We start from the raw sequence: 224985 nt of genomic DNA, 5'->3' as shown, positions 1-224985 counted from the left end.
TACCTCAAGCGCCCCAAGGCGGCCTGATGGGACGCATCGACGAGCGCCTCGCGGAGCTGTCCATCACCCTGACTGACCCGCCCGCGCCGGCCGGCGCCTACGTCCCGGCCATCGTCGACGGTCACCACGTGCTGACCTCGGGGCAGCTGCCCCTCGTCGACGGTGCGCTCCCCGTCACCGGCCACGTCGGTGCCGAGGTCGACCCCGAGCAGGCCAAGGAGATGGCCCGCCTGTGCGCGATCAACGCGCTGGCCGCCATCCGCGGCGCCATCGGTGACCTCGACCGCGTCGAGCAGGTGGTCAAGGTTGTCGGCTTCGTCTCCAGCGCACCGGACTTCACCGGTCAGCCCGGCGTGATCAACGGCGCCAGCGAGCTCCTCGGCGAGGTCTTCGGCGCGGCCGGAGAGCACGCCCGCTCGGCCGTCGGCGTTGCGGCGCTGCCCCTCGGGACGCCCGTCGAGGTCGAGGTGACGGTCCGGATCCGCGACTGATGGTCCAGCGCGACTTCGTGCTGGGCTCGCTGCGCGAGTCTCTGCTGGGGCTCGACGCCGGGGAGCCTCCGGCCGTCACCGAGCCGGCCCAGCCCAAGCTCGCGTCGACCGTCATGCTCGTGCGTGACGACGAGGGGCCGCTCGAGGTCTTCATGCTCCGGCGGGCCTCGTCGATGGCCTTCGCCCCGTCGATGCACGTCTTCCCCGGTGGTGGCGTGGACCGGGGCGACGCCGAGGACGAGCTCCCGTGGGCCGGCCCAGCGGTCGAGGAGTGGGCCGAGGTCTTCGGCACCGACGAGGCGAGCGCCCGGATGCTCGTCGCAGCGGCGATCCGGGAGGTCTTCGAGGAGACCGGCGTGCTCCTCGCCTCCCCGGCCTCGGGCGAAGGGGAGACCCCTCACCTCGACCCCGCGGTCGCCGCCGACCTGCGCGCCCGCCTCGTGCGCCACGAGATCGGCTTCGGACAGGTGCTCCTCGAGCACCACCTCGTGCTGCGCAGCGACCTGCTGCGCTACCGCGGGCACTGGATCACGCCCGAGGTCGAGCCGCGTCGCTACGACACCCGGTTCTTCGTCGCGGCCGTCCCCCCGGGCCAGGAGCCCGACGGCGAGACGAGCGAGGCCGACCTGTCGGAGTGGGTGCACCCCCGCGACGTGCTCGGCGCCTTCGGCGACGGCGACGTCATGCTCATGCCGCCGACCCTCGTCTGCCTCGAGCAGCTGGCCGAGGTCAGCACGGTGAGCGCCGCGCTGGGGCAGGACCTGCCGATCGCTCCGGTCATGCCCCGTCTCGTCGAGACCGAGGCCGGCCCCGCCATGCGGGCGGAACTGCCGTGAGCGTCGCTGCTCCCGAGCCGTCCGCTCCCTTCGGTCACTGGGCCGGAGGCCAGATCACCGAGCACGCGCACTGCCTGCTCCAGGGCAACCCCGGTCCGATGACGCTCGACGGCACCAACACCTGGGTGCTCATGAGCCCCGGCGGCAGCGACGCCATCGTCATCGACCCCGGTGAGGACGAGCCCGCCCACCAGCAGCGCGTCGTCGACCACGTCGCCGGGCTCGGCGCGCGGGTCACCCGCATCGTCCTCACCCACGGGCACGCCGACCACAGCGAGGGTGCGCCCCGGCTCGCTCGGCTCACCGGCGCCCCCGTCCAGGCCGTCGGCCGAGGACACGACGACCTCTCCGACGGCGACGTCCTGCGCGCCGGAGACCTCGAGGTGCGGGTCGTGGCCACCCCCGGGCACACCGCCGACTCGGTCTCCTTCGCGCTCGCGGCCGACCACGCGCTCCTCACGGGTGACACCGTCCTCGGTCGGGGCACGACCGTCGTCGCGCACCCCGACGGCGAGCTCGCGGCCTACCTCGACTCGCTCGAACGCATCAAGGCGCTCACCGGTGACGGGGCAGTCGCCACGATCTTGCCCGGTCACGGTCCGACGGTTCCCGACGCCGCGGCGATGGTCGACTTCTATCGGGTGCACCGCCGTGAGCGGCTCGACCAGGTGCGGGCCGCCATGGCCGAGGGGGCGCGTGATGCCGACGCCGTCGTCGCGACGGTCTACGCAGACGTCGACCGCTCGGTCTGGCCGGCCGCGAAGATGTCGGTGCTCGCGCAGATGCGGTTCCTCGAGGGCGCCTGAGTCTCCTCGTCTCGCCGCCGCCGCGTCTCGATGCCCTCCCGCAGTCTCCCTCTGGGCTCCCGAAGGGGTGGGGGTGGCCCTAAGAAGAAGTCCGGCTGCTTCCCTGAACGCTCACTCCGTGTGTCGGCCGGACTTCTTCATGAGTCGGGCCACCCCCACCCTTCGTCCGCATCCGCTTCTCGATCGCGGTCGAGCCACCCCCACCCTTCGTCCGCTGGCGCCTCTCGACCGCGGTTGGCCGCCCCGCTCTTCGTCCGCCCGTGCGTGGGCCCCCGCCGCTTTGGGTGGAGGTAAACACGCCGATGAACCTGCCGCGCGTATACCTCCACCCGATCTGGTGGGCCCCGCCCTTCGCGGCCGCAGACGCGCGAAGGGCCCGGCGCCTGAGGCGGCCGGGCCCTTCGAGGGGTGCGGGGGTCAGCGTGCGCGGCGCTGGAGGCGCTCGACGTCGGTGAGGAGGACGGCGCGGGCCTCGAGGCGCAGCCAGCCGCGCGAGGCGAAGTCCGCCAAGGCCTTGTTGACCGTCTCCCGGGAGGCGCCGACGAGCTGGGCCAGCTCCTCCTGGGTGAGGTCGTGGGCGACCATCACGCCGTCCTCGACGGGGCGGCCGAAGCGCTGGCTGAGCTCGAGCAGCGCCTTGGCCACGCGACCGGGGACGTCGGTGAAGACGAGGTCGGCGAGGTTTTCGTTGGTGCGGCGCAGACGACGGGCCAGCGCGGCGAGCAACGTGCCGGCGATGCGCGGGTGCGCGCCGAGCAGCTGGGTGAGCTGCTCGTTGCCCAGCCCGATGAGCTGGGTCTCGGCGACGGCGGTCGCGGTCGCCGTGCGCGGGCCCGGGTCGAAGAGGCTCAGCTCGCCGAGCATCTCCGACGGGCCGAGGATCGCGAGCAGATTTTCGCGGCCGTCGGTGGAGGTGCGACCGAGCTTGATCTTGCCCTCGGTGATCACGTAGAGCCGGTCACCCTGATCCCCTTCGTTGAAGAGGACGTCGCCGCGCTCCATCCGCACGGGAGTCATGGACGACATCACCTGTGCGGCGTCGGCATCGTCGAGGGTCGCGAAGAGCGGGGCGCGGCGTACGACATCGAGGTTCACAGTGGGCAGTGTGCCACGTCGCTCCGCGGCAGGGGGCCTAGGCTGCGGGGGTGTCTGCCGAACGCGTCGAGTCCCCGCTCGCCCTGACCCGCCGAGCGCGGCGCATGTACCGGATGCTCCACGAGCGGTACCCCTACGCGCACTGCGAGCTCGACTTTGACACCCCGCTGCAGCTGCTCGTGGCCACCGTCCTGTCGGCGCAGACGACCGACGTGACGGTCAACAAGGTGACGCCGACGCTCTTCGCCCGGTGGCCCACGGCGCCCGACCTCGCCGCCGCGGATCGCACCGAGATGGAGGAGGTGCTGCGACCGACGGGCTTCTACCGGGCCAAGACCAACTCCGTGCTCAGGCTCGCCTCCGCGATCGTCGAGGAGCACGACGGCGAGGTCCCGCCCCGCCTGGCGGACCTCGTCAAGCTGCCCGGAGTGGGCCGCAAGACGGCCAATGTCGTCCTGGGCAATGCCTTCGGGATCCCGGGCATCACCGTCGACACCCACTTCGGTCGTCTGGCTCGCCGCATGGGGTGGACCGACGAGGAGGACCCGGTCAAGGTCGAGCACGCCGTCGGCGCGCTCATCCCGCGCAAGGAGTGGACGATGCTCAGTCACGTGGTGATCTTCCACGGGCGCCGCACCTGTCACGCCCGCCGGCCGGCCTGTGGCGCCTGCCCGGTGGCGCGCATCTGCCCTGCCTACGGCGCCGGCGAGACCGACCCGGACAAGGCCGCCAAGCTGCTCAAGTACGAGCTCGCGCCCGGGTCCGCGCAGTGACCGCCCACCCGATCGCCCCCCACTGGTTGCTCCGGGCCGAGTCCGAGCTGCGCGCCGACCTGCCCGAGTGGTTTACGCAGTTCGCGCCGCCGCAGGACCCGCCGCGGCGATCGGCGGTCCTCATGCTCGTGACGCCGGGGGAGTCGGGTCCCGAGATCGTCCTCACCGAGCGCTCGCGCCATCTGCGCAGCCATGCCAGCCAGGTCTCCTTCCCGGGCGGCAAGCTCGACCCCGGCGAGACCCCGGTCGAGGCCGCGTTGCGCGAGACGTGGGAGGAGGTAGGTGCCGACCCCGAGGGCATCGAGGTCGTCGGGTCCTTCCCCGACCTGTGGCTGGGCCCGAGCAGCAATGCGGTGACCCCGGTCCTCGGCTGGTGGCCGCAGCCGGGCCCCCTTCGCGTCGTCGACCCCGGCGAGGTGGCCCGGGTCGAGAGCATCCCCGTGGACGACCTCGTCGACCCGGCCAACCGGTTCACGGTCAAGGGCCCGAGTGGATACGTCGGCCCCGGCTTCGAGGTGGCGGACCTCTTCGTCTGGGGCTTCACGGCCCAGCTGCTGAGCGTCCTCCTCGATGCGGCGGGTCTGACCCGCCCCTGGGACGAAGGGAGACGACGTCGCCTCCCGTGGCGGGTCGTGCGTCCCTACCTCACGCAGGGTGCGCGGCGGCCAACCACGAGATGAGGGCCGACCCGACCTCGTCGGGCGCCTCCTCGGCAAGGAACTGGCCGACTCCCGGCACGGCCGAGCGGGCCAGCGGGCCCCGGACGAAGCGGTCGCTCTCCTGACCCATGACCGGCAACGACGTCGGGTCGGCCTCGCCGTGCAGGTGGAGCACCGGCGCCTCGATCGGCTCCTGCACGCGGTGCAGGTACCGCAGCCCCGTCGGGGTCAGTCGGCACCGGTAGAACCACCGGTGGTACTCGGCGGCGGCCTGCCCGGCGAAGGGGACGGACATCGCCTCCGTGTAGCGTTCGCCGACCTCGTCGGTGATCCACGACGTGTCCGGCCCGGACCAGGAGCGCAGACGGCGCTCGACGGTCAGTGGCTGACGCTCGGAGGCGAAGGGGGCCTGCATGGCCCGCAGGTACTGGTTGGCCCGCCACTGCAGGGGATGCCGCCACATGGCGCGGTGGAAGACCGCCGGGTGCGGCATGGCGAGCGGAGCGATCGCCGCCGTGACCGAGGGGTGGTGCGTGGGCATGCTCCACGCGATCCACGCGCCGAGCCCCTGACCGACGACGGCGGCGCGGCCGGCGCCGAGACTGCGCGTGATCGCGGCGAGGTCGTCGCAGGCCGTCGGGGCGTCGTAGCCGCTCGGCGGCTTGTCACTGGCCCCGAAGCCGCGCAGGTCGACGGCGGCGACGCGGTAGCCGGCGTGTGCGAGGGCCGGGATCTGGTGACGCCAGGTCCACCAGAACTGCGGGTACCCGTGGACGAGGACCACGAGCGGGCCGCTCCCGGCCAGGGCCACATGGAAGCGCGCGCCGTTCGCCGAGACGAAGCGGTGCTCCCACGGGCCCTCGACGAGGGCGGCCGCCGCGTCGGGCGGGTTCAGCTGCCCGGCTTGATCGCGGCGACGGTCTCCTGTGCGTTGCGGATCGCGCGCTGCGGGACGGTGTTGTTCTTCGCCTTCATCAGGGCCTTGTAGCCCAGCAGACCGAGGGCCGCGGCGAGGAGGAGCAGGACGACCGTGATGATCAGGTAGCCCGCCCACACCGGCAGCCAGATCGCGATGACCCGGGCCAGAGTGTGGAAGAGGAAGATCAGGCCGAGCAGCCCGAGGAATGCGGCGCCGCCGAGCAGGCCGGCGCCCTTGCCGCCGAAGCCCAGGCCCTTGGTGACCTCGGCCTTGGCCAGCTGGATCTCGTTCTGCACCAGTGCGGAGATGTCGTGCGAGGCGTCGGCGACGAGCTGGCCGACGGTGCGCTCGGTCTCCCCGGGGGCGGGCTGACCGACGGGACGTCGCGTCACGGGGTCGGTGCTGCCGGTGCGGGCGTGATCGTTGCTCATGCTGCTCCTGCTCGTGTGGACGTGGACCTGCCACCACGGGTGGCCTGTTCGTTGGTCAGCCTACCCACGAGTTCCCCGCGGGCGACGTCACCGGGCCGCGACGACGGCACGGCAACGGCACGTGGAAGTCCCGGTGAACCCTCGGCCCCACCGGCCCGTTGTGGACACATCCGGTGGCGAAGGGGGTCCACCATCGAGTCATGAGCTACGGCGAGGAGACCGAGCCCCTGGCGATCGCCCACCGCGGTGGGGCGGCTCTGGGACCCGAGAACACCCTGGCGGCCTTCGCCATGTCGACGGCGCTGGGTCTGCGCTACATCGAGTCGGATGTCCGGCTCACGGCCGACGGGCACCTCGTGTGCTTCCACGACGAGACCCTCGACCGGATCACGACCGGAAGGGGGCGGATCGGCGCCCGGACCCTCGGCGAGCTCGACCGACACGTCCGGGTCGGCGGCACCGAGCGGATCCCCACCCTCGAGGAGGCGCTCCTGACCTTCCCCGAGGCGCGCTTCACGGTCGACCTGAAGGACCGTGCGGCCATCGCGCCGATGGCCCGCCTCCTCCAGCGCCGCGACGTCGCCGAGCGGGTGTGCGTGGCCGGCGCGTGGGACGGCTGGCTCCAGTTGCTCGCATCGCAGGCACCGCACCTCCGCACCGCACTGGGATGGCGCTCGCTCGTTGCGCTCATCTCTGCGGCGAAGGCCGGCGTCCAGCCGCCGGCCGCCGCGGTGCGGGGCCGCTTCGCCCACGTCCCGGTCCAGCTGGGCCGGTTGCCGATCCACTCGGCGTCCCTGGTGCGACGCGCTCACCGACTCGGCGTGCGCGTCGTTGTGTGGACCGTCGACGACCCGGAGCAGATGCACGAGCTGCTCGACATGGGGGTCGACGGGATCATCACCGACCGTCCGGACCTGATGCGCGCAGTGATGATCCAGCGGGGCACCTGGGCGCCGATGCGCGGTCGGATGCCCGCCGGCGGAGGCGATTTGGCGTCCGCGGCATCGGTGATCTAATGTTCTCGACGTCAGCCCGAGAGGGAGGAACGGACACCAAGCGGTGACTCGCAAGAGTCACACCAGGCAGGCCGGTCCCGCGAGCTGACAGCCCCCATCCGAGTTACTCGGATCCGGCCGATCAGGTCGGAACCGCGGATTTGGAACCGAGCAGCTCCGCTGCTACGGTGGGGCACCGCTGAAGATCCAAGCGCGATCAACGACGGCCGCTCCGAGAGCGGATCACGAAGTTGGCGCCCAAGCATGGACAGTGGTAAGTTAGAGAAGTTGCCCCTTGAAGTACTGGCCGGTTGGTTGGTGGTGATGGGTGTGCGTGTGAATCTTGAGAACTCAACAGCGTGTCAAAAATCGATGCCAATACCTCGTCTTGGCTGATTGTGCCCTTGCCTTTGTGGGTGTGGGTGTGGTTGGTCGGATGATTTTTTTCCTTTGGTTGACAATGAATGAATACAGCGATTGCGCTGGTTGTTCTTGCTCAGTCATGGTTCAGCCCTTTGTTGGGTTATTGATTGGCCCTGGTGCTTGCTGCTTTTGGTGGTGGGTGTTGGGGTGTTGATCATCAACGGAGAGTTTGATCCTGGCTCAGGACGAACGCTGGCGGCGTGCTTAACACATGCAAGTCGAACGGTGAAGCTCCAGCTTGCTGGAGTGGATCAGTGGCGAACGGGTGAGTAACACGTGAGCAACCTGCCCCTGACTCTGGAATAAGCGCTGGAAACGGCGTCTAATACTGGATATGAGAAGGGTCCGCATGGGCACTTTCTGGAAAGTTTTTCGGTTGGGGATGGGCTCGCGGCCTATCAGCTTGTTGGTGAGGTAATGGCTCACCAAGGCGACGACGGGTAGCCGGCCTGAGAGGGCGACCGGCCACACTGGGACTGAGACACGGCCCAGACTCCTACGGGAGGCAGCAGTGGGGAATATTGCACAATGGGCGAAAGCCTGATGCAGCGACGCCGCGTGAGGGATGACGGCCTTCGGGTTGTAAACCTCTTTCAGCAGGGAAGAAGCGAAAGTGACGGTACCTGCAGAAGAAGCACCGGCTAACTACGTGCCAGCAGCCGCGGTAATACGTAGGGTGCGAGCGTTGTCCGGAATTATTGGGCGTAAAGAGCTTGTAGGCGGTTTGTCGCGTCTGCTGTGAAAATCCGGGGCTCAACCCCGGACTTGCAGTGGGTACGGGCAGACTAGAGTGTGGTAGGGGAGACTGGAATTCCTGGTGTAGCGGTGAAATGCGCAGATATCAGGAGGAACACCGATGGCGAAGGCAGGTCTCTGGGCCACTACTGACGCTGAGAAGCGAAAGCATGGGGAGCGAACAGGATTAGATACCCTGGTAGTCCATGCCGTAAACGTTGGGCGCTAGGTGTGGGACTCATTCCACGAGTTCCGTGCCGCAGCTAACGCATTAAGCGCCCCGCCTGGGGAGTACGGCCGCAAGGCTAAAACTCAAAGGAATTGACGGGGGCCCGCACAAGCGGCGGAGCATGCGGATTAATTCGATGCAACGCGAAGAACCTTACCAAGGCTTGACATATACCGGAAACTTCCAGAGATGGTTGCCCCCTTTGGGTCGGTATACAGGTGGTGCATGGTTGTCGTCAGCTCGTGTCGTGAGATGTTGGGTTAAGTCCCGCAACGAGCGCAACCCTCGTTCTATGTTGCCAGCACGTGATGGTGGGGACTCATGGAAGACTGCCGGGGTCAACTCGGAGGAAGGTGGGGATGACGTCAAATCATCATGCCCCTTATGTCTTGGGCTTCACGCATGCTACAATGGCCGGTACAAAGGGCTGCGATGCCGTAAGGTGGAGCGAATCCCAAAAAACCGGTCTCAGTTCGGATTGGGGTCTGCAACTCGACCCCATGAAGTCGGAGTCGCTAGTAATCGCAGATCAGCAACGCTGCGGTGAATACGTTCCCGGGCCTTGTACACACCGCCCGTCAAGTCACGAAAGTCGGTAACACCCGAAGCCGGTGGCCCAACCCTTGTGGGGGGAGCCGTCGAAGGTGGGACTGGCGATTGGGACTAAGTCGTAACAAGGTAGCCGTACCGGAAGGTGCGGCTGGATCACCTCCTTTCTAAGGAGCTCTGGCCACCGTTGGGTGGTCCAGGACCTATGTCGCCGGCGAGTGTTCGGCGGTAGGTGCTCATGGGTGGAACATCGATTATTTGGCATTGTGCTTCTGGGTTGGTCGAGTACCTGCATCGCATCTGCTGGTTTTGTGCTGGTGGGTGTGTGGTGGTGGAAAGTGGCTGGCTTGGGGGTGGGGTGTCTGACACGTTGTTGGGTCCTGAGGGTTCACGCGAGTGAAGCTTCATGGACCGCGACCCCGACGGTTTCGGTTGTTGGGGTTGGGTTGTGGGCCTTGCCTGGTCTGCATACTGCTTCCCGGTTGTGGGGGTGGGTGTGGCTGGTTGGTGGGGTTGCCGCCCGTATGTTGAGAACTACACAGTGGACGCGAGCATCTTTATCTTTGTGGCTCAAGTTTTTAAGGGCGCACGGTGGATGCCTTGGCACCAGGAACCGAAGAAGGACGTAGGAATCTGCGATAAGCCTCGGGGAGTCGATAACCAGACTTTGATCCGAGGATTTCCGAATGGGGAAACCCGGCTGGAGGCAAGTCCAGTCACTCCTGTCTGAATATATAGGGCAGGTAGAGGGAACGCGGGGAAGTGAAACATCTCAGTACCCGCAGGAAGAGAAAACAATAGTGATTCCGTGAGTAGTGGCGAGCGAAAGCGGATGAGGCCAAACCGGGTCTGTGTGATAGCTGTCAGGCGTTGCAGGTTCGGGGTTGTGGGGCTTTTTGTTCCAGGACTGACATTCTGGGCTGGAGTGAGAAATTCATGTCATAGTCGAAGAGTCTTGAAGGCTCGGCATAGAGGGTGCGACCCCCGTAGACGAAATGGTGTGGACTCCGGATGATTGTTCCCAAGTAGCACGGGGCCCGTGAAATCTCGTGTGAATCTGGCGGGACCACCCGCTAAGCCTAAATATTCCCTGGTGACCGATAGCGGACAAGTACCGTGAGGGAAAGGTGAAAAGTACCCCGGGAGGGGAGTGAAATAGATCCTGAAACCGTGCGCTTACAATCCGTCGGAGCCTCCTTGTGGGGTGACGGCGTGCCTTTTGAAGAATGAGCCTGCGAGTTAGTGCTCAGTGGCGAGGTTAACCCGTGTGGGGAAGCCGTAGCGAAAGCGAGTCCGAATAGGGCGAATGAGTCGCTGGGTCTAGACCCGAAGCGGAGTGATCTACCCATGGCCAGGTTGAAGCGACGGTAAGACGTCGTGGAGGACCGAACCCACTTAGGTTGAAAACTGAGGGGATGAGCTGTGGGTAGGGGTGAAAGGCCAATCAAACTCCGTGATAGCTGGTTCTCCCCGAAATGCATTTAGGTGCAGCGTCACGTGTTTCTTGCCGGAGGTAGAGCTACTGGATAGCCGATGGGCCTCACCAGGTTACTGACGTTAGCCAAACTCCGAATGCCGGTAAGTGAGAGCGTGGCAGTGAGACTGCGGGGGATAAGCTCCGTAGTCGAGAGGGAAACAGCCCAGATCACCAGCTAAGGTCCCTAAGCGTGTGCTAAGTGGAAAAGGATGTGGAGTTGCCGTGACAACCAGGAGGTTGGCTTAGAAGCAGCCACCCTTTAAAGAGTGCGTAATAGCTCACTGGTCAAGTGATTCCGCGCCGACAATGTAGCGGGGCTCAAGCACACCACCGAAGCTGTGGCATTGACACACTGCTCGGCACCTTTGTGGTGTCCAGGCGTGTTGATGGGTAGGGGAGCGTCGTGTGGCGAGTGAAGCGGCGGAGTGATCCAGTCGTGGATGCCACACGAGTGAGAATGCAGGCATGAGTAGCGAATGACGGGTGAGAAACCCGTCCGCCGAATAACCAAGGGTTCCAGGGTCAAGCTAATCTGCCCTGGGTAAGTCGGGACCTAAGGCGAGGCCGACAGGCGTAGTCGATGGACATCCGGTTGATATTCCGGAACCGGCGAAGAACCGCCCATGATGAATCCAGTGATGCTAAGCGCCTGAAGCTCACCGTTAGATGCCCTTCGGGGTGTCGCTGGTGGGTGGAACGCGTGACCCGAGCTGGTAGTAGTCAAGTGATGGGGAGACGCAGGAAGGTAGCCTCCGCGTGGCGATGGTTGTCCACGTCCAAGGGTGTAGGGAGTCAGGTAGGCAAATCCGCCTGGCACGTATCCTGAGACCTGATGGTGACCGCTTTAGCGGGAAGCAGGGTGATCCTATGCTGCCGAGAAAATCCTCTAGCGAGGTTCGAGCCGCCCGTACCCCAAACCGACTCAGGTGGTTAGGTAGAGAATACCAAGGCGATCGAGTGAATCGTGGTTAAGGAATTCGGCAAAATGCCCCCGTAACTTCGGGAGAAGGGGGGCCTGGACCCTGAAGCTCTTTACGGGCTAGGGGAAAGGGCCGCAGAGACCAGGGAGAAGCGACTGTTTACTAAAAACACAGGTCCGTGCGAAGTCGCAAGACGATGTATACGGACTGACGCCTGCCCGGTGCTGGAAGGTTAAGAGGACCGGTTAGCCCTTTGGGCGAAGCTGAGAATTTAAGCCCCAGTAAACGGCGGTGGTAACTATAACCATCCTAAGGTAGCGAAATTCCTTGTCGGGTAAGTTCCGACCTGCACGAATGGCGTAACGACTTCTCCACTGTCTCAACCGCGAACTCGGCGAAATTGCACTACGAGTAAAGATGCTCGTTACGCGCAGCAGGACGGAAAGACCCCGGGACCTTCACTATAGCTTGGTATTGGTGATCGGGACGGCTTGTGTAGGATAGGTGGGAGACTGTGAAGCATGCACGCCAGTGTGTGTGGAGTCATCGTTGAAATACCACTCTGGTCGTTCTGGTTATCTAACCTCGGTCCGTGATCCGGATCAGGGACATTGCCTGGTGGGTAGTTTAACTGGGGCGGTTGCCTCCTAAAATGTAACGGAGGCGCTCAAAGGTTCCCTCAGCCTGGTTGGCAATCAGGTGGCGAGTGCAAGTGTACAAGGGAGCTTGACTGCGAGACAGACATGTCGAGCAGGGACGAAAGTCGGAACTAGTGACCCGACGGTGGCTTGTGGAAGCGCCGTCGCTCAACGGATAAAAGGTACCCCGGGGATAACAGGCTGATCTTCCCCAAGAGTCCATATCGACGGGATGGTTTGGCACCTCGATGTCGGCTCGTCGCATCCTGGGGGTGGAGTAGCTCCCAAGGGTTGGGCTGTTCGCCCATTAAAGCGGCACGCGAGCTGGGTTTAGAACGTCGTGAGACAGTTCGGTCCCTATCCGCTGTGCGCGTAGGAAACTTGAGAGAGGCTGACCTTAGTACGAGAGGACCGGGTTGGACGAACCTCTGGTGTGTGAGTTGTTCTGCCAAGGGCACCGCTCATTAGCTACGTTCGGGAGTGATAACCGCTGAAAGCATCTAAGCGGGAAGCATGTCTCAAGATGAGGTTTCCATGAACTACGGTTCGAGAGGCTCCCAGTAGACTACTGGGTTGATAGGCCAGATGTGGAAGTGCAGCAATGCATGGAGCTGACTGGTACTAATAAGCCGATAACTTGATACACAACACAACCTTGTTGCGTTAAAGAAGAACGAAGATTGTTCGCGTCCACTGTGCAGTTCCCGAGATACGGTCGGGACACGATGATTGTCCACGGTATTTCCATAGAGTTACGGCTGTTATAGCGAAGGGGAAACGCCCGGTCCCATTCCGAACCCGGAAGCTAAGCCCTTCAGCGCCGATGGTACTGCACTGGTGACGGTGTGGGAGAGTAGGACGCAGCCGGACAAACATTCACGAAAGCCCCCCAGCCACCACGCTGGGGGGCTTTCGCCATTCCAGGCACACATGGGGGATGGCTCGGAGCCATTGCCGGCTCTTCACCGATGAGTGTGGGGTGAGCGCGACGCGTCGGGGCGTGGGGTAAGGGTGGAAAGGGTCGAGGCCCTCGAAGATCAGAGGACTCTTACCTCTCCTGATCGCAAGGACCTCGACGATGCCCGAGCCTACGTTGTGCTGCCGTGTGCGCGGCGGCTACTGCGACCGTTGCGACGTGCTCGTCGGACTACCCGGGCTGCATGTGATCGCTGTCGAGCAGCACGGTGACGACCGGTTGGTCGTGACGGTGGAGTCGGCTCCGGAGCCGATGGGATGCCGCTCCTGCGGGGTCATCGCCCGCGGCCACGGACGGGTGGAGGTGCGCCTGGTCGACGCGCCGGCGTTTGGCCGGCCGGTGCGGATCATCTGGCGCAAGCGCCGCTGGCTGTGCCTGGAGCCCGCGTGCGGGGTCGGCTCGTTCGTGGAGCAGGACGACGCTGTCGCGACGCCTCGCGGGTTGTTGACGGCCCGGGCGTGCCGGTGGGCGATCGAGCAGATCCGCCGCGAGCACGCCAGCGTCAACGGGGTACGGCGCCAGCTCGGGACAGGGTGGCGGACCGTGTGGGAGTCGATCCGGCCGCTGCTGCAGGCCGCAGCCGACGACGTGTCGCGCTTCGAGGGGGTCGCGATCCTCGGGGTCGATGAACATGTGTGGCATCACGTCTCGACCAAGCCGATCGAGGACGGCGGACGCGGCCCGAAGGAGCTGACCGGGATGGTCGACCTGACCCGTGATGCGGGCGGGCGCACCAGGGCCCGGCTGCTCGACCTCGTCCCGGGTCGCTCCGGCGCCGTGTACAAGGACTGGCTCGACCAGCGCGGCCAGGCCTTCCGAGCCCGGGTCGAGGTGGCCACGCTGGACCCGTTCCACGGGTACAAGAACGCGATCGACGACCAGCTCGAGGACGCCCGCTCGGTCCTGGACGCCTTCCACGTCGTCAAGCTCGCCACCGCCGTCGTCGACGACGTCCGCCGACGTGTCCAGCAGCAGATCCACGGCCACCGAGGCCGCAAGAACGACCCGCTGTACCGGATCCGCAACATCCTGCGCGCCGGCGCCGAGAACCTCACCGAGCGACAACGCGCCCGGCTCGAGGCGGCGTGGGCTGCCGACGAACGCCACCTCGAGGTCGAGGTCGCCTGGGTGTGCGCCCAGCAGGTCCGCTCCGCCTACCACCAGGCCACTCATGCTGCCGGGCGAGCGGTCGCCGAGAAGATCCTCGACACCTTCGCCTCATGCCCGATCCCCGAGGTCGCCCGCCTGGGCAAGACCCTGAACACCTGGCGCCGCGAGTTCCTCGGCTACTTCGACACCAACGGCGCCAACAACGGCGGCACCGAAGCCATCAACGGCCTCATTGAGCTCCACCGCCGCGTAGCCCGCGGCTTTCGCAACCGCGACAACTACCGCCTCCGCATGCTCCTCATCGGCGGCGGCCTCAACCTACGACCCCACACTCATCGGTGAAGAGCCCCATTGCCCAGCTCGAGGCACACAAAGAGGGCCCCACCAACTCGGTGGGGCCCTCTTCGTCGCTCTGTGCCTCGGTCAGTCACCTGAGGGCTTGGCCATGCCGTCCTTGATGAGGTTCATGACGGACGAGTCCGCCAGGGTCGTCACATCACCGACCTCACGGTTCTCGGCGACGTCCTTGAGCAGCCGGCGCATGATCTTGCCCGAGCGGGTCTTGGGCAGCTCGTCGACGATCATGATCTGCCGTGGCTTGGCGATCGGGCCGATCTGCTGGCCGACGTGGTTGCGCAGCTCCTGGATGAGCTCGTCGCCCTCGGCTCCTCCGGTCTCTCCGTCCTGGCGCAGGATGGCAAAGGCCACGACCGCCTGACCGGTGGTCTCGTCACTGGCACCGACGACGGCCGCCTCGGCGACCCGGGGGTGCGCGACGAGCGCCGACTCGATCTCGGCCGTCGAGAGCCGGTGGCCGGAGACGTTCATGACGTCGTCGACCCGGCCGAGGATCCAGATGTTGCCGTCGGCGTCGTACTTGGCGCCGTCGCCCGCGAAGTAGTACTCCGGGCCGAAGCGGCTCCAGTAGGTGTCCTTGTAGCGCTCCGGGTCGCCCCAGATGCCGCGGAGCATCGAGGGCCAGGGCTTGGTGAGGACGAGGTAGCCGACCTGCTCGGGCTCGGTGAGCGGCTGCCCCTCGTCATCGAGGATCTCGGCGCTGATGCCGGGGATCGGTCGCTGGGAGCTGCCCGGCTCGAGGGTGGTGACCCCGGGGAGGGGGGAGTTCATGATGGCGCCCGTCTCCGTCTGCCACCACGTGTCGACGATCGGGGCGCTGCCGCCGCCGATGTGCTCGCGGTACCAGCGCCAGGCCTCGGGGTTGATCGGCTCCCCGACGGACCCGAGGACGCGGATCGACGACAGGTCGTACTTGGCGGGGATGTCAGCGCCCCACTTCATGAAGGTGCGGATCGCCGTGGGGGCGGTGTAGAGGATGCTCACCTTGTACTTCTCGACGATCTCCCAGAAGACGCCCTGGTGCGGGCTGTCGGGGGTGCCCTCGAAGAGCACTTGGGTCGCGCCGTTGGCGAGGGGGCCGTAGACGATGTAGCTGTGGCCGGTCACCCACCCGATGTCGGCAGTGCACCAGTAGACGTCGGTCTCGGGGTGGACGTCGTGGACGACGGCATTGGTGTAGGCGCACTGGGTGAGGTAGCCGCCCGTCGTGTGCAGGATCCCCTTGGGCTTCCCGGTCGTGCCAGAGGTGTAGAGGATGAAGAGCGGGTGCTCGCTGTCGTGCGCCGCAGCCTCGTGCTGGTCGGAGGCGCTGTCGACGACCTCGTGCCACCACACGTCGCGCTCGTCGTCCCACGCGACGTCGATACCGGTGCGCTTGACGACGAGCACCTTGCCGGCGGTCGTGCCGGGCACGGCCCGGTCGACGGCCTCCTTGAGCGGCATCGCCTTGCCCTTGCGGAACTGGCCGTCGGAGGTGATGACGAGCTTGGCCTCGCCGTCCTCGATGCGCGCCTTGAGGGCGTCGGAGGAGAAGCCTCCGAAGACCACCGAGTGCGGGGCACCGATGCGGGCGCAGGCGAGCATGGCGATGACGGCCTCGGGGATCATCGGCATGTAGATGGCGACGCGGTCCCCCTTCGTCACGCCGAGGGACTCGAGGGCATTGGCTGCCTTGCTCACCTCACGCAGGAGGTCGGCGTAGGTGATGGTGCGGTCGTCGCCGTTGGCGCCGACGACGTGCAGGGCCACCCGGTCGCCGTTGCCGGCCTCGACATGGCGGTCGACGCAGTTGTAGCTGGCGTTGAGCTCACCGCCGACGAACCACTTGGCGAAGGGGGCGTCACTCCAGTCGAGGGTGGTGCCGAAGTCCTGGCTCCACGTGACGTACTCCCTGGCCCTGGCGGCCCAGAAGGCCTCGTGGTCGGCAGCCTCGTCGTAGAGCGAGGCCTGACCCACGGCCTGCTCGGTGAACTCGGGGGTGGGGGCGTAGTCCGTCACATGTCCTCCTCGTCGAGTGGCCGCGCTCCGTCGCGCGGACCTGTGTCCACCACCTAGCCTCTCCCGCGCCCGTCAGGAGCACAACGGCGGGGTCCCACGACGTCGCCGGACGCGGCCCGTCGCACGACGAGCGGTCGTGACGAAGGGGGTGGGCACAGTGCGCAGCGGTGAGCGGACCTCCCTTCGCCGCGGGTGTGCACAATGCCCAGCGTGTCGCGGAACCGTGGTGCACTCAGCGGCCATCTGCGACGGTGGGGTGATCACAAGGAGGTGGTTGACGTGTTCACCGAGGGACAGCTGTACTCGCCCGTCACCGAGCACGAGGACGGGACCGTCGAGGTCCATCTTGTGGACACGCACCCGGGGCGCGACGACGCGCACTACCTGCGCCGACGCGGCGAGATCGCCGGCGCCGCGCTCGACTGGGACCGCGGGCGCGAGCCGGTGCTGACCATCGACTACACCGACGCCGAGCACGACATCTGGCACCGGGTGAGTGCCGAGCTCGCTCCGCTGCACGAGCGCCACGCCCACCGCGAGTACCTCGAGGCCAAGGCTCGGCTCGACCTGCCGACCGACCACGTGCCGCAGCTCGCCGAGGTGAGCGAGCGGCTCGTGCCGATCACCGACTGGTCCTATGTCTGTGCGCCCGGTCTGGTCCCGTTGCGCGACTTCTACGCCGACCTGGGGGCCCGCACCTTCAACTCCACGCAGTACCTCAGGCACGGCAGCGAGCCGCTCTACACGCCCGAGCCCGACATCATCCACGAGGTCATCGGGCACGCCAACCAGCTCGCCAGCCCCCGTCTGGCCGCGATCACCGAGGCGGCGGGCCGGGCCTCGCTGCGTCTGCGGACCGACGAGGCCATGAAGCTCGTGGCCGACGTCTTCTGGTTCTCGATCGAGTTCGGGGTCATGCACGACGGGAGCGACCTCAAGGCCTACGGAGCCGGGATCCTCTCGAGCTATGGCGAGATCCAGGAGTTCGGGCAGATGGAGATCCGCGAGCTCGACCTCGCCGACATGGGCACCCTCAACTACGACATCACCGCCTACCAGCCGGTGCTCTTCGCCGCGAGGTCGATGGACCACCTCGAGGATGTCGTCGGAGACTTCTTCGCGACCGTCGACGACGAGGCGGCCGCAGCGCTGCGCCGCGAGGCCGTGCGCAGGGGACTGCTCCCCATGTCAGCCGCGACGGGCTGATTGCTAGGGTCCTCGTCAGGGAGGTGGCAGTACCCCTCGACGAGAAGGGACATCCGTCATGACGAGCCGACGCATGCGAGCCGCAGGGCTCCTGGCCGCCGCCGCCCTGGGCGTGACCGCCTGTGGCTCCGACGAGGCCACGGACGCGACGCCGAGCAGCTCGGCGACGAGCGAGAGCGCGTCCCCGAGCGAGGAGACCTCGGCCGAGGAGACTCCGGCGCAGGAGACCACGAGCGAGGACACGACGTCGCCCGAGTCCGAGGAGGAGGGCAGCGACGACGCTCCCGCGGCGGAGCTCACCAAGCCCGGGACCGAGCTCAAGCTCGGCGAGACCGCGGTGATCCCGCAGGGCGACGACGGCGCGACCCTCGAGCTGACGGTCACCGAGGTCACCAAGGGGTCGAGCGCCGACCTGTCGCAGCTCAAGGACGCCGACAAGTACAAGGGCTACACGCCGGTCTACGTGCAGTACACGATGACCGGGACCGACTCCTCCGCGGACCTCGGCGGCGACGTCCTCGACGACGTCGACCCGATCACCAGCGACGGCCGCAAGGCGTCCACCCTCGTCATCATCGGCACCTCGCCCTTCGCCAAGTGCGACCGCAACTCGGTGCCGGACGACTTCGGCCCCGGCGACACCGAGACCACCTGCGACGTCGCGATGGTCCAGGGCGGCCAGGAGGTCAGCGGGGCGCAGTACTCGCCCTACGACGGTGACTACGCCGACGACGGCGCGATCGTCTGGACGAAGTGACGCACCGACACGCCTGACGTGCGAAGGGGGAGGCCACGACCTCCCCCTTCGCACGTCATGGCAGGAGCGCCTCGATGCCCGAGACGAGGATGCGCAGGCCGGTGCCGAAGTCGCTCGGCTCGCGCTCGGCGGTGAGGATCCCCGAGCGCGCGGCGACGTCGTGCGACTGCTCGTCGTAGGCGTGCCCGTAGACGAAGTGCAGCAGCGTGCGTGCGGCGGTCGGCGCCACGGCCGGGGAGATGCCGGCCTCGCGCAGCAGGAGGGACAGCTCGTCGAAGGGGGTCTGCCCGCCCATCCCGAAGGCCCACATGCTCATCACGAGGTCCGCGCCGTCGGGGTAGGCGGTGACTGCTGCGTGCAGCTGCGTGCAGCGCTCCTGCACCCGCGCCTGCCAGGGGGCGTCGTCGGGTGTCGACGGGCGCGGGGCGCGCGCGAGGATCTCGTCGGCCACGGCTCCGAGCATCGCCTGCTTGTTGGCGAAGTGGTGGTACAGCGCGCTCTGCTGCACCCCGAGCTCGGTGCCGATGGCGCGCATCGTCAGGTCGGGCAGGCCGACCCGGGAGAGCAGGCCGAGGGCGGTGGCGACGATCCGCTCGTGGGAGAGCGGCTGCTGGCGGGTCCGTCGCGTCGGCGGCACGGGCGCTCCCTTCGAGCGGTTCGGGATCGGGGGTCCAGTTGACCACACGTGATCGAGGGCCCTAACCTGAACGCCGTTCACTCAGGTGAACGGCGTTCATTCACATGAGGGGAATCGGCAGCATGACCACAGCACCGGCCGCCCGGGCCGCCACGGCGAGCACCGACCTGGCCCTCGTCTCCTCCCTCGCCGCACTGATCGCGGTCTGCTCGGTCCTGCCCGCGGTCAACCTCTCGGTCTTCGCGCCGATCACGCTGCAGACCTTCGGAGTCCTGCTCGCCGGCGCGGTCCTCGGGGCTCGACGCGGCGCGCTCGCGGTCCTCCTGTGGATCCTCGTCGGGGCGGTCGGGCTGCCCGTCTTCGCCAACGGCAAGGCCGGGCTGCCGGTCCTCGTCGGCCCGACCGGGGGATACATCCTCGGGTTCGTCGTCGGGGCGGCGATCATCGGGGCCGTCGCCACCGTCGCGGTCCGGCGCGCCGGTCGCGGCACCGTGTGGGTGCTCACCGCAGGAGGGCTGCTCGCGCTCCTGGTCGTCCACGCCGCCGGCATCGTCGGCCTGCACCTGCGGGCGGGGCTCGGGTGGCAGGCGGCCGCCACCGTCGACGGCGCCTTCTGGATCGGTGACCTGGTCAAGCTCGCGGCCACCGTGCTCGTCGCGGGCGCGGTGCACCGCGCCTTCCCCGACCTGCTGCGTCGCCGCGCCTGATGGCCCGCATCGAGCTCGACCGGGTCACCGTCCGCCGGCCCACGGCGACCGGCGACCTGCTCGTGCTCGACGAGACGAGCCTGCTCGTCAGCGAGTCCCGCGTGGCGCTCATCGGCCCCAACGGCGCCGGCAAGTCGACTCTGGCCCGTCTCGTCAACGGGCTCGTCACCGCCTCGACGGGGGCCGTGCACGTCGACGGCGTCGACGTGGCACGTCGCGGCCGCGAGGTGCGGCGCCGGGTGGCCTTCACCTTCACCGACCCGCACGCACAGCTCGTCATGCCGACGGTCGCCGAGGACGTGGCCCTGTCGCTGCGGGCCACGCGACCCGACCGACGTGACCGCGATGCTGCCGTGGCCGAGGTGCTCGAGCAGCACGGCCTGGCCGGTCTGGCCGACCGCAGTGTCCACGCGATCTCCGGCGGGCAGGCCCAGCTGCTCGCCCTGACGAGCGTCCTGGCCACCGGCCCGGACGTCCTCGTCGCCGACGAGCCGACGACGCTGCTCGACCTGGCGGCCTCCCGGCGCGTCGGGGACCTGCTCATGGGGCTGCCGCAGCAGGTCCTGCTCGTCACCCACGACCTCGAGCTCGCCAGCCGGTGCGACCGGGCACTCCTCGTCGACGGCGGCCGGGTCGTGGCCGACGGACCCGCGGCCGACGTCGTCCACCACTATCGCGCCCGGGTGGCCGCATGCTCCTGATGGTGCACCGTCCCGGGACCTCGCTCGTCCACCGGGTCCCGGCGGGTGCCAAGCTCACCCTGCTCGCCGCCGTGGGGGTCGGGCTGGCCATCACTGGCGGCTGGCTGTGGGCAGCACTCGCGCTGGGTGCTGCGCTCACCCTCCTCGTCGTTGCTGGCACCCCCGTGAGGGTGCTTGCGACCACCCTGCGCGGACTCGTCCTCGTGATGCTCGCGCTCGGTGCCTGGCTCACCTGGCAGGCGGGCTGGCCCCGCGCCGCCGAGACCGTCGGTGACCTCGTGGCACTCGTCCTGCTCGCACACCTCGTCACGGCGACGACCCGGGTCGACGACATGCTCGACACCGTCGAGCGGGCCCTGCGCCCGCTCCGCCGATTCGGCGTGCGCCCCGACCGCGTCGCCCTGGCGATCTCGCTCGTGCTGCGGGCCGTGCCGGCCACCGCCGAGGCGGCCGGGCAGACGCGGGACGCGGCGCGGGCACGCGGGCTGGAGCGCGACCCCAGGGCGACCTTGACCCCCTTCGTCGTGCGGGTCGTGCGTGACGCGCGGCTGCGGGGGGAGGCGCTCCACGCCCGAGGTGTGGGCGATGACCAGACCGGAAGACACGGATGAAGGGAAGACCATGACCACCTACGACGAGATCGTCGCGCGGGTCCTCGCCGGCGCCGAGGCGACGCCGCAGGAAGCGCTCACGGTGCTGCGCGCTCCGGACGAGGACGTCCTCGACGCGGTCGCCGCCGTGGCCCGGCTGCGGCGGGCCCACTACGGGATGACCGTCAAGGTCAACTACCTCGTCAACCTCAAGTCCGGGCTGTGCCCCGAGGACTGCGGCTACTGCTCCCAGGCGCTCGGGTCGACCAGCGAGATCCTGCGCTACACCTGGCTCAAGGAGGACCAGGCGCTCGACCAGGCCCGGGCCGGGGTGCGGGGAGGCGCGTCGCGTGTGTGCATGGTCGCCAGCGGTCGCGGCCCCACCGACCGTGACGTGGAGCGGGTCGTGGGGATGGTCGGCGCGATCAAGGAGGAGCACCCCGAGGTCGAGGTCTGTGCCTGCCTCGGGCTGTTGCGCGACGGTCAGGCCGAGCGCCTGCGCGAGGCGGGTGTCGACGCCTACAACCACAACATCAACACCGCGCAGTCGCACCACGACTCCATCGTCACGACGCACACCTACGAGGACCGGGTGCGTACCGTCGCCATGGCCCAGGGAGCCGGGCTGTCGGCGTGCAGCGGCCTCATCGCCGGCCTCGGGGAGAGCGACGAACAGCTCGTCGAGGCACTGGTCGCCCTGCGGGAGATGGGGTCCGACTCCATCCCGGTCAACTTCCTCATCCCCTTCGACGGGACGCCCAAGCAGCAGACGTGGGAGCTGACCCCGCTGCGCTGCCTGCGCATCCTCGCCGCCGCGCGACTGCTCGCGCCGGCCGCCGAGCTGCGGATCGCGGCGGGCCGCGAGATGCACCTGCGCGGCGTGCAGGGGCTGGCGCTGCAGGTGGCCAACTCGATCTTCCTCGGCGACTACCTCACCGCCGAGGGACAGGCGGCGGAGGAGGACCTCGCCCTCATCGCGGACCACGGGTTCACGGTCCTGGGTGCCGACGAGCCGACCGGCGACGGGGCGACCGCGACCGTGCCGGCCATCCGGCGCCGCGGGGCCGGCACGAACGTCCCGGCCAACGCCTGAGGACATGACGAAGGCGGTGCCCTGAGGTGTGAGGAGCTCCAGCGACGAACCTCGAAGGGGGGAGAGCCGCGGCTCTCCCCCCTTCGCCCGTGGGGTGGTGCTGGTGGTCGGTCAGTGGTCGATGACCTCGGCCACGCCGTGACCGGTGAGGCTGCGCACCTCCATCTCGGCGTACTTCGCGCGGTTGAACTCCTGGCTCGTCACCGAGCCCAGCCAGCCGAGAAAGAAGCCCAGCGGGATGGAGATCAGGCCGGGGTTGGCCAGCGGGAAGATGTCGAAGTCGGCGTTCTTGAGCATCGCGGTCTCGGACCCGGAGACGACGGGGGAGAAGGCGATGAGGATGAGCGCCGAGGCGAGCCCGCCGTACATCGACCACAGCGCGCCCCGGGTGTTGAAGCGCTTCCAGAAGAGGCTGTAGAGGATGGTCGGCAGGTTGGCGCTCGCCGCGACGGCGAAGGCCAGGGCCACGAGGAAGGCGATGTTCTGGTCCTTGGCCAGCATGCCGCCGAGGATGGCGACGACACCGGTGCCGACCGCGGCGTAGCGCGAGACCTTGACCTCTTCCTCCTGGGTGGCCTTGCCGTGCTTGAAGACCTGGTTGTACAGGTCGTGCGCGAAGCTCGCGCTCGCCGTGATCGTCAGGCCGGCGACGACCGCGAGGATCGTCGCGAAGGCGATGCCGGAGACGATGCCGAGCAGCCAGGAACCACCGAGCTCGTAGGCGAGCAGCGGCGCCGCGGCGTTGGCCTTGCCCGGCGCGGCGTTGATGACCTCCGGGCCGACGAGGGCGCCGGCGCCGTAGCCGATGACGAGGGTCAGCAGGTAGAAGCCACCGATGAGCCAGATGGCCCACTCGACGGACTTGCGCGCCTGCCTGCTCGTCGGGACCGTGTAGAAGCGTTGGAGCACGTGGGGGAGGCCTGCGGTGCCGAGCACGAGGGCGAGCGACAGCGAGATGAAGTCGATCTTGGTCGTGAGGTTGACGCCGTACTTCAGGCCCGGCTCGAGGAGCTTCTCGCCGGCGGCGGGGTTCTTGTCGACGGCCTCCTGCATGAGCGAGGAGAAGTTCATGCCGAACATCCCGAGCACCCACACGGTCATGATCGCGGTCGCGGCGATGAGCAGCACGGCCTTGATCATCTGGACCCAGGTCGTGCCCTTCATGCCGCCGATCATCACGTAGGCGACCATGACGATGCCGACGATCGCGATGACGGCATTCTGCGCGAAGGCTCCGTCGACGCCGAGGAGCAGCGAGACGAGACCGCCGGCGCCGGCCATCTGGGCGAGCAGGTAGAAGAAGGAAACCGCGAGCACGGACGTGGCCGTCGCGATGCGCATCGGCCGCTGCTGCAGGCGGTAGGACAGGACGTCGGCGAGCGTGAAGCGGCCGGTGTTGCGGAAGAGCTCGGCGACGAGGAGCAGCGCGACGAGCCACGCCACGAGGAAGCCGATCGAGTAGAGGAAGCCGTCGTAGCCCTGCAAGGCGATGGCGCCGGCGATGCCGAGGAAGCTTGCCGCGGAGAGGTAGTCGCCGGCGATGGCCAGGCCGTTCTGGCGGCCGGAGAAGGACGCGCCGCCGGTGTACATCTGGCTCGCGGTCTTGCTGCCGGCCGCGACCTTGACGACGATCGCCAGGGTCACGACGACGAAGACGACGAAGATCGTGATGTTGAGCGTGGCGGACCCGGTCTGGGTCGCCGCGGGGACGAGGGTGCTCATCCGTCCACCTCCGGGGTCTCGTGCGAACCGACCTGCTCGGCCAGGGCTTCCGCGGCGGGGTCGAAGACCCGCCCGGCCCAGCGGATGTACAGGATGGTGATGGCGAAGGTCGTGACGAACTGCCCGAGCCCGAGGATCAGGCCGATGTTGATGTTGCCGAGCACCTTGGTGCCCATGAATCCGGGGGCGAACATCGACAGCAGGACGTAGAGGAAGTACCACGCGAGGAAGAACGCGGTCACGGGGAAGACGAAGTTGCGGAAGGTCCGGCGCAGCTGGCCGAACTCCTGCGACTCCTGCACGGCGATGTATCGCTCGCCGAGCGGCTGAGCGTCGTTGCTCATGGGCTCACCTCCGGGTCGTGGGTGGGTTCGGACATCGGTGGCCGAACGCGCCCACAGTGGCGCAGCCCACACCTCGGGTGGGGGAGGTGCGTCGGGTGCCGCGGTCGGCGGGGCCTGACGTCGCCGTGCGGGCAGCCGTCGTGCGGTGAACGGTGGCGTGGGGACGACGAGCGGTCAGGCGCCGGCGAGGACGTCCTCGGGGGCGTGCAGTCGGGTCATCGTCCGCGCCCAACGCCGCGGCCGTGGTGTCACGAGGGAGACCGCCACGGTCACGGCGAAGGCGAGCGGTGTCGCCCAGGCCGTCGGCGCGGCGACGAGGGCGCCGCCCCACCCGTCGGGCGCGCTGTCGGTGACCGAGACGAGCGCGGCGAGGGTGGTGCTCACGCCGCCGACGGTGATGCCCGCGGCGGCTCCCTTCGCCGTCAGTCGTGGCCACCAGACGCCGAGGATCAGCAGCGGTGCGAAGGTCGCGGCGGCGATGGCGAAGGCGTGGCCGACCGCCGACGAGATGCCGACCGGGGCGGCGGTGACGGCCGCGACGAAGGGGGCCAGGACCCCTGACGCCGCGGCGATGCGGAAGGAGGCGGCCGGGCCGGCGTCGCCGTGGGTGAGGCGGGCGGTGAGCGGGCGGAGCACGTCCTGGTCGATGGCACCGGCGACCGACATCGTCACGCCCGACGCGGTGGCGAGGAAGGCGGCGAAAGCGCCCCCGGCGGCCATGGCGGTGAGGAGCTGACCGTCGAGACCGTCGAGCATCGCTGCCGGCAGGGCGAGGACGACGGTGCGGCTGGGGTCGTCGGAGATCTCCGAGGGGGCCAGGTAGGCGCGACCGAGCACGCCGTAGACCGGCGGGAAGAGGTAGAAGAGCGACAGCAGCGCCAGGACGGAGACCGTCGTGCGGCGTGCGGCCACACCGTCGGGGTTGGTGTAGAAGCGCACGGCGATGTGCGGCAGACCCATCGTGCCCAGGCAGAGCGCTGCGAGGGTGCTGTAGGTCGTGAAGAGGGTCCGCGAGGTCTGGTCTGCCGACGTGAGCGGCTCCCACCAGGAGCTGTCCGCCTGCGGCGTGGGTGCGCCGCCGCGCTGCCAGACCGCCAGCAGGACGAAGGCGGGGACCGCGATCGCGGACAGCTTGACCCAGTACTGGACCGACTGGACGAGGGTCACCGAGCGCATGCCACCTGCGACGACGTTGAGCGTGACGATGACCGTGAGGACCGTGGCGCCGACCCAGGTCGGCGCACCACTCACGTGGCGCAGCGCGAGCCCGGCGCCCTGCATCTGCGGCAGCAGGTAGAGCCAGCCGATGCCGACGACGAGGAGGGCGCAGCCGCGGCGCAGTGCCGCGGACTCCAGTCGGCTCTCGGCGAAGTCGGGCAGGGTGTAGGCACCGGAGCGACGAAGGGGGGCGGCGACGAGGATGAGCAGCACGAGGTAGCCCACCGTGTAGCCCACGGGCATCCACAGCATGTCGACCCCCCGTTCGTAGACCAGCCCGGCGACGCCGAGATAGCTTGCGGCAGAGAGGTACTCGCCGCCGATGGCGCTGGCATTGCGCCAGGGCGTGACGGTGCGGCCCGCGACGTAGAAGTCGCTCGTCCCCTTCGCCAGGCGCAGGCCGAGGGCACCGAGCGTCAGCGTCACCAGGCAGACGAGGGCGATGGCGACGACGCTGAGCGGTTGGTTCATCGGCGACTCACGAGGTCGCTGAACTCCGCCTCGAGCCGCTCGGTCGCCCGCACGTACCAGCGGGCGGCGAGGACGATGCCCGGGTAGACGAGAACCCCGAGGAGGAGCCAGGCGACGGGCAGGCCGAGGACGGAGACCCGGCGGGCGGCCGGGGCGAGGGCGAAGATCACCGGAAGCGCCCCCAGGGTGGCGACCCCGAGAGCGAGGGTGCCGAGCGAGAGCTGCAGCTGGGCGCGGCGCAGGGAGTTGACGTAGGTCGACCCGAGTCGTGACTCGTCGACGATTTCCTCGCGGACGGTGCGGCGTCGGGGCGTGCGCGAAGGGCGTCGGGTCCGGGTGACGCGCACACGCTGGGGTGGGCTGGTCACCCTTCGTCCGTCGTGGCGCGGGGGCGCAGCAGGGTGCCGCGCAGGTGGCGGGTGTGCCGGCGGCTCACCTGCAGCTCGGTGCCGTCGACGAGGACCGTGCAGCGACCGCCGTCGTTGTGGATCTCGCTGATGTGCCGCGTCGAGACCAGGGTCGAGCGGTGGATGCGCACGAAGCCGGCTTCGGCCCACCGCTCCTCGAGGGTCGCGAGGGGGATGCGCACGAGGTGCGAGCCGGTGGGGGTGTGCAGCCGGGCGTAGTCGCCCTGGGCCTGCACCCACCGGATCTCGCTGCGGCGCACGAAGCGGGTGACGCCCCCGAGCTCGACGGGGATCGTCTCGTCGTCCTCGGGGGTGGCCTCGGGCTCGTCGTCGCGATCGGTGGCCGCCAGGCACCGGCGCACCGCCTCGCCGATGCGCTCGGGGCGGACCGGCTTCATCAGGTAGTCGACGGCGTCGAGGTCGAAGGCGTCGACGGCATGGGTGTCGTGGGCGGTGACGAAGACGACCTGGGGCCGCTCGCTGAAGCGGCGGATGACCCGGGCCAGCTGCATGCCGTCGAGCCCGGGCATCGAGATGTCGCTGAAGACGACGTCGACGTGCTCGCGCTCGAGGGCCGCCAGCGCGGAGGTACCGCTCGAGGCGGTGAGCACGCGGCCGACGCGCTCGTCCTGGTCGAGCAGCCACGCCACCTCGTTGCGTGCCGGGGCCTCGTCGTCGACGACGAGGACGGTCAGCGCGGCGGTGCGTGGCGGGCGCGGCATGGCCACCAGACTAGGCCGGATCCTCGAGAGCAGGGGAGTACTTGGGTACCCGGAAGGAGACCCGCATCCCGGCGCCGGGTGCCGTGTCGACGACGAGCCCGAACTCCTCGCCGTAGACCTGACGCAGCCGGGCGTCGACATTGCCCAGACCGACCGAGTCGGCGCGTGACTGGCCGTCGAGCACCTTGCGGATCGCCTCGGGGTGGGCGCCGACACCGTCGTCGTCGATGCTGAACTCGGCCTCGGAGCCGTGGTCGGAGGCGGTCAGCGTCACGTGGCCCGGGCCCTCCTTGGGCGCCAGCCCATGGCGAACCGCATTTTCGACCAAGGGCTGGATCGCGAGGTAGGGGACCCGCACGGGCAGGACCTCAGGGGCGATCTTGAGGGTGATGCCCAGGCGTTCACCGAAGCGTGCCTGCTCGAGGACGAGATAGCGCTCGACATTGCGCAGCTCCTCGCTCACCGTGGTGAAGGCGCCGTCGCGTCGGAGGGCGTAGCGGGTGAAGTCGGCGAACTCCAGGAGCAGCTCGCGCGCCCGGGCCGGATCGGTCCGCACGAACGAGGCGATCGCCGCAAGGGAGTTGTAGATGAAGTGCGGGGAGATCTGCGCGCGCAGGGCCCGCAGCTCGGCCTCCATCGCCCGGGTGCGCTCGAAGGACAGGTCGGCCAGCTCGACCTGCGTCGCCACCCAGGAGGCCACCTCGTCGGCGGCGCGCGCCAGACCCGCCGACACGGTCGGGCCGTACCCGGCGATCGCCCCGATGACCCGGTCGTCGACCGTCACCGGGGCGATGACTGCCGCCCGGATCGGGCACTCGACGGAGGTGCAGGTCACGACGTCGGGCCCGAGGACGACCGACTGGCCCGAGGTGAGGACCGGTGCCGCGTGGTCCATGACGGCCGGCAGGTGGTGTCCCCCTTCGCCCTCCCACACGATGACCGACGAGGTGTCGCAGACGGCCAGCCCCGGGGTGGCGAGCATCGCCCGCAGGTAGGGCGCGGCGCGCTCGCAGCCGTCGTCGGTGAAGCCGTCGGCGAGGTGACGCCCGGCCACGGAGGCGGTATGGAGCGTCTCGTAGGTGGCGTGGTCGGTCACCGAGATGAAGCCCGGGCGGGCCCGACGCCACCGCACCAGAGCGACGGCCAGGCCCAGCGCGAGGAAGGCGCCGGTGACGACTGCCACAGTGGGCAGGTGCAGGCCGGCGTCCATGGCGGCACCCTAGTGCGGCCTAGGCTGGACGGGTGCCCGTCTCCAGCCCTCTCGTCACCGCCCTGACCCAGCTCGCCGACCTGCCCGAGGTGGCCGCCGCCTCGGATCGTGCCCGGGAGGTGTGCACCAACCTGCGGTGGCACGAGGCCCTGCGTCGGCGGATCCCCGAGGCCTCCGCGGAGTCGCGGGTGCGCGGGGCGTGGGCCAGCGCGGAGCTCGACGGCGCCCGCTCGACCGCGACGATCGTGCGCGACCTCATGCGGGGCGCCCGCGAGCGCAACCCCGACCCGGACCCGGCCGAGCGGGTCATCCACGGTGCCATCGCCGCGACGGCCGAGACCGAGCACCTGCGCGACCTCGTGACCCGGTCGCCGGGTCAGGCGCTCGCCAGGTTGCACACCGCTGCGGCGGCCCAGCTCGTCACCGACCGCGACCAGCTCGGTCGACCGCGCGTCGAGGGGGAGGGGTGCGAGGAGTTCGCCGACCTCGGTCCGGCCCCGACGGGCGCGCAGCTGCGGGCCCGCCTCGACGGGATCATCGAGCTCATGCGCCACGCGAGCGAGGCGCCGGCCCTGGTCGTCGCCTCCATCGTCCACGCCGAGATCGCGGCGGCGCGTCCCTTCGTCGTGGGCAACGGACTCGTCGCCCGCGCCGTCGAGCGAGCCCTGATCGCCGCGACCGGGCTGGACCCCACCGGTGTCGCGGTGCCCGAGGCCGGCCACGGGCACGAAGGGGGACCGGCGTACCTGGGTTCGCTCAACGGCTACGTCCACGGCGGCCAGCCGGGGGTGACCCTGTGGCTGACGCACTGCGGCGACTCCCTCGTGGCGGGCGCGGAGGAGGGCTGGCGGGTGGCCGACTCGGTGCGCGCAGGACGCCTCGGTCAGTGAGACTTCACGCGCCCTGATCGCTGAGTAGGCGTGGACCCCGACTCGGGTTACAGTTGTACCAGCTGCTCCCTTCGGGTTGAGCGGCCAACGCACGGCTCCCTCCCCCCCGGAGCTCGCGCGTTGACGGCCCCGGCGCTCCCCCGCCGGGGCCGTCCCCTTTTCCGGGGGAGATCACACAGGCGCTTCGTCCCCAGACCTGCACTCCGCACGGGCGGTCTCCACAGGCGCCACGCTCGCCCCCGCGGGCCGCCGATCCGGCGGCAGGGTCGAGGCATGCACCCGATCGTCATCCTCACCGGAGCATCCGGCGGACTGGGCGTCTCCACGCTGGCCGCCGTCACCGCGACCGTCCTCGCCCGCGACACCTCACCGGTGCTCGTCGACGGCGCCTTCGGTGCCGGCGGGCTCGATGCGACGGTCGCGGTCGAGCACCTCGACGGGCTGAGGTGGTCCGACCTGGCCGAGCACGAGGGCGAGGTCGACGTGGGCCGGCTGCGCGGTGCCCTGCCGCTGGGGCCGGTCCCGGTGCTCGCTGCCCGGGGCCCACGGCCCTCGCCGGCCGTCGTCACCGAGGTCGTGCGCGGGTTGTCCGCCGCCGGGCCGGTCGTCGTCGACCTCCCGTGCTCCGGGCGGGTCCCGCCCGTGTGGCGCGAGCTGGCCGACGTCGTCGTGGTGCTCGTCGGGCTGCGGCCCCGCTGGCTGCGTGACGGCGAGGCCCTCGTCGAGGTGATGGGTGGCGCGTGCGACCACGCACTGCTCGTCACGCGTGGGCCGCGACGCTCCGAGCGGGTCGCCGACCGAGCCGCCGAGCACCTGGGGCTGCCGCTTCTCGACCACCTGGCGGACGACCCGGGGGTGCTGCGGGAGGAGGCCCGCGGGCGAGCTCCGCGCCCCCGCGGTCCTGTCGGCGAGGTGGCCAGGTCGGTGGCCGATGCGCTGCCGAGTCAGACCTCCGGGCTGGCCGAGCGCGTTCTCGGGTTGGCGTCATGAGGTGGTCCAGCGCGATCGACGCGCAGGTCGAGGCGGGCCGCGCACCCGACCCGGGCGTCATCGACGAGGTCGCCCGCAGCGAGGCGGCCCGACTCGGCCGGGGCGGAGCTGCTCGGCGGTCCGGTGAGCTGCGAGCCGATCTCATGGGGCTGGGTGTGCTCGACCCGCTCGTCGAGGACGAGCGCGTCACCGACGTCCTCGTCAACGGCGACGGGTCGGTGTGGGTCGACCGCGGGGAAGGCGTCACCCGGGTCGACCTCGACGTGGGTGATGCCGATGCCGTCCGGCGTCTGGCGACCCGACTCTCGGCGACGGCAGGGCGGCGGCTCGACGACGCCCAGCCCTGGGTCGACGGCCTGCTGCCACGCGGCATCCGCCTGCACGCCGTCCTCCCGCCCCTCGTCGCCGGGGGAGCGCACCTCAGCCTGCGCATCCCGCGGCACCGGGGCGGTGGTCTCGACGCCCTCGTCCGGCTCGGCATGACGACGAGCGCACAGGCCGACGCGCTGCGCGAGATCGTCGCCGAGCGGCGCGCCTACGTCGTCACGGGCGGCACCGGCACCGGCAAGACGACCCTGCTCGCGGCGCTCCTCGCCGAGGTGCCCGACGCCGAGCGTCTCGTCGTCGTGGAGGACGTCGGGGAGATCCAGGTCGGTCACCCCCATGTGGTGCGTCTGCAGGCCAGATCGGCCAACACCGAGGGCGCGGGTGAGGTGACGATGGTCGACCTCGTGCGTCAGGCCCTGCGCATGCGTCCCGACCGACTCGTCGTCGGAGAGGTGCGCGGTGCCGAGGTCCGCGACCTGCTGCTCGCCCTCAACACCGGGCACGAGGGTGGCTGCGGCACCCTGCACGCCAACCGTGCCGAGGACGTCCCCAGCCGGCTCGAGGCGCTGGGGGCGCTCGCCGGCATGGGGCGCGACGCGGTGCGTGCCCAGGTGGCCAGCGCCCTCGAGGTGGTGGTCCACCTGCGGCGGCTGGGCGGACGGCGGGTCGTCGACTCGATCGGTCCCCTGCCGGTGGTGAGGTCTTGAGCCTCGCCGTCGTGGGCCTCGTCCTGGCAGCCGCGCTGGTGTGGCCGGGGCGCGCGAGTCGTGTGGGTCTGCGGGGCGCAGACGCCGTCGGCGACCGGGGTCCAGCGGCTCTCGGCTGGTGGCGGCGGGTCCGGGCCGGCAGGGCGCCGGTCGAGGACCTCGAGTCGCTCGCCACGGTCGCCGACCTGCTGGCCATGGCGCTGCGCTCCGGCGCGACCCCGGTCTCGGCGGTGGACGTCGTCGCCCGCGAGGCACCCCGGCCGTGGCGAGAGGTCCTGGAGGAGGTCGGGGTACAGCTGGCCCGAGGGGGAGCCGCGGGCGCGGTCTGGCAGCTGCATGCCCACGACCACCCGCACCTGGCTCCGGTGGCGGGCGCCTGGTCGCTCAGCGAGGACCTCGGCGTCGCGCTCGCCCCGTCGATGGCCACGAGTGCCAGGGTGCTACGAGCCCGGGTGCAGGCCCGGCGTCGGCTCGACGCCTCGACCGCGGGTGCCCGGGCGACGATGCACCTGCTGACCCTCCTGCCCCTGGCCGGGCTGCTCGCCGGCTTCGCCTTCGGCCTGACCCCGTGGGGGGTCTACGGTCACAGCCCGCTCACGATGCTCAGCGTCGTCGTCGGTCTCGCGCTCACGGCAGCGGGGTGGCTGGTCTGCCGGTGGGTCCTCGGGCGGGCCGTCGCCCCGCGGGAGGAGACATGAGTGCGGCGGTGACGCTCCTCGTCGTGCTCGGCGTCGGCCTGTGGCCAGGCAGGCCGGCGGCCTTCGGCCCGTGGCGCCGTGGCGTCGAGCCGGTGCCCGACGGCGCGCCCTCACCTCCGCTGACCGTCGACGACGTGGCCGACGCGACCGTGCTGCTCGCCCTGGCCCTCCAGTCCGGCCGCGGTCTGGTGCAGGCGCTCGACGAGGTCGCCGAGGTCGCCGCGGCCGGGGCCGCGGCCGACCTGCGCAAGGTGGCGGCTGCGCTGCGTTGGGGGCGCTCGATGGACCGGGCCTGGGGTTACGCGCGGTCGGCGTGGGGGCCGACCGCGACGGCCTTCGTCGTCGCCGACACCGTCGGGGCGCCCTCGGCGGCCGTGCTGCTCGAGGCCGCGGCGACCCTGCGGGACACCGAGTCCCGACGGCTCGAGGAGGCTGGCGGCCGTGCCGCCGTGCTTCTCGTGCTGCCCCTCGGGCTGTGCTTCCTCCCGGCCTTCATCGCCACGGCCGTGGTGCCGATCGTCGTCGTCCTCGTCGGCACGCAGCTCGGGTGACCGCGGCTCAGCACCTCTCGGCCACCCGCAGCGCATGCGCTCGCTCAAGGGTCCCCGGACGGCCACGGGAGGTGTAGTCGATCCCGAGCGCGTCGCTCGTGCCAGGTCTCGTCGGGTCGGGCCGTGAGACGTGCACCATCACCCCGATCCAGCCGGAGAGGGGGCCCTGCTGGCGACCTGCCTCGTCCCACCACCACTGGGCGTCGCGACTGAGCGGCCAGTGCGCGGCGCCGAAGGGGGAGCGGTCCTGCCTCGCCCCCGGGATCACGACCGCCCTCGCCTCGACGAGCTCGAGGTTGTCCGCGCCGATCAGCCTGACCTCGACGAGCTCGACGTCAGCGTCGTCCTCGGTGTTGACGAAGTCGCTGAAGGCCGCGCCCGCGCCCGGCGGCGCAGGTGCTGCTGCTCCCCTCGCTCGACACCACGCCGGGCGTGCTGTCCCGGACGACCGACAGCCCAAAGGTGACGAGGACGGCGAGCAACACCGCGCCCCCGACGACCCACAGGTCCCGTCGCGCCACACGGCGGTTCACCGTGCCGCCACTCGTCGCCGTCGCACCCCCCATGTCGTGCTCGTGGCCCGAGGTTGGCCGTCCGCGGACGACGGCGCCCGCACCTGGCGGCCCGGCCCGTGCTGGGCCCGAGGTCATCCCCACCGCTGTCGGCGGAGAGGCCGCTGTCCACAGTTTCGGACGGGACCTGCCACATGGCTCCCGGCGAGCGAAGGGTGGACCTCACTGCGGCACACCGGGTGCCGCCGACAGGCAGGAGAGTCCCATGAAGAGGTCCATCGTCCGGTGGCGCCACCGGGCCCGGCTGGCGTGCGAGGCCGGCATGACGACGGCGGAGTACGCGGTCGGCACGCTCGCCGCGTGCACCTTCGCGATCGTGCTGCTCGCGGTCGTGAAGTCCGGGGGCATCAAGTCCGGGTTGTCGGATGTCATCCTCGAGGCGCTCGGCATCCGCTAGGGCGACCGACGACGCGGGGATGGTGACGGCGGAGCTCGCCCTCACCCTCCCCGCGGTCGTGCTCGTCCTGGTCATCTGCCTGTCCGCGCTCTCGTGGGGCGTCGACCGGGTCCGCTGCGTCGACGCGGCGAGGGTGGCGGTCCGCGAGCTCGCGCGCGGCGAGGCGCCGGCCCGGGCACTGGAGCTCGCCGCACGGACCGCACCCGAGGGAGCGCGCATCGACGTCGCCCGCTCCGGCGGGGACGTCACCGTGACGGTGACCAGCCCGACGCCGGCCGGGGTCTCCTTCGTCGCGCCCGAGAGCAGCTGCTCGTCGACCGCGCGGGTGGAGTCGGTCGATGTCGGGCCGTGAGCTGCGGGGAGAAGCCGGGTCGTCGAGCGTGCTGGCCGTCGGGCTGATCGCCGTCCTGCTGACGGCGACGGTCGCCACGCTCGCGGTGCTGTCGGCCGTGCGGGCCGCGCACGTGGCGCGCTCGGCCGCCGACGTCGCGGCGCTCGCCGGGGCCATCGAGTACCAGCATGTCTCGGACCCTGCGGGCGCGTGCGCCGAGGCCACCCGTGTCGCCCGTCGGCACGACGTCGAGGTCCTCTCCTGCGTGGTCGCGGGCGGTGGCGACGTGACCGTCACGGTCGCGGCGAAGATCCCCCTTCGTCTGGCGGGGGTGGGGCCCGAGCAGGCCGAGGGTCGGGCGCGCGCCGGGCCGGGCGCGCAGGAGTGAGTCGTCACCGCCGGCTGCCGGTGACCCGGCGCACGTCGGTGCGGGCGGGATCAGACGAGCAGCCCACGATCAGGGCGGCAACCGCGAGCGCCGGCAGGGTCCCCTGCTTGACGGCGGCGGCTGCCTTGTCGGGGCTCGACAGCAGCACGAGGCTGGCGGCGAGCATCGACCCGGCCCCGACGAGCACGAGCGTCGCACCCACGGTGTCGGAGCCCAGCGCGAAGGCGGCGATGCCGACGAAGACCGCGATCGCGAGGAAGAGGTTGTAGAAGCCCTGGTTGAAGGCGAGCTCGCGCGTTGCCTCGGCCTCCTCGGCGCTCGTGCCGAACACCCCGCGGGCGCGGGTCGTCCACGCGAAGGACTCGAGGTAGAAGATGAAGACGTGCAGGGCGGCCGCAAGGGCCGCGAGCACCAGGCCGGCGAGGATCATCGCCGGCTCTCAGGGGCGTGGGTCACGGCGGATGGGGCGCGTCGCGTCGTCGACCGGACCGCCGTCCCGGGAGACCGGCCCGCCCTCGCGGGAGATCGGGCGGGTGGCGTCGTCGACGGGGGCCGCGCCGCGGGTGCTGATCCGCTGGGTCGGCTGGCCGAGCGCCGGGTCGTGGCTCTCGGCGACCTCGGCCCGCTCGCGGGCGATCTCGGTGGAGACGCGCTGGTCCTCGATGGCCCGCTCACGCTCGCGCAGCTCCTGCTGGTGCGCCGCCTCCTGCTCCGCGAGCCGGCGCTTGGACTCGGCCTCCTGCTCCTTGCGCAGGCGGCGCTGCTTGGCCTTGCGGGTCAGTGCCGCCTTGATCATGACCAGGCCCAGCCAGAGCAGGAGCATCGTCAGCATGCCGGCGATGACGAGGGTCAGCGGGTTGAGGTTGATCGTCACGGCGTCGAAGAGACGGATGTCGACCTCTTGGCCCGAGACCTCCGGGGCCTGGGTGCCGAGCAGCAGGGCCGCGCCGATGGCGACGGCGATGAGGACGAGAATGAGGCCGAGGATGACCATGGTGGTCCTTTCGTCTGCGTCAGCCAGGGGGCGCCGACATGCGGTCCTCCACCTTATGACCCAGAGCGTCCAGGAGCAGGTCAAGCAGGGCGAGCGCGCCTCTCGCGTCGAGGGGTTCGTTGCCGTTGCCGCACTTGGGCGAGACGACGCAGGCCGGGCAGCCGCGCTGGCCGCACCCGCACCCGGCGATGGTCTCGCGGGTCATCGCGAGCCACTGCCCGATGCGCTCGTGCGCCGTCGCCGCGAAGCCCGCGCCGCCCGGGTGCCCGTCGTAGACCATGATCGTCGGCAGCCCGGTGTCGGGGTGCAGGTCCGTGGAGACCCCGCCGATGTCCCACCGGTCGCAGGTGGCCAGCAGCGGCAGCATGCCGATCGCCGCGTGCTCGGCAGCGTGGGCGGCACCCGGCACGTCCGCCTCGTCGATGCCCGCAGCCGCCAGGGACTGCGGCGTCATCGTCCACCACACGGCATGGGTCGACAGGGTGCGCTCGGGCAGGTCGAGGTCGTGCCGACCGATGACCTCGCCGCTCGGCAGCCGGCGCAGGAAGCCGGTCACCCGGTGGCGCACGTCGACCCGCCCGAAGCTGATGCGCACCGGACCGTGGTCGACACCCGACTCCTCCGAGACGACGTCGAAGGAGGAGACGGACTGGGCGTGGGTCGACCACCCGGGGTCACCCACGGCGACGGTGGCCGTGGCCTGCTCGAGGTCGAGCTCGGTGACGACATGGGTGCGGCCCTGGTGCACGTGGACCGCGCCGGTGTGCACCTGGCTGTGGGCCGACTCCGCGTCGATGGTCCCGATGACCCGACCGGACCTGCCCTCGACGATGCTCACCACCTCGCCGATGCCGCGAAGGGAGACGTGCTCACCCGGTCGGTCGGGCCGGGTCCAGAACCACCCGCCGGGCCGCTTGCGCAGCAGCCCGCGGGCGACGAGCACCTCGAGGACCCCCGCGAGGCCGTCGCCGAACCACTGCTCGTCGGCGAGCGTCACCGGGATCTCCGCGGCGGCGCACGCCACGTGCGGGACGAGGACGCGCAGGTTGGTCGGGTCGAGGACGCTCGACTCGACCGGCGCGTCGAAGATCGCCTCGGGGTGCTCGACGACCCACGTGTCGAGCGGGTCGTCGGCGGCCAGCAGCACGGCGAGGGCGTCCTGCCCGTCGCGGCCGGCGCGTCCGGCCTGCTGCCATACCGAGGCCAGGCGGCCGGGCCACCCGGCCATGAGCACGACGTCGAGCCCGGCGACGTCGATGCCCAGCTCGAGCGCGTTGGTCGCGGCCAGCCCGAGCAGGTCGCGCTCGCGCAGGCGTCGCTCGATGACCCGTCGCTCCTCGGGCAGGTACCCACCCCGGTAGGCGGCGATCCTCCCTTCGTCGGTGATGCTCACCTGACGCGCCGCGGACGACGCGAGCGCCTCGACCCCCGCTCGTGACCGGGCGAAGGCCAGGGTCTGCACATCGCGTCCCACGAGGTGGGCCATGAGGTCGGCGGCCTCGGTCGTCGGCGAGCGCCGGTTGCCCTCCTCGTCCTCGGGTGGCTGCCACAGGGCGAAGGTCAGGGCGCCGCGGGGCGAGCCGTCCTCGGTCACCTCGAGCACGTCGTCGCCGATGAGGCGGGCGGCGTGGGTGCCAGGGTCGCCCACCGTCGCCGAGGCGAGGACGAAGACCGGGTCGGCGCCGTAGCGCCGCGCGACGCGCCGCAGACGTCGCAGCAGCAGCGCCACGTGGGAGCCGAAGACCCCGCGGTAGACGTGGCACTCGTCGACGACGACGTAGCGCAGCCGCCGCAGCACGTGCGCCCAGTGCTCGTGCCCTGGCAGCAGGGAGTGGTGGACGAGGTCGGGGTTGGTGAGGATCACGTCGGCGTGGTCGCGGATCCAGCGGCGCTCGTCGGTCGGGGTGTCGCCGTCGTAGGTCGCCGCCCGGATCCCCGGCACCGCCCACGACTGGATGCGGGCCAGCTGGTCGGCGGCCAGCGCCTTGGTGGGGGAGAGGTAGAGGGCGGTCGCGCCCCGCCCGTTGGCCGCCGAGCGGCCCTCGAGCACCGCCGTGAGCGAAGGGAGGAGATAGCCCAGTGACTTGCCCGAGGCCGTGCCGGTCGCCAGCACGACGTGCCTCCCGGCTCGCGCCGCCTCGGCCGCGCGGGCCTGGTGGGACCACAGGCGGTCGATGCCCGCCCCGGCGAGGGCGCCGCGCAGCGGCGGGGCCACCCAGTCGGGCAGGTCAACCTGGTCGGCCGCCCGCGCGGGGATCCGCTCGACGTGCCGCAGGCGCTGCTCGCGACCCGCCGCGAGCCCCGCGAGCAGCTCGGAAGCGTCTGGGATCTGCCGTGACATGTCGTCTACGGTAGGCCGGTGCCCACCACCGTCACGACCAGCGAGTCCGGCCCGGTCCACGTCGTCCACGTGGCCGGGGAGATCGACGTGACCTCTGCCGCGATCCTGCGCGACGCGCTCGAGGCCCTCATCGCCGACGGGCGCAGGCGGCTGACGCTCGACCTCACCGAGGTCACCTTCATGGACTCCACCGGCTTGGGCATCGTCGTCGGTCGGCTCAAGCGGCTGGCGCGCCACGGCGGGACGATGACGGTCGCCGCCGCGCACGAGCGGGTCGTGCGGGTCTTCACCATCACCGGTCTCGACCAGCTCCTCGAGATCCACCCCGACCTCGAGAGCGCCGTCGCCGCTGCCGCGGCGGCCAGCCCGAGGTCGTCCGCCGCGGGCGGCCAGCCCTAGGTCGTCCGCCCGCGCGCCACGCCGCGCGGCCTGCGGTCCCGGACGCGCCCGTCTCCGGGTGGGAGGGTGTCCCCACATCACGTCTCGACGGTGAGGAGCCCCCGTGGGTGAGCACGTCGTGGTGCTGAGCCACGCAGGAGCCGAGCCGCTGACCGCGGCGCAGTCGGCGTGCATCACCGAGCACGCGCGTCTCGAGGTGGTCGTGAGGCACGAAACCCCCGATGCCTCCGAGGCCGCGCACCTGCTGCGTCACGCCACCGTCGTGGCGACCACGCCGTCCGTGGCACCCAGACTCGACGACGAGCTGCTCGGGCGACTGCCCCGCCTGCACTCGCTCGTCCTCCACGCCGGCGACGCCGAGCACCTCGCCCTCGGTGCATCAGCCCGACGTCGCCTGACCCTCACCACCCTGCCCGACCCCGCATCAGGTGCCGTCGCCGAGCACGCCCTCGGCCTGCTGCTGTCGCTCGCGACCCGTTCGCACCTGGCCAACGACCGCTCCCGCGGACGGGTCGACGCGTCGACCTCGCTGCAGGGGGTCGAGCTGTGCGGGAGCACGCTCGGGGTCCTCGGCGTCGGCCGGGTCGGGCTGCACCTGGCCCGCATCGCCACCGGCATCGGCATGCGGGTCGTCGGCGCCGACCCCGACCCGACGGCGCGACGCACGGCCGAGCACGTCGGCATCGAGATGACGTCGACCGACGAGGTGCTCCACCGGTCCCGTGCGCTCGCGATCTGCGCATCGGCCGCTTCGCAGTCGTCCCCGATCCTCGACCTGGCCGGACTCGGGGCGCTCCAGCCCGGCGCGCTGCTGGTCAACGTCGGCCGGCCGGACCTCGTCGACACCGACGCCGTCGTCGCGGCCCTGCGACTGCGCCACCTGCGCGGTTACGCGGTGGACGCGACCCCCTTCGACCGCCTCGAGCACGCCGACCTGATGGCCGAGGGACGCATCGTGCAGACGGGGCACAGCGCGGGCTGGCGTGACGAGGTCCTCGCACGGGGCGCCGAGCAGCTCGCCCGGGCGATCGTCGCCGCCGTGCGGCAGGACCCGGCGGCCCGCGCCGAGGCCGACGGCGAGGAGCAGGTGGCGTGAACCCTCCCGGCGACGTCGAGGGGAGCGCACAGGCGACACCCGAGACCGACCCGGCAGTAGTGTGGGCCAACGGCTGAGCCCGCCTACGGCGGACCGACCGTGACCCGCGCTCATCAAGGAGGATGGCATGGCAGTCACGCTCGCGACCCTGTCCACCGCGTCGTCGATCGACCTCGACAGCACCAACCTGGCCCTCGTGGGTGGCGTCGCCGCCATCGGGGTCGTGGCCCTCGCGCTCGGCGTCGTCCTGCGGCAGCAGGTCATCGCTGCCGGCGCCGGGACCGATCGCATGCAGGAGATCGCCGGGGCGGTCGAGGAGGGCGCGCACGCCTACCTCCGACGCCAGTTCCGCACCCTCGTGATCTTCGTGGCGCTCGTCTTCGCGCTGCTGCTCCTCCTCCCGGCCGACTCGGCGGGCGTGCGATGGGGCCGATCGGGCTTCTTCGTCCTCGGCGCCGCCTTCTCGGCGGCCATCGGCTATCTCGGCATGTCGCTCGCGGTCAAGGCCAATGTCCGCGTCGCCGAGGCGGCGCGCTCCGCCGGGCGGGACGACGGCATGCGCATCGCCTTCCGCACCGGCGGCACGGTCGGCATGTTCACCGTCGGGCTCGGCCTCATCGGTGCGGCGATCGTCGTCCTGGCCTACCGCGGTGACGCCCCCAAGGTGCTCGAGGGATTCGGCTTCGGCGCCGCGCTGCTCGCGATGTTCATGCGGGTTGGCGGAGGCATCTTCACCAAGGCCGCCGACGTCGGCGCCGACCTCGTCGGCAAGGTCGAGGCCGGCATCCCCGAGGACGACCCGCGCAATGCCGCGACGATCGCCGACAACGTCGGGGACAACGTCGGTGACTGCGCCGGCATGGCGGCCGACCTCTTCGAGTCCTACGCCGTCATGCTCGTGGCCGCCCTGATCCTCGGGTCCGCGGCCTTCGGCTCCTATGGTCTGGTCTTCCCCCTGCTCATCCCAGCGATCGGCGCCGTCACCGCGATGATCGGCATCTTCATCACCCGGGCGAAGGGGGGAGAGTCCGCCCTCGACGCCATCAACCGCGGCTTCTACATCTCCGCGGTCATCTCGGCGGTGCTGTGCGCCGGGGCGGCCTACCTCTACCTGCCGGGCTCGTACGGCGACCTGTCCTCGCCCAACGAGACCGTCGCCCAGCTCGTCGGCGACCCGCGCCGGGCCGCGCTCCTCGCCGTCGTCCTGGGCATCGTGCTCGCCGCGGTCATCCTGCGGATGACCGGTTACTACACCGGCACCGACTCGCGCCCGACCAAGGACGTCGCGCGCACCACCGAGACCGGTGCGGCGACGGTGATCCTCTCGGGCATCTCGCTCGGCCTGGAGTCTGCGGTCTACAAGGTGGTGACGATCGCCGTCGTCATCTACCTCGCCTTCCTCCTCGGCGGATCATCGGTCGTCCTCGGCCTCTTCTTCATCGCCCTGGCCGGGTGCGGCCTGCTGACGACGGTCGGGGTGATCGTCGCCATGGACACCTTCGGCCCGGTCTCCGACAACGCCCAGGGCATCGCCGAGATGTCCGGTGACGTCGACGGCGAGGCCGCCCAGGTGCTCACCGAGCTCGACGCGGTCGGCAACACGACCAAGGCGATCACCAAGGGCATCGCCATCGCGACGGCGGTGCTCGCCGCGACCGCGCTCTTCGGCAGCTACACCGACGCGTGGACCTCGACCGTGCGGGGCATCGACGAGGGGTCGGTCAGCGCCGACCGGGTCGCCGACTTCGAGCAGATGGTCAACACCCAGATCGTCTCGCCGAGCGTCCTCGTCGGCGTGCTCATCGGCGCCGCGGTCGTCTTCCTCTTCTCCGGGCTCGCGGTCAACGCCGTGACCGTCGCGGCCGGCTCGATCGTCCACGAGGTGCGGCGGCAGTTCCGCGAGCACCCCGGGATCATGGAGGGCACCGAGAAGCCCGAGTACGCCCGGGTCGTCGACATCTGTACCCGCGACTCCCTCGCGAAGCTCGCCACGCCCGGCCTCCTCGCGGCGCTCACGCCGATCATCGTCGGCTTCGGCCTGGGCATCGGTGCCCTCGCCGGGTTCCTCGCCGGCGCCATCGCCTGCGGTGCGCTCATGGCCGTCTTCCTCGCCAACTCCGGTGGTGCGTGGGACAACGCGAAGAAGATCGTCGAGGACGGCCACCACGGCGGCAAGGGCTCGCCCGGGCACGAGGCAGCCGTCATCGGCGACACCGTCGGCGACCCCTTCAAGGACACCGCCGGGCCGGCGATCAACCCCCTCATCAAGGTGATGAACCTCGTCGCCGTCCTCATCGCACCCGCTGTCGTGACGCTCTACCTCGGCAGCGACGGCGATCAGATGATCCGCTGGGGCATCGCCGCCGTGGCGCTGCTCGTCGTCGTCGTCGCGCTCGTCATCACCAAGCGGGACGACGTCGCGATGGCCGACAGCGACAGTGAGCCGGCCGTCCAGCGCGCCTGACGGACCGCCCCGGGCCCCCTCGTCGGCGCCGCCAGGGTGGTGCCGACGAAGGGGGCGGGCTGGCTAGGCTCGGCAGGTGACCTCCAGCACCACGCCCCGCACCGACCCCGAGCTGCTCGACGACCTGCGCGCGGACCTGACGGACGCCGCCTTCGGCGTCGACGAGGTGCACGAACGCCTGGGTGACCTGGCCGCTGCGGCCCTCGGTCGCGAGCAGGTGCTGCCGGCCCGGCGCGCGGTCGCCGGCGCCACCGACCCCCTCGGGGTGCTGATCGGGTGCTTCGGCCTCGGGCTGCCCACCGCCGCCGACGACCTCGCCCGGGCCCTGCCGCGCACGGGGGTCACCGGGGCCGTGCGGCTCGGGGTCGTCGAGCCCCACGGCGCGCACGTCGTCGCCACCTGCGACCTGCGCCCCTACGGCGACGACGCCGGGCACGCCTGGTGGGTCGCCTCCGACCCGACGGAGCACGCGCGCAGCGAGCCGCTGCCCGTCGACCACGTCCTGGGCATCGGCGGCGCCTCGACGACCCTCGCCTCGTGGACCCCGCGCACCCGTGTCGCCCGCGCGCTCGACGTCGGCACCGGGTGCGGCGTCCAGGCCCTGCACCTGTCGGGTCACGCCGACTCCGTCGTCGCCACCGACCTGTCCCGGCGAGCCCTGGGCTACGCCCGCTTCAACGCCGCCCTCAACCAGGTCGACTGGGACCTGCGGGAGGGTTCCTTCCTCGAGCCGGTGGTCGGGGAGGCCTTCGACCTCGTCGTGAGCAATCCCCCCTTCGTCATCACGCCGCGCAGCGGTGACGTGCCGCTCTACGAGTACCGCGACGGCGGGGCCGCCGGCGACCACGTCGTCGCCGCGCTCACCCAGGGCATCGGCGCGCACCTGGCGCCCGGTGGCGTCGCCCAGCTGCTCGGCAACTGGGAGACGGTCGCCGGCCAGGACTGGCGCGAGCGCGTCGGCGCGTGGGTCGAGGCCAGTGGCCTGGACGCCTGGGTCGTCCAGCGCGACGTTCAGGACCCGGCGGAGTACGCCGAGCTGTGGACCCGCGACGGCGGGCACCTGCCGGGCACCAGCGAGCACGACGCGCTCGTCGGCGCGTGGCTCGACGACTTCGCCTCTCGCGATGTCGCGCAGATCGGCTTCGGCATCATCACCCTGCACCGGCCGACGGGGGAGCGGGCGCCCTTCGTCGACCTCGTCGAGGCGACCGGACCGGTGGCGACCCCGATGGGGCCGACGGTCGCCGCGGGACTCGTCGCCCGCGACCGGCTCGCCGGGCTCGACGACGACGCTCTGCTCGACACCGCGTGGCGCTGCGCACCCGACGTGACCACCGAGACGCACGCGACGCCCGGCGCCAGCGACCCCAATGTCATCGTCCTGCGGCAGGGCGGCGGTCTGGCGCGCTCGGTCCGGCTCGACACCCTCGACGCAGCCCTCGTGTCCGTCTGCGACGGCGACCTCACCGCGCGTCAGTCGCTGACCGCGATCAGCGCCCTGCTCGACGTGCCCACCGGCGAGGCGCTCGGTGCCGGCGCGGCCCTCGTGCGGCGGCTGGCCGCCGACGGGCTGCTCCTGCCGGAGTAGGCCGTCCCCGCCTGGTCCGTCGTAGCGCGCCGGTTCGGTTGCGGTGCTCCCGTCGAGAAGACCCGGCGCGCTGCCGAAGTCCTTCGTCCTCGTGTGGTCCCGTCGTCGTTCTCGACTTCGGCTTGACGCCACGCCGGATCCTCTCGACGTCCGCGTCCCTTCGAGACGGTCGCGGGCGACCGCCCACGCGGAACGTGGGACCCACTCAGGGAGCGGTGCCCTCGACCGGGCGTGGGAGCGGGGACGACGAAGGGCGGCCCGGTGACCGGGCCGCCCTCGTGTCGTGCTGGGTGATCAGCTCATGCCGTCGAAGGTGATCTTCCACTCGTCGTCGACCTTCTTGAGCTTGATCTCCTCCTCGTCGCCGTCCTGGTTCTTGACCTTGACGGTCGCGGTCTTCTCGTCCTCGGCGATCTCGGAGCTCTGGATGTCGACGTCCGCGTTGTCGGGGATCTGCAGCTCCTTCTCGTTCTCCTTGAAGATCGTCTCGCAGTCCTTGCCCGGGTCGGCCTCCTCGAGCGTCTTGACGATCTCGGGGTCGAAGGACTCGCACAGCGCGGCGTAGTCCTTGTCCTTGGCCGCGGCGGCGAAGTCCTCGACGGCCTGCTCCGCGTCGTTGCCGCTGCCGCAGGCCGTCAGGCCGAGCGTGAAGGTGCCGGCGATGGCCAGTGTGACGAGCTTCTTCATGGTGGTCTCCCTGTCCGTGGTGCGGGCGGTGTGGTCGCCCCTCACGCAGGACACTAACGACGCCACCTCACACGTGCGATGGGGAGGACTGCCCGTGGACGCTCAGCTGAACTGCCAGGAGCGCTTCGACAGGCCGAACCAGAAGCCGTCGACCGCGACATCGCGCTGCGTCGCGCCGGAGGCCTCGGCCGCGCCCATCGCGATGTAGAGCGGTGCCCAGTGCTCGGTGCGCGGGTGCGCCTCGTGGCCGGCGGGGGCCAGCTCGAGCATCCGCTCGAGCGAGTCGATGTCGCCGGCACCGACGGTCTCGGCCGCCCAGTGGTCGAACTCGCTGGACGCGGTCGGCGGGGTGACGTCCGCGCCGGCGCGGGGGTTGAACCAGCGCAGGTTGTGCGTCGTGAAGCCGGACCCGACGATGAGGGTGCCCTGGTCGCGCAGCGGCGCCAGCGCCCGGCCGAGCTCGACGAGCTGGTGCGGGTCGAGGGTCGGCATCGACATCTGCAGCACCGGCACGTCCGCGTCGGGGTACATCTCCACGAGGGGCACGTAGGCGCCGTGGTCGAGGCCGCGGGTCTCGTCCCGCTGGACGTCGACCCCCTTCGCCTTGAGCAGGCCGGAGACCTCCGAGGCGAGCTCGGGTGCGAGAGGTGCGTCGTACTGCACCTCGTAGTAGTGCTGGGGGAAGCCCCAGAAGTCGTAGGTGAGCGGCACCTTGCGCTGGGTCGGGCTCACCGTGACCGGCGCGTCCTCCCAGTGGGCCGAGACCATGAGGATGTTCTTCGGTGTGTCGAAGTCGGCCGACCAGCGGGCCAGCTCGGCGGTCCACCGGGCGTCGTCAGCCAGCGGCGGGGCGCCGTGCGAGAGGAAGAGGACGGGAGGAGTGGTCATGCCGACCACAATACTTGTATCTTCAACAAAACGCCAGCCCCCATCCCGGGGCGAAGGGGGTCGCCCCGCACGGCGTAGTACGGTCGCCCCGAGATGACCCCACGTCGAGGCAGCGACGAATCCGCTGCACGTGGGGTCGAGAGATGAGGCGCACATGGCCAGCAAGCTCGTCATCGTCGAGTCACCCGCCAAGGCCAAGACCATCGCGGGGTACCTCGGTCCGGACTACGCCGTCGAGGCGTCGGTGGGGCACATCCGGGACATCCCGACCCCGTCCGAGATGCCGGCGGACATGAAGAAGGGGCCCTTCGGCCGCTTCGGGATCAACATCGAGGAGGGCTTCGAGCCCTTCTACGTCGTCGACCCGGACAAGAAGAAGAAGGTCACCGAGCTCAAGCGTCTGCTCAAGGACGCCGACACCCTCTACCTCGCCACCGATGAGGACCGCGAGGGCGAGGCCATCGCGTGGCACCTGCTCGAGACGCTCAAGCCGAAGATCCCGGTGCAGCGCATGGTCTTCCACGAGATCACCAAGGAGGCGATCCAGCGCGCCGTCGAGGACACGCGCGAGCTCGACCTCGACCTCGTCAACGCCCAGGAGTCGCGCCGCATCCTCGACCGGCTCTACGGCTACGAGGTCTCGCCGGTGCTGTGGCGCAAGGTCAAGGCGGGGCTGTCCGCCGGCCGGGTGCAGTCGGTCGCCACCCGCATCGTCGTCGAGCGCGAGCGCGAGCGGATGGCCTTCAAGGTCGCCTCCTACTGGAGTGTCGAGGGCAAGTTCAGCACCGGTGCGGCCCCCTTCGCCGCGCGCCTGGCGAGCCTCGACGGACGCAAGGTCGCCACCGGCTCCGACTTCGACGACACCGGCGCGGTCAAGAAGGACGCCCGCGCGCTCGACGAGCGTGCCGCCACCCAGGTGGCCGAGGCGACCATCGCCGCCGCGGTGACCGTCAGCTCGGTCTCCGAGAAGCCCTACACGCGCCGGCCGTACGCCCCCTTCACCACGTCGACGCTGCAGCAGGAGGCCGGTCGCAAGCTCGGCCTCGGCTCCAAGGCGGCGATGGGCGTGGCGCAGAAGCTGTACGAGAACGGCTACATCACCTACATGCGTACCGACAGCACCAACCTGTCGAGCTCGGCGCTGGCCGCCGCCCGCGGCCAGGCCCGCGACATGTACGGCGCCGACTTCGTGCCCGAGTCGCCGCGCGTCTACGGCAAGAAGTCCAAGAACGCGCAGGAGGCGCACGAGGCGATCCGCCCCGCCGGTGACCGCTTCCGCACCCCGGCGCAGGTGGCCGGTGAGCTGCGGGGCGACGAGTTCCGTCTCTACGAGCTGATCTGGAAGCGCACGGTCGCCTCGCAGATGGCCGACGCCAAGGGCTCGACCGCGACGATCCGCATGCGCGCCGACCTCACCGGCTGCGAGGCCGGCGAGCTCGCCGAGTACACCGCCTCCGGCACCGTCATCACCTTCCGCGGCTTCCTCGCCGCCTACGAGGAGGGCACCGACGAGCCGGCGCAGCCGGCCAAGGACGGCGAGGCCCGCCTGCCCAAGGTCGAGGAGGGCGCGAGCCTCGACGTCGTCGACGCGACCGCGTCGGGTCACGAGACCTCACCGCCGGCGCGCTACACCGAGGCCTCGCTGGTCAAGAAGATGGAGGAGCTCGGCATCGGCCGCCCCTCCACCTATGCCTCGACGATCAGCACGATCCAGGACCGCGGTTACGTCCGCAAGAAGGGCACCGCGCTCGTCCCGACGTGGTTGGCCTTCGCGGTGACCCGCCTGATGGAGGTGCACTTCAGCCGGCTCGTCGACTACGACTTCACCGCGTCGATGGAGGTCGACCTCGACGAGATCGCCGCCGGCGACGCCGACCGCGTCGCCTGGCTGCAGCGCTTCTACTACGGCGACGAGGGCAGCGGCCCCGGCCTGTCCGGGCTGGTCTCCGACCTCGGCGACATCGACGCCCGGGCGATCTCGACGATCGAGATCGGCGACGGCATCGTCGTGCGGGTCGGTCGTTACGGCCCCTACGTCGAGGAGGTCGTGCCGAAGGGGGTCGACCCGGCCACCGGTGAGGTCACCGACGAGACGAAGACGACGCCGGCGCCCAAGCGGGCGACGATCACCGACGACGTCGCGCCCGACGAGCTCACGCCGGCGATGGCGCGCGAGTTCCTCGCCGCGGCCGCCGACGACGGTCGGGTCCTGGGCCAGGACCCCGAGACCGGCCGCGACGTCGTCGTCAAGAACGGTCGTTACGGCCCCTACGTCACCGAGGTGCTCGAGGAGTCGGCCGACGACAAGCCCAAGCGTGGCAAGGCCAAGGTCAAGCCGCGCACGGCCTCGCTCTTCAAGAGCATGGACCCCTCGACGGTCGACCTCGAGCAGGCGCTGAAGCTCCTCTCGCTGCCGCGCACGATCGGCACGGTCACCGAGACCACGACCGGTGAGGACGGCGCGGAGAAGTCCGTCGAGGTGCCGATCACCGCGCAGAACGGTCGCTACGGCCCGTACCTGAAGAAGGGCACCGACTCGCGCTCCATCGAGACCGAGGAGCAGCTCTTCACGATGACCCTCGAGGAAGCGCTCGCGATCTACGCCCAGCCCAAGCAGCGGGGCCGCGCCGCGGCCAAGCCGCCGCTGGCGGAGTTCGGCGAGGACCCGGTGAGCGGCAAGAAGGTCGTCGTCAAGGACGGGCGCTTCGGCCCCTACGTCACCGACGGTGAGACCAATGCCACCCTCCGTCGCGGTGACGAGCCCGAGACGCTCACCGCGGAGCGGGCCTACGAGCTCATCGCGGAGAAGCGCGCCAAGGGGCCGACGACTCGCAAGAAGTCGGCGAAGAAGACGGCCAAGAAGACGGCCAAGAAGCCCACGAAGTCGACGGCGAAGAAGGCCACGAAGAAGGCGGCGGCCAAGAAGGCGTGAGCGGAACCACCCCGGCGCACGCGTTGCCGGGGTGGTTACCCGTGGGTATGGTCGCAGCAACCCGCGCACCGAAGGAGCTGCACCGCATGGAGCTGGACCCGTCGACCTTCGACTCGATGACGCCCGAGGAGTTCGCCCGGACCGTCAAGCAGATGTCCGACAAGGAGATCTCGGAGACGATGCGTGGTGAGCACCGTGGTGCCGTCCTCGACGCCGTCTTCGGTCGTTTCCCCGAGCTCTTCCGGCCCGACAAGGCGAAGGGGGTCGCCGGCACCGTCCAGTTCCGCATCACCGGGGGCCCGGACGAGCAGCCCCACGACACCTACGAGATCGTCATCAACGAGGGCACGTGCGCCGTCTCGCCCGAGGCAGGCGAGACCTACGACGCCTCGCTGATGATGGCGCCGCCGGAGTTCGTCAAGATGGCGACCGGCCGGGGCAACCCGACCATGTTCGTGATGCGCGGCAAGATCAAGGCCAAGGGTGACATCGCCCTGGCCGCGAAGTTCCCCTCCCTCTTCGACATCCCGAAGGCCTGATGCCGACATGAACCCTCTGACCATCGCCAAGACCATGGCCAAGCGAGGGATGCTGGCCCCGGGGCCGCCCGCCGCCCAGGTCAAGCAGCTGACCGCGCTCAAGAAGTGGGGCTTCGGTCTCGCGGGCGAGCTGCGCCAGGCGGCCAACCGCTCGCCCAAGACGGTCGCGGTCATCGACGAGAGCCGGGGTGCGACGACCTACGCCGAGCTGCTCGCCAACTCGGAGAAGATCGCCGTCATCCTCCGTGAGATGGGCTTCGGCCCGGGCGACCGCCTCGGTCTGCTCGCCCGCAACCACGTCCAGGCCATCGAGGTCATGACGGCCACCTCCGCGGTCGGCATCGACCTCGTCCTGGGCAACACCGGTCTCGCCGGGCCGCAGTTCGCGGTCGTCGCCGAGCAGCAGGGGATCAAGGGCCTCATCCACGACGACGAGTTCGCCGAGGTCGTCTCGCACCTGCCGGCGCAGCTGCCCCGGGTCACCGAGACCGAGCTGGCCCAGCGGGTCGAGGCGACGGCCCGACCCGAGTCGCTGCCGGTGCCCGCCAAGGGCGGCCGCACGATCATCCTCACCTCCGGCACCACCGGCACGCCCAAGGGCGCCGCGCGCAAGACACCCGGCGGCTTCGGCCCGCTCATCTCGATCATCGACCGGATCCCGCTCAAGGCCCACGACCGGATCCTCATCTCCGCGCCGATCTTCCACACCTGGGGCTACGCGGCGATGCAGCTGTCGATGGCGCTGCGCGCGACGATCGTGCTGCAGCGTCGCTTCAAGCCCGAGGCAGCCCGGGCGGCGCTCGAGGAGCTGCAGCCGGACGCGATGTTCGCCATCCCCGTGATGCTCCAGCGGATGATGGAGTTGCCGAGCGACCCGGCTGCACGCAGCCGCCGCAAGCTGCGGGTGGTCGCGACCTCCGGGTCGGCCTACCCCTCGGGCTTCACGACGAAGTTCATGGACGAGTACGGCGACGTGCTCTACAACCTCTACGGCTCGACCGAGGCCTCCTGGGTGTGCATCGCCACGCCTGCCGACATGCGCCGGCACCCCAACACCGCCGGTACCCCACCGCTCGGCACGGTCGTCAAGATCCTCGACGAGGACGGCAAGGAGCTGCCGAAGGGGGAGACCGGCCGGATCTTCTGCGGCAACGAGCTCGTCTTCGACGGCTACACCAACGGCAAGACCAAGGACTTCGTCGACGGCCTCGTCTCCACGGGCGACATGGGCCATGTCGAGGGTGACCTCTACTTCGTCGACGGTCGCGACGACGACATGATCGTCAGCGGCGGCGAAAACGTGTACCCCATCGAGGTCGAGGGGCTGCTTGCCGAGCACCCCGCGGTCCGTGAGGTGTCGGTCATCGGCGTGCCCGACCCCGACTTCGGCCAGCGCCTCGCGGCCTTCGTCGCGCTCACCGAGGGCCACGAGCTGAGCGCCGACGAGGTCAAGGAGCACGTGCGCGCCCACCGCGCCCGCCACTGCATCCCGCGCGAGGTCGTCTTCATGGACGAGCTGCCGCGCAATGCCACCGGCAAGATCCTCAACCGGGAGCTGCGCAAGCACTTCGCCTGACCCCCCGCTGGCTGAGGAGGTCGCGCAGCGACCGTCCCCCCTCCCTTCGCCCGCTCGGTGGGCCCAGGACCCTGCATTGCCCTATGGCAATGCAGGATCCAGGGCCCAGAACTCTGCATTGCCGTAGGGCAATGCAGGGTCGGGGGCGGTCAGAGCCACTGGCCGAAGGCCAGGGGCTCGCGGGTGAAGCGGTAGGTGGCCCAGTTGAGGTGGGTGACGGTGCCGGAGGCATCGCGGGTGACCCGCAGCAGCTCGCCGCGCTCGCGGCCCGACACCGTGCGGTAGCGGTCGGTGGCCTCGGCCTCGAAGACCGAGGGCGGCAGCTCCTTCGCCTGTCCGGCGACCTTGGCCTCGAGCCGGCCCTCGCGCACCGACAGCACGAAGTGGGTCCCCTCGGAGTACCAGTGCCCGAGCAGCGGGACGAGCTCGTCGGGCAGCTGCGTCCCGGGCTGCCAGGGCTCGGGCTGCACCGGCTCGCGCTCGATCGCGATCGTCCCGAGCTCGATGGCCGCGGCCGCGGGCGGGACGGGGGCGGAGTTGTTCATCAGGATCAGACCCGTTGTCGCAGAGGAGCGCTCGGTGAAGACGCCGGTGATCGAGCCGGGCCAGCCGCCGGTGTGCCCCACCCAGGTGCGACCCTCGTGCCGGACCAGCTGGAAGCCCAGACCCCAGGCTGAGGTCCACCCCGTCATGTCGGCCATGACCTGCGGCTGGCACATCTCCTCGAGCGTGTCGGGGGAGAGGACCTCGTCGACCGGGGCGGCCACGAAGCCGCCCCAGCGCGCCATGTCGGTGGCCGTCGACCGCAGCCCACCGGCCGGATCGAGGGCCGCCGCGTCGAAGACCGGCTCCTCCACGGGGACGTCGGCGAAGGGAGGCACGTAGTACCCCTTCGCCCGGCGGCCGGAGGGCGCGGTGCCGGTGCGGGTCATCTCGAGCGGGTCGAGGATGCGGCGTCGGATCGACTCCTCCCAGGTGCACTCGTCGAGGCGGGCGATGATCTCGCCGAGGACGGAGTAGGCGAGGTTGGAATAGTGCCAGCGGTCGTGCGGTCGGCCCACACGCTCGGCCTGCGACCAGCCGGCGAGCAGGTCCTCCCGCGAGGGCATGACCATCGTGTCGAAGACGTCGCCGACCGGCTCGCGCTGCATCCCGGAGGTGTGCGAGAGCAGCTGCCGGATCGTCACGCGGGCGTGGGCGGAGTCCGCGAGGTGCTGCTCGACCGTGTCGTCGAGGTCGAGCCGGCCCTCGTCCCGCAGCGCCATGACGGCCACCGCGGTGAAGGTCTTGGAGTTGCTCGCCACCGGGTACTGGGTGTCGGCGTCGGGTGCCTCGCCGGGCGTCGCGAGGTCGATCGCCCCGATGCCGGTGGACCACTCGAGCCGGCCCGCCCGGGCGACGCCGGCGACGAGGCCCGGGACCCTCCCTTCGGTCTGCGCGGTGAGGGCGCGGGAGGTGAGGGCACGGGCGGTCTCGTCGGTGAAGGTCATGGCACGACCTTAAGGAGATGCGACGGGCGAGGGGCGGTCAGGCCTTGATGAAGCCGGCCTCCCGCAGCCACGCGATCGCGACGTCCGCCGGGTCCTCGCCGTCGACGTCGACCCGGGCGTTGAGGTCGATGAGCACGTCGTCGGTGAGCTTTTCGACGACCGGCGCGAAGAGCTCCTTGACCGCCGGGTGCTCCTCGACGACCGCCTGGGTGAGCACGGGCGCGACGTTGTACTTCGGGAAGAAGGCCTTGTCGTCCTCGAGCACGGTCAGGTCGAGCGCCTTGATCCGACCGTCGGTCGTGAAGACCTCGCCGAAGGTGCACGTGCCCTCGTCGGTGGCCTGGTAGATCGCCCCGGTGTCGAGCACCTTGACGTTCTTCGCGGGGAAGTCGCTGCCGCGCTTCAGCCCGTACTTCTCGAGCATCGGGTCGAAGCCGTCGTTGCGGTTGTTGAACTCGGACTCGACGCAGAAGGTCAGCTCGGCCTTGGGCACCTTCGCCAGCTCGGAGAGCTTGGTGATGCCGAGCTTCTTGATCGTCTCGGTCGGCCCGGCGAAGCCGTAGGTGTTGTTCATCGGCGCCGGGTCGAGCCAGACGAGCTGGTGCTCCTCGAGATCGCGGTCGCGGACGGCTTCGTACTGCTTGCGCTCGTCGGGGATCGGGGTGGTCTCGCCGAGGTAGGCGATCCACGCGGTGCCCGTGTACTCCCACTGCATCTGGACCTGGTCCTCGATCATCGCCTGGCGGGCGCTGGACGAGCCGGGGATGTTGGTCAGGTCGGCCGCGTCGGCGCCGGCCGCGCGCAGCAGGATGACGGCCATCTTGCCCAGGATGAGCTGCTCGGTGAAGTTCTTCGACCCCACCCCGATCGAGGCACCCGACAGGTCGACGTCGGCGATCGGCCCGGCAGCCTCCCCGGAGGGCACGAAGCCGCCGCTCGTGCCCAGACCGCATCCGGCGAGGGCGAGGCCGAGCGTGCCGGCTCCGCCCAGGAGCAGGGTGCGTCGGGTCAGCTCGGCCGAAGGGAGGGCACGTCGCGTCGTCATGAGGTCCCCTTGGGAGTGAGGACGAGCTCGAGCACCCGGCCCGCCCAGTCGATGAGCAGCGCGACGACCGCGATGATCACGGCGCCGCTGACGAGGATGGGGTAGCGGAAGAGCGTGATGCCGGTGACGATGAGCGCGCCCAGCCCGCCGGCGTTGACGAACGTCGCGAAGCTCGCCGCACCGACGACGAGCACGAGCGCGGTGCGCACACCGGCCATGATCACCGGCATGGCGAGCGGCAGCTCGACCCGGCGCAGGACGTCGACGGGGGACATGCCCATGCCGCGCGCGGCCTCGACGAGGGTCTGGTCGACCTGCTGGAGGCCGACGATCGTGTTGCGCAGCACCGGCAGGAAGCCGTAGATCGCCAGCGAGATGACGGCGGTGCGCACGCCGAAGCCGAGCCACATCGCCAGGAGCACGATGAGGCCGATGACCGGCGCGGCCTGACCGGCGTTGGCGACCGCCGTGATCGGCCCGGAGAAGCGGCGGGCCGGGCCGCGCGTGAGCAGGATGCCGATGGGGATCGCGGTGACGAGCACGACGGCGGTCGTGATGAGGGTGAGCGTGATGTGCTCGCGGGTCAGCGTGAGGATCGTGCCCCACGCGAGCTGACGGGCCTCGATGTCGTCGAGGTCGGCGGTCTGCCGCCAGATCGCCCAGCCGCCGAGGATCGCCGCGCAGAGCAGCGGCAGGCCGACGAGCAGCCCGATCGTCGTGCGGCGGTCCTCGACACCGGTGTCGGCGGTCGAAGGGGAAGTCCTCACCTCGGTCATGACGTGGCCTCCTGCGCATCCGGGTCGGACGCGGCGCGGATGTGGTCGGTGACCGCCTCGAAGGTCACGACGCCGAGGAACTCGTCGCGGCGGCCGGTGACGAGGACGCCGCCGTGAGTGCTCGCGAGCATCGAGTCGAGGGCGTCGTTGATCGTCGAGCGCCGGTCGATCACCGAGATGTCCTCCTCGGTGTGGTCGGGCAGACGAGGCATCCGGGCGGCCTCCTTGAGGCTGTACCACCCGACCGGGCGACGTCGGGAGTCGAGCACGATGACGTCGTTCTGGCCGCCGGCGCGGGCGGCCTCGGCGGCGGCCTTGCCGTCGTCACCGACCGTGGCGAGGACCGGGCTCTGCAGCTCGAGCTCGTCGACGCGCGAGAGGCTCAGCTGCTTGAGCGAGGACCCAGCCCCGATGAAGTCCTCGACGAACTCGTCGGCGGGGTTGGCCAGGAGGGTGGTCGGGGTGTCGTACTGGGCGATCTGGGCGCCCTCGCGCAGCAGGAGGATCCGGTCGCCGAGCTTGACCGCCTCGTCGATGTCGTGGGTGACGCAGACGATCGTCTTCTGCAGCTCCTCCTGGATGCTCATCAGCTCGTCCTGGAGCCGCTGCCGGGTGATCGGGTCGACCGCGCCGAAGGGCTCGTCCATGAGCAGCACCGGCGGGTCGGCCGCGAGGCCGCGGGCGACGCCGACGCGCTGTTGCTGCCCGCCGGAGAGCTCCTTGGGGTAGCGGTCGCGGTAGCGCTTGGGGTCGAGGCCGACGAGCTCGAGCAGGTCGTCGACACGCTCGCTGATGCGGCGCTTGTCCCACTTGAGCAGGCCCGGGACGAGGGCGATGTTGTCGCCGACCGTCATGTGGGGGAAGAGCGAGCCGCCCTGGATGACGTAGCCGATGGTGCGGCGCAGCTCGGTCGCATTCTTGCTGCGGATGTCCTCGCCGTCGATGGTGATCGTCCCCGAGGTCGGCTCGTGGAGGCGGTTGATCATCTTCAGCGTCGTCGTCTTGCCGCAGCCCGAGGGGCCGATGAACATGACGATCTCGCCGGCCGGCACGGTGAGGGACAGCCCGTCGACGGCCGGCACCTTTTGCCCGGAGTAGGTCTTGGTGACGTTGTCGAAGACGATCTCGGCGCCGCTCACCTCCCGGTCGGCTGCGGGGTGCTCGGGTGCGGGCTGCTGGTCTGCGGTGGTGGACATCAGGCGCGGATCCCCTTCGAGGTGGTGAGTCGGCTGACGAGCAGCAGGGCGGCGTCGAGGAGCAAGGCGAGGACGACCACCCCGAGGGTCCCGACGAGGGCGTAGTTGAGGGCATTGGCCCCGCCGATCTGGGCGAGCCCGGTGAAGATGTAGGGGCCGAGGCCAGGCCCGAGGGCGTAGGCGGCGATCGCGGCGACGCCCATCGACATCTGGGCGGACACCCGCAGGCCGGCCATGATCACCGGCCAGGCCATCGGCAGCTGCACCCGTAGGAAGCGGGCCGTCGAACCCATGCCCATCCCCTTCGCCGACTCGAGCAGGGTCGGGCTGACGCCCGAAAGGCCGACGACGGCATTGCGCAGGATCGGCAGGGTCGCGTAGAAGGTCACCGCTATCACCGAGGGCAGCGCGCCGATGCCGACGAGGGGCAGGAGGAGGCCGAGCAGGGCGAAGGAGGGGATCGTCAGGCCGATGGCACTGAGCATGTTGGCCGCGGGCTTCAGCTGCGGCACCCGGGTGACGAGCACCGCGAGCGCGATGGCGATGATCGTCGCGAGGAGGACTGACTGAGCCACCAGCGAGAGGTGCTGGAAGGACCGGAAGAGGATGTCCTGCCACTTGTCTGCGACGAAATCACCCACGGGCATCCTCTCCTCGACCCCGGCTCTCGGGACCAGTCGTCCACTCAACCCCGCGGGGGAGCCGGACCCGCCGCTCAGCCGTCCATCGCGACCGACTTGTGACCTTTGCGCAGCACCTGCTCGGCACCGGACTCGCGTGTCGGCACGGTGCCTTAGGGTCGACGACGTGACGGATCGCGGATACTTCATCGCCTTCGAGGGGGGCGACGGCGCCGGCAAGTCGACGCAGGTCAGGCACCTCGTCGAGGCCCTCGAGGCGGCGGGCCGCGAGGTCGTCGTCACCCGCCAGCCGGGGGGCACCGCCCTCGGTGCCGCGCTGCGCGACCTCGTCCTCCACGGCGAGGCGATCACGCCCCGGGCGGAGGCTTTGGTCTTCGCCGCCGACAAGGCCCAGCACGTCGAGGAGGTCATCCTCCCTTCGCTCGCCCGCGGAGCGGTCGTCGTCACCGACCGCTACACCGACTCCTCCGTCGCCTACCAGGGCGCCGGCCGCTCCCTCGGGGCGCAGGAGGTCGCCGACCTGCAGTCCTGGGCCGTCGGTGGACTCACCCCCGACCTCACCGTCCTCGTCGACGTCGACCCGGCCACCGGGCGCCGCCGCCGCGGCGGCACCCACGACCGGATGGAGTCCGAGGCCGACGCCTTCCACACGGCGGTGCGTGAGCACTTCCTCGCGATGGCCGAGGCCGCGCCCGAGCGCTACCTCGTCGTCGACGGGGCCGCGCACGCGCTGGCCGTCGCCGACCGCGTCCGCTCCCGCCTGCAGCGCGAGGGCGTCCTGTGACCGCCGTGGCGGGTGAGGGGCCGGCCCCGATCTGGCGCGACGTCGTCGGCCAGGCCGAGACGGTGACGACGCTGACCCGGGCGGTCGCCGACCCGGCCGCCATGACCCACGCCTGGCTCTTCACCGGGCCGCCGGGGTCCGGGCGGTCGACGGCAGCGCGGGCCTTCGCCGGGGCGCTGCTGTGCCCGAGCGGTGGCTGCGGCGAGTGTCGTGAGTGCCGCACCGCGCTCGACGGGACGCACGCCGACGTCGACGTCCTCGCGACCGAGGCCCTGTCCATCGGCGTCGCCGTGACGCGCGACCTCGTCCAGCTCGCCGGCCGCTCGCCGAGCGTCGGGCGCTACCGGATCATCCTCGTCGAGGACGCCGACCGGCTGACCGAGCAGTCGGGCAATGCCCTGCTCAAGGCACTCGAGGAGCCCACGCCGCGCACCGTCTGGCTGCTCTGCGCGCCGAGCCTCGAGGACGTGCTCATCACCGTCCGCTCGCGCTCGCGGCACGTTCGGCTGCGCACCCCGCCCGTGCCCGAGGTCGCCCAGCTGCTCCACCGCCGCGACGGCATCGACATCGGCATGGCGACCTATGCCGCCCGGGCCGCGCAGAGCCACATCGGCCTGGCCAAGCGGCTGGCGACCGACGAGGGCGCGCGCATCCGCCGCCGCGACACCATCGCCATGGCCGGCCGCATCCGGGGTGTGTCCGACGCGGTGGGCGCCGCCGCCGACCTGCTGCAGATCGCCGAGCAGGAGCGCGACCGCACGCTCGAGGCCCGCGCCGCGGCGGAGAAGGAACGTCTCCTCGAGACCCTCGGTGCCGACCCGAGCGCGCGGACCCAGCCACCGCACGTCCGGGCTCAGGTGACCGCCCTCGAGCGTGAGCACAAGACGCGCGCCACCCGCTTCACCCGCGACATGGTCGACCGGGCGCTCGTCGACCTGCTCTCGGTCTACCGCGACGCGCTCGTGCTGCACGCGGGCTCGCCCGTCGCCCTGGTCAACGAGGACGCCCGACCGGTCGTCGAGGAGGTCGCGCGGGCCTTCGGCGGCGAGGGGCTGCTCGGCGCGATGGAGGCCATCGCGACCGCCCGCGAGCGGATCGCCGCCAACGTCGCGCCGCTGCTGGCGCTCGAGGCGATGGCGGTCTCGCTGCAGCTGCCGTCGCGCTGATCGACATCAGGCGACAGGTAGCGTCTGCGCCATGAGTCGTGCCCGTCGCACCGTCCGTGTTCTGGCCGCCGCGGCGGCGCTGCTCCTGCCGGTGGCCGGCTGCTCGCTGCTCGAGCCCGACACCCAGCCCACCGGGCTCGGCCCCGGCAACACCGCGCCGCCGGCGGGGACCACGGGGCTCGAGCGCTTCTACGCGCAGGACCTCGAGTGGGGCGGCTGCCAGGGCAGCGACGGCGAGTGCGCCACGCTCGAGGTTCCGATGGACTACGAGCAGCCCGACGGCCAGACCATCGAGATCGCCGTCCTGCGAGTCCAGGCGAAGGGGGAGGCCGCGGGCTCGCTCGTCGTCAACCCCGGTGGCCCGGGCGGCTCCGGCGTGGACTACGCGGCGGCGGCGGACTTCATCGTCAGCGACCAGATCCGGCGCCACTTCGACGTCGTGGGCTTCGACCCGCGGGGCGTGGGGCGCTCGCACCCGGTCGACTGCCTGAGCGATGCCGACATGGACGATTACCTGGCCAAGGACCCGACGCCCGACACCCCGGAGGAAAAGTCGGCGGGGGAGCGCGCGCAGAAGGAGTTCGCCGACGGGTGCAAGGACAAGACGGGCGAGCTGCTCGGTCACGTCTCCACCGCCGACGCCGCGCGCGACATGGACGTGCTGCGGGCCGCCCTCGGCGACGGCAAGCTGACCTACCTCGGCAAGTCCTACGGCACCTACCTCGGCGCGACCTATGCCGACCTCTTCCCCGACCGTTCCGGGCGCATGGTCCTCGACGGAGTGCTGCCTCCCGACGCGACCTCCGAGGAGGTCGCGATCGGTCAGGCCAAGGGCTTCGACACCGCGACCCGGGCGTGGGCGCAGGACTGTGTCGATGACGACTGCCCGCTCGGCTCGAGCGTCGACGAGGTCGTCGAGCACGTGCAGAGCCAGCTCGAGGAGCTTGACGAGCAGCCGCTGCCCGCCAGCGCGGGCATCGAGCTCACCGAGGGTTGGGCGACGTGGGGCATCGCGCAGGCGATGTACGACCAGGGCATGTGGTCGCAGCTGACCGACGCACTCGTCGCCGCGGACGACGGTGACGGGGGCCCGCTCAGCGAGCTCGGCCGCGCCTATGCCGGCCGCGACTCCGGCGGGACCTACCAGAACAACATGCTCGAGGCCCTGCCGGCCGTCTCCTGCCTCGACACCCCGGACGGCCCCGGCGATCCCGACGACCTCGTCGCCCGCGCCGAGAAGGAGGCCCCGATCTGGGGCCGCGCGCTCGCCTCGGAGTCACCTTGTGCCCAGTGGCCGATCGACCCCACCAACACGCCGCACGAGGTCGACGCCGAGGGGGCCGACCCGATCCTCGTCGTCGGCACGACCCGCGACCCCGCCACGCCCTACGAGTGGGCGCAGCGCCTGCACGAGCAGCTCGCCGACTCCGCCCTGATCACCCACGAGGGCGACGGGCACACCGCCTACATGCGCCAGAACTCCTGCGTCGACGAGGCGGTCGACGAGTTCTGGCTCACCGGCACGACGCCCGACGGTGGCGAGCTGACCTGCGAGGAGTGAGCGTCAGGACGTGACGGTGACCGTGTCGCGCCAGCTGGGGATCCAGGCGCCGGAGCTGGTGTCCTTGCCGCTCAGCAGGACCTCGTACTCACCCGGCGGGGCCCAGCTGCCGTCGGCGAGACGGCCTTTCCACGTCATCGTGAGGTCGGTGTCGCCGGTCCGGGTGCTCGACCGGTCGGAGATGACCCCGTGCTTGTCGCTGGAGATGCGCACGCGCCAGGTGACGTCGCCGGTCGTGCGCACCTGGAGCGCCGACCCGCCCGTGCCGTAGGCGACCCGACGCGGGCTCGTGCTCGGCGTGTAGAAGGCGGTGCCCTGCCGGGCCCGGGCGTCGGTGCGGATCTCGGGCAGACGTGCCGTGAAGTACTGGCCGGGGCAGGTCGTCTGGCCGACGGAGCGGTGGCCGACGACGGTGGGGAGCCACTCGCCGCCGATCGTCGCCTTGGCCGTCGGGTCGACGTGGTGGCGGGCGAGCTTCCACGCCATGAGCCGCTCGATGCTCGTCGTCATGGCGTCGGGCGCCGCGGTCTGGTCGTAGTCGCCCATCGCCGAGATGCCGAAGGTCTGGCTGTTGACGCCCTGGGCGTGGGCGCCGACGACGGCCTTGTCGACGCCGCCGGCGCGGCCCTCCCACAGTCGCCCGAAGCGGTCGACGAGGACGTTGTAGCCGATGTCGTTCCACCCGCGGCCGTTGACGTGGAACTCGTAGATGCCGCGCATGATCGCCGGCACCTCCTCGCGGGAGTAGCCGTTGACCCCCGCGGTGTGGTGCAGGACCGCGCCGCGCACCTCGCCGTAGTCGGGGTCGCCCTTGCGGATCGACTCGTCGGCACCCCACTCGGCCCGGCTGTGGATCGTCGGCCGCTTCTGGGGGTTGGTCTCGTCCGCCGTGGAGAGGGAGGTGGCGTCGCTGCCGGCGGTGGCGTCGGCGGTCGAGGTGCCCGGGTCGATGACGTCGACCTCGAGGCCCTGAGGGCGGGCGCCGGCCGACTCCACGCGCACCTGGATGCCGTCGGAGGGCGCGGTGACGAGCGGCTGGGTGCCGCCCTGGGCGGCGGCCGCCTCGGCGGTGCCGGCGTCGGGTCCCCCTTCGGCCTCGAGCAGGCTCCAGCCAGACCACCGGCCGGTCTGCGCGTCGCGGGTGCGGACGAAGGCCTCGACGTCGATTCGCGAGCCGTCCCACGTCAGGCCGGCGACGCGGAAGTCCTGCGTGGCGATGGTGTCGGTCATGCCGACGACCCGGTCGCCGGAGCGGCCGGCCGAGGGCACCTTCGGGGCCTTCGACAGCGCGGCCCGGTCGACGCCGGGGACGGGGATCGAGTCGCGTTGTGCCGCAACCGGGCTGGGCGCGGCGCTGCCGCCTGACGCCGGGATGACGGTGACCAGGGACGTGGCCAGGGCGGTGATGGTCAGGCGGGAGAGAGCACGACGAAGGGAGCTCACGTGGACACCTCGCAGGGGGTTTGGGTCCGATGGGCCCGGCCCACGCTAGCTGCGGGTGGACGGCCCTGCAGGGTGAGCCGGATCCCTTGCGACACAAGGGGTGTGCCCCCTTCGCCCGTGCCGCAGCATCTCGAGATCAGGCGAAGGGGGAGCCTGGGTACGACTACTCCGTGAGGGCGGGTGGGGCCGGGGCCACAATGCGGAGGTGACCACTCCACGACAGCACCTGAAGAACGCCGCCGGCTTCGTGCTGGTCTGGGCCGTGGCCAAGCTGGCGCACCGGGTGCGTTTCCGCACCGCCGGTGCCGTCCCTCGTCGAGGGCCGGTGATCCTCGTGGCCAACCACCTGACGATGTCCGACCCGCTGGCCGTGGCGCGGGTGACGATCGGCCACCGGCGCTTCCCGCACTTCCTCGCGATGAAGGAGGTCTTCGGCTGGCCCGTGGTGGGCGCGCTCGCCCGGGTCACCGGCCAGATCCCCGTCGCACGCGGCTCGGCCGCGGCGGCCGATGCCCTCGACGCGGCGTCGGAGCGGCTCGAGCAGGGGCAGCTCGTCGCGCTCTACCCGGAGGGGCGCCTCACGACCGAGCCCGACAAGATGCCCGGGCCCGCCCGTACGGGAGCCGCCCGGCTCGCCCTTCGTCATCCCGAGGCGCCGGTCATCCCGGTCGGGACGTGGGGTCCGCAGCAGGGCCACCGCCACCTGTGGCACCGCCACACGGCCTGCCTGTCGGTCGGCGACCCTGTGGACCTGTCGCCGTGGGCCGGGCGGACCGACGATGCCGCCGCCCGCGAAGTCACCGACGCGATCATGGCCGCGATCCGCGAGGAGATCGGGCACGCCCGGCAGATGTGGGAGTCCCGCTGACCCTCGCGGCATGTCGCGCGGCAGTTCGGTGGCCAAGCTGTCTGGAAGGCCCGGAAACTCACGGGTTTCGCTCTGGTCAGGCAGCGAACTGCAGCCCGACACGCCAACGACAGCAGGCCCCCGACCGGGGTCGGGGACCTGCTGGTGTGGCCGCGCGTCATCGCGGTCCCGGGGTCGCCTGACGGCGTTGATGCCGCCCGGCTGCCCGGAGAAGGGGGACCAGGTGACACCAACGACACCAGGTGACACCAACGACGCCGGGCTCCCAGCCCGGCACCCCTGCGCTGTCGAGAGGTGGGGTACCAGAGGGGTACCAGCGCGCGAGCAGTCGTGACCGGACGGGCCCCGGAAATGACGAAAACCCCCGATTTCTCGAGGGTTTCGTGTGGAGCCGCCTGTCGGAATCGAACCGACGACCTTCTCATTACGAGTGAGACGCTCTAGCCGACTGAGCTAAGGCGGCATGCGCCCGTGGACGCGAGGCACGAGTATACGGATGAGTGCCCGTGGCGCGTAATCGGGTCGACGGCCGCTGCGCGCACCTCAGAGGTCGAAGTGCTCCTCGAGGTCCTCGGTGGTCGTGTTGCTCCCCGTCGACGGCGGAACGACGCCGGCTGTGGGCACCCGCTCAGCCGGGTTGCCCGTCGGGTGGGCTTCCAGCCGCACGAACGCCGTGCGGACGTGCGGCTGCTCCCGGTAGGTCCGGGCGACCGCCTCGAGGACGGACCCGAGAGCGGCGGCGACGGCCGTGCGGTCGGCGCCCTGCAGGGTCAGCACCCCGCTGATCGTCGTGCCCGCCGAGGCCGAGTCCTGGTACTGGACCCGGCCGTCGACGTACACCGGCAGGGCGCTGACGGCGGACTGCAGCGCCTCCTGGACCGCTCTTGCGTCGCTGCGTCGGCCGCACGCCCCGACCGACAGGGCGAGCCCGCCCAGCAGGACCGCCCGACGAGGGGTGCGCATCAGCCCGCGAGGGCCTCGTCGCGCCGGGCGCCGATCCGCTCGAGGACCACGTCGGCGACGACCTCCGGGTGGGTCTCCATGAGCCAGTGGCCGGCCTCGAGGGGCCGGATGATCGCCAGCCCGGGCTGGTCGCCGGCGCGACGGCGCAGCTGCTCGACCGTGCGTTGGGTCGCGACCTCGCCGAAGGCGGGGTCCTTCGTCCCCCAGACGTAGGCGGTCGGGATGACCCGACGGTGCACGCTGCGGCGGGGACCCCCCTTCGACCGGCGCTTGCGCCACATGAGGGTGGGGGAGAGGGCGGCCCGGTACCAGGCGAAGGTCCCCTCGGCGGCTCCCGGGGTCTTCAGCCGGCGGGCGTCGTGGGCGGCGCGCTCTCGGGGCATGCCGATCCGCTCGAGGACCTGCTGGGCGAAGAGCCGGAAGAAGAGGACCGGCAGCACCGGCAGGGCGAAGAGGGCCATGTACCAGGAGTGCTTGAGCTGGTCACCGGATCGCATGCCGGCGGCCATCCCGGCGGGGCTCGGCGTGGACAGCACGGTGAGGGTCTCGACGCGGTCGGGCTCGCGGGCGGCGATCGCCCAGGCCAGCGCCCCGCCCCAGTCGTGGCCGACGACGTGCGCCCGTTCCGCGCCGACCTCGTCGAGGAGCGCGGTCACGTCGCCGACGATCTCGGTGATGACGTAGTCGAGGTGGTTGCCCGGGCGGGCGCCGGGGGAGTAGCCGCGCAGGTCGGGCGCGAGGACCCGCAGCCCGGCCTCGGCCAGCCGCGGCGCCACCGAGTGCCACGACGTACGGTCCTGCGGCCAGCCGTGCAGCAGGACGACGACGTCACCCTCCTGCGGGCCGAGGTCGTCGAGGTCGAAGGTCAGTCCGTCGCGGGAGTAGTAGCGCACGGGGCCAACGTAGTTGACGTACCGGCGGGGTGGTCTCGAGGCTCGCTGGCGCTCGCACCTCGACCCACGTGGTTGACCGGGGAAGATGGGCAGGTGCCAGGGCCGCGCTTCGTCTTCCACCACGAGTGGGTGCTCGACGCTCCGCGGGACGCGGTCGTCGCGGCGCTCGCCGACATCGAGGGCTACCCGCGGTGGTGGCCACAGATCCGCTCGCTCGAGCGGATCGACCAGACGTCCGGCCGCGGGCGGATCCGCAGCGCCCTGCCCTTGACCCTGCACCTGGTCCTCACCCGCGAGATCGAGGACCGCGAAGGGGGCCACCTGCGGGTGCGCCTCGACGGTGACCTTGCGGGGTGGGCCGGGTGGACGATCGGCAGCGACCCGCGGGGCGGGACGAGCGCGGTCTTCGACCAAGACGTGAGGGTCGCCGCCCGGTGGTCCCGGGCGGCGACCCTCTCGCCTGCGGTGCTGCGGGCCAACCACGCGTGGATGATGCGGCAGGGCCGCCGCGGGTTGGCGCGCGAGATCACTCGTCGTCGCTGAGCGGCTTGTCCTTCGTCGCGAGCTCCTCGTGGGCGCGCGCGGAAGCGGCCTCGATGTCCTCCGGCGAGTGGGAGGCGTCGGGGTGGGCCTGCGAGTGGGCCGAGGTCGGCATCGTCCAGCGGGCGGTGCTCATGCCGGCGGCCTTGGCGCGCTCGATGGCCTCGGTGACGGTGCGCTCCGCCTCCTCGCGGCCGACCCAGTGGGCACCCTCGACGGACTTGCCGGGCTCGAGGTCCTTGTAGGTCTCGAAGAAGTGCTGGATCTCCAGGCGCCAGAACTCGCTGATGTCCTCGAGCTCCTTGATGCCCTCCTTGCGTGGGTCGCCGGCCGGGACGCACAGGACCTTGTCGTCGCCGCCGGCCTCGTCGCGCATGTGGAACATGCCGATCGGCCGCGCCCGCACGAGGCAGCCGGGCCAGGTCGGCTCGTCGAGCAGCACCAGCGCGTCGAGCGGGTCGCCGTCCTCGCCGAGGCTGTCCTCGACGTAGCCGTAGTCGCTCGGGTAGGCCATGGAGGTGAAGAGCATGCGGTCGAGGCGGATGCGACCGGTCTCGTGGTCGACCTCGTACTTGTTCTTCTGGCCCTTCGGGATCTCGATGGTGACGTCGAACTCCACAGTCGTACCTCTTGTCTGTGACGGGTGAACTATTCTCGGGCCCAGTGTTCCACCACCACCGCCAATTCACCGCAGGGGGCCGCGCGTGCGCCGCACTCTGATCGCCGTGACCTCTGTCGCAGCCCTCGCCGTCGGCTACGGCTTCGCCGACGCCCACGACCGCGTCCCGGGCGTCCTCACCATCGACGAGGCGGTCGCCGAGCAGGCCCCCGAGTACCAGCCGGCCGAGTCGGTCCTGCCCGCCGCGTCGACCACGGCACCGGTCCCGACCGAGCAGGGGCTGGCCCGTGAGCTGCGTGGTGACGTCGGGGCCTCCGCCCTCGGGCCGCGCGTCGGCGTCGTCGTCCGCGACGCGCTCACCGGCGACACCCTGTGGGCCCAGGACGAGGACCGCGCGCAGACGCCCGCCTCGACGGCCAAGCTCCTCACGGCGGCCGCGGTCGCCGAGCGCACCGACCTGACGACGACGATGAAGACCACGGTCGTGCAGGGCGAGGGCGACGAGCTGGTCCTCGTCGCCTCCGGCGACACGATGCTGGCCAAGGGTGCCGGTGACCCGACCGCGGTCGAGGGCCGGGCGGGCCTGGCCGACCTCGCCGAGGAGGTGGCCGCCTCGCTGCAGACGAAGGGAGGGACGCGCTACTCCCTTCGCCTCGACGCGACGTACGCGGCGGGGCAGCGCTACGCGCCGGGCTGGTCCATGGCCGACGTCGCCGCCGGCTACACGCAGGGCGTGTCGATGGTCGGGCTCGCCGGCGACCGGCCCGAGCCCTTCAAGCCCTCACCCAAGGTGCCCGAGCGCAAGGTCCTGTCGGCCCTCGCCGCCCAGCTGAAGAAGGCGGGCGTCTCCGTCAGCGTCGACGACTCCTCCAGCACCTGGCGCACCCCGGCGCCCCAGGGGGCCGAGGAGCTCGGGTCCGTCGAGTCGGCCCCGCTCGGCGACGTCCTCGCGCTCGCCCTCGACCACTCCGACAACGCCCTCACCGAAAACGTCGCGCGCCAGGCCGCGGTCGCCGACGGCGCCGGGGCGAGCTTCGCCGAGGTGACCCGCTGGGTCCGCACGACGCTGGAGGACGCCGGGGTCGACATGACCGGGGCCAAGCTCAGGGACAACAGCGGCCTCAGCTCGGGCCAGGTCGTGCCTGCGCGGGTGATCTCCGATGTCATGCAGCTGGGCATCACCGGCAGCGCCACGAGCATGACCCGGGTGCTGTCCGACCTGCCGATCGCGGGCCTCACCGGCACGCTCCACGACCGCTTCCTCGTCGAGGAGTCCCGTGGGGCCGCCGGCATCGCCCGCGCCAAGACCGGCACCCTCACCGGCACCTCCGCCCTCGCCGGGACGACGACGACCGCCGACGGCCGGCTGCTCACCTATGTGCTGGTCGCCGACCGGGTGCCCTCGACGACGGGCACGCTCGGCGCCCGCGCGGCCCTCGACGAGGTCGTCGCCGACCTCACCGACTGCGGCTGCCGCTGACTCGACGTGGACCGGCTCCGTAGGGTGGCACCGTGACCAACTACGTGGACTGGAAGTTCGCCACCTCCGCGGGCACGCGGCTCGTGCCGCCCGGCCCCGACGTCAGCCCCGAGGAGGCGGTCGAGGCCGTCGAGGAGATCCGGGCGCTGGCGGGGCAGGCCGTCGAGCCGGTCGCCGCGACCTCCCGGCTGCGCGCTCCCGGTGACGCGCCCGCTCCGCTCGTCATCGATCGCCGCACGTGGATCGAGGTCAACGCCGCGTCGATGTCGGGCATGCTCGACCCTGCCTTCGAGGCCGCGTCGCGTCGCAAGACCAAGGAGCCCTCCGCGGCCGCCCAGGCCGTCGGCTCCAAGATCACCGGGGCCGAGGCCGGCGGAATGCTCGCCTTCCTCTCGACCAAGGTGCTGGGCCAGTACGACCTGGCGCCCGAGGGAGACCCGGCGCTGCTCCTCGTCGCGCCCAACATCGTCGCGACAGAGCGCGACATCGACGCCGTGCCCCGCGACTTCCGCCTGTGGGTCTGCCTCCACGAGGAGACCCACCGGGTGCAGTTCACCGCGGTGCCGTGGCTGCGCGACCACCTCGTTACCAGCGCCCGCAGCCTCGCCGGCGACCTCATGCCCGACTCCGAGGCCCTGCGCACCCGCCTCGAGCAGGTGACCACCCAGCTGCCGCGGGTCTTCTCCGGCGACAGCCAGGGCCTGGCCGAGCTCGTCATCACGCCCGAGCAGCGCGAGCGGATGGCCCAGGTCACCGCCGTGATGTCGCTGCTCGAGGGCCACGCCGACGTCGTCATGGACGACGTCGGCCCCGAGCACGTCCCGACCGTGGCGACGATCCGGGCCCGCTTCACCAAGCGCCGCAAGGGCGCCGGTGCCGTCGACCGTCTGCTGCGTCGCCTCCTCGGCCTCGAGGCCAAGATGCGTCAGTACCGCGACGGCGCCACCTTTGTCCGCACGGTCCAGGACGCCGTCGGCGTCGACGGCTTCAACGCCGTGTGGACCTCGCCCGAGACGCTGCCCACCGCACGCGAGATCACCGAACCCGCCGCCTGGGTGCAGCGGGTCCACGGCTGACGTGGGCGCCGGTCACCCCTCCCAGGCCGAGTGCCGAAGGGGGGTCCGCGCGGCTCTCGCGGGGCTGCCCGCGGGCTCGCTGGCGCTCGCCGCGGTGAGCGGGGGAGCCGACTCCCTCGCGCTCGCCGCCGCTCTGGCGGCCGAGGCGCCGGCGCACGACGTCACCGCGGGCGCGATCATCGTCGACCACCAGCTGCAGGAGGAGTCCGCCGACGTCGCGCTCCTCGCGGCCCAGCACTGCGCCGACCTCGGGCTCGGGCCGGTCGCCGTGGTCCCGACACTCGTCACCGCGAGCGGCAAGGGCCTCGAGGCGGCCGCGCGCGAGGCGCGCTACGCGGCTCTCGCCGAGACCGCGGCCGCGATGGGTGAGGACCACCCCGCCCACCTCGTGCTCCTCGGGCACACCCGCGACGACCAGGCCGAGCAGGTGCTGCTCGGGCTCGCCCGCGGCTCCGGTGCGCGGTCCCTGGCCGGCATGGCCGTGCTCGTGGTCCGGGAGGGGACTCCCTTCGCCCGGCCGCTGCTGCACCTGCCGCGCGCCACGACCCGGCAGGCCTGTCAGGAGTGGGGCCTCACGCCGTGGGAGGACCCGATGAACTCCGACCGCGCCTACGCCCGGGTGCGCGCGCGGCAGGCGCTCGCCGACCTCGAGGGCGACCTCGGGCCCGGCATCGCCGAGGCGCTGGTCCGCAGCGCCGACCTGCTGCGCGACGACGCCGACCTGCTCGACGACCTCGCTGAGCGGGCCACGCCCGACGACGACCCGGCCGGGGTGCCGGTGGGGGAGCTCGCGGAGCTGGCCCCCGCCCTTCGCTCCCGGGTCTGGCGGCGCCTGCTGCTGCGCTCCGGGGCGCCGGCAGGAGACCTGACGGCCGGTCACGTCGCCGCCTGCGACCGGCTCGTCACCGACTGGCACGGCCAGGGACCACTCCACCTGCCCGGCGACCAGAGGGTGCGCCGAGACCGCGACCGGGTGCACATCGCACGTGCACCTGGTGGACAATGAGAGCCGCCCGACCCGAGCAAGGAGAGCTGTGGACTCCAAGGACATCAAGGACGACCTCGTCGAGGTGCTCCTCACCGAAGAGCAGATCCAGACCCGACTCGGCAAGCTCGCCGCCGAGGTGTGGGAGTACTACCAGGACAAGGACGTGCTCCTCGTCGGCGTGCTCAAGGGCGCGGTCATGGTCATGGCCGACTTCATGCGCCACCTGCCCGGCTCCGCCCCGATGGACTGGATGGCGGTCAGCTCCTACGGCTCCGGCACCAAGTCCTCGGGCGTCGTGCGCATCCTCAAGGACCTCGACGCCGACATCACCGACAAGCACGTGCTCATCGTCGAGGACATCATCGACTCCGGCCTGACGCTGTCGTGGATCCGCGCCAACCTCGAGTCCCGCTCGCCGGCCTCCGTCGAGATCCTCACCCTGCTGCGCAAGCCCGACGCCGCCAAGGTCGAGATCGACACCCGCTGGGTCGGCTTCGACATCGCCAACGAGTTCGTCGTCGGCTACGGCCTCGACTTCGCCGAGGGCTACCGCAACCTGCGCGACGTCGCGACGCTCGCGCCGCACGTCTACTCGTAGCGGGGCGCGGGGTCTCGAGGCTCGTCGCTGCGCTCCTCGCACCTCGACCACCGATGCGTCGCTGCGCTCCTCGCACCTCGACCACCGATGTGTCGCTGCGCTCCTCGCAGCTCGACCACCGATGTGTCGCTGCGCTCCTCGAAGCTCGACCACCGGGAGGGGCCGGGAACACCGGGGGATGGGTGGTCGTTGGCCAGATAGCCGCTGGTGGGCGGCGGTCAGGTAGTTTCGTCCTGATTGCCCCGGCCCTGCCGGTGGCCGCCACGTCGTCGAGTCAGGAAGTCCGGGAAGCCCCCGTACCCGTATGAACGCCAAGAAGATCTTCCGTGCCCCCGCCTTCTGGGCGCTGCTGCTCATCGCAGTCTTCGTCCTGATGTTCACCACCCGTGGTGGCGGGGACTACGCGCGGGTGGACACCTCCGCCGCCGAAAAGCTCGTCACCGACGGCAAGGTGGACAAGGCCCACTTCACGACCGACAACCTGCTGCAGCTCGACCTCAAGGAGGGCGAGACCTACTCCGACGGCGAGGCGGTCAAGGACGCCGACAAGGTCGAGACCGAGTTCATCGACGCCCGCGCCTCGCACATGCTCGACATCGTCGAGGACAACGTCGACGGCGTGCAGAACGACACCGTCGAGACCCCGAGCGTGTGGTCGAGCCTGCTGCTCTCGCTCCTGCCGCTCCTGCTGCTCGTCGCCCTCTTCTGGTTCATCATCAGCCAGGCCCAGGGCGGCGGCTCCAAGGTCATGCAGTTCGGCAAGTCCAAGGCCAAGCTCGCGACCAAGGACACCCCCAAGGTGACCTTCGCCGACGTCGCCGGTGCCGACGAGGCGGTCGAGGAGCTGCACGAGATCGTCGAGTTCCTGCGCGACTCCGGCAAGTTCCTCGCCGTCGGCGCCAAGATCCCCAAGGGCGTGCTGCTCTACGGCCAGCCCGGTACCGGTAAGACGCTGCTCGCGCGCGCCGTGGCCGGCGAGGCGGGCGTGCCCTTCTACTCGATCTCCGGCTCGGACTTCGTCGAGATGTTCGTCGGTGTCGGTGCCAGCCGGGTGCGCGACCTCTTCGAGCAGGCCAAGGCCAACCAGCCGGCGATCATCTTCGTCGACGAGATCGACGCCGTCGGTCGTCACCGTGGCGCCGGTCTCGGCGGTGGTCACGACGAGCGCGAGCAGACGCTCAACCAGCTGCTCGTCGAGATGGACGGCTTCGACGTCAAGACCAATGTCATCCTCATCGCGGCGACCAACCGCCCCGACATCCTCGACCCGGCGCTGCTGCGCCCGGGCCGCTTCGACCGCCAGATCGCCGTCGAGAATCCCGACATGCTCGGCCGGCACCGCATCCTCGAGGTGCACGCCGCCGGCAAGCCGATGGCTCCCGGTGTCGACCTGCTCGCCGTCGCCCGCCGTACCCCGGGCATGACCGGTGCCGACCTGGCCAACGTGCTCAACGAGGCGGCGCTGCTCACCGCGCGCTCGGACAAGCAGTTCATCGACGACGCGATCCTCGACGAGGCCATCGACCGGGTCATCGCCGGCCCGCAGAAGCGCACCCGGATCATGAGCGCGCAGGAGCGCAAGATCACCGCCTACCACGAGGGCGGGCACGCGCTCGTCGCCGCGGCGATGAACCACACCGACCCGGTCACCAAGATCACGATCCTGCCGCGTGGCCGGGCCCTCGGCTACACGATGGTGCTGCCCGTCGACGACAAGTACTCGACGACCCGCAACGAGATCCTCGACCAGCTCGCCTACGCCCTCGGTGGCCGCGTCGCGGAGGAGATCATCTTCCACGACCCGTCGACCGGTGCGTCCAACGACATCGAGAAGGCGACGTCGATGGCCCGCAAGATGGTCACCGAGTTCGGCATGAGCGAGCGCATCGGCGCGGTCAAGCTCGGCCAGTCCCAGGGCGAGGTCTTCCTCGGCCGCGACATGGGCCACCAGCGCGACTACTCCGAGAACATCGCCGCCATCGTCGACGAGGAGGTGCGCCGCTTCATCGAGGACGCCCACGACGAGGCCTGGCACGCGCTCAACGACAACCGCGACATCCTCGACCGCCTCGTCCTCGAGCTGCTCGAGCACGAGACGCTCAACGCCAAGGAGCTCGCCGAGATCTTCGCCGACGTGCGCAAGCGCCCGGTCCGCCCGACGTGGCTGAGCAGCGAGCACCGCACGATCTCGACGATCCCGCCGGTGCTCACCCCCGCGGAGCAGGAGGCCGTGCGCAAGCGCGAGGCCGAGCAGGGCGCCCCGGTGACGGTGCCCTCGAGCGTCGAGCGCGAGGCAGCGCACGGTGAGGCGAGCCAGGGTGACGCTCGGGTGACCGACGCGATCGACCGGGCGGCCCAGGAGGGCGCGAGCCCCTATGCCGAGGACCCGACGACCGAGATCCGTCAGGCGCCGCCGGCCGACCGCGCGGACGGCGACGGGCCCGCCTGAGCCATGACCGACGTCGACCTGCCGCGCATCGAGGCAGCCGTCCGCGAGATCCTGCTCGCGGTGGGAGAGGACCCCGACCGCGACGGTCTCGTCGACACCCCGGGTCGGGTGGCGCGCGCCTACGCCGAGGTCTTCTCCGGGCTGCACGTGGACCCCGCCGAGCTGCTCGCGACGACCTTCGACATCGACCACGGCGAGCTCGTGATCGTCCGTGACATCCCGCTGTACTCGACCTGCGAGCACCATCTCGTGCCCTTCCACGGCGTCGCCCACGTGGGCTACCTGCCCGGCAGCAGCGGCAAGGTGACCGGCCTGTCGAAGATCGCGCGTCTCGTCGACCTCTTCGCCAAGCGGCCCCAGGTGCAGGAGCGACTCACCACGCAGGTCGCCGACGCACTCGTCGAGCACCTCGACGTCGGTGGCGTCATCGTCGTCGTCGAGGCCGAGCACCTGTGCATGTCGATGCGTGGGGTGCGCAAGCCCGGCGCGACGACCATCACCTCCGCCGTGCGCGGCCAGCTGCGCGACGCGACGACCCGCGCCGAGGCGATGGCTCTGCTCACCGGGGCCGCCCGGTGACCCACCCGGTCCTCGCGCACCTCGCGGCGGCCGCTGACCGGCCGGGCCCGGTCGTCATGGGCGTCGTCAACGTCACGCCCGACTCCTTCAGCGACGGCGGCCGGTGGATCGAGACCGATGCGGCCCTGGCCCACGCCCGGGCACTCGTCGCCGAGGGGGCGCTCGTCGTCGACGTCGGTGGTGAGTCCACCCGCCCCGGCGCGACCCGCCCCTCCCTCGACGAGGAGCTGCGCCGCGTGGTGCCGGTCGTCGAGGCCCTGGCCGCCGAGGGTGTCGTCGTCTCCGTCGACACGATGCGTGCCGAGGTGGCCCGGGAGGCCCTCGCCGTCGGTGGCGCGATCATCAACGACGTGAGCGGCGGACTGGCCGACCCCCAGATGCCGGCCCTCGTCGCCGAGAGCGGGGCTCCCTTCGTCGTCATGCACTGGCGCGGTCACGCCCACGACATGCAGACGCGGGCGCACTACGACGACGTCGTCGCCGAGGTGTGCGCCGAGCTCCTCGAGCGGGTCGACGTGCTGCTCGCCGCGGGGGCGCAGCGCGGGCAGCTCGTCCTCGATCCCGGCATCGGCTTCGCCAAGACGGCCGAGCACAACTGGGCGCTCCTCGCCGGGCTCGAGCCGGTCGTCGACCTCGGGCTGCCGGTGCTGCTCGGCACCTCGCGCAAGGGATTCCTCGGCAAGGTCGGGCGGGCCGAGGGCGACGAACGCCCCCTCGACGCCCGTGCCGTCGTCACCGCCGCCACGAGCGCCCGTGCCGCCCGCGCCGGGGTGTGGTGCGTGCGGGTCCACGACGTCACCGCGACGGTCGACGCGATCGACGTCGCGGCTGCTCTGGGTGAGGTCCCTTCGAGGCTCGGCCGCGGGCGGCCTCGCACCTCAGGGAGCGAAGGGGATGGGCTCGGCCGCGGACGGCCTCGCACCTCGGGGAGCGACCAGTGAGGGACCGGATCAGCCTGCTCGGAGTGCGCGCCCGCGGCTTCCACGGCGTCCTGCCTGACGAGAAGCGCGACGGGCAGGACTTCGTGGTCGACGTCGTGCTCCACCTCGACCTCGCGCCGGCCGGCGCCAGTGATGACCTCGACCGCACGGTCAGCTACGCCGAGGTCGGTGCCGACGTCGTCGCCCGGATCGAGGGTCCCTCGCTCGACCTCATCGAGTCCCTGGCCGAGCAGATCGCCGGTGACGCGCTCGCACGCCCGGTCGTGCGGGCCGTCGACGTCACCGTCCACAAGCCGTCCGCGCCGGTCGGAGTGCCCTTCGGGGACGTCAGCGTGAGCGTCCACCGTCGTCGCGAGGTGCCGGTCGTCATCGCCCTGGGCGCCAACCTCGGCGACGCCGCCCGCACCCTGCAGGCCGCCGTCGACGACCTCGGCGACGCCGTGCACGGGGTGCGGCGGGCTCCCTTCGTCACGACGGAGCCGGTCGGGGGCCCGGACCAGCCGCGCTACACCAACTCCGTGCTCGTCGCCACGACGTCGTTGTCGCCGGGCAAGCTGCTCGCGCGACTCCATGCCGTCGAGGCCCGGCACGGGCGGGTCCGCGAGGTCCGGTGGGGCGCGCGCACGCTCGACCTCGACCTCGTGCAGTACGGCGACCCCCGCGACGGCAGCGACGTCGTGAGCGATGCTCCCGAGCTGACCCTGCCGCACCCGCGCGCGCACGAGCGGGGCTTCGTCCTGCAGCCGTGGTCGCGCGTCGACCCGGAGGCTGTCCTGCGCGTCGGCGGCGCGACCCGTCGGGTCGCCGACCTGCTCGCCGAGGTCGACACCGACGACATCGAGGACCTGTGATGCTCGACCGCGGACTGCGCCTGCCGACCGTCCTGGGGGTCCTCGCGGTCGCCGGCGTCCTCAGCTGGGGCTTCGGCCGCTGGTGGATCTCCGGTGGCCACTCCCCGCTGCGGGTCGGGTGGTTCACCGGTGTGCTGCTGCTCGGCATGGCCGCCGTCGTCGTCGTGACGGGGCGCCGCATGTGGCGGATGCGCCACGGTCGCGCCCACGTCGGCCCGATCGTCGCCGAGCGGATCCTGCGGCTGGCCCAGGCCAGCGCCATCACGGGCGCCGTCGTCGCCGGTCTCTACCTCGGTCAGGCCCTCGCCCTGGCACCGGACATCGGCTATGCGGGGCGCGGTGAGCTCGCGCTGGCCTGGTCGGTGGCGGGCCTCGGGGCGATCGCCCTCCTCGCCGCCGGCATGGTCGTGCAGTGGTGGTGTCGCGTCGACGACGATGACGACGACGAGTCGGAGAGCTCGACCCTCAGCTGACCATCTGGTCGGCCCACACCACCCAGTTGCCCTCGTAGTGGCCCTGGTTGATCGGGGTCTCCGGGTCACAGGTGATCAGGCGCAGCACAGGGTTGGGGTTGTCCCAGTCCCAGATCGAGTCGTCCTGCGGCACGCCCTTCTTCGAGGCGGGCTCCGACTTGGTGATCTTGAACTTCACGGTCCGACCCGACCCGTAGGTGACGGTGACGACGTCGCCGATCTTGACTCGGGGCAGGTTCCAGAAGACGTCGGGGTTGCTGCCGTGGTTGATGTGGCCGACGAGGATGCTCGCGCCCTGATAGCCCGGTTTGGGCCAGCCCGGCTCGGCGTACCAGCCCGCGGTGCCGAAGGGGGGAGCCAGCACCTTTTCGGAGTCGAGCAGCGTCGCCTCGAGGCTGGCGTCGACGATGTCGCGACCGCCGGAGCGAACCTGCACGCGTGTGGGGCTGCCGGCCGGCGCCTCCACAGAGCCCTGCTCGCTCGAGGGTGAGGCGTCGCTGCGCTGTGCTGCGGAGGAGGGGCTCGACGAGGAGGACGAGGAGCTCGAGCGCTGGCTCGTCGAGGACGAGCTCTCCGGCTGGCGTGAGGGCTCGGTGATCTCGCTCGGCGGGACATAGGTGCCGACCGGCAGCGCGGACGGATCGTCGTCGCGTTGCGTCCACCAGGCACCAGCGGCTGCGCCACCCCCGATGAAGAGCGCCACGGCGGCGGCGATGAGCCACGTCGTGCGCCGGAACTGCTTGCGTTCGCGCCACTTCTGTCGTCGCGTCGGCGGAGTCGTCACACGGTCCTCCCATGTCATGTGTCGGCTGTCGAGGTCAACGTCCGGGGGGCACACGGAGTTCCCCCTGGGGACAACGGTACGGGCCGCCGGGTGGGAAGTGGATCCCGACCCGACGGCCCGTGCCGTCTGTCACTGACTCAGGTCAGTGATGGTGCCTCAGTGCTGGGCGCTCTGGCGGCGACGCGCCAGGACGAGCGTGCCGGCGCCGGCGCCGGCGAGGAGGGCCCCACCGAGGAGGAACGCGGCGCTGTTGGTGCCGGCCGGCTCCTGGACTCGCTGGAAGCCGTCGGTCTGGACGACGCCCGGGGTCTCGGGACCCTTTGAGCCGTTGTCGTCACCGGGGCTCGTGGTGGAGCCGCCGTTGTCGTCGGGGTTGACCCACGGGGCGTAGTACTCGACATTGCAGCCGCCGGCGACCGAGCCGTCGTTGCCGTTGGCGTCGATGCAGTCCTCGGAGACGAGGCGGACGTAGTCAGTGCCCTCGGCGAAGGGGAAGTCGCGGGTGTTGGACCCCTCGGAGACATTCCACTCGATGGTGCGCAGGACGTTCTTGTCGCCGTCGAGCAGGAGGACGCTGATCACGCCGTCCTGGTCAGCGGTGCCCTCGACCGTGAAGCTCTTGCCGTCCTCGGTGATCGGGAGGCTGTCGGGCTCGATGAACCAGTCGTTGACCTCGGGGGCCGCCGTCGTGGAGGACGAGGTGGACGAGGGCGCCGACGTCGTGGAGGTGGCGGACGGCTCGGACGTGGTCGTCGAGGTCGGCTCGGACGTGGTCGTCGAGGTCGGCTCGGACGTGGTCGTCGAGGTCGGCTCGGACGTGGTCGTCGAGGTCGGCTCGGACGTCGTGGTGGAGGTCGAGGTCGGCTCGGACGTCGTGGTCGGCTCGGAGGTGGTCGGCTCGGAGGTCGTGGGCTCCGACGTCGTCGGCTCGGAGGTGGTGGGCGTGGGCTCGGCCTCCTCCTCGACGGTCACGGTGTCGATGACCTTGTCGCCGTCGGCGTAGGTGCAGGTGGACTCGATCGGGCTGAGCGTGCCGGCCTCACCCGCGGCGTTGTAGCCGTGGAAGGTCGCGGTGAAGCTCTCGGGGGCCGAGATCGTGTAGGTGCCGGCGACCTCGGGCGTGACGGCGATGGCGTCGCCGCTGATCGGCAGGTCGGGGGTGTCGTCCTGGGTCCAGCCGCCGTTGTCCCCGTCGTAGATCTTGGTGCGGGCGATCGACAGGTCGGTGGTGAAGGTCGCCGACTCGGTGCCGTCGCTCAGGGTGGCCTCGACGCCGGGGATCTCGGCGCGGACGTCTTCCCACTGCAGGGCGCCGGCCATGCCGTTGGCCAGGGCGCTGGTGAGGGTGACGGTGCCGCTGGGCTTGACCGACAGGTCGGTGCCCACCGTGGTCGTCTCCGGGGCATCTGTGTCGAGCGTGACGGCCAGCGTCTGCTCGCCGAGCGGCGTCGTGCACGTGTAGTTGAGCGTCGTCGCCGCCTGGGCCGGGACGCTGACGGCGATGCCCGCCAGCCCCAGTCCCGTGACGAGTGCGGCGCCCGCGGACAGGCGGGCAGTGAGGCGCTTGGCCATGTGAATTTCTCTCCCCTAGTCGTGATGCCCCCGGTGCGAGGCACCTTCCCGCCGAAACTTACCGGCCGCTGGGAGCCCTCACAACCCTTTCCCAGCAACGTATTACCGATCGGTCACTGGGCGTGGACGGGCTGGGAGGCGGGCGCCGGGCCCGGCGCGAGGCCGCCGGACGACGGCGAAGCGCCCCGGGGAGCCTCCCCGGGGCGCTGCGTCAGACGCGTGGAGCGCGGTCAGTGCTGCGCGGCCTTGCGGCGCGCGACGACCACGGTCGAGGCGCCGGCACCGGCGAGCAGGAGCCCGCCGAGAGCGATGGCCGTGGGGCTCGTCAGTGCCGACCCGGCGGTGACGCCGTCGGTCTGCACCACACCGGGCACCTCGGGCTCACCGGCGTCGCCGGACCCGGCGCCCGCGTCGTCGCCGGCGTCGTCACCGGAGCCGGTGTCGTCGGCGGGCGGCTCCTCGGTGTCGTCGGCCGGCGGGTCGCTCGGCTCCTCCGGCTCGGCCGGCGGGTCGCTCGGCTCCTCCGGCTCGGCCGGCTCCTCGGGCTCCTCGGCGGGCGGCTCCGCGTCGCCGACGGCGACGGTGCCGACCGTCGCGTCCTCGGGAGCGGTGCACTCGATCTGGAAGATGAAGCCGTCCTGGTTCTCGAGCTGGGCGGTGAAGTCGCCGGCCGTGATCGGGACGTTGACGTCCTCGGCCGGGGCGGTCTCCTCCGTGCTCTCGCCGGTGGCGTCCACCGAGACGGTGCCGGTGGCGGGCACGTCCGTCTTCGGGACGGTGAGGGCCACGTCGCGGGCGGTCCCCCCTTCGCCGAAGGTGTAGGTCGTCTCGGCCGTGCCCTCGAGGGAGGTCACGCCCAGGCCCTGCATCGTCTCCGTGGCGTCGGCGCCGGGGGTGACGGTCGCGGTGACGGCGCCGGCCGGGATCGTCTCGCCCTGCTCGACGGCCTCCGGCACGTCGAGGGTCAGGTCGACCGTCCACGGGTCGGTGAACTGGATGTTCTGCCCGACCTCTTCGCAGGTGTACTCGAGGCTGCCGGTGACCTCCGCCGAGGCGGGCGCCGCGGTGGCGACCCCCATCAGGCCGAGCCCGGTGACGAGGGCGGCGCCCGCGGAGGCGCGGGTGGTGAAGTTGGTCATGGAGTTCCCCATCTTCGGTGGTCACGCCCCCGAGACCGGGGGCGCGGTCGTCCCGGCAACCTACCCGCGGGTAGCAATGGGTGCCACCGGAGTGGGGAGGGGTGTGGGTGGGGTCACGTTCCGGGCGCGGAAGGCGCCGCATCGCCCGCAGCGGGGCTACTTGTCGACGTCGCCGACGACGAAGAACATCGAGCCGAGCACCGAGACCATGTCGGCGACGAGGCAGCCCGGGAGCAGCTCGGCGAGCACCTGGACGTTGTTGAAGGAGGCCGAGCGCAGCTTGAGCCGCCACGGGGTCTTCTCCCCGCGGGAGACGAGGTGGTAGCCGTTGAGCCCCAGCGGATTTTCGGTGGCGGTGTAGCGCTCGCCCTCGGGCACCTTGAGCACCTTGGGCAGGCGCTGGTTGATGGGTCCGCGGGGCAGCGACCGGAGCCGCTCGACGCAGGCGTCGGCGAGGTCGAGGCTGACGTGGGTCTGCTCGAGCAGGACCTCGAGGCGGGCGAGCGAGTCGCCGGCGGTCCGCGTGACGACCCGACCGGGCCCGCCGTCGCCGAAGAGCTCGCCGTAGGCGAGGTAGGGAGCATCGCGTCGCAGGTCGATGTCGACGCCGCTGGCCCGGGCGATCGGCCCGGAGACGCCGTAGGCCTCGGCGAGCGAAGGGGGGAGCACCCCGATACCGCGGGTGCGGGCCTCGAGGATCTCGTTGCCGACGAGCATCGCCTCGAGCTGCGGCATGCGGGCGCGCACGGCCGCAACGGCCGTCGTCACCCGGTCGAGCCACCCCGCGGGCAGGTCCTCCTTGAGCCCGCCGACCCGGTTGAACATGAAGTGCATCCGGCCGCCGGAGATCTCCTCCATGACCGCCTGGATCTCCTCGCGCTCGCGGAAGGAGTAGAAGATCGGGGTCATCGCCCCGAGCTCGAGCGGGTAGGAGCCGAGGAACATCAGGTGGTTGAGCACGCGGTTGAGCTCGGCGAGCAGGGTACGGGTCCACGTCGCCCGCTCGGGGACCTCCATGCCGAGCATCGCCTCGACGCCGAGGACGACGCCGAGCTCGTTGCCGAAGGCGGAGAGCCAGTCGTGCCGGTTGGCCAGGACGGTGATCTGGCGGTAGTCGCGCACCTCGAAGAGCTTTTCGGCGCCGCGGTGCATGTAGCCGACGACGGGGTCGGCGGAGACGATGCGCTCGCCGTCGAGGGCGACCCGCAGCCGCAGCACGCCGTGGGTTGCCGGGTGCTGGGGGCCGATGTTGAGCACCATGTCGGCGCTGGCGAGCGACCCGTCGCCGACCCCCACGTCGAGGGTCCGGGTGCCGGAGGTGCCCGGGGTGCTCGTCATGCCCGCCAGTATGCGTCAGGTGCAGTGGTGCCGTGCGGCTTTGGCACCATGGTCGGGTGCCGATGTCCCGACGAGCGCGACGCCTGGGCGCGGGGCTGACCGTCCTCGCGCTCACTGTGGCGATCCTCGGCGCCTGCACGGACGAGGCGCCCTACCGCGCCGAGGGGACGGCCGCGGTGGAGGGCACTGCGGTGCTCGACCCGTGGTTCGACGCGGTCAGGGGCGATGGCGACGACGCGGCCGACGTCGTGGTCCTCGGTGACTCCGTGAGCGAGGGTGCCGGCATGAGCACCGATCTCGAGCGGCGCTGGGTCGATCGGCTCCAGGCGAAGCTGCGCCAGCGGTCGGGCACCGCGGACTGCCCGACCGACCCGGGCGGCTGGCACGGGACCACCTCGCTCGTGCCCGCGACCTATCGCGCCGGCACGCTGCCCGACCCCGTGGTGCGCGGCCGCGCGATCCTCACCCCGACGCTGGGCCCCGGCGGCCGGGGCGTCGGGCTCCAGCCGGGCGCGAGCGTCTCGTGGCAGGTCGAGGCGCAGTCGGTGGACATCGGCTACCGCACCCGGTTCAGCGGCGGGCCTTTCCAGGTGCGCATCGACGGCGAGATCCCGCTCGACGGTCTCGCCGTGCCGACCGACGCCGACGGGGGAGCCGAGCGGCGCACCTGGTCCTCGGGGGACCTCGGGCCGGGCACGCACACGGTCACCGTCGTCAACGACCAGCCGCGCAGCACCGGCCGTCGGGCGGTCATCACCGACCTCATGCCCTATCGCGGGGACCGTGACCGGTGCGTGCACGTGCTCGACTCCTCGCGGGCCGGCGTGCGTGCCTCGACGATCGCGCAGACCCCGGCCTACCTGCGCGATGCGCTGTCGCTCGACCCCGACCTGCTCCTCGTGCCGCTCGGGTTCAATGACCAGCGGGCCGGGGACTCCGCGCGGCAGTTCGGCGAGAGCCTCGACGGGATCATCCGGCAGAGCCGCGCGATGGGCTACGAGGGCCCGATCCTCATCGTCGGGTGGTTCCCGCCGAAGCGGGTGGCCGGCCAGGCCGACTGGGACGACTACCTGTCGGTGATGCGGGGGCGCACCCGGCACGAAGGCGTGAGCTTCATCGACCTCTCGCCGGTGCTGCCGGCGGCCGACCCCGACTCGAGCTACTTCCTCGACGGGCTGCACCCCTCGGCGCGGGCCCAGCCGCTCATGGCCGAGGCCCTCGCCGACGTGCTCGCCCCGACGCCGGACAGGACGCCGACCTCATCGTCGCCCGCGACGACGAGCGAGGCGTCACCCGACCCGTCGCAGCGCCCACAGGAACCCTCCGGGACCCCCTGACGTCAGCGCGCTCGCCTGCGACGCTCGGGCGAGGGCCGCCAGGTAGCTGGCCGGGTCGCTGCGGGCCAGGTCGAGCGGTGGTCGTGCGCCGTCGAGACCCAGCTCGCGCAGTGCCTCCCGCTGGGTGAGCAGCCGGTCGGGGCGAAGGGAGTCCATCGCCACGTGGGCGGTCAGGTCGCATCCACCGTCCGGCACCGGAGCGCAGACCGCGCCGTCGACGTAGCCGACGAGCGACCCGGCGGGTGGCCGGTCGTCGCGGGTGTGCCCGTAGTCGACGGCGACGACGAGGCCGGAGTGCACCCCCTCGACGAGTCCGGCGAAGGCGGCGTCGCGCGTGCGGCCCACCTCGACGCGGTCGCCGGGCTCGCGGGGTGCGGGCCACCATGCGTCGGCCCACTCGAGGTCGGCGCCCCCGAGCGGCGGACCGAGACGCTCGGCGCCGCTCGGCCCGACGTGCACCTCGCGCAGCGTGCCGTCGTCGTCGACCTCGGCCACCGGGCAGGGCACGACGTCGAGCCACTCGTGGGCGAGGACGAGGGCACCCGTGAGGTGGCCGAGGTCCGGCAGGTGTCGGCCGCCGGGGGAGCGGACCCACTCGACCCGCTGGGCGAGGTCTGCCGGCCGGTCCACGACGTCGGTGCCCACGAGGCGGATCGACGGATCGGCCTGTGCGGCAAGGGCTTCGAGCAGCTCGCCGCGGCCGCAGGCGACGTCGACGATCGTGGTGAGCGACTCCCTTCGGGCCAGCTCGAGCAGGGCACCGGCGAGCAGCTCGGCGGCTCCGCCCTGCGCGGACGTCGCGAAGTGGCCGGCCGGTCCCTCCGGCCGCCGGTAGAACCCCCCTTCGCCGTACAGGGCCTCGTGCCATGCCCGCTCCCACGTCCGCTCCACCCGCACGACACTAGGCAAGGGCGAAGGGGGGATGCGTCCGCGGGTAGCGTCGGGGCCGTGAGCGAGCCAGACCCGAGCGGCGGACGACCGCCAGCCCCTGCCCGGCCGACCCTGCGGGTCGGCGTCGTCGGAGCCGGTCGCGTCGGCGCCGTGCTCGGGGCTGCGCTGCGCGCCGCCGGCCACGAGGTCGTCGCGGTCTCGGCGGTCTCCGACGACTCCCGGGAGCGGGCCGAGGCCCTGCTGCCGGGCGTGCCCGTGCGGCCCGTCCCCGAGGTGGTGCAGTCCGCGCAGCTCGTGCTGCTCGCCGTCCCCGACGACGCACTGACCGACCTCGTCGCCGGCCTGCACTCGACCGGGACCTGGGTGCCGGGGCAGCTCGTGGCCCACACCTCGGGCCGGCACGGTCTGGCTCCCTTCGCGCCGGTCGCCGACGCGCTGCTGCCGATGGCGATCCATCCCGCGATGACCTTCACCGGGACCAGCCTCGACCTGGCGCGGCTGGCCGAGTGCTGCTTCGGCATCACGACGCCGGAGGCGCTGCGGCCGGTCGCCGAGGCGCTCGTCGTCGAGATGGGTGGCGAGCCGGTGTGGGTGCCCGAGGAGGCCCGCGGCCGCTACCACGCCGCTCTCGCGCACGGCAGCAACCACCTCGTCACCCTCGTCGCCCAGGCCATGGAGGTGCTGCGCTCGGCCGGGATCGACCCCGCGGACCGCGTGCTGCGCCCGCTCCTGCAGGCGAGCCTCGACAACGCCCTGTCGTCGGGTGACGCCGCCCTCACCGGACCGGTCGCCCGCGGTGATGCCGGTACCGTGGCCGCGCACCTCGCGGAGCTCGCCGATCTGCCGGAGGACGTCGCCACCGCCTACCGCGCGCAGGCCCGGGCCACCGCCCTTCGTGCGCAGCGCAGCGGCCGACTCCGCGGGGACGACGCCGCCACGATCCTGACCACCCTCGACGAGGAGACCCGATGACCACCGCCCCCGTCGTCGCCCGCACCCGCGACGAGCTCGCACCGGCCCGGGCCGCCCTCACCGACGGCGACGTCGCCGTCGTCATGACCATGGGTGCCCTCCACGAGGGGCACGCGCGACTCATCCGCACCGCCCGCGAGCGGGCGCGGCACGTCGTCGTCACGATCTTCCTCAACCCGCTGCAGTTCGGTCCCAAGGAGGACCTCTCGCGCTACCCGCGCACCTTCGACTCCGACCTGGAGATCTGCACCCGCGAGGGCGTCGACCTCGTCTTCGCGCCGACACCCGATGTCATCTACCCCGACGGTGACCCGGGAGTGCGCATCTCGGCCGGGCCGCTCGGCGACGTCCTCGAGGGGCAGTCGCGCCCGGGGCACTTCGACGGGATGCTCACGGTCGTCGCCAAGCTCATGCACCTCACCCGCGGTGACCTCTTCTATTACGGGCAGAAGGACGCCCAGCAGCTGCTGCTCATCAAGCGGATGGTCCGCGACATCGACTTCCCCGGCAGCGTCGTCGCCGTGCCGACCGTCCGCGAGGAGGACGGTCTGGCGATGAGCAGCCGCAACACCTATCTCTCGCCCAGCGACCGGGAGACCGCGCTCGCGCTCTCCCGCGCCCTGCGTGCCGGCGCCGCCCGCGCCGTCGAGGGCCCCTCGGCGATCCGGCGGGCCGCCCGCGAGGTGCTCATCGAGGAGCCGCTCGCGCTCGTCGACTACCTCGTGCTCGTCCACCCGACGACGCTCGAGGACGTGCCTGAGTGGTACCAGGGCGAGGCCCTGCTCGCCGTCGCGGCCCGGGTCGGCACGACCCGGCTCATCGACAACATCCCGGTGCTCCTGGCGCCCGGGGGAGGTGCGCGCGAGACCTTCGCCGAGTGAGCCTGCGCGCACCGCGCCATGGGCACGAGGCGGATTCTGCGAGACTGGTGGGCGCTCACCTCGCCTCACGACATAAGGACACTCGCGTGCAGCGCTTCATGCTCCACAGCAAGATCCACCGGGCCACGGTCACCCAGGCCGACCTGCACTACGTCGGGTCGCTGACCATCGACATGGACCTCATGGACGCCGCCGGCATGCTGCCCGGCCAGCAGGTCGACGTCGTCGACATCGACAACGGCAACCGCCTGACGACCTATGCGATCGAGGGCGAGCGCGGCAGCGGCATCGTGTGCATCAACGGCGCGGCCGCCCGGCTCGTCTCGCCCGGCGACCTCGTCATCATCATCGCCTACGCCGCGATGGACGACGAGGAGGCGCGCACCTTCGAGCCCAACGTCGTCTTCGTCGACGGCGACAACAAGATCGTCGAGCAGTACCACGACGCCGGTGACGTGCCCGAGGGCTTCGGCCTGAAGACCTCCGCGGTGACCCACCGTGGCCCGGACGGCGCCCTCGGTGCCTGACCCGACTCTGCATTCCCCCGGGGCAATGCAGGCACCTGGGCCCGAGCCGGCGGCGGTCACCCTGCCGCGGTACCTCGGCTCGCCCGCGCCGGGGTGGACGAGCGAGGCGGACGTCCTCGTCGTCGGCTCCGGCATCGCCGGCCTCACCTGTGCCCTGCGCCTGCGCGAGCAGGTCGACCGCGTCCTGCTCGTCACCAAGACCCGGCTGTCGGAGGGGTCGACCGCGTGGGCCCAGGGCGGGATCGCCGCCGCCCTGGCGCCGGAGGACTCCCCGGCCGAGCACCTCGACGACACCCTCGTCGCCGGGGTCGGTCTGTGCGACGAGGACGCCGTCGAGGTGCTCGTCACCGAGGGTCCGGCCCGGGTGCACGAGCTCATCGGTCTCGGGGCGCAGTTCGACCGCGACGCCACCGGCGAGATCACCCTGACCCGCGAAGGGGGGCACCACCGCGATCGGATCGCCCACGCCGGCGGTGACGCCACCGGCGCCGAGATCTCCCGGGCGCTCATCGCCCAGCTCGAGGCCGTGCGGGCCGACCCCGGCATCGAGGTCATCGAGCACGCGCTCGTCGTCGACCTGCTCACCTCGGCGGACGGCAGCGTGTGCGGTGCCACCGTGCACGTGATCGGCGAGGGCGAGATCGACGGCGTCGGTGCGGCCCGTGCCCGGGCGGTCGTCCTGGCGACCGGCGGCCTCGGCCAGATCTACTCCGCGACGACCAACCCCTCGGTCGCCACCGGTGACGGCATGGCGGCCGCGCTGCGTGCCGGGGCGGCCCTCGCCGATCTCGAGTTCGTGCAGTTCCACCCGACGGTCATGCACCTCGGCGAGGGCGCGACCGGTCAGCAGCCGCTCGTCTCGGAGGCCGTCCGCGGCGAGGGTGCCCGGCTCGTCGACGCGGCGGGCGAGGCCTTCATGGCCGGCCTGCACCCGATGGCCGACCTCGCCCCGCGAGACGTCGTCGCCCGGGCGATCCTCGAGCGCATGGAGGCCACCGGCACCGACCACGTCTTCCTCGACGCGCGGCACCTCGGTGGCGACTTCCTCGAGCAGCGCTTCCCGACGATCGTCGCGCGCTGCCGTGAGCTGGGCATCGACCCGGCGACCGAGCCGATCCCCGTGGCCCCCGCCCAGCACTACGCCTCCGGTGGGGTGCGCGCCGACCTGCGCGGCCGCGCCAACCTGCCCGGTCTCTACGCGTGCGGCGAGACCTCGTGCACCGGTGTGCACGGCGCCAACCGGCTCGCGAGCAACTCGCTGCTCGAGGGCCTGGTCTTCGCCCACCGCATCGCCGAGGACCTCACCGCCCGGCTGGCAGCCGGCGAGCTGCCGCTCCAGGAGCCGACGACCGAAGGGGGGACCGCCCTCCTCGATGCCGCGCACCGCCGCGAGGTGCAGCAGGTGATGACCCGCGGGGTCGGCCCGCTGCGCTCGGCTGACTCGACGGCCGGTGCGCTGGCCGAGCTCGCGGACCTGGCGGCCCGATCGACGACCGACGCCGAGCCCGGGCCGCAGACCTGGGAGACGACCAACCTGCTCCACCTGGGCCAGGCGCTGGCGACTGCCGCCCACCTGCGCGAGGAGACCCGCGGTGGGCACGTGCGCCGCGACCACCCGCACCACGACGACCAGACCTGGGCCGCGCACCTGCTCCACGTGCGCGACCCCGATGACGGCGAGCTCGCCGTCATCAAGCTCGACGTCGACCTGGCGTGGCCCGCGGACGACGAGGACGAGACCGACGAGCCGCAGGAGGCCGAGCAGTGAGCACCGAGCACTTCCCCGAGCCGGACGCGCGACGCGTCGTCGCCCTCGCCCTGGACGAGGACCTCGGGCCGCAGTCGCTCGACGTGACGAGCACCGCGACGATCCCGGCCGACCAGGTGGGCATCGGCCAGGTCGTCGCCCGCGCTCCCGGCGTCCTCGCCGGTGGGCCGGTCATCGCCCTCGCCCTCGACGAGGTGGCTGCGCGGACGGGAGGGGTTCCCCCTTCGCTCGACGTGCGGATCGCCGACGGGACGGCGCTGGAGCGTGGCGACGTCGTGGCCGAGCTGCGGGGGCCGCTGCGGCAGGTGCTCATGGCCGAGCGGACCGTGCTCAACATCCTGTCGCGCCTGTCGGGGGTGGCGACCCACACGCGGCGGTGGTCCGATGCGCTCGCGGGCACCGGGTGCACCGTGCTCGACACCCGCAAGACGACGCCGGGTCTGCGCGCGCTGGAGAAGTACGCGGTCCGCTGCGGCGGAGGGACCAACAAGCGCATGGGGCTCTTCGACGTCGCGATGGTCAAGGACAACCACAAGATCGCGGCCGGGGGAGTGGGGGCGGCCTATGCCGCGATCCGGGAGCGCTTCCCCGACGTGACCGTCGAGGTCGAGGTGACCACGACGGCCGAGGCGATCGAGGCGCTCGAGGCCGGGTCGCGCTTCCTCATGTGCGACAACATGTCCGTCGACCTGCTCCGCGAGACGGTGGCCGCCGCGCGGGCCTGGGGCGCGGAGCGCGGCGAGAGCGTCGAGATCGAGGCGACCGGGGGGCTGACGCTCGAGGTCGCCGCCGACTACGGCGCCACCGGCATCGACTGGATGAGCGTCGGCGGGCTGACCCACTCCTCGCCGATCGTCGACCTCGCGCTGGACCTCGTCTGACGTGCTGAGCGTCCGGGGACTGACCAAGGCCTACGGCGGCCGCGTCGTCGTCGAGGACCTCGACCTCGACGTCGCCGCCGGTGAGGTCGTCTCCCTCGTCGGGCCCAACGGCGTCGGCAAGTCGACGGTGCTGCGGTGCCTGGTCGGCCGCGAGACGCCCGACGCGGGCGAGGTGCACCTCGGCGAGGCCCGGCTGGACACGCGAGTGCCGCAGACCAGACGGGCGCTGTGCACGGTCCTCGGGGATCTCGGCCTGCTGCCCGACCTCACCGTCGCCGAGCACCTCGACCTGCTGGCCCGCGCCCACGGGGTCGAGGGCGTGGCCGAGGTCGTCGCCGGCGCCCTCGATGAGGCCCGCATCGAGCACGTCGCCGACCAGCTGCCGACGACCCTGTCCTCCGGGCAGGCGCAGCGCTTCGCGCTGGCCTCGGCGATGGTGCGGCCCTGGGCGCTGCTCGTCGCCGACGAGCCCGAGCAGCGGCTCGACGACGCCGGACGCGCGTGGCTGGGGGACTGGCTCGGAGCCCACGCGGCGACCGGCCGGGCGGTCCTCGTGGCCTCGCACGACCCCGACGTCGTGGCGCGCAGCGGGGCCCGGGTCGTGCAGATCGAGGGCGATGCCTGAGCGGGCGGCCGCTGACCAGTGGGCGGCGAAGGGCGCGGCGCCGGCGGAGGACCGCGCCGGCGCCCGGGAGGCGCTGCGCGCGGCACGCGGAGGCGTGCATGCCGCGGGCTGGGGGCAGGTCCTGCAGGACTGGTACGTCGGGCTCTTCGTCACGGCGACCCTGCTCGTCATGCTCTTCGCCGCCACCGGACCGTCGATCCTGCGTCCCGACTGCGCCACCGCGACCTGCCTGACCGGCGCGCACCACCTGTGGCTCGCGAGCGGGATGGCCCTGCTGGGCAGCATCGCCGCGATGCTCGGTCTGCGGGCGGCCGGACCCGCCTGGGCCGATCGGGGGCAGGCGACCTGGCTGCTGTCGACGCCCGCCGACCGGGGCGTGCTGCTGCGCGGAGGGATCCTTCGGGTGGGCTTCGTCGCCGTCGTCGCCGCCGCGGCCTGGGGAGTGCTCGCCGGCTTTGCCCTCGTCGTCGGGCTGGGGCGGGAGTCCGCCCCGGTGGCACCGATCGCTGCGTGCGCGCTCGCGGGTGCCGTGGTGGCCGTGCTCCTCACCGCGCTGGCGCTGTGGCGCCAGGGCGGCGCGGTGCTGCCGGGGCGGGCCGCTCGGGCCGTGCCGGACGCCGAGCTGCTGCGGGCGGGCGAGGTCACCGGTGCGGTCGGTGCCTCGACGCTCATGCTCGACCCCACCGCCCTCGAGGTGCTCTCCTCCCGACGCCGGATGGGGCGTCGCGGGCGCCACCCCAGCAGGCCGGGCACCGGGGGAGCGGTCACCGGATGGCTCGTCGTCGAGGTCCGCGCGCTGCGGCGTCGCTGGTCGCGGGTGCTCGGTGCCCTTCTCGGGTGCGGCGTCGCCCTCGTCGTCGGCCTGCTCCTCGGTCATCTCGCGGGGATGCTCGTCACCTCGGTCGTCGGGCTCGTCCTCGCCCGGGTCGGCGGCGGGGGCCTGATGGCCTGGGTGTCGACTCCGGGGCTGCGGCGGGCCGTCCCGGCCCACCCCGCGGCCGTGGCTGCGGCACTGGCGGTGCCCCCCTTCGTCGTGGCGGGGGTGGGTGCCGCCGTGGCCCTGCTGCCGCTCGGGCTCCCGTGGTGGGCGCCGCTCGCGGTGGGGCTCGGGGCGACCGCCGCCGCGGTCCGCGCCGCCGAGCCGCCGCCGGCCGAGCTCGGGTTGGTGCTCGCCACCCCGGCGGGGCCGCTGTCCACCGGGCTCGTGCGCTCGGTCGTCCACGGTACGGATCTGGCGCTGGCCGTCGGGCTGCTCGTCCTCGCCGCGCACGCCCAGGGGGTCGGGCCGCTCGCCCTCGCCGCGGCAGCGGGCCTGCTCGGCTGGCAGTTGCTGCGGTCGAGGGACTGACGGGCGGGATTCGGGGAGGGGAGGGGAGCGCGGATATCGTGGTGCCCCATGAGCGACGCCCCCATCGAGACCCCTGCCGACGACGAGCTGCCGGAGCAGATGCGCATCCGGCGCGACAAGCGCGACCGCATCCTCGCCGACGGCAAGCAGGCCTACCCCGCCGGCGTCGCCCGCACCCACACCCTGGCCGCGGTCAACGAGACCTGGCAGCACCTCGAGACCGGCGAGGAGACGCAGGACGTCGTCACCGTCGCCGGCCGGGTGATGTTCGTTCGCAACACCGGCAAGCTCGCCTTCGCCGCGCTCCAGGAGGGCATCGGCACCCGGCTGCAGGTCATGCTCTCGCTCGCCGAGGTCGGCGAGGAGTCGCTCGCGGCGTGGAAGTCCGACGTCGACCTCGGTGACCACGTCACCGTCACGGGCCGGGTCATCCGTTCCCGTCGCGGCGAGCTGTCGGTCATGGCGACGAGCTGGGAGCTGGCGTCCAAGGCGCTGCGGCCCCTGCCCGTCCTGCACAAGGAGCTCTCCGAGGAGAGCCGGGTGCGTCAGCGCTATGCCGACCTCGTCGTGCGCCAAGAGGCGCGCGACATGGTGCGGACCAAGGCCGCCGCGCTGCGTGCGGTGCGCTCCACGCTCGACGGCGAGGGCTTCATCGAGGTCGAGACCCCGGTGCTGCAGCTGGTCCACGGCGGTGCCGCGGCACGCCCCTTCGGCACCCACATGAATGCCTTTTCGCAGGACATGTCACTGCGGATCGCCCTCGAGCTCAATCTCAAGAAGGCGGTCGTCGGTGGCATCGACAAGGTCTACGAGATGGGCCGCATCTTCCGTAACGAGGGCGTCGACTCCACGCACAGTCCCGAGTTCACGATGCTCGAGGCCTATGAGGCCTATGGCGACCAGCGCACCATGGCCGAGCTGACCCGCCGCATCTACCTCGCGGTCGCCGATGCCATCGGCTCGCGCACCGTCGAGACCCCGCAGGGCACGGTCGACCTCGACGGCGAGTGGCGGTGGCTGTCGGTCTACCCGGGGCTGTCCGAGGCCCTCGGTCGGGAGATCACGCCGGACACCCCGGTCGAGGAGCTGCTCGCGCTCGCGGCCGAGCGCGACCTCGAGATCGACCCCGCTCTGCCCCAGGGCAAGGTCGTCATGGAGCTCTTCGAGGAGCTCGTCGAGCCGACGATCCTCCAGCCCACCTTCGTGTGCGACTACCCGGCCGAGGCCCAGCCTCTGGCCCGGCGCAAGGACGAGGACCCGCGCCTCATCGACGCCTGGGACCTCATCATCGCCGGCGTCGAGCGGGCGACCGGCTTCACCGAGCTCGTCGACCCGGTTGTCCAGCGCGAGGTGCTCACCCAGCAGTCGCTCGCCGCGGCGGCCGGCGACCCCGAGGCCATGCAGCTCGACGAGGACTTCCTGCGGGCGCTCGAGTACGGCGCCCCGCCGATGGGCGGTATCGGCATCGGTATCGACCGGATGGTCATGTTCTTCACCGGTGTCGGCATCCGCGAGACCATTCTCTTCCCGCACCTCAAGCCCGAGGCCTGACATGGAATTCATCACCGAGTACTGGCCCTATGCGGCCGCATTGTTGCCCACCGTCGGCGTCGCATTCCTCTTCTACTGGATTATTCGCTACATGCTGGAAGCAGATCGGCGTGAACGAAAGGCGCTCGCCGACTGGAAGGCGGAGCACCAGAAGAATGACGGAGCATCGACGAATTCCTCCTCCGAAATGGATTCTTCGTCCCATGGATGACTATTGTGGGAAATGACAGTTATTTCTCACGAATGGAGGCATCCATGGCACAGCGCGTTCAGGTCATCCTCGAAGATGACATCGACGGCGGTGACGCCACCGAGACGGTCACCTTCGGTCTCGACGGCGTGACCTACGAGATCGACCTCAACGACTCCAACGCCCAGGCCCTGCGTGACGCCCTCGCCGGCTATGTCGGCGCCGGCCGTCGCGTCGCCGGTCGTCGCTCGACCTCGTCGGCCTCCTCCTCGCGCTCCAGCAGCAACGAGCTGGCCAAGATCCGCGAGTGGGCCCGGGCCAACGGCCACGACGTCTCCGACCGCGGGCGCATCAGCCAGAAGGTGCGCGACGCCTACGCCAAGGCCAACGGCTGAGCGCGACACTCGCACCCGACGAGCTGCGCGCCGTGGTGGCGCAGCTCTCCCGGCATCTCGCCGTCCTCGAGGTCCGGGTCGCCGACGACGGTGACCCGGACCTCGGTGTTCCCCTGGCCGATGCGCTCCGGATCGCGCCGGGCTGGATCGACACCTACCGCGACCTGACGATCGCCCAGTCCGGGACCGCCCCACCTGGGATGCCGGGGGCCTTCGTCCTGCAGTACCTGATCGACCCGCTCGCCTCGGTCATCGCGACGGCCGCAGCGGTCACGCCCTTCGTCCTGGCGGCGGAGGCCGGGCTCTGGTCGATCGGTCTCGACCCGACCTATCTCTACCCGGTCGCGGTGCAGGTGCGCCCCGGCGACCACCGTCGCGTCGACGAACCCGCAGAACGCCTCGCGCAGGCCCGTGAGGGCTATGTCGCGACCGCTGGGCGGATCGCCACCGAGCTCCCGACTCCTACCCGGATGAGCAGTCGACAGCGTCTCGGCATGGTCGAGGACATGTGGCGGATCGCCCTGGCCAAGGTCGCCGGAGACCCGCCGCCCGACCGGCGCTCGTGCTGCCTGATCTACTCGCTGCCCGGCTGCGTGCCCTGCGCCGGGTGCCCGCGGCTGCGCTGACCTGCCGCGGTTCGGACGGCCGTGGCCAAGAAGTACGATCGCGGATACTGTTCTGCACCAATGACGAGCATCGTCGCGGATTTGCCGCTGCTCGTGCACGTGAGAATGTATTTCGGGAGGCTGCTGTGCGCACCGCGATCGTCGGCTGCGGCGAGGTCGGGACGACCTATGCCGGAGCCCTCCTCGAGACGGGCGGGCACGACCTCGTGCTCGTCGACCCCGCGCCGCGCGCCGGGCTCGTCGCCCTGGCCGCGGAGCACGACCTGACCGTCCACGCCGGCCCCGGCGCCTGGCTGCGTGACGTCGACGCGGCCTGGCTCTGCGTCGCCGGCGACATCGCCCACGAGGTCCTCGCCGAGGCGCACTCCTGGCTGCCGCAGGGCGCGCGCGTCCTCGACCTGACGACCGCCTCGCCCGACGACAAGCGCCGCTCCGCGGCCCTCCTCGCCGGCGTCGGCACCTATGTCGACGTGGTCATCATGGGCGCGATCGCCATGGGCGGTGCCGCCACCCCGCTCCTCGCCGCCGGACCCGACGCCGCGACCGCCACCGCCGAGCTCGCCGCGATCGGGGCGCCCGTGCGCGTGCTCCCCGAGGCCGGCCCGGGTGACGCCGCGGCGCTGAAGCTGCTGCGCAGCATCCTCACCAAAGGCATCGAGGCGCTCGGCGTCGACTGTCTGGCGGCCGCCGAGGCTCTCGGGGTGCGCGAGCAGCTGCCCGTCGTCCTCGCCGACATCGACAGCGGGGGGCTGACCCCCTTCGTCGAGGCGGTCGTCGGGACCCACCCGCTGCACGCCGAGCGGCGACGCCACGAGGTGCACCGCGCCGGGCAGCAGCTCGCTGCGCTCGGGCGCCCCTCCGCGCTCGTCGACGCGGTCGAGGCGCGGTTCGCGGCGACCGTCGCCACCACCTGACCCCACCACCGACAGGAGCACCCATGGACCTCGGAATCACCGGACGGACCGCGCTCGTCCTCGGCGCCGGCAGCGGGCTCGGCGCCGCGATCGCCCACGCCCTCGCCGCCGAGGGCGTAACCGTCGTCGCGGCGGGGCGCACCCTCGCCAAGGTCGAGGCGACGTCCGCCGACATCACCGCCGCGGGCGGCACCGCGCACGCGCTCGCCTGGGACCTCGCCGAGGTCGACGCGGTCGACGCACGCGTCCGCGAGGCGGAGACCCTCGCGGGTGGCGGCATCGACATCCTCGTCGGCAACACCGGAGGCCCGCCGCCCGGTGGCGTCGTCGGGCACGACCTGCAGGTGTGGGAGTCGCACTTCCGCTCGATGGTCCTGTCCGTCATCGCGATCACCGACCGGGTGCTGCCCGGCATGCGCGAGCGCAGGTGGGGCCGGATCATCACCTCGACCAGCTCGGGCGTCGTCGCCCCGATCCCCGGGCTCGGCCTGTCCAATGCGCTGCGCAGCACCCTGGTCGGGTGGTCCAAGACCCTCGCCGGTGAGGTCGGCGGCGAGGGGATCACCGCCAATGTCGTCGTGCCCGGGCGGATCGCGACCGACCGCGTCGCCTTCCTCGACGAGAGCAAGGCGCAGCGCGAGGGCAGCACGCCCGAGCAGGTCGCCGCGGCCAGCCGCGCGAGCATCCCGGCCGGCCGCTACGGCGAGCCGCACGAGTACGGCCAGACCGTCGCCTTCCTCGCCAGCCAGCCCGCCGCCTACGTCAACGGCTCGGTCGTGCGGGTCGACGGCGGCCTCGTCCCCGCGATCTGACCAGGAGCCCCTCATGACCATCACCCGCGGCACCAGCGGCGTCTACGCCATCGCGCCGACCCCCTTCGAGCCCGACGGCAGCATCGACGTCACCAGCCTCGACCGGCTCGTCGACTTCTACGGCGAGGTCGGCGTCGACGGGCTGACCGTCCTCGGCCAGCTCGGCGAGGCGCCCAAGCTCGACCAGGACGAAGCCCTCGACATCGCCCGACGGGTGATCGCCCGCACCGACGTGCCGGTCGTCGTCGGGGTGAGCGCGCCCGGCTTCGCCGCGATGCGCTCGCTCACCGCAGCCGTCATGGACGCCGGCGCCGCGGGCGTGATGATCGCGCCTCCGCGCACCCTGCGCACCGACGACCAGGTCGTCGGCTACTACTCCGGGGCCGCGCAGGCCATCGGGACGGACGTCCCCTTCGTCGTCCAGGACTACCCGCTGACCTTCGACGTCCAGATGACCCCGGGCGTCATCGCGCGCATCGCCCGCGATACCCCGGGCGCCGTCATGCTCAAGCACGAGGACTGGCCCGGGCTGGACAAGATCACCGCCCTGCGCGAGCTGGAGGCGAAGGGGGAGATGCCGCGGCTGTCGATCCTCACCGGCAACGGCGGGCTCTTCCTCGACTACGAGATGGAGCGCGGCGCGGACGGCGCGATGACCGGCTACTGCTTCCCCGACCTGCTCGTCGACGTCGTGCGGATGTCGCGGGCGGGAGAGCGCGAGGCGGCCCACGACCTCTTCGACGCCCACCTGCCATTCATCCGCTACGAGCAGCAGCCCGGGGTCGGGCTGGCGGTGCGCAAGCACGTGCTGCAGCGCCGCGGGATCCTCGCGCACGACGCGCAGCGCACCCCGGCTCGGGGACTGTCGGCGACGGCCCGCGCCGAGGTCGACCACCTGCTCGAGCGGCTGGCCCGGCACGACGCCCGCGCGGCGCTCTGAGATGACCCGCAGCGACCACGTCTACGAGACGCTACGCTCCCAGATCCTCTCCGGCGAGCGGGCGCCCGGCAGCCACGTGCCGGAGGAATCGCTGACGCAGGCGCTCGGCGTGAGTCGCACGCCGGTGCGTGCGGCCCTGCAGCGGCTGGCCGACGAGGGGCTGGTCGAGGTGCGGGCGCGCCGGGGCGCCTTCGTCGCGGAGTTCACCCGCGCCGACGTCGACGAGGTCTTCGAGCTGCGCACGCTGCTCGAGCGACGGGCGGCGCAGCGCGCGGCGACCCACCGCACGGCCGAGCAGGTCGGCCGGCTGGGTCGGCTCGTCGACGAGATGGCGGCCCTCGCCGCGGCGCCGGGGGAGCGGCAGCGGGACGAGCTGCACCACAACAACCGTGACTTCCACGAGCTCGTCCTCACGGCAGCGGCGTCGCCGCGGCAGTACCGCATCGCGACGGGGCTGGCGAGCTCGTCGCCGACGCCGGGGACCTTCTTCGACTACGACGACGAAGACATCGCCCGCAGCGTCGACTTCCACCGGCTCATCACCCGGGCGATCGAGCAGGGGCAGGGCGAGCTGGCCGGGGACCTCATGGCCGCGCACATCGGCTTGGCGCACGAGAGCTTCGTGGCGCGGCGCTTCGCGGTGTCGCGTGGCGGCTCGGCCGACGGCTCGGCCTAGGGCTCGAGCAGCGGGGCGAGCAGGTCACCGTGCTCGTCGAGGCGGTCGAGCACCTGCTCGATGTCGAGCTGCTCGAGCTCGTCGGGGTCCTCGGCGCCGGCCTCGACCTCGTCCCAGGTGCGGGGCGCCGCGACCCACGGGTCGTCGCGCCCGCGCATCGAGTAGGGGCAGACCGTCGTCTTGGCCGCGACATTCTGGCTCCAGTCGAGGAAGACCTTGCCCGGCCGCAGCGTCTTGGTCATCTTCCACAGCACGAGGTCGGGGTGCTTGCGGGTCATCTCCTGGGCGAGCTGCTGGGTCAGGTCGCGCACCTGGTCGCTCGTGAGGTCACCGCCGAGCCGGGCATAGAGCTGCATGCCCTTGCTCCCCGACGTCACGGGGTGCAGGTCGAGCCCGAGCCCGCCGAGCCGCTCGCGCAGCAGCAGGGCAACCCGGGCGCACTCGTGCAGTCCGGCGGGCTTGCCGGGGTCGAGGTCGATGACGAGTCGATCGGGGTTGCGCGGAGTGCCCTCAACGTCGACGCGCCACTGCGGCACGTGCAGCTCGATGCTGTTGAGGTTGACGAGGTAGGTCAGCTGGGCGAGGTCGTCGACGAGCGGGTAGGTGACGTCGTGGACCTGCACCCGCGGCAGCCAGCTGGGTGCGCCGGAGGGCAGGTTCTTCTCGAAGAAGCTCTCCCCACCCGTGCCGTGCGGCCACCGCACGCGGGTCACCGGGCGGCCGGCGAGGTGCGCGAGCACCGTCTCACCGGCTCGGGCGTAGTAGCTGAGGATCTCGCCCTTCGTCGTCTCGGTCGCTGGGTACATGACCTTGTCGAGGGAGGTGAGCCGCAGGGTGCGACCGCCGACCTCGACGCGGGTCACCGTGCCCTGGGGATCAGCCATCGCTCGTCTCCTGCAGGTCGGTGGCGGTCAGGTCCGTGCGCACCCGCTGGAAGGAGGGCTGCCGCAGCCGGCCCCCGGAGCTGCGGCCCAGGCTCGCGACGTCGATGACGACCTGTGGCTCCACCCAGGTCGTGCCGGTCGCGTCCTCGCGCGGCACCTCCCCGACGAAGGGGGATCCCGTCACCTCGAGCGGCCGCAGCCGTGCCAGCAGGCCGGCGCCGGCCCGGCCGGCGAGCCCGGAGCCGACCCGCCCGACGAAGTCCCACCCCGCGGGGCCCGGCAGGCCGACGAGCACGGCGCCGAGACGTGAGCCGCCGACCTCGGGACGCCACCCACAGACGACGACCGAGATGCCGTCGCGGTGGGGGAGCTTGAGCCAGTCGGGGGAGCGGCGGCCGGGAGCATAGGTCGAGCTGCGGCGCTTGGACACGATGCCCTCGAGCCCCTGCTCGGCGGTGGCCGCGAGCAGCCTCTCGCCGTCGTCGTGGACGGGTGGGACCTGCACGCGCGGGCCGTCGAGCTCGAGCTGCTCGAGGAGGGCTCGGCGGGCCGACCACGGCTGGCCGGTGAGGTCCTGGCCGAGCAGCCGCACGACGTCGAAGACGACGAAGGTCACCGGGTGGGCGACCGCGGCCCGGGCAGCGCGGCGGGCGTCGCCGATGTGCATCCGCTCGGCGAGCGCGCCGAAGCTCGGTCGTCCGTCGACGAGGGAGACCACCTCGCCGTCGAGGAGCATGTCGTCGAAGAGGTCGGCGAGCGGGACGAGCTCGGGGAAGGAGACCGTGACGTCTCGGCCCGACCGGCTCGTGAGCGTCAGTCCGCCCCCGCGTACGTCGGCGAGCACCCGCATGCCGTCCCACTTGATCTCGTGCACCCAGTCGGGGCCGCGCGGGACGGCCTCGGCGAGGGTGGCGAGCATCGGGCGCATGCGTCCATCCTGCAGCACCCACGGGCGTGGGATGCTGGCGCGCATGCCGATCCAGCCCACGCGACGCGCGCTTCTGGCGGCGGCGAGCGTGCCGCTGCTCGGCGCGTGCGGGCGAGGGTCGGGCGACGACCTCGAGCCGACCGAGCTGACGCTCGCCACCGGCAACCCGGGCGGCGTCTTCCACCGCTACGGCGAGGCCCTCGCGAAGGTGTGGCAGGAGCGGCTCGACGGCATCACGGTGCGCACTCGGGGGACCAATGCCTCGGTCGACAACGTGCGTGAGGTGTCGGAGGGGGTGAGCGACATCGGCTTCAGCCTCGCCGACACGGCGGCGGACGCCCGAAGGGGGCGGGGCACCTGGGGCGAACCGGTCGACCTGTGGGCCCTGGCGCGGGCCTACGACAGCTTCGTCCACCTCGTCGCGCGGGCCGACTCGCAGGTGCGGGCGGTGACCGACCTGCGCGGGCTGCGGGTGAGCCTCGGCGCGAGCGGGTCCGGCACGCGGGGCATCGCCTGGCGGTGCATGCGCGCGGCCGGGCTGGGCGCGGACGACGTCGAGTCGGTGGCCGAGACGCTGCAGCGCTCCGCGGACGGGCTCGCCTCAGGTGACCTCGACGCCTTCTTCTTCGTCAGCGGTCTGCCCAACACGGCGGTGCTGCACCTGTCGCAGGGCATGGAGGTCCGGCTCGTGCCGCTCGGGCACCTCGTGCCACGGCTCGTGCGCGACCACGGCAGCGAGTTCTCCCGATCGTCGATCCCGGCGTCGACCTACGGCCAGGAGCGCGCCGTCGACACCGTGAGCGTGCAGAACTACCTGCTCGTGCGCCGTGCGCTTCAGCTCGACCTCGTCCAGGCCCTGACCCGGGTGCTCTTCGAGGAGCAGCCGCGCGTCGACGAGCTCGCCGGAGGAGTGCGCCAGCCCAACATCGGCACGGCGATCTACACCTCGCCGCTGCCCCTGCACCCCGGCGCGCTCCGCTACTACCGCGAGCAGCGCGACTAGGTCGGCGAGGGCCCTGGTCGTGCTCTCGGCGGGCCCTGCCCGGCCTACGCCGCCGGGAGGACGAGCGTCACGGTGAGCCCGCCGGGCGTGGGCGAGCCGGGCGTCGTCGGTCCGACCTCGAGGTCACCGCCGCAGTCGGCCAGACGCGCGCGGACGATGGCGAGGCCGAGGCCGGTTCCGGGCACGTTCTGGTGGGCCCGGCCGCGGAAGAACCGCGCGCCGACCTTGGCCACGTCGTCGGGGTGCAGGCCGCGACCGCGGTCGGCGACGCGGACGCGGACGGTGCCGGGGCCCCCTTCGCCGGTGGTGTCATGGGGTGCCCGCTCCACGGTGACGGAGACGGGGGAGCCGGGCGCGAACTTGGCGGCATTGTCCAAGAGCGCGTCCATCGCCGTGTCGATGACCTCGGCGCTCGCCAGGGCCATGACCGAAGGGGGCGAGCTCACCTCGAGGTCGGCGAAGACCGGGGCCCACATCTGGCAGCGGTGGCGCACGAGGGCGGCGACGTCGACCGGCTCGGGATGCACCTGGACCGCGCCGACCTGGCTGAGGTGGAGCAGTGACTCGACGGTGGCGCTCAGCCGGTCGGTCTCGTCGAGCACGGGCTCGAGGTCGTCGTGGTCGACGCCGTCGGAGGCGAGGTTCTCGACCCGTAGGCGCAGCGCGGTGAGGGGGTTGCCGAGCTGGTGCGCGGCGTCGGCGACGAGCTCGCGCTGCTGGGCCTGGGAGGCCTCGACGCTGTCGGCCATGTCGTTGAAGGAGCGGGCCAGGTCACGCAGCTCGCTCGGCCCGGTCTCGCTGGCCCGGGCGGTCATGTCGCCCGAGCTCAGCCGGGTCGCGGTGCGGTCGAGGGCGCGCACCGGGCGCAGCACCCAGCCGACGAGCGGCCGGATGACGCCGTAGGCCGTGAGCAGGAGCGTGGCGAGGGCCACGGCCGCCATGAGCCCCAGCCGGAGGGCGACGTCGGCGCGGGCCGAGTCGGTCGGGGCGACGACGACCACCGCGCCGAGGACCTGGGCGTCCCGGCCGACGGGCGAGCCGACGAGCATGTCGTGGCGGCGCCACGGCCACGCCGTGTCGGGCGCCTCGGTCGTGGCTCCGGTCAGGGCGCGGGTCACGGCCGCCTCGGCCGCAGCCCCGTCCACCCGCTCGCCCGCGACGAGCACCGGCTCGCGGTTGGCGTCGACGACGATCACTGACCCGCCGTAGACCTCGGTGTAGCGGCGCAGCTCGCTCGACAGCGTCGTCGTCTCGTCGGTCTCGATCGCGTCCTCGGCGAGCACGGCGAAGCGCGCGACGTCCCCGAGACGGCCCACGAACTGGTCCTGCGTGCGGTCGGCCGCGTAGGCGGCGAGCAGCGGCACCATGAGCGCGAGCAGCAGCATCGTCAGCAGCGGCAGCGCGATGACGAGTATCCGACGACGCACGGCTATCCCCCGGGGTTGATCCGGTAGCCGATGCCCCGCACGGTCTCGATGAGCTGCGGCCGCCCGAGCTTGGTGCGCAGCGCCGACACGTGCACGTCGAGGGTGCGTGAGGCGCCGACCCACGAGGTGTCCCAGATCGACTCCATGAGCGACTCCCGGCTCACCGCGTCACCGTCGGCGTCGACGAGCGTCGACAACAGGTCGAACTCCTTGCGCGTCAGGGCCACCTCGGTCTCGCCCGCCCACACCCGGCGAGCGCCGAGGTCGAGCCGCACGTCGGCGACGTGGTCGATCGACTCGGGGACCCCGTGACCGGAGCGGCGCATCACCGCGTCGATGCGGGCCATGAGCTCGGCCAGCCGGTAGGGCTTGGTGACGTAGTCGTCGACGCCCGCGCGCAGCGCCGAGACGACGGAGGCCTCGTCGCGGCGCGCGGTGACGGCGATGATCGGCACCCCGTCGCGCTCGCGGATGCGCCGGCAGACGGTCAGGCCGTCCTGGTCGGGCAGCCCCATGTCGAGCAGGACCAGGTCGGCCCCGGGAGCGGCCTCGACCGCCTCGGCTGCGGTGCCCGCGCGGGTCACGGTGAGGTGCGCGCGGCGCAGGGCCGGGGTGAGTGCTGCCACCACCCGGTCGTCGTCCTCGACGAGCAGGACTCGCATGTCTCCTCGATCGGCGCTCGGTCCGGGCCCAAGGTCAGATGTATGTAAAGTCCGCCGGGCCTCGGCTGTGTGTGACCTGAATCGCACCTACGTTACCCGGCATGCCAACGGACAGCGTCGCCCGTGAGCAGCAGCTCACCCCCGAGCCCGTCGACGTCGACGACATCGTCGCCGACTACGACGAGGAGAAGCCCTCGCGCCACCTCTCGCCGCGCCTCGAGCTCTTGGTGGGGGCCTGGTGCTTCCTCGTCGCGCTCTTCGTGCTCAAGCAGGTCTTCGACCCCGTCGAGCAGGGCAGCCAGTACTACCTCGTGATCTTCCTCGCGGTGACCCTGCCGCTCGTCTTCCTCACCTACCGGATGCGCGGGCGAAGGGAGCGGGCCGCCGACATCGACCCCGGCACCGACACCGTCGGGCGCCGTGCCGCCACGGACAACCCCGGGATCCTCGACTGGGTGCTCGCCGGTCTGGCGATGCTCGTCGGGCTCTACCCGATCCTGCCGATCCCGCTGAACGACCTCGGCTTCGGCGGCTACGAGGGCTTCCTCGACCGCCAGGGCTCGCTGCTGACGATGGACATCGTCGCCGGCATGGTCCTCATGGTCCTCGTCCTCGAGGCGACCCGCCGCACGACCGGGCTCGTCCTGCCCGTCGTCTGCCTCGTCTTCTTCGCCTACGCCTACTACGGCGGGTTCCTGCCCGTCGGGTGGTCGATCAGCCACCTCGGCCTGAACATCGAGCAGATCATCAACGCCCTGTTCAACGAGGCCTCCGGATTCTTCGGCGTCCCCCTCGACGTCGCGGCGACGTACATCGTGCTCTTCACGATGTACGGCGCCGTTCTCGACCGTATGGGCGCCGGGCGCTTCTTCGTCGAGTTCAGCTTCTCGCTCTTCCGCAAGTCCGCCTCCGCCCCGGGCCGCACAACCGCGCTCTCCGGCTTCCTCCTCGGTACCGTCTCCGGGTCGGGCACCGCGACCGCGGTGACGCTCGGTTCCTTCGCCTGGCCGATCCTCAAGCGGGCCGGCTACCCCAAGGAGGCCGCCGGCGGCATGCTCGCCGCAGCGGGCATCGGCGCGATCCTCTCGCCGCCGACGATGGGCGCCGCGGCCTTCATCATCGCCGAGTACCTGGGGGTCTCCTACGTCGAGGTGCTCATCTGGGCGATCGTCCCGACGCTCCTGTACTACCTCGGCATCTTCTTCGCCGTCGAGATCGACGCCCGCCGCTTCGGGGCCAGCCGCGTCGAGCTGGCGATCGTCAACCCCCTTCGCCTCCTCGCCCGGTCCGGCTACCACTTCATCAGCCTCGGCGTCATCGTCTTCTTCCTCGCCATCGACGTCCCGCCCTTCAAGGCGGTCGTCTACGCGACGGCGGTGGCCGCGCTCTTCGGCCTGGCCGAGTCCTTCCTGTCGCGCCGCCGGGTCGTGAGCGGCTTCGACGACCACGACGAGGACCTCGAGCGACTCGAGCTGTCGGACTCGCTCAAGGACTACGGCCGGCGCCTCTACGGTGCGCTGAGCTCGGGCATCCGCTCCGCGCTGCCGGTCATCGCGGTCTGCGCCGCGGCCGGCGTCATCACCTCGGTGATCGCCAAGACCGGGCTGGGGCAGATCCTCTCCGACGTCCTCGTCACGGCCGCCGACGCGATCGCCTTCAACGACGCCTCGCTCATCGTGCTGTCGGCGTTCTTCTCCGCCATCGCGATCCTCATCCTGGGCCTCGCGGTCCCGGTCACCGCGTCCTTCATCCTCAGCTGGGTGATCATCGGGCCGGCGCTCATCGCGCTCGGCGTGGAGCCGGCCCCGGTCGCGATGTTCATCTTCTACTACGCCGTGCTGTCCGAGGTCTCGCCGCCGACCGCCCTCGCGGCCGTCGCCTCGGCGGCGATCACCGGTGGCAAGGTCATCCCGACGATGATCCAGGCCTGCAAGTACACGCTGCCGGCCTTCCTCGCCCCGATGGCCTTCGTCGTCACCGACAGCGGCTCACACCTGTTGTCGCAGGGCAGCTTCGTCGACATCGTGTGGACCTTCCTCGTCGCCGGGAGCGCGGTCGCCGCCCTCGCGGTCGCGACGACCGGCTGGATGTTCGGGCCGACCAGCCTGCTCGAGCGCGCCCTGTGCGTGCCCGCGGCCTTCCTCCTGCTCTACCTCGTCCCCACGTCCATCGCCCTGGGCTATGCCGTCTTCGCGGTCGCCGTCGTGCTGCACCTCGTCCGGCGACGGATGGTCCGCGGATCCGACCCGACGCCCTCCGACCCGACCCCCGCAACGTGATCCCCCTTCGCCCGTCCGGGCGCCGCCACACCACCACCACGAAAGGCTCGATGATGCGCCGTACCACCACCCTCACCGGACTGACCATGGCCGCCGCCCTCGCCCTGTCCGCCTGCGGCGGCCAGCAGGACCGCAGCGGCGACTCCGGCGCCGACGCCGAGAGCTGCGAGACCGGCCAGGGCCGGCTCAACATCGCGACCGGCAACTCCACCGGCGTCTACTACGTCATCGGCGGCGGGCTGGCCAAGCTCGTCAACGACAAGACCGACCTGCAGGCCTCCTCCGCCGAGACCGGCGCCTCGGTGCAGAACATCCAGCAGGTCGTCGCCGGCGACTACGACGCCGGCTTCTCGCTCGCCGACACCGCCGCCGACGCCGTCAACGGCACCGGCTCCTTCACCGAGAAGCAGGACATCCGCACCCTCGGCCGCGTCTACGACAACTACACCCAGGTCGTCGTGCGCAAGGGCGCCGACATCGACAGCGTCAAGGACTTCAAGGGCAAGACGATCTCGACCGGCTCGCCGAAGTCCGGCACCGAGGTCATCGCCAACCGGCTCATCGAGACCGCCGGCCTCGACCTCAAGGACGTCAAGCGCCAGCGGCTCGACCTGACCAAGACCGTCGACGGGATGAAGGACGGCTCGATCGACGGCCTCGTCTGGTCCGGTGGTCTGCCCACGCCGGCCATCACCGACCTCTTCACCTCGATGGGTGACGACGTCGAGTTCATCGACATCACCGGTCAGCTGAAGGACATGCAGGAGGTCAACGAGGTCTACGAGGAGGCCTCGATCCCGGCCGACACCTACGACCTGTCCGAGGACGTCCCGACGATCTCCGTCCCCAATGTCATCGTCGTGCGCGAGGACATGGAGGACAATGTCGCCTGCGCCCTCACCACCCTGATGATCGACGAGAAGGACGCCCTCGTGCAGGTCCACCCGGCCGCCGAGGAGATCGACGCCGAGACGATGACCGAGACCGGCCCGGTCCCGCTGCACGACGGCTCGGAGCGCGCCCTCGAGGAGGCCAAGTGAGCACCACCGCCCAGAGCCCGCTCGGGCTCTTCGCGACCGACGACCTGATCGGGGAGGAGGACCGGGCGATCCGGGACACGGTCAAGCGCTTCGTGGATGACCGGATCCGCCCGGGGATCGCCGACTGGTACGAGCAGGGTTCCTTCCCCGTCCGGGAGCTCGCGCCGGAGCTCGGCCGCCTCGGTGTCCTCGGGATGCACCTGGAGGGCTACGGCTGCTCCGGGACCTCCGCGACGGCGTACGGGCTGGCGTGCATGGAGCTCGAGGCCGGTGACTCCGGTCTGCGCTCGCTCGTGTCGGTGCAGGGGTCGCTGGCGATGTTTGCCATCTGGAAGCACGGCAGCGAGGAGCAGAAGCAGGAGTGGCTGCCGCGGATGGCTGCCGGCGAGGCGATCGGCTGCTTCGGGCTCACCGAGCCGGACTTCGGGTCCAACCCGGCGGGCATGCGCACGCGCGCCAAGCGCGACGGTGACGACTGGGTGCTCAACGGCAGCAAGATGTGGATCACCAACGGGTCGGTCGCCGATGTGGCCGTCGTGTGGGCGCAGACCGAGGACAAGGTCCGTGGGTTCGTCGTGCCGACGGACACGCCGGGGTTCTCCGCCCCGGAGATCAAGCGCAAGGTGTCGCTGCGGGCGTCGGTGACGAGTGAGCTCGTCCTCGACGACGTGCGGCTGCCCGCGGAGGCGGTGCTGCCGGAGGTGGCTGGGCTCTCGGGTCCGCTCTCGTGCCTCAACGAGGCGCGCTTCGGGATCGTCTTCGGTGCGCTCGGTGCGGCCCGCGACTGCCTCGAGACGGCGATCCGCTACTCGCGCGAGCGGGAGATCTTCGACAAGCCGCTGGCGGCCTACCAGCTGACCCAGGCGAAGCTGGCGGACATGTCGCTGGAGCTCGGCAAGGGCATGCTGCTGGCCCTGCAGATCGCCCGGCTCAAGGACGAAGGGAGGATCGCTCCCGAGCAGGTCTCGCTCGGCAAGCTCAACAACGTGCGCGAGGCCATCGCCATCGCCCGCGAGTCCCGCACGATCCTCGGCGCCGCCGGCATCACGCTGGAGCACCCGATCATGCGGCACGCCAACAACCTCGAGTCGGTCCTCACCTACGAGGGCACGAGCGAGGTCCACCAGCTCGTCATCGGACGGGCCCTGACCGGAGAGGCCGCCTTCCGTTGATCACCCCCGGTGCCCTCGAGGGCGTGCGGGTCGCCGACTTCAGCCGCGTGCTGGCGGCGCCCTACGCGACCATGCTCATGGCCGACCTCGGGGCGGAGGTGATCAAGGTCGAGCGCCCGGACGGCGGCGACGAGACCAGGGCGTGGGGGCCGCCCTGGTCGGACGAGGGGGAGTCGACGTACTTCCTCTCGGTCAACCGCAACAAGACGTCCCGGGTGCTGGACCTGCGGTCGCCGCAGGACCGCGAGGTGGCGCTCGAGCTCGTCGCCGGGTGTGATGTCGTCGTGGAAAACTTCCGCAGCGGCACGATGGAGCGGCTCGGGCTCGGCTACGAGGAGCTGTCCGAGCGCCACCCGGGGCTCGTCTACTGCTCGGTGACCGGCTTCGGCTCGGGGGCGGGCGCCGACCTGCCCGGCTACGACCTCGTCGCCCAGGCGGTCGGCGGGCTGATGTCCGTGACCGGGTCGGCGGACTCGGGTCCGATGAAGTCCGGCGTCGCCCTCGTCGACATCGTCACCGGCCTGCACGCGACGATCGGGATCCTCGCCGCGCTGCGCCACCGTGACCGCACGGGGGAGGGGCAGCGGGTCGAGGTCAACCTGCTCTCGTCGGTTCTGTCGGCGATGTCCAACCAGGCCTCGACCCACGCCGTCACCGGCGCGGTGCCGCGGGCCATGGGCAACCTGCACCCGAGCATCGCCCCCTACGAGGTGCTCGCGACGGCTGACCGGCCGGTGGCGGTCGCGGCGGCCAACGACAAGCTCTTCCGACTGCTCGCGCAGGCCGTCGGTCGGCCCGAGCTCGCCGACGACTCGCGCTTCGGGAGCAATGCCGAGCGGGTCGCCCACCGGGCGGTGCTCGCGGCGGAGCTCGAGGACGCCCTCGCCGGGCACGGCGCGGACCATTGGTTCGACGTGCTCTCGGCGCAGGGGGTGCCCTGCGGGCCGATCAACGACCTCGGTCAGGCCTTCGACCTCGCCCGGCGGCTCGACCTCGACCCGGTGCGCGAAGTCCCTTCCGCCGCAGGCGGATCCGTCGCGACGATCGCCAACCCGATCAGCCTCTCGCGCACGCCCGCGGCCTACCGGACGGCGCCTCCCCCCTTCGTCCCGCGGAGCGAGTCGTGACCCTGCGCGCGGCCGTCGTCGGCGGCGGGATCATCGGCACCGCCGTCGCGCGGCACCTGGCCACCGAGCACGACGCCGAGGTGACCCTGCTCGACAAGGAGGAGCACCTCGCCGGGCACCAGACCGGGCACAACAGCGGCGTCGTCCACGCCGGCCTCTACTACGAGCCGGGCAGCCTCAAGGCAACGCTGTGCCGGCGCGGGGTGGGTCTGCTGCAGGACTTCGTGCAGCGGCACGACATCGCCTACGACGAGTGCGGCAAGGTGGTCGTCGCCCTCGACGCGGTGCAGGCGGCCCGGCTCGACGACCTGCACGCCCTCGCCGTGGCCAACGGCGTGCCCGGCGCGCGCCTCGTCGACGCCGACGGGCTGCGCGAGATCGAGCCGGCCGCCACCGGCGTGCGCGCGCTGCACTCGCCGCAGACGGCGATCGTCGACTACCCGGCCGTCACCCGGGCGCTCGCGGCCGAGCTCACCGATGCCGGCGGCCAGGTGCGCCTGGGCCACGAGGTCGTCGGGCTGGCCGACACCGGCACCGGCGTGCGGGTGACGACGACGGCGAAGGGGGCGCGAGACGGCAACGAGTACGACCTGGTCGTCGTGTGCGGCGGCCTGCAGAGCGACCGCCTGGCGGGTCTGCTCGGCGAGGACCGAACCCCGCGCATCGTGCCCTTCTACGGGGACTACTTCGTCCTGCCGCGCGAACAGCGTGACGTCGTGCGCGGCATGGTCTACCCGGTGCCGGACCCGCGCTACCCCTTCCTCGGGGTGCACGTCACGCCGCGCGTCGACGGGGTGCTGACGCTGGGGCCCAATGCCTTCCTGTCGCTGGGGCGGGAGTCCTACCGGCGCACCCTCCCGGTGCCCGCCGACGTGCTCGACGTCGTGGGCTTCAGCGGCTTCTGGCGCTTCGCCGCGGGCAACCTCGCGGCCGCGGTGCGGGAGTCGCGCACCGCGCTCAGCTCGCGGCAGTTCGTCGCCGAGGCCCGCAGGTACGTGCCGGCGCTCGACACCTCCGGCGCGGTGCGGGGCACCCGTGGGGTGCGCGCCCAGGCGATGGGTGCCGACGGTCGGCTCGTCGACGACTTCGTCATCACCGGCACCGACCGGGTCGTGCTCGTGCGCAACGCACCCTCGCCCGGGGCGACCTCGGCGCTGGCGATCGCCGAGCACGTGGTGGCGGAGGCGCTCGCCCGACGCGCGTCATAGGGCCGCGCACGCACGCCGCCCCCGCGCCGGGTGGCGCGAGGGCGGCGATCAGGTGCGGTCGGTCACTGGCCGAAGGCGGCGCGCGAGAAGCCGCGCTTGCCGGTCCAGCCTCCACGGATGTCCCCACCCTTGAGGTCGGAGACCTTGGGGTCGTACCAGACGTACATCGTGTCGGTGTCGGTGATCGCACCGATCGCCCGGCCGCTGCTCCCGCACGGTGAGGTCGTCAGGGCACGCACGCTCTTGAAGCCGGTGGAGCGCAGCACCGTGCGGGTCCACTTCGCGGGCTCGGTGCGCGGGATCCGGTACTCGACGAGCCGGCCCGAGGTGTCGTTGGCGAGGAAGACGTCGATGGTGCGACCGGAGACGACACCGGTGCGCTCGTAGACCATGGAGCGCACGCCGCCCCAGTTGGTGCCCACACGCGACCCGCCGGAGAGGGTCAGCTTGCCGTCGACCCAGGCGCCCTGCTTGTAGCGGGTGAGGGTGCTGCCGTGGAGGCGGTAGAGGTACCCGCCGTAGCTCGCGACCAGGGCCCGGGTACCGGTCCAGCCGCTGGACCGCAGCGTGGTCGCGGACTGGGTCACCGACCATGCTCCGTTGCTGAGCTTGCCGTTCTGCTTGATCTGCATGAGCTTGCCGCCCTTGGACGTGGCGACCTCGGTGCTGAAGAAGTTCGTCGGGTCGCCGCCGGCGCCCACCTGCTGGGCCGCGGTCGGCTGCCAGCCGAGGCTGTTCTTGCCGACGCGCAAGCTCTTGGCGGTCCCCTTGGAGTACTCGTACCAGGCGAGGGAGCCGGTGCTGCTGTAGGCGCGCAGGCTCGCCTGGCAGCTGTAGGGCACGCCGGGCACTCCAGTGGTGGCGGTGGGTGCCGCCGTGGCCGGGGCGGAGGTCAGGGCGACCCCGGCGAGGGCCGCGGTGGCGAGCGAGGCGATGGTGGTGACGCGACGAGGCATGGTCGGACCTTCGTTCGGTGGCGAGGTGCCCCCCTGGTGCACGAGGCTGATCCTATGGGGGTCACCCGCGTAGGCTGGCGGCATGCGCGCGATCTGGAAGGGTGCCGTCTCCTTCGGCCTGGTCAACGTCCCGGTCCGGCTGTACTCCGCGACCGAAAACCACGACGTGCAGTTCCGGCAGGTGCACCGCACCGACGGTGGCCGTATCCGCTACAAGCGCTTCTGCAGCATCGACGGCGACGAGGTCGCCTACGACGACATCGCCAAGGGCTACGAGACCGAGGACGGTCAGATGATCATCCTCACCGACGAGGACATGGCCGACCTGCCGACGCGCAGCAACAAGGAGATCAGCGTCGAAAAATTCGTGCCCGAGGACCAGATCGACCCGATGCTCCTCGACAAGAGCTACTACCTCGAGCCGGACAAGACCGCGACCAAGCCCTACGTCCTGCTCCGTGAGGCGCTCGAGGCGCAGGGGCGCATGGCGGTCGTCACCGTCTCGATCCGCAGCCGGATGACGATGGCCGTGCTGCGCGTGCGCGACGGGGTCATCGTCATGCAGACGATGCTGTGGCCCGACGAGATCCGCGCGGCCGACTTCGCGAGCGTCGAGGACCAGGAGCTGTCGGACAAGGAGATGTCGATGGCGCGCATGCTCATCGACGAACTCGCCGGCGACTACGACCCCGACGAGTTCGAGGACGACTACGCGCTCGCCGTCGAGGCTCTCGTCAAGGCCAAGGTCGACGGGGGAGAGGTCCAGCAGGTCGCGGCCGACGAGGAGGAGTCCGGCGAGGTCGTCGACCTGCTCGCTGCCCTCGCCCGCTCGGTCGAGAAGGCCAAGACCGCCCGGGGCGAGAGCTCCTCGACGTCGGCGCCGGCGGCCACGAAGACCCCCGCGAAGAAGTCGACCGCCACGAAGGCCCCCGCGAAGAAGGCGGCGACGAAGAAGACCGCCGCAAAGAAGTCCACGGCCAAGAAGTCCACGGCCAAGAAGTCTGCTGCGAAGAAGACGGCCGCGAAGAAGAAGGCGAGCTGACCCCCCTTCGTCATGCCCGAAGGCCACACCCTCCACCGCATCGCCCGCGACCTGCACGCCACCTGTGCCGGCCAGGTCGTCGAGGTGTCGTCCCCGCAGGGCCGCTTCGCCTCCGGCTCGGCCCTGCTCACCGACCACGAGCTGTTCGAGGCGCGGGCCCACGGCAAGCACCTCTTCGTCGAGTTCGCCGGCGACCGCGTCCTGCACGTCCACCTCGGGCTCATCGGGACCTTCACCATCGACGAGGCCGCCTACGTCGGTGAGCGGCCGGTCATCGGTCAGGTCCGGTGCCGCATCGCCACGGACAAGCATGTCGCGGACCTGCGCGGCCCGATGACCTGTGCCGTCATCACCCCCGAGCAGGAGGAGGCGGTCCACGCCAAGCTCGGCCCGGATCCCTTGCGGGACACCGATGGTGGGCCTGCCTGGGAGCGGATCCGCCGCTCCCGCAAGTCCATCGCGGCGCTGCTCATGGAGCAGGACGTGCTCGCCGGCGTGGGCAACGTCTACCGCTGCGAGGTGCTCTACCGGCACCGGATCAACCCCGCGACGCCGGGGGAGCGGCTCAAGCGGGCCTCGTGGGACCTCATCTGGGCGGACCTGCGCCGGCTGCTGCCGCTCGGCGTCGCGACCAGCCGGATCGTCACCGTCGAGGAGCAGGTCGAGCAGGTCGAGGCCGCCCTGGCGAAGGGGGAGGACGTGCACCTCACCGAGCGGACCAGTTACGTCTACAAGCGAACCGACGAGGCCTGCGTGGTCTGCGGCTCGAAGGTGCGCTCGAAGGACGTCGCCGGGCGCACTCTCTACTGGTGCGGCAACTGCCAGCGCCGCAGCTGACTCACGCCCGCCGCGGCCGCTCCAGCCGGAAGACCTCGGGGGAGTGCCCCCACTCGTCGCGGCCCAGCCGCGAGACCGGCCGCAGCGCGTCCATCGTCGGGCGCCCGTCGGTCAGGGCGTCACTGCGCACCGTGATCGCCATGACCTCGCCGATGACGAGGTGGCTGTCGCCGAGCTCGGTGCTCGAGTGCAGCCGGCACTCGATCGACGTCGCCGAGTCGGCGACGCGGGGCACGGGCACGACCGCGCTCGGCTCGAGCCGGACGCCGACGGCCTGTGCCTCGTCCACCTCCGGGTCGAAGGGAGCGCTGCTCGCGTTGGCGAGCTCGGCCAGGTCCTCCGAGACGAGGTTGACGACGAAGTGCTCCGTCGCGAGGACGTTGCGCAGCGTGTCCTTGCGGCCGACAGAGGTGAAGCTGATCATCGGTGGTCGCGCGCACGCGACGTTGAAGAAGGAGTGCGGGGCGAGATTGCCGACGCCGTCGGCTCCGACGGACGTGATCCACGCGATCGGCCGCGGCACGACGATGCTCGTCAACAGGTCGTAGGCGTTGGTGCCCGGGTCGGTGGGGTCGAAGACCGTACGCATGGGTCGAGCGTAGGGCGGACGACCCGGGAGGCCATGGACCGCTCGCGACTCCTCGTCGAGGCGTTGCGGCCTAGATTGGGCGCCATGAGTGCTCTGGGGGAGACGGCAGCGGGGGTCGGTCGCGCGTCGGTCATGGAGGCGCCGCGGGCGCCGAGCCGAGGGGGCGTCGTCGTGCTGGCCGCATCCCTCGTCGTCACGGCGATCACCGTGGCCGCAGCCGGTGTGGCCACGCTCGGTCTCGACGATCTCAAGGTCGTCGTCGACGACCCGCACCGGGTGCCGTCTGCCCTCGACACGGTCAACTCGCTGGCCGGAGCGTGCCTGGTCGCCGTCCTCGCCGCTTGGGTCGCCACGGCGTAGTGGCTCGTCGACCTGCGTCGCGTCGCCGGCTGGGCGGCGCCCGGCTACCGCCACCGCCGTTCGGACTGGTGGGCGCTGGCCGCCTGGGTCGTGCCGATCGTCAACCTCTGGTTCCCCTACCAGCTCGTCGCCGACAGCAGCCGTGCCCTCGGCTCGAGGGCACGGACCTTCTGGCCCTGGTGGATCGCGTGGCTGCTCATCAGCACCGGCACCGGCTTCGTCAGCTCGCCGATCAGCGAGGAGTGGACGAGCGCTCGCGACGTCGAGGTGTGGGTCACCGGGATGCAGCTCAACGCCGCACTCACGGTCGTCGGGCTCGCCCTGTGGTGGCGCATCGTCCGCGCGGCCACCCGGGCCGCCAAGGCCGCCGTCGCCCGGGACTGACTCCCTTCGTCGGGGTTGTCCACAGGGGCGACGCGATGGCCGCGCGGCGGACTCTTCGTCGACCTAGCGTCGTCGACATGCCCAAGATCCACGTCACCAGTCCCTTCGCCGACGAGCACACGACGCCGGTCGGTCCGCCCCCTTCGACCCCGACCCTCGCCGCAGGCGCGGCGCTCGCGACGGCCCTGACGGCGACCGCGTCGTGGGTCGCCGCTGCGGTCGTCATCACCCTGCGGCGGGACGAGCTGCGGGCCTGGGTCGTGGGGCCGGACATGACGTCCACGACCTTCGTCCTGATTGGCGGCCTCCTCGGCCTCGGGGTCCTGGCCCTCCTCGTCGGCATCGTCACGACCGGCTGGTGGCTCATCGCCCTGCGCGGGGTGGGGGAGTGGGCCAACCCCGGGTTCTTCCACCGCCGTGCCAGCTGGTGGGGCATTGCTGGCTGGGTGGTGCCGATCGTCAACCTCTGGTTCCCCTACCAGGTCGTGGCTGACGCCAGCCGGGCCGTCGGCTCTCGGGTCGGCAGCTACTGGCCCTGGTGGATCGCCTGGCTGCTCATGGGCGCCGGCTCGGTGCTCGACTCCTCCGGCGACGTGCTCGTCGAGCCGGGCGACATCGACCGGTGGGCGCTCTCGCTGCAGGTCAACGCGGCCATCGCGGTCGTGGCCCTCGTGCTGTGGTGGCGCATCGTCCGTGCGGCGACCGCGGCCGCGCAGCAGGCGGTTAGGGTCACCTCATGAGCATCGTCAAGATCAACGCCATCAGCGTCCCCGCGCACGCGGGCGAGGAGCTCGAGCGGCGCTTCGCCGAGCGCCAGGGCACCGTCGACACCGCCCCCGGCTTCGAGGGCTTCCAGCTGCTGCGCCCGACCGAAGGGGGAGACCGCTACTTCGTCGTGACCCGCTGGGCCGACGAGGAGTCCTTCGCCGCCTGGCGCGACGGCGACGCCCGGGCCGCGCACGCGGGTGAGGGCAAGCAGCCCGTCGCCACCGGCGCGGAGCTGCTCGGCTTCGACGTCGTGATCGACGTCCCAGCTCCCTGATCTCGAGGCTTCGGCCGCGGGCGGCCTCGCACCTCGATCACCGGGGCAGGCATTCCGTCCGCTGAGAGCGAACACCGCGGCCCTCCTTTCGCCTCGTGGAACAGGCCGGGAGGGCGCCGCGTTGTGACCCCGTGAGAGGCTCGCCCCCCGGCTCAGGGAGCGGGCACGGTTAGCATCGAGGTCAGAGCACCACGTGAAGGGGTAGATCCCATGTTCGAACGGTTCACCGACAGGGCCCGCCGGGTCGTCGTCCTCGCCCAGGAGGAGGCACGACTCCTCAACCACAACTACATCGGGACCGAGCACATCCTGCTCGGCCTCATCCACGAGGGCGAGGGTGTCGCCAGCAAGGCGCTGGAGTCACTCGGCGTCTCCCTCGACGCCGTCCGCGAGCAGGTCCAGGACATCATCGGTCCCGGCCAGCAGGCGCCGTCGGGCCACATCCCCTTCACCCCGCGCGCCAAGAAGGTCCTCGAGCTGTCGCTGCGCGAGGCGCTGCAGCTCGGCCACAACTACATCGGGACCGAGCACATCCTGCTCGGCCTGATCCGTGAGGGCGAGGGCGTCGCCGCTCAGGTCCTCGTCAAGCTCGGCGCCGACCTCGGCCGCGTGCGGCAGACCGTCATCCAGCTCATCTCGGGCTACCAGGGCGGCAAGGAGGGGCAGGCCGCGGGCGTTGGCGCCGGCGCCGGTCCAGCCGAAGGGCAGCCGGCCGGCTCCCTGGTCCTCGACCAGTTCGGCCGCAACCTCACCCAGGCCGCCCGCGAGGGCCAGCTCGACCCGGTCATCGGTCGCGAGCAGGAGATCGAGCGGGTCATGCAGGTGCTCTCCCGTCGCACCAAGAACAACCCTGTCCTCATCGGTGAGCCCGGCGTCGGCAAGTCCGCCGTCGTCGAGGGCCTCGCCCAGGACATCGTCGACGAAAACGTGCCGGAGCCGCTCAAGGACAAGCAGCTCTACACGCTCGACCTCGGCTCCCTCGTCGCCGGCAGCCGCTACCGCGGTGACTTCGAGGAGCGCCTGAAGAAGGTGCTCAAGGAGATCAAGACGCGCGGCGACATCATCCTCTTCATCGACGAGATCCACACCCTCGTGGGTGCGGGTGCCGCCGAGGGCGCGATCGACGCCGCGAGCATCCTCAAGCCGATGCTCGCCCGCGGCGAGCTGCAGACCATCGGCGCGACGACGCTCGAGGAGTACCGCAAGCACATCGAGAAGGACTCGGCGCTGGAGCGCCGCTTCCAGCCGATCCAGGTCGACGAGCCCTCGCTGGCCCACGCCATTGAGATGCTCAAGGGCCTGCGTGACCGCTACGAGGCGCACCACAAGGTGACGATCACCGACCCGGCGATCGTGTCCGCCGTGACGATGGCTGACCGCTACGTCAACGACCGCTTCCTCCCCGACAAGGCGATCGACCTCATCGACGAGGCGGGCGCGCGGCTGCGCATCCGTCGGATGACGGCCCCCGCCGACCTCAAGGAGTTCGACGACAAGATCGCCAAGGTCCGCCTCGAGAAGGAGTCGGCCATCGACGGCCAGGACTTCGAAAAAGCCGCCAGCCTGCGCGACGACGAGAAGAACCTGCTCGCCGACAAGGCCCGCCGCGAGGAGGAGTGGAAGGCCGGCGACATGGACGTCGTCGCCGAGGTCGACGAGGAGCTCATCGCCGAGGTGCTCGCCGCCTCGACCGGCATCCCCGTCTTCAAGCTCTCCGAGGAGGAGTCGACCCGACTGCTCAACATGGAGGCCGAGCTCCACAAGCGGGTCGTCGGCAACGACGACGCGATCAAGGCGCTCTCGCAGGCGATCCGGCGCACCCGCGCCGGCCTGAAGGACCCGCGCCGCCCCGGCGGTTCGTTCATCTTCGCCGGCCCCACCGGTGTCGGCAAGACCGAGCTCGCCAAGGCGCTGGCGGAGTTCCTCTTCGGCGACGAGGACAGCCTGATCACCCTCGACATGTCGGAGTACTCCGAGAAGCACACGGTCAGCCGCCTCTTCGGCTCGCCCCCCGGCTACGTCGGTTACGACGAGGGCGGTCAGCTCACCGAAAAGGTGCGCCGCAAGCCCTTCTCCGTCGTGCTCTTCGACGAGGTCGAGAAGGCGCACCCGGAGATCTTCAACTCGCTGCTGCAGGTTCTCGAGGACGGCCGCCTCACCGACTCGCAGGGTCGGATGGTCGACTTCAAGAACACCGTCATCATCATGACGACCAACCTCGGCACGCGGGACATCTCCAAGGGCGCCATGGGCTTCACCTCCGGCACCGACCAGCGCACCGACTACGAGCGGATGAAGGCCAAGGTCACCGACGAGCTGAAGAACCACTTCCGCCCCGAGTTCCTCAACCGCGTCGACGACACGATCGTCTTCCCGCAGCTGAGCCAGGACGAGCTCGTCGAGATCGTCGACCTCGAGGTCGCCAAGCTCGACAAGCGCCTCAAGGACAAGGACATGGGCATCGAGCTCACGCCCGCGGCCAAGGCCCTGCTCGCCAAGCGCGGCTACGACCCGGTCCTCGGCGCCCGCCCGCTCAAGCGGACGATCCAGCGCGAGATCGAGGACGTGCTCTCCGAGAAGATCCTCTACGGCGAGCTCGTCTCCGGCGAGATCGTCGCGGTCGACGCGACCGGCGAGGGCAAGGACGCGGAGTTCACCTTCAAGGGTGCGCCCAAGGTCGGCGAGCTCGACGTCCCGCTCGTCGAGGCGGGCGACGGCTCCGCCGACTGACCCAGCGCGGACCCTGCAGACGAAGGGGAGGTGGCCAGATCACTGGCCACCTCCCCTTCGTCATCCGGGGCCTCACGCACTCGGCGGCGCCCTTCGTCCCCCGGCTGGTGGCGTTGGTGTCACCTGGTCCCCCTTCGCCGGGCAACCAGGTGACACCAACGCGACCACGTGGCGTCGACGCTGCCAGGTGAGAACGGCACCCTTCGCCATGCCGTCCTCCTCCGCAGAGCCCACGGGTCCTACCGGGATCGGGCCGGCGGCGTCCACCGGGGGTCCCGCCCGATGAAGGCGAAGAAGCGCTCTTGGACGCTCGCGTCGTCGGGCACCGGCTGCTCCTGCCCGAACTGCCCGGACGCCCGGATCATCTCCGCCCGGGCCTGCATCCCCGCCAGGGCGCCGGCGAGGTAGTCCTCGTCGAGGCGGTCGTCCTGGCCGGTGGCGCGGGCGAGGTCCCAGGTGTGGAAGACGACGTCGCTCGTGAAGTACTGGTCGAGCATCTGCGGCAGTGGCATCCGACCGATGTGCTCGTGCTGGAAGACGACCTCCTCGGTCGCCGGGGCGTCGAGCAGCGATCGAATCTGCGCGTCGAGACCGGCCCACGCACCGACCGGGTCCTCCTCGGCGGACGGCACGGGGTCCAGGCGCACCTCGCAGCCGGACGCCACGAGCGCCGGCAACCACGACGTCAGGTGACCGACGACGTCACGCGCCCGCCACTGCGCGACGGGGGTGGGGGAGTCCCAGTCGGTGGTGCCGGCGACCCGTCGGGCGAAGCCGTCCGCCGCCGACCGGTAGCGGTCGGCGACGGCCAGCTCGGCGAGCGGGCTCACTCGACCTCGCCGGCGTCGAGCAGCGCGTCGAGCGCCGCGTAGCCCTCGTTGATGCCGATCTCCATGCCGGAGGCGAGCATCATCTCGCGCGCCTCGAAGGTCGGCAGGACCGAGTGCCCGTGCACCCGCGTCCAGCCGTCACCGAGGTCCTCGAAGGTCATCGTGTCGAGCGAGACCCCGTCGGGGAAGCCCTCGAAGGTGAAGGTCTGGACGATGCGGTCGGGGCGCACCTCGTGGAAGCTGCCGAAGAAGTGGAACTCCTCGGTGTCGCCCTGGACGCGCCGCTCGCTGCCCTCCTTGGCGACGTTGGTGAAGCGGTAGCTGCCGCCCGTGCGCGCGTCCCAGTGGTCGATGATCGTGTCGAGCTCGTCGGGGCCGACCCACCGCTTGTACAGCTCGGGGTCGGTGTGCGCGCGGTGCAGCTGCTTCGCGGTCGCTTTGAAGTCACGCGTGATCCGCACGACCGGGACCTCGGGGTCGGCCTCGATGGTCGCGGTGGTGAGGTGGCCGCTGGTGCTGGGTGTGGTGCTCATCGGTCTGCTCCTGTGCTCGTGGTGCCCGGGTGGGGCGAAGGGAGGTCCGCCAGGACCTCCTCGAGGCGGGCCATGCGCTCCTCGGCCCGTCGTTGGTGCCGCTCGATCCAACCGGTCATCGTGGCCAGTGCCTCGCTTTCGAGGTGAACCGGGCGGCGCTGGGCCTCCCTGCGCCGGCTGACGAGGCCGGCCTCCTCGAGGACCTTGAGGTGCTTGCTCACGGCCTGGAGGCTGATGTCGTAGGGGGCGGCGAGGTCGTTGACGGTGGCGTCACCGACCGTGAGGCGGGAGATGATGTCCCGCCGGACCGGGTCGGAGAGCGCGGCGAAGGCCCGGGAAAGTCGCTCCTCGGTGTCGTCCTTCATCGCGCTCCTTAATCAACTAACCGGTTGAATAAACCGTAGGGCGGGGCCGCGGCAGTCGTCAAGAGGTCGTTGAGGCGTTCGCTACGTGCAACCGGCACGCTCCTGATCCACGGTGGATGGCATGGACGCCTCACCAGGCAGGACGAAGATGACGACGCGCCCGCGGACGTACCGGGTCTACCCCGAGGGCGGGCACGCCATGAAGACGTGGGGCCCGGCGCTCGACGATGCTCTGCCCCGGGTCGTCGGCCACCTCACGAAGCCCGGCTGAGGCCCCCTTCGTCCCACGGCGCGGCGCCTGTGACCGGCTCGGTCACAGGCGCCGCCGCATGTCCTTCATCTGCGCGATCTGCTTGGTCTGGGTGACGTTGATGTCGTCGCCGAGCTCGCCGGTGCGCTCGTCGGAGCCCTTTGTGCCCAGGGTCTTGCACATCTCGAGGGCGCCCTCGTGGTGCTTGACCATGAGGTCGAGGTAGAGCCGGTCGACGTCGGCCCCCTTCGCCCGACGCAGCTCGTCCAGCTGGGCTCGGGTCGCCATCCCGGGCATGCCGGAGTGGTCGGCATGGGCGCCATGACCGCTGCCGCCGGGGTTGCTCGCCTCGATGGGGACCTTCTCGCCCCACGACCGCAGGGTCGTGGACATGCCCTTCATCTCCGGCTTCTGCTCGTCGCTGATCCGGCTGGCGATGCCGCGCACGCTCTTGTCGGTGAGGCGCCCCTTGACGATGTCGCCCATGACGACCGCCTGCGCGTGGTGGACGATCATGTCCTGGAGGAAGTCGACGTCGGCCTGGTTGTGGCTCGCCGACGGCGTCGCCACCGCGGAGGTGCCGGACAGCGACGAGTTGGGCTCCCCGGGGGTGCCGGGCTGCAGGACCGGTGCGTCGGGAGAGGTGGCCGTGGACGTGGGGGCGTCGTCACCGCTGCAGGCGCCCAGGGTGAGGGTGGCGGCGAGGACGAAGGGGGAGAGGCGGCGGATCACGAGGCCGACGGTAATCCCCCTTCGACGTCCGTGGGTCCGCCAGCGGCCCGCACGGTCGGACCTGACGATGTCCTGACCAAACCGGGGGCTGGTCCGGGGCCGCGGATGCGTCAGGTCGCGACAAGGTGTCCCTACCCCCGTCGGGGCACACCCCGCCCCGAGGGACGCCACCGTGGAGGAATTATGCGCAGACCCATCCTGGCCATCGCGGCAGCAGCCGCCGTGGCACTCTCCGGCGCCGGCATCGGCACCGCCACCGCGAAGGGCCCCGACGACCGGATCGGCGTGTCCGGGACGGACCTGGCCACCGACGAGATCGGCCGCAGCAAGAACGTCAAGCACCTGGCCAACATCGCGCCGTCGGGTGTGCTGGCCGAGGGGGTCGGGACCGACCTCGCCTTCCAGGACGACAAGGCCTTCATCGGCAACTACGACGGCTTCTCGGTCGTCGACGTCCGCAACCCCCGCAAGCCCAAGACCATCGTCCAGGTGAAGTGCCCGGGCAGCCAGAACGACATCACCGTCTCGGGCGACCTGCTCTACCTGTCCACGGACTCCTCCCGCAGCGACGACTCCTGCGAGTCGACCTCGCAGTCGGCGACGATCAAGGACAGCTGGGAGGGCATCAAGATCTTCGACATCTCCGACCTGGAGAACCCCAAGTACATCAAGTCGGTCGAGACGGCCTGCGGCTCGCACACGCACACGCTCGTGCCGGGCAAGGGCAAGACCAAGGGCAACGACTACCTCTACGTGTCGAGCTACTCGCCCCGCGACCAGTACCCGGACTGCCAGACCCCGCACGACCTGATCTCCATCGTCAAGGTCGACAAGGCGGAGCCGACGAAGTCCGAGGTCATCGCGACGCCCAACCTCTTCCCCGACGGCGGCAACCCCGGTGGCGAGGGCCCGACCCCGATCGCCGGCCGCTCCGCCACAACCGGCTGCCACGACATCACCGCCCTGCCGCACAAGAACCTCGCGGCCGGTGCCTGCATGGGTGACGGCATCATCATGGACATCTCGGCGCCGGAGCAGCCCCGCGTCATCGAGCGCGTCCAGGACAACGAGAACTTCGCCTTCTGGCACTCGGCCACCTTCAACGCCGACGCGACCAAGGTCGTCTTCACCGACGAGCTCGGCGGCGGCGGGGCCCCGACGTGCAACACCGACATCGGACCCAACCGCGGTGCCAACGCGATCTACAAGCTGTCGAAGCTCGGCAAGCTGACCTTCCAGTCGTACTACAAGATCGCGCGCCACCAGACCGAGACCGAGAACTGCGTCGCGCACAACGGCTCGATCATCCCCGTCGCCGGTCGCGACATCATGGTCCAGTCCTGGTACCAGGGCGGCGTGAGCGTCTGGGACTTCACCGACTCCAAGAACCCCAAGGAGCTGGGCTACTTCGAGCGCGGGCCGCTGCCCGTCGAGGAGGGCACCGGTGGCACGTGGTCGACCTACTACTACAACGGTCACCTCTACTCGTCGGACATCGCCCGCGGGTTCGACGTGCTGAAGTTCAACGACAAGGCGACGAAGAAGGCCGACCGCGTCATCATGGACGAGTTCAACGCCCAGTCGCAGCCGAAGTACACGGTGCGCTGAGCCCCCTTCGCGCCACCACTCTCCGGAGCACCTGACCTACGCCCCCGCCTCGCCGGCGGGGGCGTAGGTTTGTCCGGTGACCGTGACCATCCGCCGAGCGCGCACCTCCGACGTGCGCGAGATCCGTGCCCTCGTCGCCCCGCTCGCCGAGCGACGGGTCCTTGTCAGCAAGGACACGGTGGCCTACTTCGAGGGTCTGCAGGAGTTCCGCGTCGCCGAGATCGACGGTCGTGTGGTCGGCTGCGGGGCCCTGCACGTCATGTGGGACGACCTGGCCGAGATCCGCACGCTCGCCGTCTCGGCCGACCACCTGGGGCACGGTGTCGGGGGCGCGCTGCTCGAGACGCTGGCCCAGGACGCCGTCGAGCTCGGGGTCGAGCGTCTCTTCTGCCTGACCTTCGAGGTCGACTTCTTCACCCGGCACGGTTTCACCGAGATCGAGGGGCAGGCCGTCGACCCCGAGGTCTACGTCGAGCTGCTGCGCTCCTACGACGAGGGCGTCGCCGAGTTCCTCGACCTCGAGCGGGTCAAGCCCAACACTCTGGGCAACACGCGCATGCTCCGCCAGCTCTGAGCCCCACGCCAGACGAAGGGGGAACCCCTCACCTCGGCAGGACGTAGCCGCCTGCGGCCGGCTCGACAAGGCCGTCCTCCACGAGCCCGGCGAGACACCGCTCGACCTTGGCCGGGTCGTCCGGCCAGGTGCTGTCGAGATCGTCCCGTGCCACCGGGTCGGGGCTCTCGCGCAGCAGCTGCACGATGCGCCCGCGCACCTGCCGGTCGGTGCCGTGCCAGGCCTGCCCGCGCCGGGGCGGACCGTCGTGCTCGGGACGACCGGCGAGCTGCCAGGCGCACAGGTGGCTCACCGGGCAGTCGTCGCAGCGGGGCGCGCGGGCGGTGCACACGAGCGCGCCGAGCTCCATCGAGGCGGCATTCCACCGGTTGGCCGCGTCGCGGTCGGCGGGCATCGAGGCATCGGCCAGACGCATCTCGGCAGCGGTGAGTGCCGGCGCCGCGTGCTGCGTGCCGCTCACGGTCCGGGCGAGGACCCGGCGGACATTGGTGTCGACGACCGTGCGCGGGTCACCGAAGGCGAAGGAGGCGACGGCCGCCGCCGTGTAGGGCCCGACACCCGGCAGTGCGAGCAGGTCGTCGTGGTCGCGCGGGACCTGACCGTCGTGCCGCTCGACCATCGCCGCCGCCGACTCCCACAGCCGCAGCGCCCGACGGGGGTAGCCGAGCCGGTCCCACATGCGCACCGCCTCGCCGGGGGAGTTCGCGGCGAGGTCGGCAGGGGTCGGCCACCGCTCGAGCCAGCGTTCCCAGACCGGCAGCACCCGGGCGACAGGAGTCTGCTGGGACATCACCTCGGAGAGGTAGACGCCCCACGGCGAGCAGTCGGGGTCGCGCCAGGGCAGGTCGCGGCCGACCTCGTCGAACCACGCGAGCACGGCGGCGTGCAGCCGGGGACCGGCTCCGGTCACCTCGGGACTCACGGCAGGTCCACCTCGGTGAATCGCGGTCGGTAGAGCGATGGGTCGCGGTGGTAGGGGCCGCTCGTCGTCGGCGACTCGGACCACGAGACGAGCAGCTTGCCCGAGCCCATCCTCAGGTCGGGGTGGGGCAGCGGCGTGTAGCGCAGCGTGCGGCTCGTGCTCTCGAGGTCGCGGACCGGGTGCGCGGTCCAGGGTCCGGTGACGGTGGGCGCCTTCCACACGGTGAGCGAGTCGCCGGTGAAGTCTCCCTCCTTGCTGATCGCGTACCAGGACCCGTCGTCCTCGACCACGCCGAGGACGTGGGAGACCCCGTCGTCGGGCCCGATGAGTCGCCCGGCCTGTGCCGGCTGGTCGTCGGGCCGCCCGGAGACCCAGCCGGAGCCGTCCCAGTACTGCCAGCGGGAGGGGTCGGCGAGGTGGCTCGACGGCACCCGCGCGACGTGCAGGGCCCAGCCGTCGGTCGTCTTGTCGGCGTTGCTCGCCGTGCCGAAGACATAGGTCCACGACCCGCTCTCCCACATCGCGGCACCCCAGGTCGGCACCGTCGGGTCGGCCGTGGTCGGGGTGAGCGGCTCGTGGGAGACGAGCTTGGGCATGCGGTTGGTCGGGACGTCGAAGGTCGCCAGGCCGGAGCCGACGGTCTCGAAGTCACGGCCCCCGAGATCGCGGACGGCCGCGGTGATGACCTCGACCCGGGTGCCGCCGGACACGGCCCGTGCCCGCAGCGACATCGGCCAGTAGCCGGTGTCGCCCTCGTCGGGGATCACGGCGCCGTCGTCGCCGGCGCGCATCGCGCGCAGGCAGCCGCCGTTGGACACGAGCACGGAGTTGCGGACCATGAAGGGCGAGACGACGTCGGTGTCGCGGATCGTGTCACCGAAGACGAACATCGTGCGCCCGTCGGCGAGGCGCACCGATCCGCCGTGGTCGCCGCCCTGCAGCCGCGGCTCCCCGTCGAGCTGGGCGAAGAGCGCGTCCATGCCCCGTGCATCGGTGGGTGCGGGGACCGAGCAGGCGCGACCGGGGTCGGTGCCGCGGGGGTCGATGGCCGCACCCCGTGCTGGACGAAGGGGGGACCCCGCCGCCGGTGGAGGCGTCACGGGCGCGCCGGTCCGGGCAGTGCGGGACCCGCGCGGCTCGTGCCCCATGCCGATCGGGGCTCCGGAGGGCTCGACGGCGCGGTCGGCGGTGCGGGCGATGAGCTCGTCGACGCTGCCGGGCCGGGTCCAGCCGACCCAGGCGCCGGCGATGACGAGCACCCCGGCGAGCAGCGAGACGAGGAAGCGGGTCACACGTAGCGCTCGAGGATCGAGCTCTCGGCGAGTCGGGACAGGCCCTCGCGCACGGTGCGGGCACGCAGCTCACCGACACCGTCGACGGCCATGAGGTCGTCGATGCCGGCGGCGAGCAGTCGCTGCAGCGAGCCGAAGTGCTCGACGAGGCGGTCGATGATCGCGCCCGGCAGGCGCGGGATCTTGCCGAGGATGCGCAGCCCGCGCGGGCTGACCGATGCGTCGAGGGACTCTCCGACGATGGCGAAGCCGAGCGCCTTGGCCACGTGGCCGAGGTCGAGCAGCTCGGTCGCGTCGAGCGCCGAGAGGTTGGTCAGGACCCCGTCGACGTCGGCGACCGGGCCGGCCGGGTCGAGGTAGTCGAGGACCACGGCGTGCAGGTCGTCGTCGAGACCGGCGGTCAGCTCCTCGAGCTGGAGGGTGAGCAGGCGTCCGTCGATACCGAGCTCGAGGACGTACTCGGCGATCTCGGCGTGGATGCGGCGGACCATCTCGAGCCGCTGGAGGACGACGGCGACGTCGCGGACGGTGACGAGGTCCTCGATCTCGAGGGCCGACAGGGAGCCGGTGACCTCGTTGAGGCGGGTTGTGTAGCGCTCGAGGGTCTGCATGGCCTGGTTGGCCTGGGAGGTCAGCTCGGGCGTCGTGCGGAGCACGTGCCGCCGGCCGTCGACGTAGAGGGCGATGATGTGCATCGACTGGCTGACCGAGACGACGGGATAGCCGGTCTGCCGCGCGACCCGCTCGGCGGTGCGGTGACGGGTGCCGCTCTCGAGGGTCTCGATGCTCGGGTCGGGCACGAGCTGGACGGCCGCCTTGAGAATCCGGGAGACGCCGGCGTCGACGACGACCGCGCCGTCCATCTTGGCCAGCTCACGCAGGCGGGTGGCGGAGAACTCGATGTTGACGTCGAAGCCGCCGGTGCACAGCGACTCGACGAGCTTGTCGTGCCCGAGGACGACGAGCGCGCCGGTGTTGCCGCGCAGGATGCGCTCGAGGCCGTCGCGCAGGACGGTGCCCGGCGCGACCGCGGCGAGGGTCGTGCGGAAGAGGTCGTCGTCTGAGTCGGCCACGCAGGGAGTCTATGTCGAGGGCAGGCGTCGCACGTTGTCCGCGGGGTGGCGCCGTCGCATCTCGGCGACGGCGGCCGTGACGTCGGTGACCTCGACGACGTCCATGCCCGGCGGGGGAGCGGCGTCGGCCAGCGCACCCACGGGCACGAGCGCGGTGCGGAACCCGAGACGGGCCGCCTCGGTCAGCCGTCGGGCGACGCCGACCGCGGGGCGGACCTCGCCGCTCAGCCCGATCTCGCCGAGCGCGAGGAGGGTGTGCGGCACCGGCTCGTCGAGCACCGCGCTCGCGATGGCGATCGCCACGGCGAGGTCGCTGGAGGGCTCGGTGATCTTGACCCCGCCGACGGTGGAGACATAGGTGTCCTGGTTGCCGATCGGCGCGCCCGCCCGCTTGTCGAGGACGGCGATGATCATCGCCAGGCGGCCGCTGTCGAGGCCGACGTTGGCCCGTCGCGGGGTGGGGATCTGCGAGGGGGAGACGAGCGACTGCACCTCGACGACGAGCGGTCGCCGGCCCTCGAGCGTGACGGTCGCACAGGTGCCCGGGACGTTGATGTGGCGGCTGGAGAGGAAGAGGCCGCTCGGGTCGGACAGGCCGATGATGCCGCCGTCGGTGAGGTCGAAGCACCCGACCTCGTCGGTGGGGCCGAAGCGGTTCTTCACCGCGCGCACCATCCGCAACCGCGTGTGCCGGTCGCCGTCGAACTGCACGACGACGTCGACGAGGTGCTCCAGGACCCGCGGGCCGGCGATCGAGCCGTCCTTGGTCACGTGGCCGACGAGCAGCATCGCGAAGCCGCCCTCCTTGGCCGCCTGGATGAGCGACCCGGCGACCTCGCGCACCTGGCTGACATTGCCCGCGGAGCCGTCGACCTCGCTGGAGGCGATGGTCTGCACGGAGTCGACGACGACGAGGTCGGGCTGCACCTGCGCGATGTGCGCGAGCACGGTCGACAGGTCGGTCTCGGCGGCGAGGTAGAGGCCGTCGGTCACCGCGCCGATGCGCTCGGCCCGGCCGCGCACCTGCGCCGCCGACTCCTCGCCGGTGAGGTAGAGGACCCGCCGGGTCTCGCCGACCCGGGCGGAGACGTCGAGGAGCAGGGTCGACTTGCCGATGCCGGGCTCACCGGCGACGAGGACGACCGAGCCGGGCACCAGCCCACCGCCGAGTACCCGGTCGAACTCCGAGACCCCGGTCGACCGGTGGCTCGCCTGCTCGCCGTCGATCTCCCGGATGGGCACGGCGGGACGCTGCACCCGGGCCGCGGCGAGGGTGCGCGTCGTCGCGCCGCCGACCTCGTCGACGCTGCCCCATGCCTGGCACTCGCCGCACCGCCCGACCCACTTGACCGTGGTCCAGCCGCACTCGCTGCACCGGTAGGTCGGTCCGCCCTTCTTGGTAGCCATGGCCGCCAACCTACGTGCCGCCCCCGACAGCCCCCGCGAGGCTGCATTGCCGTAGGGCAATGCAGCCTCGAGGGGGGTGCCGAGCCCTGAGCGGGCCTCGCGGGCGGCCGCGGGCTCGGTCAGAGGTCGGCGAGCATCTTGCCGGGGTTGAGGATCCCCAGCGGGTCGAGCGCCGCCTTGACCGCCAGGTGGGCCTGCCGGGTGCCGTCGTCGAGCTCGCGGGCCAGCCAGCGGCGCTTGAGGTACCCGACGCCGTGCTCGCCGGTGATCGTGCCGCCGAGCTCGAGACCGAGCTCCATGATCGCGTCGAAGGCCGCGTCGGCCCGCGCGATGCTGTCGGGGTCGCTCGTGTCGAAGAAGATCGACGGGTGGGTGTTGCCGTCGCCGGCGTGGGCGACGACCGCGATCGTCAGCCCGGACTGCTCGCGGATCGTCTCGAGCCGGTCGTAGAAGTCCGGCAGTCGGGTCCGCGGCAGGCAGACGTCGTCGAGCAGCTGGCCGCCGCCGTGCGCCTGAGCCCACTGCTCGAAGGAGGGCTGGGCCATCCGACGCATGTGCACCAGGGCCGCGCTGTCGGCCGGGTCGTCCGAGACGGCGACGTCCAGGGCCCCGTGCGCCTGCGCGAAGCGCCCCAGCGCCTCGACCTCCGCCTGTGCGGCCTCGAGGCTGCCGCCACCGTCGGACTGGACGAGCAGCATCGCCCCGGCGCCCGTGCCGACGTCGCCGTAGCCGCACTCGGCGAGGATCTGCAGGGTTGCTCGGTCCATCGACTCCACGAGGCTGGGCTGCGCCCCGGACGCCATGAGGTCGGCGACCGTCGCTGCGGCAGAACGGATGTCGGCGAAGGTCGCCACTGCGGTGAGCGGCTCCGGCAGGGTCGGGACGAGCCGCAGCGTCACCTCGACGACGACCCCGAGCGTGCCCTCCGACCCGATGAGCAGGCCGCGCAGGTCGAGGCCGGCGACCCCCTTCGCCGTCGTCGTGCCGAAGGTGGCGAGCGTGCCGTCGGCGAGCACGACCCGCAGCTGCCGCACGTAGTCGCGGGTCACGCCGTAGCGCACGCAGCACAGCCCGCCGGCATTGGTCGCGACGTTGCCGCCGATCGACGAGATCGCGACCGAGCCCGGGTCCGGCGGGTAGGACAGCCCGTGCGGGGCGAGCGCGTCCTTGAGGTCCTGGTTGATGATCCCCGGCTCGACGGTCACGGTCCGCTCGGCCGCGTCGATCTCGAGCACGCGGTCCATGCGCTCCAGCGACAGCAGCAGGCAGCCGGGCACGGCATTGGCCCCGCCGGACAGCCCGGTCCGGGCGCCCTGCGGCACCACGGGGACCCGGTGCCGCGTCGCGAACCGCAGCGTCGCCTGCACGTCGGCCACGGTCCGTGCCCGCACCAGAGCAACCGCGCCGTCGCCGGGGCAGAAGAGCGCCTGGTCCGTGGAGTAGGACCCCACGACGTCGGGGTCGGTGGCGAGCACCCCGTCACCGAGCTCGGCCGCCAGCTCGGTGCGCACCAGCTCCGCGAGGTCGAAGGGGGACACCGTCACCACTCCCGTGCGGCCAGCGTCGCCGGGTGGACGAGCAGCGGCAGCAGCGCCCGGCCGGAGGGCGAAGGGCGACCGTCCCCGGTCGTCGTGGCCGCGGCCACGAGCGCCAGGTGGGCCTCGCACCGGCGCGCCAGCTCGTCGTAGCCGGCCTGCCCCATGAGCTCGATGAGCCCCGGCCGCTCGCTGACGTAGACCGGGTCGGCGGCGACGTGCGCGTCGGGGCTGCCCGAGCAGTACCAGTCGAGCTGGTGCCCGCCCGGCCCCCAGCCGCGGCGGTCGTACTCGCCGATGCTCACCTCGAGGTAGCTGCTCTCGTCGGGCAGCTCGACGGTGCGGTAGGTGCGGCGGATCGGCAGCTGCCAGCACACGTCGGGCTTGACCGTGTGCGGCTCGACGCCGGTGAGCATCGCGTGCTGGTGGAGCGAGCAGCCGGCGCCGGCGGGGAAGCCGGGGCGGTTGAGGAAGATGCACGCGCCGTCGACGACCTTGGTCTTCAGCTCGCCGTCCTCACGCTCGGTCCACGCCGACTTGCGGGTCGAGCCCGGGTGCAGCTCCCACTCGTCCTCGCCGAGCTCGTCGACGATCGTCTTGACCCGGGCGACGTCGTCCTTGTCGGTGAAGTGGGCTCCGAGGACGCAGCAGCCGAAGTCCGGCTTATCGGCGTCGATGCCGTGGCAGCCGTTGCCGAAGACGCAGGTCCACGACGAGGTGAGCCAGGTGAGGTCGCAGCGGAAGCGCTGCCCCTCGTCGGCCGAGTCGTCGAACTCGACCCACGTCCGGGCGGTCTGCAGGTCGCTCTCGCCGGGGTGCGACGTGGTCTCATCACTCACGGCCGCCACCCTATGCGTGCGCGCGTGCCGGGCAACAACCGCGGGCGTCTACTGTTGCCCCGTGCGCCTTGGTGTCATCGATGTCGGTTCCAACACCGTCCACCTCCTCGTCGTCGACGCCCATCACGGTGCGGCGCCGATCCCTGCGACCTCCCACAAGATCCTGCTGCGGCTGTCCGAGCACGTCGACGACGACGGCTGCATCGACGACGCCGGCGCGGCCGACCTGTCGCGCTTCGTCGCCGAGTGCCTCGAGGTCGCCGAGGACCACGGGGTCGAGGAGATCCTGCCCTTCGCCACGAGCGCGGTGCGCGAGGCGCCCAACGGCGACGAGGTCCTTGCCCGGGTGCGGGCCGACACCGGGGTCGACCTGCGGGTGCTCAGCGGTGAGGACGAGGCGCGGCTGACCTTCCTCGCCGCCCGTCGGTGGGCCGGCTGGTCCGCGGGCCGGCTGCTCGTCGTCGACATCGGCGGCGGCTCCCTCGAGCTGACCCTCGGCGACGACGAGGACCCCGACATCGCCAAGTCGCTCCTCCTCGGCGCCGGCCGGGTGACCCGCGACCTGCTGCCGGGCAATCCCCCTTCGGCCCAGGAGATCAAGGCGGCCCGCCGCGCGGTCCGCGCCACCCTGGCCAAGGAGATCCGGCCCTACGCCAAGGCGAGCTCGCCCGACACGGTGCTCGGCACGAGCAAGACGATGCGCTCCCTGGCCCGCATCGCGGGCGCCGCGCCGAGCGCCGACGGGCCCTACGTCGACCGGCGACTGCGCCTGGAGGACGTCACCGCGACGATCGCCCGGATCTCGACGATGACCGCGCACGAGCGCGTCGAGCTCCCGGGGGTCTCCGCGTCGCGGGCCCACCAGCTGCTCGCCGGCGGCATCGTCGCCGAGGCGGCGATGGACCTGCTCGGGGTCCGCGAGCTGACGATCTGCCCGTGGGCGCTGCGCGAGGGCGTGCTGCTGCGCTACCTCGACCTGATGAGCTGAGCGCGCTCCCGATCCCGCCGCCGACGCGGGTCTACGCTCGAGGCATGGCCTCTCCCCACCCGCACATCCCGGTCGGCCTGTCCACCGCCTCGGTCTACCCGGAGGGCGCGGCCGCGGCCTTCGAGATGGCGGCCGAGCTGGGCTACGACGGCGTCGAGGTCATGGTCTGGGCGGACCCGATCTCGCAGAGCGCCGGCGCGCTGCGGGCCCTCGCCGACCACCACGGCCTCGACATCGTCTCGATCCACGCGCCGACCCTGCTGCTCACCCAGCGGGTCCTGAGCGCCGACCCCTGGGGCAAGATCGACGGCTCGATCGAGCTGGCGCAGCAGGTCGGGGCGCCGACCGTCGTGCTCCACCCGCCCTTCCGCTGGCAGCAGGCCTACGCCCGGGGCTTCGCCGACGGCGTCGCCGAGCGCGAGCACGAGTCCGGCATCACCCTGGCGGTCGAGAACATGTTCCCCTGGGCCGCGCGGGGCCGCCAGGTGCAGGCCTACCTGCCCCACTGGGACCCGGTGCCCCAGCCCTACGACCACGTGACGATCGACCTGTCGCACACCGCGACCGCCCGCAGCGACGCGATGCAGATGGTCCTCGACCTCGGCGACCGGCTCTCGCACATCCATCTGGCCGACGGCATGCTCACGACGCTCAAGGACGACCACCTCGTCCCGGGCCGCGGCACCCAGCCCTGCGCCGAGGTGCTCCAGCACCTGACGACGAGCGGGTTCTCCGGGGCCGTCGTGCTCGAGGTCGGCACCCGGCGCCGCCCGCAGGAGCGCGAGGCGGACCTGCGCGAGTCGCTCGACTTCGCCCCGCCGGCACCTCGGGCAGCTCGCCGACGAGCCGAGCGCCACCGCCACCGAATCGGCGTCGTGATGTCGGCCCACGGCCGTCGGCGCGACGCGCGGGCACCCTTCGACGGGGCGCACGCGATCGAGATCGACGGGCTGCGGGTGACGCGGGGCGGACGCCTCGTGCTGCCCGGCCTCGATCTGCGGGTGCCGAAGGGAGAGGTCGTCGGGCTCCTCGGGCCGAGCGGCGGCGGCAAGTCCACCGTCATGCGGGCGGTCGTCGGGGTGCAGCGGGTCGACGCGGGTCGGGTCGAGGTCCTCGGACGCCCGGCGGGCCACCCCGAGCTGCGGCACCGGGTCGGCTACGTCACCCAGGCACCGAGCGTCTACGGCGACCTCACCGTGGCGGACAACGTCACCCACTTCGCCCGGCTCCTCGGCGTGCGGGACCCGCGCACCGCGGCCCGCGAGGCGCTGACGCGCGTCGACCTGACGAGCCATGCCGCTGCACGCACCGATGCCCTCTCGGGCGGGCAGCGCAGCCGGGTCAGCCTCGCGGCTGCCCTCGTCGGCTCTCCCCGAGCTGCTCGTCCTCGACGAGCCGACCGTCGGGCTCGACCCCGTCCTGCGGCGCGACCTGTGGGACCTCTTCCGTGGGCTCGCCGACGACGGCGTGACGCTCCTCGTCTCCAGCCACGTCATGGACGAGGCCTCGCGCTGCGACCGACTCGTCCTGCTGCGCGACGGGGAGGTCCTCGCCGACGACACACCTGCGGGGCTCCTCGAGCGCACCGGCGCCGCCGATGCCGAGGGTGCCTTCCTCGCGCTCGTGGACGAGGTGGCGGCATGAGCCCGCGGCTGACCCTCGTCACCGTCGCCCGGGTGCTGCGGCAGCTCACCCGCGACCACCGAACGCTTGGTCTCCTGCTCGTCGTGCCGGTCGTCCTCATGTGCCTGCTCGCGTGGATCTACGCCGACGGTGTGCTCTTCGAGCGGGTCGGGCCGGTGCTGCTCACGGTCTTCCCCTTCGTCGTCATGTTCGTCGTGACGAGCGTCGCGACGCTGCGCGAGCGCACGAGCGGCACCCTCGAGCGGCTGCTCACCACGCCCCTGGGCAAGGCCGACCTCGTCCTCGGCTACGCGCTCGCCTTCGGTCTGCTCGCCGTCGTCCAGGGGGCGGTCGTCACGGCCGTCTCGGTGTGGCTCCTCGGGCTCGACACCGCCGCGACGTCGGCCTGGCTCGTGCTCGTCGTCGTCGCGAGCGGGGTCCTCGGGACCTCGCTCGGGCTGCTCGCGTCGGCCTTTGCCGCCACCGAGTTCCAGGCCGTCCAGCTCATGCCGGCCACGGTGCTGCCGCAGTTCCTCCTCTGCGGGCTGCTCGTGCCGCGCGACCAGCTGCCGCGCGCGCTCGAGCTCGTCTCCGACGTGCTGCCGCTGTCCTACGTCGTCGACGCGGCGACCTCGGTCGCGCGGGCGCCCGACCCGGGCGGTGACCTCGTCACCCCGCTGCTCGTCATCGCCGGCTGGATCGTCGTGGCCCTCGCCCTGGGGAGCCTCACCCTGCGCCGCCGGACCGGGTGACCGCGGGACCGTAGGCTGACGGGCGTGAGACGACTGCTCTTCATCGCCAATGCCTCAGCGGGCAGCTCCGACCGGAAGGCCCAGGCGGCCGCGCTGGCCGTGCTGCGCGAGGGCGGCGACGTCGAGGTCGTCGAGACCGAGTCGATCGACGATCTCACCGAGGCGATCGCCGCGCGTGACGGCCGCGAGGTCGTCGTCGCCGGGGGAGACGGGTCGCTGCACGCCTTCGTCACCGCGCTGTGCCGCACCGGCGACCTCGGCGAGGACCCGCCGACCGTCGGCCTGCTGCCGATGGGCACGGGCAACGACTTCGCCCGGGCGACGGGCCTGCCCAAGGACCCCGCCGAGGCGGCGCGCATCGTCCTGGCCAGCCCGGTGCGCCCGGTCGACGTGCTCATCGACGACGACGACAACCTCGTGGCCAATGCCGTGCACATCGGCGTGGGCGAGGAGGCCGGCCGCATCGCCGCCCCCTGGAAGGAGCGTCTGGGCAAGGTGCACCTCGGGATCCTCAGCTATGCGATCGGGGGCATCGCCGCGGGCTTCGGTCAGCAGGGTCGCCACCTCGAGGTGGTCGTCGACGACGAGGTCATCGCCGACGGCAGTCGTCGCGTCCTGCAGGTCGCCGCGACCATCGGGACGAGTGTCGGCGGCGGCAGCATGATCGCCCCCGACGCAGCACCCGGCGACGGCCGTGCCGAGGTCGTCGTCTCCTTCGCCGTCGCTCCCCGTCGCCGCCTCCGCTACGCGCTGCACCTGAGCCGCGGGACGCACACCGAGCTCGACGACGTCGTGACCCGCCGGGCCCGCACCGTCACCGTCCGCGGGGTCAACCACGCCTTCGCCGCCAATGCCGACGGCGAGGAGCTCGACCCCGTCAGGGAGCGCACCTGGCGGGTCGTGCCCGAGGCCTACCGTCTGCACACCCCCGAGGAGACGACGTGAGCATCCTCAACCCCGACCACCTGCGCACCCGGCTGCTCGACGCCCTCGTGACCTCGCAGGCGCGCGGGCGCACCGAGCGCTCCCGCATCGTGCAGGCCGCCCGGCATCGCTTTGTCGCCGGCGAGGGCGTCGACGACGCGGTCGCCACGGCGGCCTGGCTGCGGCGGACCAACCGCTTGGCCGCGCTCCACCCGCTCCTGCCCGCCGCGACCGATGCCGCGGCCATCGAGGCGACGATCACCGAGGCGACGACGGCCATCGAGAGGATCGCGCCCGTCACCGCGGGCGGCGACTACCACTCCGAGCTCTACCTAGCCCCCGAGCACCTCGGGCTGGGCCAGGACCCGGCCCGCGCCGAAGAAGCCCTGCGCCGGGTGTGCACGGTCGGCGACGACCACCGGGTCGACATCACCCTGCGCTCTGGCCCCGACCACTCGATGGACGCCCTGCTCGACCTCGTCCAGCGGGTGCGGCTGGAGCACCCCCGCCTCACGACCTCGCTCGTCGCCCGCCGCCACCGCTCCGAGGCCGATGCGGCGATGCTCGCCGCGACCGGCGCCCGGGTGCGCCTCGTGCGCGGCGGCACCGGCGAGCCGCAGGCGTCGAGCTGGCAGGACCCGCACGAGGTCGACCTCGCCTTCGCCCGCTGCCTCGCGACCCTGCTCGGCAGCGGGGTCCATACCGTCGTCGCCACCCACGAGCCGGTGCTCCTCGACCTGGCCGACGGCCTCGCCGACCAGTCCGGTCGTGGTCCCGAAGGCCTGGAGTACCAGTTCTTCCTCGGCGCCGACCCCGACCTGCAGCTGCGCACCGCCGACGCCGGCCACCGGGTGCGCATCCTCGTGCCCTACGGTCCGATGTGGCTCGAGCACCTGCACGACCTGGCCCGCCGCCCCTCCGGGGTCCGACGCCTCGTCGAGACCGTCACCGGCCGCGGCTGACCGCACCACCGACCCAGGAGGACCCAGATGACCACCGCGATCTACGGAGTCGGCGCCATGGGCGGCGCCATCCTCGACGGTCTCACCGCGCACGGCGACGGCGAGGTCCTCGCCGTCGCGCGCACCCCCGAGCGCGCCACCGAGCTGCGCGAGCGCTACGCCGACCGGCCCGCGGTCGGGGTCGTCGACGCCTCCACGGCCGCGGCCCGCGCCGACGTCCACCTCGTCGTCGTCAAGCCCTACGCGGTGGCGGACCTGCTCGCGCAGGTGCGCGGCTCTCTTCGCCCCGGCTCGGTCGTCGTCTCCCTCGCGCTCGGCGTCTCCCTCGCCGACCTGGCCGCCGCGCTGCCCGACGGCGTCGCCGCGGTCCGCGGGATGCCCAACACCCCGGCCCGCGTCGGCCAGGGGATGACCGTGCTCAGCCCCGCCGCCGACGTCACCGACGAGCAGCTGCAGCTCGTGCGCGACGTGCTCGCGCCGACCGGGGCCACCCTCGTCCTTCCCGAGACGCAGCAGGGCGCGGCCACGGCCCTGTCCGGGTCGGCGCCCGCCTACTTCTACCTCGTCGTCGAGGCGATGGTCGACGCGGCGTCGCGCAGGGGCTGACCCGCGCCGACGCCCTCGCCCTCGCCGGGCAGGCCGCACGTGGCGCGGGCGCGATGCTCGTCGAGACCGGCGAGGAGGCGGCGCTGCTGCGCGCCCAGGTCACCTCGCCGGGGGGCTCGACCGCCGCGGCGCTCGCCCGCCTCGAGGCCCACGGGCTGCGGCACGCCCTCGCCGACGCCGTCTCGGCCTGCGCCGACCGAGCGGGCTGATGGCCGCCGACTGGTCGGTGCGCCGCCTGACCGCCGAGGACTGGCAGCGCTACCGCGCCTTGCGGCTGGCGATGCTCCTCGACGAGCCGGCGGCCTACGGCAGCAGCTTCGCCCGGGAGGTCTCCTACGACGAGCAGAGGTGGCGCTCGCTCCTCGAGCAGGCGGTCTTCCTCGCCGAGGGCGGCGACGGCCTCCCGCTCGGCGCCGCGACGATGCTGCGACTCGACCCGGCCGACGTCCCCGAGATCGTCGCGATGTGGGTCGCCGGCCACGCCCGTGGTCGGGGGCTCGCCGACGCCCTCGTCGACGCCGCCGTGACCGAGGCGGCGGCCGGGGGCGCGACGGAGGTGCGACTGCACGTCATGCTCGACAACCCGCGAGCACTCGGCTTCTACGAGCGGGCCGGGTTCGCCTTCGACGGGGCACACGGCGACGCCCGGGGGTGCGACCGGATGAGTCGCGAGATCCGCGCTGTGACAGGCGAAGAGGTGAATTCTCGATGACCCGGGGGAGCATTCCGCGGCCCGGGATGAGAGACTCACGCCATGAGTGAGATCACCGTGCGCGCACTGACCGAGGACGAGTGGGAGACCTACCGCACCCTTCGGCTGGAAGCCCTGCGCGAATCTCCCGACGCCTTCGTCGCCGACCACGACACCGAGGCCGCCGAGCCCGAGGACTTCTGGCGCGCCCGCATGGCCCGCAGCGTCCGCCTCGTCGCCGAGGCCGAGGGCGCGCACGTCGGTGTCGTCAGCATCGGCAGCGTCAGCGAGGACAAGGGCGAGACCGCCGGCCAGCTCTTCGGCCTGTGGGTCAACCCCCAGTGGCGTGGCCGCAGCGTCGCCGCCAACCTCGTGCGCCAGGGCGCTCGCATCGCCGAGGACAAGGGCCTGAGCCAGCTCTACTACTGGGTCGGCTCCGACAACGGCCGCGCCGTCGCCTTCGCCTCCAGCTTCGGCTTCCGCCCCACCGACGACCGCCGCCCGATGCGCGTCTCGGGTGGCGACGGCGCTCCCGAGGAGGAGATCGCGCTCGTCCTGGCCCTCGGCGAGGACCGCGGCTGACCGCGACCCCACGACCACCGGCGCCCCTCCTCCCTTCGACCGAAGGGAGGAGGGGCGCCGCCGTGAGGCGGGCCGGGTTACGGCCGCGCGGCCATCCGCTCGATGAGCGCGGTCGGCCCGCTGACGATGATCAGGTCGCCGCTGCGCACCTTGGTCTCGGGGCGGGCATAGGTGAAGTCCTGGCCGGGTGACTTCACGCCGACGACGGTCACGCCGTACTTGCTGCGGATCGACGACTGCTCGAGGGTGAAGCCGATCGCCTCCTGCGGCGGGGTCATCTTGACGATCGCGAAGCCGTCGTCGAACTCGATGTAGTCCATGAGCCGGCTGCCGATGAGGTGCGCCAGCCGCTTGCCGGACTCGATCTCGGGGGAGAGGACGTGGTGCACGCCGATCCGGTTGAGGATGCGGGCGTGCTCGGGGCTGACCGCCTTGGCCCAGACCTTGGGTGCCTCGCCGTCGATGAGGTTGACCGCCGCGAGGACGCTCGCCTCGATCGACGAGCCGATCGCGAGCACGCTCGCCGAGAAGGCGTGCGGCTTGATCTCCTCGATCGTCGTGACGGCAGTGGCGTCGCCCTGGACGATGCGCCCGACCCGGCCGAGATAGCTCTCCGCCAGACGGGGGTCGAGCTCGAGGGCCGTGACGCGGTTGCCGAGCCGGTGCAGCTCGGTCGCGACGGCCCCGCCGAAGCGGCCGAGGCCGATGACGAGGACGTCCTCGTTGTGCAGACGCATGCGGGGCACGGTCTCTCCGATCGTCGGGGGGTCAGTGATCACCGACCCTAGCCGGGGTAGCGTCCTGCTCATGAGCACACAGGCGTGCGCCATCTGGGGCGAGGACTTCACGAAGTACGACTTCGGGCCGGGTCACCCCATGGCACCGGTGCGGCTGGACCTGACCGCACGACTCTGCCGCGAGCTCGGCGTCTTCGACGACGTCGAGCTCGTCGACGTGGACATCGCGCCCGACGAGGTGCTCACCACGGTCCACGACCGCGCCTACGTCGACGCCGTCAAGGCGATGTCCGCCGACCCCTCCGCCGCCGACGGCACCTGGGGCATCGGCACCGACGACGTGCCCGCCTTTGCCGGGATCCACGAGTCGAGCGCCCGCATCGTCGCCGGATCGGTCGAGGCCGCCCGGCGGGTGTGGACCGGCGAGGCCGAGCACGCCGTCAACTTCACCGGTGGCATGCACCACGCGATGCGCGATCGTGCCGCCGGCTTCTGCATCTACAACGACATCGCCGCCGCGATCCGGTGGCTGCTCGACCAGGGCGTCGAGCGGGTCGCCTACGTCGACGTCGACGTCCACCACGGCGACGGCGTGCAGGCGATCTTCTACGACGACCCGCGCGTGCTCACCGTCTCGCTCCACGAGTCCGGCCGCACCCTCTTCCCGGGCACCGGCTGGCCCGCTGACACCGGGGGGCCGGGTGCCGAGGGCACGGCCGTCAACATCGCGCTGCCGCCCGGGGTCACCGACGGGCCGTGGCTGCGTGCGCTGGCCTCGGTCGCCGCCCCGGTCGTGCGCGCCTTCGAGCCGCAGGTGCTCGTCACCCAGCACGGCTGCGACACCCACCGCGAGGACCCCCTGGCCCACATGGCCCTGACCGTCGACGCCCAGCGGCAGGCCGCGGTCAACCTCCACCGTCTCGCGCACGAGGTCGCCGACGGGCGGTGGGTCGCCTTCGGCGGGGGTGGCTACGACGTCTGCGGCGCCGTGCCCCGGACGTGGACCCACCTGACCGCGATCGCCGCGCACAAGCCGGTGCCGGCCGCCACCGAGATCCCCTTGGCCTGGCGCGAGCACGTCGAGCTCGTCTCCGGGCAGCTCGGTCCGGAGCGCATGGGTGACCTGCCCGATCGGGAGCTGCCGATCTGGGTGCAGCCCTGGGCGATGGGCTACAACCCCCACAGCGGCGTCGACCGGGCGATCATGGCCGCCCGCGAGGCGGTCTTCCCGCTCCACGGCCTCGACGTCTGGTACGACTGAAATTCCGCGACTTCTCGCCACGCATCGGCGTGTCGGGTGGACGTGCGGGCGATAATCTCCCCCTGCGGCTTCACAGTCGTCACATCTGCCCCTATGGTTGTCGTCTGCGGGGCTCGTAGACGATCCATCCGGCACGGGCCGGTGGTGCGACCCCGCGGAGACCGAGGTGATCATGTCCAACGACCGACTGGGTGAGGTGCGCTTCCTCACCGTGGCCGAGGTTGCCTCGATCATGCGCGTGTCGAAGATGACCGTGTACCGCATGGTCCACAACGGCGACCTGCCGGCAGTGCGCGTCGGTCGCAGCTTCCGCGTCCCGGAGGACGCCGTGCACACCTACCTCGAGAGCTCCTTCATCGAGACCGCCTGAGCGACCGGCACCCGCCCCCGGCGCGAGGCGCTCGTGGGAGCGGATAGACTCTGTCGTCTGACTCGTAGTTCGGTGGGCCCTGCCTCGGCAGGATCGGCATCGCTCGAGCCGCCCCCGACAAGCACCGACCACGACACCAGAAGGACATCCGCATGGGTTCTGTCATCAAGAAGCGTCGCAAGCGCATGGCGAAGAAGAAGCACCGCAAGCTGCTGCGCAAGACGCGCCACCAGCGTCGCAACAAGAAGTGACCCGCACGAAGGGGGTCGGTCCGGATCATCCGGACCGACCCCCTTCGTCGTGCTCACGGTGACCGCCGTCTCGCCCGGCGGGGCCCCGCGGGCGGCAGCGCGTGGCTAGGCTGCAGACCAGGTCGTGACCACCCGCGGCCGACGTCCACAGGAAGGCCTCCCGGTGCCCCAGACGGTCCTCGTCGCAGGAGTCTCCCGCCACCTCGGCGGAGCCTTTGCGCGTCGCCTGAGCCGAGACGAGTCCATCGACCGGATCATCGGCGTCGACGTGGTGCCGCCGCGGCACGGCATCGGGCGTGCGGAGTTCATGCGGGCCGACATCCGCAGCCCGCTCATCAGCCGGATCATCTCGGGCAACGACGTCGACACGGTCGTCCACATGGGCGTCATCGCCACCCCCCGCGCCGGCGGGGGACGGGCGACCCAGAAGGAAGTCAACGTCATCGGCACGATGCAGCTGCTCGCTGCCTGCCAGCGCGCCGACTCGGTGACCAAGCTCGTCGTCAAGTCCACCGCGGGCGTCTACGGCTCGAGCCCCCGTGATCCGGCGATGTTCACCGAGGACATGTCGGCCAAGCAGATGCCGCGCTCGGGCTGGGCCCGCGACAGCGTCGAGGTCGAGGGCTACGTGCGCGGTCTCTCGCGGCGCCGACCCGACATCGAGATCACCACGCTGCGCTTCGCCAACGTCATCGGGCCGCGCATCCGCACCGCCTTCACCGACCACTTCAGCCTGCCCGTCATCCCGATCCCGCTCGGCTACGATGCCCGGCTGCAGTTCGTCCACGAGGACGACTGCGTCGACGCGATCGCCCGGGCGGTGAGCATCCCGGGTCTGGGCTCGGTCAACGTCGCGGGCGACGGCATCATCACCGCGAGCCAGGCGGCCAACCTCGCCGGACGGCCCTTCGTCCTCGTGCCGCGCGCGACGACCGGTGCCCTCACCGACCTGGCGAAGAAGTTCGGCCTGATCGACATCGGCTCCGACCAGCTCGACTTCATGACCTTCGGTCGTGGTCTGGACACGACCCGGATGCGCGCCGACTTGGGCTTCGAGCCCGCCTACACGACGCGCGCCGCCTACGAGGACTACGCCCGCGCGACGAAGGGGAGGGTGCTGGACCGCCTCCCCTTCGCCCAGCCCGGCTGGTCTGCCGTGCAGGCCGCCGAGGCCGCCATGCGCGCCGTGTCGCCCGCCCCCGAGAGTGAGAAGTGATGGCCGACAGCACCCGCGCCTCCGGCGCGAAGAAGACCGCCGCGAAGAAGACCGCCGCGAAGAAGACCGCCGCGAAGCCGGCGACGCGGAAGTCGACCGCGAAGAAGTCGACCGCGAAGAAGACGACCGCCAAGAAGGCGACGCCGAAGAAGGCGAACCAGAAGGCCGCCGCGCGGACGCCCGCCAAGGTCAGCTCGGTCGCCGCGGCCGCCGACCGTGCCGGGGGAGAGCGGGCCCGCCGCCGCACGACCCCGCTGCTCACCGGTCCGTCGGCCGAGGTCCCCACGACCACGAGCTCGAAGGGCGGATCGCGCACCTCGTCGACGTCCTCCCGCCCGGCCAAGCCCAAGAAGCCGTCGGCCCCGCGCCAGCCGCGCCTCACCGTCGTCCCCGGACCCGACGGAGCGCCCCCCGCGGCGACCCCGACCGCCCGCCGCCGACCGCCGGCCCGGCGCAGCACCTCGACCGCCTCGCGTCCGGCAGCACGCAGCACCGCCGCGGCATCACGTCGGCCGGTCTCGCCGGCGGTGGCTCCGGCCCAGCCGGTCGCGACGCCGGGGACCCCCGACAGCGGCCAGGCGCTCGTGCCGGGTCTGGCCGAGCTGCTCTCCGTGCTGCTGTCGGCCGGGCAGCTGACCTCGCGCACCCTGGGCCAGGCGGCCGGCGCGGCCGCGGGCGAGGACTGGGAGCGGCGCTTCGCCGAGACCCTCCAGTTCCTCCAGCGTCGGGTCAAGGGCGACTACGCCGTCGACGACTTCGGCTTCGACCGCGACTTCACCACGCACACCGTCTTCCCCGTGCTGCGGCTGCTCAAGGACAAGTGGTTCCGCGTCGAGGTGCGGGGCATCGAAAACATCCCGGCCGACAGCGGCGCGCTCCTGGTGTCCAACCACTCGGGCACGGTGGCCATCGACTCGGTCATCACCCAGCTGGCGATCCACGACGCCCACCCGCAGCAGCGCTTCCTGCGCATGCTCGGCGCCGACCTCGTCTTCCAGCTCCCGGTGGTCGGTGACGTCGCACGCAAGACCGGCGCGACCCTGGCCTCCAACGCCGATGCCGAGCGGCTGCTGCGCGGCGGCGAGCTCGTCGGGGTCTGGCCCGAGGGGTTCAAGGGCGTCGGCAAGCCCTTCCGTGAGCGTTACAAGCTGCAGCGCTTCGGCCGTGGCGGCTTCGTGTCGGCGGCGATCCGCTCCGAGGTGCCGATCATCCCGTGCTCGGTCGTCGGCGCCGAGGAGGTCTACCCGATGATCGGCAACATGAAGACCGTGGCCCGGCTGCTCGGGGCTCCCTATGCGCCGATCACGCCCTTCTTCCCTCTGCTCGGCCCGCTCGGGCTCATCCCGCTGCCGAGCAAGTGGATCATCGAGTTCGGCGAGCCGGTCGACACCGCGTCGCTGGGTCCGGCGGCGGCCGAGGACCCGATGCTCGTCTTCGAGCTGACCGACCAGGTGCGCGAGACGATCCAGCAGACGCTGTACTCCGTGCTCGTCACGCGCCGCTCCGTCTTCTTCTAGGAGGCGCTGTGGTCGCCCTTCCCGATGCCCGGGTGGTGATGGTCGGACGCCAAGGCTGTCACCTGTGCGACGAGGCGCGCGCGATCATCGCGCGGGTCGTCGCCGAGACCGGCGACAGCTTCGCCGAGGTCGACATCGATGCCGACCCCGAGCTGGCGCGCTACACCGAGGAGGTGCCGGTCACCTTCGTCGACGGGCGCCAGCACGACTACTGGCGGGTGGACGAAGGGCGGTTGCGCGCGGCGTTGCGGGCGTGAGGGTGCGGGCCGGGGTGGCCGGTGTCCACGGTATGTGGCGACTTTGTGCATTTGTTCACAAGAGCGTAATCTCGAGTCGTTCGGTCGTTCGGCGCCGCTCGCCCCACGACCGCGAGAGGAGCGCAGCCCAGCCGTGTCAGTCGATCAGGCCGCCAAGCGGGAGATCCCCGATGCGACGGTCGCGCGACTTCCCGGATACCTCCGGGCCCTGGGCCAGCTGACCGCGCAGGACGTGCAATCCGTCTCCTCCGAGGAGCTCGCCCACAGTGCCGGCGTCAGCTCCGCCAAGCTGCGCAAGGACCTCAGCCACCTCGGTTCCTACGGTGTCCGCGGAGTCGGCTACGACGTCGCGCACCTGACCTACCAGATCTCCCGGGCCCTGGGGCTGACCCACGACTGGCCCGTGATCATCGTCGGCATGGGCAACCTCGGTCGGGCCCTGGCCTCCTACGGGGGCTTCGCGACCAAGGGCTTCAAGGTCGTCGCGCTCCTCGACCGCGACGAGGCCATCGTCGGCGACAGCGTCGACGAGCTGGCGATCCAGCCCATGGGGGCGCTGACCTCCCTCGTCGTCCCCGGAGAGGCGTGCATCGGGGTCATCGCGACCCCGGCGGCGTCCGCCCAGGCGGTCGCCGACCTGCTCGTCGCGGCCGGTGTCAGCTCCATCCTCAACTTCGCCGCGACGGCCATCCAGGTTCCCGAAGGGGTGCACATGCGCAAGGTCGACCTGTCCACCGAGCTGCAGATCCTCGCCTTCCACGAGCAACAGCGCGTGGGCGGCTCGGACGAGCTCCTCGACGAGGCGGCGGGCCGATGAGTCTGCTCGCCTTCGGCCTCAACCACCGACGTGCCCCCATCTCCGTGCTGGAGCGGGCGGCGCTCGACGAGGCCAGCCTCGCCCAGATCCTCGCGGCGGCCTCGGACAGCCCCGACATCAGCGAGCACGTCGTCGTCGCGACCTGCAACCGCACCGAGATCTACGCCGAGGTCAGCGGCTTCCACGGCGCGGTCGCCGACCTCACCGAGGCATTCACCTCGTCGACCGGCATCACCCACGACGACCTCAAGACCCACCTCGACCTCCACTACGGCGACGCCGCCGTCGCCCACGTCTTCAACGTCGCGGCGGGCCTGGACTCGATGGCCGTCGGAGAGTCGCAGATCCTCGGGCAGCTGCGTGACGCACTGGCTCGCGGCCAGGCGGACGGGCACGTCGGCTCCAGCCTCAACTCCCTGGTCCAGCAGGCCCTGCGCACCGGCAAGCAGGTGCACTCCGACACGGGCATCGACGAGGTCTCGCGCTCGCTCGTCGGTGCCGGCCTCGACGCCGCGGAGCAGCACGTCGGCCCGCTCGCCGACGCCCACGTCCTCGTCGTGGGTGCCGGCGCCATGAGCGCCCTGGCCGCGACGAGCAGCGTGCGCCGCGGTGCCGAGCGGCTCACCGTCGTCAACCGCACCCACGAGCGGGGGGTCGCGCTCGCCGAGCGGCTCGAGGGCACCGCCCGTCCCCTCGACGAGCTCGCCGAGGCCCTCGCCGACGCCGATGTGGTCATCTCCTGCACCGGCTCGACCGGTCTGGCGATCACGCTGGCCGACGTCGCCGACGCCCAGGTGGCGCGCGGCGGTCGGCGGCAGGCCTTCGTCGACCTCGCCCTCCCGCACGACATCGGCCACGAGGTCGCCGACCTCACGGGCGTCGTGCGTCTGGGCCTGGCCGAGCTCGGCGAGCTCCTCGGCTCCAGCGGCACCGTCCCCGAGGTCGAGCAGGCGCGCTCGCTCGTCGGTGACGCCGTCACCCGGCACCTCGGTGCGCGCGCGGCGACTCAGGCCGCGCCGACGGTCCGGGCACTGCGCGCGGCCGCCCAGCAGGTCGTCGAGCGTGAGCTCGGCCGCCTCGACCAGCGCACCCCCGACATGAGTGCCGAGCACCGGGCCGAGGTCGAGCGGGCCGTCCACCGGATCGTCGACAAGCTGCTGCACCAGCCGACCGTGCGCGCCAAGGAGCTGGCCGTCGACGGTCGGCTCGGCGAGTACGAGGATGCCCTGCGTCAGCTCTTCGACCTGCACGCCGACGGAGGTGTCCTGTGACCTCCCTTCGTCTGGGGACCCGTCGCTCGGCCCTGGCCACGACCCAGTCCGGCCACGTCGCCGACGCTCTGCGGGCCGCCGGCCACGACGTCGAGCTCGTCGAGATCGTCACCGAGGGCGACACCAACCGCGCCTCGCTCGCCAGCATGGGCGGCACCGGGGTCTTCGCCAGCGCGCTGCGCCAGGCGCTGCACGACGGCGAGATCGATCTGGCCGTGCACTCGCTCAAGGACCTGCCGACCGCACCGGAGCCGGGGCTCGTCGTCGTCGCCATCCCGCCGCGGGTCGACCCGCGCGACGCGCTGTGCGCCCGTGACGGGCTCACCCTCGGCGAGCTCGGCGAGGGCGCCGTCGTCGGCACCGGGTCGCCGCGACGTCGGGCCCAGCTGGCCGCGCTCGGCCTCGGTCTGCGCTTCCGCGACATCCGCGGCAACCTCGGCACCCGGCTCGACATGGTCGGCCCCGGTGAGGACCAGCTCGACGCGATCGTGCTCGCCCACGCGGGCCTGACCCGGCTCGACCTGCGCGACCGCGTCACCGAGGTCCTCGACCCGATCCAGATGCTGCCGGCGCCCGGCCAGGGCGCGCTCGCCGTCGAGTGCCGCGAGGACGACGATCGGGTGCTCGCCGCCCTGCGTCCCCTCGACGACGCCGACACGCGGGCCGCCGTCACCGCCGAGCGCGCGATCCTCGCCGAGCTCGAGGCCGGCTGCGCCGCACCCGTCGGCGCGCTCGCCGAGGTCGTCGACGACGTCGACGGTCCCGTGCTGTCGCTGCGGGCCGTCGTCGCCGCGACCGACGGCTCCAGCGACCTGCGTCGGTCCGCCACCGGCCCCCTCGAGCAGGCCGAGGAGCTCGGCCGCCGGCTCGCCCGCACCCTCGTCGACGACGGCGCCCCCGCCATCGCCGACCTGACCGCCACCCACCCCCCGACCGCTTCGGAGCATGCCCAGTGACCCCCCAGCGCACTGCCACCGCCACCACCGCCGCTCGCCGGCCGGCCCGCGTCGCCTTCGTCGGCGCCGGACCGGGTGACGCGTCACTGATGACCGTCGCCGCCGTCGACCTGCTGAGGCGCGCGGACGCGGTGATCACCGACCAGCTGACCAACGAGGCCATCGTCGCCTCGATGACCGGCGACGACGTCGACGTCGTCGACGCCAGTCACGGCGAGCACGGGCAGCAGCTGACGCACGCGTCCCGGGCCAAGCTCGTCGTCAAGACCGCCAAGGCGCACAAGGGCGGGCTCGTCGTGCGACTCATGGACGGCGACCCCGCGACCTTCAACGGCCTGGCCGAGGAGGCGCAGGCGCTGGTCAAGGCCGACATCGACTTCGACATCGTCCCCGGGGTCTCGTCGGTGAGCGCCGTGCCGACCTACGCGGGGGTGCCCCTCACCGCACGTGGCACCGGGGCGCTGCACGTCATCAGCCTCAGCGGCTCCAAGCGGGCCGACCTGTCGCACTCGGTCGCCGACGACGTCACGCTCGTGCTGCTCGGCCTGCCCGAGCACATCGCGCCGGCCTTCGGCGAGCTCATCGCGGCCGGTCGGGCGGCCGACACCCCGGTCGCCCTGACCCGGGGCGGGACGACCACCCAGCAGGCCACCCGGCAGACGACCCTCGACGCCGCAGCCGAGGCGCTCGCCGACCTCGACGAGCCGCTCCTCGCGGTGATCGGGTCGACCGTCGGCATGCGCGACGCCCTGTCGTGGTTCGAGACCAAGCCGCTCTACGGCTGGCACGTGCTCATCCCGCGCACCAAGGACCAGGCCGGGCCGATGACCAAGCAGCTGCTCGGCCACGGCGCGACGAGCGAGGTCGTCCCGACGATCAGCGTCGAGCCGCCGCGGACCCCGCAGGCGGTCGAGCGTGCCGTCCGGGGGCTCGTCACCGGTCGCTACCAGTGGATCGGCTTCACCTCGGTCAACGCCGTCAAGGCGATCCGCGAGAAGTTCGAGGAGTTCGGGCTCGACGCCCGCGCCTTCTCCGGGCTGAAGATCGCCGCCGTCGGTGGGGTCACCGCCGACGCCCTGCGCGACTGGGGCCTCGAGCCCGACCTCGTGCCGTCCGGCGAGATGTCCGCCCGCGGACTGCTCGAGGAGTGGCCGCCCTACGACGAGGTCCTCGACCCGATCGACCGCGTCTTCCTCCCGCGGGCCGACATCGCGACCGACACCCTCGTCGCGGGCCTGCAGGACATGGGGTGGCAGGTCGACGACGTCACCGCCTACCGCACGGTGCGCGCAACCCCGCCGCCGGCGCCGGTGCGCGATGCCATCAAGCAGGGCGCCTTCGACGCCGTCGTCTTCACCTCGTCCTCGACCGTGCGCAACCTCGTCGGCATCGCCGGCAAGCCGCACCCGTCGACGATCATCGCGTGCATCGGTCCGGCCACCGCCAAGACCGCCGAGGAGGCCGGCCTGCGGGTCGACGTCCTGGCCCCCGAGGCGACCGGCGACAGCCTCGTCGAGGCCCTCGCCGACCACGGTCGCGAGCTCGCGGCGGCCGCGGCCGAGGCGGTCGAGGAGCCGACCCGTCCCAGCCAGCGGCGCAAGAAGTCGACGGCCCGACGCAAGGCGAAGGGGTGAGCGGCCCGGTCGTGCGACCGCGACGACTGCGGGGGAGCGTCCCCCTTCGTCGTCTCGTGGCGCAGACGCGGCTGCACCCGGCGGACCTCGTCCTGCCGGTCTTCGTCCGCGAGGGCATCTCCGCGCCCGTGGAGATCTCCTCGATGCCCGGCGTCGTCCAGCACACCCTCGACTCGCTCGTCGAGGAGGCGCGCGCCTGCGTCGAGGCGGGCATCGGCGGGATCATGCTCTTCGGGGTGCCGGAGACCAAGGACGCACGTGGCTCCGGGGCCGACGACCCGCAGGGCATCCTCAACATCGCCACCCGGGCGGTCGTCGACGCCGTCGGCGATCGGCTGGTCGTCATGACCGACCTGTGCCTCGACGAGTTCACCGACCACGGCCACTGCGGGGTGCTCACGACGACGCTCGACGGGCGCAGCGTCGTCGACAACGACGCCACCCTCGAGCGCTACGCCGACATGGCGCTGGCCCAGGCCGCCGCCGGCTCCCACGTCCTGGGGCTGTCCGGGATGATGGACGGCCAGGTCGCCCACGTGCGCGCCGCCCTCGACGAGGCCGGCTACACCGACACGCTCGTCCTGGCCTACGCGGCGAAGTACACCTCCGCGCTCTACGGGCCCTTTCGCGAGGCCGTGCAGTCCTCGCTGAGCGGCGACCGCGCGACCTACCAGCAGGACCCGGCCAATGCGACCGAGGCGCTGCGCGAGATCGAGCTCGACCTCGCCGAGGGCGCGGACTTCATCATGGTCAAGCCGGCCCAGCCGCACCTCGACGTCATCGCGGCGGCCGCCGAGATCTCGCCGGTGCCGGTGGCGGCCTACCAGATCTCGGGGGAGTACTCGCAGATCGTCGCCGCGAGCGAGCGGGGCTGGATCGACCGCGACGCAGCCGTCATGGAGTCGCTCCTGCACATCCGGCGCGCGGGCGCCCAGATCGTGCTCACCTACTTCGCCCTCGAGATCGCCGGCCGACTGTGAGCGACGACGTCTGGCTCGACGACGAGCAGCAGCAGCACTGGCGGGCCTACCTGCGCGGGTCGCGGCTCCTCGAGCGGGCACTCGTCGACGACCTCGCCCCCCTTGGGATCCAGCTGACCGAGTACGAGCTGCTCTCGATGCTCTCGGAGTCACCCGGGCAGCGCACCCGGATGTCGCGCCTGGCCGACGACATCATCCAGTCGCGCTCCCGCGTCACCCACACGGCCTCGAGGCTGGAGAAGCGCGGCTGGGTCGAGCGGTGCCGCTCCACCGACGATGGACGCGGGGTCGAGATCTCGCTCACCGACGCCGGGCGCGAGGCTCTCGAGGGCATCGCGCAGACCCACGTGGCCTCCGTGCGCAGCCACCTCGTCGACGTGCTCACGCCGCAGCAGTTCGCCGCGCTCGGCGAGGCGATGGCCGCGCTGCGCGACCGGATGGCACCGCAGCACCACGAGATCGGGCTCGACGACTGACCTCGTCGGGCTGTTGGCTGCGTCACGGCACGCCGCCGACGAGGTCGGGGCCCGGATCGCCGACATCCAGGGGCGCTGACCCTCCCTTCGCTCTCACACGGTCCTGATGGCCGGGAAGTCCTGAGATGGCCGGGATGTCCGGACGTGACCGCGCAATTGCACGGCCAGGTCCGGACATCCCGGCCATCTGCGCTCATCCCGGTCACGCCCGGCGCGCCATCGCCTGCTCGATCATGGCGAGCGCCTCCTCGGGGAGCGGGCGACCGGGATTTGGGAGGATCAGGGCATGACGCTCTCGACCACCGCATCCCAGGCTCTCTTCGACCGCGCCCGCGAGGTCACCCCCGGCGGCGTCAACTCGCCGGTGCGGGCCTTCCGCGGGGTCGGTGGCGTGCCGCGCTTCATCGACAGCGCCCGCGGTCCCTGGCTCACCGACGTCGACGGCAACCGCTACGTCGACCTCATCTGCTCGTGGGGCCCGATGATCCTCGGGCACGCCCACCCCGACGTGCTCGCCAGCGTCACCGACGCCGCGGCCAAGGGATTCTCCTTCGGTACCCCGAGCGAGAACGAGGTGGCCCTGGCCGCCGAGATCGTCGAGCGCGTGGAGCCGCTGGAGCAGGTGCGCCTCGTCTCCTCGGGGACCGAGGCGACGATGTCCGCCCTTCGTCTGGCGCGGGGCGCGACCGGCCGCTCGGTCGTCGTGAAGTTCGCCGGCTGCTACCACGGCCACGTGGACGCCCTTCTCGCGCAGGCCGGTTCGGGGGTGGCGACCTTTGCGCTGCCCGACTCGGCCGGCGTGCCCGCGTCGGCAGCGGGGGAGACCGTGGTGCTGCCCTACAACGACCTGGGCGCGGTCGAGGAGCTCTTCGCCGTGCGCGGGGAGGAGGTCGCCGCGGTGATCACCGAGGCGTCGCCCGGCAACATGGGCGTCGTGCCGCCGGCGCCCGGGTTCACCGAGGCGCTGCGTCGGATCACGTCTGCTCACGGGGCACTGCTCATCAGCGACGAGGTCATGACCGGGTTCCGCTGCAGCCGCTCGGGCTGGTACGGCCTCGAGACCGGTGCCGAGGGAGCCCACCCCGGCGGCTACCCGAGCGGTGCCCCGGACCTGTTCACCTTCGGCAAGGTCATGGGTGGCGGCTTCCCCGCTGCGGCCTTCGGCGGCCGCGCCGACCTCATGGCGCGGCTGGCGCCCGACGGGCCCGTCTACCAGGCCGGCACGCTCTCGGGTAACCCCGTCGCCACCGCGGCCGGGCTCGCGACGCTCCGGGCGTGCACCGACGAGCTCTACCCGCGCCTGCTCGAGAGCGCGCGCACCATCGCCGACGCCGCCTCCGACGCCCTGTCCGCCGAGGGGGTCGCGCACACCGTCCAGTGGGCCGGGTCGATGTTCTCGATCTTCTTCCGGGACGAGCCGGTGCGCTCCTTCGCCGACGCGCAGGCGCAGAACACCTCGGCCTACGGGCGCTTCTTCCACGCGATGCTCGAGGGCGGCGTCCACCTGCCGCCGAGCGCCTTCGAGGCGTGGTTCGTCTCCGGCGCCCTGGACACCGAGGCCCTCGACGTCATCCGCGCCGCCCTGCCCGCCGCTGCCAAGGCGGCCGCTGCCGGCTGAGCCAGTCCTTTCGGGCCGGTCAGGGTCGGCCGAGAGAGGGTGGGTCCGCGCTGGGCCGAAGTCCTTCGTCGTCGTGTGGTCACGTCGTCGTTCTCGACGTCGGCTTGAGTCGCGCGGACCCACCCTTGTCGGCCTCTGGCACCGGACCCCACCTCCCAGCCCAGCCAGGGTGACGTCAGGGGCGGGTGAGGTAGAGGGCGTAGGTGAGGGTGCGCCCTTCGCGCTCGACCTCGAGGAGGACCTCCTCGGTCGGGGCGAGAGTGGCCAGGGACACGAGCAGGTCGGGCTCGGGCTGGGCGGCCCAGATGGCGAGGGTGCCGCCGGGGGAGACCTGGTCGAGAGCCCCGCGCATGGCCTCGGGGGAGTAGATGCGCTCGTTGCCCGCGTGCACGAGGAAGCTCGGGCCGTTGTCGACGTCGAGCAGGACGAGGTCCCACGGGCCGAAGGGGGTCGCGGCGCCGGCGAGCACCGGTGCGATGTCGCCGGCGTGGACGCGCACGCGGGGGTGGCGGGCGACCAGGCCGAGTGTCGGGGCCAGGCCGAGCCGGGCCCACTCGACGAGGTCGCTCTCGATCTCGACGACGTCGACCTGGCGCACCCGCTTGTCCTTGAGGACCTGCCAGGCTGTGAAGCCCAGACCGAGGCCGCCGACGAGCACCCGCCCGGGGGCCGCGGTCCGGGTCAGCGCCTCGACCGCCAGCGCGGTCTCGGTCGACGTGTCGAGGCTGTCCATGGCGAAGACGCCGGCGACGACGAGCTCGTGGACGACCGAGCCGCTGCCGTCGGGGTGCGCCCGCTCCCGCAGGGCGATCTCGCCGCGGGGTGTCGTCGCGGAGACGATCGTCTCGGCAGCGCTGTCGTCCATGTCCTCACTCCTCGCCAGCCCCGGATTTCCGGGACGAATGTGTTGTCTATTACGTCACGGTAACCGGGCAAACATCACACCGTGGGAGGGCCGCCCCGGCTACGTGTGCCTGCTCACAAGGCGGTACCTTGACCCCGTGGCTACTACGACCCTCCCCGCGAAGAAGAAGGGGGTGGCGTCTTCCTCCATCGGGCTGAAATACCTCATGGCGGGCACCGGCGTCATCTTCATCCTGTACGTCCTGTTGCACATGTACGGCAACCTCAAGGCGCTCGCCGGGCAGGAGGCCTTCGACGAGTACGCCCACCACCTGCGCACCTTCGGCGAGCCGATGCTGCCCTACGGCGGACTGCTGTGGATCGTGCGGGTCGTGCTCATCCTCGCGATCATCGGGCACGTCTACGCCGCGCTGAAGCTCATCGCGCGCAACAACGCCGCACGCCCGGTCAAGTACCAGGCGAAGAAGAACATCTCCTCGACCTTCGCCTCGCGCACGATGCGCTGGGGCGGTCTCGCGCTCCTGCTCTTCGTGATCTTCCACCTGATCCACTTCACCGTCGTCAAGCCGAATTTCAACTCCTCGGCCGACGCCGACGCGGTGAAGGAATCCCCCTTCGTCATGATCAGCGCCAGCTTCGAGCTGTGGTGGGTCGTCCTCATCTACGTCCTGGCGATGATCGCGCTGGGCATGCACCTCTACCACGGTGTCTACAGCGCCTCGCAGACCATGGGCCTCAACCGGACCGCGGTGGCCCGCTCCCGCGCCCGCGCCCTCGGTGGTGTCATCGCCGCGGTGGTCGTCGTCGGCTTCCTCATCCCGCCGCTCGCGCTGTTCTTCAACCTCGTCTGACCAGGAGCACTGACCACATGACCGACACGCTCAGCGAGTACTTCACCGAGGGTGAGCCCATCGCGGACACCAAGGCTCCGGACCAGCCCATCGACAAGATGTGGACGCAGCACAAGTTCGACAACGCCCTGGTCAACCCGGCCAACCGCCGCAAGCTCGACGTCATCATCGTCGGCACCGGCCTCGCCGGTGCCTCCGCCGCAGCGACCATGGGAGAGGCCGGCTACAACGTCAAGAGCTTCTTCTACCAGGACAGCGCCCGGCGCGCGCACTCGATCGCCGCGCAGGGTGGCATCAACGCCGCGAAGAACTACAACGACGACGGTGACTCGACCTACCGCCTCTTCTACGACACGGTCAAGGGCGGCGACTACCGCAGCCGCGAGACCAACGTCTACCGCCTCGCCGAGGTGAGTACCAACATCATCGACCAGTGCGTCGCCCAGGGTGTTCCCTTCGCCCGCGAGTACGGCGGTCTGCTCGACAACCGCTCCTTCGGTGGCGTCCAGGTCGCCCGTACCTTCTACGCCGCAGGCCAGACCGGCCAGCAGCTGCTCATCGGCGCCTACCAGGCCATGGAGCGGCAGGTCGCCAAGGGCACCGTCACCGAGTACAGCCGCCACGAGATGCTCGAGGTCGTCCTCGTCGACGGGGTCGCCCGCGGCATCATCGCCCGCGACATGGTCACCGGTGAGATCGAGACCCACCTCGCCGACGTCGTTGTCCTGGCCACCGGCGGCTACGGCAACGTCTTCTTCCTCTCGACCAATGCCATGGGCTGCAATGTCACCGCCGCCTGGCGGGCCCACCGCAAGGGCGCCTACTTCGGCAACCCCTGCTACACGCAGATCCACCCGACGTGCATCCCGGTCTCCGGTGACCACCAGTCGAAGCTGACCCTGATGTCGGAGTCGCTGCGCAACGACGGTCGCATCTGGGTGCCCAAGCGCGCCGAGGACTGCGACAAGGACCCGCGGCAGATCCCCGAGGAGGACCGCGACTACTACCTGGAGCGGATCTACCCGGCCTTCGGCAACCTCGTGCCCCGCGACATCGCCTCGCGCCAGGCGAAGAACATGTGCGACGAGGGCCGCGGTGTCGGCCCGCTCGTCGACGAGGTCGACCAGGACGGCAACAAGCGCCAGATGCGGCGTGGTGTCTACCTCGACTTCGCCGCCGCCATCGAGCGGATGGGCCGGGAGACCGTCGAGGAGAAGTACGGCAACCTCTTCGACATGTACGCCCGGATCACAGGGGAGAACCCCTACGAGACGCCGATGCGTATCTACCCGGCCGTGCACTACACGATGGGCGGGCTGTGGGTCGACTACGACCTGCAGACCTCGATCCCGGGCCTGTACGCGGTCGGTGAGGCCAACTTCTCCGACCACGGCGCCAACCGTCTGGGCGCCTCGTCGCTCATGCAGTGCCTCGCCGACGGCTACTTCGTCCTGCCCAACACCGTGCGCTCCTACCTCGCCAAGGGCCCCTTCGACAAGATCTCCGAGGACCACCCGGCGGTCGTCGAGGCCAAGGCGTCGGTGACCGAGCGGATCGAGAAGTTCCTCTCGATCAACGGCGAGCGCAGCGTCGACTCCTTCCACCGCGAGCTCGGCAACATCATGTGGGAGTACTGCGGGATGGAGCGCAGCGACGCGGGTCTGCGCAAGGCCATCGGCCTCATCCGCGACCTCAAGCAGGAGTTCTGGACCAACGTCCGGGTGCTCGGCGAGGCCGACACCCTCAACCAGAGCCTCGAGAAGGCCGGCCGTGTCGCCGACTTCCTCGAGCTCGGCGAGCTCATGTGCATCGACGCGCTGCACCGTCGCGAGTCCTGCGGCGGCCACTTCCGCGCCGAGTCGCAGACCGACGACGGTGAGGCGCTGCGTCACGACGACGAGTTCGCCTACGTCGCGGCATGGGAGTTCGGCGGCGACGGCGCGCCCGTCCTGCACAAGGAAGACCTGAACTACAAGTTCATCGAGCTGAAGCAGCGGAGCTACAAGTGAGCATGGAACTGACCCTCAAGATCTGGCGCCAGGCCGGACCCACGGCGAAGGGCGAACTCGTCACCTACCAGCTCAAGGACATCTCTCCGGACATGTCCTTCCTGGAGATGCTCGACGTCCTCAACGAGCAGCTCATCGCCGAGGGCACCGAGCCCATCGCCTTCGACAGCGACTGCCGCGAAGGCATCTGCGGCATGTGCGGCCTGATGATCTCCGGAGAGGCCCACGGCCCCGAGCGGACGACCACCTGCCAGCTGCACATGCGCTCCTTCCGCAGCGGCGAGACGATCACGGTCGAGCCGTGGCGGGCCAACGCCTTCCCGGTCATCCGCGACCTCGTCGTCGACCGGAGCGCCTTCGACCGGATCATCCAGTCGGGCGGCTTCATCTCGGTCAACACGGGCGCGGCCCCCGAGGCGCACTCGGTGCCGGTGCCCAAGGACAAGGCCGACCGGGCCTTCGACTCGGCCAAGTGCATCGGCTGCGGCGCCTGCGTCGCGGCCTGCCCCAATGCCTCGGGCATGCTCTTCCTCGGCGCCAAGGTCACCCACCTGGGTGAGCTGCCGCAGGGTCAGCCCGAGCGCGGCGGCCGGGTCGTCAAGATGCTCGAGACGCACGACCTCGAGGGCTTCGGCGGGTGCACCAACATCGGTGAGTGCGCGGCGGCGTGCCCCAAGGAGATCCCGCTCGACGTCATCAGCACGCTCAACGCCGACCTGCGCAAGGCGGCGCGCGGCGCTCTCTGAGCCCGCGAGCAGACGACGAGGGGATCGTCATGACTGCGCGTGACCACGCGCCACGGCGCCGCGCCAGCCTGCTGCTGGCCGGCGCCGTGGCGCTGTCCGTCTCCGGGTGTGCCCTGCTGCCCGGGCAGGCACCCCCTTCGAGCTCGGGGGAGCCGGTGGAGACGCTGACGCCGACACCGACGGACGATGCCACCGCATCGTCGTCGACCTCGCCGAGCGGGGACCCGACCGGCCCCAAGCCCCAGACGCCGGACCCGGTGGCCCTGGCCGACGACATGCGCACCTACATGGACGCTGCGTCGTCGGTGACGATCCGCGGCACCCTGCACGACACCGAGCGGGACATGCAGATGAAGATCCACGCGGAGGGGTCGACCGCGGGCCTGGCCCAGCAGGTCACCTCGGACGCAGGCATCTCGCGCACCACCCTCGAGCTCCCGGGCGGCGGCACGATGGAGAGCATCGTCGTCGGCTGGGACCACTACCTGCGGGTCGACCAGCAGTGGATCGACACCCGCAAGCCCAAGCTCGACAGCCCGCTGCGCAAGCGGGTCGGAGAGTGGGTCAAGGTGCCGCGCCAGCAGTCGCCGGTCGAGCAGTACAAGCCGCACCGCCTGCTCAAGAGCAGCTTCTTCGGGGTGGGGCTGACGCCCGAGGACGTCCGCCGCAGCCCGGCGAGCACCGTCCCCATGGGCGACGAGTGGGCCTACCTCCTGCAGCTGAACAAGGCGGGCAAGGAGGGCGGCAACGACCAGCAGCGCCAGGTGTGGCTGTCGACCGACGGCAACGCCGCGCTGCTGAAGATGACTTACGGCACCTACCCGGCGCGCACGACGCTGAGCTTCAGCGACTGGGGATCCAGCCGGGAGAACTGGAAGGCCCCGGCGGGTGCGCGCACGCTCAAGGAGTTCGGCGACGAGGACCTGTGAGCCGCGGGCTCACAGCCAGGCCACGCGGGTGACGAGCAGCGCGTAGCCGACGAAGGCGACGATGTCGATGACCCAGTGGGCGATGAACATCGGCATGACCCGGCGCACCCGCAGGTAGACCGCGCCGAGCAGCAGCCCCATCGCGATGTTGCCGACGAAGCCGCCGATGCCCTGGTAAAGGTGGTAGCTGCCCCGCACGAGGGCGCTGGCGACGACGATCGCGACGGGGGACCATGTGGCCTCCCGCCACCTCGTGAAGAGGTAGCCGAGCATGATGACCTCTTCGAGCAGGGCGTTCTGCCCGGCGGCCAGGACGAGGACGGGCACGGTCCACCACGCCTGCGTCAGGTCCGACGCGGCGATGGTCGTGTTGAGGTCGAGGGCGCGGGCGGCGAGGTAGAGACCCAGGCCGGGGATCCCGATCGCTGCGGCGAGAGCGAGTCCCTGGAGCAGGTCGCGGCCCGGGGCGCGGGTGTCGAGCCCGATGAGGTGGGTGGGCCGGCGGTGCTGCCGGGCGAGCAGGTGCAGGGCGAGGGCGACCGGCACCAGCGCCAGTGCGATGCCGACGAGCTGGTGGGCCAGGTCCAGCCACGGCTGGTCGGGGGTCACGGACTGGTTCATCGACGTGACCTGACCGGACAGCCTCTGGTCGGCGGTGAGTTTGCGCAGCAGCGACAGGGCCGACCACAGGGCCGAGGCGCCCAGGGAGACCCCGAGAACGAGAAGTGTCTCGGTGACGGCCGTCCGGGGGGCCAGGGGCTCGGGGGCTGAGGACATGGCCTCAGCGTAGGCGCGGGGTCCGTGGCGTCGTCGCCGGCGTGGACCCCGGCCCGGGGGCGAAGGGGGGAACGGCGGCGGTCCTCCCTTCGTCAGCGATGGATCAGCTGAAGGCGGCCTGACGGTAGTACGTCCGGATGCTCTCCTGACGGGCGACGCGCACCGGACGGTTGGCCGCGAAGAACTGGAAGGCGGCGACGCCGACGGTCACGAGGAGGAGCGCCAGCGCGAGGCCGACGAGCACGAGCGAGACGGTGACGAAGGTGGTGATGGAGGCGATGCTCATGATGGTGTCAATCCCTTCTACATCTGTTGAAGACATAGACTAAACTACACCCGTAGAAAGATCGCGTCAACTCGGCCGTCCGGGGCCGGGTCACGTCCCCGCGGGCGGCCCTGACGGGGCCGTGGGAACGGGTAGCGTGAGCCGGATGAGCGTCACTGACAGCACCGAGCTCTCCCCGCGGATGCGGTTGATTCTCGAGTCCGCGACTCGGGTCGTGGCGGCCGGTGGCATGCGGGGGTTGACCCACCGGGCCGTCGACGCCGAGGCCGGGCTGCCGCAGGGGAGCACCTCGGGCTACCTGCGCACGCGGCTGGCCCTGGTCACCGCCCTCACCGAGTTCATCGCCGCCGGCCTCATCGACAGCATCGAAGAGCTCGGTCGGCAGCAGCAGGCCGGTGAGGACGAGGTCAGGCTCGTCGAGCGAGCGCTCGACCTCTTCGTCTCGTGGCTCGACGAGCCCGAGGCCTGGACCGCCAAGGCCGAGCTGAGCCAGGAGGCGACCCGTCAGCCGGAGATCGCCGCGGCGATGGCCCCCGCACGTGACCGCATCGACGGGATCGTGCGGCAGATCCTCGTGCTCGCCCAGGTCGAGGACGCCGAGACCGGTGCGCAGGCGGTCATCGCCGCGATGGAGGGCGTGCTCAACAGTGCGCTGACCCGGCCGGTCGAGGAGCGCGAGGCCTATGTGCGCGGAGTCGGACGGCGCATCATCGAGGCCTTCGTCCACGTCGACTGACCGCGTCGGGCCCGTCAGGCCGCATCGGGTCAGGCGGCGAGCCGGGCCTGTCGTCGCCGGCGCAGCCGGCGCCACGCGCTGAGCACCCAGACCAGCGCCGCCGCGAGGACGACGAGCACGAGGACGACGAGCAGGGGCAGGAAGATCGCGACGAGGGTGATGCCCACGGCGGCGCCGTCCTCGGCGGTCGAGGCGACCGGCGCGCCGAAGCCCGCCGTGCCGGCGTTGATCACCGGTCTGGAGGCCGCCTTGCCGGTGTGGACCAGCCCGGCGACGACGATGCCGAGCACGACCCCGACCCAGGCGTGCTCCTGCATCCACGTCGACTCGTCGAGCGTGCTCGCGCCGGCGGTGGCGGCGCCCATGAGCCCACCCATCCCGGGGCGGATCACGGTCTGTACCGCGTCGTTGAGGCTGTCGACCGCGGGCACCTTGTCGAGGGTGATCTCGGTGACGAGCAGCACCGCGCCGATGCCGATCGCCCACCACGACTCCATCCACTCGAAGCCCGTGGGCAGCACGACGGCATCGGTGAAGCGGGCGAGCAGCGCGACGATGATGAAGGGGATGTAGGCGTTGAGACCGGCGGCGGCGCTCAGCCCCATCCCGGTGAGTGCAGCGATCATCGATGCCCCTCTCGTCGGCGGGCGCTCACGCACCTCGTCCCGGCAGGCTAGCGGCGCGGGACGGCGTGGGCTGGGAACCTAGGATGAGGTCATGAAGGTTCTCTCCGCCGTCGCCTGGCCCTATGCCAACGGACCGCGCCACCTCGGCCACGTCGCCGGGTTCGGTGTCCCCTCCGACGTCTTCAGCAGGTACATGCGCATGGCGGGGCACGACGTGCTCATGGTGAGTGGCTCCGACGAGCACGGCACCCCGATCCTCGTCCTGGCCGACAAGCAGGGCACGACGGCACGCGAGCTCGTCGACACCCATCACGCGACGATCGCCCACGAGCTGGCCGACCTCGGCTGCTCCTACGACCTCTACACGCGCACCACCTCGCGCAACCACTACCAGGTCGTCCAGGACCTCTTCGAGCAGTGCCGGGCCAACGGCTACTTCATCGAGCAGACCCAGCAGGTCGCCCTCGACGCGCGCACCGGCCGCACCCTGCCCGACCGCTACATCGAGGGCACCTGCCCGATCTGCGGCTACGAGGAGGCCCGCGGCGACCAGTGCGACAACTGCGGCAACCAGCTCGAGCCGAGCGACCTCAAGCAGCCGCGCAGCAAGATCGACGGCTCGACGCCGCAGTTCGGCGAGACCGAGCACTTCTTCCTCGACCTGCCGGCCCTGGCCGACGCCCTGCGCGAGTACCTCCAGGGCCGCGAGGCCACCGGCACGTGGCGGCCCAATGTCATCCGCTTCAGCCTCAACATCCTCGACGACATCCGCCCGCGGGCGATGACGCGCGACATCGACTGGGGCATCCCGCTGCCGGGCGAGCTGGCCACCAAGTACCCGACGAAGCGCTTCTACGTGTGGTTCGACGCGGTCATCGGCTACCTGTCCGCGTCCATCGAGTGGGCCCGCCGCCAAGGCGACCCCGAGCGCTGGCGCGAGTGGTGGAACGACCCCGAGGCGCTGTCCTACTACTTCATGGGCAAGGACAACATCACCTTTCACAGCCAGATCTGGCCGGCGGAGCTGCTCGCCTACTCCGGCAAGGGGGCGAAGGGGGGCGAGCCCGGCCCCTACGGCGAGCTCAACCTCCCGACCGAGGTCGTCTCCAGCGAGTTCCTCACGATGGAGAGCCGCCAGTTCTCCTCCAGCCGGGGCCACGTCATCGGCGTGCGGCACGTCCTCGAGGCCTATGGCCCGGATCCGCTGCGCTACTTCATCTGCGCCGCCGGCCCGGAAAACCAGGACGCCGACTTCACCTGGCCGGACTTCGTCCAGCGCAACAACTCCGAGCTCGTCGCCGGCTGGGGCAACCTCGTCAACCGCACCGCGTCGATGGTCGCCAAGAACTTCGGCGAGATCCCGCAGCCGGGTGACCTCGAGGACGTCGACCGGGCGCTCCTGGCCCGCGTCGCCGCCGCCTTCGACGAGGTCGGCGGGCTGCTCGCGCGCCACCGGCAGAAGGCCGCGCTGGCCGAGGTCATGCGAGTCGTCGGCGACGTCAACAAGTACGTGACCGACACCGAGCCCTTCCGCCTCAAGGGCGAGGACCAGCGCGAGCGGCTGGCGACGGTGCTGCACACGCTCACCCAGTGCGTCAGCGACTGCAACCTGCTGCTCGCCCCCTTCCTCCCGCACGCGGCCAACCGGGTCGACGCGGTCCTCGGGGGCGAGGGCGCCCTGGTGCCGATGCCGCACGTCGAGGACGTCGAGGACCTCGACGGTGGCCCCGGCTACCCGGTCATCACCGGCGACTACTCGGGCTTCCCCCGCTGGGAGCCGACCCCGGTGACCGTCGGCACGCCGATCGCCAAGCCGAGCCCGGTCTTCGTCAAGCTCGACGCGGAGGAGGTCGTCGCCACCGAGCGCGCGGCCATGTTGGGGGAGGGCTGATGGGCGACCGCGAGGGCGTCGCGCCGCACCCGGACCCGCTGCCGGTGGCCGTCGTCGACAACCACACGCACCTCGACATCCGCCGTCGTGACGTCGCCGACGCCATTGCTCCCGAAGGGGGTGACGAGCGGACCACGCGGGACGTCGCCGCGGCGCTCGCCACCGCCGCGTCGGTCGGGGTCGACCGGGTGGTGCAGGTCGGCTGCGACCTCGAGAGTGCCCGCTTCACCGTCGACCAGGTCGACCGTCACCCGACGATGCTCGGTGCAGTTGCGTTGCACCCCAACGAGATTCCCGCGCTGGCGGAGGCTGGCCGCCTCCAAGAAGCGTGGGACGAGATCGAGCAGCTGTCCGCGCACCCGCGGGTGCGCGCCATCGGCGAGACGGGCCTCGACTACTTCCGCACCGGGCCCGACGGGCACGCCGTGCAGCAGGAGTCCTTCCGCTGGCACATCGACCTGGCCAAGCGCACGGGCAAGGCGCTGCAGATCCACGACCGCGACAGCCACGACGACATCCTGCGCATCCTCGCCGAGGAGGGGGCCCCGGAGACGACCGTGCTGCACTGCTTCAGCGGTGACCTCGCGATGGCCCGTGAGTGCGTCGAGCGGGGTTACCACCTCTCCTTCGCCGGCACCGTGACCTTCAAGAGCGCGACCGGGCTGCGTGAGGCGCTGGCGCACACACCCCTCGAGCAGGTCCTCGCCGAGACCGATGCCCCCTACCTCACTCCGACGCCCGAGCGGGGTCGCGCCAACGCCCCCTACCTGCTGCCCCACACGGTGCGCGTCATGGCCCGCACCCTCGGGGTCGACGTGCCGACGATGTGCTCGGCGATCTCGGCCAACAGCGAGCGGGTCTACGGCTCGTGGCAGACGTCATAGCGCCGCCCGTTATCAAAACTTGACCTTCGCGTGACCTGTCGGGCAAGGTAGTCCGCTGTTGGCCGGGGCCGGTTTCCCCTGATCTTTTCGCTAACACAGGCGCCCGCCTTCTTTGGGTCCCCGTGCGCGGACCCACCGGTGCCCGGGAGTTTCAAACATCGGAGCACTGTGAGTTCACCCGCGATCCGTCGCATCACCCAGGCCGGCGTCGTCGGCGCCCTGGCGCTCGGCGTCTCGGGCGTCGTCGTCATGGACAAGTCCGTCGCCCTGTCGGTCGACGGCGAGAAGTCCACCGTCCACGCCTTCGGCGGCACCGTCGGTGACGTCCTCGACAAGCAGGGCATCGACCTGGGCCCCCACGACGTCGTCACGCCCTCCGCCGACAGCCCTGTCGACGACGGCCAGACCATCGTCGTGCGCTACGGCCGCAAGCTGACGGTCACCGTGGACGGCAAGGAGCGCGAGTACTGGACGACCGCCACCACGGTCGGCGACGCGCTCAAGCAGCTGGGTATCCGCAACGGCGACGGCGCGGTGCTCTCCGCCTCGCGCTCGCAGTCCATCGGCCGCAAGGGCCTGGACCTGCGTGTGAGCACCCCCAAGGAGATCAAGCTCCTCGTCGGCGGCAAGCGCTCGACCGCGACCGTCACGGCCACCACGGTCGAGGACGCCCTGACCCAGGCCGAGGTCCGCTACGACAGCAACGACCTCATCAAGCCGGGCGCCTCCGCCAGCGTCAAGGACGGCATGACGATCCGCCTGGACCGCGTCAACCGCAAGCCGGGCACCCGGACCGAGGCCATCCCCTTCGAGACGGTCGTCAAGCAGGACTCCTCGCTCTACGAGGGCACGACCAAGGTCGACCAGGAGGGCCGCGCGGGCTCGCGCACCTCCACCTACAGCTTCACCTACAAGAACGGTGACGTCGTCTTCTCCAAGCGGACCTCGACCAAGGTGACCCAGCAGCCGGTCGACAAGATCGTGCGCCAGGGGACCAAGGCCCGCCCGGCCCCGAAGCCGAAGCCCGCGCCGAAGCCGGCCCCCGCGCCGGAGCCGACCTCGCAGCCGAAGGCCTCGACGCCCAAGGCCTCGACGCCCAAGGCCTCGACGCCCAAGGCCTCGACGCCCGCTCCCGAGCCGACGTCCTCCTCGAGCAGCTCCGGCCTCGACACCTCGCGCGCCGCGATGTGGGACCGCATCGCCCAGTGCGAGTCGACGGGCAACTGGTCGATCAACTCCGGCAACGGCTACTACGGCGGCCTGCAGTTCGACATCCAGACCTGGCTCGGCGCGGGCGGAGGGGACTTCGCCCAGCGTGCCGACCTCGCCACCCGCGAGGAGCAGATCACCGTGGCCAACCGCGTCTACGCCGACCGTGGCCTGCAGCCCTGGGGCTGCGCCCACGCGGCCTGACCCGCGCCCCGGGACGGTCGCTCGACGACCTCCCTGGGAACGTGACGACGGGCCCCCACGACCGACTCGGTCGTGGGGGCCCGTCGTCATAGAGTCACCCCCATGACGAGCGAGCAGCCCACGCACCCCGAGGACGGGCCCGGTGGCCTGCTCGGGGCGGCCCGCATCCGCGAGCTGGCGCAGCGCCACGGGGTGCGCCCGACGAAGCAGTGGGGACAGAACTTCGTCGTCGACGCCAACACCGTGCGGCGCATCGTGCGCGCGGGGGAGGTCACGGCGCAGGACCACGTCGTCGAGATCGGCCCCGGCCTCGGGTCGCTCACCCTCGCGCTGCTCGAGGCGGCCGGCCGGGTGACGGCCGTCGAGGTCGACCCGGTGCTCGCCGCAGCGCTGCCCGGCACCGTCGCCGAGGAGGCGCCGGGCGCCGCAGCGCGCCTCGAGGTCGTCCACGCCGACGCGATGTCCGTGACCGAGCTGCCCGGGCCGGCGCCCACCGCCCTCGTGGCCAACCTGCCCTACAACATCTCCGTGCCGGTCGTGCTGCACTTCCTCGAGACCTTCCCGAGCATCGAGCGCGTCCTGGTCATGGTCCAGCTCGAGGTCGCCGAGCGCCTTGCCGCCGACCCCGGCAGCAAGACCTATGGCGTCCCGAGCGTCAAGGCCGCCTGGTGGACCGACGTGGCCCTCGCGGGTCGGGTCTCCCGGACGATCTTCTGGCCGGTGCCCAATGTCGACTCCGGGCTGGTCCGTCTCGTGCGCCGTGAGCCGCCGCAGACCGCGGCGACGCGCGAGCAGGTCTTCGCCGTCGTCGACGCAGCCTTCGCCCAGCGACGCAAGACGCTGCGGGCCTCCCTTCGCTCCGTGGCCGGCTCGGGTGAGATCGCCGAGCAGGCCCTCCTCGCCGCCGGGGTGGACCCTCGCACCCGGGGCGAGCAGCTCGACGTGGCGGCCTTCGCGCGGATCACCGAGGAACTCATGGCTAGGGTGACGCCATGACCTCCGTCCTCGAGTCGCCCGCACCCGTCACCGTGCGCGCCCCGGCGAAGGTCAACCTCGAGCTCTTCGTCGGCCCGCTGCGCGACGACGGCTTCCACGCCCTCTCGACCGTCTACCAGGCCGTCGGCCTGCACGACGACGTCACCGCCGCGCTCACCGACGACTGGGGTTGCTCGGTCCGTGGTCGTGACGCCGACAAGGTGCCGACCGACGAGTCCAACCTCGCGCTGCGTGCTGCGCTCGCCCTCTCGGAGCACACCGGGGGCCAGGAGCCGGTCCACCTGTCGATCCACAAGGAGATCCCCGTCGCCGGCGGTATGGCCGGAGGCTCGGCCGACGCCGCCGCGGCGCTCGTCGCCTGTGACGCCCTGTGGGGCACCGCCATGCCGCGGGAGGAGCTCGAGGAGATCGCCGCCGGCATCGGCAGCGACGTGCCCTTCCTCCTCCACGGCGGGACGGCGGTCGGGTCGGGCCGTGGCGAGGTCGTCACGGCCGTGCTGGCCAAGGGGACCTATCACTGGGTCTTCGTCCCGTCGGCCGCGAGCGGGCTGTCGACGCCGATGGTCTACTCCGCCTTCGACCAGCGCACGGCGGGCACCCGGCTCGATGACCCGCACCCCAGTGCCGCCCTGATGAGCGCGCTGCGTGCCGGTGACCCGAGCGCACTCGCGCCCGTCCTCGACAACGACCTGCAGGCTGACGCGATCGCGCTGCAGCCGGGCATCGGCGAGGTCATCGAGGCCGCCATGGGCTTCGGGGCGCTCGCCGCGATCGTCTCCGGGTCGGGCCCGACCGTCGCGATCCTCACCGAGTCCGCGGAGGGGGCCATCGACGTCGCCGTGGCGCTCACCGCGTCGGGGGTCGCCGGTGACGTCCTGCGCGCCACCGGGCCGGTCCAGGGTGCCCACGTCCTGCCGACGGTGCGCACGTCCTGATGGCCACGCCCCTCCTCGGAGCCGAGTCGCTCCACCTCGAGTACCCCACGCGCGTCGTCTTCGACTCGGTCAGCCTCGGCATCGAGGAGGGCGACCGGATCGGGCTCGTCGGGCGCAACGGCGACGGCAAGTCGAGCCTGCTCGGCATGCTCGCCGGGACCATCGCGCCCCAGTCCGGCCGGATCACCCGCCGTGGTGGCGTGCGCTTCGGTGTCCTCGGCCAGACCGACGACCTCGACCCCGCGGCGACCGTCGGGCACAGCATCGTCGGCGACCGACCCGACCACGAGTGGGCCGGCGACCCCGCGGTGCGCGACGTCATCGGCGGCCTCGTCTCCGACGTGCCGTGGGACGCGCGCGTCGGCGAGCTGTCGGGTGGTCAGCGGCGTCGGGTGGCGCTCGCCGCGCTCCTCGTCGGCGAGTGGGACCTCATCGCCCTCGACGAGCCGACCAACCACCTCGACGTCGAGGGCATCTCGTGGCTCGCCGAGCACCTCAAGCGACGGTGGGCGCGCACGTCGGGCGGCCTCCTCGTCATCACCCACGACCGGTGGTTCCTCGACGAGGTGTGCACCGAGACCTGGGAGGTCCACGACGGCATCGTCGAGCCCTTCGAGGGCGGCTACGCCGCCTACGTCCTCCAGCGGGTCGAGCGCGACCGCATCGCTGCCGCGACCGAGCAGAAGCGCCAGAACCTCATGCGCAAGGAGCTCGCCTGGCTGCGTCGTGGCGCTCCGGCGCGCACCTCGAAGCCGAAGTTCCGCATCGACGCCGCCAACCAGCTCATCGAGGACGTGCCCCCGGTGCGCAACCCCATCGAGCTGCAGCGGATGGCCGTCGCCCGTCTGGGCAAGGACGTCATCGACCTCGAGGACGCGGGTGTGAGCTTCGGCGACCGCACGATCCTGCGCAACATCACCTGGCGCATCGCGCCGGGCGAGCGCACCGGGATCCTCGGCGCCAACGGCGCCGGCAAGTCGACCCTCCTGGGGCTCGTCGCCGGGACGATCGCGCCGACGAGCGGGCGGGTCAAGCGCGGCAAGACGGTGAAGTTCGGCTTCCTCGACCAGCAGTTCTCGCAGCTGGCGAGCATCGGTTCCGACCGGGTGCGCGAGGTGCTCGCCCGCACGAAGACGACCTTCACCATCGAGGGGCGCGACCACACGCCGGCGCAGCTGCTCGAGCGGCTCGGCTTTGCCCGCGAGCACCTGTCGGCGCGCGTCGACGACCTCTCCGGCGGTCAGAAGAGGCGCCTTCAGCTGCTGCTCCTGCTCCTCGACGAGCCCAATGTCATCGCCCTCGACGAGCCGACCAACGACGTCGACTCCGACATGCTCGCGGCGATGGAGGACCTGCTCGACTCGTGGCCGGGCACGCTCATCGTCATCTCCCACGACCGATACCTGCTCGAGCGGGTCACCGACCAGCAGTACGCGATCCTCGACGGCCGGCTGCGGCACGTGCCCGGCGGTGTCGACGAGTACCTGCGGCTGCGCGCCGCGCAGGCCGGCACCACCGGTGCCCGTGACGTGGTGGCGCAGGCCACGGCGACCACGACGAAGGGGGCAGATGGTCCCCCTTCGTCATCGGCGGAGGCGAGCGTGGACCCGGCGACGCAGCGCGAGGCCCGCAAGGCGATGGCCCGGATCGAGAAGCAGCTGGCCAAGGTGGCCGCCCGCGAGGACAAGCTGCACCACGAGATGGCCGAGTCGGTGCACGACCACACGCGGCTGGCGCAGCTCAATGCGACGCTCGGCGAGCTCGCGGAGGAAAAGGAGATGCTCGAGCTCGAGTGGCTGGAGTGCGCCGAGCTCGTCGGGTGAGCCCGGGCGAAGGGGAGCCCGCTCAGGCCTCGAAGGGGGCGAGCAGGTGCTTGAGGGCGCGGGTGAGCGCGGCGCGCTCGTCGGTCGACATGTCATCGAGGAGCTCGCCCTCGCGGGAGAGCAGGTCGGCCATCGCCGCGTCGACCGCCGACTGGCCCTCCTGCGTCAGTCGGACGATGACGCCCCGGCGATCGGTGGGCGAAGGGAGTCGCTCGACCCAGCCCTTGGTGGCGAGGCGGTCGATGCGGTTGGTCATCGTCCCCGAGGTCACGAGCGTCTCCTGGACGAGGCGGCCGGGGGAGAGCTGGTAGGGCTCACCGGCGCGACGCAGCGCGGAGAGCACGTCGAACTCCCAGCCCTCGAGCTCGTGCCGGGCGAAGGCGCTCGTGCGGTCGAGGTCGAGCAGCCGGGCCAGCCGGGAGACGCGGGAGAAGACGTGGAGCGGCTCGACGTCGAGGTCGGGGCGCTCGCGTCGCCAGGCCTCGACGATGGCGTCGACGTCGTCGGACGGGTCGTGGCGGCTGCTCATCCGTCAAGAATACCTGCGGTCATGAATCTTGATGTCGAGATGAATCGGGGAGTGGCGGCTAGGCTGCTCGGACCCGAGGCAGGAGGAAAGCACTGATGACGACGTGGGACCCGACCCGGTACGGCCAGTTCTCCGACGAGCGAGCCCGTCCCTTCTTCGACCTCATGGCGCGAGTCGCCGCGCAGGAGCCGCGACTCGTCGTCGACCTGGGGTGCGGCAACGGCCCGCTCACGCTCTCGCTCGCCGAGCGGTGGCCGCAGGCACGGGTCGTCGGGGTCGACAGCAGCGCCGAGATGCTCGACGCGGCGCGTGCCCTCGACACCGACGGGCGGGTCGAGTGGGTGCAGGCCGACCTGGCCGACTGGGACATCGCGAGCCTGGGCTCGGCGCCGGACGTCATCGTGAGCAATGCTGCGCTGCAGTGGGTTCCGCGGCACCTGCCGCTCATCGAGACCTGGGTCGACGCGCTGGCGGCGGGCGGGTGGTTCGCCCTGCAGGTGCCGGGCAACTTCGACGCCCCCACGCACGCGCTCATGCGCGAGACCGCCGTCGACCACCCGCGCAGCGGCGAGCTCGAGGCGGCGAGCAAGCGCTACGGTGCCGGCGACCCCTCGACCTACCTGCAGGTGCTCACCGCGGGCGGCCTCGCCGTCGACGCGTGGGAGACGACCTACACGCACGTGCTCGACCCCGCCGGCGAGAGCGACAACCCGGTGCTCGACTGGGTGAGCGGCACCGGGCTGCGCCCGATGCTCGAGGTGCTCGAGGACGAGGGCGAGCGCGAGGCCTTCCTTGCTGCCTACGCCGACCGGCTCACTGCCGCCTACCCGCGCACCCCTGCTGGCGTCCTGCTCGCCTTCCGTCGCGTCTTCGCGGTGGGGCACAGGGCCTGAGCGTCGTCGGGATGCCCGAGATCCCCCAAACCGCCGGCCCTCGCAGCTCGTGGAGGTGTGTGGTTCCGAGCCGGCGACCGAGAGCTCCAGCAGGCCTGACCTGGGGAGGGGGGACGGAACCGTCCAAGGCCCTGGGCCCTGCGGACACCATCTGACGGCGTTGACGTCACCGGGCGGCGTTGGTGCCACCTGGATGCCCGGAGATGGGCAGCCAGGTGGCATCAACGCTCCCAACCTGCACGCACTGGGGACGTCCGGAGGGTAGGGACCCGGGTCAGTCGTCGGGGGTGATGCTGACGTGCGGGTCGAGACCGGACAGGCCGTTCCACGCGAGGTTGACCATGTGCGCCGCGACGACCTCCTTGGGAGGGGTGCGGGTCTCGAGCCACCACTGACCGGTGAGCGAGACCAGGCCGACGAGCATCTGGGCGTACATCGGCGCGTAGCGGCTCTCGAGCTCGCGCTGCTCGAAGGCGTCCGACAGCAGGTGGGCCACCTCGGCGGCCACGTCCGACAGGAGCGAGGCATACGTTCCGGACGGCGCCGTGCCGCTGACATCGCGCACGAGGATCCGGAACCCGTCTGGCGAGCCCTCGATGTAGTCGAGCAGGGCCAGCGCCGCGCGCTCGATCGTCTCGCGGTCGCTGCCGCCGGCGGTCAGCGAGGCGGTCACGCCGTCGGTCAGGGCGCGCAGCTCACGGTCGACGACGACGGCGTAGAGGCCCTCCTTGCCACCGAAGTGCTCGTAGACCACCGGCTTGGAGACGGCCGCCGTCGCGGCGATCTCCTCGACGGAGGTGCCGTCGACCCCCTTCGCGGCGAAGACCTGACGGCCCACCGCGACGAGCTGCTCGCGCCGGGCCGCGGCGGTCATCCGCGCGCGTCGGGGCGTCGGGCTCTCCTCGGGTGCCTGCTCGCTCATGGCTCCCATTGTCGGTGACGAAGGGGGCGGAGGCGTCGACTACCCTGACCGGAGCCGCTTCGGCGGCGTTCCCCGGTTGGTCTGCCGGCAGGGCCCGCCTGACTTTGAATCAGGACTAGCGACGTAGGTTCGACTCCTACCCGGGGAGCCGTCGTCCGGTCCACGGACGCGCACGGCCCCGGACCGCGCAGGTCCGGGGCCGTGCGCGTGGCCGGTCAGGCTCAGCGAGCGGCGCCGCTCAGCTGGTCGGCGAGCACGAACTTGCGGGTGGCGTCGGTGAGCTGCTCGACGAGCGTGGTCAGCTCTCCCTCGCGACGCTCCTCGAGCTGCAGGCCGTTGTCGCCGAACTCGGTGAACAGGCTCAGCGAGACCTGCTGACGCACCGCGTGCATCTGGAAGTTGGCGACGATGGTGCGCCAGTGCTCGACCGCGCGCACGCCGTTGTCGGCGCCGTAGGAGACGAAGCCGACCGTCTTGCCCATCCACTCGGGGGCGAGGGAGTCGAAGGCGTTCTTGAAGGCACCGGGGATCGAGTGGTTGTACTCCGGCGTGACGAAGATGAAGCCATCGTAGGAGTCGATCGCCTGACCCCACCGGACGACGCGCTCGTCGTCGTAGGTGCGGTCGGCCATGCCCGGCACGGTCGCGGAGGTGAGCAGCGGCAGGTCGAAGTCGGACAGCTCGACGACCTCGAAGGTCACGTCCTCGGTGCGCTCGGCGACGGACTTCACCCACTGCGCGACAGCGCTCGCAGCGCGACCCTGGCGGACGGACCCGACGATGATGCCGATCTTCATGCGTTCACTCCTGTGGTGGTGAGGCTGTTTATTGATGATTCAATCACCCTAACGAAGGGAGGTCCCCCCCGCATTCCCGCCCCACGGAGGGTGCGCGCTGGCCGGTGCGGTCGGCCACAATGGCGCCGTGACCGCACCCCACGACCTGTCGCCGCAGACCGGACCGCGCACCGGTGTCTTCATGCTCAAGGTCGTCGGGGTGCTCGTCCTCGTCGGGATGTTCTGCGCGGGTGTCCTCTCCTTCGTCCCCGGTGGGCTCGGCGGGATCTTCGGCGGCGACGACCCGCCCGAGGTCGAGGGCAACGTCGTCTGGGACAGCGAGGATCTGGCCATCCAGCTGGGGCCCAACGGGTGGCTGACCCACCCCGGTGACGGAGGCGACTACGTCGCGCACAACGTGCGCACGGGTGAGTCATGGACGATCGGCGACCTCAACTCGCAGATGTCGATCTCGCAGGACGGGGTCGTCGTGCAACCCGACGAGGCCAAGGTGCTCGTGCAGCGGGAGGGGTCGTCGAGCACGCGGACGACGAAGGAGATCGCCGACGAGTTCGGTGATGACGACCTGTGGGGCGGCGAGAACGTCGGGGTCGTCGCGATGGGCGACGAACAGGTCGTCGTCGTGACCTGCCTGGCGCCGTCGCCGGCGCGCCTCAACGAGGAGGTCGATGGCGGTTCGGCGGTGCTCGCTGGGCTCTCGCTCGACGACGCCGCGATCGACTGGGTCCGCGACATCGGGCTGGAATGCGGCCCCGACGCGCTGCCGCTCAGCAAGCCCCGGACGATGCCCGCGCAGCAGTACGCGCTCGTGCAGGTGGGTGAGGACCACCAGGTCGTCGTCGACGTCGCGACGGGCGAGAGCGCGCTGGAGCGCTCGGGCAGTCCCCGACGGGACATCGTCATCAGCGGGGACAAGGCGCTCGTGCGCGAGGACGACGAGACCGTCGCCTGGCGGTCCCTGCGCACCGGCAAGGAGCTCACCCGGGTGGAGTGCCCGGGGGCCTCCCCGGGCCGGCCTGACGAGATCACGCAGCAGCTCGCGCCGGAGGTCACCCCCTTCGTCACCTGCCGCGACAGCGTCCACGTCGTCCAGGACGACGCCTTGGTCGAGATCGACGTCCCGCCGGTGGACACGGGTGAAGAGCTGCCCGACGGGCAGGAGGTCGCCCACGGTCGCTACCTGCTCGAGCGCGACGGAGACAAGGTCACTCTGCGGGACGGCCTGCAGGACAAGGAGATCGGGGTGCTCGACGTGCCCGAGGACCTCTCCCTCGGCGCCTTCGGCCCCGTGGGCCGGCTGATCACCTTCGTCGAGTTCGACACGGGAGGTGAGCGCCCGCGGGGGACCTACCTGGCCTTCGACATCCGGACCGGTGACCTCGTCGTGCGGACCAACGGCGTCATGCGCAGCGGCGCCGACGTGTCGCCCGACGGCGTGATCCTCGTCGAGGCGGACGACGAGGAGATCGAGGGGACGCGACTGTGGGTCGCGACGACGAAGGGCGCGCGATGAGCAGCACCCCGAGCAAGACGGCCGACATCACGAAGCTCGTGCTGGCGCTCCTCGCCGCCGGGGTGGTCGTCCTGCTCGTCGTCGCCTTCCTCCTCCGGGGAGGGTTCAGCGGCAGCAGCGGGATCGACGGCCGGGTCCACTACTTCACCAAGGACCGCTCGTACAGCCTGAGCATCGGGCCCAATGGCTGGTTCGCCTACGGCGACGACGACGGCGACTGGGTGGAGCACGCGCCGACGGGGGAGCGGTGGGAGCAGGGCAGTGCCTTCGGCAGCGCCGTGCTGACCTCCGAGGGTGCCGTCGTCTCCACGCTCGGCGGGGACGTGCGCGTCGAAAGCGAGAGCGGCTTGGCCGAGGCCCGGGCCACCGACCTGCTCGTCGCCCACGGTGACAAGGAGGTCCGGCCCGGGGACGAGGCCGAGGTCATCGGCCTGTCGACGCGCCACGTCGCCGTGATCTCGTGCATGTCGACGAGCGACGAGGCCCGACTCGGGGAGGACGTCCCCGGGGGCCGGATCGTCGTCTCCGGGGTGGCGATCGAGGATGCGAGCGTCACGTGGAGCCACGACACCGAGGTCGGTTGCGACACGGACCTGGCCACGCTCTACCCCCATGGCTTGCCAGAGCAGCGATACGTCCTCATCACCCCCGACGAGCAGACGACCCAGGCGCTCGACCTCGACACCGGCAAGATCGCACGGACCTGGCCGGACGCACCCCGTGGCCGGGTCCTCGTGCGCGATGACGAGGCGATCCACCGTCAGGGCGACGAGGTGACGGTCACCTCCCTTCGGTCCGGGAAGGACGTGGCGCGCACGTCGTGCCGCGGAGCGCGACTGGACAACCCCGGTGACTCGGGTGGGCGGCTCGCCGCGGAGGCCACCCCGCTCGTGCGGTGCGGCGACAGCGTCAGGCTGCTCGACGGCGACCGCTTCGTCACCGTCGACGCACCTCCGGTCGAGAAGTCGCAGCAGGTGCCGGACGGTGGGTCGGTCGTGCACGACCGCTTCGAGATCTCCCGCGACGGGGACACCCTCACCCTGCGGGATGCCCTGGCGGACCAAGTGGTCGGTGGTGTCGAGGTGCCCGACGGCTACCGCATCGCCACCAACGACCCGCGGGGTCGACTCATCGTCTTCTTCCGGCCTGCCGACAAGCTCTTCAGCGACGCGGCCGAGAGCTCCTTCCGCATCGTCGACTCCCGCACGGCCCAGCTCGTCGCCGAGACCGATGACGACCTCTCGCCGGGGGCCGATGTCTCGACGGACGGCTTCGCCGTGCTCCGCGAGTACCAGGAGCGCACCGGTGGCCGCTACAGCCGCTCCTCCCGCAGCTACGCGTGGCTCGTCGGCGTGGACGAGGTCCGACGCCGCGACTGATCGCGACCGGCCGAGGTCAGTCGATCTCCTCTCCCGCAAGGGCCTTGGCCGCCAGGCGCTCCTCCTCGCTGACCTCCCACACCTCCCACGCCGCGTGCAGCGCGATGAGGATGATCAGGCAGCCCAGGACGAGGTCGGGCCAGCCCGAGGCGGTCCACAGGGTGATGCCGGCCATCGCGATGACCGCGATGTTGACGAGCACGTCGTTGCGCGCGGAGAGGAAGGCGGCGCGGCTCAGCGACCCGCCCGCGTGACGCACCCCGGCGAGCAGCCACCCGCTCGTGCCGTTGACCGCGATGGCGCCAAGCGAGGCGAGGACGACGGGCAGGACGTCCGGGGCCACAGGGTCGGCGAAGCGGCGGATCGCCGCCACGCCCGCCACGGCGGCGGGCCCGAGGATGACGAGGGCCATCGCCTTGCCCATGAGCGCCCGGCGGGCGAGGGGCCACCCGAGCGCGATGAAGATCAGCAGGTTGATCGCCGTGTCCTCGAGGAAGTCGACGCTGTCCGCGAGCAGGGAGACCGACCCGGCGAGCAGGGCGACGGTGAACTCCACGAAGAAGTAGGCGAAGTTGATCAGGGCCACGACGAGCACGACGCGGCGCAGCCGGTCGGCGTCGAGGCAGGGCGGGTGCTCGGCGGTCATGGTCGCGACGATAAACCGCTTGCGCCGCAGGCGCGCCCGGAGCCCAATGGTGGGGTGAGCACGCCACGGACCGTCCTCCTCGTCGAGGGCGAGAGCGACCGGGTGGCCCTCCACGCGCTCGCGCACCGACGGGGCGAGGACCTCGCCGCGGCCGGGGTCGAGGTCGTCGCCATGGGCGGCATCACCAACCTGCGCAGCCACGCGCTGCGCGACGGCCCGCGCGGTCGGGGCCTGGCGCTCGCGGGTCTCTACGACGTCCCCGAGGAGCACCACGTGCGAAGGGGGCTGCTCGTCGCCGGCGTCCTCGTCACCGGCGACGTCGGGTCGGCGGACATCGAGCTGGCCGAGGTCGGGTTCCACGCGTGCGACCGTGATCTCGAGGACGAGCTGCTGCGCGCGGTCGGCCCCGACGGTGCCCAGGCCGTCATCGAGGCCGCGGGGGAGGCCACCTCGCTCCGCCTGCTGGCGCAGATGCCCTCCCAGCGGGGGTGGACCCGTGAGGAGGTGCTGCGCCGCTTCCTCACCTCGCAGTCGGGCCGCAAGGCCCGCTACGCGAGGCTGCTCGTCGAGGCGCTCGATCTCGACCGGGCGCCCGCCCCGCTCGTCGCGGTGCTCGAGGACGCAGTCGGGCGGTGACCGTGCAGGGCCGTCTCCCGGGTCGCCGGGGCATCGCTGCGTCATGGCGACCCCACAGCGGACCCACAACCTGCGGGGCTTGGCTTGGGTCCATGACCCGGAGGCAGCGAGCGAAGGAGATGGCCATGACGACACCACGGACCCACGAGGGGCGGGTGCTGCCGAAGCAGGACGAGGAGCTCGTCGACCAGGGACTGCAGTTCGACATCGGCACGCTCGTCGGGCGCCGCCGGATGCTCGGCCTTCTCGGGGCCGGGACCGTGCTGGGCCTCACGGCCTGTGCCGGCAGCGGCGAGGGCTCGAGCGGCAGCTCGAGCAGCAGTGCCACGTCAGCGAGCTCGGGCTCCAGCTCGAGCACGAGCGGCAGCTCGAGCTCGCTGACCGAGATCCCCGACGAGACCGCCGGCCCCTACCCCGGGGACGGCAGCAACGGTCCCGACGTCCTCGAGGAGAGCGGCGTCGTGCGGCAGGACATCCGCTCGAGCTTCGGCAGCAGCACGACGACCGCCGAGGGGGTCCCGATGACCCTGACGCTGAAGATCAAGGACCTCGCCGAGGGCGGTGGTGCCTTCGCCGGCGTCGCGGTCTACGTGTGGCACTGCGATCGCGACGGCAACTACTCGATGTACTCCGAGGGTGTCGAGGACGAGAACTACCTGCGCGGTGTCCAGGTCGCCGACGACAACGGCACGGTGAGCTTCATGAGCATCTTCCCGGCCTGCTACTCCGGTCGGTGGCCGCACATCCACTTCGAGGTCTACCCCGACGAGGGGAGCATCACCGACGCCTCCAACGCCATCGCGACCTCCCAGGTCGCGCTGCCCCAGGACGTGTGCACCACGGTCTACGCCACCGACGGCTACGAGGCCTCGGTGGACAAACTGTCGAGCCTGAGCCTGACGAGCGACAACGTCTTCGGCGACGACGGGGGCACGAGTCAGCTCGCGGACGTCAGTGGCAGCGTGACGAAGGGGTACGACGTCACCCTGGTCGTCGGCGTCGACACGACCACCGAGCCGACCGGTGGTGGCGCCGGTGGTGGTGGCGAGCCCGGTGGCGGTCAGCCCGGCGGTGCGCCCCCTTCGCAGGGCTGAGCCGGTCACCCGGACCGCGTCCGAGGGGAGGCACCCACCTGCGTAGCCTGCTGGAGTGCGTCTCCTCCTCATCCGTCACGGCCAGACCCCTCACAACGTCACCGGTGCGCTCGACACCGCCTTCCCCGGCGCCGGGCTGACCGAGCTCGGGCAGCGACAGGCCGCGGCCGTCCCGGAGGCGCTGGCCGACGAGGACGTGAGCGCGGTCTACGCGTCACCGCTGGTCCGCACCCAGCTGACGGGATCGCCTCTGGCGCAGGAGCGTTCGATCGACGTGCACGTGCGCGAGGGGCTGCAGGAGATCGCTGCCGGCGACTTCGAGATGCGGTCGGACCGGGCGGCCGTCGAGGCCTACCTCGGCGGGCTCGCCGCGTGGCTGCACGGCGATCTCGACCACGCGCTCGCGGGTGGGACCAACGGCCACGACTTCATGGCGCGCTACGACGCCGCGGTGCGGGACATCGCGCAGGGGCACGGGCGTGGCGATACGGTGGCCCTCTTCAGCCACGGCGCCGCGATCCGCGTCTACGCAGCGCTGGCGGCGGGCCTCGACGCCGACGAGGTCGAGGGCCGCTGGATCAACAACACCGGCATGGTCATGCTCGACGGCCGGGCCGGCGAGGGGTGGGACCTCGTGCGCTGGCACGGGGACCCGCTCGGCGGTGCGCACCTCGCCAGCGTCCGCGCCCACGACGTCACGGGCGAGGCGATCGACGAGGAGCTCGACGCCGACGACCGGTGACCTCTCCCCATCTGTCGCATTGCCCTACGGCAATGCAGCCTCAACCTGGCATCGCCCTAGGGCGATGCGGCCGGGTGGGGCGGCGGTGACGGGTGAGGTCGTGGCCGCGGGCGGGTGGCCGCTACAGTGGCGACGCGGCCCAGACGGTCGGCCGCGCCCCCGACACCCCGGAGACACCGCGTGAACGACGTCCGTCCAGATGCAGTCATCATCCTCGCTGCCGGCGAGGGGACCCGGATGAAGTCGACCCTCCCCAAGGTCCTCCACCCCATCGGTGGGGCCCCGCTCCTCGGCCACGCGATGCGGGCCGCCTCGGGCGCGGGTGCGGCGGAGACCGTCGTCGTCATCCGCCACCAGCGAGACCGCGTCGCCGAGTTCATCGACGACTACGCCGCCCGCAGCGAGATCGCCTGCCGCACCGCCGACCAGGACGAGGTCAAGGGCACCGGCCGCGCCGTCGAGTGCGGTCTCGATGCCCTGCCGGCCGACCTCACCGGCACCGTCGTCGTGACGATGGGTGACGTGCCGCTGCTGTCCGCGGAGACGATCAGCGAGCTGACCCGGGCGCACGTCGAGGCGCAGGCGGCCGTCACCGTCATCACCTCGGTCCTCGAGGACGCCAAGGCCTACGGCCGCATCGTCCGCGACGCCGAGGGCAACGTCGAGCGGATCGTGGAGTTCAAGGACGCGAGCGACGCCGAGCGCGAGATCCGCGAGATCAACTCCGGCATCTACGCCTTCGACGCCCAGGTGCTGCGTCGCGAGCTGGCCAATGTCACGAGCGACAACGTCCAGGGCGAGAAGTACCTCACCGACGTCCTGCAGCTCGCCCGCGCGGCCGGTGGCCGCGTCACCGCGCACGTGCTCACCGACCTCTGGCAGACCGAGGGGGTCAACGACCGCGTCCAGCTCGCCGAGCTCGGCCGCGAGCTCAACCGCCGCACCTGCGAGCGGCACATGCGCGCCGGCGTGACGATCGTCGACCCGGCCACGACGTGGATCGACGTCGACGTGACGATCGGCGCCGACACCCGTGTCCTGCCCGGCACCCAGCTGCTCGGCGCCACGAGCATCGGCGCCGAGGCGACGATCGGCCCCGAGGTCACCCTCATCGACTGTGAGGTCGGCGACGGCGCCGAGGTCAAGCGGGCCGAGGGCAACCTCGCCGTCGTCGGTGCCAACGCCACGGTCGGGCCCTTCTCCTACCTGCGTCCCGGGACCGTCCTCGGAGCGAAGGGGAAGATCGGCGGCTTCGTCGAGACGAAGAACGCCAAGATCGGCGACGGGGCCAAGGTCCCGCACCTCACCTACGCGGGCGACGCGATCATCGGCGAGGGGGCCAACATCGGCGCCGGCACGATCTTCGCCAACTACGACGGGGTCAAAAAGCACCAGACCGTCATCGGCAAGCACTCCTTCGTCGGCTCCGACACCGTGCTCGTCGCGCCGGTCGAGGTGGCCGACGGTGCCTACGTCGCCGCCGGCTCCGCCCTGACCGACGCGGTCGGCCCCGGCCAGCTCGGCATCGCCCGCAGCCGCCAGCGCAACATCGACGGCTGGGTCGCGGCGCAGCGCGCCGGCACGCCCACCGAGGCGGCCGCCCGGGCCGCGGCCACACCCCCTTCGTCCGACTCCACCGCCACCCCCGACACCAGCGAGGACTCCCAGTGACCGGCATCAACAAGACGACCGAGAAGAACCTCATGGTCTTCACGGGGCGCACCCACCCCGAGCTGGCCGATGCGGTCGCCGCCGAGCTGGGCACCGACCTCGTGCCGTCGAGCGCCTACGAGTTCGCCAACGGCGAGATCTACGTGCGCTACGAGGAGTCGGTGCGCGGGTGCGACGCCTTCGTCCTGCAGAGCCACTCCACGCCGATCAACGAGGCGATCATGGAGCAGCTGCTCATGGTCGACGCGCTCAAGCGGGCCAGCGCCAAGCGGATTACCGTCGTCCAGCCCTTCTACGGCTACGCCCGCCAGGACAAGAAGCACAAGGGGCGCGAGCCGATCTCCGCCCGCCTCATGGCCGATCTCTTCAAGACCGCGGGCGCCGACCGGCTCATCGCCGTCGACCTGCACACCGACCAGATCCAGGGCTTCTTCGACGGCCCGGTCGACCACCTCATGGCCCGGCCGATCCTCGCCGACTACGTCAAGGACAAGTACGGCGACCGCCAGCTCGCCGTCGTCTCCCCGGACGCGGGTCGGATCAAGGTCGCCGAGCAGTGGTCGCGCCAGCTCGGCGACGTGCCGCTGGCCTTCATCCACAAGACGCGCAACATCGAGCGGCCCAACGAGTCGGTCGCCAACCGCGTCGTCGGTGAGGTCGAGGGCCGCTGGTGCGTGCTCGTCGACGACATGATCGACACGGCCGGCACCATCACCAAGGCCGCCGACGCTCTCATGGAAGACGGCGCCGCCGGTGTCATCATCGCCGCGACGCACGCGATCTTCTCCGGCCCGGCCGTCGAGCGGATGCAGGCCTGCGCCGCCGAGGAGATCATCGTCACCGACACCCTGCCCCTCACCGACGAGCAGAAGTTCGACGGCCTCACGGTCCTGTCGATCGCCCCGCTCGTCTCCCGCGCCATCCGCGAGGTCTTCGAGGACGGGTCGGTCACCAGCCTCTTCACCTGAGGCCCCACGACGACTCGGCCCAGCGCGGGAGTCCCGCGCTGGGCCGAAGTCGTGCTCAGGAGCGGCGTGAGCGATAGGCGGCGGCGGCGAGCCGGTTGCCGCAGCCGCCGTCGCAGTAGCGCTTGGACCGGTTGCGCGAGAGGTCGACGAGCACGTCGTCGCAGTCGTCGGCGGCACAGACCCGCAGCCGGGAGAGTTCCCCGGCCCGGATGACGTCGACGAAGGCCATGGCGGCCTCGACCTGCATCCGGCGGGCGAAGGGGGCGTCGGCGTCGGTCGCGTGGATGTGCCAGCCGTAGTCGTCGTGGTCGACGAGCTGGGGGAGGGCCTCGCCGGTGCGCAGCAGGTCGTTGACGAGCGCGACCGCGGCCTCGTCGTCGCCCGCGGCCTCCCACACCGCCCGCAGTCGGGGGCGCAGGGAGCGCGCCTGGTCGAGCTCGGCGGCGTCGCCGTCGAAGCGGCCGGTCCATGCCCACCCGATGTAGAAGTCCCGGAGCTGCTCGACCGTCTCGAGGGTGTCGCCCGCGTCGTCGGGGAAGGCGCCGACGGCAGTGTTGACCAGCGCCGCAGCGGTCTGCAGCGCCACATCGGTGTCATGGGCAAAGGTCACGTTGACTCCTGACGGTCGGGAGGCCTAGCGTCATCACCAACAGGTTACGTGACTCATGACGTCAGGAGGAGCCGTGCCGGCCCCCACCCAGACCGCAGCGCGGTCCCCCTTCGCCCTCGGGCTGCTCGTCGCCCTCTTCTCGGCGGCGACCTTCGGCTCCTCGGGCACCTTCGGTGCCGCGCTGCTGGAGACCGGCTGGACACCCGGTGCGCTGGTCACCGCGCGGATCACCGGGGCCGCGCTCGTCATGGCCGTGCCCGCGGCCATCGCCATGCGTGGGCACTGGCACCTGGTGCGGCGCAACATCCCTCGCCTGCTGGCGTACGGGGTCTTCGCGGTCGCGGGGTGCCAGTTCGCGTACTTCATGGCCGTCGACCACCTGTCAGTCGGCGTCGCGCTGCTCCTCGAGTACCTCGCTCCCGTCCTCATCGTCGGCTGGGTCTGGGCGCGCCACGGTCGCCGGCCCAGCCGACTGACGGCCGCCGGGGTCGGCGCCGCCGTCCTCGGCCTCGTCCTCGTCCTCGACGTCGCCTCGGGCGCCCGGCTCGACGTCGTCGGCGTCCTGTGGGGCCTGCTCGCCGCGGTCGGGCTCGTCGTCTTCTTCCTCGTCGCGGCCGACGAGGAGGAGGCCCTGCCGCCGATCAGCTTCGCCGGGGGAGGGCTGGCCGTCGGGGCCCTCGGGCTGCTCGCGGTCGCCGCGCTCGGCTGGCTGCCCATGGCCGCGTCGACCGACCCGGTCGACCTCGCCGGCTGGTCGGCGCCGTGGTGGGTCGCGGTCGCCGAGCTGGCGATCGTCGCCGGCGCCGTGGCCTACGCCTCCGGCATCGCGGCCGCCCGCCTGCTCGGCGGGACCATCGCCTCCTTCGTCGGGCTGAGCGAGGTCCTCTTCGCGATCGTCTTCGCGTGGCTCGTCGTCGGCCAGGCGATGTCCCCGGTCCAGCTGCTCGGCGGCCTCGCCGTGCTCGCCGGTGTCGTCATGGTCAAGCTCGGCGAAGGGGAGGTGGCCGGGGCCGCGCTGCCCGTCGCCGACGTCGACGCGGCCATCGTGGCCGGTGGCGACGAGCCCGGCGAGACCGAGTTGGCCGAGCCCGAGCGGGTCCACTAGTATCTCGGGGTTGCCTCGGCGAGGGACGCTGCACGGTCGCAGCGATCCGTGATCGACGCGGTGCCGTCCTGTGGGCTTGCCCGCGCGTCGACATCCACGTCCGCGCCGCGTCCCACGTCGAGGCCACCGCCCACGAGACACGCCCGCTCCCTGCGCGGGCACCCCCGACCCAAGGAGCACGACATGTCCAGCGACGAGATCCGCCTGGTGTCCGACAAGCGGACCGAGTTCGGCAAGGGCGCGGCCCGCAAGCTGCGCCGCGCCGACAAGGTCCCCGCCGTCCTCTACGGCCACGGCGAGGCCCCGGTCCACCTGGCCCTGCCCTTCCACGACACCTTCCAGGCGCTGAAGAACCCCAACGCGCTCCTCACCATCGCCGTCGACGGCGAGGGCGACCAGCTGGCCCTGGCCAAGGACGTCCAGCGCGACCCGATCAAGCCGATCATCGAGCACGTCGACCTCGTCATCGTCAAGCGCGGCGAGAAGGTCACCGTCGAGGTCCCCGTCCACGTCGAGGGCGACGCCGCCCCCGAGACCGTCGTCACGGTCGACAACGCGACCCTCGAGATCGAGGCCGACGTCACCAACCTGCCCGAGGCGCTCGTCGTCTCGGTCGAGGGCCTCGAGGTCGGCACCCAGATCCTCGCCGGCCAGGTCGAGATGCCGGCCGGTTCGACGCTCGCCTCCGACGCCGAGCTGCTCGTCGTCAACATCAGCCAGCAGATCTCCGCCGAGGAGCTCGAGGCCGAGCTCGCCGAGGCCGAGGCCGAGGCCGGCATCGAGCACGACGAGTCCGACGCCGAGGCTGCCGAGGGCGACGCCGAGGCCACCGAGGGTGGCGAGGAGTCCTCCGAGCAGGAGTGACCCACCGGCATCGCCGTCTCGAAGGGGGCGGGATCTCCACCACGGAGGTCCCGCCCCTTCGTCGTGCTCGGGCTAGAAGCGGCCGCCGCCGAAACCGGACGCACCCGACGAGGAGCCGCCCGAGGACGAGCCGCCCCAGCCGAGGGAGAGCAGACCGATGAGCCCGGCGGCGAGGGCGTCGACGGTCATCTCGGCCACCGAGCCCGAGCGGTGGCGGTCCTCGGCGTAGTAGCGGGCCGTCGCCTCGCGGGTGGCCTCGTCGAGCTCGGCCTGGATGGCCTGGGCCAGGGCCATCGCCTCGTCCAGACGCAAGGTGGCCGCTTCGGGGTCGTCGGTCAGGTGCGTGCGGGCCTCCTCGACGAGGTGCCCCGCCCGGGAGATCGCCGAGCGGTTGTCCGCCGTGCCGGCGACCGAGGAGGCGAGCCGCCGGTCGACCCCCGCGACGAAGGCCTCGGCATTGCGCACCCGACGCTCGAGCCGGGTGTGCGCCCGGCGCCGCTGGTCGTCGGCATCGCGGTGCTCGACGAGGGCGTCGTCGATGGCCTGCTCTGCGGTGGTGAGCTCGGCGAGGGCGCCGAGCAGGTCCCCACCCTCGGCCAGCGCCGTCTCGGCGGAGTCGATGACCGGGTGGGCGCGCTCGAGGGCTGCGGTGGTGGTCGCATCGGTGGCCTCCAGGCGCCGCGCGTCGGCGAGATCGAACCGGATGGACGCCAGGGCGGCCCGCACGTCCTCACGCGCGGTGGCCAGGGCCGAGCGCGCCTCGGCGACCTCGCGGAGCTCGGCGCGGGCCTGGTGGAGCGCGGCCTCGGCCCCACGGGCGGCGACCACTGCAGCGGCTCGGTCGTCGCGGTCGGCGAGGTGTGCCCGTCCTTCGTCGACGAGGCGTCGCGCTGCGGTGGCGAGCTCCCGGGCGCGGTCGGGGTTGTCGGCGACCGTCACCAGGCCGTCGGCCGGGTGGTCGGCGCGCAGGCGCGCCAGCTCGTCGTCGGCCGCGACGGCCTCGTGCTCGACCTCACCGGCCCGCAGGACCAGAGCCTCGAGGAGCTGTGGAGCCCGGGTCCGCAGGTCGCGCAGCCGGGCGAACTCCTCGGCGTCACCGTCGAGGAGCTCGTCGACCCGGCGCGCGAGGTCGATGACCTGGCTCAGCCGGATGCGCTCGGTCGTGTCGTCGGCACCCGAGCCGGCGAGCTCGACCGCCTCGCGGTGCCGCGCCAGGGCATCGTCGGGCAGCCGGCGAGCCGACTCCAGCGTGGCGACGAAGCGCCGGCAGGCGTGTCCGCCGACCTGCGACCTGGCGGTCTCGAGCTCGCGGGCCGAGGCGCGTATCGCGTCGTCCATGGCGACGACGGTCGCCGCGGTCGTGCGTCGCAGCTCCTCGATCGTCTGCGTCGTCTGCGGGTCCGGCTCGGGCTCCGGGTCGCGGCGGCCGAAGGACGTGGCCCACTCTCGCAAGCGGGTCGGCAGGTTGGTCACGTGGATCCCCTTCCGGCGGTGCCCCTCACCGCCCACGATCACCCTGCCACCGGGCGCCGATCTCGGCAGGACGTGTGGGGCGGGGCTGTGGACGACGAGGTGACGGGCGCCCCCTTCGGCATTGCATAGGGTGGGGCCTCGTGAGTGATGACACCTGGCTCGTGGTCGGTCTCGGCAACCCCGGACCGCAGTACGTCGGCAACCGGCACAACGTCGGCGCGATGGTCATCGAGCACCTCGCCGAGCGGGCAGGGGCGCGGCTGCGCAAGCACAAGGCGGGCGCCGCGGCGGAGTCGGTCCGACTCGGCCCACCGCCCGGAGACCGCGCGATCATCGCCGTCCCGAGCTCCTACATGAACCTCTCCGGAGGCCCGACCAAGGCGCTCGCCGGGTTCTTCTCCGTCCCGCCGGCGCGCACGGTCGTCGTGCACGACGAGCTCGACATCCCCTTCGGCGAGGTGCGGCTCAAGCTCGGCGGGGGCGAAGGGGGGCACAACGGTCTCCGGTCGATCTCCAGCTCCTTCGGCACCAAGGACTACCTGCGGGTGCGCGTCGGCATCGGCCGGCCCCCGGGACGCATGGACGCCGCGGACTACGTGCTCAAGGACTTCTCGTCGACCGAGCGCAAGGAGCTGCCCTTCCTCGTCGACGACGCCGCCGACGCGGTCGAGCTGGTCATCGCCAAGGGCCTGACCGACGCCCAGCAGGTCGTGCACGCGCCGCGCCCCTGAGCGTGACGGGACGGGGCAGCGGCCACGGGAGGACACCACCCCAGGTCAGGAGCCCGCGGGGCCGCCGCCGTCGTTGCGGGTGCTGATGGCGTGGGCGGCGCCCATGCCGTGGCCGTCGATGTCGGTGCGGTCCATCGACCCACCGCGACGGGAGATGACGGCGGCGCACACGCCGGCGACGACACCGATGCCTCCGATGATCCACCACATGGTCTCGTCTCCCTTCGCCGCGCGGAGGGTCCGCGCCGTGACCTGTAGCCTAGAGGCACCGCGGGCCGCGTGGGTGGCCGAACGCGATGATCCCCGCCCCGCGCGAGTGTGGGGCTCGTGCGGGGCGGGGACCTCGAGGTGTGTCCGTCAGGCAGGTGGAGCGTCGCGGATCAGCCGACCCCGAAACCGCCACCGATGCTGCCGCCCCCGGTGCCCGCACCGTCGAAGCGCTCGCGGTTGGCCTTGACCGGGTCCTCGCCGTCGGTCTGGGGCGGCGTCATGCTCCCACCCCGTCGGGCGATCACGGCGACGAGGCCGGCGACGACGGCGGCGAGCCCGCCGAGCAGCCACCACATGGTCAGGCCTGGCCGCGCAGCGCGGCGAGCCGCGCCTCGATCTCGGCGTCCTGGCTGTGGTCCTCGAGCTCGGCGAACTGGTCCTCGAGGGTGGCCGACTGCGCCTCGGCGCGGCCCTGGACGAGCGCCTCCTGCTGGCGGATGCGGTCCTCGAAGCGACCCAGCTCGCTCGTGGGGTCCATGACGTCGATCGAGCCGACGGCCTGCTGCACCCGCGCCTGCGCCTCGGCCGAGCGGGCCCGGGCCACGAGCGCGGAGCGGCGCGCCTTGAGGTCCTCGAGCTTGGTCTTCATGCTCACCAGACCGGACTTGAGCTGCTCGACCTGCGCATTCTGCGCCTGGATCGTCGGCTCGGCCTCCTTGGCCTCGCCCTCGTGCTGGATCTGCCGCTGCAGGGCGACGCGGGCGAGGTTGGTGAACTTGTCGGCACCGGCGGTGTCGCCGGCGGCGGTCAGCTCGTCGGCCTTCTTGGCCGCGGCGGCGGCCTTGTTGCCCCACTCGGTCGCGGCCTCGCGGTCGGCCTTGAGGTCGCCCTCGGCCATGCGCACGTGGGCGATCGTCTGGGCGACGGCCTCCTCGGCCTCGGCGATGGAGTTGGTGTAGTCCCGGACGAGCTGGTCGAGCATCTTTTCCGGGTCCTCGGCGCGGTCGAGCAGCGCGTTGATGTTGGCCTTGGCGAGCTGGCTGACGCGGCCGAGGATGGTCTGCTTCTGGGTCATCGTGCTGTCCTCCTGGCGGTGGGGACCGCCGGTCGTGGTGCTCGGGATCTGCTGTGGTCGCGGGGTCACGCGTGGACCCGGTGGGCGAAGGGGGTGGACGTGCCGCCGGTCAGAAGCGACCACCCCCGCCGAAGCCGCCTCCGCCGCCTCCGCCTCCGCCGCCGAAGCCGCCCCCGCCGAAGCCGCCGGAGGAGCCGCCCCAGCCACCGCCCCGGCCGCTGAACCCGCCGGAGAGGATGCCGCCGAGGACGAGCGAGCCGATGTCGATGCCGTTGTTGCGCCCGCCGCCGAAGCCACCGAACCCGGAGAAGTCGTCGTGGCGGGAGGAGGTCACGGCGTTGAAGGCGCGCTCCGCGTAGGCCTCGGCCTGGTTGACCCGCTCGGAGGCGAGGTCGAGGTCGCTCTCGCGGGAGGCGTGGGCCTCGGCGAGCAGGCGCGAGGCCTCGGCGATGAGGGTGCGCGGACCGGAGTCGAGCATGCCGCGCGCGCCGTTGATCTCCCGCTCGACGACGGCGATCCGGGCGCGGACGTGCTCGTAGCGGCGGTTGAACTTCTCGGTGCGCTCGCTCGTGCGGTCGGCGTCCTTGCGGTAGCGCTCGAGCGCCTGATCGAGGTAGTGCTCGGCGCGCTCGAGGCCCGCGAGGGCGCCGAGGACGTCGCCCCCGGAGCGCGCGCGGGTGCCGACGTCGACGGCGCGCCGGGCCTCGCCGACGGCAGAGGTCGTCACCTGGTCGTTGGCCTTGAGCCGGTCGACGTCGACGAGGTCGGAGGAGATCGAAGCGAGTGCGGCGTCGAGGGCCGTGACCGCGTCGGCGAGGACGGCGCGCGCGGACAACACCATCTCCAGGCGCGAGTCGGCCTGACCGAGGGCGTCCTCGGCGGCCCGCGCCGCCGAGACGGCAGCGGGGCGCTCACCGGCCTGCACGTGCTGCTCACCGGCGGCGACGAAGCCCTTGGCCGCCTCGATGAGGCGCGGGGCCTGATCGAGGTTGGTCGACAGGGTGGTGAGCGAGTCGTGGGGGTGGGTCGCGGACAGGCCGGAGAGCTCCTGACGAGCGACGGGGAGGCGGGCCTCGACCTCGGAGATGCGGGTGCGCAGCGACGACAGGAAGGTGGGGACATTGGCCTCGAGGTCGCGCAGCCGGGTGAACTCCTCCTCCTGCGCGTCGAGCTCCTCGTCGGCCGCGCGGGTCAGCTCGAGGATCTGGGCCAGTCGCGCCCGCTCCTCGGGGTCGGCCAGCCTGCCTGCGCCGCGGGCGATGTCGAGCTCCTGCTGGATGCGGAAGGCCTCACCCGCCCGGCTGCGCGCGGCCGTGAGCGCGTCGGTGAACTGCCGCGTCGCCTGCTCGCCGAACTGCGCCTTGGCGAACTCCAGCTCCTCGGCCGAGGAGCGGATGGCGTTGTCGAGCTCGACGAGCGCGGTGGAGACGTCCTGACGCATCTGGTCGGTGCTCACCGACGGCATGACCGTGGCCGGCTGGTTGATCGGGGGAGCCTGCGTCGTGGACCGCTTGTCCTTGCCGAGACGCGACACGAGCATGCCGACGACCTTGAGCGCCATCGGTGCCAGGACGATGAGGAGGAAGAAGGTGAAAAAGGACCCGAAGGGGTTGAAGCCGCCACCCGGGAGGATGCTCGACCCGGAGTCGTCGGTCTGCTGCCGGGCGTAGTCCTGGGACAGGCCCTGGACGGCCGCGGACACGGCCCCGGACCAGTCGTCGTCGCCGAGCCGCGGCTCGACGTCGCGTGTCTGGACGGCCGACAGGCCCCCGGAGCTCAGGCCGGAGTCCTCGGTGGTCCACATGCCGTAGGCGCGGTCCTCCACCGCCACGGCGAGCAGGACGTCGTTGCCGCCCATGCCCGAGGTCTCGAAGGTCTCGCGGGTCCACTCCTCGCCGGACTGCCCGTCGAAGGAATCGACGTAGACGACGAAGAGCTGCAGGTCCTCTTCGTCCTGCAGGCGCTCGAGGTCGGACTGGAGGCCGTCGGTGTCGGAGAGGACGCCGGCCCGGTCGGTGATCTGGTCGTCGACGCTGAAGGGGGCGTCGGCCGGTTGCGCGGCAGCGCTCGTGCCGCCGAGCAGGAGGACGCCGAGCGCGGCGAGCAGGCTGAGCACCCCGATCATCGGGTGGTGTCGTCGACTCGTCTGCGCCACGTGGCCCCCTGCTGCGTGTCATCGCCCCGACGGGCGGCTGTGGGTCGTTACGTTGCCACACCCGGGAGGCGAAGGGGAGGCCGGTCCGGTCGTCGCTGTGGACCGTCGGTGCGATGCGGCAGAATCGACGCCAGCATGACTTCCTCACTCGCCCCGCTCCTGAGCGCGATCTCCCGGCCTGCCGGGGCTCGCCGACATCCCCCGACACCGCGACTCCAGCGACGTCGTCGACATCGTCGCACCCACCGGCCTGCGGGCACCGGCCGTGGCGATCGTCGGTGGCGAGACCGCCGGTGCCGCGCCGCGACTGGTCATCACCTCGACCGCGCGCGAGGCCGACGACGTCGCCGCGGCCCTCGGCGAGCTCGTCGGCGCCGACCGGGTCGCGACCTTCCCCAGCTGGGAGACGCTGCCCCACGAGCGACTCAGCCCGCGCAGCGACACCGTCGGCCGACGCCTGGCGGTCCTGCGCCGGCTCGCCCACCCCGACAGCACGGGCGAGGGCCACGGACTGCCCGGCTTCGTCGTGGCGTCGGTGCGGGCGGTCCTCCAGCCGATCGCCAAGGGCCTGGCCGACCTCGAGCCGGTCCGGCTGCGCGTCGGAGACGAGGCGCCGCTCGAGGAGGTCACCGCGGCACTCGCGGCCGCCGCCTACGTGCGCACCGACCTCGTCGAGCGTCGCGGCGAGTTCGCCGTGCGCGGCGGCATCCTCGACGTCTTCCCGCCGACCGAGGAGCACCCGGTCCGGGTCGAGCTCTTCGGCGACACGGTCGACGAGATCCGCTGGTTCAAGGTCGCCGACCAGCGCAGCCTCGAGGCCACCGAAGAGCTCTGGGCGCCGCCCTGCCGCGAGATCCTGCTCACCGACGCCGTCCGGCGCCGCGCTGCCGACCTCGCCGCGGAGCTGCCCGGCGTCGCCGACATGCTGCTCAAGGTCGCCGAGGGCATCGCCGTCGAGGGCATGGAGTCCCTCGGCCCCGCCCTCGTCGACGGCATGGAGTCCGTGCTCGACGTCCTGCCCGAGGGCTCGGGCATCGTCCTCGTCGACCCCGAGCGCGTGCGCGCCCGCGCCCACGACCTCGTCTCGACGAGCGAGGAGTTCCTCCAGGCCAGCTGGGCCAATGCCGCGGCGGGCAACTCCGTCCCGATCGACCTCGAGGGGGTCCTCGGCACCGCCTCCCACTGGACCCTGGCGCAGGCCCGTGAGCACGCGCTCGACCTCGGCCTGCCGTGGTGGAGCATCACCCCCTTCGCCGTCGACACCGAGCTCGAGGCCATCGCGGCGGAGATGGACGACCGGGTCGACCACGACCACGTCGGGCTGCGGGTGCCGGCGGAGGAGCCGCCGCACTTCCGCGGCAACACCGAGGCGGCCGTCGCCCAGCTGTCCGAGTGGACCCGCGAGGGCTGGCGGGTCGTCGTCGCCACCGACGGCGCCGGTCTGGTGACCCGCGTCGCCGAGGTGCTCGGCGAGGCCGGGGTGGCCACGCGCACGTCCGGCCCCGACGCCCCGCTCGAGCTGACCGAGGGGGTCGTCGCGATCACCCGCGCCAGCCTCGGCACCGGCTTCGTCGCCCCGGAGCACCGCCTGGCCGTGCTCACCGAGGCCGACCTCCTCGGCTCCAGCGGCGCCGGGGCCTCGACCCGCGACATGCGCCGCATGCCCTCGCGGCGGCGCAAGCAGGTCGATCCGCTCCAGCTGCGCCCGGGCGACCACGTCGTCCACGAGCAGCACGGCGTCGGGTCCTTCGTCGAGATGATCCAGCGCACCGTCCAGGGCGCGACCCGCGAGTACCTCGTCATCGAGTACGCCCCCTCGCGGCGGGGCCACCCGGGCGACCGGCTCTTCGTCCCGACCGACCAGCTCGACCAGGTGACCCGCTACGTCGGCGGCGACGCGCCCGCCCTCAACAAGATGGGCGGCAGCGACTGGCAGAAGACCAAGTCGCGCGCCAAGCGGCACGTGCGCCAGATCGCCGGCGAGCTCATCCGCCTCTACAGCGCGCGCATGGCCACGCCCGGTCACGCCTTCGGGCCCGACACCCCGTGGCAGCGCGAGCTCGAGGACGCCTTCGCCCACGTCGAGACCCCCGACCAGCTCGGGACGATCGACGAGGTCAAGGCCGACATGGAAAAGACGGTCCCGATGGACCGGCTCATCTGCGGCGACGTCGGCTACGGCAAGACCGAGATCGCCGTGCGCGCCGCGTTCAAGGCGATCCAGGACGGCAAGCAGGTCGCGGTGCTCGTGCCGACGACGCTGCTCGTCCAGCAGCACCTCAACACCTTCTCCGAGCGCTACGCCGGCTTCCCCGTGACGGTGAAGTCGCTCAGCCGCTTCCAGACCGATGCCCAGGCCAAGGAAGTCCTCGAGGGGATGGCCAGCGGCGCGGTCGACCTCGTCATCGGCACCCACCGGATCCTCGGCAACGAGGTGAAGTTCAAGGACCTCGGTCTGGTGATCATCGACGAGGAGCAGCGCTTCGGCGTCGAGCACAAGGAGCAGCTCAAGGCGATGCGCACCAACGTCGACGTGCTCGCCATGTCGGCCACGCCGATCCCGCGCACCCTCGAGATGGCGGTCACCGGCATCCGCGAGATGTCGACTCTCGCCACACCCCCCGAGGAACGGCACCCGGTCCTGACCTTCGTCGGCGGCTACGAGGAGAAGCAGGTGGCCGCGGCGATCCACCGCGAGCTCATGCGCGAGGGGCAGGTCTTCTACGTCCACAACAACGTCAGCACGATCGAGCGCGCGGCCGCCCGCATCCGTGAGCTCGTGCCGGAGGCCCGCGTCGAGACCGCCCACGGCAAGATGGGCGAGCACCGGCTCGAGCAGGTCGTCCTCGACTTCTGGGAGCGACGCTTCGACGTCCTCGTCTGCACGACGATCGTCGAGACCGGCCTGGACATCTCCAATGCCAACACGCTGATCCTCGACCGGGCCGACCGCTTCGGCCTGAGCCAGCTGCACCAGCTGCGTGGTCGCGTCGGTCGTGGGCGCGAGCGGGCCTACGCCTACTTCCTCTACCCGCCGGACAAGCCGCTGACCGAGACCGCCCACGACCGGCTGCAGACGATCGCGAGCGACACCGACCTCGGTGCCGGCATGCAGGTCGCGATGAAGGACCTCGAGATCCGTGGCGCGGGCAACCTGCTCGGCGGCGAGCAGTCCGGTCACATCGCCGGTGTCGGCTTCGACCTCTACGTGCGCATGGTCGGCGAGGCGGTCGCCGACTTCAAGGGCGAAGGGGAGTCCGCTCCCGCCGAGGTCAAGATCGAGCTGCCCGTCGACGCCCACCTGCCGCACGAGTACGTCCCGGGGGAGCGGCTGCGTCTCGAGGCCTACAAGAAGCTGGCGTCCGCCGAGACCGAGGCCGATCTCGCCGAGATCGTCGAGGAGCTCACCGACCGCTACGGCGAGCCGCCGGAGCCGGTGCGCAACCTCGTCGAGGTGGCCCGTCTGCGGATCGTCGTGCGCACCGCGGGCCTGACCGACGTCGTCGCCCAGGGCAACAACGTGCGCTTCGCGCCGGCCCAGCTGCGCGAGAGCCAGCAGCTGCGCCTGGCCCGGCTGTACCCGAAGTCGAGCTACAAGGAGGGCACGCAGACGGTGCTCGTGCCCAAGCCGATGACCGCGCGCATCGGGGGCAGCCCCCTTCGCGACACGGCGGTGCTGTCGTGGGCCACCGACCTGGTGCGTCAGGTCATGCTCGATGATGTCATCGTGGACCCAGGGGCGACGGCGCCCCGAGACACCTCGCGCTCGCGCTGAGGACCGGACGAAAGGACCCCCGTGCTCGGTCACCACTCCCGCCCCCTCGCCCTCGCTGCGCTCGCCGCGCTCGCCCTCACCGGCTGTGGCGGATCCGACGACGGTGCTGCGGCCGAGGGGGGCAGCTCCGCCCTCGCGGCCAAGGTCGGGGACACCGAGATCACCGTCGGTGACATCCAGCGCAGCACCCGCGAGTTGACCGCCTTCGTGGCCGCCCAGGCGCAGGCCTCCGGTCAGCAGCCCCAACAGCTCGAGACCTCGACGGTCGTCACCTATCTCGTCCAGACGCCCGCCGTGCTCGACTACGCCGAGCAGGAGGGGCTCGAGGTGCCGTCCGCCGGGGCGATGCGCCGCGAGATCGGCAGCGCCGTGCCCGACCCCTCCGACACGACGGTCGACTTCCTGCGGGCCAATGCCGTCGCGAGCCAGCTCGACGAGAGCGCCCAGCAGGAGCTGAGCCAGCTGCTCACCGAGACCGATGCCGAGCTCAGCCCGCGCTATGCGTCGGCGCTCGGCGAGTCGCCCGACTGGCTCGAGCAGCCCGAGCCGCAGCAGCAGCCCGGCGCCGGCCAGCCGCAGACGCCCTGATCGTGCGGCGACTGGTCCTCCTCGCGACGAGCCCACGGGTCTCGCCTGGGCTGCTCAGCCGCGACGCCTGGCGGGCGATCGAGTCCGCCGACCGCGTCCTCGTGGCCGACCCCGACGAGGCGCTGCCGCTCGCGCTCGTCGACGACGGCATCGCCGTCGAGCGGATCGAGGCGGACTCGCCCCACGAGCGGGCCCGCGAGCTCGTCGACGCGACGTCCGGGGGAGCGGTCCTGTGGGTCGGCTCGCCCGACGGCGACCCCGGCCTGAGCGATGCCATCGCCGCGGAGGTCTCCCGGCTCGACGAGGCGCCCGAGGTCGAGGTGCTCGTCGGCTCGTGGGACGTCGAGGGCGGCCGGCTGCTCGACGCCGTCGCCGTCATGGACCGGCTGCGCTCGCCGGACGGGTGCGCCTGGGTGGCCGCGCAGACCCACGCGAGCCTGGCCCCCTTCGTCCTGGAGGAGGCGCACGAGGTGACCGAGGCGCTCGAGGCCGTCATCGCCGACCCCGATGACGTGCGACGACGCGAGGAGCTGACCGACGAGCTCGGTGACCTGCTCTTCCAGGTGCTCTTCCACGCCCGGGTGGCCGCCGACCACGGCGGCGCGCCCTTCACCGTCGACGACGTCGCCGCCGCCCTCGTCGACAAGCTCGTGCGCCGCAACCCGCACGTCTTCGGCGACGCGCGGGCGCAGACCCTCGAGGAGATCGAGGCGCAGTGGCAGGCGATCAAGGCGCAGGAAAAGGCGGCGCAGGCCGCCCGCCACCCCTGACATCACACTTACGGTCGTGCGCATGGACCAGCGGATCAGCTTCGTCACGCTCGCCGTCGCCGACCTCGCGGCGAGCCGCCGCTTCTACCTCGACGGGCTCGGTTGGCGGGCCGAGCTCGACGTGCCGGGCGAGGTCCTGATGATCCGCGTCGGCGAGCACCTGATCCTCTCCCTGTGGGACGCCACCGAGTTCGAAGGGGAGGTCGGCCCCCTTCGTCGTGGGGAGGGGCTGGCGCCGATCACCTTGGCGCACAACGTCACCCGGCCCGACGACGTCGACGCGATCCTCGAGCTGGCGCGCGGGGCGGGCTCGCCCGACGTCGCCCCGGCGCAGCAGCGCGACTGGGGTGGGTACACGGGCTACTTCGCCGACCCCGACGGCTTCCGCTGGGAGATCGCGGTCAACCCCGGGCCGATCGGCCAGACGGTGCTGCCGCCCGCCTGCCGCGACGAGGTGCGGCTGACTCCCTTCGACCAGCCGGTGGGTCCCTCGGTCGACGGCTGGACCCCGCCGCCGCGGCCCGACCTGCCGGCGACCACCGGTCGCTGGTGCACCGTCGAGCCGCTTGCGCCCGGGCACGCCGACGAGCTGGCGCCCGAGGTCGCCGGGCCCGATCACGACGCCCTGTGGACCTATCTCAAGGAGAAGCGCCCCGACGACGTCGTGGCCTACGTCGCCGGCCGGCTCGCCGGCGACACCGTCGAGGTGCTCGTCCGCGACGGCGACGGGGTCGCCTGCGGACTGGTGAGCCTCATGCGCATCGACCGGGCCCACGGCGTCGTCGAGATCGGCAACGTCGTGCTCGGCCCGCGGTTGCAGCGTACGACCGCCGCGACCGAGGCGATGTCGCTGCTCGCGCGGCACGTCTTCGACCTCGGCTACCGCCGCCTCGAGTGGAAGTGCGACAGCCTCAACGCCCCCTCCCGCCGGGCCGCCGAGCGGCTCGGGTTCGCCCACGAGGGCACCTTCCGCCGTCACGTCGTGACGAAGGGGAGGTCCCGCGACACCGCGTGGTTCGCCCTGACGCTCGACGACTGGCCGCGGGTCCGGGCAGCGCACGAGGCCTGGTTGGAGCCGGCCAACTTCGTTGGCGGGGTCCAGCAGCGGCGGTTGGCGGACCTGCTCGCGGCGGGCTGACCTCCCTTCGCCCGGTCCATGGGGTGGGTCGCAGCGCGAAGCGCCGTGGCCGAGCCGTTACGCTCGTGGCGACCTTCCCCGTGTATCGAGCACCACCAAGGAGCCGGTAGTGGCCAGCATCGAAGCAATTGGCGCCCGCGAGATCCTCGACTCCCGCGGCAACCCGACCGTCGAGGTCGAGGTCGCCCTCGACGACGGCACCATCGCCCGCGCCGCGGTGCCGAGCGGTGCGTCGACCGGCGCCTTCGAGGCCGTCGAGCGCCGTGACGGCGACAAGAAGCGCTACCTGGGCAAGGGCGTCGAGGACGCCGTCCGCGCGATCGAGGACGACCTGACCCCGCGTCTCGTCGGCTTCGACGCCAGCGAGCAGCGCCTCGTCGACGGCGAGATGCTCGCCATCGACGGCACCGACAACAAGGGCACGATCGGCGCCAACGCGATCCTCGGCGTCTCGCTCGCCGTGGCCAAGGCGGCGGCCGAGTCCGCTGGCCTGCCGCTCTTCCGCTACGTCGGCGGCCCCAACGCCCACGTCCTGCCCGTGCCGATGATGAACATCCTCAACGGCGGCTCCCACGCGGACTCCAACGTCGACATCCAGGAGTTCATGATCGCTCCGATCGGCGCGCCCTCCTTCCGCGAGGCGCTGCGCTGGGGCACCGAGGTCTACCACTCGCTCAAGGCCGTGCTCAAGGACAAGGGCCTGTCGACAGGCCTCGGTGACGAGGGCGGCTTCGCCCCCAACCTCGAGAGCAACCGCGAGGCGCTCGACCTGATCATCACCGCGATCAAGAAGGCCGGCTACGAGCCCGGTACCCAGATCGCGCTCGCGCTCGACGTCGCCGCCAGCGAGTTCTGCGACAAGGGCAAGTACACCTTCGAGGGCCAGCAGAAGACCGCCAAGGACATGGCGGCCTACTACGGCGAGCTCGTCGACGCTTACCCGCTCGTGTCCATCGAGGATCCGCTCGACGAGGACGACTGGGCCGGCTGGCAGGAGCTCACCGCGCAGCTCGGCGACAAGGTCCAGCTCGTCGGTGACGACCTCTTCGTCACCAACCCTGAGCGTCTGGCCCGCGGCATCCAGGACGGCGCGGCCAACGCCCTGCTGGTCAAGGTCAACCAGATCGGCTCGCTCACCGAGACGATGGACGCCGTCGCCCTGGCCACCCGCAGCGGCTACACCTCGATGATGAGCCACCGCTCCGGCGAGACCGAGGACGTGACCATCGCCGACCTCGCCGTCGCGACCAACTGCGGCCAGATCAAGACCGGTGCCCCGGCCCGCTCCGAGCGCGTCGCCAAGTACAACCAGCTCCTGCGCATCGAGGAGGAGCTCGACGACGCCGCGGTCTACGCCGGCGCGGGCGCCTTCCCGCGCTTCAAGGGCTGAGCGCCGTCATGGCTCGTACGCCGCGCCGCCGCCCCGCACGCTCCGGCGTGCCGGGCGCGGCCCGGCGACCCAGCACGACCCGGCCGGCCGGCCGGGGGAGCGCCCGCCCCCGCACCCGCTCCGGCCCGGCGACCCGCGAGGCCCAGCAGCGCCGCGCCGTGATGACGACCCGGCGCTGGGTCGTGCTCGGCTCGCTCATGCTGCTGCTCGGCGTCATGCTCGTGCCGACCGGCAAGTCCTGGTACGACCAGCGTCAGCGCCTCGGCGAGCTCAACGAGCAGGTCGCCGCGCAGGAGGCCAATGTCGAGGACCTCGAGCGCCAGCGCGACCTGTGGGGCACCGACGAGTACGTCGAGGCCCAGGCCCGCAAGCGGCTGAAGTTCGTCAAGCCGGGGGAGCGGACCTACACGGTCATCGACCCCGAGGCCGACAGCCCCGAGGTCGACCCCGAGACCGGTGCGGTCACCGCCCCGGCCACGCAGCCCTGGTACGAGCAGGTCGCCTCGTCCGTGGCCGCGGCCGACGACCCCACCTCGGCGCAGTGAGCTTCGACGACCTGGGCAACGACCTCGACCGCGTCGACCCGCAGGACCTCGAGACCGTTCACCGCCAGCTCGGCCGCCCGGCGCGCGCCACCGCGGAGGTCGCCCACCGCTGCCCGTGCGGCGGCCCGACGGTGCTGCGCACCGCGCCCCGCCTGCCGGGCGGCACCCCCTTCCCCACGACCTACTACGCGACGTGCCCGCGCCTCACCGGCCCGATCTCGACGCTCGAGTCGAGCGGGCTCATGGCGCAGATGTCCCAGCGCCTGCTCGAGGACGAGGACCTCGCCGCGCGCTACCGCGCAGCCCACGAGGACTACCTCGCCCGGCGCGCGGAGCTCGGCGACGTCCCCGAGATCGACGGCATCTCGGCGGGCGGCATGCCGATCCGCGTCAAGTGCCTGCACGTGCTCGTCGCCCACTCACTGGCCGCCGGCCCCGGGGTCAACCCCCTGGGTGACGAGGCCCTCGACCTGCTGCCCGAGTGGTGGCACGCCAGCCCGTGCGTCAGCACGGACGAAGGGAGCGACGCATGAGGGTCGCAGCGATCGACTGTGGCACCAACTCCATCCGCCTGCTCATCGCCGATGCCGCGGAGGTCGCGCCCGAGGACGAGGCGGCGACGCCCGTGCTCACCGAGGTGCTGCGCCGCACCGAGGTCGTGCGGCTCGGTCAGGGTGTCGACCGCACCGGCATGCTCGACCCGGTGGCTCTCGAGCGCACGCTCGGCATGTGCCGCGAGTACGCGCAGCAGTGCCGGGAGCACGGCGTGCCCGCGGGCCGGGTGCGCTTCGTCGCCACGTCGGCGTCGCGCGACGCGAGCAATGCCGACGAGTTCGTCGCCGGTGTCCGTGAGGCCTTCGGCGACCTCGACGTCGCTCCCGAGGTCGTGGCCGGCGCCGAGGAGGCCGCGCTGAGCTTCGCCGGCGCGACCGCGGGGCTGGCCGACGCGGGCTTCGACGGGCCCTACCTCGTCGCCGACATCGGCGGCGGATCCACCGAGATCGTCCGCGGCACGCACGAGGTCATCGCCGGCACCTCGCTCGACATCGGCTGCGTGCGCCTCACCGAGCGGCACCACCGCACCGACCCTCCGACCCAGGAGGTCATCGACGCCGCGCGCTACGACATCGCCGAGGCGCTCGACGCGGCCGAGGCCGAGGTCGGTCTGGGGGGCGTCACGACGGTCGTCGGTCTCGCCGGGTCGGTGACGACGGTCGCCGCCCTGGCTCTCGGTCTGACCTCCTACGACCGCGAGGCGATCCACCTGGCGCGGATCCCGATCGAGGAGATGATGATCGCCTGCGAGCGGCTCATCCTCAGCACCCGCGCCGAGCGCGCGGCCCAGCCCTTCATGCACCCGGGGCGCGTCGACGTCATCGGCGCCGGAGCCCTCATCTGGTGGGAGGTGCTCGAGCGGGCCCGCGGTGCCAACGGCCCCGACCTCGTCGTCACCGTCTCAGAGCACGACATCCTCGACGGCATCGCGCAGTCGGTCGTGCGGCCCGTCGTCGTCGAGGAAGAGACCGCCTGACGGCACCGCCCCGACCGGTGCGTAGGTCGCCCGTCGCGCGGAGCCTTGCCTGACGGGGGGCCGGACTACCCTTGGTCCATGAGGCGCAATCTCGGTGCATGGGGGCTCGCTGTCGTCCTGCTGACGGCGTGCGGGACCACGACTGCTGCTGAGCCGAGCGACGCGCCCTGCGGAGCGCCCACCTCCACGCAGGCCGCGCCGTCCGGGGAGGAGATCCTCGAGGTGGATGTGGACGAGCGTGTCGTCCCCGACACCCTCGAGGACCTCGCGGACGAGTCCGAAATCGTCGTCGTCGGCCGCGTCCTGCGGGCGCAGGACGCCGAGCTCGTCGCCGACAGCGAGGACGGCAAGGGGGTCCAGATGGAGCACCTGACGGTCGAGGTCGAGTCCGTCCTTGACGGGGACGGAGACCTCGCGAGCTCCGGAGAGGTGACGGTGCGGCAGGCGGGTCGTGACCACGGGCGGGTCCCGAGGACCAACGGGCTGCTCCCGGCACAGGTGGGTCAGTGCGCCGTCCTGTTCCTCGACAAGACCTCCCGCGAGCGGGTTCTCACGATCACCTCGACCCAGGGCCAGTTCGTCGTCGACGACGAGGGGCAGTTGCACGGGGCCGACGCGCACGGGCCCGGCGCAGAGGTGGTCCGCAAGATCGAGGGGATGACGGTTGAGGAGCTGCGTGCGGCCCTCGGGTGAGGGGTGCGGGCGGTGGGATTCGAACCCACACGTTCGACAGGAATTTTAAGTTCCCCGGCTCGCCAGTTGGCCTACGCCCGCCTGTGTCGCTGCCCCGGTGCCGGGCGGTCCCGGTCGCGGCAGCCCGGACAGCGTAGCGGTACCCCGAGACCGCTCCGGTTGTGGTAAGGGTAGCCTCAGTTCATGGCTTCTCCTGATCGTCCCGCTCGCCCACCCCGCCCCCAGCACGAGCTGACCGTCGTCTCCACCGAGCGCGTCGGCCCGCACCTCGTGCGCGTCGTCCTCACCGGTGACTCGCTGGCGGACTTCGGCGCGGCCGAGCACACCGACGCCTACGTCAAGCTGCGCTTCACCGACGCCGAGGGCGACCCCATCACCCGCACCTACACCGTGCGTGCGGTCGACCGCGAGGCGCGCCTGCTGACCATCGACTTCGTGACGCACGGCGACGTCGGCTACGCCAGTCCCTGGGCCCAGCAGGCGAAGGGAGGGGACCGCATCGTCCTCATGGGGCCGGGCAGCGGCTACGCCCCCGACCCGGAGGCCGGCTGGCACCTGCTCGCCGGCGACCTCTCGGCCGTGCCGGCCATCGCGGCCTCGCTCGAGGCGATGCCCGCCGGCGCGAGCGGCGTCGCGCTGCTCGAGGTGGAGGACCGAGGTGACGTCATCCCCCTTCGCGCTCCGGAGCACGTCGACGTGCAGTGGCTCGTCAACCCGGCGACGGACGACGTCGACTTCCTGGCCCGTGCGGTCGACGGCGTCGAGTGGCGCGACGGGGTCCAGGTCTTCGCCCACGGGGAGCGCGAGTCGATCAAGGCGGTGCGCCGCGTGCTCAAGCAGCGGGGCGTGCCCCGCGAGGCGATCTCGATCTCGGGCTACTGGGCACGCGGTCGGACCGAGGACGCCTTCCAGGCGGAGAAGCGCACCCCGGTCGGGCAGATCGACTGATCGGCGGGCGAGGGGAGCGCGGTGTCGGCCGCTGGTGATCCGTGCCACGATGCGGACATGCAGATCGCAGACAACATCTCCGACCTGATCGGCAACACCCCGCTGGTCAGGCTCTCCTCCGTCGCCCCCGAGGGGTCCGGGCTCGTCGCGGCCAAGGTCGAGTACCTCAACCCCGGCGGCAGCATCAAGGACCGCATCGCGTGCAAGCTCATCGACGCGGCCGAGGCCTCCGGCGAGCTGAAGCCCGGCGGGACCATCGTCGAGCCGACCTCCGGCAACACCGGTGTCGGGCTGGCGCTCGTCGCGCAGGAGCGCGGCTACCGCTGCATTTTCGTCTGCCCCGACAAGGTCGGCAAGGACAAGATCGACGTGCTGCGCGCTTACGGCGCCGAGGTGCAGATCGTGCCGACCTCCGTCGCGCCCGACCACCCCGACAGCTACTACTCGGTGAGCGACCGGCTGACTGCCGAGATCGACGGGGCGTGGAAGCCCAACCAGTTCTTCAACCTCAATGGTCCGCAGGCGCACTACGAGAGCACCGGCCCGGAGATCTGGGAGCAGACCGACGGTCAGATCACCCACCTCGTCGCCGGCATCGGCACCGGCGGCACGATCACCGGCACCGGTCGCTACCTCAAGGAGATCAGCGAGGGCCGGGTCAAGATCATCGGCGCCGACCCCGAGGGCTCGGTCTACTCCGGCGGCACCGGCCGCCCCTACCTCGTCGAGGGCGTCGGCGAGGACATGTGGCCCGGGGCCTACGACCCGGAGGTGCCCGACGAGGTCATCGCGGTCGACGACGCCGAGGCCTTCGCCATGACCCGTCGCCTGGCCCGCGAGGAGGGACTGCTCGTCGGTGGCTCCAGCGGCATGGCGGTCGTCGCCGCGCTGCGCGTCGCCGAGCGCGAGGGGCCCGACGCCACGATCGTCGTCCTGCTGCCCGACGGCGGCCGCGGCTACCTGGCCAAGATCTTCGACGACGACTGGATGGCCTCATACGGCTTCCTGCCCGGCGACGAAGGGAGTGACGCCACCGTCGGCGAGGTGCTCCGCGGCAAGGGCGGCGAGCTGCCCGACCTCGTCCACACCCACCCCAACGAGACGATCCGCGAGGCGATCGACATCCTGCGTGAGTACGGCGTCTCGCAGATGCCCGTCGTCGGTGCCGAGCCGCCGGTCGTCATCGGCGAGGTCGCCGGGGCGGTCACCGAGCGCGAGCTGCTCACCGCCGTCTTCGAGGGGCACGCCTCGCTCGCCGACCCGGTGAGCGCGCACATGGGCGCCAAGCTGCCGCAGATCGGTGCCGCCGAGCCCGTCTCGGCCGCGACCGAGGCGCTCGAGCAGGCCGACGCGCTGCTCGTCGTCGAGGGCGGCAAGCCCCTCGGCGTCATCACCCGGCAGGACCTGCTGGGCCACCTGTCCCACCGAGCGAAGGGCTGACCATGTCCGAGCGCAAGAGCGCGGCCGACGCGCACGCGACCCAGGGGTTCGCCACCCGGGCGATCCACGCCGGCTACGAGCCCGACCCGCTGACCGGCGCGGTCAACGTCCCGATCTACGCCAGCTCGACCTTCGCCCAGGACGGCGTCGGCGGCATGCGCGGCGGCTTCGAGTACGCCCGCACCGGCAACCCGACCCGCCAGGCCCTCGAGGCCAATGCCGCGTCCATCGAGTCCGGCACCTTCGGTCGTGCCTTCGCCTCCGGCATGGCCGCGACCGACGCGATCCTGCGGGCCTCCCTTCGTCCGGGGGACCACCTCGTCATCCCCGACGACGCCTACGGCGGCACCTTCCGGCTCATCGACAAGGTCTTCTCCCAGTGGGGGATCGAGCACACGCCGGCGCCGGTCGGTGACGTCGACGCGATCCGCGCCGCGATGCGCCCGACGACCAAGCTCGTGTGGCTCGAGACGCCGACCAACCCGCTGCTCAACATCGGCGACATCGAGGCCGTCGCCGAGGTCGCCCACGCGGGCGGGGCGCGGCTGGTCGTCGACAACACCTTCGCCAGTCCCTACCTGCAGCAGCCGCTCACGCGGGGCGCCGACGTGGTGCTCCACTCGAGCACCAAGTACCTCGGCGGCCACAGCGACGTCGTCGGTGGCCTGCTCGTCACCGACGACGAGCAGATCGACGTCGACGTCGCCTTCCTGCAGAACGGCTCCGGGGGCGTCCCCGGCCCCTTCGACGCCTACCTGACGATGCGCGGGATCAAGACGCTCGGCGTGCGGATGGACCGGCACTGCGACAACGCTGAGGCGGTCGTCGACCTGCTCGCGGGCCACTCGGAGATCTCCTCGATCCTCTACCCGGGGCTGCCCGAGCACCCGGGCCACGAGGTCGCCGCCCGCCAGATGTCCCGCTTCGGCGGCATGATCTCGGTGCGCATGGCTGGTGGGCGTGAGGCCGCGCAGCAGCTGTGCGCGCGGACCGAAATCTTCACCCTCGCCGAGTCGCTCGGCGGCATCGAGTCGCTCATCGAGCACCCGGGGGCGATGACCCACGCGTCGACCGCAGGCTCGATGCTCGAGGTGCCCGACGACCTGGTGCGCCTGTCGGTCGGCATCGAGGACGTCTCCGACCTGCTCGCCGACCTCGAGCAGGCCCTCGACGGGCTGGGCTGACCTCTCCACGCACGACGGCGGCCGGTCGGGACCCTCGGGCCCGGCCGGCCGTCTGCTTGCGATCCGGCAACGGCCTGTGGATCCGGGAACACCAGCCTCATGTCGACCGCTTAGTCTGGTGACACCTCTGCGGCCGACGTGCCGTGCCAGCCCCATCAGGAGCAGACGATGAGCAACCCGATCCTCGGCCGGGTCGAGCAGGACGCCCAGCACGGCTACGCCGGCTTCCGTGACACGGGGCAGGCGCCCCAGCAGCAGTACGGCCAGCAGGCCTACGGCAACCAGGGCTACGCGCCCCAGCAGGGCCAGCCCTACGGCCAGCCCCAGCAGTACGGCCAGCCGCAGCAGTACGGCCAGCCCTACGGTCAGCCCCAGCCGGGCTACGGTCAGCCCGGGCCCGCCGGTGGCTTCGGCGGCGGTGGCGGCGACAACCGGCCGATCACCCTCGACGACGTCCTCCTGCGCACCGGCGCGCTCTTCGCCGTGCTGCTGGCCGTCTCGGCGGTCGGTTGGACCCTGTCGGCGATGGTCCCGGCGATCGGCAGCCTGATGATGATGGTCGGCCTCGTGGGCACCATCGGCATGAGCCTGTTCATGATGTTCCGCCGCAAGCCGGTCGGCGTCGTCGTCGCGGTCCTCTACGCGGTCCTCGAGGGCGCCTTCGTCGGGCCGATCAGCGGCTTCTACCACCAGATCTACGACCCGGTCGGCTCGAGCGTCTTCGAGTCCATCGTCACCCAGGCGATCCTCGCGACGCTCTGCGTCTTCGGCGCGATGCTCGTCCTCTACCGCACGGGTGTCATCAAGGTGACGCAGAAGTTCCGCGCCATCGTCAGCATGATGGTCTTGGGCTACTTCGTCTTCTCGATGATCAACCTCGGCTACATGATCTTCTTCGACGGCTCGCCCTTCGGCTTCGGTGGCACGGGCTGGCTCGGCATCGGCATCTCGGTCTTCGGCACCGGTCTGGCCGCGGTCACCCTGGCGCTCGACTTCGACAACATCGAGACGGCGATCCGCACCCAGGCGCCGGTCAGCTACGGCTGGCACCTGGCGATCGGACTCCTCGTCACCCTCGTCTGGCTCTACCTCGAGCTGCTGCGCCTGCTGGCCCGGCTCCGCTCGGATTGATCCCCGACGACGTCGCGACCGAGCTCGGCCGCGTGGTCCGCAGCTGGCAGCAGCTGCCGCTGGACCGCGCGGCCGAGCGCGTTGCGGGCGTGCACGACCTGATGGCCGACGTCGCGGGCGAACCCCTGCCCGACCTCGGGCCGGCCGTGGTCATGGACCAGCTGCGGGTGGTCGTCTTCGACGCCTGCCGGGCCGAAGGGGAGTCCCCGCACCTCGCGCAGCGGCTCGCCTCCCTTCGCCTCACCTGGGCCTGACCGCGCCCACATGACCGCATTGCCCTACGGCAATGCGGACACCAGTGGCCGGGCCTGCACATTGCCGTAGGGCAATGCGGACGTCAGAGGCCAGGCCTGCGCATTGCCGTAGGGCAATGCAGCCTGGCCTGCGCATCCCCTTGAGGAAGTACGGACATCAGGGGCCCGGGCGGCGGGCTCAGACGTCGGTGACCTCGTGCTCGCCGCGGCGGCGTAGCATCGCCCACGGGCCGCGGGGGCCGTGGCTGCGGCCGCGCAGCTCGGCGGGGCCGACCTCGGTACCGGGGGAGGAGGCCGCCCGTTCGGCGGCGTCGTCGAGGGCACCGATGCCCTCTCCGCGCGCCGCCTCGGGCTCGGAGTCGTGGGTAGCGCCCCCGGGCCAGGCGTCGACCTCGGCGGCCACCGACGGCAGCAGCGCCGACGCGACCCGCGCGTAGCCCGCGGCGGAGGGGTGGAACCGGTCTTGGCTGAACATGATCGACGGGCTGGCGGCGAACTCGGGCCCGAGCAGGTCACCCATCGACACCGTGCGCGCCCCGGCCTCGACCGCCGCAACGGTCTGTGCTGCGGCCAGCTCGCGGCTCCACTGCCGCAGCAGCTTGTTGAGCGGGAAGGGGACCGGCTCGACCGTGCCGAGGTCGGGGCAGGTGCCCACGACGACCGGGACGCCGAGCGTGCGCAGGTAGCGCACGGTGCGCTGCAGGTGCTGGACCGAGACCGAGCGGTCGATGCGGTGGGTGACGTCGTTGGCGCCGATGAGGATGACCGCGACATCGGGCTGGTCGATGCGCTCGAGCGCCTTGGACAGCTGGGAGCTCAGGTCGGAGGACTCGGCCCCGACGACGGCCTCGTTGGTCAGCTCCACCGGGCGGCCCATGATCGCGGCGAGCCCGGTCGCGAGGATCGCGCCGATCGTCTGGAAGCGGTTGTCCGCGCCCATGCCCGCGGCGGTCGAGTCGCCGAGCACGAGCAGCTGCACCGGCTCGCCAGGAGCGGCGCCGTAGACCCCGTCGTCGTCGGGCGCCCCGTCGAAGGGGTTGCCGACGATCTTGCGGGTGATCTTGGCCTCGGCCTGGATGAGCCCGTAGCCGAGACCGGCCAGCGTGGCGCCGGCGGCGGCGGTGCCGGCAGCACCCAGCGCGGCCTTGCCGACGATGCGTCCCAGCTCTGCCATGGCTCTCCTCGTGTCCCCGGTCGTGGGCCCAACTGTGTCATCCCGTGGTGACAAAGCCAACGAGCGGTGCGACACCCCCTTCGTCATGGGTACCGTCGGCCCGACGCACGTCACTCCCACGAAGGACCACGATGACCGAGTACCCCACGCTCTTCTCGCCGCTCGACCTGGGCTTCACGACCCTGCGCAACCGCACGATCATGGGGTCGATGCACACCGGCCTCGAGGACCGGGCGAGCAACTTCGAGCGGCTCGCGGCCTTCTACGCGGAGCGGGCGAAGGGGGGAGCCGGCCTCATCGTCACCGGCGGCTTCGCCCCCAACATCGAGGGCAGCTTCTACCCCTTCGCCTCGAAGCTCACCACCCGCCGCGAGGCGCGCCACCACCAGCAGGTCACCGACGCGGTCCACCGCGAGGGCGGCAAGATCGCGCTTCAGATCCTGCACGCCGGCCGCTACGCCTACCACCCTTACTCGGTCTCGGCCTCGTCCGGGAAGTCTCCCATCACACCCTTCGCCGCTCGAGGCCTGAGCGAGAAGGGAGTTCGCCGCCAGATCCGGGCCTTCGCCCGCGCGGCCGAGCTCGCCCGCTCCGCCGGCTACGACGGCGTCGAGGTCATGGGCTCCGAGGGCTACTTCATCAACCAGTTCCTCGCCCCGCGGACCAACAAGCGCACCGACGGCTGGGGCGGCACGCCCGCCAACCGGCGCCGCATCGCCACCGAGATCGTCCGCGCCGTGCGGGCCGCGGTGGGGGAGGACTTCATCGTCGTCTACCGGCTGTCGATCCTCGACCTCGTCGAGGGCGGCCAGACGTGGGAGGAGATCCTCGCCCTGGCCACCGAGATCGAGGCGGCCGGCGCGACGATCCTCTCGACCGGCATCGGCTGGCACGAGGCGCGGGTGCCGACGATCGTCACCTCGGTGCCGCGGATGGCCTTCACCGACGTCGCCGAGCGGCTGCGCCCGCACGTCGACATCCCGGTCGTGACGAGCAACCGGATCAACATGCCCGACCAGGCCGAGCAGGTCCTCGCCGCCGGTCAGGCCGACCTCGTGCAGATGGCCCGTCCGTGGCTCGCCGACCCCGCGTGGGGCACCAAGGCGCAGGCCGGGCGCAGCGAGGCGATCAACACCTGCATCGCCTGCAACCAGGCCTGCCTCGACCACACCTTCCAGCGCAAGGTCGCCAGCTGCCTGGTCAACCCGCGCGCCGGCCACGAGACCGAGCTCGTCCTGTCGCCGACGGCCCGTCGCAAGCGGGTCGCGGTCGTCGGTGGCGGGCCGGCGGGTCTGTCAGCCGCGGTCTCCGCTGCCGAGCGCGGCCACGAGGTCGACCTCTTCGAGGCCGGCGACGACATCGGCGGCCAGTTCGCGCTCGCCATGCGCATCCCCGGCAAGGAGGAGTTCGCCGAGACGATCCGCTACTACCGCGGCGAGCTCGAGCGCCGCGACGTGGCCGTGCACCTCGGCACCCGGGTCGGCGCCGACGACCTCGCGGACTTCGACGAGGTGGTCCTCGCCACCGGAGTGACCCCGCGCGTCCCCGAGATCGAGGGCATCGACCACCCGATGGTCGTCACCTACCCCGAGGCGGTCCTGGGCACCCGCGAGATCGGCGAGCGGGTCGCGGTCATCGGCGCCGGCGGCATCGGTGTCGACGTCACCGAGCTGCTCACCACCGTCGAGTCCCCGACGCTCGACCTCAAGGAGTGGCAGGACGAGTGGGGCGTCGACCCCCTCTCGGTCGACCGTGGCGGGCTCAAGGAGGCCCACCCGGCCCCCTCGCCGCGCACCGTCTACCTCGTGCAGCGCAAGGAGACCAAGATCGGTGCCGGCCTCGGCAAGACCACGGGCTGGGTGCACCGCGCGGCGATCAAGGCCAAGGGCGTCCACCAGATCACCGGCGCCGCCTACGAGCGCATCGACGACGCGGGCCTGCACATCACCGTCGACGGCGCGCCCCGTCTGCTCGAGGTCGACAACGTCGTCGTGTGCACCGGCCAGGAGTCGGTCCGTGACCTCGTCGACCCGCTCCGGGCGAAGGGAGTCACCGTGCACGTCATCGGTGGCGCCGACGTCGCCGCCGAGCTCGACGCCAAGCGAGCGATCCGGCAGGGCACCGAGCTGGCCGCGAGCCTGTGAGATGCGCTCCCTCGGCCTGCTCCTCACCGCACTCCTCACCGCACTCCTCACGCTGACCGCGTGCGGCTCGGGGAGCGAGCCCGAGCGGCCCACAGAGCCGACCAAAAGCGTCGACGAGCGCGGGACCCGCAGCGACCTCGACCCGCTGACGTCACGCTTCCCCGACCTCGGGGACCCGGTGTCGGCGACGTGGCAGTCCGGCACCCTCGGCGACGACCGGACCGCGCCCGGCCCCTCGACCTACTGGATCGACGCCGTGATCACCGTCGAGCCCGAGGTGGCCGACTCCCTTCGCTCGCAGCCGTCGTCGGACAGTGGCCGGGACATGGACCTCGTCGACGCCGTGGCCGACGAGGTCGGCGACGGCGACTTCGACGCGGTGGTCCTCGGCGGTGCGGACATGTGGCAGGTCGACGCGTGGGTCGCCGCCGACCGCGACGTCGTGGTCGTCTCCGCCCGCGGGCAGTGAGCCGGAGGCCACACTGGGGTCATGGGAGTACCGCCGTACGAGGGGTGGGTCGAGCGTCAGATCCGTGAGGCCACCGAGCGCGGGGAGTTCGACGACCTACCCGGCGCCGGCCGGCCCCTGCGCGGGATCGAGAGCAGTGACCCCGACTGGTGGGTCAAGGGGATGATGGCCCGCGAGGGGCTCGACAGCAGCGACGCGCTGCCGCCCGTGCTGCAGCTGCGACGCGAGGCGGCCGGCTACCCGCAGTCCCTCGCCGACGAGCGCCACGAGGCCGATGTGCGCGAGCTACTGCGCGACTTCAACCGGCGCGTGCTCGACGAGCGCAGGCGCCCGACCTTCGGGCCGACGGCGCCACCGCTGGCCCCGACGGTCGACGTCGAGCAGATGGTCGCGGCGTGGCGTCGGCTGCGCGAGGAGCGGGCCGTCGTCCCGACGCCGGTGGAGGCCCCGGGGTCGCCCCCTTCGCCTCGACGGTGGTGGCGCCGGCTCCTCGGCAGGTGACCGGGGTCAGGCGTCGCGGCCCAGCACCGACTCCTGGCTCGGCACCTCGTCCTGACGCAGGATCCCGACCTGGCAGGTCAGGCCGTTGGGGCCGTGGTTCGGATCATATACCCTTAGTGCATGAGCGAGTCAACGGTGGCGATCTACGCGCGCCAGAGTCTCGACCGGCACGGCGACGAGCTGGCCGTGGGTCGGCAACTCGAGCTGTGCCGACGGTTTGCCGAGGCGAAGGGCTGGACGGTCGCGGGGGAGTACGTCGACAACGATCGCAGCGCGACGAGCGGGGCGCGCCGGCCTGAGTTCGAGAGGCTGCTGGAGGACCGACCTCCGCGCATCGTCGTCTGGCACATCGACCGCCTCGTGCGCCTGACGCACGACCTCGAGCGGGTCATCGACCTGGGCGTGAACGTGCACGCCGTGGAGGCCGGGCACGTCGACCTGAGCAACCCCGCCGGCAGGGCCGTGGCAAAGACGATCACCGCGTGGTCGCAGTACGAGACCGAGCAGAAGGCGCTACGGCAGCGCGCGGCCAACGACCAGCGGGCCGCGGCCGGGCTGCCCTATGCGGCTCAGCGGGCATTTGGGTTCGAGCCGGACGGCATGACCGTGCGCGAGGCCGAGGCCGACGAGCTGCGTGCCGCTGCGGCCGGCGTGCTGCGAGGCGTGAGCCTGTCGGCGCTCGTGCGTTACCTCAACGACCGTGGGGTGAAGACCGCGACCGGGCGAGAGTGGAAGACGACGACGCTCAAGGCCGCACTGTTGAGCCCGCGCAACGCCGGGATGCGTCGGCACCGTGGCGAGGTCATCGGCAAGGCGGCATGGCCGGCGATCTTCGACGAGCAGACCGCCACGGCTGTGCACGCGATCCTGACCGACCCTGGCCGCGCGAGGAAGGGACCGCCGCTGCGCTACTTGCTGTCGGGCGTCATGCGCTGCGGTGTGTGTGGCGGGCCGATCACGGGGGCGATGGTCAAGGAAGCGCACAAGGGACCGACTTACCGATGCCTGGGCCACGTGTCGCGCAACGCTGCTCGTGTCGACGAGTACGTGATGGGCGTGCTCGTCGCGCGGCTGTCGCAACCCGACGCGCTCGACCTGTTGGCCCGGCCTGGCCGCGGTGGCGACCTCGAGCGACTCACGGGGGAGCGGGACGCGCTGCGTGGCCGGCTCGACGGGCTAGCCGAGGCGTTCGCGGCAGGCGGCATCGACATGCAGGCCATGACAGCCGGCACCCGGCGCGTGCGCGCCGAGCTCGAGGGTGTGGAGGGGAAGATCGCGGCCGCGGCAGTCGGCGACGCGATGGCGTCGGTGGTCACTGCCGATGATGTGGCCGCGGCCGTTGAAACGATGCCACAGGACACCCTTCGTCGGGTCATCGACTCCGTCATGGTGCTGACCCTCGAGAAGATCGGGACTGGCCGGCGACCCGCTGACCGGGGTGTGCGGATCGCATGGAGGGGGCAGGAGTGAGCACGCTGACGATCTACTGCGAGGGACGCGATGTGGCTGCGAGGCACCGCGCTGGCGGCAAGCACGAGCGCGTCGTTGTCCTCGCGATGCGACTCGACGGCGACGCGTTGTGGTTCGATCCGCCGGAGGCGTTGCAGCGCCGCATGGACGCGCCGAAGGGGCGGCCTGACCCTGGCGGTCGGGAACGGCTGAGCATCGTGTGCGACTGCGGCGAGTCGCTGGTGCTCGACTGGAGTCCGGCCAACTGGCGCGTCATGGGCGAGCTCGCCCGCGCGGGCGCCACCCTCCCCCTTGCACGACTCAACGCGTCGGTCTCGCGTCGGTCTACTTGAGGTAGTAGCATTTCGACCTAGCAAGACCTCTCAGCGGAGGCGATTGATTCGCCTTGCCTGAGAGGTCTTTCTCATGTCGTGGACTGCTGAGCGCGCCCGCGTTGCGTCCCTGTCTCGATCCCGAACCCCCGATGACCCCGAGCTCATCGCCGCCCGCCGGCAGTTGCGTGAGACGCGTCTGGCCGAGCACATCGCCAAGGTTGTGGCTGAGGCCCCGCCGCTGACCGCTGAGCAGCGCGACCGCCTGGCCGTCCTCCTGCGAGGCGGTGGTCAGATTGCTTGACCACAACGAAAGCCGCCCCCAGGCGGCGATCCCGGAGGCGGCAAAGTCGTTTGGCGGCGACAACTCAGATTCTACCGACCCGGCCGTGCTGCTCGCACGCACCGACCACGCGCTACTCGTGACGAGGACGATCCGGGGCGGCAAGGTCCGTCGGCGCATCCTGCTGTCGCTCGACGCGGCCGAGCGGGCTGCCGATCGCGTGGTCGGTGCCGGCTACCCGCCACCCACGATCACGCTCGTGCGGCTGCTGCCCGTGGGTCACGTCGACCTCGACGAGCTGGGCGGTGACGGCCGATGACGACGCCAAGGAACGTGCTCGACGAGTGGCCGCCGAGCCGCTGGGCCGACTATCTCGTCGGGCATCGCGCGGGCTACCTCGAGGGGCTCGAGCGTGGCCGGGCCCTGGCTGACGCTGAGGCTGCCGCGCGTCACCGTGCCGCCGCTGACGTCGTGCTGGCGATGACACGCGCGCCCGAGGTCGACCGGGCCGAGGCCGCAGCCCGACGAGCGCGGATCGACGCCCGGTTCGGGGGTGTCCGATGACCTTCGACGAGAGCGACGCGAGCAACTACGACGAGGCCGGTGTGAGCGTGGCCGAGCGGCTGCTGTCCGAGGACGGAGCGCAGGCGCACCACCGTGGGCAACCGAGGTTCGCGTACCTGCTGGCGCACTATTACGGCGACCGTCTGATGCACGTGCACGGGCTGGGTTGGTATGCGTGGGACGGTGCGCGCTGGGTGGAGGACACCGGGCAGGGTCAGCGCGCGGTGCTGCACCTGCTGCGGATGGGTTGGGATACCGCGCGCACCGACCGTGACATGGAGCGCGACGTGCGCGCGTGCGAGTCGGCCGCGGGCATCGCCGGCGTGCTGTCCATCGCGTCCGCGCTAGAGGCGTTCGCCTGCGCCGTGGATGACCTCGACGCCGACCCGTACCTGCTCAACGTCGCCAACGGCACGCTAGATCTGCGCACGTTCGAGCTGCGCCCGCACGACCCGGCCGACCGGCTTACGAAGATCACGACGGGCGCGTGGCGGTCGGACGTGGACGGGGCGACCTGGGCGCGGTTCTTGGCGTCGGTGCTGCCCGACGAGGACGAGCGCGGGTATCTGCAGCGGGTGGTCGGACAAGCCCTGTACGGGCGCGTGGGTGAGCACCTGTTCCCCGTGCTCATCGGCACGGGCGCGAACGGTAAGGGCACGTTCTACGGGGCCGTGGAGGCCGCGTTGGGCGACTACGTGCGGGTCATCGACCCGGCGCTGCTCATGGCCTCGGATCGCACGCGCACGCCGGGGCCCGAGCTCATGGAGCTGATGGGTGCGCGCTTGGTCATCGGCTCGGAGACCGAGGACGGGCGCAAGCTCGACGAGGCGACCATGAAGCGGCTGACGGGCGGCGACTCGATCACCGCACGCCGGCTCTACCGCGAGCCGGTGACGTGGACACCGACGCACCAACTGGTCTACGTGACCAACCACCTGCCGACCGTCAAGGGCAATGACCCGGCGGTGTGGCGTCGGGTGCGGGTGATCCCCTTCGACGTGGTGGTGCCCGTGGGCGAGCGCGACCCGCACCTGCCGGCTCGTCTGCAGCTTGAGGCCGACGCGGTGCTTGCCTGGGCTGTGGACGGATACCGCGCGTACCTCGACGGGGGCATGTGTGAGCCGGCGTCCGTCACCCGCGCCACCGATGAGTACCAGGCCGACAGCGACGCCGTGGGCCGGTTCATCGACGAGGCGTGCATGGCCTCGCCGGTCGCCACGGCCACCACGCGCGAGCTGTTCACCGCGTGGCAGCGGTGGGCGGTGCAGGAGGGTGCCGAGGCCCTGACCGAGCGCGCGCTGAGCAAGGAGCTCGAGCGTCTCGGGTACGAGTCCAAGCGCACCAAGCGGGGCAAGACCTGGGCCGGTCTCGCGCCCTACCGCGACGACGAGGAGGGGCTGTGAATCCCCGGAAAATCAAGGGTTCTGGCGGTTGGGTGACGCAAGGTGACGGTTTCCCCGAACTTTTCCTATCTCCTACTCGCGTGGAGAAGTTTGGGGAAAGCGTCACCAAGCGTCACCACCACCGATCTGGGCGGGCGTCGTGAGTGCCCGCGAGGCCCTCGACCGGGCCCTGCTGGACATGGCAGCCGATGGACGTCGACCCCGCTGCGGTGAGCCGGCAGAACACCTGTGGTGGACGTCCGAGAAGGCCGACGAGCGGGCCCGCGCAGCTGGCCTGTGTGCCGGGTGCCCCGTGCTGGCGCAATGCGCGCAGGCCGCCGAGGAAGAGCACGCGCTGTTCGTCTGGGCCGGCGTCGACCACGGCACCCGACCACGCATGAAATCGAAGGAGAGCACCCGATGAGACCCGAGATGGACGCCATGACACGGATGGTGCGGCAGGCGAGCCGAGCAGGTGTGCACGTGCCATGCAGCCGCGTTGAGTGGGCGCAGCAGGCACTCGCCGCGGACGTGCGAGACCGGGCGCTGGCAGCGGCTGCGTGTTCCTCGTGCGACCGGCTGACGGCGTGTGCCCACATTGCCGACGCCGCGCCGCCGAGTGGGGGGGTCGCGGCAGGAGTCGACTACGGGCCCGTTGGTGCGATCGGGCCGAGGTGCGCACTGTGACCGGCAACGCGTGGGTGACTGGCGCGTCTGACCTGCTGGCAGACCTCCGCCCGGACGGCTCCATTGACTGTCGGCTGTGCTATCGCCTTTGTCGGCTCGAGCCCGGAGAGTCTGGTCCGTGCGGGCACCGCACCAACCGAGCGGGCGTGCTCGAGCTCGTCGGGCATGGCGAACTGTCGACGCTGCAGAGGTCCATGTCCGGGATCAACGGCGACACGTTCGCCAGCTTCAAGCCTGGTCGTCCGGCTGCGTTCGTCGGCGGCACGCGGTGCACAGCCGGATGCACGTTCTGCTCATCGGGCAAGGCGGTGCACAACCCGGATGCCCTACCGCTGGCCGAGCCGTCTCGGCCCGTAGAGCCCGAGCTTGACGGACTGACGAGCCTGCCCGCGCTGGACATGTTCTATGGCGCACGGGCGTACATGCACCCGGTACTGGCCGCACGGACAGTTGCCCAGTTGGGCGCGGTCGTCGCCACGCTGGGCATGAACGAGCCGACGTTGACGATCGAGTGGTCCCTAGATTTCGCGCGCGAGTGCGCCGATCTCGGAGTCGATGTTCAGGTGCAGACCAATGGGTTCACGACGCCGGAGGGGATCGCGGTCCTAGCCCCGTGGGTGTCGGCCGTGCACGTCGGGATCAAGGGGTCGGCCGATCCGGCGTTCTACGACCGCCTGATGCGCTCCCCGGGCGGCGAGGTCGCTGCACTGGACTCGCTGCGCATGTGGCGCGAGTCGGGCGTGCACGTCATCGTCGGTGACCTGCTCGCAGCACCGCACATGCAGTCCCGTGAGGCGTTCGAGGACCACGCGCGTCGGTTCTACGAGCGCGTGCACGCCGACTTGGGCTCGGTGGTGGACGTGTACACGATGATTGCCCTGACCCCGGCGCAGCCTGTGGGCGTGCGCATGGGGCAGGCTGCCACCCGCCGCGAGCTGTGGCCCGAGTACGTGGAGCGCGTCGACCGGGCCCGACAGCTCGCGCGGGACGCGGGCCTGCCGTTCTGGCGCGACGGGCCCCGCGCGCTCAAGTGCTCGTGTGGGCAAGACCTGCTCAGCAATGACGACATCTGCGGGGATGCCCTGGGCGATGACGCGCCGTGCGCGGTCGGTCACGTGTTCTGCCCCTTCCAGACCACGACCACGCCCGACGTCACGCCAGACAGTCGCTGCAACAGCTGCGACCGACGGGTGCCTGTGATCCCCACGACGGCGCAGGAGACCGCCGGCGCGCGCGCAGTCATTGAGCGGGTGTGGCGTGAGGAGGGCCCGTCGTGGCTCGCCAGCTGGCAGGGCAATTCATGAGCGCCGCGTCCGAGGTCGACGTGATCGTGATCCGCACTCACGAGGCGACTGTGCTCGTCGGGGGAGTGCGGGTGCGCTGGCGGGCTGCTCGAGGCCCACGGCTGCACGCAATCCGCTGGCTGTGCGACGAGTGCGGCAGCCACCCCAACCCGACGTGCTGGCACGCGGCCCACGCCGCTGCCGCCGTCGCCACCCAACTGCTCGGTCTACCGGCCGAGGTCATCACCACCAACCCGAAGGAGCAAGACAGATGATCACCAACTTCAACCAGACCACCATCCCCAACATCTCGCAGATCATCGGCACCCACACCGCCGACCCTGGCCCGAAGGCGGTCATTGCCGCGGCACAGGCCAACCCAGAGTTGGCGGGCGCGCTCGAGGCCCTCGAGGGGTACACGTTGGCCCGCCAGCGCATCGAACGAGTGCAGGCCCTGGGCCAACTGTGGACGACGCAGGCACAGACGGCGATAGCTGGCGCGAGCGAGCACGAGACGCTGGTGGCCGCGCTCGATGCCGACGACACCGACGGTCTGGCCGGCCGTCTGGCCGACGCGCGCCACGAGGCCGAGGGCATCCTGGCCGCGCTGGCCACGGCCGCGCAGACCGCCCGCGCGCTCGTCGCGGAGCGAGACGGCATCGCCGGTCGCGCAGACGCGATCCTGGCCAACCTCGACACCCGGCTGCGTGAGGTCGCACAGCGGCACGCGGCCGCGGTGGCCAAGTCGAAGGGTGCGACGACCGCAGAGGCGGCGATCACGGCAGGTGCAACGAAGGCGTGGACCGAGGCCGGAGACACCCGCGAGACCGTGCGCCGGATCCGGGAGGCGCAGAGCACCGTCCTGCGCCACCTTGCCCGGGACGTGTTCGACCGGCTGGCCACGGACAACCGGTACATGCTGGCGTGCGCCGAGGTCGACGACTGGCAGCCGATCGCGCCGGACCTGCCGCAGATCATCCGACACGGCGGCATCTGGAACACCGACAAGACACACGCCAAGTACGGCAGGCAGACCGGGCAGCTGGTTCAGCCCATGTCCGTGCCGTGGCCCGACGAGCGCGCGGCCCGGGCCGACTGGCTGCTGGCCAACCACCCCGAGCGGCTGTGCGTGCGGTCTCTGGCGGACATCGAAGAGAGTTACCGGGCCCTGCGAGGCCAGGTGTCGCGGTGCACGCCGACGGGGGGCCAGGCGGAGCCGGGCCGACTGATCAGCTACGACGAGATCACCACGCGTACGTACACCGGGGCTCGTCGATGAGCGCCGAGCGGGGCCGGCTGGTTTACGACGCCGCGCACGGTGCCACGCGGGCCGAGAAGGAAGCCGCGCGGGCCGAGCTGCGTCGACTCGACGAGCAGCGCCGGGCTGAGACCGAGGCAGCCGAGCGAGACGCGGAACAGCGACGGGAGGAAGAGCGCCGGGCGCGCATCTACTTCCCTGCTGAGGACGTCCCGGCCCCGCCGCGTGAGTCCGTCAAGAAGCGCGGTGACGACCTGTACGAGCACCTCTACGTCGAGAACCGGGGCCGGTTCCACTAGCGGGCTGCTCGCACCCCCCAGACCCCCGCCCGGCGCAGACGACCGGAGCGGGTCAACGAAGAGAAAGGCACCACCGATGGACCAGACCGAGCTCACCGCGATCTACGAGGAGTACCTGGCCAAGGCCGTGGAAGCTGCCCCAGCCCTGCAGGGAGAGGCAGCCAAGCCGAACGCGAACCACGTCTACGCGCAGACGTTCGCGGCCATCGCGGCCGCTGCGGCCGCCCGGCTCAACGTCGTGGCCTGACACCCGGAGGGGGGAGGGCGCTCGACCACCCTCCCCCCTCCCCCTGCCGGTGGCTCAGGTGAGACGGCAGGGACACCAGCGGGCGTGCGGGCAGGGGCGATGCGGAACGTCAAGAAGAAGTTGAAGAAGAAGATGAAGAAGAAGATCAAGAACGATGCGCGAGCAGCGATGACCTCGCAACGGCGACGCGAACGAGCACGCGCACCCGGCGCATCGGATCGGGGCCCCACAATCCCCTCGCCACCCCCACGAGCCCAGAACGTTAGGTACTGCGATCCGCCGTGCACACCCCGCGAAACGATCCCAAGGAAGGATCCTGAAATGACTACGAAGAAGGCCCCCAGCGGGCTGCAGAGCGCCGGGAAGCGGCTGTGGTGGTCCGTCGTCGACGACTACGAACTGGACGTGCACGAGGAGATCCTGTTGTTGCAGGCGTGCCGGTGCGCCGACCGGCTCGACACCCTGGCGAAGGAGGCGACCACGGCCACGATCACCAACACCAAAGGCGATGTGGTGGCGCACCCGGCGCTGGTGGAGTCCCGGCAGCAGTCCATCACCCTGTCGCGCTTGTTGGCCTCGATGAGGCTCCCGTCCGGCGACGAAGGGGAGCAGCCGCAGCGACCCCCGCGGCGCGGTGGCGCTCGTGGTTCGTACGGGGTGCGGGGTGTGGTCTAGTGCGTCGCCGCCCCAAGCCGACGACGACCGGCGCGAGCAGCCCCATCCCGGACGACCTGGCAGCCGGTCCCGTGCTCGACGTGTGGGCCGACGCGGACAAATGGGCCGCGCACCGACGCGGTGAGGTCGACCACTTCGACCCGGCGCTGAATGCGCGTCGTCGGTGGCAACAGGCGGCGGCGCGTTGGGTGGCCGCGCAGCCTGACCCAAGCGAGGCGTCCGAGGCATTGCGCCGGGTGCGGCACTCGAGCTGACCCAAAGCGGAGCTCACACCCGAGCCGGGGGCGTTGTCGTACCTGCTCGAGCAGGTGGGTGGTCATGCACGGCGCGGGCCCTACGGGGCAGGGCTGTGGCGAAACCCTCCCAAAGAAGCCGACTCCGCGTTGTTTCCGCCCACGCCCTCTAGCCCGCCCTCGATTCGAGAGCGAGCTGGAGTCAGACCCGACGACGGCCGTGCACTGCCATGCCGTCGGGCGACGCGTGCCGGCTCACGCGTCTGGGAGTCATCGCCGGGCGGTGCTCGAGTTGGTCGGGACGGTGGGCGTTGTGTCTCGCACCGTCACGCGCGGCTGAGTCGCTGTTGAGCGCCGCGCGATCTTCCAAATGGAAAATCAGGGCCGGGTAGCCCTGGCAGGCACACGGGCTGACCTTGCATTTGCAAGATGAGACCGTGTGCGAGCCGGAGAGACCCGACGTGGCGCTACCTCAGCGCGCGTCCTCGATGATCCGGGCAGCCTCGACGAGCGCGGCCGCGAGGTCACGCGCCTGAGCCGCGGTGACACCCGACTCGACGCGGTCGGGCAGGTGCACGGTGACGTCCTCACCCGGCTCGAGGCACAGGCCGAGCACGACGTCGCCCACCGTGACCTCACCGACGTGTGTCCCCGGCTCGAGGGCTGGGTGGCTGCTGCACCACGCGGGGCAGGTCGCGTCGATACCGTCGAGGAAGTCGGACACCTTCGTACCGAGCAGCTCGCAGGCGTGGGCGAGTTCCTCAACGGTCGGGTTGTCGGAGACCTCGACGTCGTGGCCGGCACGCCGCAGGGACGCGCGCAGGTGCCCTGCGATGCGCTGAGTGAAGGCGACCGCCTGCGTGGCGCGCTGCTGTGCCTCGAAGGCGGCGAGTGCGTCCTGGCAGTCCTGGCAGCCGACGAAGTGGGCGCGGGCGGTCTCGTCGGTCCACGGGCCCTCAGCGCCGCACCACATGCTGGCGAAGGAAGGCCACACGTCCTGGGCACTCATCGGGTCACCTCGAGGAAACAGGCGACCGTAACGACGACGAGCGAGCCGAGTAGGCCGAGGTTCTGTGCTGCGGCCGTTGCCGCGGGTAGGGTGAACATGCGCGAGACCTCCTGAGTCTGGCGTCATGCCCCCGAGTGTTAGCGCACTGCGGGGGCGCTCACGTCTCGACGGTTGTCTCGACGTAGGCCCCCGCTGTCACTTACCTAATGGCAGGTAGTTGGCAACCGTTGGGGCCGTGGTTGCAGTACCCGCCGGGATTCTTGTGGAGGTACTGCTGGTGGTAGTCCTCGGCGTACCAGAAGGTCCCCGCCTCGCTCGCCGGGCGCATCTCGGTGACGACCGGCGGCAGGTTGTGTCGCCGCAGCTCCTCGCCGAAGGCCGCTGCCGTCGCATCGACGGCCGCGCGCTGCTCCTCGGTGGTCCAGTAGATCGCCGAGCGGTACTGCGTGCCGACGTCATTGCCCTGGCGGTCGGGGGTCGTCGGGTCGTGATTTTCCCAGAAGGCCTTGAGCAGCAGCTCCGGTCGCGTCTGCCGGGGGTCGTAGGCGACGAGGACGCTCTCGGTGTGCCCGGTCAGCCCGGTGCACGTCTCCTCGTAGGTCGGGTTGGGCGTGAAGCCGCCCATGTATCCGGCGGCCGTGGTCACCACGCCGGGCAGCTGCCAGAAGATCCGCTCCGCGCCCCAGAAGCAGCCCATCGCGACGTGGAGCACCTCGGTGCCCTCGGGCCACGGGCCTTCGAGCGGCGTGCCGAGCACCTCGTGGGTCGTCGGCACGGTGAAGGGCCGCTCCGGACGGCCCGGCAGGGCGCTCTCGGCGGTGGGCATGGGTGGGATCGCACGACCGAACATGCCCTCCATCCTCGCAGGTCGGGCGAAGGGGAGTCCTCCCCATTGGGAGCATCGGCTCCGGCTGCCTAGGGTTGACGCGAGACCGGAGGAAGGCAGGCGCGGGTGCGGCACATCAGTCATGGGGCGGACGTCGAGAGACTCGACGACATCGCCGTGGCCCTGCGACGCCAGGGGGACAAGGTCACCGACGCCGGTGACCGTGGGGCCAACCTCGTCGAGCGTCTGCGGGCGCTGTGGGACGGGCCCGACTTCGAGCGCTTCGCCAAGGACTGGCGCGCGGCGCACCGCCAGCTCGACGACGCCGAGAGCGCGATGCGCACCTTCAGCCGCAAGCTCGTCGCCGAGGCCGAGGCACAGCGCAACACGTCCAGCATCGGCGGCAGTTCCCTGAGCGGTGGCTCCGGAGGGTCGGCCTTCCAGCGCTCCGACCGGGGCGGCTCGAGCAGCGACGGACCGGCCTTCGAGCGGTCCGACGGAGGCGGCTCGAGCAGCGACGGCGCGGCCTTCGAGCGGTCCGACGGCCGGGGGACCGGTCAGGCCTACCGGCTGGCGGACTCCCTGCGTGACCACCCCCTGGCGGTGTGCCCGGCGCTGCCCGACGACGCCGAGACCCTCGAGCTGGGAGCCTTCGAGCGGGTCGAGACCCAGCCCGCCTTCGAGCGGGTCGAGACCCAGCCCGCATGGGACCTGCCGGACATCGACTCGCTCGAGCCGCTGCCTGCATGGGAGAGCCCGGACCTCGGCCCGATCGAGCCGCTGCCCGCACCCTGGGAGCGGCCGGAGATCGGCCCGATCGAGATCCTGCCGGCGCCCCTGCCCTTCGACCCGATCCGGATCGGCGAGGGCGAGCTGCACCAGGACGTCGACGGGGAGTGGCTGCGCTGACTCGTCCACAGGCATGACGAAGGGGGGTCCCGACCAGTTGGTCGGGACCCCCCTTCGTGGCTCTGCCGTCGCGGCGATCAGGCCTGGTAGGGCTTGGCCGAGACGATCTTGACCTCGATGGTCTTGCCGTTGGGGGCGTCGTAGGTGGCGGTCTCGCCGACCTTCTTGCCGTTGATCGCGCCGCCGAGCGGGGACTGCTCGGAGTAGACGTCGATCGAGTCGCTGCCGTCGGCGATCTCGCGGGACCCGAGGAGGAAGGTCTCCTCGTCGCCGAAGAGCTCGACGGTGACGACCATGCCGGGCTCGACGACACCGTCGTCCGGCGGGGCCTCGCCGACGATCGCGGTGTCGAGGATCTGCTTGAGCTGGCGGATGCGGGCCTCCATCTTGCCCTGCTCCTCCTTGGCGGCGTGGTAGCCACCGTTTTCCTTCAGGTCGCCCTCCTCGCGGGCGGCCTCGATGCGCTTGGCGATCTCGACGCGACCCGGGCCCGAGAGCTCACGCAGCTCGGCCTGGAGTCGCTCGAAGGCCTCCTCGGTCAGGTACGACGCGGTGGACGCGGTCTGGGTCACGGATCTCTCCTTGCTCTGTAGCCGTGCGGGATCGACGTCGACCCCCACGGACGGTGAACCGGGGTGCCTCGGCGGTGCCGGGTGATGCACAAAGGTCTGGACCCATCGGTCCAGACCCACGGTTGCGGTAAAGAATCAGTGTACCGCCATCTGCCGGCAGATGCAGGTGTCAGTCCACCGCGGCGCAGTCCTTGACCGTCGCCGTCACCGCGGTCGTCGTCGTGCGCACCGCGGCCCGCACGCGCGTGGTGCGCTCCTCGCTCGCCGGCACCGCCTGCTCCTTGGTCCCGACGCGTCCGTACTGGTCGTCCATCGCGGTCACCGTGCACGACAGCGCGGTCCCCGGGGGGCGCGTGACGTCGAAGATCATGACGATCTCGCGCTCGCCGTTGCGCTCGAAGCCGATGTCGGTGCTCGTCACCGCGCCCTCGGTGCTCGAGAGGCCGAACCAGATGGTCAGCGCGGTCGCGACGACGACGAAGCCGCCCCCGAGGAGCCACCAGCGCCGTTGTCCCCGACCGGCCTTGGCCTCGTGCTCCGCCTCCTCGCGCTCCGGGTCCCAGGCCGGTTCGGTCTCGGGGGTGTCGGGGCTCATCACTGCTCCTGCAGGCGAAGGGGGTGGCACCGGTCGTCGTCGAGGGAATCGGCGCGCGGTGAGAGGATGGGTCCATTGTCCGTGACACCAGACCGCGTCGGCACACCGGCCCGCGCGGCGCACCTCCCCGGGAGGACCCCAGCAGTGGAAGCACTCAGGCTCATGGCCGTGCACGCACACCCCGACGACGAGTCGAGCAAGGGTGCCGCGACGACCGCCCGCTACGTCCACGACGGCGCCGAGGTGCTCGTCGTGACGTGCACCGGTGGTGAGCGCGGCGACGTGCTCAACCCCAGGCTCAAGGACGACCCGCACATCCAGCGCGACATCGTCGAGGTGCGGCGTCAGGAGATGGCGCGGGCGCAGGCCGCCCTCGGGGTCCAGCACACCTGGCTCGGCTTCGTCGACTCCGGCCTGCCCGAGGGCGACCCGCTGCCCGCGCTGCCCGACGGCTGCTTCTACCGTGAGCCGCTCGAGGTGGCGACCGAGGCGCTCGTGCGCGAGATCCGCCGCTTCCGCCCGCACGTCATGACGACCTACGACGAAAACGGGGGCTACCCGCACCCCGACCACGTCATGACCAACCGCGTGAGCGTCGCGGCCTTCGAGGCGGCCGGCGACCCCGAGGCCTTCCCGCACGCCGGCGAGCCCTGGCAGCCGCTCAAGCTCTACTACATCGGCGGCTTCAGCCTCGACCGGATCCACACCTTCCACGAGGCGCTCGTCGCAGCGGGCAAGGAGTCCCCCTTCGTCGACTGGATCACGCGCGCCGAGGGTCGACCGCAGCGCACGCTGACGACGTGGGTCGAGTGCTCGGCCTTCTTCGACGCCCGTGACGAGGCGCTGCGCTCGCACGCGACGCAGATCGATCCCGATGGCTTCTTCTTCGCCGTGCCCAACGACGTGCAGGCCGACCTGTGGCCGACCGAGGAGTACGAGCTGGCGATCAGCCTCGTCGAGACCTCGCTGCCCGAGGACGACCTCTTCGCCGGGATCCCGGCGAGCCTGGCCGAGGCCGACGCCCTCGGTGCGCGCACCGACCTGACCGCGGTCCACGACACCCGGACCGCACCGACCGTGAGGGAGTGGCAGTGAAGACCCCCAGCACCGAGGTCGGCCCCGGGATGTGGGCCTTCGTCGCCTTCTTCGTCCTGGCCCTGGCCCTGTGGCTGCTCATGCGCAGCATGTTCGGGCGGCTGCGCCGGATCAACCTCGCCGAGCGTGACCGGGAGCAGGCCGAGCGCGAGCGCGCCGAGCGAGCCGGGCTGGCGCGCGATGCGTCGGGGGAGGGCGAGGAGCCCTCGTCGCAGGACGCGTCAGGAGTTGGCGATCGGCCCGAAGAGGGCGAGCGTCGCGGCGACGAAGTGTGAGATGAAGGCCAGCACCGTCAGCGCGTGGAAGATCTCGTGGAAGCCGAACCACCGCGGTGACGGGTTGGGCCGCTTGAGCCCGTAGACCACGGCGCCTGCGGTGTAGAGCGCGCCGCCCGCGACGACGAAGGCGAGGATCGTCCAGCCGCCGTGGGTCAGCAGCGGCTTGATGTAGAAGACGGCGACCCAGCCGAGGGCGACGTAGACCGGCACGTAGAGCCAGCGCGGCGCGCCGACCCACAGCACCCGGAAGAGCACCCCGATGATCGCGCCGCTCCAGACGATGACGAGCAGCGTGATCGCCTGGGTGCGCGGCAGCATCAGCGCGAAGGGGGTGTAGCTCCCCGCGATGATGAGGAAGATGTTGGCGTGGTCCCAGCGGCGCAGCGCGCCGGCCAGACGTCCGCCCCAGCGGCCCCGGTGGTAGACCGCCGAGGTACCGAAGAGCAGACCGGCGGTGATGGTGAAGACCATCGCGGCGACGCGGCCGCCCTGGGTGGGGGCGGTCGAGGTGAGCACGAGGCCCCCGACGAGGGCCAGGGGAGCGGTGACCAGGTGGAGCCATCCCCGCAGGTGCGGCTTGACCGCCTCGACGAAGGCGTCGACGTGCTCGCCGACGTCGTCGGCGAGCTCCTTGATCTCCGCGCGGGGGGAATCCATACCGAAGACGGTAACCTACGGCGCCGTAGGTTGACCATGCCGGAGCGCCCTTCGGGCCGCCCGTGGGAGGGGTGACACGGACCGGCGGTAGGTTGGGCGCACGATCCTCGCCAGGAAGGGACTCGCGCGTGCGCAACCCGCTCTACAGCGCCTACGAGCGCCGACTCGTCGGCCAGCTCGACGCCGACTCGGTGCCCCGTCACGTGGGCATGATCGTCGACGGCAATCGGCGCTTCGCCAAGGCGCGTGGGGGCAACGCCGACGACGGCCACCGCGCCGGCGCGGCCAACGTGGGCAGCTTCCTCGAGTGGTGCGAGGAGGCCGGCGTCGAGGTCGTCACGCTCTGGCTGCTCTCGACCGACAACCTCACTCGTCCGCCCCAGGAGCTCGACAAGCTGCTGCGGATCATCGAGGGTCTCGTCGCCGACCTCGCGGCCGCCGGCCGGTGGCAGCTGCACGCGGCGGGCGCTCTCGACATGCTCCCGGTGCAGACCGCGGCCGCCCTGCGTCGCGCCGAGGAGGAGACGAGCGAGGTCGAGGGCCTCATCGTCAACGTCGCCGTCGGCTACGGCGGGCGCCAGGAGATCGCCGACGCCGTGCGCTCGCTGCTGCGCGCCCGGGCGGCCGAGGGTGCCACCCTCGAGGAGGTCGCCGGCGAGCTGACCGTCGAGGACATCAGCGCGCACCTCTACACCAAGGGCCAGCCCGACCCTGACCTCGTCATCCGCACGTCGGGGGAGCAGCGCCTCTCCGGCTTCCTGCTGTGGCAGTCGGCGCACAGCGAGTACTACTTCTGCGAGGTCTACTGGCCCGAGTTCCGTCGGGTCGACTTCCTGCGGGCGCTGCGCGCCTACGCCGACCGGCACCGCCGCTTCGGCGCCTGACCCTCCCTTCGCACGTCCGTGAGGTCGTGCCTCCCCGCGAAGGGGGAGGAGTGGCCGGTGGGGCAGGTGTGACGGACGAGGGTTTCGGGGATGTGAACTTCTCGTTCGGCGGCTCCGACACGCCCGGCACGTGCACGGCCGCGGTGGTGCGCGGTCGTACGTTGACGGGGACGGACTGCACACCGCAGGCCGTCCGGGAGGCCTCAGGTATGGAGCTGCTGCTCAGCAGGAGGGGCCGGACCCGGCCCCGGCTCTCGCCGTCGGCCCGGTCCCGGCACCAGCACCGAGAGTAGGCGCGTGCGCGCCTGCCGGCGCGGCGCCCGTGGAGGAGACCGACGTGGACGACCTGATGACCCAGACCGTCACCCCCTCGCTCGCGCAGCCCGAGGGCGCGCCCGACCCGGTGGACCTCCCGCCCCAGGACGAGGGCCGCCGCACCTACGTGCTCGACACCTCCGTCCTGCTCTCCGACCCGCGGGCGATGCTGCGCTTCAAGGAGCACGAGGTCGTCCTGCCCGTCGTCGTCGTCAGCGAGCTCGAGGGCAAACGGCACCACCCCGAGCTGGGCTACTTCGCCCGCACCGCGCTACGGCACCTCGACGACCTGCGGATCAGCGCCGGTCGCCTCGACGCGCCGGTCCCGGTCGGTGACGACGGCGGCACGCTGCGGGTCGAGCTCAACCACACCGACCCGATGTCGCTGCCCTCCGGATTCCGCCTCGGGGACAACGACACCCGCATCCTCGCCGTGGCCAAGAACCTCTCCCTCGAGGGCTGCGACGTCACCGTCGTGTCCAAGGACCTGCCGATGCGGGTCAAGGCCTCGGCGGTCGGCATCGACGCCCAGGAGTACCGCCACGAGCAGAGCCGCTCCGACTCCGGCTGGACCGGCATGGCCGAGCTCGAGATGGCGGCCGAGGAGGTCGACCACCTCTACGAGACCGGCCGTGTCGAGCACCTGGCGGCCGCCGAGCTGCCGTGCCACACCGGGCTGAAGATCATCTCGCCGCGGGGGAGCGCCCTGGGCCGGGTCGGGGCCGACAAGCAGGTGCGCCTCGTGCGCGGCGACCGCGACGCCTTCGGCCTGCACGGCCGCTCGGCGGAGCAGCGCATCGCCCTCGACCTGCTCCTCGACCCCGACGTCGGGATCGTCAGCCTCGGCGGTCGGGCCGGCACCGGCAAGAGCGCCCTGGCGATGTGCGCCGGGCTCGAGGCGGTCATGGAGCGCCGCCAGCACCGCAAGGTCGTCGTCTTCCGCCCCCTCTACGCGGTCGGCGGCCAGGAGCTGGGCTACCTGCCCGGCAGCGAGCAGGAAAAGATGGGTCCGTGGGCGCAGGCGGTCCACGACACCCTCGGCGCGCTGGTGTCGAAGGAGGTCGTCGACGAGATCATCGACCGCGAGATGCTCGAGGTGCTGCCGCTCACCCACATCCGCGGTCGCAGCCTCCACGACGCCTTCGTCATCGTCGACGAGGCCCAGAGCCTCGAGCGCAACGTCCTGCTCACCGTGATGTCGCGCATCGGCCAGAACTCCAAGATCGTCCTGACCCACGACGTCGCCCAGCGCGACAACCTGCGTGTCGGCCGCCACGACGGCGTCGCCGCGGTCATCGAGACGCTCAAGGGGCACCCGCTCTTCGCCCACGTCACCCTGACGCGCAGCGAGCGCAGCCCGATCGCGGCCCTGGTCACGGACCTGCTGGAGGGACTCGACGTCTGACCCGCGACGAAGGGGAGGTCCGCCGACTCGTGCAGCCGGCGGACCTCCCCTTCGCGGCTCGGCCGGGCCGCCTGACGGCGTTGGTGTCGCCTGGTCCCCCTTCTCCGGGCAACCAGGTGGCGTCAACGCCGACCGGTGACACCAACGCTGCCGAGTGACACCGCATGGGCCATCAGTCGCCCAGCGCCACCGCCTTCGTCCACACCCCACTTTTGCGCCGACGGCCGGACGTCCGCTAAGGTCTCAAAAAGGTAACGGCCGGGTCGATCCCCTGACGACATCGGCACACACAGCCACTCACTCGTTGAGTGGCTGTTGCATGGAAGGAGCTGGTGTCGTGAAGTCGAGCGACTACACGCCCAGGCACGGCGCCGCACGCGCCCGTAGCGACAAGGGCGCCTCGCTGCGCGCCGCGATCCGGCGTCCCGTCGTGGGCGGAGCCATCGCCGTGGCGATGCTCGGCTCGGTGGGCGCCACCGTCGCCCTCGGCGACCCCTCGCACGACGCGAAGACCGCTGCCCCGGCCGCCGAGAGCTCGAAGACCATCGCCGTGTCCGACGCCATGGCCGCCGACACCACCCGCCTGGCCGAGGACCGCCGCGCGACCAACGTCTCCCGCAGCGCCTCCCGTGAGCTGGACCGTCTGGCCACCGCCGCCGCGAAGAAGAAGGCCGAGGCCAAGAAGGCCGCCGAGGCCAAGCGCAAGGCCGCCGCCAAGAAGGAGGCGGCCGAGCGCAAGCGCAAGCAGGAGAAGGCGAAGCCGGTCAGCGAGCGCGAGTTCACCGACGCGGAGATCAAGCAGATCCAGGCCGACCCCGCGCCCTACGGCAAGGAGCTCGCCGCCGAGTACGGCTGGGGCGACGACCAGTGGTCCTGCCTCGTCAGCCTGTGGATCGGCGAGAGCAACTGGGACTACAGCGCGACCAACTCCTCGTCCGGTGCCTACGGCATCCCGCAGTCGCTCCCGGCCAGCAAGATGGCCACCGCCGGCGACGACTGGAAGACCAACCCCATCACCCAGATGGAGTGGGGCATGGACTACATCAAGACCTCCTACGGCGACCCCTGCGGCGCCAAGGCCTTCTGGGACAGCAACGACCCGCACTGGTACTGAGCCACCCAGCACGAAGCCCCCGCGACCACCAGGTCGCGGGGGCTTCGTCGTGGACCGACCAAGGCGGGGCGATGGTGATGTCGGCGCACATCAAGCCGAAGTCGGGCACGACAACTCCTGCAGGGCGATGACGAAGGACTTCGGCGGGCGCCGACGTCACCATCACCCCGCCGGACCGGGCAGGCAGGCTGGACCACGCGGGCTCGGAGGCGTGGAGGCTCGGAGGCGTGGAGGCGCTACAACTTGCGCAGCCGGATGCGGCGGACCTGGTGGTCCGCCCCCTTCGTCAGGACGAGGGTGGCCCGGCCGCGGGTCGGCAGGACGTTGTCGAGCAGATTGGGCTCGTTGATCGTCTCGAAGATGTGCAGGGCACGGGCGCGGGCCTGCTCGTCGGTGAGCTCGGCGTAGCGGTGGAAGTAGGAGGCCGGGTCGGCGAAGGCGGTCTTGCGCAGGCGCAGGAAGCGCTCGACGTACCAGTGGCGGATGTCGGCGATGTTGGCGTCGACGTAGACCGAGAAGTCGAAGAAGTCGCTGACGGCCAGGCCGGTGCGCCCGTCGCTGCGGGTGCCCGGAGGCTGCAGGACGTTGAGCCCCTCGACGATGAGCACGTCGGGCTGGCGGACCACGATGTGCTCGTCGGGGACGATGTCGTAGGTCAGGTGCGAGTAGACGGGCGCCGTCACCTCGGGCTGGCCCGCCTTGATCGCCGAGATGAAGCGCAGCAGCGCCCGACGGTCGTAGGCCTCAGGGAAGCCCTTGCGCTGCAGCAGGCCACGACGCTCGAGCTCGGCATTGGGGAAGAGGAAGCCGTCGGTGGTGACCAGGTCGACTTTGGGGGTGTCGGGCCAGCGCTGCATCAGCTCGCGCAGGATGCGCGCCGTCGTCGACTTGCCGACGGCGACCGACCCGGCGACGCCGATGACGAAGGGGGCCTTGGGCGGGCGTTCGCCGAGGAAGGTCGAGGTGATCCGGTGCAGCCGGGTCGTCGCCGAGACGTAGAAGGTCAGCAGGCGCGAGAGCGGGAGGTAGACCTCCTGGACCTCCTCCAGGTCGATCGGGTCGCTCAGGCCGCGCAGCCGGGCGAGGTCGCCCTCGTCGAGGTTGAGCGGGTGATTTTCGCGCAGGGTCGCCCATGCCTGGCGGTCGAGCTCGACGAAGGGGGAGGGCAAGCTCGTCGTGGCGGCGGTGGACACGTACCCCATTGTGTCCCACCTTTTCAGCAGATGGTCACCGGGCGGTTAGCCTGTCCGCCATGTGCGGAATCGTTGGATACGTCGGCCCCGACACGGGCGCCCGCCCCCTGGACGTCGTCATGGAGGGCCTGGCGCGGTTGGAGTACCGCGGCTACGACTCCGCCGGCGTCGCGCTCGTCGCCGGCGACGAGGTCTTCACGCAGAAGCGTGCGGGCAAGCTCGAGAACCTGCGCTCGGCCCTGGAGGGCGAGAGCGTCCCCGCGGCGGCCACGGCCATCGGGCACACCCGCTGGGCCACCCACGGTGGCCCGACGGACGAAAATGCGCACCCGCACCGCGGTGGCCGCGACGGCAAGCTCGCCGTCGTCCACAACGGCATCGTCGAGAACTTCCACGCCCTCAAGCAGGAGCTGCTCGCGCAGGGTGTGGAGTTCACCTCCGAGACCGACACCGAGGTCGCCGCGCAGCTGCTCGCCGCGGCCTTCGCCGAGTCGGGTGACCTCACCGAGGCGATGCGCTCGGTGGTCAACCGACTCGAGGGCGCCTTCACACTCCTCGCTGTCCACGCCGACGCCCCCGACACCGTCGTCGCCGCCCGCCGCAACAGCCCGCTCGTCGTGGGGCTGGGCGAAGGGGAGAACTTCCTCGGCTCCGACGTCGCCGCCTTCATCGGCTACACCAAGCAGGCCGTCGAGCTCGACCAGGACCAGATCGTCACGATCACCCCGTCCTCGCACACGGTGATGAACTTCGACGGCACCCCCGCCGAGGGCAAGCCCTACGAGGTGACCTGGGACGCGGCCGCCGCGGAGAAGGGCGGCTACGACACCTTCATGGAGAAGGAGATCAACGACCAGCCGCACGCGGTCGGCGACACCCTCCTCGGGCGCACCGACGCCGAGGGCCGTCTCGTCCTCGACGAGCTGCGCATCGACGAGGACAAGCTCAAGCAGGTCGACCGGATCACCATCGTCGCGTGCGGCACCGCCGCCTACGCCGGCATGGTCGCCAAGTACGCCATCGAGCACTGGACCCGCATCCCTGTCGAGGTCTCTCTGGCGCACGAGTTCCGCTACTGCGACCCGATCGTCTCCGAGCGCACCCTCGTCGTCTCGATCAGCCAGTCCGGCGAGACCGCCGACACGGCGATGGCCGTGCGGCACGCCCGTTCGCTCGGCGCCCTCACCGTCTCGGTGTGCAACACGCACGGCGCGACGATCCCGCGCGAGTCCGACGCCGTGCTCTACACGCACGCCGGCCCGGAGATCGCGGTCGCCTCGACCAAGGCCTTCCTCGCGCAGATCACCGCCTGTTACGTCCTGGGCCTCTACCTCGCGCAGCTGCGCGGCCAGACCTACGCCGACGACGCCAAGGCCGTCATGGCCGAGCTGCACGAGGTCCCGGCCAAGATCGAGGCCCTGCTCGGCACCATGGACCGGGTCGAGGAGATCGCCCGCTTCATGGCCGACACCCGCTCGGTGCTCTTCCTCGGCCGCAATGTCGGCTACCCCATCGCGATGGAGGGCGCGCTCAAGCTCAAGGAACTCGCCTACATCCACGCCGAGGGCTTCGCCGCCGGTGAGCTCAAGCACGGCCCGATCGCGCTCATCGAGCCTGGCCAGCCGGTCTTCATCGTCGTCCCCGGCCCGGACACCCCCAACGACCTGCACAAGAAGGTCGTCTCCAACATCCAGGAGATCCGCGCCCGGGGTGCTCGCACGCTCGTCATCGCCCAGGAGGGTGACGACGAGGTGCTGCCCTTCGCCGACGAGGTCATCCGGGTGCCGCACACGTCGCCGCTGCTCCAGCCGCTGCTCACCGTCGTGCCCCTCCAGGTCTTCGCGCTGCACCTGTCGACCGCCAAGGGACTCGACGTCGACCAGCCGCGCAACCTCGCCAAGTCCGTCACGGTCGAGTGACCCCGTGATCGTCGGGGTCGGCATCGACGTCGTCGACATCGCCCGCCTCGGCGAGCGGCTCGAGCGCGCGCCCGCGCTGCTCGACCGCGTCTTCACCGCCGCCGAGCGTGACCTGCCGCTGCGGTCGCTCGCCGCTCGCTTCGCCGCCAAGGAAGCCGTTGGCAAGGCCCTGATGACCCCCGGCGACCTGCCCTGGCAGGGCGTCGAGGTGACCTCCGGTGTCCACGGGGAGCCGGTCCTGGCGATCAGCGGCAAGGTCGCCGAGCGCGCCGAGGCCCTGGGCGCCGACCGGCTGCACATCTCGCTCAGCCACGACGGCGGCATCGCGACGGCGATCGTCGTCGCCGAGACCGCCTGACCCCCCTTCGTCGATCACGGGCGAAGGGGGCGGACCGTCACCTCCCGCAGCCGGTAGCGTCGACGGCGTGATCACCGGCTACTCCGCCCCGACCATCCGCGCCGCCGAGGCGTCCCTGCCCGAGCTCCTCGAGAGTGGTGAGCTGATGCAGCGGGCTGCCCGGGGCATCGCGCGCGTGACGGCCGGGCGGATGCGCGAGCGCGGCGCGCGCACCGTCACGGCACTCGTCGGCCCGGGCAACAACGGCGCCGACGCGCTCTACGCCATCGCCCGCCTGGCCAAGCGCGGCTTCGAGGCCTCGGCCGTGTGCATCGACACCACGGCCTCGCAGGTGCAGACCGAGGCCGCCGAGCTCGCTCGGCAGCGCGGAGCCACGGTTCTCGCCGCCGACAGCCGCGAGGCGCTCACCGCGATCTCCCGGGCCGAGGTCGTCCTCGACGGCATCACCGGCATCGGGGGCAGGCCGGGACTGCCTCCCTTCGCCCGGCCGTGGGTCGACGCGATCCGTGACCGGGCCTGGGTCATCTCCGTCGACACCCCGAGCGGGCAGCCGGTCGAGGGTGGCGACGCGCTCGCCGACGCGGTCTTCGCCGACGAGACCGTGACCTTTGGTGCGCCCAAACCGGTGCACCTGCTGCCCCCGACCGAGGCCGCCTGCGGTGTGCTCACCGTCATCGACATCGGGCTCGACCTCACCGAGGCGACGCCCGCCGTCGTGCGGATCACCCCCGACGACGTGCCGCTTCTGTGGCCGGTGCCGGGGCCCGACGACGACAAGTACTCGCGCGGGGTCCTCGGGGTCGTCGCCGGTGGTGAGCAGTACACGGGCGCAGCGGTGCTCACGACGACGGCGGCTGTCACCGCCGGGGTGGGCATGGTCCGCTACGTCGGCACCGAGACGCCGACCGCGCTCGTGCGGGCGGCGGTCCCCGAGGCCGTCCACGGCGAAGGGAGGGTCCAGGCCTGGGTCGTCGGGCCCGGTCTCGACACGACCTCGACCGCGCCGGGCGCCGACGCCCAGCTCGCCGCTGCTCGGGCCGCGCTCGACTCCGACCTGCCCGTGCTCGTCGACGCCGGTGGTCTCGACCTCGTCACCGGCCGACGCGATGCGCCGACCCTGCTCACACCGCACGCGGGGGAGTGCGCGCGGATGATCTCCCGGCTGCGGGAGCGCTCGACCGAGCTGACCCGCGAGGAGGTCGAGGGCTCACCGCTCGAGCACGCCCGGATGCTCGCCGGGCTCACCGGTGCAACGGTGCTGCTCAAGGGGAGCGCGACACTCGTCGTCGACGTCGACGGACCGGTGCACGTGCAGGACGACGCGCCGGCGTGGTTGGCGACCGCAGGGTCGGGTGATGTCCTCGCCGGGCTCGCCGGAGCCCTGCTCGCGGGCGGGCTGGAGCCGGCCGAGGCAGGCTCGCTCGCCGCGCTCGTGCACGGACGCGCCGCCCACGACGCCAACCCCGGGGGGCCGGTGCGGGCACTCGCCGTGGCGCACGCGCTCGGCCCGACCGTCGCCGCGCTGCTGCGCTCCTAACCCCGGGCCGACTCAGCCCACCAGTTGACCCCGCCGTCGACGGCGTGCTCGTCGATGCGGGTGAGCTCCTCGTCGGTGAAGTCGGTGTGGCCCAGCGCGTCGAGGCTGTTGTCGAGCTGCTCGACGGTGCGTGCGCCGACGAGCAGCGAGGTGACCCGCTCGTCGCGCAGCGCCCAGGCCAGGGCCATCTGCGCGAGGGTCTGACCGCGCTCCTGGGCGAGGGCGCCGAGCGCGCGGATGCGGGCGATGTTGTCGTCGGTCAGCTGGTCGGCGATGCCGGTGCCCTCGCGGGCGGCGCGCGAGTCCTCGGGGATGCCGCCGAGGTACTTGTTGGTGAGCAGCCCCTGGGCGAGTGGGGTGAAGGCGATCGTGCCGACCCCGAGCTCGTCGACGGTGTCGAGCAGCTCGTCCTCGATCCAGCGGTTGATCATCGAGTAGGACGGCTGGTGGATGAGCAGGGGAGTGCCCATCTCGCGCAGGGTCGCGTGCGCCTCGCGGGTGCGCTCCGGGCCGTAGGAGGAGATGCCGACGTAGAGCGCCTTGCCCGCGCGGACCGCGGCGTCGAGCGCGCCCATCGTCTCCTCGAGCGGCGTGTCGGGATCGAAGCGGTGGCTGTAGAAGATGTCGACGTAGTCCAGACCCATCCGCTCGAGCGACTGGTCGAGCGAGGCGAGCAGGTACTTGCGCGAGCCGCCGCCCTGCCCGTAGGGGCCGGGCCACATGTCCCAGCCGGCCTTGGTCGAGATGATCAGCTCGTCGCGGTAGGGGCGGAAGTCGTCGGCGAAGATCGTCCCGAAGTTGCGCTCTGCGGCGCCGTAGGGCGGGCCGTAGTTGTTGGCGAGGTCCATGTGCGTCACGCCCCGGTCGAAGGCGCGCCGCAGCACCGCCCGCTGCGTCTCGAGGGGCTCCG

At 71.6% G+C, this 224985-nt stretch carries 226 protein-coding genes, 3 tRNA genes, 3 rRNA genes and 2 pseudogenes (2 of these 234 only partly in view); 162 read left to right on the top strand and 72 right to left on the bottom strand.

Features of this window, described 5'->3' with window-relative positions; genetic code table 11:
- From H7A72_RS13575 to H7A72_RS13560, 4 genes are all read left to right on the top strand, one after another.
- Positions 1-27 carry the 3' portion of a DUF4177 domain-containing protein gene (locus H7A72_RS13575; protein ID WP_007926759.1) on the top strand. The gene continues 129 nt to the left of window position 1, outside the view, so only the last 27 of its 156 coding nucleotides appear in the window; the start codon falls outside the window, past its left edge; its stop codon occupies positions 25-27.
- The gene (locus H7A72_RS13570; RefSeq protein WP_084453039.1) at positions 27-491 is read left to right on the top strand and encodes a RidA family protein; all 465 of its coding nucleotides are present in this window, start codon (positions 27-29) and stop codon (positions 489-491) included. The genes H7A72_RS13575 and H7A72_RS13570 overlap by 1 nt, the downstream gene beginning before the upstream one ends.
- Complete coding sequence (locus tag H7A72_RS13565; RefSeq protein ID WP_223277652.1) at positions 491-1327, top strand: NUDIX domain-containing protein; 837 nt, start codon at positions 491-493, stop codon at positions 1325-1327. Before H7A72_RS13570 ends, H7A72_RS13565 begins: the two co-directional genes overlap by 1 nt.
- Before the next feature lie 98 nt (positions 1328-1425).
- Entirely contained in the window at positions 1426-2133 is a 708-nt protein-coding gene (locus H7A72_RS13560; protein ID WP_185222407.1) for an MBL fold metallo-hydrolase, read from the top strand.
- 417 nt (positions 2134-2550) lie between these two features.
- Here the strand turns inward: H7A72_RS13560 and H7A72_RS13555 are convergent, their stop codons facing one another.
- The gene (locus H7A72_RS13555; RefSeq protein ID WP_072625509.1) at positions 2551-3228 is read right to left on the bottom strand and encodes a Crp/Fnr family transcriptional regulator; all 678 of its coding nucleotides are present in this window, start codon (positions 3226-3228) and stop codon (positions 2551-2553) included.
- Between the two features lie 104 nt (positions 3229-3332).
- On the opposite strand from H7A72_RS13555, the gene nth reads away from it, so the two are divergent.
- A complete protein-coding gene (gene nth / locus H7A72_RS13550; RefSeq protein WP_084453037.1) occupies positions 3333-4001 on the top strand; it encodes an endonuclease III in 669 nt (222 codons plus the stop codon).
- Positions 3998-4681, top strand: coding sequence for a CoA pyrophosphatase (locus H7A72_RS13545; RefSeq protein ID WP_223277651.1), 684 nt, complete (start codon positions 3998-4000; stop codon positions 4679-4681). The genes nth and H7A72_RS13545 overlap by 4 nt, the downstream gene beginning before the upstream one ends.
- On the opposite strand, the gene H7A72_RS13540 is transcribed toward H7A72_RS13545, so the two are convergent.
- The gene (locus H7A72_RS13540) at positions 4647-5444 is read right to left on the bottom strand and encodes an alpha/beta fold hydrolase (protein WP_234993908.1); all 798 of its coding nucleotides are present in this window, start codon (positions 5442-5444) and stop codon (positions 4647-4649) included. The genes H7A72_RS13545 and H7A72_RS13540 overlap by 35 nt on opposite strands.
- 107 nt (positions 5445-5551) lie before the next feature.
- The gene (locus tag H7A72_RS13535) at positions 5552-6010 is read right to left on the bottom strand and encodes a phage holin family protein (RefSeq protein ID WP_084453035.1); all 459 of its coding nucleotides are present in this window, start codon (positions 6008-6010) and stop codon (positions 5552-5554) included.
- 200 nt (positions 6011-6210) lie between these two features.
- On the opposite strand from H7A72_RS13535, the gene H7A72_RS13530 reads away from it, so the two are divergent.
- From H7A72_RS13530 to H7A72_RS13510, 5 genes are all read left to right on the top strand, one after another.
- Entirely contained in the window at positions 6211-7026 is an 816-nt protein-coding gene (locus H7A72_RS13530; RefSeq protein ID WP_084453033.1) for a glycerophosphodiester phosphodiesterase family protein, read from the top strand.
- 559 nt (positions 7027-7585) lie between these two features.
- Positions 7586-9108, top strand: a 16S ribosomal RNA gene (locus tag H7A72_RS13525).
- A gap of 401 nt (positions 9109-9509) precedes the next feature.
- Positions 9510-12621: ribosomal RNA gene (locus tag H7A72_RS13520) — 23S ribosomal RNA — on the top strand.
- A gap of 108 nt (positions 12622-12729) precedes the next feature.
- Positions 12730-12846, top strand: a 5S ribosomal RNA gene (rrf, locus tag H7A72_RS13515).
- The 16S, 23S and 5S rRNA genes sit together here, the layout of an rRNA operon.
- 292 nt (positions 12847-13138) lie before the next feature.
- Positions 13139-14404 carry an ISL3 family transposase gene (locus H7A72_RS13510; protein ID WP_084450751.1) on the top strand — a complete coding sequence of 422 codons (1266 nt, stop codon included), beginning with the start codon at positions 13139-13141 and terminating at the stop codon, positions 14402-14404.
- A gap of 81 nt (positions 14405-14485) precedes the next feature.
- Here the strand turns inward: H7A72_RS13510 and acs are convergent, their stop codons facing one another.
- Positions 14486-16417, bottom strand: a complete 1932-nt coding sequence (acs, locus tag H7A72_RS13505) for an acetate--CoA ligase (protein ID WP_185220859.1) — start codon at positions 16415-16417, stop codon at positions 14486-14488.
- Between the two features lie 279 nt (positions 16418-16696).
- Between acs and H7A72_RS13500 the strand changes: the two genes are divergently transcribed.
- Both H7A72_RS13500 and H7A72_RS13495 read left to right on the top strand, forming a co-directional pair.
- A complete protein-coding gene (locus tag H7A72_RS13500) occupies positions 16697-17623 on the top strand; it encodes a phenylalanine 4-monooxygenase (protein ID WP_185220858.1) in 927 nt (308 codons plus the stop codon).
- Positions 17624-17681: 58 nt separating this feature from the next.
- Positions 17682-18380 carry a hypothetical protein gene (locus H7A72_RS13495; protein WP_185220857.1) on the top strand — a complete coding sequence of 233 codons (699 nt, stop codon included), beginning with the start codon at positions 17682-17684 and terminating at the stop codon, positions 18378-18380.
- Between the two features lie 55 nt (positions 18381-18435).
- On the opposite strand, the gene H7A72_RS13490 is transcribed toward H7A72_RS13495, so the two are convergent.
- Positions 18436-19017: a TetR/AcrR family transcriptional regulator C-terminal domain-containing protein gene (locus tag H7A72_RS13490; protein WP_185220856.1), complete on the bottom strand. Its 582-nt coding sequence runs from the start codon at positions 19015-19017 to the stop codon at positions 18436-18438.
- Positions 19018-19139: 122 nt separating this feature from the next.
- Between H7A72_RS13490 and H7A72_RS13485 the strand changes: the two genes are divergently transcribed.
- Genes H7A72_RS13485 through bioB form a run of 4 tightly spaced genes read left to right on the top strand, consistent with a single transcriptional unit; the run spans position 19140 to position 22108 of the window.
- Positions 19140-19724, top strand: a complete 585-nt coding sequence (locus H7A72_RS13485) for a biotin transporter BioY (RefSeq protein ID WP_185220855.1) — start codon at positions 19140-19142, stop codon at positions 19722-19724.
- Positions 19724-20425 (top strand): energy-coupling factor ABC transporter ATP-binding protein, encoded by a 702-nt coding sequence (locus H7A72_RS13480; RefSeq protein ID WP_084452619.1) that lies wholly within the window; start codon positions 19724-19726, stop codon positions 20423-20425. The genes H7A72_RS13485 and H7A72_RS13480 overlap by 1 nt, the downstream gene beginning before the upstream one ends.
- Positions 20416-21036 (top strand): energy-coupling factor transporter transmembrane component T, encoded by a 621-nt coding sequence (locus H7A72_RS13475; RefSeq protein ID WP_084452616.1) that lies wholly within the window; start codon positions 20416-20418, stop codon positions 21034-21036. Before H7A72_RS13480 ends, H7A72_RS13475 begins: the two co-directional genes overlap by 10 nt.
- Positions 21037-21046: 10 nt before the next feature.
- Positions 21047-22108, top strand: a complete 1062-nt coding sequence (bioB, locus tag H7A72_RS13470; protein ID WP_072625499.1) for a biotin synthase BioB — start codon at positions 21047-21049, stop codon at positions 22106-22108.
- 111 nt (positions 22109-22219) lie between these two features.
- Here the strand turns inward: bioB and H7A72_RS13465 are convergent, their stop codons facing one another.
- From H7A72_RS13465 to H7A72_RS13440, 6 genes are all read right to left on the bottom strand, one after another.
- Entirely contained in the window at positions 22220-23830 is a 1611-nt protein-coding gene (locus tag H7A72_RS13465; RefSeq protein ID WP_185220854.1) for a cation acetate symporter, read from the bottom strand.
- Positions 23827-24174 (bottom strand): DUF485 domain-containing protein, encoded by a 348-nt coding sequence (locus H7A72_RS13460; protein WP_185220853.1) that lies wholly within the window; start codon positions 24172-24174, stop codon positions 23827-23829. Before H7A72_RS13460 ends, H7A72_RS13465 begins: the two co-directional genes overlap by 4 nt.
- A gap of 174 nt (positions 24175-24348) precedes the next feature.
- The gene (locus H7A72_RS13455) at positions 24349-25863 is read right to left on the bottom strand and encodes a cation acetate symporter (RefSeq protein WP_185220852.1); all 1515 of its coding nucleotides are present in this window, start codon (positions 25861-25863) and stop codon (positions 24349-24351) included.
- A complete protein-coding gene (locus tag H7A72_RS13450) occupies positions 25860-26231 on the bottom strand; it encodes a hypothetical protein (protein WP_185220851.1) in 372 nt (123 codons plus the stop codon). The genes H7A72_RS13455 and H7A72_RS13450 overlap by 4 nt, the downstream gene beginning before the upstream one ends.
- On the bottom strand, positions 26228-26992 hold the full coding sequence (locus H7A72_RS13445) for a LytTR family DNA-binding domain-containing protein (protein ID WP_072626333.1): 765 nt from the start codon (positions 26990-26992) through the stop codon (positions 26228-26230). Before H7A72_RS13445 ends, H7A72_RS13450 begins: the two co-directional genes overlap by 4 nt.
- A gap of 10 nt (positions 26993-27002) precedes the next feature.
- Positions 27003-28202 carry a sensor histidine kinase gene (locus H7A72_RS13440; protein ID WP_185220850.1) on the bottom strand — a complete coding sequence of 400 codons (1200 nt, stop codon included), beginning with the start codon at positions 28200-28202 and terminating at the stop codon, positions 27003-27005.
- A gap of 32 nt (positions 28203-28234) precedes the next feature.
- Here H7A72_RS13440 and H7A72_RS13435 point away from each other — a divergent pair, with 32 nt between their 5' ends.
- The 5 genes from H7A72_RS13435 to H7A72_RS13415 all read left to right on the top strand — a co-directional run bounded on the left by H7A72_RS13435 (position 28235) and on the right by H7A72_RS13415 (position 32365).
- Complete coding sequence (locus H7A72_RS13435) at positions 28235-29092, top strand: Fic family protein (RefSeq protein WP_072625494.1); 858 nt, start codon at positions 28235-28237, stop codon at positions 29090-29092.
- 273 nt (positions 29093-29365) lie between these two features.
- Positions 29366-30082: a hypothetical protein gene (locus H7A72_RS13430; protein ID WP_084452605.1), complete on the top strand. Its 717-nt coding sequence runs from the start codon at positions 29366-29368 to the stop codon at positions 30080-30082.
- The gene (locus H7A72_RS13425; RefSeq protein ID WP_185220849.1) at positions 30079-31116 is read left to right on the top strand and encodes a TadA family conjugal transfer-associated ATPase; all 1038 of its coding nucleotides are present in this window, start codon (positions 30079-30081) and stop codon (positions 31114-31116) included. Before H7A72_RS13430 ends, H7A72_RS13425 begins: the two co-directional genes overlap by 4 nt.
- Positions 31113-31814, top strand: coding sequence for a type II secretion system F family protein (locus H7A72_RS13420; protein ID WP_185220848.1), 702 nt, complete (start codon positions 31113-31115; stop codon positions 31812-31814). Before H7A72_RS13425 ends, H7A72_RS13420 begins: the two co-directional genes overlap by 4 nt.
- A complete protein-coding gene (locus H7A72_RS13415) occupies positions 31811-32365 on the top strand; it encodes a type II secretion system F family protein (RefSeq protein ID WP_185220847.1) in 555 nt (184 codons plus the stop codon). Before H7A72_RS13420 ends, H7A72_RS13415 begins: the two co-directional genes overlap by 4 nt.
- 7 nt (positions 32366-32372) lie before the next feature.
- On the opposite strand, the gene H7A72_RS13410 is transcribed toward H7A72_RS13415, so the two are convergent.
- Positions 32373-32825: a hypothetical protein gene (locus H7A72_RS13410; protein ID WP_185220846.1), complete on the bottom strand. Its 453-nt coding sequence runs from the start codon at positions 32823-32825 to the stop codon at positions 32373-32375.
- A 317-nt stretch (positions 32826-33142) separates the two neighbouring features.
- On the opposite strand from H7A72_RS13410, the gene H7A72_RS13405 reads away from it, so the two are divergent.
- The 3 genes from H7A72_RS13405 to H7A72_RS13395 are packed head-to-tail and all read left to right on the top strand — an operon-like array spanning position 33143 to position 34053.
- Positions 33143-33334: a DUF4244 domain-containing protein gene (locus H7A72_RS13405; protein WP_072625488.1), complete on the top strand. Its 192-nt coding sequence runs from the start codon at positions 33143-33145 to the stop codon at positions 33332-33334.
- A 19-nt stretch (positions 33335-33353) separates the two neighbouring features.
- Positions 33354-33686 (top strand): TadE family type IV pilus minor pilin, encoded by a 333-nt coding sequence (locus H7A72_RS13400; RefSeq protein ID WP_084452600.1) that lies wholly within the window; start codon positions 33354-33356, stop codon positions 33684-33686.
- Positions 33673-34053: an Rv3654c family TadE-like protein gene (locus H7A72_RS13395; protein WP_185220845.1), complete on the top strand. Its 381-nt coding sequence runs from the start codon at positions 33673-33675 to the stop codon at positions 34051-34053. Before H7A72_RS13400 ends, H7A72_RS13395 begins: the two co-directional genes overlap by 14 nt.
- A gap of 4 nt (positions 34054-34057) precedes the next feature.
- On the opposite strand, the gene H7A72_RS13390 is transcribed toward H7A72_RS13395, so the two are convergent.
- Genes H7A72_RS13390 through H7A72_RS13380 form a run of 3 tightly spaced genes read right to left on the bottom strand, consistent with a single transcriptional unit; the run spans position 34058 to position 37388 of the window.
- On the bottom strand, positions 34058-34483 hold the full coding sequence (locus H7A72_RS13390; protein ID WP_185220844.1) for a DUF1304 domain-containing protein: 426 nt from the start codon (positions 34481-34483) through the stop codon (positions 34058-34060).
- Positions 34484-34492: 9 nt separating this feature from the next.
- Positions 34493-35047 carry a hypothetical protein gene (locus tag H7A72_RS13385; RefSeq protein ID WP_084452596.1) on the bottom strand — a complete coding sequence of 185 codons (555 nt, stop codon included), beginning with the start codon at positions 35045-35047 and terminating at the stop codon, positions 34493-34495.
- 19 nt (positions 35048-35066) lie between these two features.
- Positions 35067-37388, bottom strand: coding sequence for a DEAD/DEAH box helicase (locus tag H7A72_RS13380; RefSeq protein WP_185220843.1), 2322 nt, complete (start codon positions 37386-37388; stop codon positions 35067-35069).
- Between the two features lie 18 nt (positions 37389-37406).
- On the opposite strand from H7A72_RS13380, the gene H7A72_RS13375 reads away from it, so the two are divergent.
- From H7A72_RS13375 to H7A72_RS13360, 4 genes are all read left to right on the top strand, one after another.
- Positions 37407-37787, top strand: a complete 381-nt coding sequence (locus H7A72_RS13375) for an STAS domain-containing protein (RefSeq protein WP_072625482.1) — start codon at positions 37407-37409, stop codon at positions 37785-37787.
- A gap of 103 nt (positions 37788-37890) precedes the next feature.
- A complete protein-coding gene (locus H7A72_RS13370) occupies positions 37891-38883 on the top strand; it encodes a 2-hydroxyacid dehydrogenase (RefSeq protein WP_185220842.1) in 993 nt (330 codons plus the stop codon).
- Positions 38884-39010: 127 nt separating this feature from the next.
- On the top strand, positions 39011-41347 hold the full coding sequence (locus H7A72_RS13365; protein ID WP_185220841.1) for a sodium-translocating pyrophosphatase: 2337 nt from the start codon (positions 39011-39013) through the stop codon (positions 41345-41347).
- A 76-nt stretch (positions 41348-41423) separates the two neighbouring features.
- Positions 41424-42935 carry a methyltransferase gene (locus H7A72_RS13360; protein WP_185220840.1) on the top strand — a complete coding sequence of 504 codons (1512 nt, stop codon included), beginning with the start codon at positions 41424-41426 and terminating at the stop codon, positions 42933-42935.
- A gap of 294 nt (positions 42936-43229) precedes the next feature.
- Here the strand turns inward: H7A72_RS13360 and H7A72_RS13355 are convergent, their stop codons facing one another.
- Both H7A72_RS13355 and H7A72_RS13350 read right to left on the bottom strand, forming a co-directional pair.
- On the bottom strand, positions 43230-43622 hold the full coding sequence (locus tag H7A72_RS13355) for a DUF4878 domain-containing protein (RefSeq protein WP_072625478.1): 393 nt from the start codon (positions 43620-43622) through the stop codon (positions 43230-43232).
- A gap of 102 nt (positions 43623-43724) precedes the next feature.
- The gene (locus tag H7A72_RS13350; RefSeq protein ID WP_084452582.1) at positions 43725-44510 is read right to left on the bottom strand and encodes a dioxygenase; all 786 of its coding nucleotides are present in this window, start codon (positions 44508-44510) and stop codon (positions 43725-43727) included.
- Positions 44511-44664: 154 nt separating this feature from the next.
- On the opposite strand from H7A72_RS13350, the gene topA reads away from it, so the two are divergent.
- The 3 genes from topA (at position 44665) to H7A72_RS13335 (ending at position 49557) form a co-directional block, all read left to right on the top strand.
- Positions 44665-47442 (top strand): type I DNA topoisomerase, encoded by a 2778-nt coding sequence (gene topA, locus H7A72_RS13345; RefSeq protein WP_185220839.1) that lies wholly within the window; start codon positions 44665-44667, stop codon positions 47440-47442.
- Positions 47443-47528: 86 nt separating this feature from the next.
- Positions 47529-47981: an SCP2 sterol-binding domain-containing protein gene (locus H7A72_RS13340; protein WP_185220838.1), complete on the top strand. Its 453-nt coding sequence runs from the start codon at positions 47529-47531 to the stop codon at positions 47979-47981.
- A gap of 7 nt (positions 47982-47988) precedes the next feature.
- Complete coding sequence (locus H7A72_RS13335; RefSeq protein ID WP_185220837.1) at positions 47989-49557, top strand: AMP-binding protein; 1569 nt, start codon at positions 47989-47991, stop codon at positions 49555-49557.
- Positions 49558-49706: 149 nt separating this feature from the next.
- Here the strand turns inward: H7A72_RS13335 and H7A72_RS13330 are convergent, their stop codons facing one another.
- From H7A72_RS13330 to H7A72_RS13310, 5 genes are read right to left on the bottom strand one after another with little or no spacing between them, the layout of a single operon-like run.
- A complete protein-coding gene (locus tag H7A72_RS13330) occupies positions 49707-51047 on the bottom strand; it encodes a serine hydrolase (RefSeq protein WP_084452574.1) in 1341 nt (446 codons plus the stop codon).
- A 37-nt stretch (positions 51048-51084) separates the two neighbouring features.
- Positions 51085-52092 (bottom strand): glycine betaine ABC transporter substrate-binding protein, encoded by a 1008-nt coding sequence (locus H7A72_RS13325; protein ID WP_084452573.1) that lies wholly within the window; start codon positions 52090-52092, stop codon positions 51085-51087.
- The gene (locus H7A72_RS13320; RefSeq protein WP_185220836.1) at positions 52089-52868 is read right to left on the bottom strand and encodes an ABC transporter permease; all 780 of its coding nucleotides are present in this window, start codon (positions 52866-52868) and stop codon (positions 52089-52091) included. Before H7A72_RS13320 ends, H7A72_RS13325 begins: the two co-directional genes overlap by 4 nt.
- Entirely contained in the window at positions 52865-54064 is a 1200-nt protein-coding gene (locus H7A72_RS13315; protein WP_084452570.1) for an ABC transporter ATP-binding protein, read from the bottom strand. Before H7A72_RS13315 ends, H7A72_RS13320 begins: the two co-directional genes overlap by 4 nt.
- On the bottom strand, positions 54064-54705 hold the full coding sequence (locus tag H7A72_RS13310) for an ABC transporter permease (protein ID WP_084452568.1): 642 nt from the start codon (positions 54703-54705) through the stop codon (positions 54064-54066). Before H7A72_RS13310 ends, H7A72_RS13315 begins: the two co-directional genes overlap by 1 nt.
- 166 nt (positions 54706-54871) lie before the next feature.
- Here H7A72_RS13310 and tmk point away from each other — a divergent pair, with 166 nt between their 5' ends.
- From tmk to H7A72_RS13295, 3 genes are read left to right on the top strand one after another with little or no spacing between them, the layout of a single operon-like run.
- Positions 54872-55489: a dTMP kinase gene (gene tmk, locus H7A72_RS13305; protein WP_072625471.1), complete on the top strand. Its 618-nt coding sequence runs from the start codon at positions 54872-54874 to the stop codon at positions 55487-55489.
- Positions 55486-56655 carry a DNA polymerase III subunit delta' gene (locus H7A72_RS13300; protein WP_223277650.1) on the top strand — a complete coding sequence of 390 codons (1170 nt, stop codon included), beginning with the start codon at positions 55486-55488 and terminating at the stop codon, positions 56653-56655. The genes tmk and H7A72_RS13300 overlap by 4 nt, the downstream gene beginning before the upstream one ends.
- A 31-nt stretch (positions 56656-56686) precedes the next feature.
- Positions 56687-58216: an alpha/beta hydrolase gene (locus H7A72_RS13295; RefSeq protein WP_084452564.1), complete on the top strand. Its 1530-nt coding sequence runs from the start codon at positions 56687-56689 to the stop codon at positions 58214-58216.
- A gap of 3 nt (positions 58217-58219) precedes the next feature.
- Here H7A72_RS13295 and H7A72_RS13290 read toward each other — a convergent pair whose 3' ends face one another.
- Entirely contained in the window at positions 58220-59659 is a 1440-nt protein-coding gene (locus tag H7A72_RS13290) for a peptidoglycan recognition protein (RefSeq protein ID WP_185220835.1), read from the bottom strand.
- A gap of 205 nt (positions 59660-59864) precedes the next feature.
- Here H7A72_RS13290 and H7A72_RS13285 point away from each other — a divergent pair, with 205 nt between their 5' ends.
- On the top strand, positions 59865-60527 hold the full coding sequence (locus tag H7A72_RS13285; RefSeq protein ID WP_185220834.1) for a 1-acyl-sn-glycerol-3-phosphate acyltransferase: 663 nt from the start codon (positions 59865-59867) through the stop codon (positions 60525-60527).
- A 386-nt stretch (positions 60528-60913) separates the two neighbouring features.
- Here the strand turns inward: H7A72_RS13285 and H7A72_RS13280 are convergent.
- The 3 genes from H7A72_RS13280 to H7A72_RS13270 all read right to left on the bottom strand — a co-directional run bounded on the left by H7A72_RS13280 (position 60914) and on the right by H7A72_RS13270 (position 62383).
- Positions 60914-60990, bottom strand: a tRNA-Thr gene (locus H7A72_RS13280).
- Between the two features lie 80 nt (positions 60991-61070).
- Entirely contained in the window at positions 61071-61490 is a 420-nt protein-coding gene (locus tag H7A72_RS13275) for a hypothetical protein (protein ID WP_185220833.1), read from the bottom strand.
- A complete protein-coding gene (locus H7A72_RS13270; RefSeq protein ID WP_185220832.1) occupies positions 61490-62383 on the bottom strand; it encodes an alpha/beta fold hydrolase in 894 nt (297 codons plus the stop codon). Before H7A72_RS13270 ends, H7A72_RS13275 begins: the two co-directional genes overlap by 1 nt.
- 93 nt (positions 62384-62476) lie before the next feature.
- Between H7A72_RS13270 and H7A72_RS13265 the strand changes: the two genes are divergently transcribed.
- A complete protein-coding gene (locus H7A72_RS13265) occupies positions 62477-62926 on the top strand; it encodes an SRPBCC family protein (protein ID WP_084452653.1) in 450 nt (149 codons plus the stop codon).
- On the opposite strand, the gene H7A72_RS13260 is transcribed toward H7A72_RS13265, so the two are convergent.
- Entirely contained in the window at positions 62910-63542 is a 633-nt protein-coding gene (locus H7A72_RS13260; protein ID WP_084452555.1) for an inorganic diphosphatase, read from the bottom strand. The two genes, H7A72_RS13265 and H7A72_RS13260, sit on opposite strands and share 17 nt — an antisense overlap.
- Positions 63543-63648: 106 nt before the next feature.
- On the opposite strand from H7A72_RS13260, the gene dacB reads away from it, so the two are divergent.
- From dacB to H7A72_RS13215, 9 genes are all read left to right on the top strand, one after another.
- Positions 63649-65022 carry a D-alanyl-D-alanine carboxypeptidase/D-alanyl-D-alanine-endopeptidase gene (dacB, locus tag H7A72_RS13255; protein WP_185220831.1) on the top strand — a complete coding sequence of 458 codons (1374 nt, stop codon included), beginning with the start codon at positions 63649-63651 and terminating at the stop codon, positions 65020-65022.
- A 32-nt stretch (positions 65023-65054) separates the two neighbouring features.
- Positions 65055-66098 (top strand): zinc-dependent metalloprotease, encoded by a 1044-nt coding sequence (locus H7A72_RS13250; protein WP_185220830.1) that lies wholly within the window; start codon positions 65055-65057, stop codon positions 66096-66098.
- Between the two features lies 1 nt (position 66099).
- Complete coding sequence (gene tilS, locus H7A72_RS13245; protein ID WP_185220829.1) at positions 66100-67104, top strand: tRNA lysidine(34) synthetase TilS; 1005 nt, start codon at positions 66100-66102, stop codon at positions 67102-67104.
- Between the two features lie 28 nt (positions 67105-67132).
- Positions 67133-67684 (top strand): hypoxanthine phosphoribosyltransferase, encoded by a 552-nt coding sequence (gene hpt, locus H7A72_RS13240; protein WP_185220828.1) that lies wholly within the window; start codon positions 67133-67135, stop codon positions 67682-67684.
- Between the two features lie 304 nt (positions 67685-67988).
- Positions 67989-70133: an ATP-dependent zinc metalloprotease FtsH gene (gene ftsH, locus H7A72_RS13235; RefSeq protein ID WP_072625459.1), complete on the top strand. Its 2145-nt coding sequence runs from the start codon at positions 67989-67991 to the stop codon at positions 70131-70133.
- 3 nt (positions 70134-70136) lie between these two features.
- Positions 70137-70712, top strand: coding sequence for a GTP cyclohydrolase I FolE (gene folE, locus H7A72_RS13230; RefSeq protein ID WP_084452546.1), 576 nt, complete (start codon positions 70137-70139; stop codon positions 70710-70712).
- A complete protein-coding gene (folP, locus tag H7A72_RS13225; protein WP_223277649.1) occupies positions 70709-71653 on the top strand; it encodes a dihydropteroate synthase in 945 nt (314 codons plus the stop codon). The genes folE and folP overlap by 4 nt, the downstream gene beginning before the upstream one ends.
- A complete protein-coding gene (gene folK, locus H7A72_RS13220; protein ID WP_084452544.1) occupies positions 71650-72504 on the top strand; it encodes a 2-amino-4-hydroxy-6-hydroxymethyldihydropteridine diphosphokinase in 855 nt (284 codons plus the stop codon). Before folP ends, folK begins: the two co-directional genes overlap by 4 nt.
- Positions 72504-72977 (top strand): DUF3180 domain-containing protein, encoded by a 474-nt coding sequence (locus tag H7A72_RS13215; protein WP_185220827.1) that lies wholly within the window; start codon positions 72504-72506, stop codon positions 72975-72977. The genes folK and H7A72_RS13215 overlap by 1 nt, the downstream gene beginning before the upstream one ends.
- Here H7A72_RS13215 and H7A72_RS13210 read toward each other — a convergent pair.
- From H7A72_RS13210 to H7A72_RS13195, 4 genes are all read right to left on the bottom strand, one after another.
- On the bottom strand, positions 72970-73761 hold the full coding sequence (locus H7A72_RS13210; protein WP_185220826.1) for a class F sortase: 792 nt from the start codon (positions 73759-73761) through the stop codon (positions 72970-72972). The genes H7A72_RS13215 and H7A72_RS13210 overlap by 8 nt on opposite strands.
- Before the next feature lie 156 nt (positions 73762-73917).
- Positions 73918-75333 carry a DUF6801 domain-containing protein gene (locus H7A72_RS13205; protein WP_185220825.1) on the bottom strand — a complete coding sequence of 472 codons (1416 nt, stop codon included), beginning with the start codon at positions 75331-75333 and terminating at the stop codon, positions 73918-73920.
- 230 nt (positions 75334-75563) lie between these two features.
- Positions 75564-76472 carry a DUF6801 domain-containing protein gene (locus tag H7A72_RS13200; RefSeq protein ID WP_143445604.1) on the bottom strand — a complete coding sequence of 303 codons (909 nt, stop codon included), beginning with the start codon at positions 76470-76472 and terminating at the stop codon, positions 75564-75566.
- A 156-nt stretch (positions 76473-76628) separates the two neighbouring features.
- Positions 76629-77810: an NADH-quinone oxidoreductase subunit D gene (locus H7A72_RS13195; RefSeq protein ID WP_185220824.1), complete on the bottom strand. Its 1182-nt coding sequence runs from the start codon at positions 77808-77810 to the stop codon at positions 76629-76631.
- Between the two features lie 62 nt (positions 77811-77872).
- Here H7A72_RS13195 and H7A72_RS13190 point away from each other — a divergent pair, with 62 nt between their 5' ends.
- The gene (locus H7A72_RS13190; RefSeq protein ID WP_185220823.1) at positions 77873-79147 is read left to right on the top strand and encodes a GDSL-type esterase/lipase family protein; all 1275 of its coding nucleotides are present in this window, start codon (positions 77873-77875) and stop codon (positions 79145-79147) included.
- On the opposite strand, the gene H7A72_RS13185 is transcribed toward H7A72_RS13190, so the two are convergent.
- A complete protein-coding gene (locus H7A72_RS13185; RefSeq protein WP_223277648.1) occupies positions 79100-80038 on the bottom strand; it encodes an SAM-dependent methyltransferase in 939 nt (312 codons plus the stop codon). The two genes, H7A72_RS13190 and H7A72_RS13185, sit on opposite strands and share 48 nt — an antisense overlap.
- Before the next feature lie 57 nt (positions 80039-80095).
- Here H7A72_RS13185 and H7A72_RS13180 point away from each other — a divergent pair, with 57 nt between their 5' ends.
- The 15 genes from H7A72_RS13180 (at position 80096) to H7A72_RS13110 (ending at position 93144) form a co-directional block, all read left to right on the top strand.
- Complete coding sequence (locus H7A72_RS13180) at positions 80096-81010, top strand: Rossmann-like and DUF2520 domain-containing protein (protein WP_185220821.1); 915 nt, start codon at positions 80096-80098, stop codon at positions 81008-81010.
- Complete coding sequence (gene panC / locus H7A72_RS13175; protein WP_084452530.1) at positions 81007-81891, top strand: pantoate--beta-alanine ligase; 885 nt, start codon at positions 81007-81009, stop codon at positions 81889-81891. The genes H7A72_RS13180 and panC overlap by 4 nt, the downstream gene beginning before the upstream one ends.
- Before the next feature lie 86 nt (positions 81892-81977).
- Positions 81978-82418 (top strand): aspartate 1-decarboxylase, encoded by a 441-nt coding sequence (panD, locus tag H7A72_RS13170; RefSeq protein ID WP_072625447.1) that lies wholly within the window; start codon positions 81978-81980, stop codon positions 82416-82418.
- A gap of 25 nt (positions 82419-82443) precedes the next feature.
- On the top strand, positions 82444-84186 hold the full coding sequence (locus H7A72_RS13165) for an L-aspartate oxidase (RefSeq protein ID WP_084452528.1): 1743 nt from the start codon (positions 82444-82446) through the stop codon (positions 84184-84186).
- Positions 84183-85067, top strand: a complete 885-nt coding sequence (gene nadC, locus H7A72_RS13160) for a carboxylating nicotinate-nucleotide diphosphorylase (protein WP_084452526.1) — start codon at positions 84183-84185, stop codon at positions 85065-85067. Before H7A72_RS13165 ends, nadC begins: the two co-directional genes overlap by 4 nt.
- A gap of 1 nt (position 85068) precedes the next feature.
- Positions 85069-85692 (top strand): ATP-binding cassette domain-containing protein, encoded by a 624-nt coding sequence (locus tag H7A72_RS13155; RefSeq protein WP_084452524.1) that lies wholly within the window; start codon positions 85069-85071, stop codon positions 85690-85692.
- Complete coding sequence (locus H7A72_RS13150) at positions 85685-87040, top strand: hypothetical protein (protein ID WP_084452522.1); 1356 nt, start codon at positions 85685-85687, stop codon at positions 87038-87040. The genes H7A72_RS13155 and H7A72_RS13150 overlap by 8 nt, the downstream gene beginning before the upstream one ends.
- A 48-nt stretch (positions 87041-87088) precedes the next feature.
- A complete protein-coding gene (gene lysS / locus H7A72_RS13145; RefSeq protein ID WP_185220820.1) occupies positions 87089-88591 on the top strand; it encodes a lysine--tRNA ligase in 1503 nt (500 codons plus the stop codon).
- Position 88592: 1 nt separating this feature from the next.
- Positions 88593-88802, top strand: coding sequence for a lysyl-tRNA synthetase (locus tag H7A72_RS13140; RefSeq protein WP_185220819.1), 210 nt, complete (start codon positions 88593-88595; stop codon positions 88800-88802).
- A gap of 44 nt (positions 88803-88846) precedes the next feature.
- Positions 88847-89176 (top strand): Lsr2 family protein, encoded by a 330-nt coding sequence (locus tag H7A72_RS13135; protein ID WP_072626324.1) that lies wholly within the window; start codon positions 88847-88849, stop codon positions 89174-89176.
- Between the two features lie 32 nt (positions 89177-89208).
- Positions 89209-89802 (top strand): (2Fe-2S)-binding protein, encoded by a 594-nt coding sequence (locus H7A72_RS13130; RefSeq protein WP_185220818.1) that lies wholly within the window; start codon positions 89209-89211, stop codon positions 89800-89802.
- Positions 89803-89927: 125 nt separating this feature from the next.
- The gene (locus H7A72_RS13125; protein WP_185220817.1) at positions 89928-90716 is read left to right on the top strand and encodes an NAD(P)-binding domain-containing protein; all 789 of its coding nucleotides are present in this window, start codon (positions 89928-89930) and stop codon (positions 90714-90716) included.
- A gap of 23 nt (positions 90717-90739) precedes the next feature.
- Positions 90740-91528 (top strand): SDR family oxidoreductase, encoded by a 789-nt coding sequence (locus H7A72_RS13120; RefSeq protein ID WP_072625439.1) that lies wholly within the window; start codon positions 90740-90742, stop codon positions 91526-91528.
- 13 nt (positions 91529-91541) lie between these two features.
- The gene (locus tag H7A72_RS13115) at positions 91542-92468 is read left to right on the top strand and encodes a dihydrodipicolinate synthase family protein (RefSeq protein ID WP_185220816.1); all 927 of its coding nucleotides are present in this window, start codon (positions 91542-91544) and stop codon (positions 92466-92468) included.
- Position 92469: 1 nt separating this feature from the next.
- Positions 92470-93144: a GntR family transcriptional regulator gene (locus H7A72_RS13110; protein WP_084452511.1), complete on the top strand. Its 675-nt coding sequence runs from the start codon at positions 92470-92472 to the stop codon at positions 93142-93144.
- Here H7A72_RS13110 and ligD (H7A72_RS13105) read toward each other — a convergent pair.
- Together ligD (H7A72_RS13105) and ligD (H7A72_RS13100) are read right to left on the bottom strand one after the other, a co-directional pair.
- On the bottom strand, positions 93141-94028 hold the full coding sequence (gene ligD / locus H7A72_RS13105) for a non-homologous end-joining DNA ligase (protein ID WP_185220815.1): 888 nt from the start codon (positions 94026-94028) through the stop codon (positions 93141-93143). The two genes, H7A72_RS13110 and ligD (H7A72_RS13105), sit on opposite strands and share 4 nt — an antisense overlap.
- A complete protein-coding gene (ligD, locus tag H7A72_RS13100) occupies positions 94021-94956 on the bottom strand; it encodes a non-homologous end-joining DNA ligase (RefSeq protein WP_185220814.1) in 936 nt (311 codons plus the stop codon). The genes ligD (H7A72_RS13105) and ligD (H7A72_RS13100) overlap by 8 nt, the downstream gene beginning before the upstream one ends.
- A gap of 43 nt (positions 94957-94999) precedes the next feature.
- On the opposite strand from ligD (H7A72_RS13100), the gene H7A72_RS13095 reads away from it, so the two are divergent.
- The gene (locus tag H7A72_RS13095) at positions 95000-95959 is read left to right on the top strand and encodes a TAXI family TRAP transporter solute-binding subunit (RefSeq protein WP_084452647.1); all 960 of its coding nucleotides are present in this window, start codon (positions 95000-95002) and stop codon (positions 95957-95959) included.
- Between the two features lie 44 nt (positions 95960-96003).
- Here the strand turns inward: H7A72_RS13095 and H7A72_RS13090 are convergent, their stop codons facing one another.
- Positions 96004-97386 carry a HAMP domain-containing sensor histidine kinase gene (locus tag H7A72_RS13090; RefSeq protein ID WP_185220813.1) on the bottom strand — a complete coding sequence of 461 codons (1383 nt, stop codon included), beginning with the start codon at positions 97384-97386 and terminating at the stop codon, positions 96004-96006.
- Between the two features lie 2 nt (positions 97387-97388).
- The gene (locus tag H7A72_RS13085; RefSeq protein ID WP_185220812.1) at positions 97389-98048 is read right to left on the bottom strand and encodes a response regulator transcription factor; all 660 of its coding nucleotides are present in this window, start codon (positions 98046-98048) and stop codon (positions 97389-97391) included.
- 101 nt (positions 98049-98149) lie between these two features.
- Between H7A72_RS13085 and H7A72_RS13080 the strand changes: the two genes are divergently transcribed.
- The 5 genes from H7A72_RS13080 to lhgO are packed head-to-tail and all read left to right on the top strand — an operon-like array spanning position 98150 to position 104874.
- Positions 98150-100327, top strand: a complete 2178-nt coding sequence (locus H7A72_RS13080) for a TRAP transporter fused permease subunit (protein WP_185220811.1) — start codon at positions 98150-98152, stop codon at positions 100325-100327.
- Positions 100328-100380: 53 nt separating this feature from the next.
- The gene (locus H7A72_RS13075; RefSeq protein WP_185220810.1) at positions 100381-101367 is read left to right on the top strand and encodes a TAXI family TRAP transporter solute-binding subunit; all 987 of its coding nucleotides are present in this window, start codon (positions 100381-100383) and stop codon (positions 101365-101367) included.
- Positions 101364-102539: an acyl-CoA dehydrogenase family protein gene (locus H7A72_RS13070; protein WP_185220809.1), complete on the top strand. Its 1176-nt coding sequence runs from the start codon at positions 101364-101366 to the stop codon at positions 102537-102539. The genes H7A72_RS13075 and H7A72_RS13070 overlap by 4 nt, the downstream gene beginning before the upstream one ends.
- Entirely contained in the window at positions 102536-103666 is a 1131-nt protein-coding gene (locus H7A72_RS13065) for a CaiB/BaiF CoA-transferase family protein (protein ID WP_223277647.1), read from the top strand. Before H7A72_RS13070 ends, H7A72_RS13065 begins: the two co-directional genes overlap by 4 nt.
- Positions 103663-104874 (top strand): L-2-hydroxyglutarate oxidase, encoded by a 1212-nt coding sequence (lhgO, locus tag H7A72_RS13060; RefSeq protein ID WP_185220808.1) that lies wholly within the window; start codon positions 103663-103665, stop codon positions 104872-104874. Before H7A72_RS13065 ends, lhgO begins: the two co-directional genes overlap by 4 nt.
- 62 nt (positions 104875-104936) lie before the next feature.
- On the opposite strand, the gene H7A72_RS13055 is transcribed toward lhgO, so the two are convergent.
- A complete protein-coding gene (locus tag H7A72_RS13055; RefSeq protein ID WP_185220807.1) occupies positions 104937-105830 on the bottom strand; it encodes a hypothetical protein in 894 nt (297 codons plus the stop codon).
- A gap of 82 nt (positions 105831-105912) precedes the next feature.
- On the opposite strand from H7A72_RS13055, the gene H7A72_RS13050 reads away from it, so the two are divergent.
- A complete protein-coding gene (locus tag H7A72_RS13050; RefSeq protein WP_185220806.1) occupies positions 105913-106872 on the top strand; it encodes a Ku protein in 960 nt (319 codons plus the stop codon).
- 12 nt (positions 106873-106884) lie between these two features.
- A complete protein-coding gene (locus H7A72_RS13045; protein WP_185220805.1) occupies positions 106885-107709 on the top strand; it encodes an Fpg/Nei family DNA glycosylase in 825 nt (274 codons plus the stop codon).
- 1 nt (position 107710) lies between these two features.
- Here H7A72_RS13045 and H7A72_RS13040 read toward each other — a convergent pair whose 3' ends face one another.
- On the bottom strand, positions 107711-108298 hold the full coding sequence (locus H7A72_RS13040) for a flavin reductase family protein (RefSeq protein ID WP_185220804.1): 588 nt from the start codon (positions 108296-108298) through the stop codon (positions 107711-107713).
- A gap of 84 nt (positions 108299-108382) precedes the next feature.
- On the opposite strand from H7A72_RS13040, the gene H7A72_RS13035 reads away from it, so the two are divergent.
- The 5 genes from H7A72_RS13035 to H7A72_RS13015 all read left to right on the top strand — a co-directional run bounded on the left by H7A72_RS13035 (position 108383) and on the right by H7A72_RS13015 (position 112814).
- Entirely contained in the window at positions 108383-108658 is a 276-nt protein-coding gene (locus tag H7A72_RS13035) for a hypothetical protein (RefSeq protein WP_185220803.1), read from the top strand.
- 12 nt (positions 108659-108670) lie between these two features.
- Positions 108671-109042: a DUF4328 domain-containing protein gene (locus H7A72_RS13030; protein WP_185222402.1), complete on the top strand. Its 372-nt coding sequence runs from the start codon at positions 108671-108673 to the stop codon at positions 109040-109042.
- A gap of 77 nt (positions 109043-109119) precedes the next feature.
- A complete protein-coding gene (locus H7A72_RS13025) occupies positions 109120-109782 on the top strand; it encodes a DUF4328 domain-containing protein (RefSeq protein ID WP_185220802.1) in 663 nt (220 codons plus the stop codon).
- Positions 109779-110084: an antibiotic biosynthesis monooxygenase gene (locus H7A72_RS13020; protein WP_084452483.1), complete on the top strand. Its 306-nt coding sequence runs from the start codon at positions 109779-109781 to the stop codon at positions 110082-110084. Before H7A72_RS13025 ends, H7A72_RS13020 begins: the two co-directional genes overlap by 4 nt.
- Positions 110085-110294: 210 nt before the next feature.
- Positions 110295-112814: an ATP-dependent Clp protease ATP-binding subunit gene (locus H7A72_RS13015; protein ID WP_185220801.1), complete on the top strand. Its 2520-nt coding sequence runs from the start codon at positions 110295-110297 to the stop codon at positions 112812-112814.
- 239 nt (positions 112815-113053) lie between these two features.
- Here the strand turns inward: H7A72_RS13015 and H7A72_RS13010 are convergent, their stop codons facing one another.
- Genes H7A72_RS13010 through H7A72_RS13000 form a run of 3 tightly spaced genes read right to left on the bottom strand, consistent with a single transcriptional unit; the run spans position 113054 to position 114542 of the window.
- Entirely contained in the window at positions 113054-113644 is a 591-nt protein-coding gene (locus tag H7A72_RS13010) for a TIGR03086 family metal-binding protein (RefSeq protein WP_185220800.1), read from the bottom strand.
- Positions 113641-114177 carry an SRPBCC family protein gene (locus H7A72_RS13005; RefSeq protein ID WP_185220799.1) on the bottom strand — a complete coding sequence of 179 codons (537 nt, stop codon included), beginning with the start codon at positions 114175-114177 and terminating at the stop codon, positions 113641-113643. The genes H7A72_RS13010 and H7A72_RS13005 overlap by 4 nt, the downstream gene beginning before the upstream one ends.
- Entirely contained in the window at positions 114174-114542 is a 369-nt protein-coding gene (locus H7A72_RS13000; protein ID WP_072625418.1) for a helix-turn-helix transcriptional regulator, read from the bottom strand. Before H7A72_RS13000 ends, H7A72_RS13005 begins: the two co-directional genes overlap by 4 nt.
- A 121-nt stretch (positions 114543-114663) precedes the next feature.
- Here H7A72_RS13000 and H7A72_RS12995 point away from each other — a divergent pair, with 121 nt between their 5' ends.
- Positions 114664-114813 (top strand): hypothetical protein, encoded by a 150-nt coding sequence (locus tag H7A72_RS12995; protein WP_185220798.1) that lies wholly within the window; start codon positions 114664-114666, stop codon positions 114811-114813.
- Positions 114814-114855: 42 nt separating this feature from the next.
- Here H7A72_RS12995 and H7A72_RS12990 read toward each other — a convergent pair whose 3' ends face one another.
- Positions 114856-115524 (bottom strand): DUF305 domain-containing protein, encoded by a 669-nt coding sequence (locus tag H7A72_RS12990; protein ID WP_185220797.1) that lies wholly within the window; start codon positions 115522-115524, stop codon positions 114856-114858.
- Positions 115525-115707: 183 nt separating this feature from the next.
- On the opposite strand from H7A72_RS12990, the gene H7A72_RS12985 reads away from it, so the two are divergent.
- Positions 115708-117132 carry an LVIVD repeat-containing protein gene (locus H7A72_RS12985; RefSeq protein ID WP_084452472.1) on the top strand — a complete coding sequence of 475 codons (1425 nt, stop codon included), beginning with the start codon at positions 115708-115710 and terminating at the stop codon, positions 117130-117132.
- Between the two features lie 76 nt (positions 117133-117208).
- The gene (locus H7A72_RS12980; protein WP_185220796.1) at positions 117209-117706 is read left to right on the top strand and encodes an amino-acid N-acetyltransferase; all 498 of its coding nucleotides are present in this window, start codon (positions 117209-117211) and stop codon (positions 117704-117706) included.
- 28 nt (positions 117707-117734) lie between these two features.
- Here the strand turns inward: H7A72_RS12980 and H7A72_RS12975 are convergent, their stop codons facing one another.
- From H7A72_RS12975 to H7A72_RS12950, 6 genes are all read right to left on the bottom strand, one after another.
- Positions 117735-118628, bottom strand: coding sequence for an A/G-specific adenine glycosylase (locus H7A72_RS12975; RefSeq protein WP_305066831.1), 894 nt, complete (start codon positions 118626-118628; stop codon positions 117735-117737).
- A complete protein-coding gene (locus H7A72_RS12970) occupies positions 118625-119920 on the bottom strand; it encodes a DUF4185 domain-containing protein (RefSeq protein WP_185220795.1) in 1296 nt (431 codons plus the stop codon). Before H7A72_RS12970 ends, H7A72_RS12975 begins: the two co-directional genes overlap by 4 nt.
- Positions 119917-120993 (bottom strand): DNA integrity scanning diadenylate cyclase DisA, encoded by a 1077-nt coding sequence (gene disA / locus H7A72_RS12965; protein ID WP_185220794.1) that lies wholly within the window; start codon positions 120991-120993, stop codon positions 119917-119919. The genes H7A72_RS12970 and disA overlap by 4 nt, the downstream gene beginning before the upstream one ends.
- A gap of 9 nt (positions 120994-121002) precedes the next feature.
- Complete coding sequence (gene radA / locus H7A72_RS12960) at positions 121003-122400, bottom strand: DNA repair protein RadA (RefSeq protein ID WP_185220793.1); 1398 nt, start codon at positions 122398-122400, stop codon at positions 121003-121005.
- A 119-nt stretch (positions 122401-122519) separates the two neighbouring features.
- On the bottom strand, positions 122520-123944 hold the full coding sequence (locus H7A72_RS12955; RefSeq protein ID WP_185220792.1) for an FAD-binding oxidoreductase: 1425 nt from the start codon (positions 123942-123944) through the stop codon (positions 122520-122522).
- Positions 123941-124774: a hypothetical protein gene (locus H7A72_RS12950; RefSeq protein ID WP_185220791.1), complete on the bottom strand. Its 834-nt coding sequence runs from the start codon at positions 124772-124774 to the stop codon at positions 123941-123943. The genes H7A72_RS12955 and H7A72_RS12950 overlap by 4 nt, the downstream gene beginning before the upstream one ends.
- Before the next feature lie 61 nt (positions 124775-124835).
- Here H7A72_RS12950 and H7A72_RS12945 point away from each other — a divergent pair, with 61 nt between their 5' ends.
- The 9 genes and pseudogenes from H7A72_RS12945 to H7A72_RS12905 all read left to right on the top strand — a co-directional run bounded on the left by H7A72_RS12945 (position 124836) and on the right by H7A72_RS12905 (position 131902).
- The gene (locus H7A72_RS12945) at positions 124836-125762 is read left to right on the top strand and encodes a Ppx/GppA phosphatase family protein (protein ID WP_072625409.1); all 927 of its coding nucleotides are present in this window, start codon (positions 124836-124838) and stop codon (positions 125760-125762) included.
- A 44-nt stretch (positions 125763-125806) separates the two neighbouring features.
- A pseudogene (locus H7A72_RS17220) lies at positions 125807-127078 on the top strand (TIM barrel protein); the annotation flags it as partial.
- Positions 127056-127406, top strand: coding sequence for an AAA family ATPase (locus H7A72_RS17215; RefSeq protein WP_370543578.1), 351 nt, complete (start codon positions 127056-127058; stop codon positions 127404-127406). The pseudogene H7A72_RS17220 and the gene H7A72_RS17215, both read left to right, overlap by 23 nt.
- Entirely contained in the window at positions 127403-128137 is a 735-nt protein-coding gene (locus tag H7A72_RS12930) for an ABC transporter permease (RefSeq protein ID WP_084452459.1), read from the top strand. Before H7A72_RS17215 ends, H7A72_RS12930 begins: the two co-directional genes overlap by 4 nt.
- Before the next feature lie 24 nt (positions 128138-128161).
- A complete protein-coding gene (locus H7A72_RS12925; protein ID WP_185220790.1) occupies positions 128162-129082 on the top strand; it encodes a diacylglycerol kinase family protein in 921 nt (306 codons plus the stop codon).
- Positions 129079-130023 (top strand): hypothetical protein, encoded by a 945-nt coding sequence (locus tag H7A72_RS12920; protein ID WP_185220789.1) that lies wholly within the window; start codon positions 129079-129081, stop codon positions 130021-130023. The genes H7A72_RS12925 and H7A72_RS12920 overlap by 4 nt, the downstream gene beginning before the upstream one ends.
- A 27-nt stretch (positions 130024-130050) precedes the next feature.
- Positions 130051-130838, top strand: a pseudogene (proC, locus tag H7A72_RS12915) (pyrroline-5-carboxylate reductase).
- Positions 130838-131341, top strand: coding sequence for an N-acetyltransferase (locus tag H7A72_RS12910; RefSeq protein ID WP_185220788.1), 504 nt, complete (start codon positions 130838-130840; stop codon positions 131339-131341). Before proC ends, H7A72_RS12910 begins: the two are co-directional and overlap by 1 nt.
- A 42-nt stretch (positions 131342-131383) precedes the next feature.
- The gene (locus H7A72_RS12905) at positions 131384-131902 is read left to right on the top strand and encodes a GNAT family N-acetyltransferase (protein WP_084452452.1); all 519 of its coding nucleotides are present in this window, start codon (positions 131384-131386) and stop codon (positions 131900-131902) included.
- A 77-nt stretch (positions 131903-131979) separates the two neighbouring features.
- On the opposite strand, the gene H7A72_RS12900 is transcribed toward H7A72_RS12905, so the two are convergent.
- Positions 131980-132639, bottom strand: coding sequence for a TrkA family potassium uptake protein (locus H7A72_RS12900; RefSeq protein ID WP_370543538.1), 660 nt, complete (start codon positions 132637-132639; stop codon positions 131980-131982).
- Positions 132640-132709: 70 nt separating this feature from the next.
- On the opposite strand from H7A72_RS12900, the gene H7A72_RS12895 reads away from it, so the two are divergent.
- The 13 genes from H7A72_RS12895 (at position 132710) to hemL (ending at position 145263) form a co-directional block, all read left to right on the top strand.
- Positions 132710-133900, top strand: coding sequence for an acetoin utilization protein AcuC (locus H7A72_RS12895; RefSeq protein WP_084452450.1), 1191 nt, complete (start codon positions 132710-132712; stop codon positions 133898-133900).
- Between the two features lie 172 nt (positions 133901-134072).
- Positions 134073-134270, top strand: a complete 198-nt coding sequence (locus tag H7A72_RS12890; RefSeq protein WP_072626317.1) for a helix-turn-helix domain-containing protein — start codon at positions 134073-134075, stop codon at positions 134268-134270.
- A 152-nt stretch (positions 134271-134422) separates the two neighbouring features.
- The gene (locus H7A72_RS12885) at positions 134423-134521 is read left to right on the top strand and encodes a 30S ribosomal protein bS22 (protein ID WP_003792170.1); all 99 of its coding nucleotides are present in this window, start codon (positions 134423-134425) and stop codon (positions 134519-134521) included.
- A 163-nt stretch (positions 134522-134684) separates the two neighbouring features.
- Positions 134685-135737: an NAD-dependent epimerase/dehydratase family protein gene (locus H7A72_RS12880; protein ID WP_084452448.1), complete on the top strand. Its 1053-nt coding sequence runs from the start codon at positions 134685-134687 to the stop codon at positions 135735-135737.
- The gene (locus H7A72_RS12875) at positions 135737-137254 is read left to right on the top strand and encodes a lysophospholipid acyltransferase family protein (protein WP_185220787.1); all 1518 of its coding nucleotides are present in this window, start codon (positions 135737-135739) and stop codon (positions 137252-137254) included. Before H7A72_RS12880 ends, H7A72_RS12875 begins: the two co-directional genes overlap by 1 nt.
- A 38-nt stretch (positions 137255-137292) precedes the next feature.
- Positions 137293-137511, top strand: a complete 219-nt coding sequence (locus tag H7A72_RS12870) for a glutaredoxin family protein (RefSeq protein WP_084452633.1) — start codon at positions 137293-137295, stop codon at positions 137509-137511.
- Between the two features lie 133 nt (positions 137512-137644).
- A complete protein-coding gene (locus H7A72_RS12865; protein WP_185220786.1) occupies positions 137645-138328 on the top strand; it encodes a redox-sensing transcriptional repressor Rex in 684 nt (227 codons plus the stop codon).
- Entirely contained in the window at positions 138325-139599 is a 1275-nt protein-coding gene (locus H7A72_RS12860) for a glutamyl-tRNA reductase (RefSeq protein WP_084452441.1), read from the top strand. The genes H7A72_RS12865 and H7A72_RS12860 overlap by 4 nt, the downstream gene beginning before the upstream one ends.
- Positions 139596-140555: a hydroxymethylbilane synthase gene (hemC, locus tag H7A72_RS12855; protein ID WP_185220785.1), complete on the top strand. Its 960-nt coding sequence runs from the start codon at positions 139596-139598 to the stop codon at positions 140553-140555. The genes H7A72_RS12860 and hemC overlap by 4 nt, the downstream gene beginning before the upstream one ends.
- Positions 140552-142189 (top strand): uroporphyrinogen-III synthase, encoded by a 1638-nt coding sequence (locus H7A72_RS12850; RefSeq protein ID WP_185220784.1) that lies wholly within the window; start codon positions 140552-140554, stop codon positions 142187-142189. The genes hemC and H7A72_RS12850 overlap by 4 nt, the downstream gene beginning before the upstream one ends.
- Complete coding sequence (gene hemB, locus H7A72_RS12845) at positions 142186-143169, top strand: porphobilinogen synthase (RefSeq protein WP_185220783.1); 984 nt, start codon at positions 142186-142188, stop codon at positions 143167-143169. Before H7A72_RS12850 ends, hemB begins: the two co-directional genes overlap by 4 nt.
- Entirely contained in the window at positions 143166-143645 is a 480-nt protein-coding gene (locus tag H7A72_RS12840) for a MarR family winged helix-turn-helix transcriptional regulator (protein ID WP_084452433.1), read from the top strand. The genes hemB and H7A72_RS12840 overlap by 4 nt, the downstream gene beginning before the upstream one ends.
- Positions 143646-143931: 286 nt before the next feature.
- Entirely contained in the window at positions 143932-145263 is a 1332-nt protein-coding gene (gene hemL, locus H7A72_RS12835) for a glutamate-1-semialdehyde 2,1-aminomutase (protein WP_084452431.1), read from the top strand.
- 175 nt (positions 145264-145438) lie between these two features.
- On the opposite strand, the gene H7A72_RS12830 is transcribed toward hemL, so the two are convergent.
- The gene (locus H7A72_RS12830; protein ID WP_084452429.1) at positions 145439-146128 is read right to left on the bottom strand and encodes a hypothetical protein; all 690 of its coding nucleotides are present in this window, start codon (positions 146126-146128) and stop codon (positions 145439-145441) included.
- A 136-nt stretch (positions 146129-146264) separates the two neighbouring features.
- Between H7A72_RS12830 and H7A72_RS12825 the strand changes: the two genes are divergently transcribed.
- Genes H7A72_RS12825 through H7A72_RS12810 form a run of 4 tightly spaced genes read left to right on the top strand, consistent with a single transcriptional unit; the run spans position 146265 to position 150662 of the window.
- Positions 146265-146978, top strand: a complete 714-nt coding sequence (locus tag H7A72_RS12825; RefSeq protein ID WP_223277646.1) for a succinate dehydrogenase cytochrome b subunit — start codon at positions 146265-146267, stop codon at positions 146976-146978.
- A gap of 17 nt (positions 146979-146995) precedes the next feature.
- Positions 146996-148987: a fumarate reductase/succinate dehydrogenase flavoprotein subunit gene (locus H7A72_RS12820; RefSeq protein WP_084452425.1), complete on the top strand. Its 1992-nt coding sequence runs from the start codon at positions 146996-146998 to the stop codon at positions 148985-148987.
- A gap of 2 nt (positions 148988-148989) precedes the next feature.
- Entirely contained in the window at positions 148990-149733 is a 744-nt protein-coding gene (locus H7A72_RS12815) for a succinate dehydrogenase/fumarate reductase iron-sulfur subunit (RefSeq protein ID WP_072625386.1), read from the top strand.
- Positions 149734-149762: 29 nt separating this feature from the next.
- Positions 149763-150662 (top strand): hypothetical protein, encoded by a 900-nt coding sequence (locus tag H7A72_RS12810; protein ID WP_084452423.1) that lies wholly within the window; start codon positions 149763-149765, stop codon positions 150660-150662.
- Between the two features lie 9 nt (positions 150663-150671).
- Here H7A72_RS12810 and H7A72_RS12805 read toward each other — a convergent pair whose 3' ends face one another.
- Positions 150672-151439, bottom strand: coding sequence for a CPBP family intramembrane glutamic endopeptidase (locus H7A72_RS12805; protein ID WP_084452421.1), 768 nt, complete (start codon positions 151437-151439; stop codon positions 150672-150674).
- Positions 151440-151542: 103 nt separating this feature from the next.
- The gene (locus tag H7A72_RS12800; RefSeq protein WP_084452418.1) at positions 151543-151725 is read right to left on the bottom strand and encodes a hypothetical protein; all 183 of its coding nucleotides are present in this window, start codon (positions 151723-151725) and stop codon (positions 151543-151545) included.
- A gap of 145 nt (positions 151726-151870) precedes the next feature.
- Here H7A72_RS12800 and H7A72_RS12795 point away from each other — a divergent pair, with 145 nt between their 5' ends.
- The gene (locus H7A72_RS12795) at positions 151871-152461 is read left to right on the top strand and encodes a TetR/AcrR family transcriptional regulator (RefSeq protein WP_185220782.1); all 591 of its coding nucleotides are present in this window, start codon (positions 151871-151873) and stop codon (positions 152459-152461) included.
- A 29-nt stretch (positions 152462-152490) separates the two neighbouring features.
- Here H7A72_RS12795 and H7A72_RS12790 read toward each other — a convergent pair whose 3' ends face one another.
- Positions 152491-153087, bottom strand: coding sequence for a DUF4126 domain-containing protein (locus H7A72_RS12790; RefSeq protein WP_185220781.1), 597 nt, complete (start codon positions 153085-153087; stop codon positions 152491-152493).
- A gap of 91 nt (positions 153088-153178) precedes the next feature.
- On the opposite strand from H7A72_RS12790, the gene metG reads away from it, so the two are divergent.
- From metG to H7A72_RS12760, 6 genes are all read left to right on the top strand, one after another.
- The gene (gene metG, locus H7A72_RS12785) at positions 153179-154978 is read left to right on the top strand and encodes a methionine--tRNA ligase (protein ID WP_185220780.1); all 1800 of its coding nucleotides are present in this window, start codon (positions 153179-153181) and stop codon (positions 154976-154978) included.
- Positions 154978-155862: a TatD family hydrolase gene (locus H7A72_RS12780; RefSeq protein WP_185220779.1), complete on the top strand. Its 885-nt coding sequence runs from the start codon at positions 154978-154980 to the stop codon at positions 155860-155862. Before metG ends, H7A72_RS12780 begins: the two co-directional genes overlap by 1 nt.
- 168 nt (positions 155863-156030) lie before the next feature.
- Entirely contained in the window at positions 156031-157275 is a 1245-nt protein-coding gene (locus H7A72_RS17015; RefSeq protein ID WP_305066830.1) for a resuscitation-promoting factor, read from the top strand.
- Between the two features lie 102 nt (positions 157276-157377).
- The gene (gene rsmA, locus H7A72_RS12770) at positions 157378-158271 is read left to right on the top strand and encodes a 16S rRNA (adenine(1518)-N(6)/adenine(1519)-N(6))-dimethyltransferase RsmA (RefSeq protein WP_185220778.1); all 894 of its coding nucleotides are present in this window, start codon (positions 157378-157380) and stop codon (positions 158269-158271) included.
- A complete protein-coding gene (locus tag H7A72_RS12765; protein ID WP_185220777.1) occupies positions 158268-159206 on the top strand; it encodes a 4-(cytidine 5'-diphospho)-2-C-methyl-D-erythritol kinase in 939 nt (312 codons plus the stop codon). The genes rsmA and H7A72_RS12765 overlap by 4 nt, the downstream gene beginning before the upstream one ends.
- Entirely contained in the window at positions 159206-161029 is a 1824-nt protein-coding gene (locus tag H7A72_RS12760) for an ABC-F family ATP-binding cassette domain-containing protein (RefSeq protein ID WP_185220776.1), read from the top strand. Before H7A72_RS12765 ends, H7A72_RS12760 begins: the two co-directional genes overlap by 1 nt.
- A 22-nt stretch (positions 161030-161051) precedes the next feature.
- Here the strand turns inward: H7A72_RS12760 and H7A72_RS12755 are convergent, their stop codons facing one another.
- Complete coding sequence (locus H7A72_RS12755; protein ID WP_185220775.1) at positions 161052-161558, bottom strand: MarR family winged helix-turn-helix transcriptional regulator; 507 nt, start codon at positions 161556-161558, stop codon at positions 161052-161054.
- A 95-nt stretch (positions 161559-161653) separates the two neighbouring features.
- Between H7A72_RS12755 and H7A72_RS12750 the strand changes: the two genes are divergently transcribed.
- Positions 161654-162451: a methyltransferase domain-containing protein gene (locus tag H7A72_RS12750; protein ID WP_185220774.1), complete on the top strand. Its 798-nt coding sequence runs from the start codon at positions 161654-161656 to the stop codon at positions 162449-162451.
- 274 nt (positions 162452-162725) lie between these two features.
- On the opposite strand, the gene H7A72_RS12745 is transcribed toward H7A72_RS12750, so the two are convergent.
- On the bottom strand, positions 162726-163373 hold the full coding sequence (locus H7A72_RS12745; RefSeq protein ID WP_223277645.1) for a TetR/AcrR family transcriptional regulator: 648 nt from the start codon (positions 163371-163373) through the stop codon (positions 162726-162728).
- Between the two features lie 69 nt (positions 163374-163442).
- Here H7A72_RS12745 and H7A72_RS12740 point away from each other — a divergent pair.
- A tRNA-Gln gene (locus H7A72_RS12740) sits at positions 163443-163521 on the top strand.
- Positions 163522-163594: 73 nt separating this feature from the next.
- Here H7A72_RS12740 and H7A72_RS12735 read toward each other — a convergent pair.
- A complete protein-coding gene (locus tag H7A72_RS12735) occupies positions 163595-164170 on the bottom strand; it encodes an NADPH-dependent FMN reductase (protein WP_185220773.1) in 576 nt (191 codons plus the stop codon).
- 127 nt (positions 164171-164297) lie between these two features.
- On the opposite strand from H7A72_RS12735, the gene H7A72_RS12730 reads away from it, so the two are divergent.
- Together H7A72_RS12730 and H7A72_RS12725 are read left to right on the top strand one after the other, a co-directional pair.
- Positions 164298-165683 (top strand): hypothetical protein, encoded by a 1386-nt coding sequence (locus tag H7A72_RS12730; RefSeq protein WP_185220772.1) that lies wholly within the window; start codon positions 164298-164300, stop codon positions 165681-165683.
- Positions 165680-167062, top strand: a complete 1383-nt coding sequence (locus tag H7A72_RS12725; RefSeq protein ID WP_185220771.1) for a hypothetical protein — start codon at positions 165680-165682, stop codon at positions 167060-167062. The genes H7A72_RS12730 and H7A72_RS12725 overlap by 4 nt, the downstream gene beginning before the upstream one ends.
- A 16-nt stretch (positions 167063-167078) precedes the next feature.
- Here the strand turns inward: H7A72_RS12725 and H7A72_RS12720 are convergent, their stop codons facing one another.
- Positions 167079-167708 (bottom strand): cation transporter, encoded by a 630-nt coding sequence (locus tag H7A72_RS12720; protein ID WP_185220770.1) that lies wholly within the window; start codon positions 167706-167708, stop codon positions 167079-167081.
- Between the two features lie 54 nt (positions 167709-167762).
- Here H7A72_RS12720 and H7A72_RS12715 point away from each other — a divergent pair, with 54 nt between their 5' ends.
- The 5 genes from H7A72_RS12715 to H7A72_RS12695 all read left to right on the top strand — a co-directional run bounded on the left by H7A72_RS12715 (position 167763) and on the right by H7A72_RS12695 (position 172819).
- A complete protein-coding gene (locus tag H7A72_RS12715; RefSeq protein ID WP_084450165.1) occupies positions 167763-168344 on the top strand; it encodes a TOPRIM nucleotidyl transferase/hydrolase domain-containing protein in 582 nt (193 codons plus the stop codon).
- Between the two features lie 125 nt (positions 168345-168469).
- Positions 168470-169438 carry an intradiol ring-cleavage dioxygenase gene (locus H7A72_RS12710; protein ID WP_223277644.1) on the top strand — a complete coding sequence of 323 codons (969 nt, stop codon included), beginning with the start codon at positions 168470-168472 and terminating at the stop codon, positions 169436-169438.
- A gap of 55 nt (positions 169439-169493) precedes the next feature.
- Positions 169494-170180, top strand: a complete 687-nt coding sequence (locus H7A72_RS12705; RefSeq protein ID WP_185220768.1) for a histidine phosphatase family protein — start codon at positions 169494-169496, stop codon at positions 170178-170180.
- 180 nt (positions 170181-170360) lie between these two features.
- On the top strand, positions 170361-171851 hold the full coding sequence (glmU, locus tag H7A72_RS12700; protein WP_185220767.1) for a bifunctional UDP-N-acetylglucosamine diphosphorylase/glucosamine-1-phosphate N-acetyltransferase GlmU: 1491 nt from the start codon (positions 170361-170363) through the stop codon (positions 171849-171851).
- Complete coding sequence (locus H7A72_RS12695) at positions 171848-172819, top strand: ribose-phosphate diphosphokinase (protein ID WP_072625364.1); 972 nt, start codon at positions 171848-171850, stop codon at positions 172817-172819. The genes glmU and H7A72_RS12695 overlap by 4 nt, the downstream gene beginning before the upstream one ends.
- 55 nt (positions 172820-172874) lie before the next feature.
- Here the strand turns inward: H7A72_RS12695 and H7A72_RS12690 are convergent, their stop codons facing one another.
- Positions 172875-173429, bottom strand: a complete 555-nt coding sequence (locus H7A72_RS12690) for an ABATE domain-containing protein (RefSeq protein ID WP_084450169.1) — start codon at positions 173427-173429, stop codon at positions 172875-172877.
- A gap of 73 nt (positions 173430-173502) precedes the next feature.
- Between H7A72_RS12690 and H7A72_RS12685 the strand changes: the two genes are divergently transcribed.
- Both H7A72_RS12685 and H7A72_RS12680 read left to right on the top strand, forming a co-directional pair.
- Positions 173503-174534 carry a DMT family transporter gene (locus H7A72_RS12685; protein WP_223277643.1) on the top strand — a complete coding sequence of 344 codons (1032 nt, stop codon included), beginning with the start codon at positions 173503-173505 and terminating at the stop codon, positions 174532-174534.
- 183 nt (positions 174535-174717) lie between these two features.
- Entirely contained in the window at positions 174718-175398 is a 681-nt protein-coding gene (locus tag H7A72_RS12680; protein ID WP_185220765.1) for a 50S ribosomal protein L25/general stress protein Ctc, read from the top strand.
- A 72-nt stretch (positions 175399-175470) separates the two neighbouring features.
- Here the strand turns inward: H7A72_RS12680 and H7A72_RS12675 are convergent, their stop codons facing one another.
- The gene (locus tag H7A72_RS12675; protein ID WP_185220764.1) at positions 175471-176871 is read right to left on the bottom strand and encodes a hypothetical protein; all 1401 of its coding nucleotides are present in this window, start codon (positions 176869-176871) and stop codon (positions 175471-175473) included.
- Positions 176872-177011: 140 nt separating this feature from the next.
- Between H7A72_RS12675 and pth the strand changes: the two genes are divergently transcribed.
- Complete coding sequence (pth, locus tag H7A72_RS12670) at positions 177012-177602, top strand: aminoacyl-tRNA hydrolase (protein WP_185220763.1); 591 nt, start codon at positions 177012-177014, stop codon at positions 177600-177602.
- 45 nt (positions 177603-177647) lie between these two features.
- On the opposite strand, the gene H7A72_RS12665 is transcribed toward pth, so the two are convergent.
- From H7A72_RS12665 to H7A72_RS17010, 4 genes are all read right to left on the bottom strand, one after another.
- Complete coding sequence (locus H7A72_RS12665) at positions 177648-177812, bottom strand: hypothetical protein (RefSeq protein ID WP_185220762.1); 165 nt, start codon at positions 177810-177812, stop codon at positions 177648-177650.
- Between the two features lie 170 nt (positions 177813-177982).
- On the bottom strand, positions 177983-178168 hold the full coding sequence (locus H7A72_RS12660; RefSeq protein ID WP_084450173.1) for a hypothetical protein: 186 nt from the start codon (positions 178166-178168) through the stop codon (positions 177983-177985).
- Positions 178169-178170: 2 nt separating this feature from the next.
- Complete coding sequence (locus H7A72_RS12655) at positions 178171-178887, bottom strand: PspA/IM30 family protein (protein ID WP_072625357.1); 717 nt, start codon at positions 178885-178887, stop codon at positions 178171-178173.
- 109 nt (positions 178888-178996) lie between these two features.
- Positions 178997-181042 (bottom strand): TPM domain-containing protein, encoded by a 2046-nt coding sequence (locus H7A72_RS17010; RefSeq protein WP_305066829.1) that lies wholly within the window; start codon positions 181040-181042, stop codon positions 178997-178999.
- A gap of 178 nt (positions 181043-181220) precedes the next feature.
- Here H7A72_RS17010 and mfd point away from each other — a divergent pair, with 178 nt between their 5' ends.
- The 9 genes from mfd to H7A72_RS12600 all read left to right on the top strand — a co-directional run bounded on the left by mfd (position 181221) and on the right by H7A72_RS12600 (position 191472).
- The gene (gene mfd / locus H7A72_RS12645) at positions 181221-184817 is read left to right on the top strand and encodes a transcription-repair coupling factor (RefSeq protein ID WP_185222398.1); all 3597 of its coding nucleotides are present in this window, start codon (positions 181221-181223) and stop codon (positions 184815-184817) included.
- Positions 184818-184838: 21 nt separating this feature from the next.
- A complete protein-coding gene (locus H7A72_RS12640) occupies positions 184839-185405 on the top strand; it encodes a SurA N-terminal domain-containing protein (RefSeq protein ID WP_084450176.1) in 567 nt (188 codons plus the stop codon).
- A gap of 2 nt (positions 185406-185407) precedes the next feature.
- On the top strand, positions 185408-186175 hold the full coding sequence (locus H7A72_RS12635) for a MazG nucleotide pyrophosphohydrolase domain-containing protein (protein ID WP_185220761.1): 768 nt from the start codon (positions 185408-185410) through the stop codon (positions 186173-186175).
- Positions 186176-186197: 22 nt separating this feature from the next.
- Complete coding sequence (locus H7A72_RS17210) at positions 186198-187313, top strand: GNAT family N-acetyltransferase (RefSeq protein ID WP_370543537.1); 1116 nt, start codon at positions 186198-186200, stop codon at positions 187311-187313.
- Positions 187314-187422: 109 nt separating this feature from the next.
- Entirely contained in the window at positions 187423-188703 is a 1281-nt protein-coding gene (eno, locus tag H7A72_RS12620; protein WP_185220760.1) for a phosphopyruvate hydratase, read from the top strand.
- A gap of 8 nt (positions 188704-188711) precedes the next feature.
- Positions 188712-189248, top strand: coding sequence for a septum formation initiator family protein (locus tag H7A72_RS12615; protein ID WP_084450179.1), 537 nt, complete (start codon positions 188712-188714; stop codon positions 189246-189248).
- Positions 189245-189781, top strand: a complete 537-nt coding sequence (locus H7A72_RS12610; RefSeq protein WP_185220759.1) for a DUF501 domain-containing protein — start codon at positions 189245-189247, stop codon at positions 189779-189781. The genes H7A72_RS12615 and H7A72_RS12610 overlap by 4 nt, the downstream gene beginning before the upstream one ends.
- Positions 189778-190779 (top strand): Ppx/GppA phosphatase family protein, encoded by a 1002-nt coding sequence (locus tag H7A72_RS12605; protein WP_185220758.1) that lies wholly within the window; start codon positions 189778-189780, stop codon positions 190777-190779. The genes H7A72_RS12610 and H7A72_RS12605 overlap by 4 nt, the downstream gene beginning before the upstream one ends.
- A gap of 78 nt (positions 190780-190857) precedes the next feature.
- Positions 190858-191472, top strand: a complete 615-nt coding sequence (locus H7A72_RS12600; protein ID WP_185220757.1) for a hypothetical protein — start codon at positions 190858-190860, stop codon at positions 191470-191472.
- A 4-nt stretch (positions 191473-191476) separates the two neighbouring features.
- Here the strand turns inward: H7A72_RS12600 and H7A72_RS12595 are convergent.
- A tRNA-Leu gene (locus tag H7A72_RS12595) sits at positions 191477-191553 on the bottom strand.
- A gap of 102 nt (positions 191554-191655) precedes the next feature.
- On the opposite strand from H7A72_RS12595, the gene H7A72_RS12590 reads away from it, so the two are divergent.
- The 5 genes from H7A72_RS12590 (at position 191656) to H7A72_RS12570 (ending at position 196429) form a co-directional block, all read left to right on the top strand.
- Positions 191656-192420 (top strand): siderophore-interacting protein, encoded by a 765-nt coding sequence (locus H7A72_RS12590; RefSeq protein ID WP_185220756.1) that lies wholly within the window; start codon positions 191656-191658, stop codon positions 192418-192420.
- A gap of 57 nt (positions 192421-192477) precedes the next feature.
- Entirely contained in the window at positions 192478-193860 is a 1383-nt protein-coding gene (locus H7A72_RS12585; protein ID WP_185220755.1) for a cystathionine beta-synthase, read from the top strand.
- A gap of 2 nt (positions 193861-193862) precedes the next feature.
- Positions 193863-195044 (top strand): cystathionine gamma-synthase, encoded by a 1182-nt coding sequence (locus H7A72_RS12580; protein WP_185220754.1) that lies wholly within the window; start codon positions 193863-193865, stop codon positions 195042-195044.
- Between the two features lie 168 nt (positions 195045-195212).
- On the top strand, positions 195213-196175 hold the full coding sequence (locus tag H7A72_RS12575) for a Bax inhibitor-1/YccA family protein (protein WP_084450186.1): 963 nt from the start codon (positions 195213-195215) through the stop codon (positions 196173-196175).
- The gene (locus H7A72_RS12570) at positions 196172-196429 is read left to right on the top strand and encodes a hypothetical protein (RefSeq protein WP_185220753.1); all 258 of its coding nucleotides are present in this window, start codon (positions 196172-196174) and stop codon (positions 196427-196429) included. The genes H7A72_RS12575 and H7A72_RS12570 overlap by 4 nt, the downstream gene beginning before the upstream one ends.
- A 178-nt stretch (positions 196430-196607) precedes the next feature.
- On the opposite strand, the gene H7A72_RS12565 is transcribed toward H7A72_RS12570, so the two are convergent.
- Complete coding sequence (locus H7A72_RS12565) at positions 196608-197603, bottom strand: SGNH/GDSL hydrolase family protein (RefSeq protein WP_185220752.1); 996 nt, start codon at positions 197601-197603, stop codon at positions 196608-196610.
- A gap of 131 nt (positions 197604-197734) precedes the next feature.
- On the opposite strand from H7A72_RS12565, the gene H7A72_RS12560 reads away from it, so the two are divergent.
- From H7A72_RS12560 to H7A72_RS16720, 16 genes are all read left to right on the top strand, one after another.
- On the top strand, positions 197735-199747 hold the full coding sequence (locus H7A72_RS12560; RefSeq protein WP_185220751.1) for an NADPH-dependent 2,4-dienoyl-CoA reductase: 2013 nt from the start codon (positions 197735-197737) through the stop codon (positions 199745-199747).
- A 1-nt stretch (position 199748) separates the two neighbouring features.
- Positions 199749-200216, top strand: a complete 468-nt coding sequence (locus H7A72_RS12555) for a hypothetical protein (RefSeq protein WP_185220750.1) — start codon at positions 199749-199751, stop codon at positions 200214-200216.
- A 21-nt stretch (positions 200217-200237) separates the two neighbouring features.
- Entirely contained in the window at positions 200238-200717 is a 480-nt protein-coding gene (locus tag H7A72_RS12550) for a DUF1992 domain-containing protein (RefSeq protein ID WP_185220749.1), read from the top strand.
- Positions 200718-200837: 120 nt separating this feature from the next.
- Positions 200838-202187, top strand: coding sequence for a recombinase family protein (locus tag H7A72_RS12545; protein WP_185220748.1), 1350 nt, complete (start codon positions 200838-200840; stop codon positions 202185-202187).
- Positions 202184-202519: a hypothetical protein gene (locus tag H7A72_RS12540; RefSeq protein ID WP_185220747.1), complete on the top strand. Its 336-nt coding sequence runs from the start codon at positions 202184-202186 to the stop codon at positions 202517-202519. The genes H7A72_RS12545 and H7A72_RS12540 overlap by 4 nt, the downstream gene beginning before the upstream one ends.
- A gap of 73 nt (positions 202520-202592) precedes the next feature.
- The gene (locus tag H7A72_RS12535; RefSeq protein ID WP_185220746.1) at positions 202593-202802 is read left to right on the top strand and encodes a hypothetical protein; all 210 of its coding nucleotides are present in this window, start codon (positions 202593-202595) and stop codon (positions 202800-202802) included.
- Positions 202803-202887: 85 nt separating this feature from the next.
- On the top strand, positions 202888-203100 hold the full coding sequence (locus H7A72_RS12530) for a hypothetical protein (protein WP_185220745.1): 213 nt from the start codon (positions 202888-202890) through the stop codon (positions 203098-203100).
- Positions 203097-203345: a hypothetical protein gene (locus tag H7A72_RS12525; RefSeq protein WP_185220744.1), complete on the top strand. Its 249-nt coding sequence runs from the start codon at positions 203097-203099 to the stop codon at positions 203343-203345. The genes H7A72_RS12530 and H7A72_RS12525 overlap by 4 nt, the downstream gene beginning before the upstream one ends.
- Positions 203342-204748 carry a phage/plasmid primase, P4 family gene (locus H7A72_RS12520; RefSeq protein ID WP_185220743.1) on the top strand — a complete coding sequence of 469 codons (1407 nt, stop codon included), beginning with the start codon at positions 203342-203344 and terminating at the stop codon, positions 204746-204748. Before H7A72_RS12525 ends, H7A72_RS12520 begins: the two co-directional genes overlap by 4 nt.
- A 139-nt stretch (positions 204749-204887) precedes the next feature.
- Positions 204888-205151 (top strand): WhiB family transcriptional regulator, encoded by a 264-nt coding sequence (locus H7A72_RS12515; RefSeq protein WP_223277641.1) that lies wholly within the window; start codon positions 204888-204890, stop codon positions 205149-205151.
- A 409-nt stretch (positions 205152-205560) separates the two neighbouring features.
- The gene (locus H7A72_RS12510; RefSeq protein WP_185220742.1) at positions 205561-206718 is read left to right on the top strand and encodes a radical SAM protein; all 1158 of its coding nucleotides are present in this window, start codon (positions 205561-205563) and stop codon (positions 206716-206718) included.
- A complete protein-coding gene (locus H7A72_RS12505) occupies positions 206715-206972 on the top strand; it encodes a hypothetical protein (RefSeq protein WP_185220741.1) in 258 nt (85 codons plus the stop codon). The genes H7A72_RS12510 and H7A72_RS12505 overlap by 4 nt, the downstream gene beginning before the upstream one ends.
- Positions 206969-207976, top strand: coding sequence for a hypothetical protein (locus tag H7A72_RS12500; RefSeq protein WP_185220740.1), 1008 nt, complete (start codon positions 206969-206971; stop codon positions 207974-207976). Before H7A72_RS12505 ends, H7A72_RS12500 begins: the two co-directional genes overlap by 4 nt.
- A complete protein-coding gene (locus H7A72_RS12495; protein ID WP_185220739.1) occupies positions 207973-208254 on the top strand; it encodes a hypothetical protein in 282 nt (93 codons plus the stop codon). The genes H7A72_RS12500 and H7A72_RS12495 overlap by 4 nt, the downstream gene beginning before the upstream one ends.
- Before the next feature lie 76 nt (positions 208255-208330).
- Positions 208331-208501: a hypothetical protein gene (locus H7A72_RS12490; protein ID WP_185220738.1), complete on the top strand. Its 171-nt coding sequence runs from the start codon at positions 208331-208333 to the stop codon at positions 208499-208501.
- 99 nt (positions 208502-208600) lie between these two features.
- A complete protein-coding gene (locus tag H7A72_RS16720; RefSeq protein ID WP_223277640.1) occupies positions 208601-209176 on the top strand; it encodes a hypothetical protein in 576 nt (191 codons plus the stop codon).
- A 705-nt stretch (positions 209177-209881) separates the two neighbouring features.
- On the opposite strand, the gene H7A72_RS12480 is transcribed toward H7A72_RS16720, so the two are convergent.
- Entirely contained in the window at positions 209882-210418 is a 537-nt protein-coding gene (locus H7A72_RS12480) for a hypothetical protein (protein WP_185220737.1), read from the bottom strand.
- Between the two features lie 199 nt (positions 210419-210617).
- Positions 210618-211244, bottom strand: coding sequence for a peptide-methionine (S)-S-oxide reductase MsrA (msrA, locus tag H7A72_RS12475; protein WP_223277639.1), 627 nt, complete (start codon positions 211242-211244; stop codon positions 210618-210620).
- Positions 211245-211370: 126 nt separating this feature from the next.
- Between msrA and H7A72_RS12470 the strand changes: the two genes are divergently transcribed.
- On the top strand, positions 211371-212153 hold the full coding sequence (locus H7A72_RS12470) for a WXG100 family type VII secretion target (protein WP_185220735.1): 783 nt from the start codon (positions 211371-211373) through the stop codon (positions 212151-212153).
- Positions 212154-212230: 77 nt separating this feature from the next.
- Here the strand turns inward: H7A72_RS12470 and greA are convergent, their stop codons facing one another.
- Together greA and H7A72_RS12460 are read right to left on the bottom strand one after the other, a co-directional pair.
- Positions 212231-212725: a transcription elongation factor GreA gene (gene greA / locus H7A72_RS12465; protein WP_072625337.1), complete on the bottom strand. Its 495-nt coding sequence runs from the start codon at positions 212723-212725 to the stop codon at positions 212231-212233.
- A 169-nt stretch (positions 212726-212894) separates the two neighbouring features.
- Positions 212895-213320: a DUF4307 domain-containing protein gene (locus H7A72_RS12460; RefSeq protein ID WP_185220734.1), complete on the bottom strand. Its 426-nt coding sequence runs from the start codon at positions 213318-213320 to the stop codon at positions 212895-212897.
- Between the two features lie 162 nt (positions 213321-213482).
- Here H7A72_RS12460 and mca point away from each other — a divergent pair, with 162 nt between their 5' ends.
- Positions 213483-214415, top strand: a complete 933-nt coding sequence (gene mca, locus H7A72_RS12455; protein ID WP_185220733.1) for a mycothiol conjugate amidase Mca — start codon at positions 213483-213485, stop codon at positions 214413-214415.
- Positions 214412-214690 (top strand): hypothetical protein, encoded by a 279-nt coding sequence (locus H7A72_RS12450; RefSeq protein ID WP_072625334.1) that lies wholly within the window; start codon positions 214412-214414, stop codon positions 214688-214690. Before mca ends, H7A72_RS12450 begins: the two co-directional genes overlap by 4 nt.
- On the opposite strand, the gene H7A72_RS12445 is transcribed toward H7A72_RS12450, so the two are convergent.
- Positions 214637-215350 (bottom strand): hemolysin III family protein, encoded by a 714-nt coding sequence (locus H7A72_RS12445; RefSeq protein WP_185220732.1) that lies wholly within the window; start codon positions 215348-215350, stop codon positions 214637-214639. The genes H7A72_RS12450 and H7A72_RS12445 overlap by 54 nt on opposite strands.
- A gap of 128 nt (positions 215351-215478) precedes the next feature.
- Between H7A72_RS12445 and H7A72_RS12440 the strand changes: the two genes are divergently transcribed.
- The 3 genes from H7A72_RS12440 to H7A72_RS12430 all read left to right on the top strand — a co-directional run bounded on the left by H7A72_RS12440 (position 215479) and on the right by H7A72_RS12430 (position 219068).
- Positions 215479-216234 carry an isoprenyl transferase gene (locus H7A72_RS12440; RefSeq protein ID WP_185220731.1) on the top strand — a complete coding sequence of 252 codons (756 nt, stop codon included), beginning with the start codon at positions 215479-215481 and terminating at the stop codon, positions 216232-216234.
- A gap of 481 nt (positions 216235-216715) precedes the next feature.
- Positions 216716-217954 carry a PhoH family protein gene (locus H7A72_RS12435; RefSeq protein WP_370543577.1) on the top strand — a complete coding sequence of 413 codons (1239 nt, stop codon included), beginning with the start codon at positions 216716-216718 and terminating at the stop codon, positions 217952-217954.
- Positions 217955-218291: 337 nt separating this feature from the next.
- Positions 218292-219068: a hypothetical protein gene (locus tag H7A72_RS12430; protein ID WP_185220729.1), complete on the top strand. Its 777-nt coding sequence runs from the start codon at positions 218292-218294 to the stop codon at positions 219066-219068.
- A 236-nt stretch (positions 219069-219304) separates the two neighbouring features.
- Here the strand turns inward: H7A72_RS12430 and coaA are convergent, their stop codons facing one another.
- Complete coding sequence (coaA, locus tag H7A72_RS12425; RefSeq protein ID WP_185220728.1) at positions 219305-220270, bottom strand: type I pantothenate kinase; 966 nt, start codon at positions 220268-220270, stop codon at positions 219305-219307.
- A gap of 50 nt (positions 220271-220320) precedes the next feature.
- On the opposite strand from coaA, the gene glmS reads away from it, so the two are divergent.
- From glmS to H7A72_RS12410, 3 genes are all read left to right on the top strand, one after another.
- Entirely contained in the window at positions 220321-222180 is a 1860-nt protein-coding gene (glmS, locus tag H7A72_RS12420) for a glutamine--fructose-6-phosphate transaminase (isomerizing) (RefSeq protein ID WP_084450198.1), read from the top strand.
- 4 nt (positions 222181-222184) lie between these two features.
- The gene (locus tag H7A72_RS12415; protein WP_185220727.1) at positions 222185-222538 is read left to right on the top strand and encodes a holo-ACP synthase; all 354 of its coding nucleotides are present in this window, start codon (positions 222185-222187) and stop codon (positions 222536-222538) included.
- Positions 222539-222605: 67 nt separating this feature from the next.
- Positions 222606-224075, top strand: a complete 1470-nt coding sequence (locus H7A72_RS12410; RefSeq protein WP_223277638.1) for a bifunctional ADP-dependent NAD(P)H-hydrate dehydratase/NAD(P)H-hydrate epimerase — start codon at positions 222606-222608, stop codon at positions 224073-224075.
- On the opposite strand, the gene mgrA is transcribed toward H7A72_RS12410, so the two are convergent.
- Positions 224072-224985, bottom strand: partial view of an L-glyceraldehyde 3-phosphate reductase gene (gene mgrA, locus H7A72_RS12405; protein ID WP_185220726.1) — the 3' portion only. 130 nt of this gene lie beyond the right edge of the window; only the last 914 of its 1044 coding nucleotides appear in the window; its start codon lies beyond the right edge, outside the window — the gene reads right to left on this strand; it ends in the stop codon at positions 224072-224074. The two genes, H7A72_RS12410 and mgrA, sit on opposite strands and share 4 nt — an antisense overlap.

Source organism: Janibacter sp. YB324, assembly GCF_014217915.1.
Classification (GTDB): Bacteria; Actinomycetota; Actinomycetes; order Actinomycetales; family Dermatophilaceae; genus Janibacter; species Janibacter indicus.
This window is presented reverse-complemented; position numbering and strand designations above follow the sequence as displayed.

Excerpts from the sequence above, each read along its gene's own strand:
- H7A72_RS13570 (WP_084453039.1), top strand. The coding sequence starts at position 27 with ATGGGACGCATCGACGAGCGCCTCGCGGAGCTGTCCATCACCCTGACT.
- H7A72_RS13565 (WP_223277652.1), top strand. The coding sequence starts at position 491 with ATGGTCCAGCGCGACTTCGTGCTGGGCTCGCTGCGCGAGTCTCTGCTG.
- H7A72_RS13560 (WP_185222407.1), top strand. The coding sequence starts at position 1,426 with ATGACGCTCGACGGCACCAACACCTGGGTGCTCATGAGCCCCGGCGGC.
- nth (WP_084453037.1), top strand. The coding sequence starts at position 3,333 with ATGTACCGGATGCTCCACGAGCGGTACCCCTACGCGCACTGCGAGCTC.
- H7A72_RS13535 (WP_084453035.1), bottom strand. The coding sequence starts at position 6,010 with ATGAGCAACGATCACGCCCGCACCGGCAGCACCGACCCCGTGACGCGA.
- H7A72_RS13530 (WP_084453033.1), top strand. The coding sequence starts at position 6,211 with ATGAGCTACGGCGAGGAGACCGAGCCCCTGGCGATCGCCCACCGCGGT.
- H7A72_RS13495 (WP_185220857.1), top strand. The coding sequence starts at position 17,682 with ATGACGAGCCGACGCATGCGAGCCGCAGGGCTCCTGGCCGCCGCCGCC.
- H7A72_RS13485 (WP_185220855.1), top strand. The coding sequence starts at position 19,140 with ATGACCACAGCACCGGCCGCCCGGGCCGCCACGGCGAGCACCGACCTG.
- H7A72_RS13480 (WP_084452619.1), top strand. The coding sequence starts at position 19,724 with ATGGCCCGCATCGAGCTCGACCGGGTCACCGTCCGCCGGCCCACGGCG.
- H7A72_RS13475 (WP_084452616.1), top strand. The coding sequence starts at position 20,416 with ATGCTCCTGATGGTGCACCGTCCCGGGACCTCGCTCGTCCACCGGGTC.
- bioB (WP_072625499.1), top strand. The coding sequence starts at position 21,047 with ATGACCACCTACGACGAGATCGTCGCGCGGGTCCTCGCCGGCGCCGAG.
- H7A72_RS13465 (WP_185220854.1), bottom strand. The coding sequence starts at position 23,830 with ATGAGCACCCTCGTCCCCGCGGCGACCCAGACCGGGTCCGCCACGCTC.
- H7A72_RS13460 (WP_185220853.1), bottom strand. The coding sequence starts at position 24,174 with ATGAGCAACGACGCTCAGCCGCTCGGCGAGCGATACATCGCCGTGCAG.
- H7A72_RS13455 (WP_185220852.1), bottom strand. The coding sequence starts at position 25,863 with ATGAACCAACCGCTCAGCGTCGTCGCCATCGCCCTCGTCTGCCTGGTG.
- H7A72_RS13445 (WP_072626333.1), bottom strand. The coding sequence starts at position 26,992 with ATGCCGCGCCCGCCACGCACCGCCGCGCTGACCGTCCTCGTCGTCGAC.
- H7A72_RS13440 (WP_185220850.1), bottom strand. The coding sequence starts at position 28,202 with ATGGACGCCGGCCTGCACCTGCCCACTGTGGCAGTCGTCACCGGCGCC.
- H7A72_RS13430 (WP_084452605.1), top strand. The coding sequence starts at position 29,366 with ATGCACCCGATCGTCATCCTCACCGGAGCATCCGGCGGACTGGGCGTC.
- H7A72_RS13425 (WP_185220849.1), top strand. The coding sequence starts at position 30,079 with ATGAGGTGGTCCAGCGCGATCGACGCGCAGGTCGAGGCGGGCCGCGCA.
- H7A72_RS13415 (WP_185220847.1), top strand. The coding sequence starts at position 31,811 with ATGAGTGCGGCGGTGACGCTCCTCGTCGTGCTCGGCGTCGGCCTGTGG.
- H7A72_RS13405 (WP_072625488.1), top strand. The coding sequence starts at position 33,143 with ATGAAGAGGTCCATCGTCCGGTGGCGCCACCGGGCCCGGCTGGCGTGC.
- H7A72_RS13400 (WP_084452600.1), top strand. The coding sequence starts at position 33,354 with ATGGTGACGGCGGAGCTCGCCCTCACCCTCCCCGCGGTCGTGCTCGTC.
- H7A72_RS13395 (WP_185220845.1), top strand. The coding sequence starts at position 33,673 with ATGTCGGGCCGTGAGCTGCGGGGAGAAGCCGGGTCGTCGAGCGTGCTG.
- H7A72_RS13390 (WP_185220844.1), bottom strand. The coding sequence starts at position 34,483 with ATGATCCTCGCCGGCCTGGTGCTCGCGGCCCTTGCGGCCGCCCTGCAC.
- H7A72_RS13385 (WP_084452596.1), bottom strand. The coding sequence starts at position 35,047 with ATGGTCATCCTCGGCCTCATTCTCGTCCTCATCGCCGTCGCCATCGGC.
- H7A72_RS13380 (WP_185220843.1), bottom strand. The coding sequence starts at position 37,388 with ATGTCACGGCAGATCCCAGACGCTTCCGAGCTGCTCGCGGGGCTCGCG.
- H7A72_RS13365 (WP_185220841.1), top strand. The coding sequence starts at position 39,011 with ATGGCAGTCACGCTCGCGACCCTGTCCACCGCGTCGTCGATCGACCTC.
- H7A72_RS13355 (WP_072625478.1), bottom strand. The coding sequence starts at position 43,622 with ATGAAGAAGCTCGTCACACTGGCCATCGCCGGCACCTTCACGCTCGGC.
- H7A72_RS13350 (WP_084452582.1), bottom strand. The coding sequence starts at position 44,510 with ATGACCACTCCTCCCGTCCTCTTCCTCTCGCACGGCGCCCCGCCGCTG.
- topA (WP_185220839.1), top strand. The coding sequence starts at position 44,665 with ATGGCCAGCAAGCTCGTCATCGTCGAGTCACCCGCCAAGGCCAAGACC.
- H7A72_RS13340 (WP_185220838.1), top strand. The coding sequence starts at position 47,529 with ATGGAGCTGGACCCGTCGACCTTCGACTCGATGACGCCCGAGGAGTTC.
- H7A72_RS13335 (WP_185220837.1), top strand. The coding sequence starts at position 47,989 with ATGAACCCTCTGACCATCGCCAAGACCATGGCCAAGCGAGGGATGCTG.
- H7A72_RS13330 (WP_084452574.1), bottom strand. The coding sequence starts at position 51,047 with ATGACCTTCACCGACGAGACCGCCCGTGCCCTCACCTCCCGCGCCCTC.
- H7A72_RS13325 (WP_084452573.1), bottom strand. The coding sequence starts at position 52,092 with ATGACGACGCGACGTGCCCTCCCTTCGGCCGAGCTGACCCGACGCACC.
- H7A72_RS13320 (WP_185220836.1), bottom strand. The coding sequence starts at position 52,868 with ATGACCGAGGTGAGGACTTCCCCTTCGACCGCCGACACCGGTGTCGAG.
- H7A72_RS13315 (WP_084452570.1), bottom strand. The coding sequence starts at position 54,064 with ATGTCCACCACCGCAGACCAGCAGCCCGCACCCGAGCACCCCGCAGCC.
- H7A72_RS13295 (WP_084452564.1), top strand. The coding sequence starts at position 56,687 with ATGAGTCGTGCCCGTCGCACCGTCCGTGTTCTGGCCGCCGCGGCGGCG.
- H7A72_RS13275 (WP_185220833.1), bottom strand. The coding sequence starts at position 61,490 with ATGCGCACCCCTCGTCGGGCGGTCCTGCTGGGCGGGCTCGCCCTGTCG.
- ftsH (WP_072625459.1), top strand. The coding sequence starts at position 67,989 with ATGAACGCCAAGAAGATCTTCCGTGCCCCCGCCTTCTGGGCGCTGCTG.
- folE (WP_084452546.1), top strand. The coding sequence starts at position 70,137 with ATGACCGACGTCGACCTGCCGCGCATCGAGGCAGCCGTCCGCGAGATC.
- H7A72_RS13215 (WP_185220827.1), top strand. The coding sequence starts at position 72,504 with ATGCTCGACCGCGGACTGCGCCTGCCGACCGTCCTGGGGGTCCTCGCG.
- H7A72_RS13205 (WP_185220825.1), bottom strand. The coding sequence starts at position 75,333 with ATGGCCAAGCGCCTCACTGCCCGCCTGTCCGCGGGCGCCGCACTCGTC.
- H7A72_RS13200 (WP_143445604.1), bottom strand. The coding sequence starts at position 76,472 with ATGACCAACTTCACCACCCGCGCCTCCGCGGGCGCCGCCCTCGTCACC.
- H7A72_RS13195 (WP_185220824.1), bottom strand. The coding sequence starts at position 77,810 with ATGACGAGCACCCCGGGCACCTCCGGCACCCGGACCCTCGACGTGGGG.
- H7A72_RS13190 (WP_185220823.1), top strand. The coding sequence starts at position 77,873 with ATGTCCCGACGAGCGCGACGCCTGGGCGCGGGGCTGACCGTCCTCGCG.
- panC (WP_084452530.1), top strand. The coding sequence starts at position 81,007 with ATGACCACCGCCCCCGTCGTCGCCCGCACCCGCGACGAGCTCGCACCG.
- H7A72_RS13165 (WP_084452528.1), top strand. The coding sequence starts at position 82,444 with ATGCAGGCACCTGGGCCCGAGCCGGCGGCGGTCACCCTGCCGCGGTAC.
- H7A72_RS13150 (WP_084452522.1), top strand. The coding sequence starts at position 85,685 with ATGCCTGAGCGGGCGGCCGCTGACCAGTGGGCGGCGAAGGGCGCGGCG.
- lysS (WP_185220820.1), top strand. The coding sequence starts at position 87,089 with ATGAGCGACGCCCCCATCGAGACCCCTGCCGACGACGAGCTGCCGGAG.
- H7A72_RS13140 (WP_185220819.1), top strand. The coding sequence starts at position 88,593 with ATGGAATTCATCACCGAGTACTGGCCCTATGCGGCCGCATTGTTGCCC.
- H7A72_RS13135 (WP_072626324.1), top strand. The coding sequence starts at position 88,847 with ATGGCACAGCGCGTTCAGGTCATCCTCGAAGATGACATCGACGGCGGT.
- H7A72_RS13120 (WP_072625439.1), top strand. The coding sequence starts at position 90,740 with ATGGACCTCGGAATCACCGGACGGACCGCGCTCGTCCTCGGCGCCGGC.
- H7A72_RS13115 (WP_185220816.1), top strand. The coding sequence starts at position 91,542 with ATGACCATCACCCGCGGCACCAGCGGCGTCTACGCCATCGCGCCGACC.
- H7A72_RS13110 (WP_084452511.1), top strand. The coding sequence starts at position 92,470 with ATGACCCGCAGCGACCACGTCTACGAGACGCTACGCTCCCAGATCCTC.
- ligD (WP_185220815.1), bottom strand. The coding sequence starts at position 94,028 with ATGGCTGATCCCCAGGGCACGGTGACCCGCGTCGAGGTCGGCGGTCGC.
- ligD (WP_185220814.1), bottom strand. The coding sequence starts at position 94,956 with ATGCGCCCGATGCTCGCCACCCTCGCCGAGGCCGTCCCGCGCGGCCCC.
- H7A72_RS13095 (WP_084452647.1), top strand. The coding sequence starts at position 95,000 with ATGCCGATCCAGCCCACGCGACGCGCGCTTCTGGCGGCGGCGAGCGTG.
- H7A72_RS13085 (WP_185220812.1), bottom strand. The coding sequence starts at position 98,048 with ATGCGAGTCCTGCTCGTCGAGGACGACGACCGGGTGGTGGCAGCACTC.
- H7A72_RS13080 (WP_185220811.1), top strand. The coding sequence starts at position 98,150 with ATGCCAACGGACAGCGTCGCCCGTGAGCAGCAGCTCACCCCCGAGCCC.
- H7A72_RS13075 (WP_185220810.1), top strand. The coding sequence starts at position 100,381 with ATGCGCCGTACCACCACCCTCACCGGACTGACCATGGCCGCCGCCCTC.
- H7A72_RS13055 (WP_185220807.1), bottom strand. The coding sequence starts at position 105,830 with ATGCCTCGTCGCGTCACCACCATCGCCTCGCTCGCCACCGCGGCCCTC.
- H7A72_RS13050 (WP_185220806.1), top strand. The coding sequence starts at position 105,913 with ATGCGCGCGATCTGGAAGGGTGCCGTCTCCTTCGGCCTGGTCAACGTC.
- H7A72_RS13045 (WP_185220805.1), top strand. The coding sequence starts at position 106,885 with ATGCCCGAAGGCCACACCCTCCACCGCATCGCCCGCGACCTGCACGCC.
- H7A72_RS13040 (WP_185220804.1), bottom strand. The coding sequence starts at position 108,298 with ATGCGTACGGTCTTCGACCCCACCGACCCGGGCACCAACGCCTACGAC.
- H7A72_RS13035 (WP_185220803.1), top strand. The coding sequence starts at position 108,383 with ATGAGTGCTCTGGGGGAGACGGCAGCGGGGGTCGGTCGCGCGTCGGTC.
- H7A72_RS13025 (WP_185220802.1), top strand. The coding sequence starts at position 109,120 with ATGCCCAAGATCCACGTCACCAGTCCCTTCGCCGACGAGCACACGACG.
- H7A72_RS13020 (WP_084452483.1), top strand. The coding sequence starts at position 109,779 with ATGAGCATCGTCAAGATCAACGCCATCAGCGTCCCCGCGCACGCGGGC.
- H7A72_RS13015 (WP_185220801.1), top strand. The coding sequence starts at position 110,295 with ATGTTCGAACGGTTCACCGACAGGGCCCGCCGGGTCGTCGTCCTCGCC.
- H7A72_RS13005 (WP_185220799.1), bottom strand. The coding sequence starts at position 114,177 with ATGAGCACCACACCCAGCACCAGCGGCCACCTCACCACCGCGACCATC.
- H7A72_RS13000 (WP_072625418.1), bottom strand. The coding sequence starts at position 114,542 with ATGAAGGACGACACCGAGGAGCGACTTTCCCGGGCCTTCGCCGCGCTC.
- H7A72_RS12995 (WP_185220798.1), top strand. The coding sequence starts at position 114,664 with ATGGACGCCTCACCAGGCAGGACGAAGATGACGACGCGCCCGCGGACG.
- H7A72_RS12985 (WP_084452472.1), top strand. The coding sequence starts at position 115,708 with ATGCGCAGACCCATCCTGGCCATCGCGGCAGCAGCCGCCGTGGCACTC.
- radA (WP_185220793.1), bottom strand. The coding sequence starts at position 122,400 with ATGGCTACCAAGAAGGGCGGACCGACCTACCGGTGCAGCGAGTGCGGC.
- H7A72_RS17215 (WP_370543578.1), top strand. The coding sequence starts at position 127,056 with ATGCCGCTGCACGCACCGATGCCCTCTCGGGCGGGCAGCGCAGCCGGG.
- H7A72_RS12930 (WP_084452459.1), top strand. The coding sequence starts at position 127,403 with ATGAGCCCGCGGCTGACCCTCGTCACCGTCGCCCGGGTGCTGCGGCAG.
- H7A72_RS12910 (WP_185220788.1), top strand. The coding sequence starts at position 130,838 with ATGGCCGCCGACTGGTCGGTGCGCCGCCTGACCGCCGAGGACTGGCAG.
- H7A72_RS12905 (WP_084452452.1), top strand. The coding sequence starts at position 131,384 with ATGAGTGAGATCACCGTGCGCGCACTGACCGAGGACGAGTGGGAGACC.
- H7A72_RS12900 (WP_370543538.1), bottom strand. The coding sequence starts at position 132,639 with ATGCGTCTGCACAACGAGGACGTCCTCGTCATCGGCCTCGGCCGCTTC.
- H7A72_RS12895 (WP_084452450.1), top strand. The coding sequence starts at position 132,710 with ATGAGCACACAGGCGTGCGCCATCTGGGGCGAGGACTTCACGAAGTAC.
- H7A72_RS12890 (WP_072626317.1), top strand. The coding sequence starts at position 134,073 with ATGTCCAACGACCGACTGGGTGAGGTGCGCTTCCTCACCGTGGCCGAG.
- H7A72_RS12885 (WP_003792170.1), top strand. The coding sequence starts at position 134,423 with ATGGGTTCTGTCATCAAGAAGCGTCGCAAGCGCATGGCGAAGAAGAAG.
- H7A72_RS12875 (WP_185220787.1), top strand. The coding sequence starts at position 135,737 with ATGGCCGACAGCACCCGCGCCTCCGGCGCGAAGAAGACCGCCGCGAAG.
- H7A72_RS12870 (WP_084452633.1), top strand. The coding sequence starts at position 137,293 with ATGGTCGGACGCCAAGGCTGTCACCTGTGCGACGAGGCGCGCGCGATC.
- H7A72_RS12860 (WP_084452441.1), top strand. The coding sequence starts at position 138,325 with ATGAGTCTGCTCGCCTTCGGCCTCAACCACCGACGTGCCCCCATCTCC.
- hemL (WP_084452431.1), top strand. The coding sequence starts at position 143,932 with ATGACGCTCTCGACCACCGCATCCCAGGCTCTCTTCGACCGCGCCCGC.
- H7A72_RS12830 (WP_084452429.1), bottom strand. The coding sequence starts at position 146,128 with ATGGACGACAGCGCTGCCGAGACGATCGTCTCCGCGACGACACCCCGC.
- H7A72_RS12820 (WP_084452425.1), top strand. The coding sequence starts at position 146,996 with ATGACCGACACGCTCAGCGAGTACTTCACCGAGGGTGAGCCCATCGCG.
- H7A72_RS12815 (WP_072625386.1), top strand. The coding sequence starts at position 148,990 with ATGGAACTGACCCTCAAGATCTGGCGCCAGGCCGGACCCACGGCGAAG.
- H7A72_RS12810 (WP_084452423.1), top strand. The coding sequence starts at position 149,763 with ATGACTGCGCGTGACCACGCGCCACGGCGCCGCGCCAGCCTGCTGCTG.
- H7A72_RS12805 (WP_084452421.1), bottom strand. The coding sequence starts at position 151,439 with ATGTCCTCAGCCCCCGAGCCCCTGGCCCCCCGGACGGCCGTCACCGAG.
- H7A72_RS12800 (WP_084452418.1), bottom strand. The coding sequence starts at position 151,725 with ATGAGCATCGCCTCCATCACCACCTTCGTCACCGTCTCGCTCGTGCTC.
- H7A72_RS12795 (WP_185220782.1), top strand. The coding sequence starts at position 151,871 with ATGAGCGTCACTGACAGCACCGAGCTCTCCCCGCGGATGCGGTTGATT.
- H7A72_RS12790 (WP_185220781.1), bottom strand. The coding sequence starts at position 153,087 with ATGATCGCTGCACTCACCGGGATGGGGCTGAGCGCCGCCGCCGGTCTC.
- metG (WP_185220780.1), top strand. The coding sequence starts at position 153,179 with ATGAAGGTTCTCTCCGCCGTCGCCTGGCCCTATGCCAACGGACCGCGC.
- H7A72_RS12780 (WP_185220779.1), top strand. The coding sequence starts at position 154,978 with ATGGGCGACCGCGAGGGCGTCGCGCCGCACCCGGACCCGCTGCCGGTG.
- rsmA (WP_185220778.1), top strand. The coding sequence starts at position 157,378 with ATGACGAGCGAGCAGCCCACGCACCCCGAGGACGGGCCCGGTGGCCTG.
- H7A72_RS12765 (WP_185220777.1), top strand. The coding sequence starts at position 158,268 with ATGACCTCCGTCCTCGAGTCGCCCGCACCCGTCACCGTGCGCGCCCCG.
- H7A72_RS12760 (WP_185220776.1), top strand. The coding sequence starts at position 159,206 with ATGGCCACGCCCCTCCTCGGAGCCGAGTCGCTCCACCTCGAGTACCCC.
- H7A72_RS12755 (WP_185220775.1), bottom strand. The coding sequence starts at position 161,558 with ATGAGCAGCCGCCACGACCCGTCCGACGACGTCGACGCCATCGTCGAG.
- H7A72_RS12750 (WP_185220774.1), top strand. The coding sequence starts at position 161,654 with ATGACGACGTGGGACCCGACCCGGTACGGCCAGTTCTCCGACGAGCGA.
- H7A72_RS12745 (WP_223277645.1), bottom strand. The coding sequence starts at position 163,373 with ATGAGCGAGCAGGCACCCGAGGAGAGCCCGACGCCCCGACGCGCGCGG.
- H7A72_RS12735 (WP_185220773.1), bottom strand. The coding sequence starts at position 164,170 with ATGAAGATCGGCATCATCGTCGGGTCCGTCCGCCAGGGTCGCGCTGCG.
- H7A72_RS12725 (WP_185220771.1), top strand. The coding sequence starts at position 165,680 with ATGAGCAGCACCCCGAGCAAGACGGCCGACATCACGAAGCTCGTGCTG.
- H7A72_RS12720 (WP_185220770.1), bottom strand. The coding sequence starts at position 167,708 with ATGACCGCCGAGCACCCGCCCTGCCTCGACGCCGACCGGCTGCGCCGC.
- H7A72_RS12710 (WP_223277644.1), top strand. The coding sequence starts at position 168,470 with ATGACGACACCACGGACCCACGAGGGGCGGGTGCTGCCGAAGCAGGAC.
- H7A72_RS12680 (WP_185220765.1), top strand. The coding sequence starts at position 174,718 with ATGTCCAGCGACGAGATCCGCCTGGTGTCCGACAAGCGGACCGAGTTC.
- H7A72_RS12665 (WP_185220762.1), bottom strand. The coding sequence starts at position 177,812 with ATGTGGTGGATCATCGGAGGCATCGGTGTCGTCGCCGGCGTGTGCGCC.
- H7A72_RS12660 (WP_084450173.1), bottom strand. The coding sequence starts at position 178,168 with ATGTGGTGGCTGCTCGGCGGGCTCGCCGCCGTCGTCGCCGGCCTCGTC.
- H7A72_RS12655 (WP_072625357.1), bottom strand. The coding sequence starts at position 178,887 with ATGACCCAGAAGCAGACCATCCTCGGCCGCGTCAGCCAGCTCGCCAAG.
- H7A72_RS17210 (WP_370543537.1), top strand. The coding sequence starts at position 186,198 with ATGGACCAGCGGATCAGCTTCGTCACGCTCGCCGTCGCCGACCTCGCG.
- H7A72_RS12615 (WP_084450179.1), top strand. The coding sequence starts at position 188,712 with ATGGCTCGTACGCCGCGCCGCCGCCCCGCACGCTCCGGCGTGCCGGGC.
- H7A72_RS12605 (WP_185220758.1), top strand. The coding sequence starts at position 189,778 with ATGAGGGTCGCAGCGATCGACTGTGGCACCAACTCCATCCGCCTGCTC.
- H7A72_RS12600 (WP_185220757.1), top strand. The coding sequence starts at position 190,858 with ATGAGGCGCAATCTCGGTGCATGGGGGCTCGCTGTCGTCCTGCTGACG.
- H7A72_RS12590 (WP_185220756.1), top strand. The coding sequence starts at position 191,656 with ATGGCTTCTCCTGATCGTCCCGCTCGCCCACCCCGCCCCCAGCACGAG.
- H7A72_RS12585 (WP_185220755.1), top strand. The coding sequence starts at position 192,478 with ATGCAGATCGCAGACAACATCTCCGACCTGATCGGCAACACCCCGCTG.
- H7A72_RS12580 (WP_185220754.1), top strand. The coding sequence starts at position 193,863 with ATGTCCGAGCGCAAGAGCGCGGCCGACGCGCACGCGACCCAGGGGTTC.
- H7A72_RS12575 (WP_084450186.1), top strand. The coding sequence starts at position 195,213 with ATGAGCAACCCGATCCTCGGCCGGGTCGAGCAGGACGCCCAGCACGGC.
- H7A72_RS12565 (WP_185220752.1), bottom strand. The coding sequence starts at position 197,603 with ATGGCAGAGCTGGGACGCATCGTCGGCAAGGCCGCGCTGGGTGCTGCC.
- H7A72_RS12560 (WP_185220751.1), top strand. The coding sequence starts at position 197,735 with ATGACCGAGTACCCCACGCTCTTCTCGCCGCTCGACCTGGGCTTCACG.
- H7A72_RS12555 (WP_185220750.1), top strand. The coding sequence starts at position 199,749 with ATGCGCTCCCTCGGCCTGCTCCTCACCGCACTCCTCACCGCACTCCTC.
- H7A72_RS12550 (WP_185220749.1), top strand. The coding sequence starts at position 200,238 with ATGGGAGTACCGCCGTACGAGGGGTGGGTCGAGCGTCAGATCCGTGAG.
- H7A72_RS12545 (WP_185220748.1), top strand. The coding sequence starts at position 200,838 with ATGAGCGAGTCAACGGTGGCGATCTACGCGCGCCAGAGTCTCGACCGG.
- H7A72_RS12535 (WP_185220746.1), top strand. The coding sequence starts at position 202,593 with ATGTCGTGGACTGCTGAGCGCGCCCGCGTTGCGTCCCTGTCTCGATCC.
- H7A72_RS12525 (WP_185220744.1), top strand. The coding sequence starts at position 203,097 with ATGACGACGCCAAGGAACGTGCTCGACGAGTGGCCGCCGAGCCGCTGG.
- H7A72_RS12520 (WP_185220743.1), top strand. The coding sequence starts at position 203,342 with ATGACCTTCGACGAGAGCGACGCGAGCAACTACGACGAGGCCGGTGTG.
- H7A72_RS12505 (WP_185220741.1), top strand. The coding sequence starts at position 206,715 with ATGAGCGCCGCGTCCGAGGTCGACGTGATCGTGATCCGCACTCACGAG.
- H7A72_RS12500 (WP_185220740.1), top strand. The coding sequence starts at position 206,969 with ATGATCACCAACTTCAACCAGACCACCATCCCCAACATCTCGCAGATC.
- H7A72_RS12495 (WP_185220739.1), top strand. The coding sequence starts at position 207,973 with ATGAGCGCCGAGCGGGGCCGGCTGGTTTACGACGCCGCGCACGGTGCC.
- H7A72_RS12490 (WP_185220738.1), top strand. The coding sequence starts at position 208,331 with ATGGACCAGACCGAGCTCACCGCGATCTACGAGGAGTACCTGGCCAAG.
- H7A72_RS16720 (WP_223277640.1), top strand. The coding sequence starts at position 208,601 with ATGCGGAACGTCAAGAAGAAGTTGAAGAAGAAGATGAAGAAGAAGATC.
- H7A72_RS12480 (WP_185220737.1), bottom strand. The coding sequence starts at position 210,418 with ATGAGTGCCCAGGACGTGTGGCCTTCCTTCGCCAGCATGTGGTGCGGC.
- msrA (WP_223277639.1), bottom strand. The coding sequence starts at position 211,244 with ATGCCCACCGCCGAGAGCGCCCTGCCGGGCCGTCCGGAGCGGCCCTTC.
- H7A72_RS12460 (WP_185220734.1), bottom strand. The coding sequence starts at position 213,320 with ATGAGCCCCGACACCCCCGAGACCGAACCGGCCTGGGACCCGGAGCGC.
- mca (WP_185220733.1), top strand. The coding sequence starts at position 213,483 with ATGGCCGTGCACGCACACCCCGACGACGAGTCGAGCAAGGGTGCCGCG.
- H7A72_RS12445 (WP_185220732.1), bottom strand. The coding sequence starts at position 215,350 with ATGGATTCCCCCCGCGCGGAGATCAAGGAGCTCGCCGACGACGTCGGC.
- H7A72_RS12435 (WP_370543577.1), top strand. The coding sequence starts at position 216,716 with ATGCTGCGCTTCAAGGAGCACGAGGTCGTCCTGCCCGTCGTCGTCGTC.
- coaA (WP_185220728.1), bottom strand. The coding sequence starts at position 220,270 with ATGGGGTACGTGTCCACCGCCGCCACGACGAGCTTGCCCTCCCCCTTC.
- glmS (WP_084450198.1), top strand. The coding sequence starts at position 220,321 with ATGTGCGGAATCGTTGGATACGTCGGCCCCGACACGGGCGCCCGCCCC.